Here is a 230,686-nt window from a genome sequence, read left to right on the forward strand (position 1 = left end):
CCTTGAAAGCCTTGCGGAAATTCAGGCCCTGCGTATCGGCATGGAACACATAGATAGAGGCGTCGGGTTCCATGTTCTGTTCCATGTTTACGAAAGCGCTGAACAGGAACTGGTAGAATTTATCATCCGGCATATTGTCGTTCTTGATTTTCCCAGCCGTTTCTTCTACGTTTACGTTGTACGGTGGATCCGTCAGTACCAGATTGGCTTTCTTCCCGTCCATCAGCCGTGTGTAAGTTTCCGGTAGCGTAGCATCGCCGCAGATAACGCGGTGTTCCCCCAGGAACCAGATGTCACCAGCCTGGGAAAAGGTCGGCTTCTCCAGTTCCTTGTCCACATCGAAGTCATCTTCTTTTACCTTCTTGTTGTGGACTTTTGAAAAGAGCTGTTCCACTTCCGGCGCCTCAAAGCCCGTCAGGTCTACATTGAAATCGACGCTCCGCAAATCAACGATGAGGTTAGCCAAGAGCTGTTCGTTCCAAGCGCCGGTGATTTTGTTGAGCGCGATGTTAAGAGCCTTGACCTTGTGTTCGTCCTCGATATGGACTACCACGCACTGGACGTCTTCATAGCCCAGTTCCTTCAATACGGTCAGGCGCTGATGCCCGCCGATGACGGTCATATCATAGTTGACGATAATAGGTTCCACATAGCCGAACTCCTGGATGGATTTCTTGATTTTTTCGTATTCCTTGTCGCCGGGTTTCAGTTGTTTCCTAGGATTATAGGCCGCAGGCTTCAGTTGGCCGATAGGCAAGACTTTCCATTCCATATCAGATGATTTCATACACCGTTTCCTTTCTGAAAGCCGCAGCAACGGCAGCGCCGTACCCGTTCAGGTGATGCCAGCGGCAGTAATTCCGTACACTGTCCCGTGACAGCTTCGTTTCCCGGGCGATGGCTTTATAGCCTATCCCCTTTTTTCGAAGTTCATGAATTTTATCTCGTTGCCAATCTTTCAAGTTGTTATCCCTTTCTTGGGAGTGTAAAATAGTTTGTGTAAATCGGTATTGCATGAATCTACTTTATGCCCCATACTGGGGTAAACAAAGATAAGGACGGTAACAGAATGGCAAAGTGTAAAACTCCACCAACTACCCCAGGCGAGCAGATTGCTCAGCAAATCCTCAACAACTACGACATCAAGAGCGCGGAAGACGTACAGGACGTCCTGAAGCAGATTTTTGGCCCCATTTTTGAGTCCATGCTCAAAGGTGAGATGGAAAATCATCTCGGCCATAAGAAGCATGAGCGCTCCGAAGACGGTGACAATGTCCGGAACGGCTATTCATCCAAGACGCTCAAGACCTCTCTGGGCGAGGTTCCTATCCGCGTCCCTAGGGATCGCCAGAGTACGTTTGAACCGCAGATCATCAAGAAGCACCAGCGCGACGTTTCGTCCATCGAGGGCAAGGTACTGGCGATGTATGCCCGTGGCATGAGCCAACGCGACATCGCTGCAACCATCGAAGACATCTACGGCTTCCAGATGTCACATGAACAGATCTCCACCATCACAGGCTGCGTCATGGAAGAGGTCGAGGCATGGCGGAATCGTCCGCTCCAGTCGTTCTATCCATTTGCTTTCGTCGACTGCATCTACGTATCGCTGCGCACGGAGTATGGCGTCCAGCAGGTGGCCGTCTATGTCATGCTTGCCTATGACGTCAACGGCTGCAAGGATGTCCTTGGCCTCTGGATCAACGAGACGGAGAGCAAGCATGCCTGGATGCAGATCTTCGACGAGCTGCGGGCTCGCGGCGTTAAGGATCTTGGCATCCTGTCCATGGATGGCGTGAGCGGATTGGAGGAAGGCGCCAAGGCTGTATTCCCGCATGCCACGGTTCAGCGCTGCATCGTACACCTCATCCGCAATTCCATCCGCTACATCCCACGCAAGCAGTGGAGTGCATTCACGAAGCAGCTGAAGCTCATCTATGGTGCCATCAACGTCAAGCAGGCCCGTCAGGAATTCGAGAAGTTCAAGACCGACTGGCAGGCTTATCCAGGCGCGGTCAGCGTATGGGAAAACAATTTCTCACACGTCGAGCAGCTCTATAACTATGGCAGTGCCGTGCGCAAGATCATGTACACGACCAATGCCATCGAGAGCGTCAACTCTAGCTTCCGCAAGGTGACCAAGAAAGGCGCTTTCCCCAACGAGGATGCAGTCTTCAAGATTTTCTACCTACGCATCCAAGAGCTCTATAAAAAATGGAAGGGTCGTCACGTCGCAAACTGGGCGATGGTCCGGAACCAGCTGCTCATGGACGACAGGATGTCTCAGCTTATGCAGCAATACGATGTTGCTTATTGAATCGATTTACACAAAACTCTTGACACACCCCCTTTCTTCATGAAAACATCGTCACTGTAATATCTTATGATTAAATTTTATGATATACTTATTACAGTAATAATAATTATCTTATAGGAGGTAATGTGATGGGAGCAATTAAGAAACTTTTAATTTTATTTATAGTAGTAGGCTGTTTTGCGTTTACTGGATGTGGAAATGAACCCAAACAACCACCAAAAGATGAAGTGACACAACGAATTGAGGCTGAGTTCGAAAGTTTCAACAAAGTATATCATAAATATTCAGGTGTTGATTCGTTTGAAGTTAAAGATTTATATGAAAGTAACAGAAATCCAGATTATGCAAAGGTACAAGACTTAATCCACAAAACCATTCAGACTGCGGATAAAAACATACAAGAATTAAATAACCTTAAAGCAAATACACCTAAAGAAATGTTAGATTTACCAAATGTTGGTACGAAACTTGATTATAGTATAGAAATTGCAGAAGAACAAAAAAAATTAGCAGAAGCTGTTAGAAATCGTGATACTGCTGCATTTGATGAAGCTTACAATAACATATTAAATTTAGAAACTTCGATTAAAAAATTCGAGCATTATGATGATAGATATTTAAAAGATGCTATTGCTGATGCAAAAGGTAAACCAAGATAAAGATATTAACAATAATGACCTAGAGCAATAAAATATAAAGAAAACTCTTTCCATATAGCTTAGAAAAAGTTTTCTTTATGCACAAAAAGGTCTGAGCATCAAATCCAACACCCCGAATATATAAATGTTCTGCCGGTATCCCCCCTATGGAATTTCGCGTTTTTTCACGTTTGAGGGGGCGGCGGTCATGGACGGAAGGGCTGCAGAGATTTGCATCCCCCCCGCCCTACGGACGGATTCAGTACTTGTACTCGATGTTCCGGTCTTCGGTCATCGTCTTATGGTCATGGCAGCTCTTGCAAAGGGGCTGCCAGTTCGTTTCGTCCCAGAACAGTTTCGCATCACCGCGATGCGGTTTGATATGGTCAACGACCGTTGCCGGGACGAGACGGCCTTTTGCTTCGCAGCGAATGCACCAGGGATGACGTTTCAGGAAAAACTTCCTGGCCTTCTGCCACTCCCATCCGTAGCCACGTGTTTCTGCATCAGCCCGTTCCCCCTGGCACCGTTGTTCATGTTCGTCACAATATTTTCTTCCGTATGGCACCCGCTTCGGACATCCCGGATACTTGCACGGTGTCTGCGGTCTTCTTGGCATACTCTGCTTCCTTTCCCTACTGAAACCTGTTATACTAAGATTACAAGAACGGTCTGACTTGTCAGTGACAGGAGTACTCCCACTGCAACTCCCGCGTTCTTCAGGCAAAGGATGTGTTGTCGGCGGAAAAGCCGAGGTCTGCTGCAGAAGATTTTGGCCCCGAGATACCATCACAACCTTTACCGCTAAGAGAGCCCGTCTATGGCCAGAATGCCGCTGCTGTTTTCAGTAGCTTGCGCTGGATGTTACTGACGGGTTCTCTTTTTTTTGCATCAAAAAAGGACCGATGGCTTCAAGCCTCGGTCCTTCATTCTTTCTTGCTGATTATAGTATATCTTACAGAAGCCAGTGACATCAAGTGCTGTTTAGGTGACATTTAGTGACATCCGGCAGGAATTTCGATGTGTTTCAAGGCCTCGTCATGCAGACGGTACACCTGGCGAACGTGGAGTCCGATGGCATCGGCAATGGACGCCCAGTCTTTGAAGGCCAGATAGCGGAGTTCCAGGACAACCCGTTCCCGGTCATCCGGCACCCGGCTGACAGCCTTCATGATGTCTGCCTTGAGTTCTATCAGATGGTCGATGTCCTCATCCACTTCGTTTTCCATATCCATCATGCGAGTGATAGTTTTTTCCAGCCGGTGCGGGTCTGGCGTTCCGCTCGGCGGCACCGGGCTGATTGTCGATGACGCCTTGATGGCCAGCTGCCGCAAGGCAGATACTTGTTCCAGCTTGCTGTCTATCTGGATATTGATATTTCGTGCCCGTTCCAGGTACGCTTTTACTTCCATACGTTTTTCTTCTCCTTCTGTTTGCCGCTTCATAGTATACCCCCGTTTCCCGGTTCCATCATCCCCAGGTCAGCCTTCACCGCGTCGATCAGTGCGGCCTGGGTTCCGTCTTTATGTTCCAATACTTTCAGAATGCGCTCATCAATCGTGCCTTTGGCCACGATGTGCTGTATGATGACCGTACGGCTCTTCTGCCCCTGCCTCCAAAGCCGAGCGTTGGTTTGCTGATACAATTCCAGGCTCCAGGTCAGGCCGAACCATATCAGGATAGAGCCGCCCTGCTGCAGGTTCAGCCCATGTCCGGCAGAGGCCGGATGAATCAGGGCCACGGGAATCCTGCCGGCATTCCAGTCAGCAAAGTCCTGCGATTCCTTCAGCTCTCTGGCCTCCATGCGCTTCTGGATGCGTTTCTTATCGTGCTTGAACCAGTACACCACCAGGACTGGCTGCCCGTTAGCGCTTTCCACCAGATCTTCCAGGGCATCCAGCTTCCGGTCATGGATATTTACGACGTTCTTGTCGTCTGTATAAATGGCACCGTTCGCCAACTGCGAAAGCTTCAAGGTAAGCGACGCGGCATTGGCGGCTGTGATTTCGCCGCCTGGAAGTTCCAGCACCAGGGATTTCTTCAGTTCATTATACCGTTCCTTTTCTTTCTCGCTCAGGCTGACCTCCTTCGCTACGCTCACCAGCTCCGGCATTTTCAAGTAATCGGTCGCCTTCATGGACACGGTGATGTCGGCAATCTGGTGATAGATGGCTTCTTCCGCTCCCAGCAGGGGTTTGTAGGAATACACCACCATGCCATTGCGCTTATCCGGCTGGAAGTACAGGTTCCGGTACTGGCGAATATATCTCCCCAGCCGCTTTCCCATATCCAGGATGCGGAACTCGGCCCAGAGATCCATCAAACCATTGCCGCTGGGTGTACCTGTAAGCCCGACGATGCGTTTCACCCTGGGACGCAGGGCCTTCATGGCCCGGAACCGCTTCGACTGGTGGTTCTTGAAGCTCGACAGCTCGTCCAGAACGACCATATCGAAATCCAGGCAGCTGTTCTGATACAGCCAGGCTAGGTTCTCCCGGTTCACGATATAGATATCCGCCTCCTGTTGCAAGGCCCGTCTCCGTTCTGACACGCTGCCGACCACGACAGAACAAGTCAAAATTTTCAGGTGATCCCATTTCCGGATTTCTTCCGGCCAAGTATCCCGAGCGACCCGCAATGGCGCTACGACCAGTACATGTTTGATTTCGAAGGAATCGTACATCAAATCGCGGATGGCCGTCAACGTCGTCACTGTCTTGCCAAGTCCCATGTCCAGGAACAGAGCCGTAACCGGATGGGTCTTGATGTAGTCGATGGCATATTTCTGATAATCATGTGGCACGAACTTCATCCGGCACTGCCTCCTTCCATAATGTTATCCAGCATCCCGGAAATATCTTCAACAGCATCCAGGACAAACACACGGAACCCGAGTTTCCTTAGCAGCTTATGCCGTTTCTCCTGAAGCAGTCTGGGCTTTCTGCCTCGGGCCTTCACTTCTACAAATGCCATTTTTCCATCAGGGAAAAGGAGCAGACGGTCCGGCATGCCGCTATAGGATGGCGACACGAATTTCAGTGCCATCCCGCCGCACCGTCTGACTTCCGTCACAAGTTTTTGTTCGATTTCTTTTTCACGCATTGCTATCCCCCCTTTATTTAAAGGGTGCAGGTCTAGAAAGTCTTCACCTAAACCTCTTATATAGGTATATATTTTTTATCCCTTATAGGACTTTTTATAGAGAGGTACACCGACCTGCACCTTTACATTTCAGTCTAAGAAATCCTGTCCTTCTTTCAGCCTCAAGCCATAGACAAGGATTCCTTTTTTTGTCTTCCGGCGGATAAATCCAGCTTTTTCCAAATTGCCATAAAAGTCCGATGTGCTTCTGATGTATTCGCCACTTTGCATACAGATGACCCGGTACTGCTGATACAGTTTCCCGGACTTCTCTGTGAATGACGGATCAATGTCGCAGTGGTCTTCAAGGAATTGTCCCAGCCAGTCATTGTCCTCACGGTATTTTTCCACGGCATCCCGCACGGCTTGGGGCTCATCAATTTTGAAGCCTTTCCGGATTGCCGATTCCGCCCCTTCGATGATCCATTTCATGATGGCAGGCCCCGCATGATTGAACAGATAATCCGAGTAGTTCTTGATATCGCTTTTCCCGGTAATCTTGGCGTTAAACGGGATGACAATCAGCCTTCGCCACGTCCCGTCATCATTGGCGGAAACCTTGGGAAGGTAATTGGTATACAGAACCAGGGTATGGGATGGGACGAAATGGAACGGGTCCTTGTATTTCTTCTCCGCCTCGATGGGATCAACCGAACAAATCTGCTTGACCATGCCTGTGTTCAGCCGCTGCCCTTCTTCCAGCTCTGATGCGATGATAAGCCGCTTGCCCTTGAGTTCCGCCATTTCCGGCTTCACATTCCGCTTGCAGCTCATGGTCAGGGCATCCGCGGAAATCTTCCCGGAGTAAGTGCCAAGCACCCTGGCGATGGTGTTCCAGAAAGTGGACTTGCCGTTCGCCCCGCCGCCATAGGCGATAATCATCTGTTCGGCATAGACCCGCCCGACAGCCGCCATCCCGACGATTTCCTGCACATACTGAATCAGTTCCCGGTCATGGCAGAAGAACAGGTCAAGGCTCTCCTGCCAGAGGCCTTCTCCCTTATCGCCCGGCGAGCAGGCCGTGATTTTCGTAATGAGGTCGTCCGGGTCATGGGGATGCCCGCCACCTGTTCCCTGCGTAAGGTCATACGTCGCTTCCGGCGTATTCAGCAGCTCCGGGTCATAGTCCAGTTCGGTGACATCCAAGGCGAGCATCGGTTTGGCTGCATTCTGGGTGTTGACGATGTACCGGTAATTGCGGTATTTCATGACGAATTTTTTATAGGCGTCCGCCCCCAGCAGCGCATGAAGCAGGCCGAGTTTTTTCTCTGGCACTTGGTTTGCCAAAGCCTTCCCCCTGGCCCTGACATCGGCTTCCGGAATGCCTATGGCCACCAGCGCTTCTTCCGCCATGCGAATCTTGTCTTCTGCGTCTATCAGCTGGTCATCCATGAAATCTTCAATGATGCCGAGGGCTTTCGGCCTGTCTTCGTACCAATGGTCGCCGATGAATGCGATATAGTCCGTCGCGCTCGTATAACGGAGCCTTCCCATGCATGCCCTGGCCAGCACTTTTGCCTCGCCGATATCCGAGTAATCGTCCGGCTTTAAAATATAGCCAAACGGGTTGTCATATTCATCTGGCGAGATATAGCCTTCACTGCTTTCGATTTTGTTTTTGAAAAACTTCAGCGCGCTTTTCCAGATTGTCCCCAGTTCCTTATCCGGAAGCGGCGGGTTGCATTGGGCGGCCCGTTCCAGATAGGCTTCATACGCCCTGTCCGTATCGCCGAAACGCTTCAACACCCGGCTTGCGAAATGGGACATCGTGTTGTTGCGGCTGCCTTCCGGGATGGAACCGCCCGTGTACAAAGGCGGTTCCGCCGAGCCTTTGTCATCAGGTTCGGCGTCTGCCAGCGCTTCATCAATGGTACGCTGGCCTTCATGCCAGAATACATCCGCCGGCTTTACGTCCGCGCCGTACAGGAACCGCGCTGCGTCCAAGGCTTTCCCATCAAAGAACGCATACCGTTTCATGCCGGCGCTTTTGAGGGCGGCATACGTCTCCCTGTCCGTGCATTCCGTGATGGGTGCAATCAGATGGAACCTCGGCCTTTCCGCGTATTTCCCCTTGGGCAGCATGTTATGCCGGCTCGGCGAGGCGGCAAAGGCGATATCTGCCAGGTCGCCTTCCGCGAGTGTCTCCGGCGTCACCCATTCATCCGGGTTGTCTGTCTGGTCATTATCGCAATCCCACACAATGGCGTCTGCTGCGATGAAATTGTCGTTGGACCGGTAATTATTTTTATAGGCGGCCGCTACATGGTCATGCGATACAGCCGCAGCCAGGTCTTCCGGCCCGCTGATAACTGCCTTGTGCGGGTACAGGCAGTTCGTTTCGTTTCCTGTGCAGTCCGCTGTGTATAAGGTGAATTTCATATACGTTCCTCCTTGCAGTTCTCTGTAAAATAACGGATTCTCTTTCCCTTGCGCTTCGCATAGCCGATTTCCTTTTGCATCCCTTCCGATACCGTATCCCCGAACACCCAGAGTTCCGCACATTTGGACAAAAGGGCGATGTCCATGAACAGGGCCAGCTCCCGTTCCGTACTTTCGTCCATGAACTGCGGCAGGAACAAGTGGGGCGCCATGGGGATGCAGCCCCGGTCCTTTGCATAGCGGCAATACTCCCTGGCCTTCTGTACATTGGCCGCGGTATCTCCCGCGTAGGGCGAACAGATATAGACCACCGGACGGAACGGGAACCTTGGCGGTTCCACGTTCCGGATGGCTTCATACGCGGTGGGGTCAGCATAATGCTCGGCGTTACGCTTCAGGCTTTCCATGCTTCAATTCCATCACTTTCCGTGAGCAGTCCTCGCACATGACGGATGTGCCGAACAGGTCGCCCTTCCCGTCGCCCAGCACTTCCTCCAGATCCACCAGGACTTCCCTGCCGCAGACCGGGCAGCGGCAGAACACATTTTCATCGTTGATTTCGATATTGATTTCCGTTGTATCTCCGATAGTTTCCTTAACATAAAACATTATTGCATTCCTCCTAATTCTGTAAGATAGTAACTCGTGAGCATCTGTTTGCGCTGCTGGAAATCCGGGCAGGAATAGAGCAGGCCGTAATCCAGGTGCTGCAGCCGATCCAGGGCATAAATCTGCTGTGCCGTAAGATAAGGCCGGATGCTCTGCCCTTTCTCGATGCCGTTGGCCAGTCGGAACTGTTTGGCCGACATCCCGAGAACGATGCGGTTCAGCATGTCGCATTCGTTGCTGAAATGGTAAGGCTTCGGGCTTTCATGCAGGCGGCAGATCATATCCGTCAGCATCGGGAATTCCTGCCGGGCAGACAGGAGCGACCGGATGCATTGCTCCATCTCGTTGAAGCGCTGCATATAGAGTTCTTTGAAATGCATTGCCTTGGGACCGGTATACCCCATGACCAGCATAGTGAAGCCATCACGCGTCATCAGGTAACGCGGCAGTTTTCTGCCTCTGGTATCACGATATGTACTGGACTCAAAGTTGGATGCAATGAACGTTTCACTCAATCCAGATTTGGATTCAGTGATTTTTGCGATATCACGCAGCACATGGAAATGCTGTTTACCAAAAATATCAGCGACAAACAGGCTGTCAACCCTTGGCACACCTCCCTGATCAGCAAATACGCCAAGCTCATCTTCCGGAATCAAAAATTTCATAGCGAATCCCGCCTTTCTTAAAATAAATATCCGAGGAAATTCCCTCTGATAGTAAAAGGACAAAATCCGCTACTTTAAGTACCTCCGCTTCAATCTTTTTGATAAAATTCGTACTCATACCCGTCTGCCCGGAGCAATAACCCTTCGGCCCATGGAGGTGTCCGCCCCATCTGCTCGCAGATGGCATCGACGCTGACATTTCTGTTGCACTCGATAATCAGTTCATCATGAACATGGCCAACAATATCACTGCATCGAAGAGTTTGCATGGCATAGCAAAGGATATCCCGGCTGATGCCCTGGACGATGTTTTCCACGAACTTCGGGCCGTAGCTCTCCAACCGTTCCCACTTCTTTGTTGCGCCGATGCCTTCATAGTTGACGGATTCCCCGCCGAAACGGTTCTCACCTATTCTGGGTTTCACATAAGAAAGCCGCCGTCCGCTGGGAAGCTGGATGAACAGCATGCCGCTCTGGTACAGGAAGCGGATGCAGCCCACCCGCATGGGGATGTGTTCTTTGATGGCCGTCTTCACGGCGGCATCTACCTGCCACCAGAAATCGACGATATGCGGATTGGCTGAACGCCAGGACTGCACTAAAGGATACAGTTCATCTTCCGAAAGCCCCATGTCCATGGCACCCATCGCCTTCAACGCACCGACAGAGCCGCCATAGCCAAGGGCCAGTTCTGCGATTTTCCCTTTCTGCCGAAGATGGCCATTGATACCATGTTTTTCCACGGGAACACCGAACATGGAGCTAGCCGAGGCGCAGTAGATATCGCCATTTCGAGCAAAAACGTCTGAACGCCATGTTTCTCCTGCCAGCCACGACAGTACTCTGGCTTCAATCGCTGAAAAGTCCGATACGACAAACTTCATACCTTGCCGTGGTATAAAGGCGGTGCGGATGAGTTGGGAAAGGACATCGGGAATAGAGTCATACAGAAGTTCCAAAGCTTCATAATTTCCCTGACGCACCAAGTCTCGGGCTTCCGAGAGGTCCGGCAGATGATTCTGGGGCAGATTCTGCAGCTGGATGTGTCGGCCGGCAAACCGCCCGGTTCGGTTGGCCCCATAGAACTGGAACATGCCTCTCGCCCTTCCGTCCTTGCAGGCTGTCATCTCCATTGCCTGGTATTTCCGAACTGAGGACTTTGCCAGTTTCTGCCGGAGCAAAAGCACACTGCGCAGCGGCTCGGCTGCCGTTTTCAAAAGTTCCTGCACGTTCTTCTTCCCAAGGGAATCCGTCTTCATGCCGTGTTCTTCGAGCCACCCGAGCATCTGGGTGACGGAATTGGGGTTCTCAAGACCAGTCCTTTCCTTTAGTTCGTCCATCAAGGATTCCCGGCTTCGGGCATCTATGGCTACGGCCTGAGCGACCAGCGTCCTGTCGATGGCGATGCCTCGGTCGTTGATTTCCTGGTCCAGATGGTATTCGTCCCATACACTTTCTGGTACAGGGTAGTTCTTCAGCCGTTCCTGGATGGCCATTTCTACTTCCACATCCCGTTTGTTGTAGGACTTGAACAATGTCCACTTGTCCGGCGCATGCTGCGGAAGATTCCTCGTCCTGCCGCCATTCGACTTAGTTTCCTTGCAAGGAACACAGAAATAACGGATCAGGTCTCTGCCTTCCTTCATCTTCTGGCTGTCCAGCTTCAGCACGGCCCCGGCTCCTTCCAGCGACAGCGGAAGGCCCATATAAGCCGACCAGACCATAGAGCATTTCCATCCTGCCGGGTTAAGGAATCTGGCGCATTCCCGGGAAAGAGGATGATGGTCATGGAACGGGTCCAGACTCATCCCCAGGTCAATCAGGTACCGCGACAGGCAAACCCGTTCGAAGCTGGCATTGAAGGCCCACTTGGTAATGGATTCATCCGTCAGCGCATCCAGAATTTCATCCGGGATGCTTTCTCCCTGTGCCAGATCGACCACCTGCACTTCGCCGCCGTCCACGGCATAGCCGAAGATAAGAATCTCAAAGGCTGGCGACTCTGCATACTTGTATACGCCGCACCTGGCCAGATTGACATCACTGTAGCTTTCAATATCGATACTAATGGTTTTCATGGATTTCACCTCGAGTAAAAAGGTGGCAGGAGCCATCCTGCCACCCCAAACACATTCACTTCATTCGTTAGTCAAGGAAATCATCATCGTCAGCTGTAGCAAAATCATCTTCTGCACGGGGCTTGCCACCGAGGGGTTCGCCATCACGGATTTTCTGCAGATTGTTCAGTCCGCAAGCAATGCCTTTATTGCCGTTGCTGTTAAAGGCATAGAAGTTGATGGACGCACGGCCATAGACGCCGGAGTAGACTTCAGAGCGTTCCAGGATATGCTGGCAGTCGGCATCGACGATGCCCGGCTTGGTAGCCGAATTGGCATTGACGAAGAAGCTGTCTTTATAGGCGTCATCGCCCGGGCGTTCCAGGTCGCCGTCACGGAGCGGCGTCTTGATGGCTTCGAGAGCCGGTACAGTGCGGCCATTGCCCTTGAGCTTGCTTTCGCCTTCTTCGTAAGCAGCCTTGATGGCAGCTCGGACGCTTTCGACCGTTTCCGTATCGGACTTCGGAATGATGAGAGATACACTATACTTCGGCGTACCACCATTGATAGACTTCGGGTCCCAAACATTTGCATAAGACCAGCGGGTATTGACTCCTGTGATTACCTTACAAGGATTAGTAAATTTTTTTGTCATGATAAATTCCTCCTAATTTTCAATATTGAAATCGTCTGCCGCGGTGTGCATGGCCGGGCGTTTATCCGATTCCGGCACCAAGACTGGCTTGCCCTGCGGCTTTTCAACTAAATCTGACAACAATTCTTCGAACCGCTTCTTGCCAAGTTGTTTCGTCATCGCCGTAATGCCGAGCAGCTTTTTTTCATACGGGTCGAAGCCTGCTTCTTCTACTTTGGCGGCAACGGCGTCTTCGCTGACGTACCGACGGTTCGACCGGCCTTCGACCAATTTCCAACCGGCCCACTGCTTGCCGGAAAGGGCTTGATGCAGGGCGTAATCTTTGACGTCGCCGGCCCAGTTCACCAAGTCATCGGCCTTGGCCAGGACGGCTTCGATTTCTTCATCCTGAAGCGTGGACGGGACGGCGAAATCATACTGAGCCAGTTCCAGGTTATATTCAGCCCTCTTGCGGCATGTCGCCTTGATTTTGCAGAAACGGCAATGGTCGCCAGCCTTGTACTCCCCTTCGCCTTTGGCCGCCAGTTCCGCGGCGGGCTTCAACACCGTTTCGGCCCACTGGAGCAGCTTTTCTTTGCTCATGGTGCAGGTACTGACGTTGTCCCGGCGGGGCTGGAAGATGGTCATGGACACCTGGTGGATATCATAGATGCCATCGAACAAGTTCAGTGCGCCGAGGGCATAGCACATCATTTGCGGATTCTTCTCGGCATCCACCAGGACTCCCAGGCCGTTCTTGTAATCGATGACCGTCAGGGTATCGTCGGCCACGATGAGGCAGTCGCCTGTTCCGAACCCGCCAGGAACCCACTTGGAAAAGTCCAGCTGCTGTTCAATCATAATCAGCGGGTCCTTGCAGGATGCTTTGGCCGCTGCCAGACATTCCATAACGAACTGCGCATATTCATCAGTGCATTCCGCCATCTCCTCATCAAAGTACGTCAGGGATTTCGTCGGGTCTTCCATCTTCTGCCCCAGAGCTGTCTTCACCTTGAATTCGCAGAGCGTATGGGCATCTGTTCCCTGGCGGGCGAATTCACTGGAGGTATCCGGCAAATTGGCACATTCCTGGGCGGACGGCGGGCAGGCCAACCATCGGTAGCAGGAAGATGCGGACAGCATCGCGTGTTTACCCGGCATGACCGATCACCTCTAGCTCCTTTAGGAACGCTTCATACTGTGCCGCATCAATGCCGGACAGCTTGTCCGCCCCATACTTCTGGATGAGGCTGCGGACTTCTGCTGTGAATCCCTTGCGAGCCTTGTCGGCAGCAACTTTACGGACATCTTCCAGGGTCAGCGGCTCTTCAGCCTTCTCAGATTTTGCTTCTGAAGCTGGCGGATTATCTTCTTTCACCGCCATGGCTTCGGAAATCTTCAGCAGCGCCTTTCCGCAATCGGTCAGGGCTGCTGCCAGTTTCTGCAATTCATCGTTTGTCATACGGATTGACTCCTTTCACATGTCTTTGCATCGATAAGAGATGGATGTTCCTGGCGATACTGCGGGTCGTGGCGCTGATGGCCATCAGCACTGCCGCCAGTTCCCGGTTCAGCTTTTGCTGCTGAGCCAGTTTCTCAGGTGTCTGTGTGTGAATCATCTGTCTGCCTCCTTCCTGAAGAGCTTCTTCGTTCGCCCTTCACCAGTAATAGGACAACCGCGTTATCGTTAAGTACCGATTTCAAAAAAAAATCCGGCCACTTTTTTTTGCAGCCGGATTTTTCCCCATTTAACGGAAGTCTTCGAGGTGTTCCTTTAGGAGTGCATAGAGCTTATGTTTGCGCTTGTTCACCGCTTTCTGGCTCAAGCCGACGGCCTTCCCGGTCGCCGCTTCGCTGGAACCATCGGCAAGCATTAGCAGGATAGTCCGATTGATGTCCTGCAGGGCTGCCAGTTCTTGGCGCAGCGCTGCCAGCAACTCTTCCTTCAGAATTGTTTCTTCTAAGTTGAAGTCATCAGGCACCTCCAGCTCGTAGTCATCCCGCACCTTGTCCGCCGATACCTCATCGGTGCCATGTCTTTGTTGGCGTTTATCTTCCCGCCAGAGCGGACGCATGTATTCATAGTACTGTTCTTTGGTAGCCGGGATGAGGATAGCACGAACCATCCGATTGCCAATTTTCCACCATCGAATCGCGCAGTTTTTGTACTCTTCGGTGATGATTGTTTCTGACGTGACTTCCAAGGGAATAAAATACTTTTTACTATCTTTTGTCGGTACATTTGCCATTAGTGGGCTCCTTCACATAACTTGAAGCGAAGACCCACACAGGCAGCCTGTTGTAATTGACCATAGATGCAATCTCCGCTTCTAATGGCCAACCATCCCAGTAGGCTGACGTATGAAATTATCAAATCGGCTCGCCGCTCTGGGCACCCTTGCGTCCAAAGGTGAACATTGAGCCGGTTTTAAAAAATTGTTATACTAAACATACGAGGAAATTAGAATAACTTCCTTGCCTAAATAGTAGCAAATTGGACTGCTGCTGCTGTATCCACTTGTTTCCAAAAGTGGACAGAAATGGACACTTCCCAACAAGGAGAATCATCAATGAATTCAGAACTAAGCGAACTTCTAAAAATTCTAAAAAATTACATCGGAGACAAACCGTCAATCCAAGAATTCATAGGTTATTTTTTTAGTCTGCTTATAGATAAGGCAGGCTTAACTAATGATGAACGTCTCGACGAACGTCTCGACGAGATAACACTTGCCCGAAAACAGAACAAATCTACTGCTAATAAAATATTTAGTGGTAGCCGCCCAATTCCAAAGAAAATAGCCCGCTTTATAAATGCGCATTTTACCCAAACCAATTTGATTGATGAATTATATAAAATCCCCGATGATGCAAAAACGGCGTTGATAGAGACTATAAATAAATCTAAGACAATTAAACTGACATGTACTGAAGATGATGTAGATGAAAAAATAGCCTCCAAAATCCAAGAACTCATACAAAATCCTCTCATTTCAACGACCTCCTCAAAAAAGAAAACAACTAAGTTAAAACCGTATACTAAAAAGAAAGAGTCTAATTCAAAACAACGGCCTCAAACTGATTCAGAGTTACTTTCTGCATTAATACATGACTTTAATAAATATTTAAAATTCTGTATTGATACTGACTTGAGAATCACTCCTATGCCATTTGATTACCCATCTGATGTAGAACTTCTTGTTAACAAATGGAAACATCACGACTGGGACTTCAAAGATACACGATTGACAAAACTTAAAAATGATATCGTCCAACAATTGGATTCGTATTTTACGTATTGGTCGTGTCATCTTTTTTACGATCCTTCCAAAAATCTTGACTATTTTATATATCCGCACCCTTCATATCCGCAGTCCGAGGCCGAAAAAGCTGCACTGGATGAAAAAATAAAGGCTGATATGATAACGTCTGATAAGCTACATGCCCAATTATGCTGCTTTGTAAAAGCCAATAACCTATCTATATAAATAAAAAAAGAGCTATCTATATGACCTTTTGGTCAATATAGATAGCTTCTTTTGCAGTTCCGTACATAATGTAGGACTATCAGGTAACTTCTATTTTATTAAATTCATGTCTTTAACAGCATCAACTTGTATTACAACATCGTCCCAAGGGATCAAGATCAGCTCATTCTTGCTTGTTTTCACTTCTAGCATTACCTTTTTCCCCTCAACAATAGCATCAAAAACGCGTTGCCCATTACATATGAAATTAAAGTTTATTTGACTCTTGTTTTATATCCATAATACAGCATTGACGATAAAAAGCTATCGTTACTTCCGTATTCGTATTGTTCTTTCGCCAGCCTTCGTACCTCACCATATTCTCCTCTATTTTTAGGCATAAAAAAATACCAGCAAATTGCCGGTACTATCAAATCCCAGTAAATATGTACGTTTAGCCTATGCACACCATTTAAAATATTGTATCAATCCCGAGCATCTTTGCTCATAACAGGAATATGTAGCATCTTTAATCTGGTCTTCTACGGGGTAGAAAGCTAAATCGGCCATGAGTTCGACGACATCGCGGGGCGTCCAGTGTTCCCCAGCTTCTTCGTTGTTTTCTTCGTTGAAACGGCGGATGAGTTCCTCGAAAATAGTCCCCATGCCATGATTGTCCAGACCTGGAAGCTTTCCGGGCTTAGGGCTCAAGTTAATATCGGGTGACGTGAATTTTTCAATGACCGCCCCCAGGATATCAGCATCGACCATGGTCCGGATCTGGTCGCGGAACTTGAATTTATCCAGGATTTCCTGGACGTTCGGCGAAAAGCCGTCGAGATAGGCCTTGAAGTCTGCTTCCAAGGTCTGTTTCTTACCCCTGCTGGTCAGGTCCTTCAACAGGAACGGCGAAGCGTTACAAAAAGCCTGACCTGCTGCATTGCACAGTGCCGGCCACTGGTTGTCGATGTGCGCTGCATCCAGCTGCTCTTTCATGGTGAGCACGGTTTTCTTGGTTCCTTCCAGCATAGCGTCGAGACGGCGGATGACCGTCATGGGCAGGATAACGTCCCGGTACTTGCCCCGCACGTATACATCTCGCAGGCAGTCGTCTGCGATGCCCCATATAAAACTGACAATCGAATTATATTCCTGATTATCCATTCCATTTCCTCCATCCCGCCATCTTTCCAGCGGCTATTTATTGTATATGGCATAATGCCCATGATTATTCTGATACATTGATTGTATCATGATAACTGCGACAGAGCAATTTTCCCTAAGAGTAGCACAAAAAAGAGCTATCGCACGTGCGACAGCTCCATATTTTTGTCAGTCCCTCAATTCGGCCAGCCTGACGCGCAATTTTGCCAGGCCCCGTTTGGCCGTCCGCCGGATGAGGCTTTCGTCCCGATGGTAGATGCGGCCTATTTTAGTTTGGGAGCTGACGCCCCCGCCGGTCGCAGAACGCAGTTCGCCATTCGCCAAACCATGTCACATGGTCCAAATAGACTATAGTCGACTGTTCGCAACGGGCTACCCAGCCACTGCTGTCTGTTTTGACGGCCGTAGCGACGTCCCGCACGAATCCTGTATGCAGCCGGAATTTATAACTAATGGCATACGGTCGTAATACAATAATGAATTTGTTACAGCGTAGCCGCATCCGTAGGGTCCGCCCAAATTCTTTTTGACCTTCGAGTACAAGCGATGGCCAGAACGGATAGCAACAGCGGGCGGCCCGCTACGCGCTGAGGGCTTCCCGAAGCGTCGTTGTCAGTTTGAGTCTGTCGCGGCGGAACGCCACTTCTGATTCCGAAAAAAAGCCGCGGCTCCTCTCCCTTCTCTCTTCTTTATAGGTAACGCGTTACAGAGGCACGGGAAGCAAAAAAAAGCGGCTGTCGCATTAAGCCAAAAATGCATAATGCAACAGCCGCTTCCGGGATATGTACGATTTCCCGACCTACTTGCCAGAAAAATTGTCCCAATTCCTAACGGGTCGCCCACGTGGCGTCCCCTACTATCCTAAAAATACTCTGCAGATTACAAATGCTATCCTACCACGCCGCAGGCAGCCAGCCGCAGAGGCTGAGGATGGCATAGACGCCGGCACTGGCAAAGAGGAGGACGACCAGGGTCTGCATGATGGGATGGGCGATCCAGCCGCATTGCCAACACGGTTTCTTGTCGCCGTGTTTCCGGGAACTGCGCAGCATGAAGACGGGCAGGATGGACATGATGATGCCGCCGAAGGTGCCGGCGCTGAAGATGGCGTTGACAAAGCCGACGAGGCCGCTGTAGGCCAGGAGGACCGGCGGGATGACGATGAAGGCCAGGCAGGCCGCCCGCGTGCGGATGTCCGTTTCCGACTTGAAGCCCAGGCGGTCGATCATGTTGGTCAGGAAGCTTTCAGCAATGGCCCAGAACGACGTCAGCATGGCGCAGAAGGCAAAGGCATTGACGATGACGAAGAAGACCGGCGATCCCAGGGCGCGGCCCCAGGACAAGGATGCGACTTCCGAAATTTCATCGACGGGCAGCATGAGGAAGACGGCCAGCGGGACCAGGGCCAGGATGACGAAGGAAATGCCGGCCCCGGCCAGGATGGACGGGACGAGTTTCCCCGGTTCGTGCGTGAAGCCCCGGGAAATTTCCGGTACGATGTACTGGACGGCGTAACAGAAGACGGCAATGTTGAAGACCGGCACGGCATACATCCAGTGGGTATAGAGGATATCTGCGACAGGTACGCGGGCCGAAAAAAGTGACGCGCCGACGAGGAGAATAAGCATGGCCGTCATACCTGAACTCAAATATTTCTCTGCTACCCCGGTTGCCTTGAGGCCCAGCCAGACGACGCTCGTCGCCCCGAGGGCAAAGAGGCAGCTGGCCATTTCCAGGGAAATGCCGAAGAATTCGCTCAATATCTTGCCGCAGCCGCTGGTATAGGCGATGAGGCTGCAAAACGACGTGGCCCCGACGGAAAAGAAAATCAGCCAGGAACCGATCTTGCCGACGTACTTTTCAGCCAGGCCCGACAGCTGTAAGGGCCTCGTGGTGCGCAGCGTCGCTTCGGCGACATAGAGCATGGAGATGATAGAAAAAAAGCCTGCTACGACAAGCCACGTAAGCAGGACGGGCCAGCCGGCATTGCGACTGGCAAAAGCTAAACCTAAAACACCGGAACCTATGGTAGACCCGACGACCATCATCGTAGCCTCCATAAACGTAAGACGATGTACCTTGAGAGCCGCCTCTTTTTTCGCAGCTCCCGCCGATATAGTGTCCAACTCGTTCACATATTCCATGAAGAAAAAACCTCTTTTCGTGTGAAAATATGTTACCTGATGTCAGCATGTCTTGACCATTATACCATATCAGCATAGGGATGCCAAGAAAAAAAGCCTGCTACCCGGAAAAAAGTAGCAGGAATTGCCTCATCCTATGTCTAAATGATATAATGAGAATGATAAGGAGGGATTTTTATGGCAGACGTAAACGATAAGAAAAAACAAAAGGCCCCCGAAAAAGAGGCAGCTGCAGAAAAGGAACTGACTATCCTCCAGCCCGGCGCCGTCCCGGAAGAAGAAGACGACCCGGAAGCGCCCTATCTGGCTTCCGACATGTATCAGCGCATCGTCGCCCTGATCAACAACTTTGAATCGGGCCTGCCCGACGACATGCAGGCCGGCGGGCGCCTGGTATCGGCTGGCGACATCACCTTCAGCATCCAGGACATCGGCTACTGGGACCCGAACATGATCGTCTTCTACGGCGAATTGTCCGACGGCTCGGCGGTCGAACTAGTCCAGCACATTTCCCAGCTCAACTTGCTCCTCGTCGCCGTCCCCCGCCACGACGACATCGAAAAGCCGCGCCGCATCATCGGCTTCAACCGCAAGAACGAACCGGACATTGCTACGGACCCGGAAGACTGACGCCTCAGGCTTTCGGATCATGGCAAAAAAGTCCTGCCGCATGTGCGACAGGACTTTTTTGAGTGATTAGTAGCTAGTGGCTAGTGGTTAGCGGATGGTCTTAAATTTAAAACTATCTTCTACAAACTCCGTACTACAAACTATGAAGAGCAACCTCTCAGTCAGCTTCGCTGACAGCTCTCCTATAAGGAGAGCCCTTGCGGGCCGCCTTTCAGGACGGCCCCTACGAGCCACGAACCACGAGCCACTAAGCTAACTTGTTCTCTTTACTTTGAACCAGGCGGCGTACATGGTCGGCAGGACCAGCAGGGTCAGGACGGTGGCGACGAAGAGGCCGCTGGCGATGGCGACGGCTAGGGGGCCCCAGAAGACGCTCTTCATGAGGGGTATCATGCCCAGGATAGCCGCAGCGGCCGTGAGCATGATGGGCCGGAAGCGCATGACCGCCGAGTCGATGACGGCATGCCATGGGTCTTCGCCGGCAGCCATATGTTTCTGTATCTGGTCCAGGAGAATAATGGAGTTGCGGATAATCATGCCGCCCAGGGCCAGGATGCCCAAATCGGCGACGAAGCCCAGGGATTTCCCGAAGAGGAGCATCCCCCAGGAGACGCCGATGAGTCCCATAGGCGCCGTAATCAGGGCCAGGAACATGAGCGACGGACTGCGCAGCTGGAACATGAGCAGGGTCATGATGATGATGACCATGACCGGTACCGGTACCAGGAGGTACTTCAGGGACTTCTGGCTGTTTTCCAGGGCCCCGTCGACTTCGACGGTATAGCCAAAGGGCATGCTTTCCCGGATATCGGCAATGGAATCGTAGGCTTTCTGCGTCGCATCGTTGGCCGTACCGGACTTGATGCCGCCGTTGATGGTGATGGTCGGTTTCAAATCGCGGCGCCAGATGAGGCCATCTTCGCCTTTATAGGAAATAGTGGCAATCTGTTCCAGCGGCACGTAACCGGCCTGGCCTACGTAGACGGGCAGGCTCTTGATCTTGGCCAGGTCATTGCGGTCGCTGTCCTGGAGGCGCAGCTGGATGCCGATGGTCTTATCGGCCGCATAGTATTGGGCGACCGTCGCCCCGGACAGTTCCGTATACAAGGTCTGGGCAATGTCTTCACCGGAAATGCCCATGGCCCGCAGCTTATTCTGATCCAGGTCGACGTGCATGATCTTATTTTTCTGGTCCCAGTTGAGGAAGACATTTTCCGTATTCGGGTCCTTGGCAATGCGCGCCGCGATCTGCTGGGCATAGGCTTTGACCTTATCCGTATCGTAGCCGGATACGCGCAGCATGATGGGGTAATCCGACGGCGGCCCTAAGGGCACGTTCTTGACGTTGCAGCGGACGTTGGGGAACTTGTCGGCCATTTCCTGTTTGATGGACTGCGTCAATTCTTCCCTCGTCTGCGTATCCTTGGCGACGACGACGAACTGGGCGTAGTTATTGGCCGGCAGGACCGGTTCGATGGTCAGGACGAAACGCGGTGCCCCTTCGCCGACGTAGTACGAATAATCTTTGAGCTTCGCCTGCTGACTGTCCAGATACTGGGCAAAGCGGGATGCTTCCTTCTGCGTGGCCTGCATGGACGAGCCTTCAGGCAGGGTCATTTCGACGATGAGTTCCGGCCGCAGGGAGGGCGGGAAAAATTCCTGGGGAATGAGTTTCATCATGCCGACGGACAAGATGAACATAGCCGCTGTCCCGCCGATGACTAATACCCGGTGGGTCAGGCACCAGGTCAGGACCTTGCGGAAGAAGACGTAGAACCGGCTCTGATACAAGGGCTCCGGCTCTTCGCCTTTGGCCACTTTCGGCTTGATCAGGTAATAGCCGAAGAGCGGTGCCACCATGACCGATACAATCCACGACAGGACCAGGGCCGCCGTGATGACTGGGAACAAATCCTTACAGAATTCCGACGCCGCCCCATCGGCAAAGGCGACGGGGATGAAGCCGGAGCAGGTAATGAGGGTCCCCGTCAGCATGGGCTTGGCCGTCGCCTTGAAGGCATAGCAGGCCGCATCGACGCGGTTCATGCCCTTCTCCAGCTGGACCGTCATCATTTCGACGGCAATGATGGCGTCGTCGACGAGGAGGCCCAGGGCGATGATCAGGGAACCTAAGGAAACCTTATGCAAGTCGATGCCGGCTACTTCCATAACACAGAAGACGCCGGTCAGGACCAGTGGGATACAGAAAGCGACGACCAGGCCCGTCCGCAGTCCCAGGCTGAGGAAGCTGACGACGAGGACGATGATGATGGCTTCACGCAGGGTGTTGGTAAAGTCGCTGATGGACTCTTTGACGACCTGCGGCTGGTCCGATACCTGGTGGATTTCCATGCCGGCCGGCAAATCGGATTTGAAGCTTTCCTGCAACTTCTTCAAGTTTTCGCCGAGCTGGAGGTTATTGCCGCCGCTCTTCATGGACAAGGCGATACCGACGGCAGGCTTGCCATTATAGAACATCTTCGGGTCCGCCGGTTCCGTATAGCGCCGTTCGACCGTGGCGATATCGCCCAGGCGGAAGACGCGGCCATTGGCATTGATGGGCAGGTTGCGGATGGCTTCGACGTCTTCAAAGACACCGGACAGGCGCAGGTAGACGTTGTCCGACTGGGTATCGACCATGCCGGCCGGCGTCATCTGGTTCTGGCCTTTGACGGCATTGGCGATGGTCGTCGGCGCAATCCCCAGTTCGGCCAGTTTGGAATTGGCCACTTCGATGTAGACCTTTTCCGACTGTTCGCCGACGAGTTCGACTTTGCTGACATCGTCGACGGACATCATCATGCGGCGTATCTTTTCCGCTTTCTGACGCAATTCTTCATACGAATAGCCATCGCCGGTGATAGCATAGATAGAACCGTAGACGTCGTCGAAACGGTCGTTGTAATAAGGCCCATAGACGCCTTCGGGCAAATCTTTCTTCATATCTTCCGTCAAATTGCGGACTTCATGCCAGGTGCTGCGGATGCTGTCGCGCGGCGCCTTGTCGTCGAGGTAGACGTAGATGACCGACTGGCCGGGCCGGGAATAACTCTTGATGTAATCCAGGTTCGGCGTATCCTGCAGTTTCTTTTCGATTTTATCCGTCACCTGTTCCTGCATCTGTTCCGCCGTGGCACCGGGCCAGGCGACGGAGACGACCATAGTCCGAACCGTATACGTCGGGTCTTCCATGCGGCCCAGTTTCATGTAGGAAAAGATACCGGCAATGGCGACGAGGATGATGAAGTACCAGACGAGGACGCGGTTGTGAATAGAGACTTCCGATAAATTTCTCATTCATCTTCCCCCTCTACGCGGACTTTCTGTCCTTCACTGAGCATATGGACGCCGGCCGTGACGACGACATCACCGCGGCTGAGGCCCGTGACTTTGACCGTATTATCGCCAAAATCCTGGACCGTCACGTCTTTCAGGGACAAGGTCTTATCCTTGCCGACGACCCAGACCTGGGGCGTGTCGCCGGTCTGATAGATGGCGGCCAGCGGCAGGACGAAGGTATCTTCAGCGGCTGCCTGTTCACTGCCGTTGGCAACCGTAGCCGTCATGCCGAGCTGCATGCCGTCCGGCGGATTGGGCAGGGAAATATTGACCTGGTACGTCCGCGACGCCGCATCGGCCATAGGAGCCACTTCGCGGACGACACCGGCGGTCTGCTGGTTCTGGAGGGCCCAGAAGGTGACGGTCACGTTCTTGCCGACCGGGAAATCAGCCAGTTTATTTTCCGGTACATTGACCTGGACTTCCAGGTCCCCTGAATGGACCAGGGTGACTACAGTCTGGCCGGCAGCGACGACCTGGCCGACTTCCGCCGATACGGCTGAGATGACGCCGTCGGCATCGGCCGTGAGCTGCGTATAGGATAACTGGTTTTCCTGCGCCTGCTGGGCTGCCAAGGCCTGGTTATACTGGGCCGAAGCCTGGTCGTAAGCCGTCTGGTACTGGTCCAGGACGGACGCGCTGATGGCATCCATATCGTATAATTGCTGATAACGGGTTAAATTGGACTGGGCCAGCTGGAGCTGAGCAGCAGCGGCGTCGACCTGGGCCTGGGTCTGATTGACAGCCTGGGCCACGTCTTTCGGGTCGACCGTCATCAGGACGTCTCCGGCATGGACCTGGGAGCCGAGCTGGACGTTGCGGGCCGTAATGCGGCCGCCGGCCTGGAAGGACAAATTACTCTGGTATCGGCCCTTGACCGTCCCCGAATAGGTACCGGCCGTCGTGCCCGCCGTTTCACTGCCGACCTGGATGGCCTTGACCAGCTGGGGCTGTTCGGCCTGCTGGGTCTGCTGGCCGCAGCCTGTCAGGCCCAAGGCCGTCAGGACGGCTATGACGAGGACTGTATATTTCCAATCGCGTTTCATGGCTTCATCTCCTTTGTGGGATTAAGGGCAGCAATATCGGCTTCAGCGGCATTGTCGGCCACTTGATGCATGAGCTGCAACGCCGGCCCCAGCGTCACCTCATCGACGCCCTGGACGAGGACGTCGACCCATTTCCTTAAAATCTCTTCCATCGTATCCTGCAGCTCCCGGGCCTTGGGCGTCAAATAGAGATACTTGTAACGCCGGTCCGTCCCCTGCTGGCGCCGGCTGACGAATCCCTTCGCCTCCAGCGTCTTCAGATTCCGGGCCACCAGGGCTTTGTCGGCCTGCATGACCTGACAGAGCTCATTCTGCCGGCAGCCATCGTGGCTGTACAAACTCAGGAGCGTCACATGTTCCGAATAAGACAAATTCCAAGGACGGCACGCTTCGACCACATAGGCTTGGGAACGCTGGTTGATGACACTGAAATCATGACCAGCCTTCAAATAATCCATGTGCTGCATCCCCTTTTCTTCAGTAATTAGTTGATTTGCTCAACCATTTGTTTCCAGTATAGCAAAAAGAACGGGAAAAAGCAAGGGACGGCCAAAGGCCGTCCCGCAGGCCGCAGCCTAGAGCCGTTCATCGAGTTTTGGGGCTAACGTCCCTACCGGTCGCAGGCCGCATCGTAGGGGACGTCCTGTTAAGGCGTCCCGCGTGAATCCTGTGTACATCCCCGATGACATGCGCGGCAACAGATTCAAACTGACGACATCGCCTCTTTTTGAGTTTTAAGTTTGTAGTTTTTAGTTTGTAGCAAATGGTAAAAAATTTAAGACCAGCTTCTACAAACTCCGTACTACAAACTATAAAGTAAAAGGGGCCTCGCATGATGGCCGAAGCCTTCGTGCGACAGCCCCTACGCATACGGCCGCAGGCCGTGTATTTTTTTCTGGCCTGCCACCCGCGGACTGCGGCCTGCGTCTTTCCTACAAATGTATCCGCCGGCTTACTTTCTTCCCGACGACGGGGATTTTTTCGATATCTTCTGCCGTGAGGGCCCGGAAGACGACGAGGCCGATGAGGTAGACCAGGGCTGCGGCCATGATGGCGGCGATGGTGGCCACGGCGTTGCCGAAGAGGACGAACAAGGCGTGGTGGACGAGCCAGGCCGTGCCGGCCATGGCGGCGCCGGCCAGAAAGAGTTTCCCGATGTAGCCCCACTGGACGCGGTAGGCAATGTATTTACGGGCAAAGTAAAGATTGAGCGCCGTAGCGACGGCCAAATCGGCATTGGTCGCCCAGGCGGCGCCGACTTCGCCCAGCCAGGGAATGGCCGTCAAGTGCCAGCTGAGGATAATCTTGACGACGGCCGCGGCGGCCATGTTGTACAGCGGGACGGCCGTATGGCCCATGCCCTGCAAAAGGCCGCTGGTGATCTGCTGGAGACCGACGAGGAAGACCGAAATGGACAGGACGTAGATGGCCGGCCCCGCTGCCGGCGTCGCATAGAGGAGCCGGGAAATGGGTACGGCCAGGACGGCCAGGCCCAGGCAGGCCGGCACGGTGATGACGTTGGCAATGCGCATGGCCGTGTCGGTCCGGTCGAGGATGACGTCCCGATTCCGCTGGGAAAAGGCAGCCGATACGGCCGGGACGAGGCTCGTCGCCAAGGCGATGGTCAAGATAGCCGGCAGCTGGACCAGGCCGTTGGCCATGCCCGTCAGATAGCCGTAAAGGGCCGTCGCCTGATGGGTGCTGTAGCCAGCTGCTTCCAGACGCAGGGGCACGATGAACAAGTCGATGCTGGCCACGGCCGGCAGGAGCATGTTGGCCGCCGCTACGGGCACGGCCAGGACGATGAGCCGGCGGATGATGCGCCGCGGCGACTGGATGACGAAGACGCCGTCGTCATCGGGCATGGGATGGCGGCTGTGACGGTAATACAGGAAAGCGATGAGCACCAGCCCTGCCGCCGCCCCCGGGACGGCGCCGAAGGCGGCACCGGCAGCGGCCCATTCCAGACCCTTCGGCAAGAGAATCCAGGCCAGGACGAGCATGGTGCAGACCCGGACAAACTGGTCTGCCATCTGGGACAGTGCCGTCGGCGTCATGAGCTGCAGGCCCTGGAAATAGCCGCGGAAACAGCAGGCGATGACCGACAGGCTCAGGGCCGGCGCCAGGACGGCCAGAGCCGGAAAGACCCGGCTATCGCGGACGATGCCCATTTCGACCAGGCCATGGGCGCCAAAAGGCAGGGCCAGGCCGCAGACGACGGCGACGACGGTCATGAAGACCAGGGTCACATGAAAGATACGGCGGACGCCGCTGTAATGGCCTTTGGCCGCTTCCTCAGCGATCATGATGGACACGGCAATGGGAATCCCGGCGCCGATAATGCTCAGGAGCAGGATATAGACGGGATAAGCCATCTGGTACAGGCCGATGCCTTCGCCCCCCAAGAGGCGCGACAAGAAGATACGGTTCAGCCCGCCCAGGATCTTGACGACGATACCGGCCACGGTGAGGACCATGGCGCCCCGTAAAAAGGAGTTCTTACTCAAGGGAATTCCCCTTTCTCAATGATGAAAAGGCCACCAGCAGCGTCTGGATAAAGGCCAGGACGTCGGAAATCCCAGCCAGGGAGACGCGGACCATGACGGGCATGTTGGGCACAAGGCGGAAACGGCGGCGCAGGGACGGTTCCAGTTTGGAAAGGTCGGGTATATCGGCGACGCGCTGCCACTTCAATTCCAGGACGTCTTTCTTCTGAGCGATGAGGACCAATCCTTGGGCCTTGGCGTCGAGGCGCGTTTCCGTGACCTGCAGCAATTTCTCTACGGGCTGGCTGGGCTTGCCGTAGCGGTCGGCCAGTTCCCGGCGCAGGTCGGCCAGTTCTTCTTTCGACGATAAGACGGCCAGGCGCTGGTACATTTCGATTTTCTGGCCGCCATTTTGGATATAGCCGTCGTCGATAAAGGCGTCGACGTGGATTTCCATGACCGTTTCCGGTGGCGGCGGCGCTGCTTCCTTGCCGTTCTGAGCCTTGGCGATGGCATCTTCCAGCATATGGCAGTACATGGCAAAGCCGACGCTGGCGATATTGCCGTGCTGTTCCCGACCCAGGAGGTTGCCGGCGCCGCGGATTTCCAGGTCACGCATGGCAATCTTGAAGCCCGAGCCGAGTTCGGTGAATTCCTTGATGGCCTGCAAGCGTTTTTCGGCGACTTCCGACAGGACCTTGTCGCGGCGGTAGAGGAAATAGGCATAGGCCATGCGATGGCTCCGACCGACGCGGCCGCGCATCTGATAGAGCTGGGACAGGCCGAAGTGGTCGGCGTCGTAAATGATGATGGTATTGGCATTGGCTACGTCCAGGCCGTTTTCGACCAGGCTCGAACAGAGGAGGACGTCGTATTTGCCTTCATAGAAATCGAACATGACCGATTCCAGCAGGCTCCCGGCCATCTGGCCGTGGGCGATGCCGATGGTCACATCCGGCAAGAGGGCCTGGAGTTCGTCTTTCATCTTTTCGATGGTCGCAACGCGGTTGTAGACGAAGAAGACCTGGCCGCCCCGCCGTTTTTCGCGCATAATGGCATCGCTGACGATGCGGGCGTCGTATTCGGTCACATAGGTCTGGACCGGGAAACGGTCTGTCGGCGGCGTTTCGATGACGCACATTTCCCGCAGGTTGACCAGGGACATGTGCAGCGTCCGCGGAATCGGCGTGGCGCTCAGGGACAGGACGTCGATATTGGCTGCCCAGGCCTTCCATTTTTCCTTCTGGGCCACGCCGAAGCGCTGTTCTTCATCGACGACCAGGAGACCCAGGTCCTTGAACTTGACCTTCTTGTTGAGCAGGCTGTGGGTCCCGATGAGGACGTCGATATCGCCGGTCAGGGTCCGGGCCAGGATATCTTTCTTTTCTTTATACGAGCGGAAGCGGTTGAGGACGTCGACGTGGACGCCGAAGGGACCGAAGCGTTCCATAAAGGTCTGGAAATGCTGCTGCGACAAGACCGTCGTCGGCACCAGGACGGCGACCTGCTTGCCAGCTGTGACGGCTTTGAAGATGGCCCGCATGGCCACTTCAGTCTTGCCGAAACCGACGTCGCCGCAGACCAGGCAGTCCATGGGCGTCGGCTTTTCCATGCTGGCCTTGATATCGCGGACGGCTTTCAACTGATCTTCCGTTTCTTCATAAGGAAAGGCTTCTTCAAATTCCTTCTGGAACGGCGTATCCGGCGGAAAGGCATAGCCCTGGACGACTTCCCGCTTGGCATAGAGGGCGACGAGTTTTTCTGCCAGGTCGGTAATGGACTTCTGGACCTTGGCCCGCGTCTTCTGCCAGTCGGAACCGCCCATTTTCTGTAATTTCGGCGTATCCCCTTCGTTACCGATGTAGCGCTGCAACAGGGACAACTGGTCCGTCGGCACGTAGAGGATATCCTTGCCGGCATAGTGGATTTCCAGATAATCCTTGTGGACACCATCCATTTCAATGGTCTTGATACCGATGTAGCGGCCGATGCCGTGGACTTCGTGGACGACGTAATCGCCGGGCTTGAGGTCGGTAAAGACGTTGATTTCCTGGCCTTTGGCGGCATGATGGCGCAGGCGCCGCTTCTGGGTGCCGAAGACATCCCGTTCGGCGACGACGACGATTTTGGCATAAGGCAGCTCGAAGCCGTCGTGGATCTCCCCTTCGACAACGTAGACGCCGCCTGGCGTACTCTGGTCATCATCGTAGTCCCGGAACGGCAGCTCATGCTGCTTCATCCAGGCCTGGAGCGAAGCCCGCCGGTCGCGGCTGTTGATGACGAAGAGGATTGTATTCCCCAGGTCCCGCCAATGGTCCACTTCTTCTTCCAGGAGGTTGAACTGCTTCTGGAAACTGGCCATCATCTTGGCGGCAAAGCTGGCCGACGTGTCTATCATCATATCCGGCACGGACTGGGCCATGAGCGACAAGATGAGCTGCGGCCCCGGGCGCTGGGCTGTGACCAGATTTTTCCAGGACGCCAGGCGGCCCTTATAGTCGTCGGACTCCTTGAGGACCTTCTTCAGGCCTTCGCGGACGCGGTTCGGTTCATCCCAGATGATGACGCCCTGTCCGGCATAGTCCAGGAGCGTATATTTCTCGTCATCCTGGACAGTCAGGGAAATGGGCAGGATGTGGGCCTTTTCCCGCTGGTCCTGGGATTTCTGGCTGTCTGTATCGAACGTGCGCAGGCTGTCCAGTTCGTCGCCGAAGAACTCCAGGCGCAGGGGCTGCGGTTCGTTGACGGCATAGATATCGACGATGTCGCCGCGGACGGAAAAATGACCGCGCCGTTCGACCATGTCGACCCGTTCATAGCCGGCGTCGACGAGGTGCTGCAACAACTCGTCGCGGTCGTAGTCCTGATGGATGGCCACGTCGATAGCGGCGGCATCGATGCGCTGCGGCGCCATGACGTACTGGGCCGCTTCTTCCGGTGCCGCCAGGATCAGGAGCCGGTCACCCTGGCGCAGGCGGCCCAAGGCTTCCATCTGCCGGGCCGTCCGGTCCAGGCTCTTGGCCGTCGTCGTAAAGACGGCCTTGTCGACGACAGGGAAATCCAGGACTGGCAGGTCCGGTACCAAAAAGGCCAGGTCCGCCATCCAGGCCGCAGCCTGTTCCCGCGACGGGACGACGAGGACGGCCTGCCCCGGCTTTTCCGTCAGGGCCTTGGCGACGAGGGCGCTCTTGACGGAACCGCTGAGGCCGTAGATACTATGACAGCCGGGCTGGGAAAACACAGCCACGGCGGAGCGGATATTTTCATCTTGATTCATCCATTGAAAGAATTGCTTCATATCGTTTTTACCTCATGACAAATTGGGGCTGTCGCATGAAGCCCTGGAAAACAAGGCGGTCCATGCGCAGCCCTTATCGTGATTCAACTGCAACTATTTAATTATATCATAGTTCACTGGCCCCTGCCAGTAGCGATTAGAAGACCGACGCGCCCTGCATGATGATGGCTTCCCGTTCTTTCCGGCTCATCTTGAGGAAATTCGTCTTCTTCAGCTTATCTTCATAAGACGAATCCATACCGTTCATCTTCTGGGCGACATCCTTGCGGATCTGCGGTAGCAGGCTGTAGAGGTTGCGGCCCGGGCAGTCCGTACTGTTGACGTCGCGATGGCCTACGATGGTAGACGGACCCGGCACGATGCTGTAGATCTTGCAGATCCAGGCGACCAGTCCTTCCAGGGAGTGGATCTGGGCCGGCGTGGGGATTTCCTTTTCAAAATTGCCCGTCACATTGATGCCGACGGTATGGTAGTTCTGCCCTTCGGCATGAGCACCGACCGTAGCCAGCGGGCGGCCCCGTTCAATGGTCCCGTCTTTGCGGATGACGTAATGGTAACCGATACCGGCCCAGCCGTTGGCCAGATGGGCGCGATGGATAGCCGCTGCCGACGTATCGCCATCGGGGATGCCGACGTGATGGATGACGACCATGTCCGTCTTCGGCCGCAGGAGCAGCGTTTCGCGGAACTGGAAATGCGTTTCCTTGATGGCCATCGGTTCGGCCGGCGCCGCATCGGTCACGGGATTATAGTTGCGCATGACGCCGCGGGCTCCGGCGGGTTTCGCCGACCGCGGGACATTGCCGATGACTGCGGGCTTGGCGGCTGTGCTGGCTGCAGCGGCTGGCTGGGACGATACAGGCGCCGTCTTGCCGGCCTGGTCTTTTTTCGTCTTCCCTGCCTTCTTGGCAGCCTTAGCGGCTTTGGCCTTGGCCCTGGCTACGGCATCCATGTGCTGGTCGACACTGGCGACGCCCGTCGTATAGGCTGCGCCTTCATTGTCGGCAGCACTCGCCAAAGAACCTGTCGTCATGCCCAGGGCCAGACAAAGGGTCAAGGCCAGGGCAGATATCATTTTTTTCGTTTTCACGATACATACACTTCCCCATGTTGTTGTTTGATTTTCTGGCAGAGCCGGTCCCACAGGGCCTGCGGTTCCGGATGGCCGTACGTCCCGAGCCGGATGTGCGGCTTGGCCCGGCCGTGGTAATCGCTGCCCAAGGTCGCCATCAGGCCATAGTTATCGGCAATGCGGCGGTAAAAAGCACTCGTCCCTTCGTCGTGATAGCTGCAATAGGCTTCGATGCCATCGAGGCCCGTAGCGATGAGCTCTTCCGTCAGCGGCCGGTTCTGCTTCATATTGGCACCGGGATGGGCCAGGACGGCGACACCGCCGTGGTCGTGGATGATGGCGACGGCTTTGGCAAAATCCATGAAGGTCATGGGCACGAAAGCCGGGCCTCCCTGGCCGCAGATATCCCAGCCAAAGTTGACGTATGGCGCATCGCTCCGCGCCCCACCCGGCCGGTACGGTGCCAGGACGGGACAATCCGCATTGCGCGGGTCCGCCAGGGCGACGCGGGCGATATGGACGGACGCAACGGCATCGCCGCTGCAGAGCTTCCAGATAGCCGGCCGGTCGAGGACGATGCCCAGGGCTTCGACGGCGTCGAGGACCTTTTCTGAAATCGCCCGGCGCTGGCCGTATACATCCTTTTCAATGGCCGCAAAAACAGGGTCCTCGGCATGGATGCCATAGCCGAGAAGGTGGAAATTCTTCCCTTTATACTGGCAGCTGATTTCGATGCCCGGCACCAGGTTCAAGCCCAGCCGGGCCGCTTCCTGCCGCGCTTCCGGGATAGCCCGGGCCGAATCGTGGTCGGTCACGGCGACGGTCGTCACGCCGGCATCGGCGCATTGGCGCATCAAGTCGGCCGGCTCGAATTGGCCATCCATACTATATTTCGTATGCATATGCAGATCAAGCCATGTTTCCATACATGCACTTCCCTTCTTCAAACATCTTCCCTATTATACTACGCTTCTCCGGCCCCTGCCAGTCATGACAAATCAATTATTCGATTTTTGAATTTTATCGTTTTGAAATCTCTATCACTAATTTTTTAAGTTTTTATTTACATTTTCTAAAATCTTTTCTATAATATCTCCAACGGATGCAAAAAAGTCATTACGACGCATCTATCGACTACCTCATTACAATAAAATATTCATTCAAAGGAGAATCCATTATGACAGAAATGCAGCAGTATGTAGAAGACGTGCTGGCCATCATCCAGCGCCGTGACCCTGAACAGACGGAATTCCAGAACGCAGCCCGCGAAGTACTGACGTCCCTCGTGCCCATGCTGGAAAAGGAACCGAAATATAAACAGCACCACATCCTGGAACGCATCATCGAACCGGAACGCGTCATCATTTTCCGCGTCCCCTGGGAAGATGACAACGGCGTCTTCCACGTCAACCGCGGCTACCGCGTCCAGGCCAACAGCGCCATCGGCCCTTACAAAGGCGGCCTGCGCTTCCACAAGAGCGTCAACCTGAGCATCTTGAAGTTCCTGGCTTTTGAACAGATCTTCAAGAACGCCCTGACCGGCCTTCCCATCGGCGGCGGCAAAGGCGGCTCGGACTTCGACCCGAAAGGCAAATCGGACCGGGAAGTCATGCATTTCTGCCAGAGCTTCATGACCGAACTGTGCCGCCACATCGGCCCCAACATCGACGTACCGGCTGGCGACATCGGCGTCGGCGCCCGTGAAATCGGCTTCCTCTATGGCCAGTACAAACGCATCCAGGACGCTTTCGATGCCGGCGTACTCACAGGCAAAGGCATTGATTACGGCGGAAGCTTCGCCCGTACAGAAGCTACCGGCTATGGTCTCCTCTATTTCGTCAAGGATATGCTGGACAACAAGAACATCGACATCAAAGGCAAGACGGTCATCGTTTCCGGTTCGGGCAACGTCGCCATCTATGCCATCGAAAAAGCCCAGGCCCTGGGTGCCAAGGTCGTCACCTGCTCCGACTCCAGCGGCTATATCTATGACGCCAATGGCATCGACGTCGCAACCGTCAAGGACATCAAAGAAGTCCGCCGCGGCCGCATCAAAGAATACATCGAAACCCATCCGGATGCAGAATACCACGAAAACAGCCGCGATATGTGGAAAATCCCGGCCTTCATCGCCCTCCCCTGCGCTACACAGGGCGAAATCGACCTGGAATCGGCTAAAATCCTCGTCCAGAACGGCGTAAAAGCCATCGGCGAAGGCGCCAACATGCCGTCGACCCTCGACGCTATGGCTTACTTCCAGGAACACGGCGTCCTCTTTGCGCCGGCCAAAGCTGCAAATGCCGGCGGCGTCGCCGTATCGGCCCTGGAAATGGCTCAGAACTCGGAACGCCTGTCCTGGCCCTTTGAAAAAGTCGACGCTACCCTCAAAGACATTATGCGCAACATCTTTGAAGAATCCCGTGACAACGCCGCAAAATACGGCGTCCCCGACAACTACGTCGCCGGTGCCAACATCACGGCCTTCATGAAAGTCGCCGACGTCATGATTGAACAAGGTTTAGTGTAAGATATAGAAAAGGGATTGTCGCACATGCGACAATCCCTTTTTTGCTGTAGGGGACGCCCAGAGAGCGTCCCGCTGTGAATTTTGTGTATTCCCTACCATGCAGCAGTTAGCGGATGGTTAACAATTTAAAACCAGATTATACAAACTATAAAATGAAAAAGGACCCCGCATGATGGCAAAAGCCTTCGTGCGGGGTCCTTTTCACTATTTTTTTGGTGCGCCTAGAAGGATTCGAACCTTCGCACCCGGTTCCGGAGACCGGTGCTCTATCCCCTGAGCTATAGGCGCAAGTAAGTGGTGACCCAGTAGGGATTCGAACCCTAGACCCACAGCTTAGAAGGCTGTTGCTCTATCCAGCTGAGCTACTGAGTCTCAAAAAATGGAGCGGGTGATGGGAATCGAACCCACATAACCAGCTTGGAAGGCTGGCGCTCTACCACTGAGCTACACCCGCATCGGTCGGTAATGGTCGGAGCAGCAGGATTTGAACCTGCGACCCCCTGGTCCCAAGCCAGGTGCGCTACCAAACTGCGCTATGCCCCGCCAACAAAAAACATTATACAAGAAACGAGATGATTTGTCAACGTTTTTTTATAGCCATTGCCAACAAGTCATATTCCGAGTACAATAAAGATAATACGACTTAGGAGGTAATAATATATGCCTAGTGCAATGAGTATTCATTTTGAATCGGACCATCCCTTCATCGCCGTTCCCTTGGAATGTGAAACTATCGAAGATTTGCAGGACCGAATCGACGAAATCTTAAAGAAACCTTACGATATGATTGCCTTTGATGCCGGCTGTTTCAACGGGACCATCAATTTGTCCCAGCTCTGGAACGCCCTGCTGTTCATTGCCCGTGATGCTGAACAGCCGTCGGTCCTCTTCTCGTGCGATAAGAGCAAGCTGCCGGAAATGTACCAGACCGACAACGACTACGCGACGATCCTACGCTTTGCCATCCGTTCGGCCCTCATCGACGCCGTCAAAATCGAAGGCAGCCTCGACGAAGATGACATCGACGACATCGCCGGTCAGGCCGTCGACCTGGGCAGTGTCCCCATCATCGTCATCCGCGCCGACCAGGGCGCCAAAGCCGACGAACTCGTCCAGAAGATGGAAAGCCGCTGGGACCTGGAAGCCAAGACCTTTGAACTGGCTGTCCCCGTCCAGACGAAAGAAGATATCCAGGCCCTGGAAGATGCAGCTAAAGCCTTCCACGAAGCCCATCACGACGCAACGGTCATCCCACATCCTATCGGCAAAATTGCCAAAGAAGCCATGCTCCAGGGCCAGACCTTCGGCGCGCCCCTGCTCTATACGACAGACGGTGAAGAAACGGAAACCCTGCCGACCAGCACGGCCATCCATAAACTGCTCCATCCGGAAGAATAATATAAAAAAGAGCTTGTCGCACGACGACAAGCTCTTTTAAGTTGTTAGTGGCTAGCAGTTAGTTGTTAGTGGATGGCTTTAAATTTAAAGTTTTTCTCTGAAAACTACAAAATCTGTACTACAAACTATAAAGAGAAAGGGACATCGCATGATGGCATAGGCCTTCATGCGATGTCCCTTTTTAGCTGCAAACTATCTTTTACTGTAAATTCTTGGTCAACAGCTGGTTGACGACGCCGGGGTTGGCCCGGCCTTTTGTTTCTTTCATGATCTGGCCGACGAGGAAGCCGATGGCTTTCTTCTTGCCGGCTTTATAGTCGGCGACGGACTGCGGGTTGGCAGCGATGACTTTTTTGACCATGTCTTCCAGGGCACCTGTATCGGTGATCTGGACCAGACCCTGTTCTTTGACGACGACGTCGGCTGCTTTGCCGGACTTCCACATTTCCGGCAGGACTTTCTTGGCGATCTTGCCGGAGATGGTCCCTTTAGCGATGAGTTTCAAGAGGCCAGCCAGGTCAGCCGGTTTGACTGGCGAAGCGGAAATGTCGATGTTTTCTTCGTTCAGTTTCTTGGCGAATTCGCCGAGCATCCAGTTGGCTGCTTCTTTGGCATCGACGCCTTCTTTGACGACGGCTTCAAAGTAATCGGCTGTCTGTTTTTCCAGGGTCAGCAAGTTGGCGTCGTATTCGGACAAGCCCAATTCATCCTGGAAGCGCTGGCAGCGGGCATCGGGCATTTCCGGCAGTTCCTGGCGGACCTGTTCGATGTATTCCGGCGACACTTCGATAGGAATGAGGTCCGGTTCCGGGAAGTAACGGTAATCGCTGTCCCCTTCTTTGACGCGCTGGAGGATGGTAATGCCCTTGGCTTCATCCCAGCCGCGCGTAGCCTGCTGGATCGTACCGCCTTCGTCGAGGATCTGAGCCTGGCGGACGGCTTCGTATTCAATCCCCTTCTGGACGGCGCTGAAGGAGTTGATGTTCTTGATTTCCGTCTTGGTCCCCAATTTATCCGAACCGACGGGACGGACGGAGATATTGGCGTCACAGCGCATACTGCCTTCTTCGAGGCGGCAGTCGGAAACGCCGAGGTACTGCATGATGGAGCGCAGTTTTTCCAGATACGCTCTGGCTTCGGCACCGCTGCGCAGTTCCGGTTCGCCGACGATTTCCAGGAGCGGTACGCCCGTACGGTTATAGTCGACGCTGGTCGAATCAGAGTTGGCAATGCTGCCGCCGCTGTGGACGAGCTTGCCTGCGTCTTCTTCCATATGGATACGGGTCAAATGGATGCGGCGCTGTTTGCCGTCGACGTCGATATCGATGTAGCCACCTTTGCAAATCGGCAGGTCGAACTGGGACGTCTGGAAGTTCTTCGGCAAATCGGGATAGTAGTAGTTCTTGCGGTCGAATTTGCTGAACGGCAGGATGTCGCAATGCAGGGCCAGGCCGGCTTTGACGGCATAATGCAATACTTCTTTATTGAGTACGGGCAGGACGCCGGGCAGGCCTAAGCAGACCGGGCAGACGTGGGTATTCGGTTCGGCGCCGAATTCCGTGCTGCAGCCGCAGAAAATCTTGGTTTTCGTTTTTAATTCGACATGGACTTCCAAGCCGATAACGGATTCGTATTTCATTAAAGTTCAACCTCCCCCATGGGCGACGGCTTGCGAAGGTCCGTCCGATTCTGTTCAAACGTATAGGCCACGCGAAGCAGCGTTGCTTCGTCCAGGGCCTTGCCGATGAGCTGCATGCCGATGGGCAGGCCGTTCTTATAGCCGCAGGGAATGCTGAGGCCCGGCAGGCCGGCCAGGTTCAACGTGACCGTGCAGACGTCGCCGAGGTACATAGCCAGCGGATTGTCGCTGTTCTGGCCGATTTTGAAGGCCGTATCCGGTGCCGTCGGCGTGAGCAGGACGTCGCATTTCTTCAGGGCTTCGTCGTAGTCCTGTTTGATCAGAGTACGGACTTTCATGGCCCGCAGATAATAAGCGTCGTAATAGCCCGAGCTGAGGACGTAGGTCCCGAGGAGGATACGGCGTTTGACTTCGTCGCCAAAGCCTTTCGTACGGGTCTTGATGTACATGTCGACGATATCCTTGCCGTCGACGCGCATGCCAAAGCCGACGCCGTCATAACGGGCCAGGTTGGAGCTGGCTTCGGCCGGCGCGATGATATAGTAAGCAGCGATGCCGTATTTCATGTGGGGCATGCTGACCGGTACGATTTCAGCACCGAGTTTCTTATACGTTTCGATAGCGTCTTCCAGGGCCTTGCGGCAGTCAGCATCGAGGCCTTCACCGAAGAATTCTTCCGGGACGCCGATTTTCATACCCTTGACGTCATTGACCAGGGCCTGTTTGTAATCTTTTTCAGCCTGGGGAATGGACGTCGAGTCCTTGGCATCGTGACCGGCGATGGCATTGAGGACGATGGCGCAGTCTTCGACGTCATTCGTGAAGGTACCGATCTGGTCCAGGGACGAAGCGAAGGCGATGAGGCCGTAACGGGAAATGAGGCCGTATGTCGGTTTGAGGCCGACGACACCGCAGTAGGAAGCCGGCTGGCGGACGGATCCGCCAGTATCCGAGCCGAGGGCCCAGACCGTTTCACCCGAAGCGACAGCAGCCGCCGAACCGCCGGACGAACCGCCGGGGACGCAATCGAGGTTCCACGGGTTATGGGTCAGCTGGAAAGCCGAGTTTTCTGTCGAACTGCCCATAGCGAATTCGTCCATATTGGTCTTGCCCAGGCTGACATAATCAGCAGCCATCAATTTTTCGATGACCGTCGCATTGTACGGCGATTTGAAATTTTCCAGCATCTTCGATGCACACGTAGCCTTCTGGCCTTTGATGCAGATGTTGTCCTTGATGGCACCGGGAATCCCGGCGAGGTCACTGATGGCTTCACCGGCTGCGATTTTGGCATCGACAGCGGCAGCCGCTTCTAGGGCATAGTCGCGGTTATCCGATAAAAACGCCTGTACTTTCGGTTCTACTGTATCTTTATGTGCAAGAAAAGCCTTGGTCAATTCGACAGCCGATACGTCGCCGTTGACCAGTTTTTCATGCAGTTCATGGATGGTTAACATACATACGCCTCCCTGTTAATCCTGGATGACTTTCGGAACTTTGAAATAGCCATCAGCCTGTTCCGGCGCATTCTGAAGCGCTTTTTCATTGGCCAGCGACGGCTGGGGAACGTCGTCGCGCATGACGTTGGACATGGATACGGCATGGGCCGTCGGCTTGACATCGGTCACATCGACTTGGCTCAAGAGATCCATGTACGATAAAATGTCGTTCAGCTGTTTCCCGACCGTTTCCATCTGGTCTTCCTTGACTTCCAGGCGGGACAACAGTGCGATCTTCTTTATTTCTTCGGCACTGATTTTCATACTGACACTCCTTGCAGATATTTTTAGCGTGACAAATCGGAATCGTTTGTCAAAATTCAACACATATATAATTTAATCACCTTTTGCCATATTTTGCAAGCCTCGGAGCCAATACCGCAGGTAGCAGACGGCAAACGAGGCTGCCCACCAAGACAGCCTCGTTTTGCGTTTGCAGTTTGCAGTAAATATCAACTCATCGCCTGTATGCGATACCGTAGGGGACGTCCCAGAGCCTTTTTGTCCCATCCGATGCAGGACGATTCCCCCAACGGATAGCAGCGGCGGGCGGCCCGCTACGCGCTGAGGGCTTCCCGAAGCGTCGTTGTCAATTTGAGTCTGTTGCGGCACAGCCGCATCTGACTCGTAGGGGCGTACACGTAGCGCGCCCGCTTTTGAACTCCGTAAATAACCGTGACTGCGTTCTTTTCCATCGCCTGACTGCGATACCGTAGGGGACGCCTAGAAGGCGTCCAGCCACGGCTGTCCGTTTTGGCAGCCGTCTTGCGCCTTCCGCTGGTCGGCACCTGACGGGCCAAAAAGGCCGCCGTGAATCCTGTGCCTAGCCGGAATTTATGACGAATGGCACGCGGTCGTAATACAATCATGAATCTGTCGCGGCAAAGCCGCATCTGAGTCCAAGGCGGCCGGTGGCCTGCGGGACGCCCTTTGGGCGTCCCCTACAATGCCTACCCTCTCGTCAGGCGATAGATGAGGGCGTTGCAGATGGCGGCGGCGATGGTGCTGCCCCCTTTTCGGCCTTTGGCGACGATGTAGGGAATGCCGGCTTCCATGATGACTTCTTTGGCATAGACGACGTTGACGAAACCGATAGGGACGCCGATGATCAGGGCCGGCCGCATCTTCCCGGCATCGATGAGTTCCCGCAGGCGCAGGAGGGCTGTCGGGGCATTGCCGACGGCGACGATGACCGGCCCTTCGAGGGCTGCGGCTTTATCCATGGAAGCCTGGGCCCGCGTCGTCCCCTGCGCTTTAGCAGCAGCAGCTACGTCTTCATCGGCCATGAAGCAGACTTTGCGGCAGCCCAGTTTTTTTAGACCCGGCTGGCTGATACCCATGCAGGCCATGTTGGTATCGGTCACGATGGTGCAGCCGCCTTTCAGGGCCGTCAAGGCCTGGTCGACGGCGCCAGGGCTGAAACGCAGGTTGCGGACATAGTCAAAGTCGGCACTGGTGTGGACGACGCGCTTGATGATATCCTTTTCGTCTGGCGGCAGGATGATGTCGCCTAATTCGTCTTCAATGATTTCCATGCTGCGCCGTTCGATATCGGCTGGTAAAATGTGTTCAATTTTCATGAGTTCCTTCCTTTCGATGGATGCAGGCTGCGACGAAGCGGGCGGCCCAGTCCCTTTTCCCCAGGAAATGGATGTGGGGATAGCCGCCGATGAAGTGGTCGTTCGCCATGATGCAGGGCCAATGGTGCTGGCTCCCGGCCTTATAGGCCGTAAAATCATGGCCGTTGTCCGTGCTGTCTGAATAGTGGAATTCGTGGGCCGTCACGGTGTCGCCAGCGCAGCAGAGCAGGTTGTCTTTTTCAGCCTTCAGGGTGACGTAACCGAAACGCTTCAGGGACGAGGTCATGAAGGTTTCGCCAGGTACGGCGCCGACCCAGGGCCACAGGCGGTCCTGGCTGTCGCGAAAGGCCTGATGGAGATACATGAATCCCCCACATTCGGCGATGCACGGCAGCCGGGCGTCCAAGGCACGGCGAAGGGATGCACGCATCGACGCGTTCTGGCTCAAGGCCTGGGCATACAGTTCGGGATAGCCGCCGCCGAGATAGAGACCGTCACAAGGCGGCAGTTCCCCGTCGTGGAGGGGACTGAAAAAGACCAGGTCCGCGCCGGCCTGCTGCAGGACCTGGAGGCTGTCTTCATAATAGAAACAGAAGGCTTCGTCCCGGGCGATGGCCAGGACGGCCCGGCCAGGATCGGGATGAAAGGCCGGACTGCCAGACCCGGTCAAAGGCGCTGCCTGGCGGGCACAAGCCAGGAGTTCATCAATGGCGATAGTCTTTTCGGCCTGGGCGGCCAAAGCGGCCATTTTCCCTTGGAGGTCAGTAATTTCATCGGCTGTGACCAGTCCCAGATGGCGGCTGGAAAAAGTGCAGTCCGGCATATCCGGGAAGCAGCCCAGGGCTTTCAGGCCCGATGCCTTTTCCCAGGCCCCTTTGAAATGCTCATAGACCATGGGCTTGATGCGGTTGACGATGAAGCCGACGACGTGGCTGTCAGCCCGGAAAGCAGCCATTCCCTGCAAGACGGCTGCCAGCGACAGGCCGGCACCGCGGCCGTCGACGACGAGGACGACCGGCGTATCTGTCGCTGCGGCCAATTCATAGGCGCTGGCCTCCGAACCCGTGCCGACGCCGTCGTAGTAGCCCATGGCCCCTTCCAAAATGGCTACATCAGCCGCAGCACCATGGCACAGCAGCGTCTCCCGGGCAGCTGCGGCGCCCGGCTCGTGGCGGCCGAGGAGAAAGAGGTCCAGATTATACGACGGCGTATCCAGGACCCGGCGGTGGAACATGGGGTCGATATAATCAGGACCGCTCTTGAAAGCAGCCGGCGACAGGCCGCGGTCCTTGAGGGCCTGTAACAAAGCGCAGACCACCGTCGTCTTGCCGCTGCCGCTGCTGGGAGCTGCCAAAAGCAGCCGTGGAACTGGCGTTCCTTGTATAGATGAGGGCATGAGGATCTCCTTTCGTGAATGTAAAGTCGTTCATCGTAGGTCGTTCATCGTTCATCGAAAAAGCAAAGACCCCGGCAGGCCGCAGGTCACTTTGTAGGGGCCGTCCTAAGCCTTTTTGGCCCGTCAGGTGCCGACCAGCGAGAGGCGCAAGACGGTTGCCAAAACGGACAGCTGTGGCTAGGCGGCCCGCCTTCGCAGTTCGCAACAAGGCTCCCCTGAGAAGGGGAGCTGGCAGCATAGCCGACTGAGGAGTTCTTCCAGCAAAGGCCCCTTGCAAGGTGGCAGAAACCTTTGTGCGACAGTCTGGGTCTAAGCTTCCCCTGCGTCCTGACGGACAGCTGTCATGATATATACCGGGTTCTGGGCCATCATGAGATGATGCTGGCCGACTCGTTTGCTGCGGGCCGTGCTGACCTGGGTGATGTCCAGCTGGTATCCGTTACGGGCGGCGTAATAAGCGGTGACGGCGGCCAGGGTTTCCAGGCTGATGGCCGTAATGACCATGCGGCAGGCTTCATTCTTGTCATACAGGTCATCGAGGATGGATGCCAGATTGCCTTTGGTCCCGCCAATGAAGGCGTAATCCGGTGCGATGTCCAAGGTTTTCAAGGTCTGGCTGGCATCGCCGGCGACGACGGTGACGTTAGTCAGGCCGAAATGGCCGATATTCTGCTGCAATACAGTCAGGGCCTCTTCATTGATTTCAAAGGCATAGACGTGGCCAAAAGGAGCCTGCAAGGCCAGTTCGACCGTGCACGAACCAGTACCGGCCCCGATGTCACAGACGACGGCGTCTGCTTCCGGAGCCAGTTTGGACAGGGCGACGCTGCGGATTTCCTGCTTGGTCATGGGCGCTTTGCCGCGCAGGAAGGCTTCATCGGGCAGACCGTGGACGGGCCGCACCCAGGGCCGGGCCTTTTCGTTTTCTACCATCATGACGGCCAGGGAATCGGCGGGACGGTCGGTGAAATCGGCAGCCGTCCCGCGGAGGATGGTTTCATTGTCATAAGATAAGTCGCAGCCAATGGCTACGGACACCGTATCCAGGCCTGCCTGGCAGAGTTCCCGGCACAAGGCGGCCGGTGAATCGGCCCCGCCTGTCAGGACGAAGACTTTCCGATGCTGGCGGACGGCGGCGACGAGGGATTCCCGGCGGCCATGGCGGCTGACGATAAAGGCGTCGTTCCACGTCGTCTGCAAGGCAGCCGCAAAGTAGACGAGGCTGCTGATGCCGGCGATGCGGGTCACCGTGCAGCCAGGGATGTCCGTGAGCAAGGCGGCCAGGCTGAAAAAGCCGACGTCGCCGGACACGAGGATGGCCATGGGCCCTTCCTCATCGGACAAAGAAGCGGCAAGCTGACAAATATCGTCACGCCGGTACGTCGCGACCAGGCGCTTCCCGGAAGCCGCAAAAGGCGCCAGCATCCGCTTGTCGCCGACGAGGATAGGCGAAGCCTCTATGGCCGCTTTGGCCTGCCCCGTCAACAACGCCGGATTACCGGGCCCTGTGCCGATAATATATACGTGCATGGTATGTCTCCTTTCATGGGCGCCCGCAGGTCGCAGTCCGCAGACTGCTCGAACTCAGATGCCGCGGTGCGGCAACAGTTTCAAACGGACAACATCACTTCGAGTAACCCTCGCTCGCAAAAATTTCCCGAACGGGGCTATTTTTCGCGAACTGCGTCTTCCCTATTTGCCTGAATAGATATGTGTAAAAAGCAACCTCTCAGTCAGCTGCGCTGACAGCTCCCCTATGAGGGGAGCCTTGCTCTTAAGCCTCCCCTCATAGGCCCTTTTTAGCCCGTCAGGTGCTGACCGTAGGGAAGCTCAGGGCGGTTGCCAAAACAGAGAGATGGGCTGGAGGTGGCTCAAAGAGCCGGAGAGGTTGCTTTCTTGTCATTACTCTCCCCGTTCGATGACGATGACCGTGGCGCCTGTTTGTCTGGCAGCTTCTAATTTTTCCTGGAAGCCGCCGGTGTGGCCGGAGTTCTTGGTGACGACGTAGTGGGCGCCGGTCTGGCGGAACATGGCCGCATTGAGTTCGGTCGTGAAGGGGCCCTGCATACAAATCACGTGGGCCGGCAGGTAGCCTAGATCCAGGGCCCGGTCCAACGACGGACGGACGGGCAGGATGCGGGCGTAGATGCGCTGGGCATAATCGGGAATCTGGGCAAAGGAATCCAAGTCCTTACTGCCTGTCGTCAAGAAGATGGGCCCCGTCGTGTGATTCAGGACTTCGACAGCTTCGCCGACGGAATGGACGGCGATGCAGCCAACCTGGTCCTCATAGCGGCCGCGCCGGCGCTGGATGCGGCGGTACGGGACGCCGACGGCAGCACAGGCCTGGCGGATATTGGCCGTCACGACTGTCGCATAGGGATGGGTCGCATCGATGACCTGAGCGATAGCCTGTTCCCGGAGAAAGGTTTCCATCTCCCCTTCGTCCATGCGGCCGGTCACGACGGTCACGAAAGGGCTTTCAGGCACTAACGAAGCGCCGTAATCGGTGGCGACGGACACGTAAGCCCGGATATGACAGCAGTCGGCATAATGGGCTAGTTTCCGCCCTTCTGTCGTGCCGCCGGCAATCCATACGGGGCTCCTCATAAGTGATATCCCCGCGGTGTGACCAGTTTGCCATGGATGTTCCGGGTCTGGCTGTTGCCGATGAAGACCGTACAGAACATATCCAGGCGCATCTTGCGCAGTTCGCCCAGGGTCAGGACCGTCACTTCCTGGCCTTCGCGGCCGATATTGCGGACGATGCCGGCCGGCGTATCGGCTGGCTGATGGCGCAAGATGATGTCACAGGCCTTTTCCAGATAGTCTGCCCGCTTCTTGCTGGCCGGATTGTACAGGCAGATGACGAAGTCGCCGGCAGCGGCACAGTCGAGGCGGTTGGCGATTTTTTCCCACGGCGTCAGCAAATCGCTGAGGGAAATGAGGCACGTATCGGCGACCAGCGGCGCACCGAGCAGGGCCGCACCGGCGCTGGCAGCGGTCACGCCGGGAATGACGACGATGTCGACGTCGTCATCGGCAGCCACTTCGTGCATGATGCCGGCCATGCCGTAAATCCCGGCATCGCCGCTGGACACGATGGCCACGGTCTGCCCCTGCTTGGCCCGGTCCCGGACCATGCGGCAGCGTTCGACTTCTTTGGTCATGCCCGTCGTGACGAATTCTTTATCAGGAAAATAATGACGTATCAAATCAATATAGGTGTCGTAACCGACGATGCAGTCGCAGCCATCGAGGATTTCCCGGGCCTGCAGGGTCATGCCCTGCAGGGAACCCGGTCCGATGCCGACGACATAAATACGATGTTTCATAACCTTTCTCCTTTCAACATGCAAACCGGACCTGGTAGCGTTCGCAGGCTACGGCTACGGTGATGCCGCGGCGGCTCTGTTTGGTGACGATGAGGGTCCCTTGATGGCTGGCCAGGACGGCAGCCCGTTCGCAGACGTTATCCGTGCCGACAGTCTGTTTGACGAAATCGGACGCCGTAAAGTCGCCTGGCACGGCATTGAGTTCATCGGCCGTAAAGAAGTGCAGCGGCCATTGCTGGGCCTTGGCAAAGGCCAAGAGACCGGCTTCATCCTGCTTGACGTCGATGGAGCTGACGTCGGCAATGGCGTCGGGCGACAAGTTGGCCCGCTGTAGGACGGCATTGACCCAATAAGCGATGTCTTTGGCCGGCGTACCCTTGCGGCAGCCGATGCCGATGTGGACGATGACCGGCCGGGCGACGACAGTCGTGCGGAACACGGGCACGTGGGCTTTGGTCGTGATCACCAGGCCGGCGTCGCCATGGAAGGCATAGACCAGGCCCGGCGGCAGCGGCCCCTGCAGGGGGAAATCGCTGTACACGCCGGCAGCGCCCTTTTCCAGTATGGCAGCGGCAAAGGCCTTGGCATCGTTCAGGGACGACAGGCGCAGGCCCTGGCGGGCCGCCCATTCATCGACGGCGAACAAGGCGTTGACATCGGTCGCCGTCGTCACGACGGCCTGGCCTTCCAGTTCTGCAGCCAGACGGCGGGCGATGGCATTGGCGCCGCCGATATGACCGGACAGGATGGGGATGACGAACTGGCCCTTCTCGTCGATGACCAGGACGGCCGGGTCCAGGTCTTTATGGCGGATAAAGGGCGCAATAGTGCGGACGGCAATGCCTGCGGCGCCGATGAAGACGACCAGCCGGGCCGCTTCAAAAGCCCGGGCCTCTTCATCGTGGAGATTGGGTGTAAACGGCAGGACCCCTTCCTGGACGACAGCGAATTTCTTCAGCGACGCCTGGCGGACGTCCCAGCCGCCTCCCCGCAAGCAGGCAGCGACGCGGCAGCCCAGGGCCGTCCCGGCCTGGGTAAAGGACAGGACGACGGCTTTCATGGTTCCGTCTCCTGACCGATATGGTCGCCGTACTGCTGGTCCTCCGGCGCCGCCTGGCGGCAGCCGTGGGTAAAGGCCGGATGATACAAAAGGCTGCGGTCATAAGCCGGCCCCAGCACCTTGCCGACGACGATGAGAGCCGTCTTGGAAATGGCATGGCGCCGGGCCGTTTCAGCCAGGGTGCCGACCGTGCAGGTATAAGTCTGTTCTTCTGGCCATGATGCTTTGTAGACGATGGCTGCCGGCGTATCTGCCGCATAGCCGCCGCGCAGGAGTTCGGCCTGGAGGCCGTCCAAGAGGGATGCGCTGAGGAAAATGACCATCGTCGCCTGATGAGCGGCGTAATCGGCGATTTTCTGCTTATCCGGCACGGGCGTCCGCCCTTCCATGCGGGTGATGATGACCGACTGGCTGATGCCCGGCAGGGTATATTCGGCCTGGAGGGACGCGGCAGCGGCACAGAAGGAGCTGACACCGGGTACGACGTCATAGGCGATGCCCTTCTGGGCGAGGATGTCCATCTGCTCGCGGATGGCGCCATAGACTGATGGATCGCCCGTATGCAGGCGGACGGTCATCCAGCCCTGGCCCTCCCCTTCTTCCATGGCCGCCACGACGGCTTCCAACGTCATGCCGGCGCTGTCGAGGATGCGGCAGCCTTCTTTGGCACAGGCCAGCAGCTGTGGGTTGACCAGGGAGCCGGCGTAAATAATCTGGTCCGCTGTTTCCAGTAATTTCTGGCCGCGGACGGTAATGAGGTCGACAGCACCGGGACCGGCGCCGACAAAGTGTATCATCGTAGTTCCCCCTTCGTATGCAATGCAAGAAATTCTTTGGCCCGCGACGTCAGGCCCAGGACGCCGTAGGCATTGGAAAAGACGACGGCCGCCGTCGGGATTTCACCATGGGTCCGCTGGTCCATATAGGCCTCGATTTTCTCACAGACTGCGGCCATGACCGGTTCCAGCAGGTTTTGTTCCTTCAGCAGGCGCACGGCTTCATCCGTCGTCAGGCTGTCGTAAATCTGACGGGCCAGCTGCCGTGAGGCACCGGCAAAGACGGCTTCCAGGGCCAGGAGGGTCGTGCGGCCGTCGGCATAATGGGAATGGGTATTCATGATGCCTTGGGCGACTTTGACCAATTTGCCGATATGGCCGATGACCAGGACGTCGGAAAAGCCTTTGTAGGCGGCATAATCAAGGGTTTCGCCGACATAGTTGCTGATGGTCACGCGCTGGCTGACGTCGACGCCCAGATGGTCGCGGCTGAAATCGACGCCGTAATTGCCGAAAAAGGCCAATAAATGGGTCTGGCCGGCAGCGCGGCGGGAATCCATTTCCGTATGGATCGTATCGACCAGGGCCTGTTCACTCATAGGGTCGACGATGCCCGACGTCCCCAGGACGGACAGGCCGCCGACGATGCCCAGGCGCGGGTTGAAGGTCTTCTGGGCCAGGCGCTGGCCCTCGGGGATGGACAAGGTCAGGCGCAGGCCGCCCGTATAGCCGCACTGCCGGCAAGCCGCTTGCAGGGCTTCGGTAATCATGCGGCGCGGCACGGGGTTGATGGCCCAATCGCCGACGGCACAGGCCAGGCCGGGCTGGGTCACGCGGCCGACGCCGATGCCGCCGACAATGGACAGGCCGGACGGCGTCTTTTCGACGGTCCCGTAGACCAGCATGCCGTCAGTGATATCCGGGTCGTCGCCACTGTCCTTGCGGATGGCGCACGTCGCCGACTGTGGACCGAAAGAGACGTCTTCCGGGATGAGCTGGAGGACCGTCCCCTGCGGCGTCTGCAAGGATATGGCTTCGACGCGGCGCCCGGTCAGGACCATGATGGCCGCCGCCTTGGCCGCCGCGGCCGCACAGGACCCGGTCGTATAGCCGCAGCGCATTTTCTTCCCTTCTTTGACCGTGAATAGTGACATGGTATATTTCTCCTTTTATCGTTTTTCGTTCGTCGTTCGTCGTGATGGATGGTTATTTTTTTAAACCTTACGTCAAATGATGAACGTATTTAACAAAACTTCACTGATAATCTGACGTGTCATTGCAACACAACGATGGCCGAACGGCCGTCACTGGTGGTGACGATGTCGGTCCGGACGGAAAAGACGTCCCAAAGCCGTTCCGGTGTGAGGACGGCCTGGGGTGGTCCCGTACAGACCAGGGCTCCGTCTTTCATGATGACGACTTCGTCGGCATATTGCCAGGCCTGATTCATGTCGTGCAGGACGACGACGATGGTCTTCTGCCAGCCCTCATTGATGCGGCGCAGGAGGTCGAGGATGCGCAGCTGGTGGTGCACATCGAGATACGTCGTCGGTTCGTCCAGCAAGAGTATGGGCGCATCCTGGGCCAGCAAGACGGCCAGCCAGGCCCGCTGCTGTTCGCCGCCAGAGAGGTGCTGCATGACCTCGCCAGCATAGGCTTCGAGGCCGACGGCCTGGATGGCCCGGTCGACGGCGTCCCGGTCTTCCCGGCTCCGGCCGCTCCAGAGACGGCGGTAAGGAAAGCGCCCCATGCCGACTAAGTCGCGGACGGTCACATCAGGCGGCACGTCATGGATCTGGGTCAGGAAGGCCATTTCCCGCGACAAGGCCTTACGGGAAAAATCATGGACCTCGCGCTGACCCAGGCGGATAGAGCCGCTGGCTGCGGGAATCATGCAGTTCACGGCCTTGAGGAAGGTGCTCTTGCCGCAGCCGTTGGGGCCGATGATGGCTGTCACCTTCCCTTTGGGCAGGGCTACGCTGAAATTATGGAGGATGGTCCGCCGACCGCGCCGGACGACGAGGTGCTGGACGGTAATGGCATCAGCCATGGCTCACACTTCCTTCCGCAGGAGAAATAAGAAAAAGGGCGCCCCTATAAAGGCCATGATGATGCCTACGGGCAATTCGGCCGGTGCCAGGATGAGCCGGGCCGCCGTATCGCTCAAGGTCACAGTCGCCACGCCGAAGATGGCCGAACCAGGGATGATGTAGCGGTAATCGGACCCGACCAGGAGGCGCACGATATGTGGCACGATGAGGCCGACGAAGCCCAGCAGACCGGCAACGCTGACAGCGCTGGCAGCCAGCAGGGCGGCGACGGCCGTCAGGCCCAGGCGGGCGCCTTCGACAGACAGGCCCAGGCTGCGGGCCATATCATCGCCGAGCTGGAGCAGGTTGAGATAATAGGCGCCGACAGCTGATAAAGCCAGGCCGATGACCGTATACGGTGCGATGGCCGTCACGTCTTTCCAGCTGCTGGCCGCCAGGCCGCCGACCATCCACAGCAGGGCTCCGTGGACGCGGTCGCTGTGAAAGATGAGGATGCCCGAAATGATGGCCCCCAGAAAGGCCGACACGGCGACGCCGGCCAGGATGATGCGGACAGGCACGATGCCGTCTTTCCAGGCCAGGAGGTAAATGACGGCGGCTGCGGCCATGGCGCCGATGAAGGCTACAGGCGTCATCCAGAAGAGATAAGCCGGCCAGACGATGAGGACGACGATACCGGCCAGGCCGGCGCCGGCTGAAATGCCGATGATATGCGGGTCGGCCAGGGGATTGCGCATGACGGCCTGGAGGATGGCACCGGACAAGGCCAGGTTAGCCCCGACCAGGGCTCCTGTCAGCGTCCGGGGCAGGCGGATATTCCAGATGATCTGATCCGCCGTCCGGGCCGACGGCTGCCAGAGGATCTGCAGGACATCGGCCGGCGTAATGGCGGCAACGCCCTGCATGACCGACAGCAGGCAGCCTCCCAGGGCCAGGAGGACAAAGACAGCCAGCATGAGCCAGCGCCAGCGGGTCCGATAGCAGCCTTCCCTATTCATGAGCCGACTCCGGATAGACGAGCCGGGCCATATAGGCTACGGCCTTGGGGTAGTCCAGGCCCGGATTGAGGAGGAAGTATTTTTCCGGCAGGACATAGACCTGGCCCGCCTTGACGGCCGTCAGGGCGGCCCAGGCCGGATTGCCCTGGATATCTTCGCGGATGCGTTTTTCAATCTTATCGGACGACCCCATGGAGGTCAGGAAAATGACATCCGGGTCGGCCTGGACCAGGCTTTCCATACTGTAGGGGATGCGCGTCGTCTGGCCGTCGCCAGCGGCATCGGCAGCGATATTCTTCAAGTGCAGGAGATCCGCCATGTCGCCGGCAATACTCGACGGCAATTCGGCCGATACGGAACTGGGTGTCACGTGGAGGATGGCGACCCGTTTCCCCTGGGCCGGTACGGCATCGGTAACAGCATGGACGGCCTGGTCCAGTTCGTCTTCCTTGGCCTTGGCTGCCTCTTCTTTGCCATAGACCTTGCCGATGACCTCAAGGTTGCGCTTAACGTCGTCATAGGTCTTGGTCTTGAGGACCAGGACCGGGATGTGGCTCTCTTCCAACTGGGCCGCCAATTTTTCGTGGTGGTCAGCGCTGGCAATGACTAAATCGGGCTGGCAGGCCAGGACCTTTTCCAGGCTCACGTTGTAGACAGGTCCGACGTCCGGCACATGCTGATATTTTTCCGGCAGCGATGCATCTTCGGCTTTGACCGTCGCCCGGCCGGCCAGGTCGCCGTCGACGGCAGCGGCGAAGTTGAGGAGCGATGTCGACAAGACGACGACGCGCTGCGGTTTCTGGGCCAGAGTGACGACCGTTCCCCGGTCATCGGTCACGACGGCATAGGCCCCGGACGAGCCGCTGCTTTGGCTAGCGTCGTTCTGAGGCGCACAGCCCGTAAGCAGGACCAGACAAAAAGCGACGATGAGCAGACAAATTTTTTTCACCGTAAAGGCACCTCCTAAAACTTTCTCTTTACGCCGACCTGCCAGTTGCGCCCGGCAGACGGATAATTATGGTACAAATCATAAGCCTCGTCGTTGAGATTGTTGACTTTGGCATACACGGTCGTCGCCGCATCAGGCGAATACGACGCGCCGACATTCCAGACGACGTAGGAATTATTGCGGTAATACGTATCGTTGCGCCCGGTCCCGGCGGTCATATCGGCATTGGCCTGCCATTTGCCGTTGTGATAATGGACACCGGCATGATAGCCGTTGGGCTGATTATAGGTCGTATCGAAGGCCAGGCCTTCCCCTTTGTCCACTTTCGTGCGGATGTAGGAATAACCTGCTTCATAGTCCCATTTATCGTTGACTTTCTGCTTCCACGTCAGCTCGAAGCCTCGCTTGTCTTCTTCATCGAGGTTCTCTACTTCGTGGTATGTCGGATTTGATCGGTCCCAGCGGATGACGTGCTGCAAGTTGCTGTGGAAGATGCTGCCTTCGATGTTCGTCTTGGGACCAGCCTGATACTGGAAGCCCAAAGTCTGGGTATAGCCTTCTTCGGGCTGGAGATTTTCGTTGCCCTGCGACGTAATCCCGCGGGACGTCGTCACATAGAACTGGTCGTTCAGGCGGGGCGGCGAAAAGACGCGGCTCCACGAGGCGTAGACGTTGAAGGCGTCATTGGCCTTGTAATTCATGGCCAGGCGCGGCGTCTGGTGCGTCCCAAAAGTGCTATTCCGGTCCCAGCGCAGACCCGGCGTGACCGTGAATTTGCCGAACGTCAGGGCATCTTCGGCATAGAAAGCCTGATTATGACGTTTTTTGTCGATATAATGGGCTTCATAATTGGTCCCCATATCTTCCGTCCATTCGGCACCGGCCGTCAGATGCTGGTGCGGGCCGAGCTGCCAGTTATCCCGCCACTCCAGGCCCTGGGTGCGGGTGAAATAATGATTGGACCAGTACGTCCGCTGGTAATCGTTGAAATAGCGCAAAAAGCCTGGCTGAGCCGTTTCTTTCTTGAAATGATAGGTCACACTGTAGTCGTTGATCAGGCGGTCGATAGGCTTATTGGCCGTCAGGTACCAGCCCGCCGGGTCGGCTTTATACGTCGAACCGTGGCCGTGATAATCTTGATGATAGGCCTTCACGGTCAGGGACGTATGGTCCGTCAGGTCCTGGTCCAGCCGCAAGGATAAGGACTTCCTGGCAATATCGCCGCGGGAATGGTCCGTATTGGCTCCGTGAGGAAAGGCATAGTATGCCCGCTGCTCCAGGTCGCCGCTGACGAGCCAGCTCGTCGCGCCAGCCCGGCCGCTGTGGGTCAGGGTATAGCCGTGCATCCCCCAGGAACCGGTGTAGGCATAGAGGGAAGATTCGCGGCGGTCCCCCTTCTTGGTAACGATATTGATGACGCCGCCGACAGCGCCGCTGCCGTAGCGCACGGAGCCGCTGCCCTTAGTGACTTCGATGTGGTCGATAGCCCCGACACCGGGCAGGCTGGTCAAATCGACGCTGCCCCGGCCATAGCCGGAGCCCTGGGCATTGGCCAGACTCTGACCGTCGACGAGGATCAGGACCCGGTCGTCACCATTGAGCTTGACATAAGAAGAGATGCCAGGCACCATTTCATTGACGGTCACGCCGGTGACGCGCTGCAAGGCCTGCTGGACCGTCGTATCGTGATGGCTTTCCATATCCTTGGCCGTAATGACTGTCGTGTTGGACTGATTGGGTGGGATGGTTGGTGTAGGTGGTTGCATCTTTGCTTCCGATAACTTTACAGGTAGTTTTTCCCGAATGGCATCGAGGACGTCGGCGACGACATCGGGTACGTGCAGATTCCCGGCCGGCGCGGCGGCCTCATCCTTTCCCGGCCCGGCAGCCCAGCCGCGGCCGCCGGCTGCTGAACCCGTATGGCCGCTGAGACGTTCTGTCCCAGCCTGGGCCGACGGCTGGGAGCCCTTTGCCGCACCCTTTACAGAGGGCTCCCCTTTGCCGCTTTCCGTCTTGGCTGCATAAGTCATCCCGTCGGCACCGGCTTCATCCGGATCAGGCGACGCAACATCGGAGGCTGCCACAGCCCTGTCCGAAGATTCCGGGGATTCCGGTCCTTCCGGTCCCCTATCACGGCCATCCGGCTGAGAAACACGGCCCTCATCCGTATCGGTGCCAGCCGCGTCGTGACCGCCGGCACCGGCCAGGTCGTCGGCGTTATAGACCATGACGCCGGTTACGCCGTCCTGGCGGGTGTAATGATGGATCAGCGTGAAAAAACCGCCAGCTGTCAGGGCCAGATAGACGGCGACGTGGAGCGATACGGAAACGCCGGCAGCGACGCGGCCCCGTCGTTTTTCCCAGGGCTTCATGGCTGGCCTCCCTTGTCGGCGGCCAGGCCGATGTGGGCGATACCGGCCCGCTTGAAGGCATCGAGGACGTCGGCGACCTGACCGTAATCGAGGCCCCGGTCGGCGCAGAGGACGACGCTGAAAGCGCTGTCCTGACGCTGCTGGTCCCGAGCCGAAGCCAGGAGCTCATCGGCCTTGACGGGCTGTCCGTTGAGCCACAGGGACCCATCGGCCTTCAAGGTCACGACGTACTGGGCCGACGGCTGGGCCTGGGCGGCCGAAGCCCGCGGCAGCTGGACGCCGAGGCTGTGCAAATCGACCATGGACAAGGAGGTCATCATGAAGAAGACCAGCAAAAAGAACATGATGTCGATCATGGGGATGATCATAATCGACGGCTGTTCAAAATCGCGAATATTACGGAGGCGCATGGTCACTGCCCCGCTTTCACAGGCATCGTTTCCAATGCGGAAAAACACATTTCCATATCCGTAATGATGCGGTCCAGGCGCTGGGTGAAATAAGAATGGACGGCCAGGGCCAGGATGGCGACGCAGAGGCCGAAAGCCGTGGCGATGAGCGCTTCGCCGACGCCGCCGGTAATGGCCACGGCCTGGCCGGACTGGACATTGAGGATGCTGAAAGAGCGGATCATGCCGCTGATCGTCCCCAAGAGGCCCAGGAGCGGCGCCATGGTGACGATGACGCTCAGATAGTAGAGACGGCGGCGCAGTTTGGCCACGAAGATGCCCGACTGCATTTCGACGAAGGCCTTGACGTCAGGACCTGCCTGATGCTGAAAGACATCCTGCAAAATGAGGGGCAGGCCGCCGCGGCCGTCCATGGCCAAGCGCTGGGCCTGGTCGTAGCGCCGCAGCTTCATCTGCGTGTAGAATTGTTCGGCAAAGGCTTTCCCGGCGTCCATGTCTCCATAGAAAATCGCCCGTTCGATGCCAATGTAGCCGACGAAGAGAGAACAGGCCAGGAGCAGGTACATGACCGGCCCGCCTGCCTGAAATAACTGAAAACCCTGTAAAATCGCTTCCAAAATACCCTCCTGTCCGGCCTGCTGACGTGTCGAATGAAGGTACAAAATCAAAAGGAGCCGTCTTGTAGCGACAGCTCCCTTACGTATCTTTTTTACAATCTCCTTCCCATCGCTCGCAGGTCTATCGGTGATTATCCGTCAGGCAGTTCTTCTGGCTTGGCTTCCTGGCCATGGCTGCGCCTTCCCATACTTCGTACAGTGACATCGTTGCAGCCTGGCTCCACCCTACAGCGGCGGGACCGCGCCGGCATTGGACCGGCTTCTCTATTGAGTCTATGACACCTGACCTATTTCAAACTTACAAACATAACTATATCATGCCCAGCGCCAGACTGTCAATGAAGGGCTGCCCCGGCCTTTCCGTCCGGTGAGACCTCGACAGTGACGACGCTGCCCCCTTCACCCCGTTCCCAGCGGAGGATCTGGCAGGTCCCCAGGGGACAGGCAGCGGGCCAGTCGTTGAGCCAGGCCAGGAGGTCGGCAAAGGTCCCGGTCAGGACCAGCGTCTGCCGACTCCCTTCGCGGACGGACTGCTGCCACGACAAGAGCTGGACGTTCCGGGCCGCCAGGGAGGCCGCCACATCAGGGCCGGCATCAGGCTTTGCTGCCTCCCGCTTCTCCTGGGGCCGGGCCCGATGGGCATACGGGGCCAGCTGACGGTGGACGCCCTGCCAGCCCTGCCAGGTGTGATACGATGAGATGGCAAAGCAGGCGGCTATGGCAGCCAGCACGGCGAGGACGGGAAAGGCCCGCTGCCAGTCAGCCCTTCTTCGCCAGGCCTTCATGACGGCTCACCTCCAGGGAAAAAGGGATCCCCTCGCCCCGGTCGGGCTGCATCTTGGCCACGGCGGCCTGGCCCATGCCCTGCTGCTGCAAGGTCCGCTGCCACTGCTGAGGCCGGTCCGCAGCGGACGCCCGGCCTTGGATGACGACCCGGCCGGCCTGACTGCTCACGGTTTCCACGACGAGCCCGTCGGGTTTGGACGAAGCCAGGGCCACCATCAGGTACGGCGTCAGCAGCGGGCCGTCGGACGGCCCTTTCTTGGCGCGGTCGGCCAGGGCCTGGCTGCGCCGGATGGCATCATTGCGCTGCTGTATCTGCTGCTGCACGGGATAGAGATAGTCTGTATAATAGGCCTTTTCCCGTTGGATCTGATACTGAAAAAAGAGGCCTGCCCCGGCACAGACAGCCAGCATCAGCCCCAGGGCCAGACAGGCCGGCCGCTGCCAGCGGCGATGGTCCTGGCGGTAGCTGGCCGGTACGAGGTTGCATTTCATGATTCTCCCTCCTTACAAGAAAGCCAGCATGGCCGTAGGCTGGGACACGTGGTAAGCATCCATCAGGCGGTGCACGGCTTCGCTCGGCCCGGCAGGCTGCCATTCCGTCTCGTCTGCCCCATCCGGGAGCCAGCGGAAGACCGGCCCATCAGCCGTCGGCACAGCCGCCTGTACGTCATAGGCCAGGGGCAGGCCGTCGCGCAGGCGGACGCGGTGCTGCTGGCCATCGGGGGCTTCCTGAAAGGCCAGGGTCCCCGTACCGGTTGGCCAAAGGCGCCCCAAAAAAGCAGGCAGCAAGTCGATGGACTGGACGACGGCTCCGGCAGCCCCGGCAGCCCGGCAGATAGCGGCGACACATTCGGCCGGATAGGCGCCGACCGTCCAGTCACCGCTCCCGTCACCGCCTTTCGACGGACAAGCCGCCTCGAAGTCATAAGGCCGCCCTTCTTCACTGACCAGGCCGGCACCGGCGATGAGGGCATCGGCTTCCTGCCGGTCTGTCGTCCCCAGGGACAGGCGCTTCCAAAGGACGCTCGGCCCGCCGATGAGGACGCGCAGGCGCCAGCCAGCCAGGCCATAGCGCTGCAGGAGTTCTGGCAGACAGGACTGGACGCCCCCTTCCTGGCCCATCCAGTCCGGGTCCCGCTTGGTTTCATAGTCGCGATGACCCTGGCGGAAGGCCACGCGTCCATACCAGGTCCGTTTCGTCTTCAAAAGATGGACAGACTGTCCATTCAGCCATAAACAGGCATTTTGTTGCCACCACATAAGCTCACCTCTCTACTAATTGACATACTGTACGAAATGCAGCACGGTCCGGCCCTGTTCATCGGCCGTCACGGCAAAGTGCAGGCCGCACGTCTGCTGGACGCCCGTTCCCGGCGCAGCGGCCCGGGCCTGCAGATAGCCGCCCGGCGTCTGACCGGCCGGCTGATACTGGCAGCGGACGGTCAGGATGTCCCCAGGGCCAGCCAGCCCTTCTGCCCGGGGCACGGCCATGGCCTGGCCCGCCAGAAAAGCGTCCGGGTCCTGCCGCAGCTGGTTCCAGCCCTCACAGAGGGCGCTTTCGGCCAAATAGGTCAGCCGCACGGTCTCTTCATAGGTCCGGGCCATCTGGAAGTGCTGCCACGCCAGGGTCGCCGCCGTCAGGGCCAGACTCAGGGTCAGTACGGCGACGGTCACGATAGAAAAAGAAAAGAAGCCATTACATCGTTTCATGATTCACCTTCATTCAGAGGACACACGGCAAACTGCACGGGCCGGGACAGGCCGCTCCGCCGTTCTTTTAGGAGAAAGGCGACTTGTACGGCCTGGCCGATCCGGGAGAAAAAGGGCCGACCGTCCAGGGGCTGGATGACCAGGGCCCGGCCCTGGACGGTGCTGCCGCCGCCTGTCAGGGGCTGATAGTTGCCATCGCTGAGGCGGACATACAGGCCTTGATGGCGGACGGCAAAGCCCTTCACGGTGCCCTTGGCCGTGCGGAAGCGGACCTCCTGAGGACGGACTTCAACGTCCCAGCCATAGCGCAGGGCCTGGAACAGCGTTTCTTCTACGCTGACGTGCTGCCGCAGCAGGCCTTCTTCAATCTGGCAGCGCCAATCCAGGCGGGCCGTCTGTCCCGCCAGGGGCAGCAAAGCCGTCAGGGTCAGGGCCGACAGGCTCAAGGCCAGGAGTACGTCCAAGAGGATCCAGCCGTTTTTCTTCGGTCCCTGCCGGCACCAGGAGCCGGCAGGAAACATGGGGGCCATGGTCATCACCTGCCTCTACCTGCCAAAGGACATAGCCCTCGCCGAGAGCCGTCTGCGCATGCGTCACCTCATAGGTCCGGCCCTGGATGACGACGCGGTCTGATGGCGGACAGCCGCTCTTCCAGCCTTCCATGACCTGCCGGCAGACCATGGCTGCCAGCTGCCGCTGTCTGGCCTGGTCATGCAGTCTGACGGCCTGGAGGGAAAGGCCCAGGGCCGCCGTGAACAAGCAGGCTCCGAGGAGCAGGCCCGCCAGGCCGTCGGTCAGGAAAAAGAAGCCATTGGCCTCAGGCGATACGGATGCGCCCGGTCTGCGCCGCCACGACGATAGAACGCGTATAGGCCCCATCGGGCGAAGTAATGACCACAGCCATCGTATGCTGCGGACGACCATCGACAGCAAAGTGTACATCTCCTTTCGTTACCTGCAGGCCCGGCGGATAGGGCCGTTCTTTGACCCGGATGTAGCCTTCCTGGAGGACGTAGCGCTTTTCTTCCAGGACCAGTTTCCAGCGGCCGTTGCTCTGGTTGTTGCCGACACAGCGCTGGCGGACCTGCTGCATATCCAGGGCCATTTCCCGCGCCAGGCCATCGACGGCCTGGTGGCTGCGGCTGCGCTGACCGGCAGTGAGTCCCAGGCCCAGATACAAGAGCAGCAGGCCCAGGGCCAGCATCAGGCCGGTCAGGCTGATAAAGCCGTTCCGCCTCACCATAGCCAGCCTCCGGGCCAGGCGCGCTGGAGCGGTTCCTGGGCCAGCCACCAGCCGGCCAGGAGGAACGGGCCGAAGGGAATGATCGTCTTCCCTGTGCGGAAACGGTAGAACAAGGCCACGAGCGCGGCCAGGCCAAAAGAAGTGACTGCCATGGTCCAGGCCCCCCAGCCCGGGCAGCCCGGCGCCAGGGCCAGGGCCAGCTTGATGTCGCCGCTGCCGATGGAACCGGGCCAGAGACCATAGAGGAGCAGGAAGAGGGCGGCGACGCCCAGGGAAACGGGCCAAAAGGGCCGGACCAGACCGGCATAACTGGCGGCGCCGTTGCCCACAGCCAGGGCCAGGACGGGCGCGTCGGCAATCCAGCAGCGCCGGATATCGGTATAGCAAATCCAGGCCGTACAGCCGGCTGCCGCAGCGTACCAGAGAGATACAACAGACCCTCCCATCCTATCAGGCCTCCCCTTCCTGGGGCGATGCCGCATCGGACGAGAAATGCTTGTTGTTATAATCGGCGGAAACGACGCCATCAGCTATCTGGTATTCCCCCTTGTCCGGCGTGAGCGGTTTGAATTGCAGATACTGTTTGCCGTCGCTGCCTTGGGTCACTAAATCGTCGACACTGGCCGGGAAGACGCCGTGGTCGATTTCATAGAGGGCGGCGGCATTGCTGATTGTCCGGATATCGGCCTGTACTTTGGCTTCCTGGGCCGTCTTGGTGGCCGATGAGAAACGGGGTACGGCAAAGGAGGCGAAAATCAGGATGAGGGACACACAAATCAACATTTCTAACAGGGAAAAACCATTGCGAGTCTGCATACGAAAAAACTCCTTTCATCAGGTCACGATACTGGATGCCATGTCCAGTAACGGTAAGAGGAAACAAAGAATCAAGACGCCCATCAAGGCGCCGGTCAACAAGAGGACGACAGGCCCGAGCCAGCGCCGTATCCGGCCGGCCAGCAGCTGGAGACGGCTGCCGTAGTAGACGGCAATCGACGCCAGGGCTTCGTCATAGGTCCCGGTCATTTCCCCGACGGCCAGCATGGTCTCGACATAGGGCGTCCCGAAGCGGCCGGCGTGGACGGCCTGGCTGAAGGCACAGCCCCGTTCCAGCAGCAGCCGGGCCTGCCATACGTACTGGCGGAAGAGGCATGATGGCACGACGGCAGCCGCTTCGGACAGGCAGTCCAGCAAGGGGATGCCGCCGGCCAGCTGGACGGCCAGGATCTGGCTGAAGCGCTGCCAGGCCCAGATGAGGAACCACGACGCCATTCCGGGAAAACGGACGATCTGCCGTTCCAGCCTCAGCCGCCACTCGTCCCGCTTCCAGGCCCAGCGCAGGGCAATCAGGGCGCAGCACAGCCCGGCCAGGCCATAGAGGCCGTACTGCCGCAGGCCGTCGAAAAGGGCCAGAACGTACTGCGTCCCTTTGGGCAGGGGCACGGCCATTTGGACCATCATGTCCGTAAAGACGGGAATGATGAACAGGCACGCGCCTGCCGTCAGGGCTGCCAGACAGACCAGGAGGAAGACCGGATAAGCCACGGCCTGGACCAGGAGGCGCCGCTCCCTGCCCTTCCTTTCATAGAAATCGGCCAGGACCTGACAGAGCCCTTCGAGGTTCCCCGTCTGCTCGCCGGCCCGGATGATGCGGCAGGCCAAATCGGGGAAAGCCTGGCTTTGCCGCATGGCCTGAGACGGGCAGACGCCCTGCTCCATCTGCAGGGCCGCCAGATGCAGGGACGGGCGGCAGGCGCCGGGCATATCGCTCAGGAGCAGCTGCCAGGCCTGGACCAGGGGGATGCCGCTGCCGACGAGGACGGCCAGCTGGCGGAAGAACAAAGCCAGCATAGCTGCAGACAGCCGGCGCGGCGGGCGGATCATGACGTCCCTCCCTCACCGCAGCGGCGCAGGGCCTGTTCCATGGTCCGCATCCCCAGGGCCGCACCGGTCTGCATGACCGTCGGCAGCTGATATTCCTTACCGCTGCGGATGAGCTGGACCACAGCCGGCGTACGGACGAGGACTTCCCGGACGATGTCGATCCGTCCCTGCCGTTCCAGGCGGCGCTGGGCCAGGATGGCCTGCAGTACCATGGCCAGGCGGCAGCGGACTTCCTGCTGGGCCTCGCCGCTATAGGCACCGGCCAGGCGGCTCACAGCCTGTGCTGCCGACGGCGTGTGCAGCGTCGACAAGACGAAGTGCCCCGTCTCGGCGGCCGTCAAAGCCGCATCCATGGCGGCCCGGTCGCGCATCTCGCCGATAAGGATGACGTCCGGATCCTGGCGCAGGGCCTGGCGGATGCCTTCGGCAAAGGTCGCGAAGTGCGTCCCCAGCTCGCGCTGCGTAATCAAGGCGGCCTTCCCGGCTTCGACGTATTCAATCGGGTCTTCCAGTGTGACGATATGGCAGGGCCGCCGTTCGTTAATGGCCTGGAGGATGCGCCACAGGGCCGTCGTCTTGCCGCTGCCCGTGGGCCCGCAGACCAGGACCAGGCCACTGGTCAGGCGGCTGAGGCGCTGCAGCAGCGGTCCGTCTCCATCTGGCGGCAGCGACGCTAAAGGATAGAGGAAGCGTATCGTCACATGGAGGCCGGCGTACTCCCGGCAGACGTGGAGGCGGCAGCGCAGGGCGTCGTGCCAGGAAAAGGCGCCGTCGCCCTGGTCCCCGCCGCTCCAGCCGACGGCCTGCAGGACCTGGCGCAGGTCCCCTTCGCTCAAGGGCGGCCCTGGAAGCGGACAGAGGCCCTGGGCCAGGCGCATCATCGGCGGCCGGCCCGTCTGCAGATGAAGGTCTGCGGCCTGCTGACCCATGGCCGTTTCCATCAGTTCCCTTACCTTCACCATGAGCTCCCTCCTTCACAGACGCGGCGTATCTCCCTTTCATCCGTCCGGCCGGCCGCCAGGGTCCGGGCGATGACGTCGGGCAGGAGGACGGCACCATCGGACCGGGCCGCATCCGTCAGGTCCCGGACGCCGGCACAGCGGCGGATGGCGTCGCGGAGACGGCGGCCAGCCGGCACGACTTCGCACAGGCAGAAACGGCCCTGATAAGACCCATCGCTCCTGCGGCAGCGGACCAGGCGCTGGGACACGACGCCGGCCAGGGCATCGGCTGCCAGGTAGGGCGCGACGCCCATATCGGTCAGGCGGATCACGGCCTCGACGGCGCTCGGCGCATGGAGGGTACTGAAGATGACGTGCCCTGTCAGGGCGGCCCGCACGGCGATGCGCGCCGTCTCGCCATCGCGGATTTCGCCGACGACGAGGATATCCGGGTCCTGGCGCAGCAGGGCCCGCAGGCCGTCCTGGAACATCATGCCCCCTTTGGCCTGGACCTGGCTCTGGGAAATGCCCTCCATGAGGATTTCCACCGGGTCTTCCAGGGTCGCAATGCTGACCGAATCGTCCTGGATCTCGTGGATGGCCGCATAGAGAGTCGTCGTCTTGCCGCTGCCCGTGGGCCCGCAGATGAGGATGAGCCCCTGGCGGCAGCGGATGAGCTTTTCCAGACAGCGCCGGGCCTGGTCGTCCATGCCCAGGGCCGAGAGAGCCAGGGGGATGCGCTGGCCGTCGAGGATGCGGATGACGACTTTTTCGCCGCGCACTGTCGGCAGCGTACTGACCCGCAGGTCCAGGCGTCGTTCCCCGTCCTTCCAGACGATGCGCCCGTCCTGGGGCAGGCGGCGGTTGGCGATGTCCAGGCCGGCCAGGACTTTGATGCGGCTCACCAGTTTCTCCAGGCCGCCCTTGTGGAGCGTCCCGGCCTGACAGAGGACACCGTCCCGGCGCCAGCGGATGCGGACGGCGTCGTCCAGGGGCTCGATGTGGATGTCGCTGGCCCCGGCGGCCAGGGCGTCTTGCAGTAACTTGTTTACGTCCATAAAAAAATCTCCTTTCCATAGCTAGCATAGCATGGAAAGGAGACGTCCTGACAAAATTTAATCGTCTTTTAATGAAAAATCGGAAAACGGCGAAAAACTTAAGAATCCTTTAATCTTCCGTCTTGTCCGCCGTTTCTTTGTTGCGGATTTCGCTCAATTTTTCGGCTAATTCGTGGAAGGTCTTCTGGTAGAGATCTTCCTTCTTCTGTTTTTCTTCACTGGCATCGATGGTCTTAGCCATTTGTTCCCAAAAACTCATAGGTAATCCCCCTTTGATAAAAGATAGAGTAACGTTAAGATTGTCTTTATTATACGGCAAAGGGATGGCGTCATGCAAGGGATTTCCCCCAATTACCAGCTGTTGCGGTGGCGCCAGAAGGACGGCATGAGGATAGCCAGGACCGGCAGGGCTTCCAGGCGGCCCATGAGCATGGACAGGCAGAGGGCGACTTTGCTGAGCGGCGGCAGGGCCGAACAAGTAGCCGTCGCACCGAACTGGCCGAATCCTGGCCCGCAGCTGCCCATGGTCGAGACACTGAGGCCGATGGCATCGAAGATGGCCACGCCGTCAAAGACCATGATGAACGTCCAGAGGACGCCGAGCATGGTGTAGATGAAGAAGAATTTGGCTACGCCGTAAATGAGGTCCATCGAGAATTCTTCGCCATTAGAACGGATGTGCAGGACCATGTTGGGATGTATCTTCTGGCGGATGATGGCGGCAATGGTCTTGACCAGCAGCATGACGCGCGTCACTTTCAGTCCGCCTGTCGTCGAACCGGCACAGCCGCCGATGAACATCAGGACCAGGAGGATGAATTTGGAAAAGACCGGCCACTGTTCAAAGTCGTTGGAGACGAAGCCCGTCGACGACGAAATGGACACGGACTGGAAAAAGGCCTGGCGCAGGGCTTCGATGCCGTCCCACTGCTGGGCCAGGACCAGGTTGAGGGCCATGGCCGCCGTCGAGATGGCGACGATGGCCAAGTAGACGCGGAACTCCGTATCGCCGAGGATGACTTTGCAGCCCTTCTTCCAGGCCGCGACGTACATGCCGAAGTTGGCGCTGCTGATGAGCATGAAAAAGGACAGGCAGCATTCGACGACAGGGCTGTCGAAATGGGCGACGCTGTTATTGTACGGCGAGAAACCGCCCGTAGCGATAGTGGCAAAGGCGTGGTCGGCTGCGATGAGGAAGGACATGCCGCAGAGCATGAAGACGACCGTCGAGGCAACGGTAAAGACGACGTACACCGTGAACAGGGCCTTGGCCATCTCCTTGATGCGCGGCAGGGCCCGGTCCGACCGGGGGCCTGTGCTTTCGGCATTGAACATGTGGACGATGCCCTTGCCGAACTGAGGAAAGACAGCGATGAAGATGACGATGATACCCAGGCCGCCGAACCAGTGGGTCAGGGCCCGCCAGAGGACCAGGCTGGCCGGCATGGCTTCGATGTCGTCGATGACCGTCGCCCCCGTGCAGGACAGGCCGGAAATACATTCAAAGACACCGTCCAGGACGGACAAATAGCCGCCGGCAGCATAGGGAACCATGCCCAGGAAAGTGACCATGATCCAGCCCAGAGCCGTAATGGCCACGCCTTCGCGGACAGTCAGGCTGTCCGTCGGCCGATGGCCCTGCCACATGAGCAGGCGCCCTATGAGGAGGCTGATGACAATGGCCACGAGGAACGCGGCGATACTGGCTTCCCCATAGAAAAGGGCGACGACAAAGGGAATCATCAAGGCCAGCCCGCAGGCCTGAGCCAATTTCCCCAAGACAAATAAAACAATTCGTATATTCATGGTGTACCTCCTACCAGCGCCGCCGCAGATAACCGAATGCGGTCTGGATGACGACGAGGAAGGAAAAGATTTCGACGCGTCCTAAAATCATGAGGAAACTGCAATACAGCTTAGTCCATGCCGGCAGGACGGAAACGTCGGCTACGCCGAAGAGGTCCATCGTCGACCCGACACTGGACAGGCAGCCTACGGCCATCCCCATGGCCTGCATGGGCGTGACGCCGGACAGGGAAATGATCAGCATGGAGACGAAGAACGTCGCCATGAAGAGGAAGAAATAACTGAGGACACGGCTGATGATCTTCATATCGACAGGGACGCCGTCGATTTTCAAAGAAATGACCATGTGCGGATGTAGGGTCCGGCGCATTTCCTGGGCAGCCATCTTGAAAAGGACCATGAAGCGCATGACCTTGAGACCGCCTGTAGCCGAGCCGATACAGCCGCCGACAAAGGCCAGGGCAAAGAGGACGTACTTGTCGAATTCCGGCCAGGTGCTGTAGGCGGCTGACGAAAAACCGCTGGTGCTGATGAAGGACAGGACCTGGAAAAAGCCGTAGCGCAGGTTATCCCAGCCGTCGTAGACGCCGAAACGCCACAAATGGAAGGATACGAGGCAGCCCGTGACGACGACGACGGTCAAAAAGGTCCGCCATTCGGCATCGCAGACAAGGCTCTTGAAGTCGCGCCGTTCCCAGCTCTTCCAGTAGAGGAGGAAATTGCCGCTGGCCAGGAGCATGGATACAGCTCCGGCCGCTTCCAGGGCCAGGCTGTCATATTGAGAAAAATCGAAGAGCGAATCGCCGCCGCTGGTGGACATGGTCATGAGTCCCTGATTGACGGCCATGCCCAAAGGCAGGCCGGCCAGGACGTAGAGGACCATGGAAAAGGCCGTAATGGCCAGGTAGATGAGACCGGCCTGGCGGGCCGCTTCCTGCATGCGGGCCACCATGGGGCTGAAGGATACGCTCTGATGGACGGACAAGGTCAGGCCGAAACAGCCGCTGACCTGGGGCATGACCGATACCAGGAGGAGGATGAAGTTGAGGCCGCCGAGCCATTCCATGAGGCTGTGCCACAACAAGAGCGACTGCGGCAGGCCGGCCCCGCCGTCAGCCAGGCACGACGTCCCAGTCGTCGTAAAAGCCGAGACGCTTTCAAAGAAGGCGTCGACAGGCGATGCGAAAGTGCCGGCCATGACGTAGGGAATCATACCCAAAAGGCCCAGGAGGAACCAGGCCGATACCATGTACCAGGCCCCCTCCCCCGGTCCCAGGTGGCGTTTGTGATGGCGGCCGCGGTAACGGCAGAACGCCGCTGCAAGCAAGGCGGCGGCCAGGGCCGGGGCAAAATAGACCAGGCCCGCTTCACCCCACCACAAGGCGGACAGCAGAGGGATGAGCAGCGCCAGACCGTTGATCAGGGCCAGGCGGCTGACGAGATAAAAGACGATACTGCGGTTCATGGTCTATTCCCTGCCTTTGAAGTACTTCATGACCTTCTTGGAATATTCCGTCTGGATGAAGAGGATGATCCGGTCGCCGGCCATGAGGACGGACTGGCCGTTCGGGATATAGGCTTCGCCGTCACGGACATAGGCGCAGACCAGACATTCCTTGGGCAGGCGGACATCCATGAGGCGCTTTCCGGCTACGGGAGCCCCGTCCTGGACGATGACTTCCACGGCTTCAGCCTTGGCCCCTTCCAGGAGGGACACGGAGACGACACCGCCGCGGCGGGCAAAGGCCAGGACTTCGCTGGCCGACAAGAGGCGTGTCGACAAGACGATATCGACGCCGACCTTTTCCATGAGGTCGCCGTATTCGATGCGCGACACGCGGACGATGGTCTTCTTGGCGCCCAAGTGCTTGGCGATGAGGGCCAACATGAGGTTCAGGCGGTCGTCATCGGTCAGGCAGATGACGACGTCGGCATCGGCAATGCCTTCCTGTTCCAGGAGGTCGATGTCCGTGCCGTCGCCGCAAATGGCCAGGCCGTTGTCCAGGAGTTCTGCCACCTGGCGGCAGCGTTCGCGGTCTTTATCGAAAATCTTGACCTTGATGCCTTCCTTGTCGAGCATGGGGGCCAAAAAACGGCCGGACCGGCCGGCGCCGATGATGATGACCCGTTCGACCATCTTCGTGTCGCTGGGGACGAAGTTCTCACTGAATTTCTCGATGGCCTTGGGGTCGCCGATGAAATACGCATTGTCGTGCGGGAACAGGCAGTCATCACCATGAGGGATGATCATGCGGTGATCGCGGAAAATCATGCCGGCCAGGATGGACGGCGGCATGTTCATATCCTTAAAGGGGATGTTGATGAGCGGCGAATGGCGGCGGACCTTGGTTTCAAAGAGCCGGACCTTGCCGTTGGCGAAGTCTTCGACGTTGAGGGCGGCCGGCGTCATGAGGATGCGGTTGATTTCACGGGCCGTGATCATTTCCGGATTGAGCATGAGGTCGATGTCGAAATTCTGCTTCAGATAATCCTTGGCTTCCGACAGGAACTGCATGTCCCGGATGCGGGCCGCCGTGTACTTGATGCCGTGTTTCTTGGCCATGATACAGGCGACCATATTGACTTCATCGACAGCCGTACAGGCGACGAGGATATCGGCACCGCGGATATCGGGATCGTTCATGGTAATCGGGCTGGCCCCGTTGGCCAGGACGGTCAATACATCGAGATTATTCTTGACGACTTCCAGCCGTTCTTCATTATGATCGACGACGACGACGTCGAATTGTTCATTCGATAAGAGCTCGGCAATACTGTACCCCAGCTTGCCAGCCCCTACGACAACAATACGCAAAGGAAAGACCTCCTTGTAAGTTTAATCTTGATTGAGAAAAAGGGGCCTCACACGATGGCACAAACCACCATGTTCCAGCCCCTACAAATAGTATCACATTTTATCGTTTTTGTACATCTTTCCCCTTCGCCGCCCTGGCCTCCTCAGAAAAGGCCCAATTGTTCGTATTCGTCGAGGCGGGCCAAGCTTTCGGGATGGTGTTCTTCAAAAAAGGCCGTCTTGATTTCCTTATCCGGTACCAGGACTTTCCCCTTCTTGTTGGCCATTTCGGCGAAGCGGCAGCTGTAGACGACAGGGAAATACTTGCGGATGAAACTGCCCTCCTGATGGGCCGTCAAGGCGAGAATCTGGAAGCCCAGCTGCTTGGCGATGAAGAAGACCGGACTGAGGACGTGGTCGCTCGACGCCTTGCCAAAAGGATTGTCGGCGATGACGACACGCGTATTGTATTTAGCCCGGCGCAGGTGGCAGCGCTTTTCCGACAAATAATTCAGGCAACCCAGGAAAAGGGCCATGTTCTTGCTCCACATTTCACCGCCAGACCATTTATTCGATTCTTCCCAGGAAAAAGGCCGTTCTGAGAAAGTATTGCCACTCGTCGCCTTGCGGCAACGGACTTTGATGGTCTGATTGCCGAAAATACAGCGCAGCATTGGCTGGGTCCGCAGCTTTTTTTCCAGGATGGCCCGGGATTTTACTTCCGGCTCTTCCCCCTCGTCGGCCCGGTCCAGCTCGGCCGTCAAGGCATTGAGATAATCGCGGATTGACGTACGGGCTGCCGCATCCTGCCAGGGCGGCACTTGTATCTGGAAAATATCCTTCGTCGTCTCTCCGATTTTGATGCGCGTTTTGGCCGCCAGCTCCCCTAAGCCGGTGCAGACATCCTGCAAATGGAGGATCATGTGGTTTAGCATGTGTTCCAGATGAGCACAATGGCTCTGCCGTTCTTCTTCAGAAACGGAAATGACCCGTTCCAGCCGTTCCCGGCTCTTGTCCTGCCATTCCAGGTAGGCCGTATAGTCCCGCTTATAGCGGAGGCCGTCGACGATGCTGCTGCGCAGCTTGACATCGGCCACGTTCTTTTCGCAGTATGTCCGGAATTTTTCCCGTTGTTCGTCGCAGGCACTGCGCCGTCTGTCGACATCTTCCCGGACCGTTTCAGCCTGTTCCAGGATGGGCATGACAGCCTGGGCCAGGCCGTCTGCCATTTTAATCGTTTCCAGCCCTTCGACGAGACCTTCAGGCACATCATCGGCCGCAAAGAGGAGACGTTCGTTCTTCACATCCAATCGTTGATGCAGGGCAGCCAGCTTCCTCGCTTCGCCCTGGGCGGCCTGCTGTTTGCGGATAGCTGCGGCCATGGCTTCTTTCAGGGACTTTTCCAAATCCCGGGCCTGAGCGCGGACGGCTGCGACGGCCCCATCCAGAGCCGGCAGTTCTTCATAGCGGGAATGATACCGGTCCTCTTCCGTCTTCAGGCGGCCTGCAGCCTGGTCGTACTGCGACCGGGCTGTCCGATATGCCTTGTCTGCCTGCTGGCAGGTCCGGGTCAGGCCTGGCCGTTCCTTGAGAAGGGCGGCTTCCCGTTCGGCTCCGTCTTCCGGATAGGAAACGTCCTCATCCAGGGGCAGCTCAGCCGACTGGCGCAGTCGTTTCATGTCAGCCGCCAGCTGGGCATCGGTTTTACGAGCCCCTTCGATCTGGGCTTCCAGGCGGCCCCGGTTCTCATTGGCTCCGTCTAGGCGGCTCTTGAGGCGGCGCCGTTCTTCGGCCAGGACATCATAGTCCCGGCCATCTTCGACGGCTTCTGTATCCTGTACTTCAGCCCAGTACAGCTTCTGTCGGAGCTGGCTGCAACGGGTTTCGATACGGCTGTACTGACGCAATTTCTCTTCATATTGTGCCTGAAGGCGCTTCCCTTCCGCAGCCAGTCCCTCCAGGGCATGCTGCAAGTCACCCGCCTGCTTCATGAGCTGCCTATTCTTTTCCAGGATGGCCCGATGCTGGCGCTGTAATTCCAAATAGTCCGCCAGCCGGCCGAGGGCTGTGACCAGTTTGCTTTCCTGTTGGCGCGCCGTGAACAGGCGGCTGCGGTAGAGTTCGACGCTTTGCCGGCATTGTTCGGCTGTCCGGCGGGCTTCGTCCAGATGCCGCTGGCAGCGTTCGCTCTCATCGCGGAGGCTGCGCTGTTTCGCCACCTGATCGCGGTACTGGCTAAAAGGATAGTGTTCATAAAAAGCCTGCAAATCCGCCAGGAGCGGCCGCAAGGCCGTCAGGTCCCGGTCATTTTCGGCCATGGCTGCATCGGCCCGGCTGGCACCGGCCCGAAGGGCTTCCAGCCACGACGAAAAGGCTTCGGGCAGGATGTTCCGCCAGTAAGCCGGCACGACCTGCCGCGTTGGCAAAGGCTGGCTCTGGCCGGACACGAGGCGGCGCACTTCGACTTCCGTCAGGACGAAGACGGGCTGGAAAAAGTCACGCCCTGCCTTTTCCAGGCGGTTCATGAGCTGCGGCAGTTCATCCGTCGTCGTCACGACCGATGCCGCCCAGAAAGGATAACGGCTGTACAGGCCTTCGGCGCCGCCTTCTGCCGTTTCACTGTACGTGCGGAACAGTTCGGCCCCGCTCTTGAGATAGAGGAAATCACGGCTCCAGGCGTCGATCTTATCTGCCAGGACCGGGTCGGCCAGGAACTGGTCCTGCCCGCCATAAATATCGAGCCAGCGATGGGCCCGGCGGCGGGCCAGGTCCAAGTCGCGGCGCCGCGCTTCTAAGGTAAACAGGTCATCGCCGACTTGCTGGCAAAGGGCCTCGGAACGGCGATAGAGGCTGGCCGTATCGTCAGCGATATTGGCACAGTGAGGCCACTGCTGCAGCCGGTCCTGAAGATTCTTGGCCAGCATATCGGTCTGGCTCAGGGCCAGGCCCAGCTGCCACAGTTCCTGCTGCCGGGCAGCTTCTTCTCTTTCCGCTTCCGGTACCAAAGCCGCTGCCTTGCTGCCTTCTTCTTCGTAGAAGGCCTGGTTCTTTTCATAGCCTGCCGCATCCTGGCGGACCTGAGCCAGCTCCCGCTGCCAGCGCCGCTGGATATCAGCCGCTTCTTGACGGACAGAATCGGCAAAGAGTTCCTTTTCCAGTTTTTCCTGCTGTCGCAGGAGTTCCTGGATTTGCCCTTCGCCGCCTTTGACGTCATTCAGGATGCGATGATAGGCGGCTTCCTGTTTTTCCTTTTCATGCTGGATGTCTGCCTGCTGATGGCGTACCCCTTCCATGGCCGCTGCCGTCTGGACCAGGCCGGCCTTCTCCTTAGCTTCGGCCTGGTCGAACCAGCCGTGCAGGGCGGCACTGTTCTGCTGCAGCTGGGCCAATAACTGCTGCGTCCCCGCATCGGCTTCAAGACTGGCCAGGGCCTGCTGCCATTCGGCCAGGAGGGCATCATTGCGGGACTGGTCCCGTTTATAACGGCTCAAAGTCAGATTCTGCGATTCCCGGATATTCGCCTTGCGGGCTCCTTCGGCTTCACGGTAGCCCTGTTCAGCCCTGTCGCTGGCCGAGCGGGCGTCGTCACAGGCCTCCCGGGCTTCGACGACGTCGCAGGCGGCCAGGAGACGTTCATTTTCGGCCTGGCGGGCAGACAAGGCGGCCTGTTCTTCCTTTAAGTCTTCCTGCTCGTCGTGCCGTGCTTTTTCATCCTGACAGATACGGCCATAATAGGTCCGCAGGCGGCTGTTCAATATCCGCAAAGCCTCTTCGGCATCGAAGCAGTGCTTCTGGACGGCAGTATAGGCTTCCAGTTGTTCCAGGACACCTTTCATTTCAGTAATGCGCTTTTCCAAACGCAGCTGCTGCTTTACGTGTTCCCGCTGGCTCTCAAAGAGTTCGGCGAAGCCATTTCCCTTGGCCGTAGCCGGGCCGGACGCCGCCAGACAGCCTTCTTCGACCGTCGGGATGAGGAGCCGGTCTACGAGTTCGTTCGTCGTGCGGCAGTTCTCGAAATACCCTTCGACGCCACCTTCGGTCTCGTTGATAGCAGCGATTTTATTCCATTCCGACGGGATGATCTTGAAATGTTCCTCCAAGTACTGACCATAGGCCAGGAGGGTATCATTTTCCGAAAAGAACCGGGCTGCCATGGTGTGCTCGGCGACACCGCGGAAATAGGACGCCATTTCTTCCTTCGTCGCCGGCCGGGCCTTGCCCTTGTCGCTGCGGACAAAGGGCAGCGTGTCTAGGCGCACCTGGGACGATGGCGTATATTCCAGGGCGAATTCCTGACTGGCCAGCTGTTCCTTGCTGTTCATGAAAAGGGAGACCGCTGTCAGGGCATAGCGCCGAGGTTGATCTTCGAGGATCCATTCGACGGCAATGTGGGCGACGGCATTGTTCAGCTGCAGCGTTTCCTGTATCTTGCGCTGGGCTACGGTCTTGCGCGGCAGGACGGCCTGGATCAGGGTCTGGACGAAGACGGTCTTGCCGGCCCCGTTTTCCAGGAGCAAGATGCCATTATAGCCGTCGAAGCGGAACGTCGTATCGATATAGCGTTTGTGGCCATTGTCATAGATGACATTGGTGAAACGGATTCTACTGATGGAGGGCATGGGGATTATCTCCTTTCCGCTGTTCTAAGTCATACATGAAATCGAGGATACCGTGATTATAAGCCGACTCCATGAAATACAAGGAGAAAATGGCACGGGCCTTGGTGGTCAGTTCCATTTCGCCTTCACCGATTTCCCGGACCAGGTGCTGGCGGACGAGGAAGGCCTTGGTCATATTGAGGAAACTCAGGCGGCTGTTCGTTCGGGCATCTTGTTTCTTCGCCGTCTCTTTGAGGCTGTCCATATCGCTCCACTTCTGCATCAGGGCCAGCCAGTTGAAATTGCAGTCCCCTTCGGCTTCGCGCAAGGTCTTCTCATCGTGGTGGCGCAGGGATTCCATGCGGCTGTCCATGGCCTCCAGCCAAACCGGCATAGTGACGAAATCGTTAGGTTCATCGGATTGATAGCTGTCGTAGAAACAGCCGAAGAGGACGATGATGGCCATATAGAGGAGATAAATATCCATATTGACGGACTTAGCCGTCATATAGGTCTTCTTGAACTGTTCATTACTGATGTGGAACGGCGAATCGACGGCTGCCGGAAAAAGATACAGTGTATCGGCATCGGTCACGAGGACGCATTTGACATGGCGGGCGTAGATTTCCACTTGGCCGGCGATTTCTTCGTCTTCCCAATATAAAGGCACGTCGAGCTTATGGACCTCGCCGCTGGCGGCCAGGCGGGTATAGATATCGAAAGCGGCCATCATTTTTTTATTATCCAGCATGGACTGTCACCTCTATTTCCATATTACTAATCGTATAATCCAGGATATCCACGGTTCCTTCCCTTTCGACGGCTTCCAGGCTCTCCAGCTGCGGACAAGTTTCAGGGATGGCCGCATAGACCGATTCCGTCCCAGCCAAGTCTTCGCTCAAGGTGAGCACGTGGCGGCGGTGGATGAGCATCCAGAAGATATAGAACTGCTTGCTTCGGCATAAATCGGGAGCTGCCTCTTCCAGATAACTACAGAAAGCGTCCAGCGTCGTCGCCGTCCGGCCCTGGAGGAAGGCCAGCAGGGCCTGGACGATGGCGGCGTAATGGCGCTGGATGTTGACCAGCTTCTCGCCGCTCACTTCCGTATCATCGACGTCAGGGAAATCTTCCTGTCGGCTCTCCCGTTCCAGCCGTTCCAGCCGCTGGGGCATGAAGATATCCAGGAGCGACCAGACGCGGCACTGCTGCAGTTCCAGGAAGGGCTCGACCAGGCGCCGGGCCGCCGTCACTGGTAACGGCGACGAAAAGAGGCGGCTCGTTATTTCCTGTTCGTAGTTGAAACTGTCGATACCCGTAAAATACAAGGATTCTTCGGCGGCTTCCAAGGCCGATGTCCCCAGGTCTATGCCGGCCTTGAGGAGGCTTCGGTGCAGGCTGTGGACGTATTCCAGGCGCCGTTCGACTTCCAGGATATTGTCGTACGCCCGCCGTTCCGGGTCTTTATCGGCATTATTGCGGATGCGTTCCTTCGTCTCGGCGACAAAGTCCTTCAGTTCCTTGAAAGCGTCTTCTTCGCTTTTCAGGCGCTGGTTGAGGTCATCGACGATTTTCCGGTACCGTGCCAGTGTCTCTTCAGAGACGATGTTGCGATGGATTTCCTGGCGGATACGGGCCATACGGCTGCGCAGGGTCTCGACGTCGAGGCGCATTTCCTCGATCTGCCGCAGGGCCAGGACGAACTGGCCTTTTTCCAGCTGTTTTCGCAGGATGAGCTGATTGATGGACAACTGATATTCGTTGAAATATTCTTTCGTCGCAAAAATGAGCTCCAAGCCCTGTTCGTCCAGGACATAATACTGTTCGTTCGAATGGATGTCGGCCCGATCAGCCTTCAAATAAGAATAGCGGGCCCGTACTTCCTTTCCCTGGTCCCAATCGAAGAAGGCTTCTTCATTGCGTTTGCCTGTCGGCGGGCGGAAGACAGCGACGATGTCCCGGGCCAGCTGTTCATACTCCCGGGCATCGTCAAAAAGGCTGCCTCCGGTCTGGTCTGCCAGAAAAGCCGCGAGATTGCGGATACCTGCGTCCTTCTTGCCATCGAGCATCTGTTCAAAGAAAAAAAGCAGCGTCATCAAGCCCAGTTCCATCCCCGACCGTTCCTGGCCATGGACGTCTTTGAAACGACGCCGGTCCAGGCGGTACAAAGGGGACATGAGCAAAATACGCTGCATTCGTTCAGAAAAATGTTCTAGTTCCATATAACGTCTCCTTCAATGCCTTGATGAGGTCACTTTCTGTCAAAGCTTCCTGAGGGTAATAACGGCCGCTGTCCAAGAGGGAGCGAAACATACCGGCCCGTTCCCTGCCGACGGCGGCGGCAAAAGGCGGCCACACCGGTTCTTCACGCTGCTGATTCTCCTTTCCCTGAGGAGCCTCATAGGCCAGGAAGGCTTCATAAAAAGGGACGGCCAGGCGGACTTCGACTGCCTTTGAAGCGGCTGCTGCCTGCCAGATGCGCAGGCCTTCCCAATCGAAGTCGCCGAAATACCAAACGATATGACGGCCATCGGGGCAGCCGCACTGCCGAGGAAGAAAATCCAGATTGGCAGCGATTTTCCAGCCGCCGCCAAAGATGAGCGACGCCAGCGGCAGGTCTGGCAAATGAGGCAAGAGGCGGCCGTAAGGGGCTTTATTTTCGACGACCAAGTGATGATAGACATCTTTCTGGAGACAAGCTGGATGGACCGCCATCATGAGCGGGTCCGGCTGGTCACAGATTTTCAAATCAGCCGTCGTCAATCCCAATCGCTTCAATAAGCCTACACCCGCTTCCAGGAGGTATTTCTCGTCGGCGAAAATATCCCACGACCGCTGCTGGAGCGAGGCCGGTCCCTGCGGGAGCCCCTGCGAAAGCCAGGCACTCAGTTTCCTGATATACGGCAAATCAGCCTGCCAAGCTGTCAAAGGCTGTTCATAGTAAAAAGAAAAATCGAGTTTTTCCGACAAGGCCAGTTGAATGGCTTCAGTCTGGATGGTCGTCACCGACGAAAAGAGCTTAGCCGGTACCCGTTTCAGCCGCCGCGGCAAGCCGCTGAAATCGACGCCGGCCGAACGGACCGCTATCAGGCTGCCATCGGCTAAGAGCGCCGCTACAGCAGGCCGGAAACGGCTGTAATCCCAGGAAGCAAAAGCGTCCTGCAATACGTCGAGGTCCAGCGTCTTTTTAGGGTAAGTCTGTAAAAATTGCCGTACTTCCTCTCTATCTGCATCCATATCTTTCCTCTCCTCTTGCCAGCCAGTACTTTCTCTTATTATAAAACAGAGACAGCAGGAAAGGACCCGGTTTTCCGCCTTTACGACCGTGGAGCCAAGTGCTTTTTCTGTTCATACATTTTCGTGTCAGCCCGGTTGAAGACGGCTTGGTACGCCGCATCGCGAGTCTGGTCGTAGACGGCCATGCCTACGGAAGCGGCGAGCTGCGTCCACGGCTGAGCGGCTTTCAAATCGCGGATGCGTTCGAAAGCCTGGACTTTTTGGAACAAAGCGTCCCGGTTATCGTAGTCCTCGCCTTCGAGGATGACGACGAATTCGTCGCCGCCGATGCGGTAGACCGGGCTGTGCTTATAGATGCGGCAGACGGCCTGGCACAGGCGCTGTAAGGCGATGTTCCCCTTTTCGTGGCCAAAACGGTCGTTGACGTCCTTGAGCTGGTTCAAGTCGACCATGACCACGGCAAAGGCAGCCTGGCCGGCGGCGATTTTCTGGTTGAGGTCGTAGACCTTCCTGTTGTAGGCGGCGACGTTCTTGACGGCCGTCAGTGCATCCTGATAGGCCTGTTTCTGCATGGCGCCGACGTATTTGCGCATCCGTTCCATCGTATCGTTCATGTGGCGGGCAAGCCGCCCGATTTCATCTTGAGCTGTACTGTCCAGAGGCTGGTCATATTCGCCGCGGCCCAGGCGGCGGGCGGCTTCACTGATGTCATGCAGGGGCCGGACGATACGGTTCGCCGCCCGGATAGCCAGGAGCGTCGACAACAGGCCGATGACGACGGTCACAGCCAGGATCCCGAAGGTCATGAGCTGGCGGCCGGCATAGATTTCCCGTTCCGGTGCCGTCACGCCCAGTTTCATGCCATTCTTCAAGGTCGCAAAGCCCATGGCCATGGGAATGCCCTGATAGTAATAATGAATCAAATGGGTATCCGTCGCTGACTGCTCCAGCAGCTCTCCGTGGCTGACGATATCGAAGCGCGGCTTGAACTCGTAGGCCACCTCCCTGCCATCGGGATGGAAATAAAAAGTCTGCCAGTCCTTGAAGAGGAAGCCGTATCCGCTGTCATAGACCTTCATGCTGCCGATGAGGTCGCAGAGCATGTTGAAGTCGATATCGACGCCGACGACGGCGACGAACTGGCCTTGGACGTAGACGGGCATGACGTAGCTGATCATGCGGACACCATTATTGTCATTGACGTAAGGTGTCGTCCACAAGGCCCTCTTCTCACGCAAGGGCTGATAATACCAGTTCGTCCGGCCCGCGTCGGCTTCCCCGTACGCCTCGACGGAGGTAATGGGCTGGGACACAAAATCATGACGCGCATCTTTGCGGGTATACCAGAAGCCGTCCGGCCCGCCGGCCAGGTCTTCATTGTAATGGAGGTAATAGCCCTGGACGCCGTCGATGCCGGATACAGCATTATAAAAAGACCGGCTAATCATGGCTTCCAGCCGGTCGCGGTTGGCTTTATTACGCAAGTCCTGGGGATTTTTGACTTCATGCTCGATGGTATGGCCGATATAGTGGACGATGTCTTCGGACTGCATGAAAATTGGATTCAGTGTCGTACTGGCGTGGATGGCCCGGCCAGTGAGGGTCTTGGCGGCGATTTCCGTCTCGCTGCGGTCGACGAGGAAGACGCAGAGGCTGCCGAAGACCAGGGTCAGCGTCAGGGAGACGCCGCAGATGACGTTCAAAAAGCGGGACCGTATAGTTTGCATCATGAAAGGGTCCCTCCTTTATGCAGCTGACAGGCCGGGCAGCAGAGCGCCGGCCGCACACAGGCCAGGGCCAATTTCCGACCGCTCCGGGGAACGGCGATGTACGTGACCTCTTTCCACGTATAGCCTGCATCCGCTCCTTTCTGGCGGAAGCGGAAGCAATCCGACTGGTCCCCTTGGGATAATTTCCTTTTGAGCGCCGTATAATCGGTGAAATCCAGGAAGCGCTGGCAGTCATCGGGATGGATATAGCTCCGGGCATAGTGATGAAGGAACTGGCGCATGAAGAGGCATTTCTCCATGAGTTCCCCGGCTACGGCATGGCGCGAGAACAAGGGGATCCCGGCTGATTTGTCCAAGTCGATGAGGTAGATGACATCGTACAGGCGGTAGAGCTCATGAATGTGGACGTTCAGCGCCTCCTGCTCCTGGATGTGTTCGTCCAGGGTCAGGTTGTGCAGGGACACGGTCAGCATCCAGCACGACGGCATGGAGGCAACGAGTTCCGCCGTGAGCTGGACGTAGTAGCCCTTTTCCGACTGGAAGATCGTTTCCAAATGACCGCTCTGCTTGAGGCCTTCCATGAGGTCCCGGAAATGGGCATAAAGCCGCGTTCCAGGCCGGTTGATGCGCAGTTCGGCACTGAGGGCCGTAATGCGGCCGAAACTGGCCAGCTGATCCCGATAGGCCTGATTGAGATAGACGTGATGGAATGCTTGGCCGTCGTATTCGACCAGGGCCAGGGACTGATGGGTCCGGCGGATGGCGGCGCTGGTTTTCTCGTAATAAGCTCGGCTGGCCGCATCTTCGAAAGACCGGTACTGGCCTTCCAGATAGGAAAATAAATCGTTCCAGGGCATGGGCTTACTGAAGAAATAGCCCTGGAGCTTATCGCAGCCTACAGAGGCCAGGAAATCGACGTGTTTCTGCGTCTCTACGCCTTCGGCCAGGCTCTGGCTGCCGATTTCCTTGATCATGTCGACGGTATTGCCGATGATGGAACGGGCCTTGTCCGTCGACGACGAGAGGAAATGCGTATCCAGCTTGATGATATTGAAGTCATAATCCTTGAGGACGTTGAGCGACGAATAGCCGCTGCCAAAATCGTCCATGAGAATTTGGTAGCCAGCCTGGAGGAAGCGTCCCAGGGCCTCTTTGATGACTTCTTTATCGTGGACCAGCATGGTCTCCGTGATTTCCAGATGGATGAGGTCCCGCGGCAGGCCATATGTCCGGACCGTATCTTCGACGACCTGGAAGATGTCGCAGAGGAAAAAGTCCAGACGCGACAAATTGAAGGATACCGGGACGACGGGAAGCTGCTGATCCAGGCGGCGGCGCAGGGCCTGGCAGGTCTGGCGCAGGATGTAGCAGTCGAGTTTATAGATGTCGTGGTTCTTTTCCAGGATGGGAATGAAGCGGGCCGGCGACAGGAAGCCGACGACGGGGTCATTCCAGCGGGCCAGGGCTTCCATGCCGCAGACGGCACCGGTCAGGGTGCGGATGACAGGCTGATAATAGACCTGGATCCAGCCGTGCTCAATAGCGTCATCACAGTGTCCGGCAATGTAGTTGTTGACCGTAATCAGCTTCTGCAGGTCCTGGGTATATTCCAAGACGGAGACGCCCACTTCATCGCGGATGTGCTGGCAGGCGATTTTGGCATAATCCACGGCCAGAGCCGGGTCGACGACCTGATTTTCAGGAAAATGGTAGACGCCGGCCTTGATTTCCAGCTGGTACTTGCGATAGACCTGGCAGATGGATTCATGAAGTGTTTCCAGCTTTTCCCGCACAGACCCTTCCGGCGTGAGCAGCTGGAAGTGGTCATTGCGGCGACGCGACAAGAAGCCCTGCGGGAAGGTTTCCCGAATCATGGTGGCCAGGCCTTTCAGGCAGTCATCGCCGACGGCGACGCCATAGCGGATATTGACGAGCTTGAAGTTGATGACGTTGAAATAGACCAGGCAGTATCCCGACAGGGACTGACCGGATTCCATGAGGTCCCGGACATACTGGAGGAAGCGCCGGTTCCCGGGCAGGCCGGTCATGTTGTCGATGTCGCTGGTCAGGTATTTGCGGTCGTAATCGGCGATAAAGACGTAATAGACCTCACCCACGCCGGGCAGGGTGACTTTGCGGCTGAAGTGTTCTGCATAGCGTACGGTACCGTCACAGGCGATGACGCGGTAGCGGGCATAACTGGTCTGGCAGACGTCGCTCGCCGTCTGCTGGCGGATATTCTGTTCTACCAGTTCCCGGTCCCGCAGGTCGACCATGCCGCGGAAGCTGTGATGGACGTAGTCGGCCAGTTCTTCGTAAGAAGCGCAGCCAAAAAAGCCGATGACATAGTCACTGGCATAGAGCAGTGTTTCCCCTTCATCGGCTTTATAAATAAAGATTCCCCCGGCCAGGCTCTGGGGGATGCAGGCCGTCAAAGCGGCCTGGTCCTTCCCGTTCATTTGATGTTCCATGCGTCCATCTCCCGTCGTAATATATTTTATATTTCGTATATACCATCCGTATATTTCTGTATATATTTCTATTTCATTATATTACAAGCCTGACAGGAGTACAAGCGCCTAGTCGGCACCGGCCAGAGCCAGCAGGGCTTCAATGGGTGTCATCTTGCCCGTATCGGTCGTGCGGGACACGGCCGTCCGCACCAGGCCGGTCCGGGCATCGTACCATATTTCGTCATACGTGAGGGCAAAGTCATATTCTTTTCCCTTGAGGCGCCGCGCCTGGAACTGGCGGAGCAGGACCTCGCTGCAGCCGTTCTGCCGGGCCTGGCGCAGGGCTTCTCCCAGGGACTGTTCCCTGCGGGCAAAGACAGGATGCAGGCGGTAGCCGAGCTGGTCGTCGGCAGCCCGTTCCAGATAGGGCGTATCGGCCTGCAGGGCCTCGTCGAGGGTCAGGGACAAGGGCGGGACCCAGACCGGTGAGCCGAAAGGCCGGCCGCCATCGTCTGGCACAGCATGGCCCAGATAGGTTTCATAAGCCGTCTTGGCATCGTAATAACGGCGCAGAGCGGTGTCGGCATATCCGGCTATATCATGGGCAAAGCGGCGCGTCGTCGGCGCTGCCTGCCAGACCGTCTTGTCCGGGAACTGTTCATACGTGCGGGAAACGGCCTGTACGGCCTTTTCTACGGGATCGCCCTCCATGACGATGCGGTCCAGCCGGATGCGCCGGCCGTAAGCCTCATTAAAGGCGTCATTGCCGACAGCCGGAGCGCCGAAGGTCACGACCTGGAGCTGCGACGCACCCTGGTCGGCCAGGCGGGCCGCCGCCAGGACGGCGACGGCTCCGCCCAGGCTGTGACCGGTCAAGGTCAGCCGTTTCGGTGCATGGGCATCGGCAGCCAGCACCTGGCCTACGGTCTGGCCACCATAGGGCGCTGCCAGAAGGGTCGTCGTGTAGTGGTCAAAGCCGGCATGGACGCGGCGGACGCCGTCCTTTCTAGCTGTCTTCCCGGCCGTGCCGCCGTAGGCGACGGAATGGAGGTTCAAATCGGACTTGATGTCGGCCAGGCTGGCCGTTCCGGTCACGGCCAGGAGCGTATCGTCCCCTTTCCGGACCAGGTGGAACTTGGCTTCCGATTTATCATCCTTCTGGACCTGGCTGTCGATGTGCCAGCCCCGGCGCACCAGCTCCTGACGGGCTGCCAGACCGGGCCTGTCGCCGTAAGAAGCCATGGCCATCCAGGCACAGAGGGCTTCCTGCCGGGCCTGTTCATAAGCGGCGCGCGGCGAATCGGCAAAGACAGAAAAAGCTGTTGTCACGCAAAAAAGGCACGTGAAAACAGCTTTGTAACAAGAAGTGAACATAGGCTTTCCCCTTTCCAGCCCATCAGGGCTCGTAGGACAAAATGGAAAAGACTTCCCGGTTCGGATGGTGTGATTCTTCAAAATAGAGAGTCCGCTTCAGCTCCCGTTCCCATTCGGCTTTGCGCTTCTTGTCCTTGAGCAGGGCCAGGACGTCGGGATGGGCTTCGATGAGGATATCCCCTTTGATGTGGCGGACCTGGACCATATGGCGCAGGCGGCGGATGATCTGGATGGCCACGGTTTCCGGCGAATAGAGGTAGCCTGAACCGCCGCAGACGTCACACGGGCTGAACTGGACCTGGTACAGGCTCTGGCGGGCCTTCTTGCGGGTGATTTCCACAAGGTTCAGGGCCGTCATGCCCAAGACGCGGGTCTTGGTGCAGTCCTGCGCCGTTTCCCGGGTCAGGATCTGGAGGATTTCGTCGCGTTTCGTCGGCTGGGCCATGTCGATGAAATCGATGATGATGATGCCGCCAATATCGCGCAGGCGCAGCTGGCGGGCGATTTCCACGGCCGCTTCCTTGTTGACGTGGAAAATCGTGTCCTGCAGGGTCGAACCGTTACCGGTGTACTTGCTGCTGTTGACGTCGATGACCGTCAGGGCTTCCGTGTGGTCGATGACCAGATTGCCCCCTGACGGCAGGGGCACGATGCGCGACATGAGGTGGGTCAGGCTCTCTTCGATGGCGTACTGTTCAAAGATGGGCACCGTCCCTTCGTAGAGGCGGACGCGGCTGCGCCAGGCCGGGTCGGGAAAGACCTGGCAGATGCGTTCATAAGCTTCGCGGCTGTCGACGACGACTTGTTTGACGTCGGCCGTGAAATGGTCGCGGATCATGCGCATGACCAGGTCGGCTTCGCGGTATAAGAGGGTCGGCTTGCGGGACCGCTTATACCGCTGGAGGATGCTGTCCCACGTCCCCAGGAGATACTGCAGGTCCTTGAGGAGCTCTTCCCGGGAAACGCCCTTGGCGACGGTCCGGATGATGAGGCCCATGCCGTCGGGCTTGATTTCCGATACGATGCGGCGCAGGCGGTTGCGTTCTTCTTCATCGCGGATTTTCTTGGACACGCCGATGTAATCGACAGTCGGCATGAGGACGGCGTAGCGGCCGGCCAGGCTGATATTGGCCGTGACTTTCGGCCCCTTCATGCCCTGTTCGTCCTTGATGACCTGGACCAGGACGGACTGGCCCACGGAGAGGTGCATCTGCTGGATTTCTTCCTTCGACGCCGCCCGCGGGAACATGTCGCCCATATAGATGAAGGCGTTCCTGCGGCGGCCGATGTTGACAAAGGCAGCCTGCAGGGACGGCAGGATGTTCTGAATCGTCCCTTTATAGATATGGTTGACAATGTGCATGTCGTCATTGCGTTCGACAGCGAAATCACGAAGACGACCATCCTCCAGGATAGCCATGCGCGTTTCTTCTGGCATGACATTGCCTACGATTGTTTTCATCTTCTCATTCCTCCTGTGCGGGCAAATTGGTAATCGCAGACAGGCTATTTCACTAACAAGACGGCGAAATAACCCGTTTCTTTGGCGTCAGCCGCTTTTTCATAGACCCGTTCTCCCGGCAGGCCGCAGCGTTCGATCATCGACGCCTTGTCGAGGAGCTGCAGGTCCCGCAGTTCCTCCTGGATTGGTGCCAGCCGTCCCGAGGGCTTCATGATGACCTTGCTGCCTTCCAGGGCCAGCAGTTCTTTGCGGTGTGCATTGTTTCCGGGGATGACGATGAGGGCTTCATCCTTTTCGCACAGCGGCTGCTGGAGCTTGGCGGCGACGGCGCAGAAACTGGGCACGCCGGGCACGATTTCCGTGTCGTAGCCGGCCTCATGGACGAGGCGGTGGACGTAGATGCTGGTCGCGTAGACCGTCGGGCAGCCCAAGGTGATGAGGCAGACGTCGCGGCCCTGGTCGAGTTCGTCCTGCAGGCGGCGCGCCGCTTTCTCATGGGCTCCCTGGAGGACCTGGTCGTCGCGGGTCATGGGGAAATCCATGGCGATGACCATTTTATCTTCTAAGGAAACGCCGCAGCCGTCCAGGGCCTTCAAGAGGATGCCCTGGGCCGTGACGACGCCGGTCCGGCTCTGGGGCACGGCCAGGACGGGACAGGTCCTGATGATTTTCAGCGCCTTCAGGGTCAGCAGTTCCGGGTCGCCCGGGCCGACGCCGACGCAATAGAGTGTACCTTTCATGATCATCCCTCAAATAACGAATATTTCTGACCGTTTTCCTTGCGGACGAAAATACCCGTCCGCCGGGCCAGCATCATGTCCGTGTGGATGGGCAGGCCGAATTGGCTGCCCAGGATTTCCCAGACCTGGGACGGCTTGATGGCCCCTTCGCCGGTCTGATAGATGCCGACAGTCAGATAGACATTGCCGTCCTTCACATGGCCGTGGACGGCTTCGACGACGTGCTGCTTGACGTCGATGGTACGCACGCGGTGCTTGCCCTTGTGGGACACCTTTTCATAGAGGACGCTGGCTGCGTCATTGAATTTCGCCAAAATCTGGTTGAGTCCGTCCTGGCTGAGGTCTTCCGTCAGCGGGCCGCGCAGGGTATAGACGGCGTAATTGGCAATGGCCATCAGCTTCGGTGCCTTGGCATCGACGTATTTGCCATCGAGGACGGCAAAGCCCTGGGGCGACATGGCGTTCATGCGCGCCATGACGTCGGCGACGGGCAGCTTTTCAGCCAGTTCCATGTCGAGGTATTCCACATCGGCCGAGACACCGACGCCCAGGGCCGAGGCGAAGCTGAGCTTCATATGCGGATTGAAGCCTTCAGAATAACAGATAGGCAGTTTGGCCCGGATGATGACGTAGCGCACGGCCCGGGCAAAATCCAGGTGCGACAGGAATTGCAGGGCCCCATCTTTCTTAACAGCTAAACGTAGTCTTTCCATGGTCGTCCCCTTCCTTTCTGTCGATGATGGATACGCCCAGATTCGGGCAGACACCGCAGCCCGTACAGGGCAGGCGGCGGCAGTCGTGAGTCAGTTCAGCTCGAGAGGCCTTCTGCCATTCGCGCTTCAAATAGGCCTTGGCGGCGCCGTTGCTGAGATGGTCCCAGGGCAGGGCTTCGTCGAGGCTGCGCGTCCGGGCGGCATAGTAATCGGGGTCGATGCCGGCCAGGTCGAAGGCTTTCATCCACATATCGTAATCGAACATTTCCGTCCAGCCGTCGAACTTGCAGCCCAGTTTCCAGGCTTCGTAGAGGACTTTGCCCATGCGGCGGTCGCCGCGGGCGAAGGTCGCTTCCAGGCGGCCCGTCTTGGCATCGTGGTAATGGTAGGAAATGTGTTTGTCGTTGATGAGACCCTTGATGTACTGCTGTTTCCGTTCGATTTCTTCAATCGGCAGCTGGCCGAACCACTGGAAGGCCGTGTGCGACTTGGGTACGAAGCTCGATACGGAGACCGTGACCTTGCCGTTGTTCTTGTGGGTCACTTTGCGGTAGAGATTGAGGACCTTGTAGGCCAGGTCGGCGATACCGGCCAGATCTTCGTCCGTTTCTGTCGGCAAGCCCATCATGAAATAGAGCTTGACCGTGGACCAGCCGTTTTCAAAGGCATTTTCACAGGCTGCCAGCAAATCTTCTTCCGTAACGCCCTTGTTGATGACATCGCGCAGGCGCTGGGTCCCGGCTTCGGGCGCAAAGGTCAGGCCGCTCTTGCGGACCTGTTGGACCTTCTTGGCGATATCGACGGAAAAGCTGTCGACCCGCAGCGACGGCAGGCTGACGCTGACTTTCTGGCCCTTGAATTCGTCCAAGAGCTGGTCGACCAGTTCGGGCAGGCAGGAATAATCGGCCGAGCTCAGGCTCATGAGGGAAATCTCATTGTAGCCCGAATTGGCGATAATCTGTTTGGCCAGGTCGGCCAGGTGTTCCGGCGATTTTTCCCGGACCGGCCGGTAGAGCATGCCGGCCTGACAGAAGCGGCAGCCGCGGCTGCAGCCGCGGAAGAGCTCCAGGACGGCCCGGTTGTGGACGATGTCGATGTTGGGTACGATCGGTTTCGTCGGGAAGAAGACGTGTTCCACATCGGAAACGACGCATTTCTCGATTTCTGCCGGCGCTCCCGGTTCAGTGACGGTCAGGCCCTGGAAGTCGCCCTTTGCATCGTACTGGGCTTCATAGAAGGACGGCACGTAGTTGCCCGGCTGCTGGGAGAGCTGCTTCAAGAGGCCCTTCTTGCCGCCCGGTTTTCCCTGCTCTTTCCAGGCGATGATCGTATCGGCCAGGACCTGCGTCGATTCTTCCGATTCGCCCAGGAAAAAGACGTCGATGTAATCGGCCAGGGGTTCGGCGTTGTAGGCACAGGGACCGCCGGCTGCCACCAGGGGCATGTCGTCGCCGCGGTCTTTGGCAAAGAGCGGGATGCCGGCCAAATCGAGCATGTTGAGGATGTTGGTAAAGCTCATTTCGTACTGGAGCGTAAAGCCGACCATATCGAAGTCGCGCACAGGCGTCTTCGTTTCCAGGGAAAAGAGCGGATAGCCCTGGCTGCGCATGACTTCTTCCATATCCGGCCAGGGCGCGTAGACCCGTTCGGCTGCCACATCGGGCCGTTCATTGAGGAGCGCATAGAGGATGCGCAGGCCCAGATGGCTCATGGCGACTTCGTAGACGTCAGGGAAACAATAGGCAACGGTCAGTTTGACGGCATCGTGGTCCTTGACGACGCTGTTCCATTCGCCGCCGACGTAGCGGGCCGGCTTGCTGACTTTGCTCAGTAAAATCGGATCGATCTCCACGGGATGTGACAAATTAATTTCCTCCTTCACGGCGGGTTAAAAAATCATCGTCTGCTGACGCATGTAAATACTCAGTAAGAGGCCCAGGCCCATCATATTGGTCGTCAAGGCGCTGACGCCGTAGCTCATGAACGGCAGAGGGATCCCCGTGACCGGCATGATGCCGCAGGTCATGCCGACGTTGACCAGGATCTGGAAAGCCCACATGGAAACGACGCCTGTCGCCAGCATCATGCCGAAGCTGTCCTTGCAGTCCTTGGCGATCATGAGGCCGCGATAGACGAGGATGAAGTACAGGAACAAGAGGAAGACGCAGCCGAGGAAGCCCAGTTCTTCGCCGATGACGGAAAAGATGAAGTCCGTATGGTTTTCCGGCAGGAAGTTCAGCTGGCTCTGGGTCCCCTGGAAGAGGCCTTTGCCAAAGAGCATGCCCGAACCGATGGCGATCTTCGACTGGATGATATGATAGCCGGCGCCAAAGGGGTCGGCATTGGGATTGAGGAAGACCGTAATACGGGACTTCTGGTAATCCTTGAGGAAATGCCAGCCTACGGGCGCCAGGACGACGCCGGCCAGGAAGACGTTGCGCAAGAGGGACATCTTGATGCGGCCGACGAAGAGCATGCCGAAGGTAATGGCCAGGAAGACGAGACTCGTCCCCAAGTCAGGCTGTTTCAAGACCAGGAGGAAGGGAATCCCGACGTAGAGGCCGATGGGCAGGACCTGGCGCCATGTGTTGAGCTGGCCTACGCGGTCGCTGAGGATCGATGCCGTGCAGATGATCATGATGAGCTTGGAAAATTCCGACGGCTGCAGCGTGATTGGGCCGAGCTGGATCCAGCGCTGGGCGCCCAGGGCCGACGTACCGACGAACATGACGGCGACCAGCATGAGCAGGTTGATGATGTACAGGGGCTTGGCGTATTTCTTCAGCTTCGCATAATCGAAGCGGCTGAAAAAGAGGATGATCATCAAGTCGACGACAAAAGCCGCCCCCTGTTTTGCGACGAAGTCGTAGTTGATGGCCCCTTTATTGATATGCGTCGCACTGCCGATGATGCACAGGCTGATGCAGACGATGAGGAAGCTCACGATGAGCATGACTTTATCTAAATTTTTCCATTCTCGTTTAATAAACATTTCTCTCTCCTATCGACGATAGTGGCGCCAATTCCGGCATTCCTGACGGCGGCGCTGCAGCGACAGGCCCGGTAAGACTTCGGCCTGGGCCTGGTGTTTCGGCAAGAGGGCCGTCAGAGCCGTTTCCTCGATGGCCTTCCCCGTTTCCAGCCAGTCTGCCGTCGCCGACAGGGCCTGACAGAAAGGCAGGGAATCGGCCATACAGGTGATCCGCCCTTCCCCGGCAGCCCGGTCGATGCCATCATCATGCGGCAAGAGACCGGCGACGTGGCCGGTCTGCAAACGGGCTTTGGCTGCGTCTGGCGTGATGACGCCGTCAGCGTAAAAATTGTTGAGGATGACGTCGTAGTGAAAGCGCTTCTGCCGGGCCGCATACTGCATGACCTTAACCGCATCGCGCAGGGACGACGGCGACGGTTCGACGACGAACAGGATCTCATCGGCCAGGGCCGTCGCCGCCTGATAGGCGCCGTCGCGGCCGGGCGGGCAGTCGATGAGGGTATAGTCATAGGACCCGGACAGGGACTCCAGGACATATTGATACGACGGGATGTCGATCCGCTCCCAGGTCCGCTTCTGGCTGGCCGGCAGGAAATCCAGTCCCGGCACGACCGTCAGCAAAGCCTGGCCGGGCAGGCATTTCCCCCGCGCAGCCTGGGCGGCATCGTAATGGATGGACCCGTCCAGACCGAAGAGCAGGTCGAGGTTGCGCAGGCCCATGTCGGCGTCGGCCGCCAGGACGCGGTGGCCCCGGCGCTGCAGGAGGACAGACAAGGCCGCCGTAATCAGGGTCTTGCCGACGCCTCCCTTGCCGGAGGCGATGGCGATGAGCTGGGACATGAAATCACTTTCCTTTCTGATGAGATAAGGCCGTCATCAAGACTTATCGGTCAGACTCAGCCCCATCGCGATGGCTGCTGTCCTTCCCATCCTGCGCATTCTTATTGGCCTTGTTGTCCTTTTCTTTGCCGTCCTTGTCTTTATCCTTCGGTGCGCCTTCGGCGTATTCACCGACGTGGAAGTAGGCTTCCAGCATGGAACGGACAATCGGGCCGGACGACAGGGACCCGAAACCACCCTGTTCCGTCAGGACGGCGATGACGATGCGCGGATGTTCATACGGCGCATAGGCGACGAACCAGCCATGGTCCGTACCGCCGAAGTTTTCCGCCGTCCCTGTCTTACCAGCGACCTGGATGGGGAAGCCGGCGAACAGGGAACCAGCTGTACCGGATTCTTCAGCAACGTTACGCATCCCTTCGCGGACCAGGTCCAGCGTCGATTTGGATACGGACAGGGTGCCGACCTGTTCCGGTGCAAAAATCTTATACGGCGTGCCGTCGAGGTTGTCGATACGGCTGACGATGAACGGCCGGTACTGGATGCCGCCGTTAGCGACTTCGCTGACGATCATGGCTGCCTGGAGCGGCGTAACCAGCTGGAACCCCTGGCCGATAGCCGAGTTGAACGTATCACCGAGGTACCATTCATCGTGGAAATTCTTCTTCTTATATTCCGCACTGGCGACCAGGCCCGGTGCTTCGCCGCGCAGGGCGATGCCCGTCTTCTTGCCCATGCCGAACATGCGGGCGTATTTCGCCAGTTCGTCAATGCCGACGCGGCGGCCCATTTCGTAGAAGTATACGTTATCGGACTTAGCCAGGGCTTCGACGAAATTGATCCAGCCCAGGGCTTCGCCGCCGGCGTTGCGCATGTCGACCAGCCAGTGGCGGCCACTGTCGAAGATCATTTCATCAGGCGTGACTTTCTTGAGTTCCAGGGCTGCCGAACCGGTGATCAGCTTGAACGTAGAGCCCGGCGGATATTCGCCGGCAATGACGCGGTTTTCCATGGGGTGATTGGGATTGTCGTTGATGAGGGACCATTCTTTTTCCGTAATGCCCCGGGTAAACCAGTTCGGGTCGTAAGCCGGACGGCTGGCCATGGCCAGGACGGCGCCCGTATTGGGGTCGATGGCGACGGCAGCGATGCCGTGGGTGCCGATGCCGTTGGCGATCTGGCGGTCCATGGCCCGTTCCGTAGCCTGCTGCAGGTAGAGGTCGATGGTCAGGTGCATATTGTGACCGGCTACGGGGTCCTTGCGTTCCATTTCCTTGACCGGACTGCCGGCGGCGTCGACTTCGACCTGACGGCCGCCATCCTTGCCGCGCAGGAGGTCATCGTAATAGGCTTCCAGGCCGGCCCGGCCAATCTGGGTGATGTTGGATACGCCTTCGACGCCTTCCAGGCGCTTGGCGTCTTCTTCATCGATCTGGCCGACGTAGCCAAAGACCTGGGCGGCCATCATCTTGTACGGATAATAGCGGATCGGCTGGACGTCGACGGAGACGCCAGGCAGGTCGTTGCGCTGTTCTTCGATTTTCGTGACGATATCCTGGGTCAAGTCATTGGCCAGGACCGTCGGCACGTAAGAGCTCTTGACCTTCTGGACCTTTTCCCGCAGCTTATCTTCCGGCATGTTGAGGATGCCGGCCAGTTTCTGCAGTTCTTCGTCGCTCATGCCGTCCTTAGGCGGCACGTAGGTCACCATGAAGCTCGGCCGCGAGCCGACGAGGATCTGGCCGTTGCGGTCGTACATGATACCGCGCATGGCTGCAATGGGGATGGCCCGCAGGCGGTTCCCTTCGGCCAGGGTATAATAATATTCACCGGCAAAGAGCTGCAAGTAGACCAGCCGGCTGATGAGGATGACGAAAATCGCGATGACGATCCAGTAGAGGTAGCGGAAACGGCCATCTTGATTCTTCTTTTTCAATAACGCTTCAAGCATGTAACTAAATCTCCTTTATTTACCAGCGATAGCCCGGGAACCCGTAAAAGGCATCGTCGCGGCGCAGATGCCAGACGATGTGATCCACCGGCAGGGCCAGGATTCCGTGATAAACAAGCATAGGGATGCTGAATTCCAACAAGTAGGCGGCGATGTTGATGTACTGGCCGGCCAGGAAGAGGAACCCGCAGGTCAGGACCAGGCCGACTTCGGTCGCCCCGAGGACGATGAGCAATGTCAATACCCACTGGTCCTTGTCGATGTCGCGGCCGAGGTAGCTGCAGATGAGGGCTACGATGAGATAGACCAGCAGGTGCAGGCCAAAGAAATTGCCGATAATGACATCCTGACAAAATCCGCCCAAGAGGGCCGTGATGATGCCGATGCGCTGGCCGTGATGGAGGGCCATGAGGACGACGAAGACGAAGATGAGGTTAGGCTGGCTCACGCTGTTAAACATAAAAGGCAGGATGGCAGCCTGCAAAATAAAGACGATGAAGGCTGTCATGACACAGTTCAGTTTCTTCATAATGCCGCGGCTCCTTTAATTCCTTCTACTTTGTCGCGATTCGTCTGAGGTACGAGTTTCGGCGTGACTTCCGGTTTTTCATAGGACCCGGTATCGGCCGACTTCAAGATGACGAAGACTTCTTCCAGTTTGGAGAAATCGACGCTGGGACGAATGACGGCATATTTTACGAAATCATTTTCATTCTGATGGATCGATACGATGGTGCCGATAGGCAGGCCCTTCGGATAGATGGAGCCGAAGCCCGATGTGACCAGTGTATCCCCTTCCAGGATATCCGCATCCTTGGCGATGTTGACGAACTGCGGTTCCGTCGGCACGTTGCCGTTGCCGCGGACGACAGAGGAAACGCGCGATTCCGGACGCTGTACGATGGCACCGATGCTGGTCCGCGGGTCCGTCAGGAGCTGGACGCGGGACGAATGCGGATAGACGTCGCTGATGAAGCCGACGACACCACTCGGCGTGATGACCGGCATGTCTTTTTCGACGCCTTCGCCGCTGCCGACATCGATGATCATGGTGTTGGTCCACGTGCCGTAGTCACGGGAAATGACCGAACCAGCCAGAAGCTGGTACTGATTATGGGTCGATTTGAAATTGAGGAGCGCCCGCAGGCGGTCGTTTTCGGCTACGACTTCATCGTAGTCGACAGTCCGGCTCTTGAGGTCGGCATTTTCTTTTTCCAGCGATTCCCATTCAATGCGGTTCTTCAAGCTGACGTCGACGATGTGGATGCTCGAGGTCAGCGAATCCATGACGCGGCTGGCACCGTATTCAAAAGGCGACATGATCGTCATCAGCGGCTTGGTAATGAACGGCAGGGAATCGCGCTGGCGCCAGGCCCAGCCGACAAGCGCAATGACGATGAATAAGATGAGTACGAAGACGACGCTTCTTTTACCGAACGAAAACAATTTTAAAATCTCCTCCTATATATACGCTGTGCCCCTTCGATGAGGGCCGATAATTTATCACGATCAGCGACGGCAATGCCCGTGCCCTTGGCGACAGCCAGTTCCGGCTCGGAAGCCAGCATGACCGGCACGCCCAGTTCCTGGGTGAAGAGCTGGTCCATGCCCTTTAGCTTGGCCCCGCCGCCAGTGAGGACGATGCCATGTTCCATAATGTCTGCGGCCAGTTCCGGCGGCGTTTCCCGCAGGACATCCTTGACCAGGTCGAGGATCTTGATGAGAGGCTTGCCGATGACGTGGTAGAGCTCACTCGATTTGATGGCCATTTCCCGCTGGAGGCCGTCATCGAGGCCGCGGCCCATGAAGTAATAGCCCCGGTCTTCCAGGGGCAGGACAGCTGAGCCGTTGGTCACTTTCATCTCTTCCACCGTCGTGTCGTCAGTGACGATATCGTACTGATAGCGCAGGTAATCTTTGATGGCCGCATTGAAATCGAGGCTGCCCAGATGGAGCGACTTGGATACGACGATGCCGCCCAGGGACAGCATGGCTACATTGGTCGTACCGCCGCCGATGTCGACGACCATATTGCCGACCGGATCATAGACGGGCAGATTCACGCCGAGAGCCGCAGCAGCCGCCGTTTCGATGAGGAAGGCTTCCTTGGCGCCGGCCTGATAGACGGCTTCCATGACGGCCCGTTTTTCGACATTCGACGCCGCCGAAGGCACGCCGATCATGATGCGCAGGCGCTGGACGCTGCGGACGCACTTGCTGAGGATATAGCCCAGCATCGTCCGGGTTACACTGTAATCGGCGATGACGCCGTGGACCAGAGGCCGATGGAGCTTCACCGTTTCCGGCGACCGGGACAATAAGTCCTCTGCCGCCCGGCCGACAGCAATCATCTTGCTGTTCCGTTCATCTGTCGCCATGACCGACGGTTCAGACAGGACGATGCCCCGGCCCTCCACATAGACCTGGGTCGTAGACGTCCCTAAATCAATCCCTATATTTTTAGTTAATGGAGAAAAAATCGAAGCCATAACAAATCCTTTCTATTTCTTTCGCATATTCTGTTATACAAAACAGTCATCATTCCATATTCTATCACATTGCGCCCCTTTTCGCATTAACTAATTTCATGGAATGAAAAAAAGGCCTGTCGCACGTGCGACAGACCCTTTTAAGTAGTTAGCAGCTAGTGGCTAGTGGCTAGCGGATGGTCTTTAATTTAAAAACCCTCGCTTCAAACATCAAACTTCAAGCAGGGATACACCCACATGTGCATGACAGCCGAAACGACCACACGCTTCTTACGCGACTTTCAATCCGGCGCGGTGCAAGGCCATGACGATCGGCGTGATGATCAGGCCCGATACGATGGCTTCCGGGATGCCATTGACGGCCGTGATGCCCAGCATGATGTTGATGACGTTCATGAAGGGGATGCCCTGTGCTTCGGCATAAGGGACGCCGACGATGGCCGTAAAGGAACCGAGGAAGAGAATCGTGTGACAGACCGTCGTCAAGACCGCCGTGACGGCGATGCGCCATACTTCGCGGATTTTCAGATGACGGTACAATTCAAAGGCGATGACGCCGATCAGGATACGCGGTACGATACAGATGAAGGCGTCGGCAACGACGTTATACTGTACAGCAAACAACAGCAACGCGCTCGGTGCCTGCAAGGACCGGATAAAGGAAAAGATACCGAACATGAAGCCGACGATCATGCCGACCTTGCGGCCTGCCGTCAGGCTGCCGATGATAGTCGGGATGTGAAGGATCGTCGCGTTCATGATGACCAGCGGGATGAAACCATAGCCCGTGAGGCCTAAAAAAATCGTAATCGCCGATAAGAAACCGGCAACCGTTAACTGACGAATCGACAAAAAAGTGCGTCGTGCCGGCATGACGCCAGCAACATTCTGTTTTTCCATGTTTTTCCTCCGTTCTCGCTCTTTCGCAAGATACAAGTCGCAATACGATTAAAGACGCAAAAACACGGCCGGTCCGCGCCAGTATCCGCCCGTTTCCGGTACCAACCCGGCGCTTTAAAAGAACCTGCCTTATGTGTCACGCGTAGTATATCATACTTGAAGGGGTCTTGCCAATAGTAATTGGGAATATTGTGAATCTTTACACAAGCATAATGGAGGATAAAGGCCTTCGGCCGCAGTTGGCAAAGAAACACGGTCCAGCAAGAACGGGCTGTGGATTTTTCTCCAGCAGGCTCGCCCTCTATCATGAATCAAACTTCAACCCTGAAAAAGAAAGGGACTGTACGCGATAGCACAAAGCTTCATGCGACAGTCCCTTTTGGTGCGAGTGGAGGGACTTGAACCCTCACGCCGTGAGGCGCCAGATCCTAAGTCTGGTGCGTCTGCCATTCCGCCACACTCGCAAGTACCTTTTTATTCTACCATGCTTCCCTCCTATTGGTCAAACAAAAAATATGGTATCATATTTCTATATATATCATAAAGGAGGATTGTTATGTTATTACAAAGGGAATCGAAATTTGAAGGGTCTGTACTCGGATTTATCGGCTATGGCCTCATCTTAGTTATCCTTACGATTTGTACATTCGGCATCGCCTATCCTTGGGGCGAAGTCATGTTCCGCCGCTGGATCTGCCGCAATACGATCATCGACGGTCAGCGTCTCACTTTTGATGGAACAGGCCTGCAGCTCTTCGGCAGCTACATCAAATGGTGGTTCTTCACTATCATCACGCTGGGCATCTACGGCTTCTGGCTGTTCAACAAGATGACCGCCTGGCGGGTAAAACATACGCATTTTAGGGAATAATAAAAGGGCTGTCGCATCGCGACAGCCCTTTTAAGTTGTTAGTGGCTAGCAGTTAGTGGTTAGCAGATAGTTTTAAATTTAAAGGTTTTCTCTGTGAGAAAGGGACTACACATACGATGAGGATAACCAGCGAGTTACTAACCACTAACCACGAGCCACCAATCTCACACGACCTGAAACAGGTAGAACTTCAGATAATTCGTTTCCGGGACATTCCAGAGGATGGGATGGTCCGGCGACTGCTGGCGCCCTTCGATCTGGCGGAGGCGGACGCCGGCGTCTTTGGCGGCGTCGTGGAGCATCCGGCGGAACAGGTCGTCACGCATGAAGTGGGAGCACGAACAGGTCGCGAGGTAACCGCCGCGGGGCAGGAGTTTCATGGCTTTCAAGTTGATTTCCTTGTAGCCCCGGATGACGTTGTGGACGGTATGACCCGATTTGGTGAAGGCCGGCGGGTCGAGGATGATGAAATCATAGTCATGGCACTTGTGGTCGGCCAGATCGGTCAAGAGGTCGAAGACGTTGGCCTGCTTGGCCGTGACGATGTCTTCCAGGCCGTTGCGGCGGATATTTTCGTTGGTCATGTCGACGGCTTCCTGGGAAATGTCGACGGCTGTGACGCTGGCCGCCCCGCCCTTGGCCGCATTGAGGGCAAAGGCTCCGGTATGGGTGAAGCAGTCCAGGACATGCTTGCCGGCAGCGATTTTGGCGACAGCCAGGCGGTTGTATTTCTGGTCCAGGAAGAATCCCGTCTTCTGGCCATTTTCCACATCGACATCGTAGAGGATGCCGTTTTCGTCGATGGTCGTCAAGACGCTGCCCGGCTGGGGCAGGAAGTCGGCCTGATACCAGCCTTTATACTCTTCCATGCCGTCCAGTTCGCGGACTTTGACGTCGTTCCGTTCATAAATGCCTCGGATGGTGACGCCCATGGCGGCCAGTTCGTCGACGAGAGCCTTGAAGATGACCGGTTTGACTTGGTCCATGCCATAGCACAGGGTCTGGGCGACGAGGACGTCGTTATAGCGGTCTACGGTCAGGCCCGGCATGTCGTCGGCGTCTCCGAAGATGAGGCGGCAGCAGGCGAAGTCTTTATCGCCCATGACGGTCTTGCGGTAGTCCAGGGCATATTTGACCCGGCGCTGCCAGAAAGCTTCGTCGAAGCGGTCGTTGGCATTGCGCGACACGATACGCACGCGTATCTTAGAAATGTCGTTGGCAAAGCCCGTGCCGAGATAGCGGTCTTTGTCGCTGTAGACGTCGACGATGTCCCCTGTCTGGTACGTGCCTTCGACATGGGTCACTTCTTCGCCATATACCCAGGGGTGGCCGCTGCGGGCAGCCCGTTCCCCCTTCTTGGTAATCGTTAATTTCGCATAAGGTCGGTTCATATTTCCCCCGTTTTATAAAATATAATGGCTCAAGTCGACGTTCTGGACGACGTCGTTCAGCTTGCCCGAAACGAATTCTTTATTGACGACGATGTGCTTTTCGTCGATATCCGGTGCTTCATAGGCCACATCTTCGAGGATTTTTTCCAAAATCGTGTGCAGCCGGCGGGCGCCGATGTTTTCCGTTTCCAAGTTGACGCGGTATGCGTATTCGGCAATGGCGTCGATGCCGTCATCGGTGAATTCCAGGGTGACGCCATCCGTTTCCAGGAGGGCCTTATACTGTTTGACCAGGGACTGGTTCGGTTCAGTCAGGATGCGGCGGAAATCATCGACCGTCAGGGACTGGAGTTCGACGCGGATCGGGAAGCGGCCCTGCAGTTCCGGAATGAGGTCGCTCGGCTTGGATACATGGAAGGCACCGGCAGCGATGAAGAGGATGTGGTCTGTCTTGACCGGGCCGTACTTGGTGTTGACCGTAGCTCCTTCGACGATGGGCAGAATGTCGCGCTGTACGCCTTCGCGGGAGACGTCGGGCCCGTTGGAACGGCCCTTTTCGGCGATCTTATCGAATTCGTCGATGAAGACGATGCCCGATTCTTCCGTCGCTTCGATGGCTTTGTCGACGATGATGTCCATATCCAGGCATTTTTCCAATTCTTCTTCCTTGAAGATTTCCCGGGCCTTGGCGACGGTCATCTTCTTTTTCTTCTTCTTTTTCGGCATGATGCTGCCCAGCATTTCCTGGAAATTGTTGGTCAGTTCTTCCGTCGAATTGCCCGTCAGGATGCCCTGGAAGCCCTGGTTCTGTTCAGCCACTTCGACTTCGATTTCCCGGTCGTCCATCTTATGGGCGCAAATGTCTTCAAACATCTTCTGCCGGCGGTCGGACTTCGGCTCTTCCAGCTGCTTCGGTTCTTCCGGCATTTCATCGTCGTCATCATCGCTGCTGAAGAAGACGTCCATCGGGTTCTTGACTTTTTCCTTGATGGACTTCTTCGGCCAGAAGACCTGGAGGATGCGCTTGTTGGCTTCTTCTTCGGCCTTTTCTTCATAGCGCTGGCTTTCCTGTTCCTGGACCATGCGGATGGCATTGGCCACGAGGTCGCGGATCATCTGTTCGACGTCGCGGCCGACATAACCGACTTCGGTGTATTTCGTCGCTTCGACTTTGATGAACGGCGCACCGACGAGCTTGGCCAGGCGGCGGGCGATTTCCGTCTTGCCGACGCCAGTCGGCCCGATGAGCAGGATATTCTTGGGGATGATTTCATCCTGCATGTCTTCACTCAGGCGTTTGCGGCGCCAGCGGTTGCGCAGGGCGATGGAGACGGATTTCTTGGCTTCCCCCTGGCCGACGATGTATTTATTCAATTCCGCCACGATCTGTTTTGGCGTCAATTCTGTTTTTTCCATGAAAATACCTCTTTCTTAAATTTCTTCGACAATGACGTTGTGGTTGGTGTAGACGCAGATATCGGCTGCAATATGCAGGGATTTTTCAGCGATTTCCCGGGCCGACAAGTCCGTGTTCTGCATGAGGGCCCGTGCCGAAGCCAGGGCATAGTTGCCGCCGGAACCGATGGCCAGGACGCCGTCGTCCGGTTCGATGACTTCGCCGTTGCCGGAAATAAGCAGGATGCGCTGGCTGTCAGCGACCAGGAGCAGGGCTTCCAGCTTGTGAAGGATTTTGTCGGACCGCCAGTCCTTGGCCAGTTCGACGGCACTGCGGACGAGGTTGCCATTGTGTTCGTTCAATTTTTCTTCAAAGTGGTCGAATAAGGTGAATGCATCGGCGACGGAGCCGGCAAAACCGCTGATGATCTTGCCGTGGTAGAGGCGGCGGACTTTCTGGGCCGTCCCTTTCATGATGACGGCATTGCCCATCGTGACCTGACCGTCGCCGGCGATGGCCGTCTTGCCGTCGCGCTGGACGGCGCAGATCGTAGTAGCGTGGAATTCTGTAGACATTAATTCAGACATGGGTAATCCCCTTTCATTTGTTCAATTTCATCGAGTGCCCGCTGTGCCAGCAGGGCGTTCTTTTCTTTCTTCTTCATGCGTTTCTTGATGCCCAGCGGTTCCATGAGGCCGAAGTTGATGTTCATCGGTTGGAAATGGTCGTTCGGGCCGCTGGAAATATATTGGCTCAGGCCGCCCATGGCCGTGCGCCGGGAAAAGGTCAGGCCGTCTTCCCCTTGCAGGAGGCGGGCCGCATTGACACCGGCCAACAGGCCCATGGCTGCCGATTCCAGGTAGCCTTCGACGCCGGTCAGCTGGCCGGCAAAGAGCAGGTTCGGCTGTTTGCGCAGCTGCAGCGTCGGCAGGAGCAGTTCCGGCGAATTGATATAGGAATTGCGGTGCATGACGCCATAGCGGACGAATTCGGCGTGTTCCAGGCCGGGAATCATGGAAAAGACCCGCTTCTGTTCGGGGAACTTGAGATGGGTCTGGAAACCGACGATATTGTACAGCGTGGCGCTGCCGTTATCCTGGCGGAGCTGGACGACGGCATAAGGCAGTTCGCCTGTACCGGGCAGTTCCAGGCCGACAGGCTTCATGGGGCCATAGCGCATGGTATCGATGCCGCGGCCGGCCATGACTTCGATGGGCATGCAGCCTTCAAAGACGCTGTCGTCTTTTTCAAAGTCGTGGAGTTCGGCACATTCAGCCGTCGTCAGGGCCTGCCAGAAAGCTTCGTATTCTTCTTTGGTGAAAGGGCAGTTGAGATAGTCTGCCCCACCCTTGCCGTAGCGGGCGGCGCGGTAGACTTTAGTCATATCCAGGGAGTCGACGGCGACGATAGGCGCGGCGGCGTCGTGGAAATGGAAGTAATCCTCCCCGGTCAGGCGGCGGATGGTATCGGCCAAGGCGTCACTGGTCAGGGGGCCGCTGGCGACGATGCAGATCTGGTTGTCCGGCAATTCCGTCACTTCTTCGTGGCGGATGGTGACCAGGGGATGATCCTTGAGTTTTTCCGTCACGTACTGGCTGAAGGGGACGCGGTCAACGGCCAGGGCCCCGCCAGCCGGAACGCGGTGCGTATCGGCGGCATCCATGATGAGCGAGCCGAGACGGCGCATTTCTTCCTTCAAGAGGCCGACGGCGTTTTCAATATTCGCTGCCCGCAGGGAATTGCTGCAGACGAGTTCTGCGAAATATTCCGTGTGGTGAGCCGGCGACGATTTGACCGGCCGCATTTCTACGAGTTCTACCGGGATGCCGCGGCGGACGAGCTGCCAGGCAGCTTCCGATCCGGCCAGGCCGGCTCCGATGATTAAGACACTATTCTTCATGCACTACCTCACCTTTTTTATGGTTTTCACACTCTGCATTGCTACAGAAAATCTTATCGGGTCCTTTTTTATAATGTTTGACAATCATGATGCTGCCACAAAGGGGACACTTCTTGTCGACAGGCTGGTTCCAGAGGACGAAGTCACATTCCGGATACTGGCTGCAGCCGTAAAAGACGCGGCCCCGCTTGGACTTACGCTTGATGAGCGTCCCCTTGCCGCACTTGGGACAGGTAATCCCCAGGTCTTCGACGATGGCCTTGGTATTGCGGCATTCCGGGAAATTGGAGCAGGCCAGGAATTTGCCGAAGCGGCCGAATTTATAGACCATCGGCGCGCCGCAGAGCTCGCAGACCTGACCCGAATCCTGGCCGGAAATGGTGACTTTTTCCATCTTTTCTTCAGCTTCGTCCATTTCCGGCTTGAAGACGTCATAGAATTCCTGGAGGACGTGGCGGTACGTGTCCTTGCCCTGTTCGATGGCGTCCAGCTCTTCTTCCATGTGGGCCGTGAAGCCGACGTTGATGATCTGGGCGAAATATTTCTTCAGCAAATCGACGATGATGACGCCCAGTTCCGTCGGGACGAACTGTTTATCCTTCTTTTCGACGTAATTGCGGTTCTGGATGGTATCCATGATGGGCGCATACGTACTCGGCCGGCCGATACCCTTTTCTTCCAGCGTCTTGATCAGGCTGGCTTCGGTATAGCGTGCCGGCGGCTGGGTGAAATGCTGCTGCGGCGTGACGGCCTGGTTGTGGACGACGGTATGGGCCGAAATATGGGGCAGCTCAGCCAGAGTCTTGTCCTTCTTGGCGTCTTCGTAGAGTTCCGTAAAGCCCTTGAACAGGACTTTGTAGCCTGCAGCCCGCAGTTCGTAGCGGCCGCTGTCGATGATGATGGCCATGTGTTCCGTTTCGACCGATTCCATCTGGCTGGCCAGGAAGCGGTTCCAAATGAGCGTATACAGGCGCAGCTGATCGCGGGACAGGAATTCCGACACCTTGTACGGTGTCAGTTCCAGCGACGTCGGACGGATGGCTTCATGCGCATCCTGACTGGTCTGTTTCGTCTTGTAGACGCGGGGCTTGTCGGGGATGTATTCTTCGCCGTAGTTCGACGTAATGAACTCCCGCGCGGCCTGGACCATATCATCGTTGATGCGGACCGAGTCCGTACGCATGTAGGTAATGAGGCCGACATGGCCCTGGTCGCCCATATCGAGGCCTTCATAGAGCTGCTGGGCCAGCATCATCGTCTTCTTGGCGCCGAAATTGAGCTTGCTGACACATTCCTGCTGCATCGTCGACGTCGTGAACGGCGGCTGGGGCTGGCGTTTGCGCTTGCGCTTTTCGACCTTCACAATCGTATCCGGTTCGTGGTCTTCGCCGCGGCTTTCCCAGGTCAGGTCGTGGGCGATGGCTTCGGCCGCTTCCTGCGTCGAGATTTCGGCCTTCTTGCCGTCAATCTTGGTCAGTTCTGTCGGCAGGGTCAGGCCGTCTTCGGTCTTATAGGTTCCACTGACGGTCCAGTATTCTTCCGGCACGAAAGCCTTGATGGCTTCTTCCCTTTCACAGATGAGGCGGACGGCGACGGACTGGACGCGGCCGGCGCTGAGGCCCTTGCAGACTTTCTTCCACAGAAGAGGGCTCAGTTTATAGCCGACGATGCGGTCCAGGACGCGGCGGGCCTGCTGGGCGTCGACTTTCTTGAGGTCGATAGGTTCCGGGTCCTTGATGGCCTCAAGGATGGCTTTCTTGGTAATTTCGTGGAACATGATGCGGCATTTGTCGTGCGGGTCGATTTCCAGCAAATGGGCCAGATGCCAGGAAATGGCCTCCCCTTCGCGGTCCGGGTCAGTTGCCAGATAGACTTGTTTCGATCGGATGTATTCATTCTGCAAGTCTTCAATGAGTTTGCGCTTATCCCACATGTTGGTATACGTCGGCACGAAGCCTTCTTCGATATTGACGCCGAACTGGTTGCGCGGCAGATCCCGCAGGTGGCCGCGGCTGGCCATGACCTTGTAGCCGCTGCCCAGGAAGCGTTCGATAGTCTTGGCCTTGGCCGGCGATTCGACGATGACCAGATTCTTGGCGTTCTTCGGGAGCGGGTCCAGCTTCTTCAGCGGTTCCTTCTTGGGCAGATTGACCGTGCCGTGGATGACGGTCTTCTCGCCGTCGCCTTTTTTCTTGCGGCCTCGTTTCTTCTTTTTAGTATCATCAATGATGATTGTGCGTTTAATCGGAAATTCTAACATCTATCTCCATCCTGCCTCTCGCTGTACACGAAATCTGAAAATGTACTTAAACTATTTCTCATCATACACTATTCGCCGCGACCTTTCAAGGTGTGACTCTTTCTAATACTATAATATGAGCAAATATGAGCACAAAAAAGAGGCTGTCGCACGAAGCTAAAATGGCTTAATGCGACAGCCCCTTTTTTAGTGGCTAGTGGCTAGTGGCTAGCGGCTCCCCTTAAAGGGGAGCTGGCCGCCGAAGGCGGTCTGAGGGGTTGCTTTTGACCAAAAAAGACCCTCGCATGATGGTAGAAGCCTTCGTGCGACAGGCCCTTTTTGGGTTTTAAGTTTTCAGTTTACAGTTTTTAGTGAAACCGAGTTAGTGAATTTCACTGATGATGACATCGGTCATGGTCTGGGTGTCGGCTTTCTTGAAGCCTTCTTTATAGAGGTCCGGCGTGCGCCAGCCGGCAGCCAGGGCGGCGTCGACGGCTTTTTCAATCTTGTCGGCCGCTTCGTCTTCATCCAGGGAGTAACGCAGGAGCATGGCCGCCGAAAGGATGGTGGCGCAGGGATTGGCAATGCCCTGGCCGGCAATGTCCGGTGCCGAGCCGTGAATCGGTTCGTAGAGGCTGGTCATTTCGCCGATGGAAGCCGACGGCATCATGCCGATGGAACCGCCGAGGACAGCCGCTTCATCGCTGAGGATATCGCCGAAGAGGTTGCTCGTGACGATGACGTCGAACTGCTTCGGATTGAGGGCCAGCTGCATGGCGCAGTTGTCGACGTAGAAATGGTTCAAGGCGACGTCGGGATAATCCTTGGCGACGTCGATGACCGTACGGCGCCACAGGCGGGACGTAGCCAGGACGTTGGCCTTGTCGACGGACGTAACCTTGTGGCGGCGCTTCTGGGCGGCCTTCATGGCAAAGGTGCTGATGCGCTGTACTTCAGGGACACTGTAGTTTTCCAGGTCCCACGCGCGTTCGACGCCATTGTGGATTTCCGATTCGCAGCGGTCGCCGAAATAGATGCCGCCGACGAGTTCGCGGACGATGAGGACGTCCGTCCCGGTGACGATATCCGGTTTGAGCGGCGAGTATTCGGCCAGGACTTCCGGTACCTTGACCGGGCGCAGGTTGACGTAGAGCCCCAAAGCCTTGCGCAGGCCCAGGACGGCCTGTTCCGGGCGCAGTTTCGGGTCGACGTTGTCCCACTTGTCGCCGCCGACGGCGCCGAAGAGGATGGCGTCGGCTTTCTTGGCCGCTTCGATGGTATCTTCCGGCAAGGGCGAACCGCAGAGGTCATAGGCCGTGCCGCCGGCCGGTTTCTTTTCAAAAGTCAGGCCGATGTGGCAGACTTCATCGATTTTCTCTAAGGCTTTAACGGCACCTGCCGTGATTTCTTCCCCGATTCCGTCGCCGGGGATGACGACGATATGTTTAGCCATGTTACTTAGACTCCTTTACGTAATTGATCAAGCCGCCGGCTTTGGCAATGTCCTGGATGAAGCCCGGCAGGGGCGGCGCCTGGAAGGTGTCGCCTGTCGTCTTGTCGACGATTTTCCCCGTGTCGAGGTCGATGGAGAGGATATCGCCGGCTTTGATTTTTTCGACGTCGTCGCCGATTTCCAGGGCCGGCAGGCCGACGTTGATGGCATTGCGGTAGAAGATGCGGGCGAAGCTGGCCGCAATGACGACGGGGATGCCCGACGCCTTGATGGCAATCGGTGCGTGTTCACGGGATGAACCGCAGCCAAAGTTGTGGCCGCCGACCATGATATCCCCTGCCTTTACGTTGCCGGCAAAGGTTTCGTCAATGTCGACCATGCAGTGCGTGGCCAATTCTTTCGGATCGAAGCTGTTCAAATAACGAGCCGGGATGATTACGTCTGTATCGATATTGTCGCCGTAGCGCCATACTTTTCCTTCTAATGTCATGATTAACGGACCTCCTTCGGTGCGGCAATCTTGCCGAGAATCGCACTGGCTGCAGCGACCTGCGGGCCAGCCAGGTAGACTTCGCTGTCGACGTGACCCATGCGGCCGCGGAAGTTGCGGTTCGTCGTGGAGACACATTTTTCACCAGCCGTCATGATGCCCATGTAGCCGCCCAGGCAGGGACCGCACGTCGGCGTCGAAACGGCACAGCCGGCAGTGATGAAGGTTTCGATGTAGCCGGCCTTCATGGCTTCCATGTAGACGTGCTGGCTGCCGGGGATGACGATGCAGCGCACGTCAGGATGGACTTTATGGCCTTTGAAGATGTCCGCAGCGATCTTCAAATCTTCCAGACGGCCATTGGTACAGGAGCCGATGACGACCTGGTCGATCTTGATGTCGCCGAAGGTGCCGATGACCTTGGTGTTTTCCGGCAGGTGCGGGAAAGCGACGACGGGTTTCAATTCAGACAAGTTGATTTCGACAGTCCGGCTGTAATGGGCGTCGTCGTCAGCCGTGACGATGTCGTAGCCATCGGGGACGCGGCCCTTTTCATAGGCTATGGTCTGTTCATCGACAGGGAAGATGCCGTTCTTGGCACCGGCTTCGATGGCCATGTTGGCAATGGTGAAGCGGTCGGTCATATCCAGAGCGGCGACGCCTTCGCCCGTGAATTCCAGGGACTGGTAGAGAGCGCCGTCGACGCCGATCATACCGATGAGGGTCAGCATGACGTCTTTGCCCGTAATGTCATCGGGTTTGGAGCCCGTCAGATGGACATTGATGGCATCGGGGACTTTGAACCAGGCCTTGCCTGTAGCCATGGCGACGCCTAAGTCCGTCGAGCCGACGCCAGTGGAGAAACCGCCCAGGGCGCCATACGTACAGGTATGGGAATCGGCGCCGATGGTCAGCATACCGGGAGCGACGATGCCCTGTTCCGGCAGGAGGACGTGTTCGATGCCGACGCGGCCGACTTCAAAATAATGCGTAATGCCGTGTTCCTTAGCGAAGTCGCGGACGATTTTGGCCAAACCGGCGGACTTGATGTCTTTGTTTGGCGTGAAGTGGTCCGGGATCAAAGAAATCTTGGTCTTATCAAAGACGGGCTTGCCGATCTTGTTGAACTGGGCAATGGCCGGAGGGGCCGTAATATCATTGGCCAGGACCATATCGAGATTACAAGTAATTAAATCACCCGGTTTCACCGAGTCGGCGCCGGCATGTTTTACCAGGATTTTCTGCGTCATCGTCATACCCATATGTATATACACTCCTTATTATTTCACTAAAATCCAATACAGATAAGTTTCTATCATGCTTGAGTTCGATGTGAGTGGCTTTCAATTACACTCCCCTCACATCAAACATCATACTTTAATGCTGGCCCGACGTGGCTTTGAAAGCCGTAATCGTATCCGGCGTGGATTTGAGGGCCCGGAACTTGACGCGCTGAGCCATGCCGTCCATGCGGTTGATGGCCGTCATGAAGGCGAAGATGGAAGCCGTAATGGTATCCGTATCGACGCCGGCGCCCCAGGTCGTATGGCCTTCTTTATCGGTCAGGCCGAAGTAAGCGATGCCGCGGGAATCGGAGTCACGGTCCAAATCGTGTTCGCTGTAGACGAGGTTGCTGAACTCGATGCCATAGGCCTTGCAGACGGCATTGCTGACGGCATTCAGCTGGCCGTTACCGGCCCCTTCGAGGACGACTTCTTCGTCGTTGGCGCGGACCAGGACTTTGCCGACCCATTTATCGCCTTTCTTCTTGAGCGAGAAGTCTTCGACTTTCAGCGGCGTATCGGCATTGAGGTAGTTCTTCTGGAAGACGTCGTAGATTTCGGCCGGTTTCAATTCCTGATGCTTGTGGTCCGATACTTCCTTGACGAAGTAGCTAAAGTCTTCGCGCATCTTCTTCGGCATGTCGATGCCGTAATTCTGTTCCATGACGAAACCTACGCCGCCCTTGCCGGACTGGCTGTTGATGCGGATGACGTCGGCATCGTACGTGCGGCCCACATCATGCGGATCGATGTACAGGTACGGGCAGGTCCAGTACTGTTCGTTGTTTTCCTTGCGGAAGTGCATGCCCTTGGCGATGGCGTCCTGATGAGAACCGGAGAAAGCGGCGAAGACCAGCTGGCCGGCATAAGGCTGACGCGGATGGACATGCATGCGGGTCACTCGTTCATACGTTTCCACCAGTTTGGGCATGTTCGAGAAATCCAGGCCCGGGTCGACGCCTAAGGCATACATGTTCATGCCGATCGTGACGATATCGGCATTGCCCGTCCGTTCGCCATTGCCGAACAGCGTACCTTCGACGCGGTCGGCGCCGGCGAGCATGGCCATTTCAGCATCGGCGACGCCCGTACCGCGGTCATTGTGGGGATGGACCGATAAGATAACGTTGTCGCGGTATTTCAGATTCTGCGACATATAGGCGATCTGCGAAGCGAAGACATGAGGCATGGACATCTGGACCGTCGACGGCAGGTTGATGATGGCCTTGCGGTCAGCCGTCGGTTTCCAGACATCGAGGACGGCGTTGCAGACTTCCAGAGCGTATTCCGGTTCCGTGCCGGTGAAGCTTTCCGGCGAATATTCAAAGCGGAAGTTGGCACCGGCTTCGTCGGTCAGGCGCTGTAACAATTTCGCACCGTCTACAGCAATCTGTTTGATTTCTTCCTTCGATTTGCGGAAGACCTGCTGGCGCTGGGCGAAGGACGTGGAATTGTAGACGTGGACGATGGCGTTCTTGACGCCTTTCAGGGCATCGAAAGTCTTGCGGATGATGTGTTCCCGGGCCTGGGTCAGGACCTGGACGGTGACGTCATCGGGAATCATGTCGTGGTCGACTAAGTAGCGCAGGAATTCAAATTCCGTTTCCGACGCAGCCGGGAAGCCGACTTCGATTTCCTTGAAGCCCATGGCGACCAAGACTTTATAGAATTCAATCTTTTCTTCAAGGCTCATAGGAATGATGAGGGCCTGGTTGCCATCGCGCAAATCGACGCTGCACCAAATGGGCGCTTTATCGGGATATTCTTTCTGGGCCCAGGACATATCGACAACAGGGGGCATAAAATAACCTTTTTTATAATGTTCTACGTTTTTCATACTGCATCTCTCCTATGATCATGAAATAAATTTAAAATAAATCATTACACAATCAAAATAAAAAAAATCTTTCATCTCGAAAAGAGACGAAAGATTATACTTACGCGTTACCACTCTAATTCCTATCCGAAGATAGGCTCTCAACAGGTACGGACATACGTCGATACCCTCCTGTCTGTTAACGGCCAGGCCCCGGCTCCACCTACTCCTTTCGTTTCAGCGAGCTGCTTAGAGATGAGTTCTGTTCCGTGCCGCTGCTGCCTCACACCATCCGGCAGCTCTCTGGAAACATTCCGGAACTTACTAGTTCTCTTCAACGCATTTTTTATTTTGGATTGTTTGTCTGTTGACGTTTTGTATGTTATCATACCCTTTTGTAATTTGCAAGGCTTTTTCCAGAACTTTTCCAAATATTTTTAGCTTAAACGTGATACTTTATTTAATAAAATGCCGTGAAGACGGGTTTAACGTTTATCTTTACATGTAACGATTCTTTGCAGGATGCGTCGCCTCCCCCCTATCTTTTTCCCCTTATTAATGCTATAATAAATAAGTTACACAACAAGGAGGAAGTACATGTTAGAAAAATTCCAAAATTTGAATATTAGCGAAGTCATTATCCGTGCCCTGAATGAAATGGGCTTTGAAGAACCGACACCGATCCAGGCTGAATCGATTCCCATCGCCATGAGCGGCAGCGACATGATTGGCCAGGCCCAGACCGGTACGGGTAAGACCGCAGCCTACGGCATCCCGGTCCTGGAAAAAATCCTGAAAGCCGAACCGTCCAAGGATATCCAGACCGTCGTCCTGTCGCCGACGCGTGAACTGGCCATGCAGGTTGCCGAAGAACTGAACCACCTGGCCCAGTTCACCAACATCCAGGCCCTGCCGATCTACGGCGGCCAGGATATGGAACGCCAGCTGCGCCGCCTGCGCAAATGCCCGCAGATCATCGTCGCCACGCCGGGCCGCCTCATCGACCACATGAAACGCGGCACCATCGATTTGAGCCACATCACGACCATCGTCCTCGACGAAGCCGACGAAATGCTGGACATGGGCTTCATCGATGACATCAACCTCATCATGGCCGCTACGCCGAATACGCGCCAGACCCTGCTCTTCTCGGCTACCATGCCCAAGCCGATCCAGCAGCTGGCAGAAACGTTCCTGCACGACCCGCTCATCATCCGCATGAAGGCCAAAGAAGTCACGATGGACCTCATCGAACAGTCCTACATCGAAGTGCCGGACCGCCAGAAATTCGACATCCTCTGCCGTCTCCTGGACCTGCAGGAACCGGACCTGGCCATCATCTTCGTCCGCACCAAACGCCGCGTCGACGAAGTGTCGGAAGCCCTCAAGAAGCGCGGTTACTCGGCTGAAGGCATCCACGGCGACCTGACCCAGGCCAAGCGCGATACGGTCATCCGCCAGTTCCGTGAAAAGACCATCGACATCCTCGTCGCTACCGACGTCGCCGCCCGCGGCCTCGATATCAGCGGCGTTACCCACGTCTTCAACTACGACCTGCCCCAGGACCCGGAAAGCTACGTCCACCGCGTCGGCCGTACCGGCCGTGCCGGCCAGAGCGGTGAAGCGACGACCTTCGTCATCCCCCGCGAAATGGAACACCTGCGGACCATCGAACGCCTCATCAAGCGCCGCATCACCCGCCGCAAGGCCCCGACCTTCTCGGAAGCCCTGGAAGGCGCCCAGCAGGCCGCCATCCGCAGCCTGATCACGACGACAGAAGAAGGCAACTTCGGGACGTATAAAGAAAATGCCGAAGAACTCCTGTCCAACTACGACTCGGCCGCTCTGGTAGCCGCAGCCATCAAGCTCTTGACCAAGGAACCGGACACGACACCGGTCAAGATTACCGAAGAAGCGCCGCTCCGCAGCCGCAACAACCGCGGCGACCGCAATAACCGCCGCTACAACCGCAACGACCGCCGTGGAGACCGCCGCAATCGCAACAACAACCAGCGCCGTGAAAACAAACAACATAAAGAAGCGAATCGTTCCGTATTCAAGCCTTATTTCAAGGATTGAGAAAAAGGACCTGCCGCAATGCGGCAGGTCCTTTTTTGTAGGGGCGCCACGTGGGGCGCCCCTACAAATGTCTTACAGCGAGCACCTACAAATGCCCTCCAGGCACCTCTCCTATCAGGAAAGGCCAGTTACGAACCACTAGCCATGAATAATCTCGCTCCAGGCGTTGGCGATGTCGGCGAATTCCTGGAGAGACAGTGTTTCCCCGCGGCGTTTGCCGTCGATGCCTGTTTTTTCCAGGACCTGGGCGATTTGTTCCTTGCTCATGCCCGTGTTTTTCAAGGCGTTGGAAAAGGTCTTGCGGCGCTGCTGGAAGGCCGCTTTGACGACCTGGAAGAAGCGCTTTTCGTCGATTAAATCGACAGGCGGCTGCTGGCGGACGTCCATGGCGACGACGGCCGACGTGACTTCCGGTGCCGGCATGAAGCATTTCGGCGAGATTTCAAAGAGCATCTGCGGCTGCGTATAGTACTGGACCGACACCGACAGAGCCCCGTAAATCTTATGGCCCGGTTCGGCTACCATGCGTTCGGCCACTTCCTTCTGGACCATGACGACGATGCGCTTGATGGGTAGCTTCTGTTCCAGGAGCTTCATGATGATCGGCGTCGTGATATAGTAGGGCAGATTGGCACAGACCGTGAAGGGCTGGTGATTCATGACTTCTTCAATGTCGATGCGCAGGATGTCGCCGTGGACGACGCGCACGTTGTCATAGTGTTCCAAGGTCTTGTCGAGGACGGGCAACAGATGGTCGTCCAGTTCGACAGCCGTGACGGCTGCGCCCGTTTCGGCCAGGGCCTGGGTCAGGGTGCCGATGCCCGGCCCGATTTCCAGGACCGGATCGCCCTCCCCGATTTCGGCAGCGTCGGCAATGTCGTCGACGACGGCGTGACGGATGAGAAAATTCTGGCCCAGTTTCTTATTCATGCGCAGGCCAAAGCGTTTGACGACGTAGCGGACGACGTCGGGATTGGACAAGTCGACTTCTTTCATTTATTTCACCTCGTGGATCTGACGGAGGGCATCATCCCATTCGTCACGGGTGACGCCGTAATGGTTCAAGCGTTTCAAAAACTGTTTGGCATTGCCATAGCCGATACCCAGGATGGCGCCGACTTCGGCCCGGCGGTCGGCCGCATCAGGCGTCCCGTTGAGGCCAGCAGCGGAAATGTCCTGCATGGTAAAGGTCGCCTGCGGTTCATACGTCGCACAGCGGACTTTGGACAAGGCCAGGCGGATGGCTTCCGGCGAGGCCTGTTCGACGCCCAGGTCGTTGTTGGCAATGGCATCTTTCCTGGGGATAAAGGCGTGTTTGGCATTAGGGAAGCGGTCGGTCAGGAACTTGCGGATCTGTTCGCCGGCCCGGTCGGGGTCGGTCAGGATGATGATGCCCCGCTTTTCATAAGCACAGCGGATCTGTTCCAGCGTGTGAGGCTTCAAATTGAAACCATCTGTCGTAATCATATCGACGTCGATGTGACTGGCCCGGATGCGGGCGACATCGGACCGGCCTTCGACGACGAGGACTTCCTTAATCATGAGCGGCTCCTTCCCGGTGTTCGGCAATGTACTGGGCTGCGCTGAGGATGGCCAGGACATTGTGTTCAAAGACGATGCCGCCTTGGAGATAAATCATGTACGGGTCGCGGATCGGGCCGTCGGCCGACAATTCGATAGACGAACCCTGAACGAAATCACCGGCGGCCATGATGATCTTATCGGCATAGCCCGGCATATCGTCGGGAATGGGTGTGACGTGGGCGTCGACAGGCGAGAAGGACTGGATACCCTGGCAGAAGAGACACATGTTCTGTTCGTTTTCCAGGTAAATGGTCTGGATCAGGTCGACGCGCGGGTCCTGGACGGCCGGCGAGACCTTGAAGCCCATCTTTTCAAAGACAGCCGCTGCAAAGACGGCCCCTTTGATAGCCTGAGCCGTAACGTGCGGTGCTATGAAGAAGCCCTGGAAAAAGAGGCGGTAGCCGGCTGCATAGGAACCGAGTTCGTCGCCCAGGCCCGGAGCCGTCAGGTAGTCGGCTGCGGCGTGGACCAGTTCTTCCTTGCCGGCAATATAGCCGCCTGTGGGAGCAATGCCGCCGCCGGGATTCTTTATGAGCGACCCGGCGATGATGTCGGCACCGGCTTCAATCGGTTCTTCTTCAGCAGCAAATTCGCCATAACAGTTGTCGACGAAGCAAATCGTCTTGGGGCTGACCTTCTTGACGACGGAAATAATAGAACGGATATCATCAATCGTCAAGGATGCCCGCGTGCTGTAACCGCGGGAACGCTGGATGAGGACCAGTTTCGGCTGCTTTTCGGCGACGGCCGCTTCAATGCCGGCCAAATCATAGGCGTTGTCCTTCAAGGGGACTTCCTCATAGCGGACGCCCTTTTCCTTCAAAGAGTGCGGCGTTTCATGGGTATAGCCGATGACGCCCTGCATCGTGTCATAAGGCGCCCCGACGAGGCTCATCATGAGATCGCCGGTCTGCAACAGGGCCAGCAGGACCGTCGCCAGCGCATGGGTCCCCGATACGAAGTGGGGCCGGACAATGGCCTTTTCGGCCTTGAAGACGTGGGCAAAGACTTCATCGAGCTTTTCCCGGCCCATGTCGCTGTAGCCATAGCCCGACGTACCGGCAAACTGGTACGAAGAAATCTGGGCTTCCTTATAAGCGGCCAGGACTTTCGCCGTATTATGGAGACAAATCGTATCAATGCGTTCAAACTGGTCCGCACATTCGGCCAGCGCTTCTTTTCGTAATGTTTCTAAATCCAAAGACAATGTCATGATTCCTTTCTATAATGAATGTGTAAGTTAGTGGCTAGTGGTTAGTGAATAGTAGTTAGGGGTTAGGGGCTAGTGGCTCTCCTCATAGGAGAGCTGTCAGCTCTGCTGACTGAGAGGTTCTTCCAGACAATGAGACGCTATACCGTTCAGGACCTTTTTTCATTTCGGGCCGCCCTCCGGGACGGCCCCTACGGAGATTGCTTTTTTCCTTACAGTCCGCTGTTTCGCAGGTCGCAGGTCGCTGAAGGAAACCTCTCCGCCTTACGGCACCTCCCCTATCAGGGGAGGCTTTCGGCTCTCCTCATAGGAGAGCTGTCAGCTGCGGGCCGCCCTCTGGGACGGCCCCTACGGAGGTTGCTTTTCTACTTGCCGCCTGCGCCTTCCCGTCATGGGAAAGGCACATCCCCCAGCACAGCCTGTATCAATGCTTCTTCTCCATCGTACTGGTCCTTGTCGTACCAGTGGATATAGGGCATGCGTTTGAACCACGTGAGCTGGCGTTTGGCAAAGCGCCGCGTCCGGGTCTTGATGCGGGCTGCGGCGTCATCGAGGGGCATCTGTCCCTGGAGATACAGGGCCAGTTCCTGATAGCCGATGGCCTTCATGGACTGACAGTCCGGCGGGATGCCCTTGTCCAGCAGGTACCGCACTTCATCAGCCCAGCCGGCGGCAATCATGGCGTCGACGCGCTCTTCAATGCGCCGGTACAAGACATCCCGCGGCAGGCGCAGACCGATGACGTAAGCGTCATAGACTACATCCCGAGCCTTGCCGGCCCGGACGAAAGATTTTCCTTCGCCCTGCTCGATGGCGCTGACCAGGCGGGTCAGGCGGTGCGTGTTGGAAAACAGCTCGTGCCAGTCCGGCGGCTGCCAGTCCGTTTCTGTCTCGATATAGGCCTTCAGTTCCTCTTGACTGAGAGCGTCGATCCGCGCCTGGGCCGCTTCCTTGTCGGCTTCGGTCATGCGGGCCGTCTGGAAATCATAGCCTTCCAGGAGGGACTGGACGTATAGGCCCGTACCGCCGACGAGAATGGGTATCTTCCCCTTTCCGTTGACTTCGGCAATGGCCTTTCCCGCCATATCACAGAAGCGGGCTGCCGAATAGGGTTCGTCAGGCTCGGCAATATCGATGAGATAATGGTGATAGCGGGCCAATTCGTCCGCCGTCGGCTTGGCCGTACCGATATCCATATGGCGGTAAATCTGGTAGGCGTCGCCAGAAATGAGGTCGGTCCCGTAATGTTCGGCCAGGGCAAAACTGAGCGCTGTCTTGCCGACAGCCGTCGGACCGATGATGACCATTACTTTTTCCATGAATCACACTCCAATACGGCATAGCCAATGCGGCTGTATTTGCCGCCATATAAGGTAACCTCCGGGAAATCGCGGCAGAGTTGGCGGAAATCCCGCTCCTTGATGACGACCCGGCGCCGGGCTTTCTGCAGCGCCCGTTCAATCAGGTCCCGCGTCAGACCGCCGTGTTCCATAATGGCCCGGACGGGCTGGAACTGGCAGCTCGCCTCGACAGGCCGCTGGAACATGGGATCGAAATAGAGGACGTCGTATACGGGCCCTTCGTCGGATAATAGGTAATCGCGATAATCGCCACGGCGCAGAGAAATCCGTCGCAGTGCCGCCGTGACGTCGTCTTTCTTGTGGACAAAATGGGAAAAGCCCCACGATGTGACCGCTTCCAATAGGGGTGACACCTCCAGGGCATCGACGCGTGACCCAGCCGGCAAGCCAAAAGAAGCGACAGCCGCATCGGCGCCAAAGCCGCAGGTGCAGTCGAGGACGGTGATAGGCAGCTTGGAAGACCCCCTCCCCATCAGCGCTTCCAGCAGATGGTCGCATTGTCCTTTCCGCAAGTTCTGGATGCGTAGTTCGGCCATGTTGAGACTGAAGAAATGGCTGCCTTCCGGCCGATCTATCTGAGGCCCTCGCGACGAATAGACGAGAAAGTCCTCGCCGTATTCATCCATCAAGTCCTGGATAGTCCGCTGGTGCCGCAGCACATAAGTGAAGCCCTGACTTTTGGCCCAGGCCTTCCCTTCACTTTGTAATTTTTCTTTGGCCTTCAATGAAGGCACGACGTAAATCATATGAGTCATGTCCGTTTAAATAAATGGGCTAATTCTTTCGGTGTAAAGCGGATGATCGTCGGCCGGCCATGAGGGCAGACATAGGGTTTTTCCGTATGGAACAAATCATCCAAAAGTTGTTTCATCTGGCGGATATTGAGGCTGTCGCCGGCTTTGACAGCACCGTGGCAGGACAGATAGGCCAGGGAGCGATGACGGACCATGGCTTTATCCGGTTCTTTCTGATCGTGCAGGAGCAGGCAGATATCTTTCAGGGAATCAGCAATATCGCTGGTCTGCAAATCGCAGGGTACTTCTTCGACGCGCAGCGTCGTCGGCCCGGCTTCGGAATAGGTATAGCCCAGGTCGTTGAAGACATCCTGCCGTTCCAATAAGAGCGTCATATCCTCGTTGTCGACTTCGACGAACTCCGGCGTCAGCAACTGCTGGCTCGGCATCCGTTCGACACGCTTGCAGAACGTATCGTAGCGGATCCGTTCATGAGCCGCGTGCTGATCGACGATGTATAAATCCTGACCCTTCTTGGCAATGATGAAGCAGTCCGCCACTTCCCCTAAGGGAATGAAGACGTCGTCATCGCCGTCAAAGACGATTTTAGGCGCTGACGCCTCGGAAACGACCGACGTCGCTTCCGACGGGCCGCCCTGGCCATGCTGGGCCAAAGCCTGGGAAAACAAGGAAGAACCATCCGCAAGAGGCTCCCCTGATAGGGGAGCTGTCCGCGTAGCGGACTGAGAGGTTGCCTTTTCCCATTGCGGGCCGCCCTTTGGGACGGCCCCTACGGAGGTTGCTTGGCCACTTTCCTGCGAGCGGGCGCCCCACGTGGGCGCCCCTACATGGGCTTGCTGCGGGCCGCCCTTTGGGACGGCCCCTACAGAGGTTGCCTGGCCACTCTCCTGCGAGCGGGCGCCCCACGTGGGCGCCCCTACATGGGCTTGCTGCGGGCCGCCCTTTGGGACGGCCCCTACAGAGGTTGCCTGGCCACTCTCCTGCGAGCGGGCGCCCCACGTGGGCGCCCCTACATGGACTTGCTGCGGGCCGCCCTCTGGGACGGCCCCTACAGCATCACCGATGGTCTTGGCGATGGCTTCGGGCTTTTCCTGGGCCACCAGGGCCGTGACGATGCTGTGGTAGATGGCGCGGTAGACGGCTTGTTCATCAGAGAATTTGATTTCCGTCTTAGCCGGATGGACGTTGACGTCAATCGTCGCCGGGTCGACGTGGAGGTGGAGCATGGCAAAGGGATAGCCCGATTTCGGCAGCATGGCATGATAGGCATTGTCAATGGCCTTGAACATCAAAGGATTATGGACGATGCGGTGATTGACGATGCACGTCTGCCAGTTGCGGTTGCTCTTTAAGACCGACGGCTTGCCTACATAGCCTTCCAGGCTGATGCCGTCCTGGTCGGCAGAGACGGCAAAGACATCGCGGGCGACGTTGGCCCCGTAGATATTGGCAATCGTTTCCCGCAGGTCCCCTGTACCGCCGGTCTTCATCGTCGTCCGGCCATTATTGGTAAAGGTAAAGGCAATAGCCGGATTGGCTAGAGCCAGTTTAGTCACCATTTCAGAGATTTTCGAACTTTCTGTCCGTTCGCTCTTGAGGAACTTGCGCCGCGCCGGCGTATTGTAAAAGAGGTCGCTTACTTCCATCGTCGTTCCGACCGGGGCACCGGCCTGATCTTCTGCTGTAATTTCGCCCCCATCGAGGATGAGGTGCGTGGCAAAATCGTCGTCAGCCTGGCGCGTCGTAATCTGCATGTGCGATACGGCAGCAATACTGGGCACGGCTTCGCCGCGGAAACCCAGAGACGTAATGGCAAAGATATCTTCGACAGAACTGATTTTGCTCGTGCCATGACGGATGATGCACTTATGGGCATCTTCCGGGCTCATACCGCAGCCGTCGTCGGTGACCCGCATATAGGACTGGCCGCCGTCGGCGATTTCCACTTCAATGGCATGGGCACCGGCATCAATGGCATTTTCCACCAATTCCTTGATGCACGACGCCGGCCGTTCAACGACTTCGCCGGCAGCGATCTTATTGCGCGTCGCTTCATCTAAGACATGAATGATTGAACTCACTGGATCCCACTTCCTTCTTTGGCATCTTTTTGCAGATTATATAAGAAAGAAATCGCTTCAATCGGCGTCATACTGCTGACATCGACACTGAGCAGCTTATCGATGACGGGACTGGAAAAGAGACTGTCCCCCATCGGTGACGGCGCCGGATTCACAGGCGCCTTGGCCGGGACGGGTGCTCCGCCGTTCTTTTCCAAGTCTTCCAAGATGACGTCGGCCCGCTTGAGCAGGCTTTCGGGCAGCCCGGCCAGACGGGCGACGTGCAGGCCATAGCTGCGGTCGGCCCCGCCGGGAATGATGCGCCGCAGGAACTTGATGTTCTTGCCCCGTTCCTTGACGGCGACGGTATAATTCTTAATTTTCGGCGAATCGTCGGCCATGGCGATGAGTTCGTGATAATGCGTCGCAAACAGCGTCAAGGCGTGGATATGCTTCAGGCAGTATTCGATGACAGCCCTGGCGATGGACATGCCGTCAAAGGTGCTCGTCCCGCGGCCGATTTCGTCGAGGATGAGCAGGCTGCGGCTAGTCGCATGTTTCAGGATGTACGACACTTCCTTCATTTCCATCATGAACGTACTCTGACCGGTGAGGATATCATCGCTGGCACCGATGCGGGTAAAGATGCGGTCTACCGGGCAAATAGACCCTTCCTTGGCCGGAATGAAGGAGCCAACTTGAGCCATGAGGACCAACACGGCGACTTGGCGCATATACGTCGACTTACCGGCCATATTCGGTCCGGTAATGACCAGGATTTCATGGTCTTCGTGGTTCAAAGTGACATCATTGGGGACGAACAATTCATCTTTCAAATACTTTTCAATAATGGGATGACGGCCGTCCTTGATGGAAATCGTCGCCTTCGTGTTGAGGCTGGGACGGACGTAGCGGTTGTCATAAGCCGCGCAGGCCAGGCTGTACAAGCAGTCGATGCGGGCAATGGCCCGGGCCGTTGCCTGCATGGCCGGGATATGTCCCTGGATCTGACGGCGGATGTCGCCGAAAAGCTTGTATTCCAAAGCCAGCATCCGTTCCTGGCTGGTCAGGACTTTGACTTCAAACTCCTTCAATTCCGGCGTGATATAGCGTTCGGCATTGACCAGGGTCTGCTTGCGTACGTAATAATCGGGAATGGGTTTGGTATTGGCATGGGAAATCTCGAAGTAATAGCCAAAGACTTTGGTATAGCCGATTTTCATCTTGATGCCCGTCTTTTCCCGTTCCTTCTCTTCCAGTTCCTGCAAAAAGGCATGGCTGTTGGCCGCAATGGAGCGGATTTCATCGAGTTCCGGCGAAAAACCATCGCGGATGACGCCGCCGTTGCGGATGACCAGGCCCGGTTCGTCCTTGATGCCCCGGCAGAGCAGGTCATAGACGTCGTCATGAGTCTGCAAGCGGTCATTGAGGCTGTGCAGGAGGTCGGCACTGGCACCGGACAGGACCTGTTTCAGCTGCGGGATGACGGCCAGGGATTCCCGCAGGGCTACCAGGTCCTTGGGGCTCACGGTCCCCGTTTCGATGCGGGTCAGGATGCGTTCAAAATCGTAAATCCGGTCCAGCACGTCTGCCGTGTCCTGGCGCATGATTTCGTGGAGGACGAAATCTTCGACGGCATCCTGGCGGCGCGTAATGTCGGCAATGCGGATGAGCGGCGCTTCCAGCCACTTGCGCAGGAGCCGGCCGCCCATAGCCGTCTTAGTCTTGTCCAGGACATCGAGGAGCGTCCCCCGGCGGCCGCCGTCGCGGACGTTCTGCGTGATTTCCAGGTGGCGCAGGCTGGCCGCATCGACGACCAGACGCCGTTCATTATCGATATGTTCCAGCGAATTGATGTGGGAAATATCGGACTGCATGACGTCACTGACATAGGCCAGGAGCATGCCGATACACTCGCCGGCCACCGAGGCAGCGGCAAAGTCTTCCGGCGGGAAATAGGACCGGGCCTGTTCCCGGTAATCGACACTGTCATCGGCAGGAAATTCCGTAACCGTACACTGGGCCAGGTGGCTGCGCAGGTATTCGCGGACGGCATCCATATCCTTCCCCATGTGGGCGTAAATGAGCTCACTCGGTTCGTAGACGGCCAGGATGTCGAACAGGGAATCTTCCATGACCGACGCCGCACAGTCGGCCCACAAACATTCGCCCGTCGTGACGTCCATGAGGGCGATGGAAAGGATGGCATCGCTTTCGGTCAGGCAGCCGATGTAATTGTTCTTCTTCGACGCCACGGCATTCTCCAGGGTAATCGTCCCCGGCGTGATGACCTTGATGATCTTGCGCTTGACCAGCCCCTTGGCCAGCTTCGGGTCTTCCATCTGTTCACAGATAGCGACTTTATAGCCTTTGTGGACCAGCCGTTCGATATAGGTGTCGGCCGAATGGAAAGGTACGCCGCACATGGGGACCTTCTCTTTATTGCCGCCAGCCCGGCCGGTCAGGGTCAGGTCGAGTTCGCGCGACGCCGTCAGGGCATCGTCAAAAAACATTTCATAGAAATCGCCGAGGCGGAAAAAGAGAATCTTATCCTGGCACTGCTCTTTGACTTCCATGTACTGCTGCATCATAGGCGTTAATTTTTTTCCTGCCAAAGTCTCACCTTCCTTTAGTGCACTAAGTGACCTTTGAGGACCCACGTCTGGCCTTTGTCGACCTGGACCGGCACGGTATCGCCGATGGCGACGGAACCGTCATTTTCCCAGATGATCATCTTGTTGCCCGTCGTCCGGCCAAACCAGTGATTAGCATCATTCTTAGTCGGTCCTTCGACGATGACATCATAGACATGGTCTTCCATTTCTTTATTCTTGGCTAAACTATAGACGTTCTGTACTTCCATCAGGCGCTGAAGGCGACGGCTCTTTTCTTCCTGCGGAATCTGGTCTTCCATCTTCGCTGCCGGTGTCCCCGTCCGCGGCGAATAAATGAACGTATAAGCCATATCGTACTGGACGCGTTTGAGCAGGTTCAGCGTATCTTCAAACATGGCTTCCGTTTCGCCAGGAAAGCCGACGATGATGTCCGTCGTCAGGACCAGGTCGGGCATGCGCTTGCGGGCATAGTCGACGAGTTCCAGGTAATGTTCCACCGTGTAGCCGCGGTTCATCTTCTTCAAGAGCTCGTCAGAACCGCACTGGATGGGCAGATGCATGTGGTTGACGACCTTTTTGCTGTCGGCAATGGCGTCGATCATGGCAAAAGTCATATCCTTGGGGTGGCTGGTCATGTACCGGACCCGTTCGATGCCGTCGATATCGTCGACAGCGGCGACGAGCTTGGAGAAATCCGTGCCGTCCTTGAGGTCCAGGCCATAGGAATTGACATTCTGGCCGAGAAGGGTGATTTCCTTGTAGCCTTCAGCAGCGACCTTCTTGATTTCTTCGACAATGGCGTCGATGGGACGGCTCACTTCACGGCCCCGGACATAAGGCACGATACAGTACGTGCAGAACTTGTTGCAGCCGTTCATGATGGGGATCCAGGCAAAGAATTTCTGGAAGCGCTTGACCGGCATATCATGGAAAGCCGGCAGGGTCATGTCGGCAGCCATATAATGGTCGGCCTTGCTGCGCCGTTCCCGGATGAGCTCGATGAGCTTGTGGATATTGTGCGTACCGATGACCAAATCGATGTGCGGCGCCCGCTTGAAGAGCTTATCCTGCCATTCCTGGGCCATGCAGCCCGTGACGGCAATGATCAAATCGGGGTTCTGCTTCTTCAAATGCTTGAGTTCGCCGATTTTCCCCAGCGTCTTGTCTTCCGCCGTTTCGCGGACACAACACGTATTGATGAGGATGACATCGGCTGTATCCAAATCTTCCGTATTGTGATAGCCCAGCTCCTCCAACTGACCGGCATAATGCTCACTGTCAGACATATTCGCCTGACAGCCATAAGAAATAATATGATAAAATCGATTGCTCTGAAAATCCATGTATTCTCTCCGTTTTTCACAAAAATCATAATTTAGGGTTTACAGTATATAATACCATATATAGGCCGCCCCTGTGAAGGGCTTTTTAGGGGCTCGTGGCCCGCAGGCCGCCGGTCGCAGTTCGCAGGCCGCCGTGAATCCTGTGCCCAGCCGGGATTTATGACGAACGATATCTGCTAACCCCTGACCCCTAGCTGCTAACAGCTTGAAAGGACTTGTCGCCGTGCGACAAGCCCTTTCTCCTTACTCTCTCGATTCTATTTTTTGCTCGAAGCCTTTATTTCAAAGGGAATCCGTTGTTCCCGGACGGTTGTCTTGATGAACAAATGGATGGCTGCCGTCATGCTGATGCCGGCAGCATCGCAAAATGCTTCAAACTCCTGTTTGAGGTCTGAATCGATACGAAAAGACAATCCTATCTGTGCGATGATACTCCCCTCCTCTACTGTTTTGCTTCGGGAATGACGCGGACTCGTTCGATCGTCGGTTTGCCATTCTTATCTTTGGCAATCGTATCGATGCGGATGTGTTTCATTTCCGGCGAGAATTCTTTCGCTAATTTATCCAGCGTGCCGTCCTGGCTCAAAGCCGGGTTGGAAGCGGCACCGGCCATGATGGCCCGGTACACGATGGCAGCAAATTCATAACGCGTCATCATGCGGTCGCCGTCGAAGTTCCCATCGGGATAACCCGTCAGGATACCGGCCTGTTTCAGCTTGGTAACGTATTCTTAAGAAGTATATCTTCACATAAAAAAACGCAGGAACCAAACCGGCGCCCCTTCCGGTTTAGTTCCTGCGTATTTATAGACTCCACTGTCTAAAAGGCGAATCGTGAATATACATTTATCCTTTATGGAATTACACTATAGCAATATACTTGCTATAATAGTAATCATAGATTTTAACTCAAACTTTAGTAGTTAGCTTTAATCAGCGGACGCGGACGAGTTCGTATTCCCGTGTGCCTAAGCCGATTTTTTCAGCGTGTTCCAGGGTCGTCTTCCAGTCGACATTAGGATTGCTGTCGAGGAAGTGATCGTGATGGTGCTGCCAATCGGGTTTAGCCAGGTTATCCGACAACTGGCTGTTGGGCATAGGAGCGGCTTTCATGCAGGCATCGGCACAAGCCTGGTCGAGAGCGACCGGGTCGAAGGAAGCGAACATGCCGATGTCCGGCAGGATAGGTGCATCGTTTTCGGCATGGCAGTCGCAGTTCGGCGAAATGTCCATGACCAGGTTGATGTGGAAGCACGGGCGGTCCTGGCAGACGGCCTGGGCGTATTCGGCCATCTTGCGGTCCAGTTTTTCATTGGCATCCCATTCGACAGTCTGAATGGCATCAAAAGCACAGGCGCCGATGCAGCGGCCGCAGCCTTTGCACAAGTCTTCGTGGATGTGGGCGACGTTATCTTCATAAGTGATGGCGTCAGAACCGCATTCCTGAGCGCAGCGATGACAGTTCTTGCACTTGCTTTCGTCAACTTTCGGTTTGCCCGACGAATGCTGTTCCATCTTGCCGGCGCGGCTGCCGCAACCCATGCCGATATTCTTGATGGCGCCGCCAAAGCCCGTCATTTCATGGCCCTTGAAGTGAGCCAGGCTGATGAAAACGTCGGCATCCATGATGGCCCGGCCGATTTTCGCTTTTTCGACGTATTCGCCGTTCTTGACCGGCACTTCGATTTCATCGGTGCCGCGCAGGCCGTCGCCGATGATGATCTGACAGCCCGTAGTGACCGTATTATAACCGTTGAGGTTGGCACAATCCATGTGTTCCAAAGCGTGCTTACGACTGCCCGGATAGAGCGTATTGCAGTCCGTCAGGAACGGCCGGCCGCCTAATTCCTTGACCAAATCGGCCACGGCTTTGACGTACTGCGGGCGCAGCGAAGCCAGACAGCCTAATTCCCCAAAATGCATCTTGATGGCGACGAATTTTCCTTCAAAATTGATATTTTCAATACCAGCCTTCTTGCAGAGCTTCTGCAGTTTCTGTAAATTATTTTTCCCCGGACGGCAGCGGAAGTCCGTGAAATATACCTTGGCTTTTTCCATATTTTTACCACCTAACAATAAGATACTTTCATTGTACCACCTGAAGTACACTCTAAGTCAACATTTTCTTTGTAAACCAACTGTCAAAAATAAATATGCAAAAAAACTTGACGGATAGCGCATACCATGCTATACTAGCAAAGTACCTTATGGAGCGGTATCGAAGTGGTCATAACGGGGCTGACTCGAAATCAGTTAGGCCGAAAGGTCTCGTGGGTTCGAATCCCACCCGCTCCGCCAAATCAAAAGCGCACTGATAAGCCATTCATGGAACTTATCAGTGCGTTTTTTCTATAACAAGTACATCTTCTAGGATAATTTCTATCAATATTTGCTCGTGTTTCATCGATTTTCTAAGTCCCTATAGGCTTTTTCATTGCGTTGAAACATGAGATGAGAGGCCTTACGGATTTTTTCTTTTATTTCTTGATTTCCTTTGCTGGTAAGAAGTTTTCTTGTCTCAGATTCCTTGATTACTTTGGCAGTATTAGATAAATTCATGACATTCATCTCCTTACATACATTCTTACTCACTATAAGTGATATTAACTTACTATAAATAAGTATATCACAACTGACGAAGTATTTACTATTCAAGCATCAAAAAAAGAGGCTGTCGCATGAAGACAGCCGGATTTGTTTTTTTCAGATTTTTTGTTCAGCCCTAATGGATACGGCTACCTGGCCCCTGGTGGGTGACATTGCGGGAACGTCCTCGGTCCGGCACGGTCCGGGTAGGCCGTGCCGGATGCCGTGCGTGCTATTTGCGTCCGGCGTGCTGCTTTGTTTGAGCGCAGCGAGTTTCAGCACGCCAGCAAATGGCACTCTCGGCAAGAGGAGTGGAGCACGCGAACCCGCCAGGGGCCAGGTGGCCGATGCCAACCTCTTCCGAAGAACCCCTCAGACCGCCGTTGGCGGCCAGCTCTCCTATGAAGGGGAGCCTTTGGGCGCTCCTGCGCCTGATTTTCAGAGTCTATTACGGCAAAGCCGCTTCTGAGTCCGAGCAAACAGTCCCTGAAAAATGACCATAAAGCTATGATATTTTTGCATACAGAAAAAGAGCCTGTGCACGATTACGTGCGACAGGCCCTCTTTTTGAGTATTAAGTTTGCAGTTTATAGTTTTTAGTAAAAAGCTTACTGCTGCGCACGGCGCATTGCTTTTTTACGATCGTGTTTGTCGAGGATGGCTTTACGGATACGGATGCTCTTCGGCGTAACTTCTACGAGTTCGTCGTCGTTGATCCATTCCAGAGATTTTTCCAAGCCCATTTCCTGCGGCGGCGTGAGGCGGAGTGCTTCGTCCGATGCGGAGGAACGGGTGTTGGTCAAGTGTTTCTTCTTGCACGGGTTGACGTCGATGTCGACGTCGCGGTTGCTTTCGCCGACGACCTGGCCAAGATAGATTTCTTCACCCGGTTTGATGAACATCGTGCCGCGGTCCTGCAAGTTGAAGATGCCATAGCTTGTCGTCGTGCCCGATTCAAAGGCAACTAAGCTGCCGCGGGTACGGCCCGGGATTTCGCCTTTCCAGGGAGCATAGCCGTGGAAGACGTGGTACATGATGCCATTGCCCTTGGTAGCGGTGAGGAATTCGCTGCGGAAGCCGATGAGGCCGCGGGCCGGAATGATGAATTCCAGGCGGGTGTAGCCGGAAATATCGGTCATGTTGACCATTTCGGCTTTACGGGTACCGAGTTTTTCCATGACAGCGCCCATGAATTCAGGCGGAACGTCGATGGTGAGGGCTTCCAGCGGTTCGCATTTCTGGCCGTTGATTTCCTTGGTGATGACGCTCGGTTTGCCGATCTGGAGTTCATAACCCTGACGGCGCATTTCTTCGATGAGGACAGCGATGTGGAGTTCGCCACGGCCCGATACTTTGAAGGCATCGGCACTGTCGGTTTCTTCGACGCGCAGGGATACGTTGGTCTGGACTTCGCGGAACAGGCGGTCGCGAAGGTGACGGCTGGTGACGTATTCCCCTTCCTGGCCGGCAAAGGGGCTGTCGTTGACGTAGAAAATCATGGACAGCGTCGGTTCGTCGATGTTGATTTTCGGCAAAGCTTCCGGGTTCTGCGGGTCCGTAACGGTTTCGCCGATCTTGAGGTCCGGGATGCCGACGATGCAGGCGATTTCGCCCATAGCGGCTTCATCCTGTTCGACACGTTTCAGGCCTTCATAGGTATAGACGCGGCCAATCTTAGCTTTGCGCTGGCTTTCGCCGTCAGTGACGACGACAGCCTGGTTCGGATGCATCTTGCCGCGGACAATACGGCCGATAGCGATTTTACCGACATAATCATCGTAGTCCAAGGTCGTGACCATGAACTGCAGCGGGCCTTCAGCGTCGCCTTTCGGGCACGGGCAGTATTTGATGATGGTCTTGAACAACGGTTCGAGGTTGTCGCTGTCGTCATCCATGGAGTATTTAGCAATGCCGTCACGGCCGTTTGCATAGACGACAGGGAAATCGAGCTGTTCGTCCGTAGCGTCGAGTTCCATGAACAATTCGAGTACTTCGTCTTCGACTTCAGCGACACGGGCACCGGGTTTGTCGATCTTGTTGATGACGACGATCGGTTTCAATTTCTGTTCCAAAGCCTTGCGCAGAACGTATTTCGTCTGCGGCATCGGGCCTTCAAAAGCATCGACGAGGAGCAGTACGCCGTCTACCATGTTCAGTACACGTTCTACTTCGCCGCCGAAGTCAGCATGCCCCGGGGTGTCGACGATGTTGATCTTGACGCCTTCGTGCATGACAGATGTATTTTTGGACAAGATTGTAATGCCGCGTTCACGTTCAATATCCCCAGAGTCCATGACACGTTCTTCGACTTTTTCGTTAGAACGGAAAACATGGCTCTGTTTGAGCATGGCATCGACCAGTGTCGTTTTGCCATGGTCGACGTGGGCAATAATTGCAATATTACGAATATCTTTGCGTTCCATCTAATGTCCTCTCTCTCATTAACAAATATTAGATTGTATATAACTAGGTTAGTATAGCATGGATTGCTCAGAAATGCAAAGCCGCCTGCTGAATTTATTGTCAACAGGCGGTAAAATATCAGATAGTTTCTGCCTAAGCTTTATTCTTCTGGAGCATGATCTTTAAGATTTCATCGTCTGTCTGCTGCATCCCGCGGGAAGCCAGGAGGCCGACGTTCTTCAGACATTCTTCGGCTGCATTGGCCACTAAGCCGTCCGTACCCTGGACGCGCACGTCATTGAGGGCCAGGAGGACCGCTTCATAGGCCGCATGGACCGACGCCGACACCTTCATGGAACAGCTGTTGGCCGCGCCGTCGCAGACCATGCCGACGATGGACCCGGACATGGTGGCCAGGGCCTTTTCGATGACCTGCAGCGGGTCCTTTTCGGCCAGCAGCCAGGCCATGCCGGCAGCCGCCCCCATGGAAGCCGTGACGGTAGCACAGAAAGCCGATAATTTCGGCAGATAGCCGTGGGCATAAATGGCGACCATGCTGGACAAGGCCAGCGCCCGCAGCCGCCGTTCCGGCGTGACACCGAGCGAATCGGCGACGACCGTCACGGGTTCTGTCGCGGCGATGCCCTGATTGCCGGAACCGGAATTGGTCATAGCCGGGAAAGCCGCCCCGCCCATACGGGCATCGGAAGCGGCGACCGTGCGGATCTGGATGCGATGGGACAAATCATCGGACAATAAGTCTTTATCGACCATCTGCTGCAAGGTATAGCCGATCTTCAGGCCATATTTCCCCGTCAGGCCCTCCTGCGACAGCTGGTCGTTGAGCCGTTCCGCCTCCTGCAGGAAGGCGATGTCGGCCAGCGGCACGTGTTCGGCAAAATCGACGATATCCGCCAGGGTCAGCGTATGGAGAAAAGCGATTTTCGGGTCTTCCCCGCTCCCCGCTTCCGTCCGCTGGTCCAAGAGGACCTGGCCATCCTTTTCCACGAAGACGATGTTCGTATGGTCGTCGGTGATGACGACGCGGACGCGGTGGTTTTCGCCATAGACGACGGCTTCGGCATAGAGGACATGAGGCGTATCTTCCCGGACGGACACAGTGACTTTACCATCGGCGACGTACTGTTTGCCCAAGGCGACGACGTCTGGCGTCAAGGCCTTCAGGACCTGTAATCCCGCTCCGGCGTCCCCGCCGAGGGCGCCGACGGCAGCGGCAATATAGAGCCCCGGCGTCCCCGTGCCCGGTACGGTGACGCCCATGCCGTTCTTCATCAGATTCGCCGACACGCGGGCATCGACGAAGCGCACGGCTTCGCCCAATTCCCGGGCCGCCGTCGCCGCCGCATAAGCCAGGGCAATCGGTTCCGTACAGCCCGTCGCCGGCGTCACATCCTGCTTGATGATGCCGATCATCTTGTTCCACATAGCATTTTTATCCATAATTATCCCTGCTTTCTCCTATAAATAGGTATCATAACGTAAATCGTATCACGTATCTTTCTAATATCATCATAGCATGATTCCTATGAGAAAACAATATGGATATGAGGTAGTTCGCAGACCGCAGTTGGCACTTCGCCGCTCTTTTAGGTCCTTCGCATATTGCAAGAAAGAAAAAAAGAGCTGTCGCACGAAGCCAAAATGGCTTAATGCGACAGCCCCTTTTTCTGTAGGGGCACCACGCGGGGCGCCCGCTCCAAAATATGTACGATTTCCCAGCCAGTTTGCTAGAAAAATCACCCAAATCCCTAACGGGCCGCCCACGGGCGGCCCCTACAAACTCCATACTAGTGGATGGAGTTAAATTTTTAGTCTTCGCCGATGATGCGGACTTCCGGTTCCAGGTGGACACCGTGAGCCTTTTCGACGCGTTTCTGGACTTCGTGGATGACGTTGAGGACATCCCGGGCCGATGCGTGCCCCGTGTTGACGACGAAGCCGGCGTGTTTCATCGAGACCTGGGCATCGCCGCAGGAGAGGCCTTTGAGGCCCGTCTGGTCGATGAGGGTCCCGGCATAGTATCCCGGCGGCCGCTTGAAGGTACTGCCGGCGCTGTGCATTTCCAAAGGCTGCTTGCTGCGGCGGCGGTTCATGAGGTCATCCATGCGGGCCTGGATTTCCTTGGGGTCGCCGCTGCGCAGGGTCAATTCGACTTCGACGACGAATTCCTTGGATTTCTGGAAACGGCTCTGGCGATAAGAAAAGCCCAGGTTCGGTGCATCATACGTATGGACGCCGCCCGTACTGTTGACCGTGCGGACCCGCGATACGACGTGGCTCATTTCCCCGTCGTAGGCCCCGGCGTTCATGAAGACGGCACCGCCCAAGGTCCCAGGGATACCGCAGGCGAATTCGATGCCTGTCAGGCTGTTTTCCTGGGCGAACTGACAGACGTCCTTCAGCATGAAACCGGCACTGGCCATGATCTTCCGGTCGTGGCAAGCCAATACTTTCTTCATCGTGTTCAGCTGGATGACGACGCCGCGGATACCCCCGTCGCGGACGAGGACGTTCGAGCCGCCGCCGAGGACGGTGACCGGCAGGTCCAGCCGCCGGGCTGCCCGGATGGCCAGGGACATTTCCTTGACCGATTCCGGCAAGATCAGGACGTCAGCCGGACCGCCGACGGCAAAGGTCGTGTGTTCGCTCATCGGTTCGTCGAGCAGGATCCGTTCCATGGGAACGGAGATACTTAATTCGGAGACGAAAGTCGTCAGTGCATATTTATTGATCAAGGATGCTCATTCCTTCTGCCATTGCATTTTGAATAATCTGGAACACTTCGCCAGCCATGGACTGCCATTTATTATAATGGTTCAAATATTCCACAGCGGTCTGATTGTTTTTAATGAACTCTGCCATCTGGTTGAGATGGTCGATCTTCTTGCGGATCGGTTTGTCCCCCATAGACTGGGCATAGGCCAGCTGGGCCTGGAGCATGAGGAAATCGCGGACCAGATGCTTGGTCTTTTCGTCTTTGGCCAGTTTCTGACCGGCAGCGACGAGATCCTTATATTCCTGACATTCCTTGATAGCTGCCTCTAACTCATGGGCTTTATCATAAATTTCCACGTTCTACACCTCATCATTTCTGTAATGCTAAAGATTCTTGATACCGATGCCGCTCTTGGCCATGCCCGGGAAACCGAGCTGGCGCATCGCTTCATACGATACGATAGCGACGGTATTCGACAAATTCAGGCTGCGCGCCTGTTCGACCATCGGTACGCGGAAGCAGCGTTCCGGATTGGCTTTCAGGAGGTCTTCCGGAAGGCCTTTCGTTTCCTTGCCGAATACGAGCATATCATCGTATTGGAATTGGATATCGGCATAACACTGTTCCGATTTCGTCGTCAAATAAAAAAAGCGATGATCCTTGTATTTGTCCAGGACTTCCTGAAAATTCTCATGGATCTGGACATCGACGAGCGACCAGTAATCGAGACCGGCCCGTTTTAAATGCTTGTCATCAATGGAAAAGCCCAGGGGCTTGACCAAATGCAGCGTAATATGATTGGCTGCGCATAAACGGGCGACATTGCCCGTATTGCCGGGGATTTCCGGCTCTACCATTACGATATGCATACTTATATCACTCTCCAAGGGATATTGTACAGGATTTATGCAGGAAGTACAAGAGGAACATTGCGTTTCCGACCTTTTTATGATATACTTATAAATAATAGTTATTATTTAATAGAAATGTAAAGTTTCTGTTTATTTTAGAAAGAGGTGTCAATTATTATGGATAACTTTGACAACATTGCCCAGTACCCCATGTATTTCGCTCCCGGCTGTAAGCTGCTGCAGCTGCAGCCCCAGATGGTTTCCGACGTCTACGACTACCTGCGTCAGCTCTTCGGCAGCAAAATCAAACTGTATACACGCTGCTGCGGCCTCGACGATGCCAACCAGCACAACGACGAAGCCGTCTTCATCACGCTCTGCGACACGTGCTACAAGATTTACGGCGAAACCTACGCCAACCTGCACATGCGCGACTTCTGGAACGTCTATGACGAATACAAGGACGTCTATCCCCTGGGCGAAAAAGAAGGTGAACTCCGCAAGACCTTGAAGAACACCTTCTGTGGCTCCCTCCCGCAGGAACACGTCAAGAGCTGGTTCGAAGAATGGAAGAAATGGAGTTTGAACAGTACAGAAAAAGACTAATTCGTCTTTAAGGAGCAGAGGCTATCATGAAATTCACTTACTACGGTCATTCCGCATTCACACTTTCCGATGACGTGACGACGATTCTTTTTGACCCGTTCATTACGGACAATCCCTGGACCCAGGTCTGTCCGACAGACATTGCCTGCCAGTATATTATCGTCACCCACTGCCACGGCGACCACTACGGCGACACCGAAGCCATTGCCAAAGCCAATGACGCGACGGTCATCAGCACCGCCGAAGTAGCCGGCAAAGCGGGCGAAGCAGGCTGTAAAGCCCATGCCATGCATGTCGGCGGCAGTGCGGATTTTCCCTTTGGCAAAGTACGGCTGACCCCGGCCTTCCACGGGTCTGGCATTGCCGGAGGGCTGGCCTGCGGTGTTATCGTCGAATTCGGCGGCAAACGCATCTACTATGCCGGCGATACGGGCCTCTTCTCAGACATGAAAATCCTCGACCGTTTCGGACAAATCGACTGCGCTATCCTGCCTATCGGCGACAACTTCACTATGGGCATGGATGACGCCGCCCTGGCCGCCCTCTGGGTCCAGCCGCGCTTCGTCATCCCCGTCCACTACAAGACCTGGCCGATCATCGAAGCAGACCCTCAGGAATACAAGAAGCTCACGGAAACGAAATACAACATCCCCGTCCAGGTCGTCGACCCGGGGACGACGTATGAATTCTAATCATGATCCTTCCTGATTTCTACGGACGTTTCCGCTGCAAAGCCAGCGCCTGCCAACACACGTGCTGCCGGGGCTGGGACATCGACATCGACGACGTGACGGCCGATTACTACCAGCAGCTCGAAGGCCCCTTAGGCGGGGCCATCCGCCAACATATCGCCGAAGGACCGGACGGCTGGCATTTCTGCCTCACGGCGGAAGGGAACTGTCCCTTTCTCCGCCCAGATGGCCTGTGCCAGCTCATCCGCCAGGCCGGGGACGATATCCTCTGCGATATCTGCGCTCTCCATCCGCGTTTTTTCCAGGTCGTCGAAAACGGCAGCAGCCAGGCCATCGAGCTCGGTGGCGTCGGCCTCTGCTGTGAGGCGGCGTGTGAATTACTTCTCAGCGAAACGGGGCCGCTTACCTTCTGCGACAGTGAAACAGGCCGCTCCATCGGCAGCCTGGCTCAGCTGCTGAAATGGCTGGACTATCCCCTTCCCCGCAAAGGGCTTACGTATGAACCGGCCACAGCTGAAAAGGACCATGAACGGCTCCTGGCCGTCTTAGGCCGTACCGAACCGATTGATGATGCCTGGACGTCCCAGCTGAAAGCCTTACAGGCGCAGACAGCGAATTCAGCTGGTTCTACAGCCCTTACCGGGGACACGGGGACGGCCGGACGCTATCAGCGCATATACGATTACATCTTCTACCGCCAGCTGGAAACCTTTGCCGACGTCCCGTCAGACTTCCTGGCCACCTATGCCGGACGCAGCACGGACTTCATCGCCCTCACAGCCGCCGCCACGGGCGATCTGCCCGAAGCGGTACGCCGCTGGTCGGAACAAATCGAATATGATACGGACAACGTGGCGCTCCTCAAGAAAGCGGCAGCGGCCGGAGAATTTTGACTTTTCCGGCATTTCGTGACAGCCATGGCCACTTTACCCGTCCCTATCGAAATAGGCGCGTCTTTCGTGCTATAGTAGAGAAAAATCCCTTATCCCTAAAGGAGGTCCTTCTCTTGATCATAGCCGAAGACGCGCCTATTCGCGTACTCATCCGCAACCATTTAGACTTCAAAGGCAAAGTCAGCCGCAAACGCTACCTGCACTTCCGCCTGCTCAGCATCCTGCCCATCTGCCTCATCATCTGGCTCCAGCACCTGGCCTCGCAAGGCGGACCGCAGGCCCTGGAATACACCATCGCCTCGTGCCTCATCGCCCTGCTCCTCATCCCCGTCGACTTCTCCTACATGATACGGCGCTACCACGACCTGGGAAAATCCGGCTGGTACTGCATCATCAATGTCCTGGCCCGCAACATCTGGTTCGCCGCCCTGGCCGTCGAAATCTTCCTCTGTTGGAAAGAGAAAATAGAATAGGGGGCCTGACGACCCCGCCGGTCGCATTTGTAGGGGACGCCCAAAGGGCGTCCCGCGTGAATCCTATGTACATCCCCAATGCGCGGCAACAGATTCAAATTGACAACATCGCCTCGAGTGACCCTCGGCTCGTGAAAAAAATCGTGGCTCGTGGCTCGTGGTTCGTGGCTCGTAAAAGCCTGCCATTATACTCGAATAGGATGTGATGAAATCTCGCAACGGACCGCACAAGGCTCCCTTTATAGGGGAGCTGGCCGCCAAAGGCGGTCTGAGAGGTTAAAAGTCGGCCCCTACGAATGCCCCGATTGGGGTTATTTTTGCGGTCTGCGACCAGCAAACTGCGTTTATTTCATGAGTCTGTCGCGGCGAAGCCGCATCTGAATCCGAGGAAAAGCGGACAAAAAAGGGGACCACGCACGAAGTTTTCTACCATCGTGCGTGGTCCCTTTCTTTATAGTATAGTTTTAACAAATCTGTGACTTTATTATAGCATATAAAACGACAAAATAAAGCGTTATAAAGCCATTCTCAAGCCATCAATCGATTACTTATCCCTCTTATTTATTTACAATATTAATACATTGTGAACGTACTCCCGCCTATAGAGGCGGGAGCTTCCTGCTTCAACGAGAACAGCGCTACTGACTCCAAAGAGTTGCGGCGGCTTACACTCTCTCCACAGGCGTAGATTCCCGTGCGACCCACGGTATTTTATGGATTACGTCAGGCAGCTATTCGCCTGGCTTCTTCCCGAATATTTATGGCCGCGTTCTTATCGCGGTTATGGTGACTGCCACATTTAGGGCAATTCCATTCCCTTATAGATAAATCCTTGGTTTCGTGGTTCTGATATCCGCAAACATGGCACAGCTGGCTGCTTGGATACCACTTGTCTATCTTGATAAGCTGTTTGCCTTGCCAAGCCAGCTTATATTCCAGCATGTTCGTGAACATATTCCAGCCATTGTCGGCTACGGATTTGCCAAAGCTGAACTTGCCACCCTTTTTCCGCTTTGCCATCGCTTTGACACTAATATCCTCAATGCCAATGACATCATAGCGGTCTGTGAGATAGCGAGCCTTCTTATGCAGGAAATCCCGCCGTTGATTAGCCACTTTCTCATGGAGAATAGCTACGCGCAGCCTTTGTTTTTCTCTGTTGTGACTTCCTTTTTGCTTGTTGGATAGCTTTCGCTGTGCCTTAGCCAATCTTTTCTCTGCCGTTCGCAGGAAACTGGGATACTTAGCATCCGCCTCATCGGAAGCCACATACAAACCGTGCATCGCAAAATCCAGGCCCAGGAAGGTCTTCGGTATGACAGGGAGTATTTGGTTTTCATACTCCACTAGCATACTGATATAGTACTTTCCTGATGGCGTCTTGCTGATGGTCACGGTCTTTATGATACTGTTCTCCGGCAAGGGACGATGCTGGCATAGTTTCACCCAGCCGACTTTCGGCAGTTTCACCTTATGGCCCTCGATTCGGACAGAGCCTTTCTGGTTGTTCGTAGAATACGAAGCACGACAATTTTTCTTTGACTTGAAGCGCGGCTTGCCGAAATGCTTGCTGTCATTCCAAAAGTGGCTGTAGGCCTTATTCAGGTTCATTTGGGCATTGGCAAGGGCTAAACTATCTACTTCCTTTAACCAAGGGAATTCTTCCTTGTACTGCGCAGGCGTGTTATTCAGCTTTTGGCCGGTTTCCTTATAATAGTCAAGGCGGTCACTCAGCATCTTGTTGTAGATGAATCGGACACACCCAAAGGTCTTGGCAAACGTAATTTTCTGTTCCGTTGTCGGATAGATTCTGTATCGGTATGCCTTATTCACTATCATCACCTGCCTTGACTTTCCAAATCCTTTCACTCTTACTACTGATTATACTGCAAATCAACTTGTGAAGCCATTGTTTTTCTGATGGCATCGAGCCCTCAGAAAAACCTGCAATTCATCTCACCGCCAAAGAGGGTGTGTCAAGAGTTTTGTGTAAATCGATTCAATAAGCAACATCGTATTGCTGCATAAGCTGAGACATCCTGTCGTCCATGAGCAGCTGGTTCCGGACCATCGCCCAGTTTGCGACGTGACGACCCTTCCATTTTTTATAGAGCTCTTGGATGCGTAGGTAGAAAATCTTGAAGACTGCATCCTCGTTGGGGAAAGCGCCTTTCTTGGTCACCTTGCGGAAGCTAGAGTTGACGCTCTCGATGGCATTGGTCGTGTACATGATCTTGCGCACGGCACTGCCATAGTTATAGAGCTGCTCGACGTGTGAGAAATTGTTTTCCCATACGCTGACCGCGCCTGGATAAGCCTGCCAGTCGGTCTTGAACTTCTCGAATTCCTGACGGGCCTGCTTGACGTTGATGGCACCATAGATGAGCTTCAGCTGCTTCGTGAATGCACTCCACTGCTTGCGTGGGATGTAGCGGATGGAATTGCGGATGAGGTGTACGATGCAGCGCTGAACCGTGGCATGCGGGAATACAGCCTTGGCGCCTTCCTCCAATCCGCTCACGCCATCCATGGACAGGATGCCAAGATCCTTAACGCCGCGAGCCCGCAGCTCGTCGAAGATCTGCATCCAGGCATGCTTGCTCTCCGTCTCGTTGATCCAGAGGCCAAGGACATCCTTGCAGCCGTTGACGTCATAGGCAAGCATGACATAGACGGCCACCTGCTGGACGCCATACTCCGTGCGCAGCGATACGTAGATGCAGTCGACGAAAGCAAATGGATAGAACGACTGGAGCGGACGATTCCGCCATGCCTCGACCTCTTCCATGACGCAGCCTGTGATGGTGGAGATCTGTTCATGTGACATCTGGAAGCCGTAGATGTCTTCGATGGTTGCAGCGATGTCGCGTTGGCTCATGCCACGGGCATACATCGCCAGTACCTTGCCCTCGATGGACGAAACGTCGCGCTGGTGCTTCTTGATGATCTGCGGTTCAAACGTACTCTGGCGATCCCTAGGGACGCGGATAGGAACCTCGCCCAGAGAGGTCTTGAGCGTCTTGGATGAATAGCCGTTCCGGACATTGTCACCGTCTTCGGAGCGCTCATGCTTCTTATGGCCGAGATGATTTTCCATCTCACCTTTGAGCATGGACTCAAAAATGGGGCCAAAAATCTGCTTCAGGACGTCCTGTACGTCTTCCGCGCTCTTGATGTCGTAGTTGTTGAGGATTTGCTGAGCAATCTGCTCGCCTGGGGTAGTTGGTGGAGTTTTACACTTTGCCATTCTGTTACCGTCCTTATCTTTGTTTACCCCAGTATGGGGCATAAAGTAGATTCATGCAATACCGATTTACACAAACTATTTTACACTCCCTTGCCTTTGTTCTGATCTGTAACGGTATATTTACCATTTGCATCATTTTCAATGCCACTGCCAACATTAGTGATGACTTTGTTGCCACCATCAACACCTTTGTTGGTGATACTTGGGCCGTTCGTAATTGTCAGGCCATTCCCATTCACTACTGTCGTAGAAGTCGTTGCCGATTCTCCTTCGCCAGTTGTGGTTGTATAGGTAGTGCTGTTCATGCCTGTCAAATCCTTAGACAACTGGACTTTCAGCTTGCCACCGTCGTTATTGACACCAATGTTCTTATCCGTCAGGTTCTTGCTGTCTGCACCACCGATGATATCGAGGGTGTTGTTGAGCTTCTTGGAAATAACGGTCGTATTATCACCCTTGAATTTCAGGCCATCTTCCAGAGTAGCAACCTGGTGTTCACCAGTCTTGTCGGTGTAGACAATACGGGTCAAGCTCGTTCCATCCACACCTTTTTCACCTTTAACACCATCCTTGCCATCCGTTCCAGTTTTTCCATCATAGCCATTCTTGACCGTGATATCGATGGAAGTTCCCGGCTTGCCATCTGCACCATTCATGCCATTGGTGCCAGCAGGGCCTGTCAGGCCGATAAGGCCGACGCCGTCTTTACCGGAAATGGAGACCGCATCTTTGCCGTCCTTGCCGGAGATGCCGACTTTACCGTCCTTGCCCGGCTCGCCGATTGTGATGTCCTTGGCCAGCTTCAGATCATACGTGACCTTGCCAGATGACGTTGTTATTCTGACCCGTCAGCTTATGGTTATCACCGAAGATGATGTTAGACTGATTCTTATCTACGCTTTCGCCGCTGACCTTGTTGTTCGAACCGATGATATAGTCGTGTTTACCGTTGGACAGTTCATTCTGGAAGCCGTTGACGAAGTTGTACTGCGTCGATGTTCCTTCTGCGTAGGTGCTATCTTTACCGCTTACCGTGTTGCCGACACCGGTGACCTGGGTCATGTAGGCTTTGTCAACGGTGTTGCCGCCGCCCATGACCATGACCTGACCGCCACTTTCCTTGACAGCATCTTTCATGGTTTCGCCAAGTTTAACGGGGTCATTAACACTACCCAAAATGGCTGCAGCCTTCGCATCATCAATGGGACGATAGGAATTTGGTCGCCGATTGTGATTGTTCCGGCTCCAGCTTGTGCATTCAAGCCCAAAGTAATGGAATCAGCCCCACCTGCTCCTTTGCCACCATAGTTAGCATATTTGCTATCGTCCAACAGTCCATCCGTGCGTTCTACACCAACAAAGTTAGAACCATCAGTCTTGGTTTTATCGGCCGCTTCTGCGGTCATCGGCATAAATACCGATGCAACTGAGAACGTCCCCAGTGCCAGCAGCACAGCTGCCGTCAATGCTGTTTTATTTCTTGCCGTATGACTACCTGCCGTTTTGCAGTGACTTTTAGCCAGTTCTGAAACGACGACGTAGCAGTGTCTGGTTTTGCTATAAATAACTTTAAATATCTTATTCATGTGTTCGCACATCCTTTGCTGATAATGATTTCACCGTATATATCATGTAAGATTTTTTCGATGCACCTTCTTTCATTATTTTGCATTTTTATGTAAATAATATGTGTATTTTGTGACATCATTATAGCATTTATTTTTCTTTTTAAAAGGCTTTATTACGCGATTTATCTGCTATTTGCAGTAGTCATTGCTCTTGTTTGTAATTATATTTTTATTCTTTATTTTGTAATTAGTTAATATATAGTATTAACATTGTAGAAACAAAATATGACACAAAAATTTTTGTAAAAAAAGAGCATTCCATGAAATCCCTTATCAAGGGTTTCATAAAATGCTCTTTTTTTGAATAACTGCGACTTTTTTACGGCTGCGGGATATGTTGGGCCAAATCTTCGGTCATCTCTATGTGTTCAAAGTATTTATGGGTCTTCCACAGGAGCGCGCTGAAGGCGCTGAAGGTCAGACGGAACCGGAAGTGTTTGAAGCTGATAGGGCCTTCAAACATGGGGACGCGGTCCAGGTCATACGGGTCGTCCCAGGGGAAGTCGCGGCCTGTTTCTACGGTGAAAGCGTAGCGGTAGCCGGCTCCCCGCGTTTCTTCCATGACCATATCGTTATATTTGCCTTCCGGGAAGGCGATGAAGTGGCACGGTTTCCCTGTCATCTTTTCGATGATGTCTTTGGAATCCTGCAGTTCGTGACGCACGCCAGCCCGGTCAAAGCTGGTCAGGGGCTTATGGCTGATGGTGTGGGACCCGAATTCCATGCCGTCGGCGGACATTTCCTTGACCTGGTCCCAGGTCAGGTAGCCCGGCGTATTCATGAGGTTGATGATCAGGAATATGGTGCCGCGCATGTGGTATTTCTTCAGGATGGGATAGGCGTTTTCATAGTTGTCGACGTAGCCGTCATCAAAGGTGATGAGGACTGGCCGGTCGGGCAGGTCGCCTTCGCCGCGCATGTAGGCATCGAACTGTTCCAGCGTAATGGAATGGTAATCGTTGTCGTGCAGATATTTCATCTGTTCGTCAAAGTTAGCCGGCTTCATGGTCAGCACGGTGTTGAATTTATTATTGACCTGATGGTAGTTCAGGACCGGGACGCCTGTCAGGTGATAGTTCGTCGACCCGAAATACCAAAAAGCAAAGATACCGATAAGGAGGACCAGGACGGTGAGAATGACGCCGATGATCCACGAGCATATTTTCTTCAACATAAGACTTCCTTTATTTTGTTACGTTTTTCAGGGTCTTGATGAAATGGTTCTCAGTCAGCCATTTTTCATCGCCTTTTTCCAGGGCTTCTTTCAGCTCTTTGATACAGATATTTTCCATATGGATCGTTTCGATGGTCGTCGTCATGTATTTCGTTTCTTCATACATGTAATCATCCAGTTCCTGCTTGACCAGGACGTCTTTCAGTTCAAAGAGCAGGTCTTCCGATTCCTGCTGGATGGCCAGCAGTTCGGTCCAGTGGTTGTATTCTTCTTCGGTCAGGACGAACTCGCCGTACATGTCCGTGACCAGCTGTTCCTGGGAACAGAGGATCTGTTTGGCATAATCGACGCCCGTAGACCGGTCATAGACATGGAGCTCACGGTTTTCTCCATTGACACTAACGCGCATGGCGTAACACCTCCGCTTAAGTTTAATCAAAGTACATACATCCTCTATTATACAGGATTTTGAGAAGACGACAAGTGTTTTTTGGCATAAAAAAAGGCTGTCTCATCAAGACAGCCTTTTTTCTGTAGGGGCGCCACGTGGGCGCCCGCTCCGGGAAAAGAGTCATCCAAATCCCTAACGGGTCGCCCACGAGCGAGCCCTACAAGTTTTGTACTATAAGCTAATTATGCTTCTACAGGGTATACGCTAACTTTGCGGTTGTATTTACCAGCGCGTTCGAAAGCAACTTTACCTGCAGCCGTTGCGAACAAGGTATCATCTTTGCCGATGCCTACGTTCGTGCCCGGATGGAAGTGCGTACCACGCTGGCGAACGATGATGTTGCCGGCTTTAACGATGACGCCGTCATGGCATTTTACACCAAGGCGTTTCGATTCGCTATCACGGCCGTTACGCGTGGAGCCTGTCCCTTTTTTATGAGCGAAAAGCTGTAAGTTGAAATTGAACATTCCGTCCACCTCCTGACGTCTATGAGTCGAGTACGACGTATTCTCCATACTGCCGTACAATTTGTTCCAAACCTGCTACCATAGTCCCTAAGATGATCTGTGAGGCTTCACAGGGCTTGGGGACCTGGACGGATAAGAAGCCATCGTTTACTTCATACGGTACGTCTTGCGAAGCATACTGTATGAGACCCAACAAGGCTGTCTGCGACAATGCCGATACGGCGGCACAGACAATATCGCTGCCGGCTTCGTCATAATCGGCATGGCCTTTTATGGTAAAACCCGTGTAGCGGTCTCTCTTATCGCGATGCATCGTAATGGTAATCATTAGCCTTCAATCTTTTCGATTGTAACTTTCGTGAACGGCTGACGATGGCCCTGACGACGACGGTAGTTGGATTTTGCTTTGTATTTGAAAACGAGGACTTTCTTTTCTTTGCCCTGAGCCAATACTTTTGCAGTTACTTTAGCGCCTTCAACAACGGGAGTACCTACTTTAACATCACCGTCGTTAACGACTGCCAATACCTGGTCGAATACTACGTTGGAATCAACATCGGCATTCAGTTTTTCGACGAAAATGTTGTCGCCTTCCTGGACACGATACTGTTTTCCACCTGTTTTGATAATAGCGTACATGAGTGACACCTCCTCATCAATATACTCGCTGAATACGGCGTCCCTTGCGGGAACTTGTGAGCCTCTCCACGCGGCTTATCCATAGCCACTTATGCTACGACTTCTCTAATATACCATAAACAAGGAGTGATGTCAAGTTTTTAGTGGCTAGTGGCTAGTGGCTAGTGGTTCGTGGGGCCTGGCGGCCCCGCAGGTCGCAGTTCGCAGGTCGCAGGCCGCCTCGGATTCAAATGCCGCTACGCGGCAACAGATTCAGAAGAACGACATCGCCTCGAGTAACCCTCGGCTCGTAGTCCGTAAACCCTCACCATTATACCAGCATGGGCTGTGATGAAATCTCCCTAGCGGGCTCGCCACATGCGAGCCCCTACGCACAAGGCCATGGGCCGTGTATTTTTTTGTCAGTAACCAGAGTTCTCATTCATCGCCTGTATGCGATATCGTAGGGGGACGCCCTGAAAGGCGTCCAGCCACGGCTGTCCGTTTTGGCAACCGTCCTGCGCCTTCCGTTGGTCGGCACCTGACGGGCCAAAAAGGCCGCCGTGAATCCTGCGCATAGCCGGAATTTATGACAGATGACACCCGGTCGTAATACAATCCTGAGTCTGTCGCGGCATAGCCGCATCTGAGTCCGTGAAAAAGCCGTGACCCGTGATTCGTAGCTCGTAAAATCCGCCATTATACCCGAATGGGTTGTGGTTAAATCTCACGGCGGGCCGCCTTACCCAGGCGGCCCCTACGCACACGGCCAATAGTCGTGTGTTTTTTGCGGTACGCAGGATTGCGGCGACCTGCCACCTGCGGCCGGCGAACTGCGTTCATTCCATGATTCAAAAAAAAGGGCTTGTCGCACGACGACAAGCCCTTTAAAGTTGTTAGTTGTTAGCGGATGTGTTTAAATTTAAAGGTTTTCTCTGCAAACTACAAACTCTGTGCTACAAACTATAAAGTAAACGGGGCCGCGCATGATGGTAGAAGCCTTCGTGCGACAGCCCCGTTTTTACTACAAACTCTGAACTACAAACTTTTCTCTTAATTCCCGTTATGGTTGAAGTAGTCGGCCAGGCCTTTGACGATGCTTTCGGCAAAGTTCTGCTGCTGGGCATCGGAGTTGAGGGCTTTTTCTTCGTTCGGGTTGGAGATGAAGCCCAATTCCAGCAAGGTTGCCGGCATGTTGGTGTGCAAGAGGACGTAGAAGTTGGCCGTCTTGACGCCGCGGTCGGCAAAGTTCGTCGCCTTCATGTTCTGAAGGTGGATGTAGTTGGCCAGACCGTAGTCATACGGGGTCTTACTGTTGTAATAGGCTGTGACGCCGCCTGCTGACGGGGAATCGAAGGAATCGATGTGGATGCAGACGAAGACGTCGGCTTTGGCTGCATTGGCGATGTTGCAGCGGGCCTGCAGTTCTTCGACAGCGCCATCATACGGTGCGTAGACATCGACGTCAGTCGTGCGGGTCATGATGACATTGGCACCAGCTGCACTGAGCAGGGATGCGACTTTCTTGGAAATGGCCAGGGTAATGTCCTTTTCCTTGGAATACGTTCCGACAGCGCCGGAGTCCGAACCGCCATGGCCGGGGTCGATGGCAATGGTCTTGCCCTGGAGGCCCTTGGTCAGGCTGTAGGTCTTGCTGCTGCTATAGGCCGGGACATTGGTTGCCGGCTGCTTGGTAGACGACGGTTTCCAGCTCTGAGATGGCTTGGTCGCCCCTTTGATACCGATATTGGTATCACCCCAATGGCTCCACTGCTTGAGCTTGCCCGATTTATCGTTGATGTCGATGACGACACGGCTCGATACTTTACTGCCTGTTGCCCCGGGAAGGGTAAAGACTTTGACGTCATTCTTGGTGACGGCCCGCGGGACCTTGATGGTCACGTCCGTACTCGACGAGCGAGACGATAAGGTGACACGGGAAATGACGTTGCTGTTGGGCTTATAGCTCTTAGCCACATTCTTGCCAATCCCTGTGTTAGGCAAAGTGACGAAAACATACTCGCCGGAGTTATCGATGTATAGCTTGGGATTGGCCTTACCGCTGACATCGAGGACGGTCCGAACAAAAGGCGTGTTGGCATCTGTTCGCGTTGCCGTCCGCACATTGGTAATTTCCGGCTTAGCCGCTGCCTGGGCCGATACCATCGGTATCAGGAAGACGAGCAGCATAAGCGGAAGGATCCACAATTTTTTCAACACAGTATCTTCTCCTTTACGATCCTAAACTGTTTCAACTTATTCATTATACAACGATTCGGGCGGAATTGGCAATTATTTTCTGTAGGGGCGACCACGTGGGGCGCCCGTTCACGCAAATCCGGTTCACAAGTATTTCACATGTACCCGGCGGGCTCGCCACGCGCGAGCCCCTACAAAACATAATATAAAAAATTAGCAATCATTTTTATCTCGTGGCTCGCGGCTAGGGGTTAGCAGTCAGCAGTTAGCGAAAAAGGACTGTTTCATGATGGCAGATACCCTTATGAAACAGTCCTTATAAGACAACCTCTCAGACCGCCTTCGGCGGCCAGCTCTCCTATGAGGCGAGCCTTTTTTAGAACAAGAAGTTGATTTCTACGTCGGTGAATTCGTCAGGGTCAGCGGCATTGCCGTGTTTGGTCTGAGTGCCAAAGGTCTGGGCTGCCGTGAGGATGACGTTCTTGGCCAGGGTGTAGTCGATGCCGACGCCCCAGGATTTGACGTTATCCAGGACGCTGTCATCACGCCAGGAGTTGGTCGCACCGCCGAGGAGCGCGCCCTTGTCGGAGTTGATGTATTCGACCCAGGCATCCCAGGAGCCGCGGGCATCGCTGGCAGCCGAACCGTAGGTCAATTTGCCGATCCATACTTCCGGATCATTGGTAACGTCATTATTGATTTTTTCATAGTTAGCCAGGGCGTTCCATTTGCCGAAGTTGAGGCTGGCATAAGCCCCCCAGAGATCATCAGCTTTAAAACCGTTAATACCATTGAAATCATTATAGGAGACGCCGACAGCCGAACCAGCTGCCCGGCCGCCGCCGAAGAAGCCTTCCAATTCGCCATAACCGGTTTTAACACCAAGAAGTCCATTGCCTTCAACTGCAGCATCTTCAACAGTATCACCGGCTTTGAATTTACCATAACCAGCCGTAGCTGCGAAGTGGTCGTTGGTGTATTTCAATTCAGCCCGGTCGAAGACGTCGCCATACTGGAAGCCGTAAGCGTTTTCACCGCCCAGGATGTACGTATCGGTACGGCCGACGCTGAGGTTCCAATGGTCGCCGCCGAAGTTGTAGTCGACTTTGGCATCGTCTGTGAAGATGTTGCCGTTATCGCTGGCAGCGCCGTTATCGGCGAAGTTGATGTCATCCGTGCTGATGCCGTAGGTTACGGTCGTGCGGTCATTGACCTTGGCATTGGCGCGGACGCGGACGCGGTAATCCCAGGAAGCGTCTTTCTTATAGCCCGTGCTGGCCTCGCTGCTGGTGTCCTGATGCTGGAAACGGATACGGGCATCACCGCTGAGTTTTACGTTGCCCACGCGGTTTTCCAGGGCACTGACGCGGACGCCGAGGTTGTTCAGTTCGTCAGCATATTCATCAGCCAATTTGTTGATGAGGGCGCGCTGTTCAACGGACGCTTTGTCCATGTGAGCCATGGCTTTGGCGACCATTTCAGCGGCTTCGTAACGGGTGATGTTGCGTTCGCCCTGGAAATAAGAGCCGTCTACGCCCTGGATGATGCCGGCGTCAGCGAGTTCGACGACGGATTTATAAGCCCAGCTGTCGCTCGGTACGTCGACGAAGGGGTTGGCTGCAAAAGCGCAGGCTGCGCCGACAGCCATCATAGCGGCTAAGGATGTAACGATTTTCTTTTTCATCAATATGACCTTCTTTCTCTGTGTAAAAGCCTGGAAGCATGACACGATGAAGGCATCCCCCTATCCGCTGCGGTCGAGTGTGCCTAGTTTCCTCTCGCATTACATAAAGGTTTTGCCCACATTGTCCCATTTATCACATGGCTTGTTCCAATGAGTACATAGTCATTATACATTTCATGATATTAATTGTCAATATCTTGTTTAGGAGCAAAAAAGGACCTGTCTTTTATACGACAGGTCCTTTTTCTGTAGGAGCGCCACGTGGGGCGCCCGCTATGAAATATGTAGATTTCCTAACTAGTTTGCTAAAAAAACATCCAAATCCCTAACGGGTCGCCCACGTGGCGACCCCTACGCAGGCTTTTACTAAGAAATTCAACCTCTCCGGCCCTTTGGGCCACCTCCCCTAACAAGGGAGGCTATTCTTCTGTTGTCGGGGGTTTATACTTCGGCGACATGGGGTTGGTCTGGGGCGTGAGGTTCTTCATGCGGCCCAGCTGGTCGCTCTTGTCGGAGAAGTAGGTGTGCAAGGTGAATTCGGCCATTTCCGACAGCGGTTCGTCGAGGAAGGCTTCGTAAAGTTCTTCGATTTCCGGGTTCTGCCAGCTGGCTTTGACGTCCGTTTCTTCGTCGCTCTTATAAATCGATGCCGTCCGGGCTTCCTGGACTTTCTTGACCTGCGGCAGTTTGACTTTCGGCTGGCCGCCGCCGCCGATGCAGCCACCGGGGCAGGCCATGACTTCGATGAAGGAGTAGTCTTCAAAGGAGTCGTTCTTGATGAGGTCGTCGATGAAGGCGCGGGCGTTGCCCAGGCCGCTGATGGCAGCGACGTGAAGGACGAAGTGGCCGAAGATGACCGTTGCCTTCTTGACGCCCTGCAGGCCGCGGACCGGTTCAAAGGGAATGAAGTCCTTCGGTGTCGGACGACCCGTGAACATGTGGTAAGCCGTGCGGATAGCCGCTTCCATGACGCCGCCGGAGTTGCCGAAGATACGGCCGCCGCCGGAAGCTTCGCCAAAGGCCTTGTCGAACTGGCCGTCTTCGAGGTTGGCGAAATCGATGTTTTCGTCCTGGATCCACTGAGCCAGTTCACGCGTCGTAATGCAGATATCCGTATCGCGGATTTCCGGTTCATCCCAGAAGAGGCCGGCTGCGCTCAGTTCAGGACGGCGGATTTCCGCTTTCTTGGCCGTGCACGGCGTGACGCAGACATTGACGATCTTCTTGGGGTCGATGTTCTTCTGCTGGGCGAAATAGGTCTTGATGACCGGGCTGAGGATGCTGATAGGACTCTTGGTCGACGACAGATGCCGGAGCAGGTCGGGGTAGAAGGTTTCGGCAAATTCGACCCAGGCCGGGCAGCAGCTGGTGAACTGCGGGATAGGAATTTCTTCGGACTGCAGGCGGTGCAGGAGTTCCGTCGCTTCTTCCATGATGGTCAGGTCGGCGCCGAAATCGGTATCGAAGACATAGTCCGCACCGAGCGTACGCAGGGCAGCGACCATCTTCCCTTCGACAAAGGTACCGGGGTCCATGCCGAAGGCTTCGCCCAGGCCGACGCGGACAGCCGGAGCCGTCTGGAAGATGACGATCTTTTCAGGGTCTTTCAAGGCTGCCTTGACCTTGTCGACATCGTTGACTTCGACGATGGCACCAAAGGGGCAGGCAGACGAACACTGGCCGCAGTGAACGCAGATGGGCATGTCGCCTGTACTGGACAGGGAATAGTAGTCCAACACAGTCTGTGTGTCGGCACAAGCCCGGCGACATAAGGTGCAGTTCTTACACTTCGTCACATCAAATTGAACGGCACAGTTGTGTTCATCAATGGGAACACGACGGTCAATTTTTTCAAAACGGGAATGAAATTCAGGCATATGCAGATACTCCTTTTCGGTCAGAAATTCAGTAAGTTTGAAAATCAGTAACTATGTAACATTTTATCACAAACTTCATTACCTATAGGATAATACAAAGTGGCATGGATTTCCATTACTTTTGTGTAATTCATCTGCCTATTTTTCCATAATTTCTATGCTTTTTTGTAATATTTAAAAAAAATCGCCGTAATCTATGATTTTAAGTCTTCTAACTCACACCATCTTTCGGTCAGCGTATCGACTTTATCCTGCGTTTCCTTCTGCTCGGCCAGCAGGGATTCGACTTCTTCGTAATTGCTCCCGGCGGCGGCAATAGCCGCATTGAGGCCTTTGAGCATGGCTTCGTAGCGCGGCAGTTCTTCCGTGATGCGCCGCAATTCTTCTTCCTGCCGCGACGTCAGGCCGGCTTTTGCTTTGGTAGGCGTAATATTCGTTTTAGTAATAGAAGGTGAAACGGGCTTTTCGCTTTTCTTTTCTTGGTGATGACTGTATTTTTCTTCCAAGTATTCACTATAGTCACCGTAAAAGCGGTCCCATGTCCCCTTTTCTAATGTGAAAAGTTTATCAACCACCCGGTCCAGGAAGTAGCGGTCATGGGATACGACGAGGACGACGCCCTGGAAGGTATCGAGGTAGCGTTCGAGGACGGTCAGGGTCGGGATGTCCAGGTCGTTCGTCGGTTCATCCAGGAGGAGGACGTTGGGCTGGTCCATGAGCAGGCGCAGCAGGTACAGGCGCCGCCGTTCGCCGCCGCTCAGCTTGGCAATGTAGGTATACTGCATTTCTTCAGTGAACAGGAACTGGTCCAGCAGGCGCGTCGCCGAAATGCGCTGGCCGAACTGGTTGGTCACGAAATGGCCGTGTTCCTGGACGTAGTCGATGACCCGCATGCCTTCGTCGAACTGGGGCAGCTGCTGGGTAAAGAATCCGAAGCGCACGGTCTGGCCGATAGTGACTGTCCCTTCCGTCGGCGCCAGCTGGCCGGCCAGGACTTTGAGCAGTGTCGACTTGCCGACGCCGTTCTCGCCGATGATGCCGATGCGGTCGTGCTTGACGACGTGATAGGTCACGTGCTGGAACAAAGGATGGGCCGGGTCGTAGCCGAAGGCCATGTCGTCGATGTCGATGATGGTCTTGCCCAGGCGGACGGACGTGTCGAACATTTCCACTTCGCCGATGGGTTTGCCCGCTTCGATGGCGCAGAGCTGTTCATACCGTTCCTTACGGGCTTTCTGCTTCGTCGACCGGGCCTGGGCGCCGCGCTGGATCCAGGCCTTTTCACGGCGGATGAGGTTGCGCCGCTTGGCTTCGCTCGCTTCTTCCCGTTCGAGCCGGGCCTGGCGCTGTTCCAGGTACTGGCCGTAATTGCCGGTATAGGTATAGACGTGACCCCGGTCGAGTTCGATCATGGAATCGGCAACGCAGTCCAGGAAATAGCGGTCATGCGTGCTGAGCAGGATAGCGGCCTTGCTGTCGCGCAGGTATTCTTCGAGCCACATGATGGTCTTGTCGTCGAGGTGGTTCGTCGGTTCGTCCATGATGAGCAGGTCGCAGGGCATGATCAGGGCCCGGGCCAGTCCCAGGCGCTTGCGCTGGCCGCCGGACAATTCGTCGACGGACTGGGAAAAATTGGAAATGCCCAACTTACTGAGAATGATCTTGGCATGGGCTTCCAGTTCCCACGCCTGCTGTTCGTCCATTTCGGCACTGAGGGCGACGACGGCTGCATCGTCATCGCGCTGGACCGCTTCTTCGTAGCACTGGAGGAGCTTCATGACCGGCAGGTCGCCGTCGAGGACGCTTTCCAGGACCGTATGGCCCGACACGAGCTGCGGTTCCTGCGGCAGGTAATGGATGCGCGCCTTGGGATTGCGCCAGATCGTGCCGCTGTCGGTGTCGGTCAGGCCGGCAATGATTTTCAGGAGTGTCGTCTTGCCGGCGCCGTTGAAGCCGATGAGGCCCAGTTTCTGGCCGCCGTCGATGGCAAAGGTCACGTCGTCGAAGAGGACGCGCAGGCCATAGGATTTCTTTACATTTTCTACGGTTAATATATTCATTATATGCTTCATCACTTTCTTGGTGTATTTTCTTTTACCCTAGCACATCCACCGGGAATATGCAAGGCAGTCCCCTCTTGCCAGGTCCCGCAAGGGGTGTACAATAAAAGTATAGCTTGATTTTTTCAAAGGATGTGAGGAATTGTGAAAGAAGTCAAAGAAAAGAAGAAACCGATTTTATTCTATTATATCGTCGCTTTGGCTGTCATTTTCATGTTCAACGCCATCGCCCGGCCTTATTATGATTCGAAGAGTGTCAAACAGGTCGATTACGGGACGTTCATGAACATGACGGAAGACGAAAAGATCGCCGACGTCCAAATCGAAGAGAACCAGATTCTCTTCAAGGACAAGGACGGCAACGAATACCGCACGGGCGTCGTCAACGACCCGCAGCTGACGGAACGGCTGCACAAGGCCAATGTCTCCTTCAATGAAGTCATCAAGGAAAAGGATTCGCCCTTTACGGACTTCCTCATCGCCTGGATCCTGCCGATCCTGATTTTCTTCGGCATCGGCTACTATTTCAACCGCAAGCTCATGAACCACGGCGGCGGCAATTCGCTCATGTTCGGCGCCAAGAACCAGGTCAAGGTCTACGTCCCGTCGGCTAACGGCATCCATTTCGATGACGTCGCCGGTGAAGACGAAGCCAAGGAAAACCTGTCGGAAATCGTCGATTTTCTCCATCATCCTGATAAATACGCCAAAATCGGGGCCAAGATGCCCAAAGGCGTCCTCCTCGTCGGCCCGCCGGGCACAGGCAAGACCATGCTGGCCAAGGCCGTCGCCGGTGAAGCCGGTGTGCCCTTCTTCCCCATTGCCGGGTCGGAATTCGTCGAAATGTTCGTCGGCATGGGCGCTTCCAAGGTCCGCGACCTCTTCCAGCAGGCCAAGCAGAAGGCGCCGTGCATCATCTTCATCGACGAAATCGACGCCATCGGCCAGAAACGCACGGGCAATGCCATGGGCAACAGCGAACGGGAACAGACGCTGAACCAGCTGCTGACGGAAATGGACGGTTTCAACGCCGATGACAACGTCGTCATCCTGGCCGCGACGAACCGGCCGGAATCGCTGGACCCGGCCCTGCTGCGGCCAGGCCGTTTCGACCGCCGCGTCCCTGTCGAACTGCCGGACCTGGCTGGCCGTGAAGCCATCCTCAAGGCCCACGCCAAGAAAGTCGCCCTCGGCGACGACGTCGACTTCCACACTATCGCCCGCATGGCCGCCGGGGCTTCCGGCGCCGAACTAGCCAATATCGTCAATGAAGCGGCCCTGCGCGCCATCCGCGACCACCGCGACGCCGTCAGCCAGGCCGACCTGGAAGAAAGCATCGAAGTCGTCATCGCCGGTTACCAGAAGAAGAACGCCATCTTGTCGGACGACGAAAAGAAGACCGTCGCCTACCACGAAATCGGCCACGCCCTGGTCGCTGCCCTCCAGAGCCATTCGGCACCGGTCCAGAAAATCACCATCATCCCCCGCACATCAGGCGCCCTGGGCTACACCATGCAGGTCGACCAGCAGGATAAATACATCCTGTCCCGGGAAGAACTGGAAAACAAGATTGCCACCCTCACCGGCGGCCGGGCTGCGGAAGAAGTCGTCTTCAAACAGGTCACGACAGGCGCTTCCAACGACATCGAACAGGCGACCAAGCTGGCCCGGGCCATGATCACCCGTTACGGCATGACCGACGAATTCGACATGGTCGCCATGGAAACAGTCACCAATAAATACCTCGGCGGCGATACGTCCCTGGCCTGCGCGCCGGAAACGCAGAAATACATCGACGCCAAAGTCGTCTCTGTCGTCAAGGAACAACACGCCAAGGCCAAGAAAATCCTCGAAGACCATCGCCCGGCCCTGGATGCCCTGGCCAAATACCTCTACGAAAAAGAAACGATTACCGGCAAAGAATTCATGGATATTTTGAGAGCGCAGACCGCAGGTCGTGACTAGTGGCTCGTGGCTCGTGGTTCGTGGCTAGTGGCTCGTGGTTCGTAGCTCGTGGTTCGTGGTTCGTGGCTCGTAGGGGCGCCACGTGGGGCGCCCGCCATGAATAATGGCGAATACGTGGCTATCGGCTGACTCCCCTTTGGGACGGCCCCCACGAACGGCTAACACTTCACTATATACAAGGTCTGGCAAATGTGCTAAAATTAATTGTTATGTTGGTAAAAATTTTATAGAGTTAAGGGGTTATCATGGCAAACAAGTTTATCTCTGGCACATTGATCCTGACCTTGTCGGGCTTTGTCGTCAAAGCCATTGGCAGTATCAACTGGATCATCTTGTCCCGTATTCTCGGCGGTGAAGGCATCGGCATCTATCAGATGGCTTTCCCGATTTACCTGCTGGCACTCGATATTTCCAGTGCCGGGCTGCCGATTGCAATTTCCATCATTACAGCTGAAAAAGTAGCCAAACAGGACTATTTCGGCGCCCAGCGCATTTTCCACGTGTCCTTGTCCATGCTCTGTACGACGGCACTTTTTTTGAGTATCCTCATGTTCTTTGGTTCCAGCTTCCTCATCGATGAACACATCATCCGCGAAAGCCGGGCCTATTATTCGCTCATCGCCCTGGCACCGGCCATCTTCTTTACGACGATCATTGCCGGCTACCGCGGCTATCTGCAGGGCTGGCAGCAGATGACACCGACAGCCATTTCCCAGATCGTTGAACAGCTGGTCCGCGTCGTCGTCATGCTCGGCTTCGCCGCGCTCCTCCTGCCGTACGGCCTCGATTATGCCGCCGGCGGTGCCAGTCTCGGCGCCGGCGCCGGTGGGTTTGCAGCCTGGCTGGTCCTGGTCTATTACTATTATAAGTTGAAGCGGACCCTCCCCGTCGACGGGCCGACATTCGAGCAGGAAAGCATCAAGCACATCCTCAAGCGCCTGGTCATCCTGGCTATCCCCATTTCCCTGTCGAGCATCATGCTCCCCGTCGTATCCAACCTGGACCTGCTCATCGTACCGCGGCGGCTGGAAGTAGCCGGTTATTCGACCCATCAGGCCACGGAGCTGTTCGGTTACCTGACGGGCATGTCCGTACCGCTCATCAACCTGGCAACGATCCTGACGGCAGCCATGGCCATGAGCCTGGTGCCGGCCATCAGCCACAGTTTCACCTTGAAGGAATACGATGAAATCCGCGAACGGACGGCGACGTCCATGCGCATCTCCTTCCTGGTCACCATTCCCTTCAGCGTCATCCTCTACGTCATGGCCGAACCGATTGTCACCTTCATCTACAACGCGCCGGCCGCTACGGATGCCACGCGGGCCGTGGCCATCGCTATCTGCTTCTTGGGCCTGCACCAGATTTCGACGGCTATCCTTCAGGGCCTGAAGAAACCGAAGATTCCGGTCATCAACATGGCTGTCGCCTGTGTCGCCAAGGTCCTGTGCAACTGGTTCTTAGTCGCCATCCCGACCCTGGGCATCACCGGGGCTTCCTATGCGACAGTGGCCGACATCGGCGTCGCTGCCGTCCTCAACATGTTCTTCATTTACCGTAAAATCGGTTATGTCATCGACATCAAAGTCGTCATGAAAAACATCGTCTCTGCCGCCATCATGGGCGTGGCCATGTATTTCATGTACGCCTTCCTCTTCCCTTACCTGGGACTCTTCCTGGACCTCTTCCTGACCTGCATCGTCGGGTCGGCCATCTACATCGGCTGCATGGTCCTCAACGGCGGTGTCACCAAAGAAGACGCAGCCAAAATGCCCCTTATCGGACGATTTTTCTAGAAAAAACGCGCTGTCTTTGCGACAGCGCGTTTTTTAGCAGGTTTTAAATTTATTTTATACTGTAGGGGTCGCCACGTGGGCGACCCTGCAAATAAATATCAGTCCTTTCGATATTTCGCTACGAAGCGGGCCATACGTTTCAGGGCTTCCTGGATGGTGTCCATGCTGGCGGCGTAGGAGATGCGGACGAAGCCTTCGCCCTGGTCGCCAAAGGCCGTGCCCGGGACGACGGCGACTTTTTCTTCCTGGACCAGTTTTTCGCAGAATTCCGCCGACGTCATGCCCGTGCAGCGGATGTCCGGGAAGATGTAGAAGGCGCCTTTCGGTTCAAAGACGGGCAGCCCCATGTCGCACAGACCCTTGTAGATGACCTTGCGGCGGCGGTCGTATTCCTGACGCATGGCTTCGACGTCGTCGTCACATTCCTTGAGGGCCGTAATGCCGCCGACCTGAGCCGTCGTATTGGCACACATGATGGCGTACTGATGGAGCTTCAAAATCGGTGCCAGGCCTTCCCGCGGTGCACAGACGTAGCCCAGGCGCATACCCGTCATGGCATAGGCCTTGGAAAAGCCGTTGAAGATGACCGTCCGTTCACGCATGCCCGGCAATTTGGCGAAGGACGTGAACTTGGCATCGCCGTACATGAGTTCACAGTAGATTTCATCGGACAAGACGATGAGATCGTGTTCTTCGGCAAATTTGGCAATAGGCATCAATTCTTCTGCCGACATGACGGTCCCCGTCGGGTTGTTCGGATAGCCGATGACGATGGCTTTCGTCTTCGGCGTGATGACCTTTTCCAAAGCTTCGACAGTCAGTTTGAAATCGTGTTCCGGATAGGTCGGCACGAAGACCGGCGTCCCGCCAGCCAGTTCGACAGACGCCGGATAGGCAACGTAAGCCGGGTCGGGGATGATGACTTCATCGCCCGGTTCGGTAATGGCCAGGAGGGCCATGGCCAGGCCTTCGGAAACGCCGACAGTGACCAGGATTTCATCTTTAGGGTCATAATGGACACCATAGCGTTGTTCAAAATGATGGCTAATGGCTTCACGGAGCTCCATCATGCCTGAATTCCCGGTATAACTCGTTTCCTTGGCATCAAGGCTGGCTTTCATAGCTGCCAGTACCTTGTCCGGTGCGGCAAAGTCCGGTTCTCCGATACTCAGGGACAAGACCCCTTTGACCTGGGCTGCAATATCGAAGAACTTGCGGATACCCGAGGGTTTGATGGCCTTAACGTTGGCCGCCGTTTTATCATTCCAATTCATAATAACACACCGCCTTTTTATGATTATTTTGCATTTATATATGCGTATATCTTATATACAGTATACCACTTGCAACAAAATCATGGAAGAGGAAAAAAGGGCTTGTCGCACAGCGACAAGCCCTTTTTTCTTGTAGGGGCGCCCACGTGGGGCGCCCGTTCACGCAAAATCTGTTTTACAAGTATTCTACATATACCTGTGGGCTCGCCACGTGCGAGCCCCTACAGATAATGATAACGTTTTTTCGCCCCTCTACCGCGATCCGTTTCAGCCTGACAGATGACTCTGGCGGGCCGCCCTTTGGGCGTCCCCTACGAACTGCGGCCTGCGAACTGCCTATCCCTACGGTTTATCGAAGAGGTATTCTTCGCGGCCGACGACTTTGCCGTTCTTCATGTAGACGCGGGGGACACGGCGCGAGATGTTGCACATGATTTCGTAGTTGATGGTGCCACAGACTGCGGCGATTTCTTCGATGGGGATGAAGCTGTCGCCCTGGCGGCCGAAGAGGACGACTTCGTCACCGGCGTGGACGTTGGCTTCGCCGCTGACGTCGATCATGCACTGGTCCATGCAGATGGCACCGACCTGGGGGACGCGGTGGCCATGGTAAAGGACGTCGACTTTCCCCGACAGGATGCGCGAATAACCATCGGCATAGCCGACGGGCAGGGTCGCGATTTTCCGGCGCGACGGAGTTTTATAATGGCGGCCATAGCTGACGGTCGCGCCGGCGTCGATGAGCTTGACATGGGCGATGCAGCAGCGCAGGGACATGACGGGCCGCAGGTCATAAGGCTTGATGTCGATTTCCGGCGACGGTTCACAGCCGTACATGATGATGCCCGGCCGGACCATGTCGCAGTAGTATTCGGGCAGTTCCAGGACGGCCGCACTGTTGCAGCAATGGCGCAGGGCGATGTGGATGCCTTCTTCTTCCATGCGCTTGCACATCCAGCGGAAATGGCCGTACTGTTCGCGCGTAAACGTCTTGTCTTTCATGTCGGAAACGGCAAAATGGGTGAACATGCCGCGGATTTCGATATTCGGCAGGGCTGCGATGGTCTTGATTTCCGAGACGCTGAATTCATTGACCTGGAATCCGACGCGGCTCATGCCCGTATCGACGGCGATATGGACGCGCAGGGTCTTGCCCAGGCGCCGGGCTTCCTGGGAGAAGAATTCGGCGTTCTTCAAGTTGAAGACAGCCGGTTCGATGTCATACGTCAGGAGTTCTTCTGTCCGCCGGGCGTCGGTATGCCCGAGGATGAAGATTTCGTTGTCGATATGCGCATAGCGGCGGAGCTCGACGGCTTCGTCCAGGCTGGACACGGCAAAGCAGTCGGCGCCGTTTTCGGCAAAGGTCTTGGCCAGTTCGACACTGCCGTGGCCGTAGGCATTGGCCTTGACGACGGCGGCGATCTTAACATCCGGCCCGACGTGCTTGCGTATCTGGCGCATATTATGAGCCGCTGCGTCGAGGTCGATCTGGGCCCAGACGGCACGGCGTGTAAAATTCATGGTACTTTCATATGCATTCATCATTATCTCGCCTTCCCATTTGGAATGTTACTATATTTCATAATCATAGCACAGCCCTTATAGGCCGTCAATCAATCGGCACAGGCCGTCCATGACATTTTCTTCCCAAATATAGTTGCAGCTGAAGCGGCCGGCACTGCGCAGGTCGTCATCTTCGGCCAGGGCCTCGCCATTCATGACGTAGGCAAAGCCGCTGCCCGTCCCGAGCCGGACGAAGAGGCCCGACAAGAGGCCAAAGGCCTGGCCCGTGTGGCCCCATAAATCGACGGCCTTCGTGCGGCAACAGCGGGCCGGCCCCGTGCCGTCGACGAAGAATTCGCCCAGGCCATAGGTGAGCAGGGTCTGGCCACACGTATCGCCATTGTGGCCGTCATAGACCCACTGAGGGCTGAACATGGCCTGCAGCGACGACGGCGCCAGGACCGGCCGGTCCTGATAGCGGCCGCCCTGAATCATCATGGCCAGGACGTGGCCCAGTTCCTCCAGAGACAGGCGCAGGCCGCCTTGCGGTGAAAAGATTGTCGCATTGGTCCCAGGCCGGTACGCGGCCAGGTCGTAAGTCTGGCAGACGTCCTGGGCATAGGGATTCTGCAAGGCCAGGGCTTCGCGCTCCGGCTGGACGCCGCCAAAATCGTCGATAGTCCCCTGCCAGGGGCCCTGTTCATCCCAGCGGCCCTGACTATCCCGTTTGAGATAGACCGTCCCCAATTTGGCGAATTCAGCCGCTTCCAGATTGCCCGGCACATAGTCGGCCCGGCAGTCCAGGGCGGCCAGGATATGCGCTTTCTGATACCTATCGAAGCGCTGGCCCGTCACGGCTTCGATGACCGTCCCCAAAAGGCCGTAATTGAGGTTACAATAAGTAAAATAAATACCCGGTGCCTGCCCGGCCGGGGCAAAATGGGCGCCGTCTTCCCAATAGGGACTACCTGGCGTAAAGAAGGCCTTGACACGGACCGACGGCGGAATGCTGTAAACCCTGCCGTCGCGCAGGCCCGACGTATGCGAAGCCAGCATACGAAGCGTAATGGGCACGTCAGGGTAAGACGGATGGCGCAGGCGAAAGCCCAGGTACTGGCTGACATCGTCGTCCAGGGACAGCTTCCCCGCTTCGGCGAGCTCCATGAGGGTAAAGACCGTGAACATCTTGGAGACAGATGCCATGCGGAAACGGCTGTCCACCGTCATCGGCCAGGACCGCTCCCCGTCCACGCGGCGGACGCCGGCGGCAAAACGATAGACCTCGTGCCCATCGGCATAGGCCAGGACGGCCAGACCAGGCACGCCGGTCCCCGTATCGCCAATAAGAGAGGCAAAATAAGCATCCCAGTCAGTTCGATTCATAATAGCTCCTTTCGGGTGTGGAAAAGGCGCTGTCTATGAAGACAGCGCCTTTTAGTGGTTAGTGGTTAGTGCGTAGGGGCCGTCCCAAAGGGCGGCCCGGCTCTCCTGTTAGGAGAGCTGTCAGCACAGCTGACTGAGAGGTCAACCTCTCCGGCCCTCCGGGCCACCTCCCCTATTAGGGGAGGCTTTCACGAAACACGAACTACAAACTTTTCTTACCCATTATAATTTTCCGGATAGATGGTGATATCGTAGTGGTTCTTGTCCCATTCGTGGGTAATCTGATGCTTGTACGGCGACAGGGCGTTGATGAGGACTTCATAAGCCTTGGTGCCCTGATAGATGCCGTCGTCGGAGATGTCGACTTTATAGCCATTTTCGTGGGAATAGATGCCGCTGGCATGGTAGCCGCTTTCCGCACCGCCGGTGATGACGAAGGAAATGCCAGCCTGACGGGCTTCGGTATTCAGATGATCTAGGAAAGCGATGGTCGAGCTCTGGAAATGAGCCGTATCGGTCGTCCAGTTGCTGTCCCACGGCGTATCCATACCTTCCGTGCTGCTCCATTTGCGCAGGTTGCTCTTGCCGAAATCACGGCGGTATGCGTAGGCATCGGCAATAGCTGCATCATAGGAGTCGTGCTGATACTGATACTGGTATTGGTATTGGTCTTCATATTTCTGACGGTTCCAGGCCGTAACCGGTGTCGCCATGTGCTGCGATTCAGCATAATGGTACTTGACCGTATCCGGCGTAATCGTACCGGGATTATCAATATTGGCAAAAGCCGAGGCCGGAATCAGGGCATGGACGCGATCCCGAAGGCGGTCACCGATTTTGTCAGAATTATTCGTTGTGGTAGTGTTCGTTTTCTTCTTGGCTTTGTCTTGTTCCTGGACCTGTGCCATAACGGCAACGGCCGGAGATACCGTTTCCGATTCCTTGACCTGTGCTGCCGAAGCAGTGACAGTTCCCATAAGACAGCAAAGAAACAGGATTGCGATGATAGACTTCTTCATTGAATTCCCCCTTAAAATACTGAAATTATGTGTATGACATTCGGTTATTTTCACGAACAGCGTTTCAATTGTAACATATTCAGGGGAATTTGAAAAGTCCTGCTACGAACCCAGGAGCTGACGCTGTTCCATTTCCTGGGCTGCCGCCTCATCCTGGTCGGCCTTCTTCGTGTCTCCTAATTTGCGCCAGACCTGGCTGCGCAGCTTGTAGCCATCTTCATAGGGCTTGACGGCCAAAGCCTGTGTCAAATACTGTACGGCCCGCGGATAATCGCCCTGGTCCATGGCCAGCTGGCCCAGGCTGTCGTAGACGGCCAATTTATCGCTGTCATCCGTGGCCAGGCGGACCGATTGGTCATAGTCTTTTTTAGCCAAATCGAAACGCTTCAAATGGCGGTAACATTCGCCGCGGTTATTGTAATCCATAGCCGTTTCCTTCAAAGCCAGGGCTTTCGTCAAGTCGGCAATGGCCAACTCGTCCTGGCCCGTCTGGGCGTAGACCAGGCCCCGTTCGGAATAGACCCGGCTGTCGTCGGGATGGCGTTTCACCGCTTCATTGAGCAGTGCCAAGGCCTGGTCGTATAGTCCGGCTTCTTCGGCGACGGAACCGGCCAGGAAGTAATCGCCGCGGTGCATGAATTCATACATGACGCCGATACGGCGGCTCAGGTCGGCCATTTTCTTGTCGCCCTTCTTATCATAGATCAGGCTTTCGAGGATATAGTTCTGAGGAAAGGCCGGAGCCAGCTTTTCCCCCTGTTTGACGTCATCCAGGGCCTTGTCATACGATTCGATGGCCGTATAGGCCCGGGCCCGGTTGAAATACATCAGTCCCTGCAAAGGATCGCCCTTCTGGCTCAAGGCCAGGGCCTTCGTATAGTCGTTGACGGCCAGCAGGTATTCTTTGCGCTGTTCGTAAATGGCGCCGCGGTTGAAATAATGGAAGGCCGTGCCCGGTTCCAGGGAAATGGCTTTATCGCAATCGGCCAGGGCTTCGTCATTCCGTCCGAGGAGGCTGTAAATCGTGCTGCGGCGGTCGTAAGCATCGGCATCATCGGGATGTTCTGCAATCTGGCCGTTGACGATCTGAAGGGCTTTCTCATAATCCTTGGCGCGGACAGCCTGCAAGAGTTCACTTTCCCCGTGGGTCTGCAAAGCAAGGGCCCCTTGGCCATCGCCTTTCACCAGGGTCACATCGTCCGCCAGGGACAGGCAGGGAACGGCCAAAAAGCAGGAAATCAGCCCGGCTAATATGCACTGTTTCAATCGGTTCATAAGAATCCCCCTATCTCTCGAATTTTGCTTTACCTTATAAGATTCGACATAGCCCCGCCAAATTCCTGCCAAAAGACAAAAAGTAATATGGTATAATGAAGAAAAAAAACGAATGAGGTGAGCAATTTGTTTGAAAAAGAATATGAAGCGTCAGCCCAACGTAGCCGGTGCCATCTTCTTCGTATCCATCCCCTACGGCCTCGCGTCGCGGCACCGAGCGTAAGAGGCAGTTTTTATAATTATACCAGCCCCGTCCCCCCTCTCCATCGCCAGGGCCGTCATTTATCCAGTCAAAACATTGCCGGCTTCCCTATTCAATGCTAAAATGGAAGAAATACAACCCAAAAAGGAGGCCTCATAAAAATGTTTAAGTATACAGAACCTCAAAAACGGCTCATAACCCTGGCCCTGGCCGGGCTGGTATGGATAGGAGGCAATGCCATGGCGATGAATGTAGATGTGGACTCGGCTACGAAAGATATGCCGGGAAAAGTAGAAAGTACGGTGTTATCCGTACCGGTAAAGACGCCGATGATCAATCAGATTTCCGACGTCGTATACGAACAGGTCCCGATGCGGGGCTACCCCAACGTGGCCATGAAAATGGACATCCTGCAGCCGAAATCGGACACGAAACAGCCTGCCATCGTTTACGTCACGGGCGGCGGCTTCATCAATGCCAATAAGGACAACGGCATACAACTCCGCATGCGCCTGGCAGAAGCCGGCTACGTCGTCGCTTCCATCCAGTACCGCGTGGCACCTACGGCCCGCTTCCCGGAACCCCTGGAAGATGTGAAGGCCTCTATCCGCTATTTGAAAGCCCATGCAGACCAATTCGGCATCGACCCGGAACAAATCGGCATCATCGGTGGCAGTGCCGGCGGCTACCTCACGGCCATGGCCGCGACGACCAGCGGCACGACGACCTTTGACAAAGGCGATAATCTCCAGGTCGGGAGCGACGTAAAAGCAGCCGTAGACCTCTATGGCCTCTCTGACCTCACCCGCATCGGCGACGACTACAGTGAATCCGTGAAAAAAGCCCACCAGTCGCCTGGCGCCACGGAAGCCCTTTGGGTGAACGGCTCTGCCGTATTCGGCGGCCAGGACGGCGGCATCCTGGCCAATCCGGAAGGCGCCAAAAAGGCCAACCCCATCACTTACATTTCCAAAACCAGTGCGCCTATGCTGCTCATGCACGGCACGAAGGACACCGTCGTCTCCCCGAGCCAGACGGACCTGCTCTTCCAGGCCCTCCAGAAACATAACATCCCCTCGAAACGCTATCTGGTAGAAGGAGCGGCCCACGGCGGCGTCTACTGGAACCAAAAAGAAGTCCTCGACATCATCACCGCTTTCTTCGACTCGTATTTGAAAAAATAAACAAATTTCTAAAAAAATCACCTGTCCCAAAGATGTTGATCAATCCTTGAGGCAGGTGATTTTCCTTATATTCAGACCTGTTCGGCGTATTCCGGGAAGGCGATGGAGTTTTCCTTGAAGATGTGGATGAAGATGTCGTCAAAGAGCTGTTCCATGACAACATACGTCTGGCGGAAAGTCGGGCAAGCATCTTCTGGCGGCGTGAAGTTATCCGTCAGGGCCTGGATTTCTTTGATGACGTCGCCGGCGCCGGTGTGTTCTGCTTCCAAATCCTGGATAAGTGCCAGCGTCTGGCTGTCCGGATGCGGATGCTGGCGCATCAGCGGGAAGACGAGCTGTTCTTCCTTGGCGAAATGCTCTTCCAGTTCTGCCTTCAGGCCGGCATAAAGATGGTGAAGGCGCGTGAGCATTTTACCATGATGCGGATAATGGACGATGAGGATCTTGTTGAGAAGTTATTCCGTTTCAGCCATGAGTCTGCGGTCTGTAACGTGATGCGTCGCTTCCAGGTCGTCAAGCATTTCCGTGACTGCAAGCGTTTTGAACGCTTCAATATCGCCATGTACGTCCCGCTGCGCAGCCTTTCTTTCTGCGGCCTGATTGAGCTCGGCCAGGAATTTATCTACGTCCAGGCCCTTTTCGCGGACAGCCGTAGCGATGGGGTCATGGCCGCCGCAGCAGTAATCGAGATGCAGACCATTCAGGAACCCAATCGTATTCGGATAAGCTTTTACAACGTCAGCTAACGTCATGTCTTTGGTAATCATAGTATCGCTTCCTTTTCTCGCATGAATCTATTTTTATGAGTTGGTTTCTCAAGACATCTTGAGTATATCAGATACTGCCGGAGTCATCCGTAGCATTTGCAACGTAAAAAAATTTCTCATACCTCGTCGCCTGCCAGGCCTCGAAACAAGGTGGCGAACTCTATTGCCACATAGAAAAAGGCCGCATCGCCCTGGCTGGCGATGCGGCACGCTATGCAGAATCGGATTTGAAGATTTGAAACGGCAGCAGCTCTTTCACGACCAGATATTTCAGCCGTCCTTTATTTCCTTTATAAATGAAATCAGCTTCGTCGAAATATATCGGTATTTCACTCCACGCACCCGTGAAGGGTGCGACAACGCATTTTCTTATTATGCATTTACGTCATATCAAATTTCAATCCACACGCTCATGGAATCCATCAGCGAGACGGGTATATTATAGCTTGAACCTCTCCCGTTTATAGAAGCGGGAGATTCTTGAGAAGACTGCTGTTTAAGTTCCCTCCTGAAATCAGGATAGCCTTATTCTCAAAGGGCTGTCCAAAAGCCCCTTACACAGTCCCTCGAAATCGAAGTTCTGCTTACTTTTACGAAGTATATTGGCGGCGCCGTTGATGTCGGCATTAGCCGTCCTGCCGTTGGCGAAGCGGTACAGGCCGCGCTGGACTCGTTTCCCGCTGAACGTTCCTGTATAGGGGGCATCCGGCTGGTATACGGGAATGTTGTCCAAATCCAGGCAGCTGGCCTGAGAGGTATAGGATTCTTCCTGTTCCAGATAGGTTATCCCATAGCGTTCACACAGGTGTTTCAAGGTACTACGAAGATAGCTCAGGCTGATTTGAGTGAAATGCTGATTCATCACTTTGCCCAGCTTTAGTCCTCGTTTAAAATCGCGATTATATCCACAGACAAGGGTCCCTATCTGATAGTCAATGCAGAAATTAACAATGTAACGGGCTGTCTTGCGAAGGATGTCCTGCATCCGGAAATTGCGTTTCTTCGCTAACTGACAGAGCTGGTTCGTCGTCTTCCGGCCCTGCTTGGCGGCAATGCTTTGGAGTCTGGCTTTGCGTTTGTTCCAATACTGGTTGATAGATTTAAGTTTACGACCGTCCATGAGGAACGACGTCCCCGTATTGGTAACGCAGGCGGCCAGATTGTCCAGGCCTAAGTCGATAGCCAGGATACGTTCTGGCGAGGTTTTCACCGGCTCTGGTTCCTGTAAGTAGCCATACTGAATCTTGAAATACCGTCCACCATACATGGGACAGATGCGGATTTCCTGAATCGTCTTATCCTTCAGCCTGTCGGGAACAGGAATCCGAATCCGATGGCCATTATGGCGTTTCATATATTCACGGCTCATCGGCACTGTTAAGAAGCCATTCTTAATGGTAATGGCGTTCGTCGACAAGATGAGACTGAAGAGACCACCTTTTTCACGATAGTGTGGCAGGCGGACAGCCTTTGAACCATAGTCACCTGACTTGACTTTCTGCAAAAGCCCGAAAAAAGAACGAAAACTGCGGTCGGCCATCTTCAATATCTGCTGGGCGACACCGGCCTGTAACAAGCCATAGTTTTCATTTTCCTTGCAGATGGGGTAATTTTCTTCGTACCGCAAGAATTGCCGGGTATCGAAGTAATGCTGCCGAATCGTATAGACCGCTACATTGTACAGGTTATTGCTGTATTGGCACATTTCCCGGAGCATCGTATACTCTTGTTTCGACAAGCCGCGGATGATATTCGATTGCGTCAAGTACATCTAGGATTCACCTCCTCTGTTATCTACCATTATACCGTAGCCGAGGTGAAAAGGCTAAGACAGAAATGACATAGGGTGGATTTCGCAGGCATCGAACCTGCGAAATCCATCGCCATTCATCCCCTACCTAAGAGGAAGGAGTCTTCTGGCGAAACTGTGATAAAGTTTCCCCACAATTATTTTACACCATCTATCTTGTGCAGGAAAATCCAGCTCCCCAGGCTGAGGAAAATGACGCCCATGACCGTCAGGGCCGTCAGGTTATAGCTCAGCGTGGCCAGATGGCCGGACAGGAAGAGTTCGCGGACGGCGTTGGACATCCAGGCCATGGGAAAGGCCTGGGCGACGACCTGGGTCACTGGGTCCATGGCTTCCAAGGGCCACGTATAGCCGCCGAAGATGAAGGCCGGCACAGTGTACATGATGGACGCCCGGACGAACTGCAATTCGTTGTGGAAAATGGATGACGCGAAGAGGCCCAGGGAAATGGCAGCAAAAGAGAAGGCCCCGGCCAAAAGGCCCAGCGACTGGATGGACGCCCGGTCAGGGATGCCCAGCAGGCGGGCCAGGACGCAGACCAGGCCAAAGGATAAAATGGACAGGACCCAGTACACGCCGACTTTGACGACCAGCAGCTTGCCCTTCGACGTCCCTTTCAGCTCAGGATTACGGAAATCGCACTGGACGGCAGCTCCGATGGCCAGGAAAAAGCCCTGCTGCATGGCCGCCATGGCCAGGCCGGTGACGAAGAACATCATGTAACTCTGGGTCGGGTTATTGAGGACGCGCAGCGTCGTCTCTACCGGTAAGATGCGCTTCTTCAGCATCTGTTCATCACCGCTGGTCCGCAGGGCCGCCTGTCGGGCGGCAAAGCGCGTATTGAAGGTATTGACGATGTCGTTGCCAGCCGTCGTGGCGATATTGGTCGTAATGATATTGGCCCCGTTGAGCATGAACAGGACTTTAGCGCTGCGGCCGTTGAGGATATCGTGAGAAAAATCGGCCGGAATGATGACGGCGGCGTAGACCTCTTTCCGGCGCAGCATGTCCCGTGCCTCCCCTTCATCGGCGACGACGCGGACCAGCCCCAGCCGTTCGTCATCATCGACCTGGCGGGTCAAAAGGCGGCTGTAGGCCGTATGTTCCTCATCGCAGACGACCGTCGGTATTTCCTTGACGACGCCGGGGTAATAGAGGATGCCGAAGAGGATCAGATAGGCCGTCGCGGCACCGAAGAGAAAGATGGCCCGCCGGGCATCGTGGAGAAAGGCGTTGGCCAGTTCCCGTCGTATCAATGCAATAAATCCCATTATGACCGCGCTCCTTTCCGCTTACGCGCAATAGCCCCTGCCGCTATTTCCAGGAACGTCTTCATGCCGTATCGGCGGCGCAGGGCAAAGATGGCCGTTCCCAGAGCAAAGGCCCCGGCCCCCATGAGCAGCAGCTGCAGGGACTGGGAAACCAGCGCCGGCGCATAACCGGCCAATAAGATATCGCGGACGCTGTCGGCGGCATGGCGCATGGGGAAGATCTGGGCAATGGCGGCAGCGACGTCGCTCATGTAGAAATCAGGCCAGCTCAGGCCGCTGTACAAGAGGCCCGGCATGATATAGAGCAAGGGCATTTCGATGGACATGACCGCATCCGGACTGAGTACGGCAAAGAGGACCATAATGCCGGCGACGGCCAGGCAGAAAGCCGTTATCATGACGGCCAGGGCCAGGAGCAGGCCGGCAGCCCATTTCTTTTTTTCTATGAACATGATGAGTTCCCCCTTTTGTTTGTTGAACGCGTTCAAATATTGAACAAAAAAGGCTGCCGTATGAAACCAAAATGGCCTCATGCGGCAATCCTTTACAGGAAGCCGTCCTATCGCCGGTGGATCATCTCATCGGCAATGGCTTCGATTTCCGGCAGGCGCTGTTCGAGCTGGGCCAGGACGTCATAGCTCTCAGCGGCCGAAATGCCCAGTAGCTGCAAAGCCGTATCCAGTACCAGGGCGGCGTACTTTTGGCTGTCCATGGGCTGGCTGAAGTCGAACTGGACGATGTAGCTGCGCATGGCCCCTTTGATGAGCAGGGAGCGCAGGAAAATATCCTCCTTCGATAATCCCAGGGAATCGCCGAAGATACGGCCCGTTATATCGGCCAGATGGTCCGTGATCTTTTCAAACGTCAAGGGCGTCGTATAGCCTTCATAATAGGTTTCGCGGACGAGCTGGTTCATGGCCACGGCTTCAAATTCGACGAGGCACAAGGCGGCGTAGCGGAAGGCCGGCGACTCCTGCCTGAAATGGGCTGCAATCAAATCGGTACACTGCCGCAGCAGCTCCATGACCAGGGACTGGAAGATATCTTCTTTATTCTTGAAGAAATAATAGATGCTCCCTGTGAGGACGCCCGATTTCTCGACGATCTGACGGATCGTCGTCTTTTTATACCCCTGCTGGACAAAGAGCTCCTTCGCCGCAGCCAGGATGCGCTGACGGACTTCGTCTTTATCTTTTTCCATAAAAACACCTTCTTGAACATGTTCAACTATTTTATCTTTAGTGTACCTGTTCTCGAAATCCTTGTCAAGACTACAGCGTCACGTTATATATCCATTAATCGCATAAACGATTTACTTCCATGCAGAATATCCATTTGTCAGAGAAGGATTCATCCTTTATAATGTAAAGGTATGAGTTTTTTTAGATTTTATTTATCAATTCAATTCAATGAAAAAAAGGTTGTGATTTTGCATGGAAGAAACTCAACAGCAGCAGGGACTGCGCCGCAGCCTGAAAGCCCGCCACATGAACATGATCGCCATCGGCGGCGCTATCGGCACGGGCCTGTTCGTCGCCGGCGGTGAAACGGTCAGCTCTGCCGGTCCGGGCGGTGCCCTCGTCGCCTATGCCCTCATCGGTATCATGGTTTATTTCCTCATGACAGGCCTCGGCGAAATGGCGTCGTACCTGCCGGTCAGCGGTTCTTTTGAAACCTACGCCAACCGCTACGTCGATAAATCCCTGGGCTTTGCCCTGGGCTGGAACTACTGGTTCAACTGGGCCATCACGGTAGCGGCCGAACTTGTCGCCGGTGCCCTGATCATGAAATACTGGTTCCCTGACGTACCGGCTGCCATCTGGAGCGGCCTGTTCCTCATTATCCTCTTCGTCCTCAACTACTTGTCGACCCGGTCCTACGGCGAAAGCGAATTCATTTTCGCCGGCATCAAGGTCCTGACGGTCCTGGTCTTCCTCTTTGCCGGGACATTGCTCATCCTGGGCCTCGGGCCGGAACCGTCGCCGGGCTTTACCAACTGGACCATCAGCGATGCGCCCTTCGTCGGCGGCTTCACGGCCATGCTGGGCATCTTCATGGTCGCCGGCTTCTCCTTCCAGGGGACGGAAATGATCGGCATCGCCGCCGGTGAAAGTGAAGATCCGGAAAAGAACGTGCCCCGCGCCGTCCACTCCATCTTCTGGCGTATCCTTATCTTCTATTTAGGTGCCTTTACGGTCATCGGCTTCCTCATCCCCTACACGGACCCGAATCTGCTCAATACGAACATCGAAAACATTTCCATCAGCCCGTTCACGCTGGTCTTTGAACGCTTCGGCCTGGCCGCAGCCGCTTCCATCATGAACGCCGTCATTTTGACCGCCGTCCTGTCGGCAGGCAACTCGGGCCTCTACGTCTCGACGCGTATGCTCTACGCCATGGCCGAAACGGGACAGGCCCCGAAATGCTTCCTCAAACTGAACAAGCGCGGCGTCCCGTCGTATGCCCTGTTCGCAACGGTCGTCTTCGGCCTGGCCGCCTTCCTGACGTCCCTCATCGGCGAAGGCAAAGCCTATGACTGGCTGGTCAACATCAGCGGCATGGCCGGTTTCATCACCTGGATTGGCATCGCCATCTGCCACTTCCGCTTCCGCCGGGCCTATATCGCCCAGGGCAAAGACCTGAAAGACCTGCCCTATAAGGCTACGTGGTTCCCCTTCGGCCCCCTCCTGGCCCTGATCATGTGCATCATCGTCACGGCAGGCCAGAACTACTCGGCCTTCACAGGCGCAGAAATCGACTGGTACGGTGCCAGCGTCGCCTACATCGGCATCCCCGTCTTCCTGGCCGTCTTCTTCTATCACAAACTCAAACATAAGACCCACCTCATTCCCTTGAAAGAGGTCGACCTTTCCCGCGATAAGTAGGAAAAAGGCGCTGTCCCATGAAGACAGCGCCTTTTTGAGTTTTAAGTTTGCAGTTTGTAGTTTGTAGTGAAGTTTTTTAACCATCTTCTACAAACTACAAACTCAGTACTACAAACTATATTTTATGGTTAAACCTTAAACTTAAACGTTTATTGCGTTTATTTCAAAAAATATTATGTTTCATCCTTGACTTTATTAAGTGATGATGCTATCATAGCACCATCAACTGATAAACGTCATAAACGCGACGACGCAAAATAGTACGTCTGAGTCTATCGTTTCCAGAGAGCTGCCGGCTGGTGTGAGGCAGCGGCGATGCCGGACCGAACTCATTGCCGAGCGGAGAGGCTGAATGGAGTAGGCCGATACGGGAACTCCCGTTACAGAGCGTGGATATCGCCATGAGCCGTATCCGAGAGTGCATCCCCAGGGATGAAACAGAGTGGTACCGCGGAAGGATCATACAACGCCTTTCGTCTCTTAATGCTTCGAGCAGAGAGACGAAAGGCGTTTTCGTTTCTCTCCATGGTTCTTAAAAGGAGGAAAATCTTATGGCTAATATTTCATCGATCAAAGCCGCTTCACTGAGCATGTGTTTTTCCGTCGGTGCCGTCTTATTCAGTTCCCACGCTGGCGGCGGTTTCGCTACGGGCAACCAGGAAAATGTCTACTTCGTCAGCCTCGGCTGGCTCGGTCCGATTACGGCCATCATCACTATGCTGCTGTTCACGCTGACCATCAAGGAAGCCATGAACATGTACAATTCCCGTCATCTCACCAGTTACCGTCAATTATTCCAGAACTTATACAGCCCCTTCAAGGGCATCGAATACCTGTTTGAAGCCTTCTTCTACATCATGGTCTTAATGGCCGTATCGGCTACGATTTCCGGTGCCGCCTCAGCCATCAACGCCCAGACGGGCCTCAACTATTACACCGGCATCGGCGTCGTCGGCGCCATCATCTTCTTCCTGACCATCTTCGGCGCCGGCCTGGTACGCCGGGCGACGACCTACATGGGTATCGCCATCCTGGCCATGGTCATCATGATTTTCTCCGTCGGCATCTATATGGGCGGCTCCATCGAAGGGACGCAGTTCTTCATGGCCGCCATGGCCCAGGACTTTGCCGCCAACGGCTTCAGCAAACTGCCGACGGCCATTCTCCACGCCTTCACCTATTCCGGTTTCCAGTGCGTCGTCATCCCGACGATGATCGTCGTCGGCACACCGCTGGTCACCCGTAAGAACTGCGCTACGTCCATGTGGTTCTCCTTCGCCATGAACGCCATCGCCCTGACCTTAGCCGTCTGCATGCTCTTAGGCTGGACCGGCATCTATGGCAAATCGCCCTTACCGACCCTGACCAGCTGCAAAGCCATGGGCATGTCCTGGCTGACCATCGCCTACAGCGCCTTCTTACTGCTGTGCCTCATCTCGACAGGCGTCACGACGGTCTTCGGCTTCACAGCCCGCTTCTCGGAAACGAAGTGCCTGAAGAAAGTAAGCCATAACGCCGTCACCCGTTCGGCCATCGTCACCCTGTTCATCATCATCGCCTCCATGACCGTCTCCGTCGCCGGCCTGACCAACATCATCAAATATGGCTACGGCTATTGCGGTTACTTAGCCATCGCCATCATCATCGTCCCCTTCCTGACCGTCGGCTATTACAAAAACAAACGCTACGCTTCGGATAGCGAATACCGCGCCCGCATCGACGCCATGAACGAAAACCCCGAAGCTGCCCAGGCATTCCAGCCCACAGCCGAAGTAGCAGGACATTAGGAAAAAGGCGCTGTCCCATGAAGACAGCGCCTTTTTAAGTGGCTAGTGGCTAGCAGCTAGTGGATGGTTTTAAATTTAAAGCTCTCCAGACCGAGCCGCAGCACGCCCATACAATCCCAAGCCATGGTTCGTAGGGGCGCCACGTGGGGCGCCCGCTCCAGTCTATGTACGATTGCCAGCTCAGTTTGCCCGGGGAATCATCCAAATGCCTAACGGAGCACCTGCAAAAAACTGGTTTACGGATACGCTAAGTTCAGCCTTTCAATTTCAGTCCGTCATGGAAGGCCTGGCCTACGACGGGACCGATCAGGCGATAGGTCATGGTAGCGATGTCGAAGATGATGGGCTGCAGTTTGTCGTAGTCGATTTTGCCGTCTGTCAGGACCGATTCGTCGGCCTGCTGGGCTACGATTTTGCCTACGAGGATGCCCGTCTTATCGTCATAGCTGGTACATTCACATTCCAAAGTGACCGGGAATTCTTCGATGATCGGGGCATTGACGTGACGGCTCTTGTGGACGTGGCAGCCGGCCTTTTCGATTTTGTTCACTTTATTGCCCGTTTCTACGCCAAAGTAATCGGCTATTTCAACCGTATCCTTGGTGGCAAAGGCGACGGTAAAGGCCTTGGTGTGTTTGATGTTGTCCGTCGTCTTGTGTTTGGCCAAAAAGAACGTGATTTCACCATAATCCGATTGAGCTCCCCAGGCGGCATTCATCGCATTGGGAACACCCTTTTCGTCGTACGTCCCGATGATAAATACCCCTTCCGGCGCAATGCACGCCTTATTTCCTTCAAATTCTACACTCATGGAAAATCCTCCTTATCCTATTCTTTCCTAATTCTATATTATAATGGGCCCCTTGTCAAGACCACGTTCTAAAATTTTAAGAGTGGCAGTAAGCAGAATTATTCTAAGCAGCGAAGCAAGCAAAGTAAAACTCGTTGGGAACCTTGTAGCCTAATGCCTCGTGGGGCCGTATGTTGTTGTAATCATCTACGTATTGGTTAATCAGACGTCGAAGCTCTCTTGGGGTGCGATATTCGTTCGGATAGAGCTGCTCCGTTTTGAGGCTACGGAACCAACGTTCAATCATGAGGTTGTCTGCCCAGCGGCTCCTGCCGTCCATACTTTGACGGATATTGAGGTTACGAAGCAGATTCTTGTAATCATCACTGGTAAACTGGCTGCCTTGATCTGAATTGATAATGGCTGGAACGCCGCATGCTTTAACGGTTTCCGTCACGGCATGAATAACAGATTCTGCTTCCAGACTGTCTGAAAGATAGTGGCCGACCAACCGCCTGCTATACCAATCAATTATTGCAGTTAGGTACATATGCCCATGCGGCATCGGAATATAGGTGATGTCAATGGACCACACCTGGTTTGGAAAAGACACGGTATAATCGCGCAACAGATAAGGCACAATAGACTCCTTGAAATTGCGCTTGGACAGGTTAGGCTTAGGATAAATAGCATAGATGCCCATCTTCAGCATAAGTTGCCGTACTGTCTTGCGACATACTGAAAAACCTTCTTCTTGCAGTTTGGCAACAATCTTACGAGAGCCTAGGTAGGGACACCTGGTATGCCAGTGGTCGATACGTTCCATTAACGATTCATCAAGCCTAACAGCAGCTTGGTTTGGTCCTGTAGGTGTGTAATATAGGCCGGAACGGTTCAGTCCCAGTAATTCGCACTGACGACGTATGGAAAGGCCGTTATCCTTTCTGATCATATTCCGGGATTCTTGGGATGGCCTCCCCAGCTTGGCGAAAGCAGTCCTGAAGAAAGTCGCGCTCAAGCGTAAGCTGACCGATGGTCCTTAGCATCTGGTCATTCTTTTTCTTCAGATCGTCCTCCTTCCTCTGAACGGCCTTACGCTCAGAATCTGCACCAAAGGCAAGATGGGCATTTTGCAGGAATTCTTGCTTCCATTTTCTGACCATGTTTGGGTTCAGGCCGTTTTCAGAACAGATGACATTGAATTCCTTGTCGCCTTGAAGAATTGACAGAACAATCTTGGTCTTAAATTCAGAAGTGTACTTTTTTCTTGGCATGATAGCATCCTCCAATTTTCGTTACTTAATACTATATCATGCACTCTTAAAATTTTCAGTACTGGTCTGAATTCACAGGCCCATTATATATTTTTATTATACTCCGAATCCGTACAGCCAGGCAATCAGGACCAGTACCAGCAGATAGGCCAGGTTGAGCAGGCTAAACAGTTTCAGATACCTTCCCTGCTGCCGGGGATAGGACCGGACGTACATGCCATAGGAAATGAGGCTTGCCATAGAGGCAACCAGTGTCCCCAATCCCCCTATATCGGTTCCCAGCAACAAGGCCGCTGCCTCATCGGTAAACCCAGACAAGAGGACGGCTGCCGGCACATTGCTGATGACCTGACTGGCCAAAAGGGCCATGAAGAATTCATGACCGTCCAGATACCCTGTCAGCAGGTCCCTGAATCCAGGCATCTGGCTCATATTGCCTACGAGGATGAAAAAGGCCACAAAAGTGCCCAGAAGCCGATAATCGGCATAACGGAAATACCGTGGCCGGGTCAATGCCGTAACGACGATAACGATGGCCAAGGTAAGGCGGTAATCGAGGACATGGGCCACAGTGAGCAGGGACAGGAAAAACATCCCGCCCAAGAGCCAGAGCCGACGCGATGGCGCCAAGACAGGCAGATTCCTTGTCCGCCGGGCAGCCAGCCGGACGGAAATGGGAATCGGCGTCCCCGGCAAGCGGAACAGGGACAGCGTAAGCAGCAGGAAAGACACCAGGGTATATGGCAGGAGCAGCGTCAGAAACGATGGCAGATCCATGGCGTAATAAAAATAAAGATACAAGTTCTGCGGATTGCCGACGGGCGTACACATACTGCCCAGATTCGCCGCCAGCGTCTGGAGGACGATGACGAGAGCCATCTGTTCCTCACTGGCCACCTTGGGCAGGGCCATCAGGGAAAAAGGCACAAAGGTCAGGAGGGCCACATCATTGGTCACCCACATGCTGACAAAAAAACAGGCAAATACCAGGACCGCCGCCAGCTGGCGCATCGTCCCCAGGCGGAGCAGGAGACGGGCCAGCACGGCAGAAAAGACGCCGCTTTCCCGCACGCCGCCGATGACGACCATGAGACAGAACAAAATCGCCAGTACAGGCATATTGATATACCCGGCATAAGCAGCCGAAGGCGGTACGGCCGTCATCGACGCCAGCGCCGCTGCCACTGCCAGAAAAAGTACCAGATTCTCTTTGATTATTGAACCAATAGATTTCATGCTATGTCCTTCATTCGAGTTACTTCCCGTTCTCACTGCGCACCTGGGCCGACACGAGGAGCGTAAAGACGCCGGTGCCGCCGATGACTCGCACCTTCTGTTTTTTTGACTGCTGGCAGGAAAAATCACAGTCATGGTTACAACGTTTAATCATGGACTTCATCCTTTCTGATACTTTTCTTTCATTATACCATGTTTCCTGCCGTCACAGCAGACTGTAATCTCCAATCAATACGTAGGGGACATCCAAGGCCATGGGCGTGTATTTTTGCGGTCCGCAGGAGTGCGGCGAACTGCGACCGGGCGCCTGCGAACTGCGTTTATTTCATGAGTCTATCACGGCGAAGCCGTATCTGAATCCGAAGAAAGCAAAAAGGGACTGTCGCACGTGCGACAGTCCCTTTTCTTATGCTATTTCCGGCAGCACGGAGGCAATTTGGAATCGTCCCCCGTTTTTGTTTTTCCACTGGATGAGCAGCTGCCTGAGCAGTTGCCGCAGCAGCTGGCCGTTCCGTTGAACAGGCCGCGGATATGGTGAATGAAGTACGCTACGGCGATGATGACGACGATAGCGACGATAATGGTTGCAGGACTCATAGATATACCTCCTCTCGGGATTAGCAATTATTCGTTGTGAAATCAACCTCTCCGGCCCTTTGGGCCACCTCCAGCCGGCTCTCCGTTTTGGCAGCCGTCCTGCCTTTCCCTGCGGTCAACGCCTGACGGGCCAAAAAGGGCCTATGAGGGGAGGCTAGCCACGAGCCACTAACACTAATATTATACGTTATGGAAGGGGCTGCTTCAAGTCTTAAGCGCCGAGGCCGGCCATGAGGGCCAGGTGATAGGTGACAAAGGCCAGGACGTACGAGAGTACGAGGCACATGGCATCACTGGCAAGGAGCATTTTCCACGAGCCTGTTTCACGTTTGATGACGGCCATGGCAGCGACGCACGGCATGTAGAGCAGTACGAAGACCATGAGCGACAGGGCGACGGCCGGGTTGAAGTCCGGATCATCACGGAGGTAAGCGACGATGCCCGATTCGTGGGTGTCGTCACCGCCGACGCTGTAAATCGTACCCAAGGTCGAAACCATGACTTCTTTAGCAGCCGTGCAGGCGATGAGGCCTACACCGATCTTCCAGTCAAAGCCAAGCGGTGCGATGACCGGTTCTACGAAGTGGCCCAGGCGGGCAGCATAGGACTGTTCCAGTTTTTCAGCCGTCTGCTGATTGTCGAGTTTGGACGTTTCGTCGTCAGCATCGGCTTTGGCATCGAAGAGCGGCAGAGCCTGAGCGAAGACGGTCGGGTTCTGTGCCTGCAGGTCGGCAAAGCTCTGGGGGTATTTGCCCATGAACAAGTTGTCTTCTTCTTCTTCGGAATTCTTGACCTGGTCTTCAACGGAGCTCAAAGCGGCAGCCGGGTTCAGGGCATTGCCCGTATCGGCTTCGTCAGCATCGGCTTCGTCAGCGGCTTCATCAGCCGCAGCGACCATGGATTCATACATATCGTTCAAAGCGGCATTGTCTTCGATAGCGCTGAGGCCGTAGGACTGAAGGATGTCAGACTGTTTCTGTTCCATTTCAGCCGTGACCTGATTTTTAGCGGCATCGAAGTCCTGGGAATATTCGACGTCCATCGGGTATGCCGTGAGGAACCAGACGAGGACGGATGCGCCGAGGATGAAAGTACCGGCTTTCTTGAGGTACAAGACCGTGCGTTCCCACATGTGCATGAGGACGCCTTTCAAGGTCGGAATGTGATACGGCGGCATTTCCATGACGAACGGTTCCTGTTCGCCCTTAAAGGTCGTATGACGGAGGACCAGGGCGACGCAGACGGAAATGATGATACCTAAAAGGTATACGCCGAAGAGGACCGTACCACCGTGGCCGGAAGCGCCGAAGAAAGCGGCGATGAGCAAGGTGTATACCGGCAGGCGGGCACCGCAGCTCATGAACGGGCAGGCCAGAATCGTGACCAGACGGTCTTTTTCATTGTCCAGTGTACGAGCGGCCATGATGCCCGGTACGTTGCAGCCAAAGCCGAGGATCATAGGAATGAAGGACTTGCCGTGCAGCCCCAGGGCACGCATAGCGCGGTCGATGAGGAAGGCGGCACGGGCCATATAACCCGTATCTTCGAGAAGGCTGATGAATAAGTACAAGAGGACGATAAGGGGAACGAAAGAAAGGACGGAACCGACACCGCCGATGACGCCGTCGACGACGAGGGAGCGGAGCTGTTCATCTTCGATGACATCGCTGCACCAGTCACCGAGCATCGAGAAGCCCGTGTCGAGCCAGCCCTGCGGGTAGGCGCCAACGTTGATGACGACGACGAACATGAGCCACATGAGGGCCAGGAAAATCGGGATCCCTAAGTAACGGTGGGTCAGGACGCTGTCGATCTTGTCGGACAAGGAGTCGCTCGAACCGACATTGATAATCGATTTATTAAATACATCAGTTGCGAATTGATATCGGCATTGAGCGAAATAGAAGTCCAAATCGATCTTGTTGGCCAGGGAATCGCGCAGAGTCGAAGCCAGGGCCAGGATGGACTGGGTCCCTTCCATAGCGCGGACTTTGGCGATGGCGTCGGAGTCGTTTTCCAGGAGCTTGACGGCCAGCCAGCGGACTGGGTATTTGATGATGCCCATTTTTTCGATGGCATCGGTCAGGTTGGCAATCGCCGGTTCGACGTCAGCGCCGTAATCGACTTTGGCATTGACCAGGTTCTGGGTCTGCGTACTGGAAATGGCGTCGAGCAGTTCTTTCGTGCCGATGTTCTTGCTGCCGACGAGGGGCACGACGACGGCGCCGAGCTGTTTGCCCAGCTTCTTGAGGTCGATCTGGATGCCCATGCGTTCGGCAATGTCCATCATGTTCAGGGCGATGACCATGGGGCGGCCCAGTTCGACGAGCTGTGCGGCCAGGTATAAGTTACGTTCCAGGTTGGACGCATCGAGGACGTTGACGATGATGTCCGGTTTTTCATTGATGATGACGTTACGGGCTACGACTTCATCGAGGGACCGTGCCGTCAGGCTGTATGTGCCGGGCAGGTCGACGAAGAGCAGGTCCTTGCCGTTGAAGGTACGATGGCCTTCTTTCTTTTCGACAGTAACGCCAGGATAGTTGCCGACGTGCTGTTTAGCGCCGGTAATGTTGTTAAAAATCGTCGTTTTACCGCAGTTCGGATTGCCGGCCAGGGCAATCTTGATCTTCGCTGCATTTTCCATGACTACTATGTGCCCCCTTTATTGTTCTACGGCGACGGAAATCATCGCCGCTTCATTCATGCGCAGTGCCAGTGCGCACCCTTTGACTTTTACCTCAATGGGATCTCCGAGCGGGGCCTTTTTGAAGACTGAAATATGCGAGCCCTTGACGACGCCCATGTCGACGAGACGGTGCTGGATATTTCCCCGTCCCTTCAAGGCATCGACAACGCCCGACTGGCCGACTTTCATATCGGCTAATGAAACAATTTTCATGACTAACTCCCCTTTGCTTGCCTCAGACGGCCTCTTCCATCCGGGCGGCTAATATGTTCTTCAGCGCGTTCGAGCTGCTCGTATGGGAACGGACGACTTCGACGTTCTTGCGCTGCGCTTCTTTGATGGCGCAACGGACCATACTGTGGCTCACGGTACTGGTAAACAACACTACAAGATCAGGCGACCCGATTTTCGATTTGAAATCGCTTGGTACCTGTGTAAAGACTTTTGCCTTATAATCGTACTCTTTGCAAATACGCTTATAGCGACAAACCATACAATCATTTCCACCTACGATGACGACACTCATTTACATCGCTCCTTTCAGCTCCGTAAATAATACTCACACATCCCTTCTAATTAATGATAATACATTTCATTACCATAAACATTATATATTTTTTTCACAAGCCCTGTCAATAGTTGCTATTGAAATTCATTTATAAAAAGGACTTGTCGCATAACGACAAGTCCTTTTGTAGGGGCGCCACGTGGGGCGCCCGTTTCTGCTTGATATGGGAATGTATTCATCTCCCGGACGGGCTCGCCACGTGCGAGCCCCTACAAACCATTGGCGTGTGCAGGTCCCTACAAACCATTGGCATGCGCGGGTCCCTACAAACCATTGGCATGCGCGATTCCCTATGCCGGGCGTCTGGTCGGGCGGGCCGGTTTCAGGATGCGGACGCTGTTGAGGACGACGGCCAGGGTGGCTGTGTTGTGGATGACAGCAGCCCAGAGGGGGCTGATTTTCCCTAAGGCGCCGAGCAGCATGGCCGCCGAGTTGACTACAATGGTAGCCGTGAAGTTCTGGTTGATGGCCCGCATCGTTTCCCTGCCGATGTACAGGGCATCGTACAGTTTCGATGGGTCTTCCGAACGGATGGTGATGGCTGCCGATTCAGCGGCGATGTCCGTCTTGTTGCCGCCGAGGCTGACGCCGATGTCGGCAAAGGCCAGGGCCGGTGCGTCGTTGATGCCGTCGCCGACCATCATGACGTTGCCCCGCTTCTGCATCTTCATGACGTAGTTGGCCTTGTCTTCCGGCAGGATTTCGGCATGATACGAGTCGATATCCATGTCGCGGGCGACTTCGGCGGCGACGTCCTTCGAATCGCCGGTGAGCATGACGACTTCGTCGATGCCCAGGCGGCGCATGCGGTTCAGGGTCTTCTTCATACCCGGACGGACCGGGTCCTGGATGACCAGGAAGCCGAGATATTCGCCATTGCGGGCGATGTACAAGAGGTTCTTGCCCCAGGTCTTGTTATCCGTCGCCGGCATGCCTTCCACGCCTTCTTCGGTCATGAAACGGCGGCTGCCGACGAGGATGTCCCCGCCTTCGTAGCCTTCAAAATCGGGAACGGTCGCTTTCATGCCGCGGGCGACGACGGTTTCCGACGACGCATGAGGCGGCGTCTGCCAGCCCTGGGCGTTGACGTATTTCTGAACGGCTACGGCCAGAGGATGGACGGAGTGCATTTCAGCCGAAGCGGCGAGGAGGATCATTTCCTTATCGTCTACGCCTTCGACGGTTTCGATGTGGTCGATCTGGGGACGCCCATGGTGATGGTCCCGGTCTTGTCGAGGACGACCGTGTCGATGTCGGCCAGGTTTTCAATGTAGTTGCCGCCCTTGATGAGGATCCCCTTGCGGGCTGCCACGCCGATAGCTGCCGAGATGGCTGTCGCTGTCAACAATTTCAGGCCGCACGAGAAGTCGATGAACAAGAGGTTGAGGACGCGCTGCCAGTCTTTGGTGGCCCCGTAGACGATGGCTGCGCCGATGAAGGAGATGGGAACCAGGAGGTTGGCCATCTTATCGGCAAAGTTCTGGACCGGCGCCCGGCGGGTCTGGGCTTCTTCGACGAGGTGGATGATCTGGGCCAAGGACGTGTCGGCGCCGACCTTTTCGACGCGGATGACCAAGTCGCCCGCTTCGATGACACTGCCCGCATAGACCGGCGATTTTTCCTGCTTAATAGCCGGATTGGATTCGCCCGTGATGGAGGCCTGGTTGACGGCGGCATTGCCGCTGACGACGCTGCCGTCGACGCAAATCTTTTCGCCCAAGTGGACGGCGATGAGGTCGCCCCGCTTCAGCGATTCGACAGGGATCTTGCGTTCATGGCCGTTTTCGACGAGCCAGACGTCGCGCTGGTCCAGTTTGAGGAGGCCCGAAATCTGACGGCGTGCCTTTTCGGCAGCGTATTCGGTCATCATTTCGGCCCCATTCGACAGGGCCAGGAGGGTCAGGCTCGATTCGGGCTTGCCAGCCAGGACGGACGCAGCGACTGCCGTCGCCGTCAGGGTATCGGCATTGGCCTGATGGTCCTTTACGAGCCCCATGATGCCGTTCTTAATGTAGCGGCGTGCAATATATAAGGTAAATAATCGGCGAAACAAGAGGATCGACCCGTAGAATTCCGGGTTGACCTTGCGCAGGATGTTCATGGCGATGAAGCCGCCGACGGAGATGATGGCTTCCCGGCGGTACGTAGCAACATCCATGTCGTCGTCTTTCTGTTCCTTCTTGCGGCCATATTTTTCTTCAAAGGCACGGATGAACAGGTTCAGTGCCCGCAGGTCCAGCTGTCCCACATAGTAGACGGTGACCTTCTTTTCTTCGACGACAGCCGAGACGATGCCGCGGACCTGGCGGAGCTTGACGCTCAGGACAGGGCGCATGCGGCTGGGGATCTCGCTGTGCAGGAAGATGGTATTGCGCATGTACATGACTTAACGCCCCCTCAACAACGACAGGGCCCACCACAGCATCTGTGGTCCTGACGGGCGCTGTCCCATGAATACGACTTTGCGCAAGCCGCGAAGGGTCAGGAGCAAGGCAGCGACTGTGCGCAAGTCAAAAAAACGACTGGATTCATTGCGGATGATACTGCTGAAAAAAGCCCCGTATCGCGGACCGCTTTGAGATACGTCGTCTCTTCCTTTTTCTGGCCTTCCTGTTTTTCTGCATCGCAGACGGCACTGACGATGCCTTCGACGACATTCGGGAAGAGGCGGAAGCGGAAGAAGTTTTCCAGCCGGTCCAAGGTCCCTTCGCTGTGGGCGAAGACCAGGATGCTGCCCGTGACGACGCTGACCTGGATGAACTGGATATTGGGCAGGGTGCTGACTTTTTCTTCGATCAAGCGGGCCAGTTCCGCATTGCCGACGAGGGCCGCTGCCCGATAGCGGCGACGGCCTTTCAAATTACCTTCTCCTTTCAACATGGGTCATGATATAGTTCTCTACCCGGACGAGTTCCCGATTGGCCCGCAGGACCTGCGGCCGGTAGGTGATCAGGACGGAACCCGTGAGGACATTGACATCGACCTTGTCGATTTCTTTATAACTGGCAATGTAGGAGTAGACCTTGCGGCCCAATTCGGCATTGCCAATGAGTTTTTTACTGTGCAGGCGGATACGGCCTGGTAAGTAAGACGAAATAGAAACGGCTCTCATGATGAGGTCCCATTTCAACGTCGGAATGATCATACAAGCAGTCCTTCCTGGTGTTGTTCCTCTTAAAAAGAGGCTGTCGCATTAAGACAGCCTCTTTTTGAGTTTTAAGTTTGTAGTTTTTAGTTTGCAGCAAATGGTAAAAATTTAAAGCCAGCTTCTACAAACTACAAACTCCATACTACAAACTATAAAGTAAATGGGGCCTTGCATGATGGCAAAAATCTTCGTACGACAGCCCCTTTTAAATGGTTAGTGGCTAGTGGTTAGTTGTTAGCAGATGGCTTTAAATTTAAAGGCTTCCGCTGAAACCGCAAAGGCCTTCCCTACAAACTTATTTCGCCTGTGCGGTTTCCTGAGCTGCGATCATGTCTTCCAATTCTTCTTTCTGACGCTGCAATTCAGCCAGGGGTACCGAAGCGGTCATCGCACCGGCAGCGGGCTGCTGCATAGCCAGGAGCTGCTGTTCCCGTTCGGACATGAGTTTATAACCGAAAACACCAGCGACGACACCGATACCTAAGCCAATCCAAAAATCTGTATTCTGAAACATACGACACATCTCCCTTGAAAAAAAATTGATATTCATTTACGTCTATTATTATAAAGTGTCTTTTTTCACTCGTCAATAGTGTTTATCAAACTCAATATAACATCTTGTTTACAAGATGGTCTATTTCGAGGGGAGTTCGCAGGAAAATGCCTTATTTCCAAGGGCCAGGCCATTTATTTTACTGACAAAATTTGTTATAATATAGGCACGTTCTTATGTGTAGAAACTGTAAATATTGAAACTATATCTTAAAATTTTGAAAGGTGTGACTTTCTTGTTCAACAGGTCTCTCTTAAAATCCGTTCAATCTGCCATCACAAAAGCGCCGGACAAGCGGATTTTATCACTTTCTTTTGAAAATAAAACGTACTTCGTCAAGCGCCGCATGGGCAATGGCCGCAATGCCTTTGCCAAACAGAATCCGTCGGCCGCCTTTTGGTGCGAAGCCTACAAGATCATGACCGTCAACGCCCGCCTTCCCCTGGCGCCGAAGGTCGTCCTCCTGGATGAAGACTTCTTCGTCATGGAAGCTGCCGGCAAGACCTTGCAGGGCGTAGCCAAGGAAGCGGAATACGCCGCCGTCCGCCACGATGCCTTTGAAAAAGCCGGCCAGGGACTGGCTCAGCTCCACGCCGCCGGCCTGCACCACGGTCGGCCGGCCCTGCGGGACATTGCCTACGATAAGGAAACCGGGACGATTACCTTCCTCGACTGGGAAAATGAAAAGAAATTCGTCGACGCGCCGGCGCCCGTCCTGGACCTGTTCCTCTTCCTGCACAGCTGCTTCCGCGAGGAATGGCCGGACAATGCCCTCATCGACGCAGCCGTCGCCGGCTATGGCCGCGTCGAAGGCAGCAGCCAGACCATGGCCGCCCTGAAAGAATTCATCACAGACCATCATACCCTCTTTGCCTGCTGTCATGCCCTGGTCCCCTTCGGCTGGATCGACGTCGTCTCCGTCGACAAAGCCCAAGCGTATATCACCGCCTTATAGGGCAGAAAAGGCCGCAGCACAGCGGATATAGCCGCCGGGGAGTTCCTCGGCGGCTTTCTTCATCTGCAGGGCCAGGAGGATGGGCAGCAGGTCGGCGACGGCGAGGCCCGTCTTTTCCAGGAGCTCGCTCACCGGCGCCGCCCGGTCGAAGGGGATGGCGTCGATGACGGCCTGTTCGGCCGGACTCAGGCTGGGTCCTTCCTCATGGCAGGCCGTCTCCGGCCCCTGCCAGCCGCGGCGGCGGAATTCCCGGACCACATCGTCAGCACAGGTCAGGGGAATGGCGCCGAGCCGGAGGAGATGGTTCGTCCCCCGGCTGGTCTCGGAAAAGACACTGCCCGGCATGGCAAAGACGTCGCGCCCTTCGTCGAGGGCCAGGTCAGCCGTAATCAGGGAGCCGCTGCGCAGGGCCGCTTCGACGACGATCGTCGCCGCTGCCATGCCGGCGATGATGCGGTTGCGGGCCGGGAAATTCCGGGATAGCGGCTCGACGCCGAAGGCATATTCCGAGATGACTGCGCCGCCGCTATCGACGACCTGCCGGAACAGGGCCTTGTTCTCCCTGGGATAGGTCCGGTCCAGGCCGTTGGCGGCGACGACGACAGTCCGCCCCTTCCCTTTCAGGGCGCCCCGATGGGCCCGCGTATCGATGCCCCTGGCACCGCCGCTGACGATGGTGAGGCCCTGGGCCGCCAGCTCAGCGGCCAGCGTCTCGGCGGCATTCAGGCCATAGGGGCTGGCCTTGCGGGAGCCGACGATGGCGATACTGCTGCTGTCGCGCTCCATCGTCCCCTGGCAAAAGAGGACCAGCGGCGGCTGGGCGATGAAGGGCAGCCAGCTGGGGTAATCGTCGTCCCACAGGGCGACGGGCCGAACGCCATAAAAAGACAGCCTGCGCTGGAAGGTATCCCAATCAAAAACATCTCGTTCTTGCCTGAGCTGAGAAAAAATCTTGGCCGGAATCCCCGTCCGGCGCCGCAGGTCTTCATCCCAGACGGCACCCCAGGCCTGGCTGGGCGAGCGGCAGACGTCGAGGAGGGCCTGCAGGCGGCGGCTGCCGCAGCCCTTGAGGGACTGGAGGGCCGCTGCGTACATCGTTTCCTGTTCCACCTTCATCCCCCCTTCATGGCTGGTGCATCTTATTGCGGTAACTGATGGCTTCGGCCACGTGATCCTTGGCGATGACCGGTTCTTTGGCCAGGTCGGCAATGGTCTGGGACACTTTGATGATGCGGTCGTAACTGCGGGCACTGAGGCGCAGGGCGTCGAAGGCCTCGCGCAACAACTGCTGGGCCGCCTCGGTCAGCTGGCACGTGGCCCGTATCTCCCGGTGGCCCATATGGGCGTTGCAGGTACAGCCATAAGGAGCCAGGCGCTCTTGCTGGCGATGGCGCGCCGACAGGACCCGCGAGCGGATGGCCGACGACGGTTCGGCCCGCCGCCGGGCCGTCAGTTCCCAGTAGGCCGGCCGTTCGACGCGGACGTGGAGGTCGATGCGGTCCAGGAGAGGGCCGGAAATCTTATGGGTATAGCGGCGTATCTCGCTGTCCGAACAGGTACAGCCTTCGTCGAAGCCGTAGCGGCCGCAGGGACAGGGATTCATGGCCGCCACCAGGACGAAGCGCGACGGATAGGACAGGGCCGCCTGGACGCGGGCAATGTGGACGACGCCGTCTTCCAAGGGCTGGCGCAGGACTTCCAGAACCGACCGGGGGAACTCCGGCAGTTCGTCGAGGAAGAGGACGCCGTGATGGCTGAGGGTCACTTCGCCCGGCTTGGGGATGGACCCGCCGCCGACGAGGCCGGCCATGGAAATGGTGTGATGAGGGCTGCGGAAAGGCCGCTGCTGCAGGAGCCGCCCCTTGCCCAAAAGGCCGGCGACGCTGTATATCTTGGTCACTTCCAGGGCCTCGGCTTCGCTCATGGGCGGCAGGATAGTCGGGATGCGCTTGGCCAGCATGGTCTTGCCGCTTCCCGGCGGGCCGATCATGAGGACGTTATGGCCGCCGGCTGCGGCGATTTCCAGGACCCGCTTGGCTTCGGCCTGGCCCTGGACTTCGGCGAAGTCGACGTCATAGTCCAGCTGGTCCGGCGCCAAGGGTTCCGGCCGGGCCGCGTCCAGCGGCTTTTCACCGGTCAGGCAGGCGGCGACGTCGCAGAGCGTATCGACACCGTAGACCGTGAGGTCCGGACAGAGCAGGGCTTCGGCGGCATTGTCGCGGCTGACGAAGACCGTCTTCATCCCCTGGGCGGCCCCTTCCAGGACCATGGGCAGGATACCGTTCACCGGCCGGATGCGCCCATCCAGGGCCAGTTCGCCCATGAAGAGACATTTTTCGCAGGCCTCTTCGGGAATCTGGCCGCTCGACACCAGGATAGCCACGGCCAGACTCAAATCCAGGCCGGACGTGTCCTTCTTCAGGTCAGCCGGCGCCAGGTTGACCGTCAGGCGGCGCATGGGAAATTCATAGCCGCTGTTCTTGACGGCAGCCCGGACCCGCTCTTTGGCCTCTTTCACCGACGTCGATGCCAGGCCGACCAGGTCGAACGACGGCAGGCCGTTGGAAATATCCGTTTCGACGGCGATGACGTGCCCGTTCAGGCCCAGTGTCGCCGCCCCATAGATACGCGCGAACACGGCGTCACCGCCTTTCGGCCAGGAAGGCATGAGCAATGTGGCGGATGCCAGGCTGTCCGTTATCTCCTGGCCAGACTTCGATGACGTCGAACCGGCATGGCCGCTCCCAAAGATCGAACTGGGCCAGATAGGCCGAGGCCACGCGGGTGATCTGACGGCGCTTGCGTTTCTCGACGGCTTCGCAGGGCAGGCCGTAAGAACCTGTCGTCCGCGTCTTGACTTCGATGAAGACCAGCGTATGGCCGTCGTCGGCGATGATGTCGATTTCTCCCAGGCGGTTGCGGTAATTACAGCAGCGCACGTGATAGCCCTTTTCCTGGCGCACAAAGGCCAGCGCCGCTTGTTCTCCATAATAGCCTAATAGATTCTTCTCCATGGCGATTCCCCTTTCTCAATGTATCCGATTACGTCCATCGTAGACGAGAAAGATTAAAATTACATGAAAAAAAGACCCTTCCGGGTCTTTTTTTATGAGAAGAAGATTAAATTTTGTGGATCATCAGGAAAGCGACGACGCCGACGAGCAGGACGATGGCGATGATGCGGGTAAGGGCCGCCGCTGTAATCGTCACCTGGCGCTGGGGCTTCCGTCTCCGCTGCCGTTCACTCATACGCCGGGCCAAGCCATTTCTTTGCCGCCTAAGATGTGGGCGTGCATGTGATGGACCGTCTGGCCTGCTTTTTCACCGGTGTTGAAGACGACGCGGAAGCCGTCTTTATCAAGGCCCATGACCTGGGCGACTTTCTGGATGGCATAGAGCATCTTGCCAGCGACAGCGACATCGTCCGGCGTCAAGTCGGCGATACTCTGGATATGTTTCTTGGGGATGACCAGGACGTGGACCGGAGCGACCGGATTGATGTCCTTGAAGGCGAAGAAATTATCGTCTTCCCAAACTTTCGTGCTCGGGATTTCCCCGGCGATGATCTTGCAGAAAATGCAGTCTTCCATGATAAATTCCTCCTTAGGTAGGTGTACGTAGGGGCCGGCCTGAAAGCCTTTCTGGCCCACCAGACCGTCGTAATCATGCAGGCAGAATGCGTTCATATTCCGGACGGGCTCGCCACGTGCGAGCCCCTACAAGGGTTAGGGGTTAGCAGTCAGCAGCTAGTGGTTAGGGGTTAGGGGCTCACAGGTCGAAACCACGAGCCACTAGGCCTCAGGCCGAAACCACGAGCCACTAACAACGCGCTTCCAGCTTCTGCCCGTCAGTGCCGATGAGGGTGACTTCGACGACGGTGCCTTCGGCATGAGGCGGAAGATTTTCGACGACGGCCCGTTCGTAGTTCTCCGTAAAGCCTTCGCCTGTCGTGCCGTCTTGTTTTTCGATGAGGACTGAGGCCTTCTTGCCGACCAGGGCCGTCAGGAGCGCCGCTTTCTGGCGGGCCGACAGTTCATTGACGAGTTCGACGCGCCGTTTCTTTTCCGCCGTTTCGACTTGTTCCTTCATATCCGCTGCCGGCGTCCCCTTGCGCTGGGAATACGGGAAGGCGTGGATATGCGAGAAAGAGAGGCGTTCCAGCGTCGCCATGGTGTCCTCGAAGAGGGCTTCCGTTTCACCGGGAAAGCCCAGGATGAGGTCCGTCGAGACAGTCAGGCCGTCGATGCAGCTGCGCAGGCGGGCGATGAGGTCCTCATATTCAGCCACCGTGTAATGGCGGTTCATGGCCTTCAGGATCGGGTCTGAACCGGACTGGAGGGGCAGGTGCAGATGCGGGCAGATGCGGTCCGAGCTGTTCATGACGTCGATCATGTCGTCGCCGATTTCCAGGGACTCGATGGAACCCAGGCGGATGCGGGCCACGTCGGTTTCCTTGACCAGGCGGTCCAGGATGTGGGCCAGCGACGGATGGTCGTCGAGGTCGCGGCCATAGGCGCCGAGGTGGATGCCGGTCAGGACGATTTCCTTGAAGCCCGCTGCGACCAGGCGGTTGGCTTCGGCGACGATGGCGTCGGGCTGGCGCGATTTCAAAGCGCCCCGCGTATAGGGAATGATGCAGTAGGAACAGAAATTGTTGCATCCTTCCTGGATCTTCAGGTCGGCCCGCGTGTGTTCCACTGCCGACGGATAGAGGGGGATTTCCTCGAATTCATCGTGGCGGCGCACGTCGTGGACGGCCGTGATGGCTTCGTCGTCTTCGTCGTGCAGGAGTTCGCGGACAATGGATACGATGCGCTTGCGTTCATTGGTCCCGACGACGGCGTCGACTTCGGGCATGGACGTCAAAAGCTCCGGGTCGAGCTGGGCATAGCAGCCGGTGACGATGACCTTGGCCGCATCGTTGCGCTTCTTCGTCCGCCGGATGAGCTGGCGCGATTTCTTTTCGCCGACCTGAGTGACCGAACAGGTATTGATGACATAGACGTCGGCCGGGCCATTGAAATCGGCTTCCGTGAAGCCTGCAGCCAGGAAGAGGCCGCGCATACTGTCCGTATCGTACTGGTTGACACGGCAGCCAAGAGTGGCAAAAGCGATAGTTGGCATTACTTGAATCCTCTTTCGTACATAATGATAGACAGGGCCGCCAGCGACGCCGTTTCAGCGCGCAGGATGCGGGGCCCGAGAGAGACCGTGCGGCACCACGACAGACGCTGCGTGGCATAGGCGATTTCTTTTTCGGCATAGCCCCCTTCGGGACCGATGGCGATGACGACGTCGCCGGTACGCACGTCGTGGCAGGCTTCCGACAAGGGCGCCGTCTCCTGTTCATAGGGGATGACGAAGCGCGTGTCGGCATAGGCGTCGACGAGTTCCGTGAAGCTCATGACCGGTGCCACGTCGGGTACGTCGTCGCGGCCGCATTGCTTGGCCGCTTCCAGGGCCAGGCGCTGCCAGCGTTCGAGCCGTGCCTGCCGCCGTTTATCATCTAATTTTACTACACAATGCTCCATTTGTACAGGAACGATCCGCCCGGCACCGAGTTCCGTCGCCTTCTGGACGACCCAGTCGAACTTGTCGCCCTTGAGGAGCCCTGCCGCCAGGATGACCCTGCCGTTGGACGACGGCCCGTCGGAAATCTTGCGCGCCGGCGTGAGGTACGCCGAATGGCCTTCCATGCGGGTGATGAAACATTCATAGGTCGCACCGGTGCAGTCCGTGACGTTCAGTGTATCGCCGACGGTATGGCGCAGGACGCCGACGACGTGATGGGCATCGTCGGCAGACAATTCAAAGGTCCCGCAAATGGGGAAATCCGTGAAAATCTTACGCATAGTCTCACCTCTTCATCTGGACGGCATACCAGCCGCTGCGGAACTGTTCATCGACCCAGGTGAAGCCGACGGCAGCGGCAGCGCGGCGCACTTCGTCGATGCGTTCGTCGATGATGCCGCTAGCAATGAGCGTACCGCCTTCCTTGAGATACGGCGGCAGCGTCGGCAGCAGGGCCAGGACGGCATTGGTCACCAAGTTGGCGACGACGACGTCGGCCTTTTCCCCCTGCGGGATGGCCGCCAGGAGGTCGCTGTTGGCGATGGTCAATTTGTCTTCGACGCCGTTCAGTTTGGCATTGACCGCAGCCTGCTTGACGGCGACGCCGTCGAAGTCGACAGCCGTCACGTGGGATGCGCCCAGTTTGGCGGCGGCAATGGCCAGGATGCCCGTGCCCGTGCCGATGTCAAAGACCGTATCGCCGGCCTTCACCGTATCTTCCAGGTACTGGACGCACATGCACGTCGTGTCGTGGAAGCCGCTGCCAAAGGCCAGGCCCGGATCGATGGAAAGGACGTCTTCTCCGTCGGCCGGACGGGCCGGTTCCCACGCCGGGGCCGCCCAGAAATGGCGGGAAATCTTCTTGGGATGGAAGTGTTCCTGCCAGGCAAAGAGCCAGTCCTTATCGTCAGCTTTCTTTTCGACGACCTTCCAGTCACCCAGGTCGACGCCCCGTTTTTCCAGGGCGCCCATCTTTTCTCGTATCGTTTCCACAAGACCTTCCTGTGCCAGCGGGAAATACGCCGTAATGCGGATGCGCCCTTTGTGGTCCGGGTGCTCGTCGTCGATGACCGAGCCATTGCTTCCACATTCAAAAACAAGAAGGGCCACCAAATCGGTGGCCGTTGGGGAAACGAGCAAATCTACTTCATTCCATTGCATCGTTCATACTCCCTTTATCTTTACAGATCTTCTTTTAACTTACTCCAAAAACTCTTCTTGGTCTTCTTCGTATCTTTCTTGTCGCTCTTCGCGCTCGTGGCGTCACCGTCGGCCGGTTGTTCAGCCGGCTTTGGCTCCCCCACCCACGTTTCGCCGCCAGCATAGGCGAATTCCCGCAGGAGTTCCTTCTGTTTGGCGTTGAGGTGCGTCGGTACGGAGACCGTGACCTGGACGTGGTGGTCGCCACGGCGGTTCTTGGACCCCAGGACCGGTACGCCTTTGCCGCGGATGCGGAAGACCGTCCCCGTCTGGGTGCCGGCCGGGATGGTCAGCTCGATCTTGCCGTCCAGGGTTTCGACGAGGATCTTCGACCCCAGGGCAGCCTGGGCGAAGGAAATCGTTTCCTGGGACAAGATGTCGTTGCCTTCACGGGTGAACTTGGGATCGCGGCGGACGAAGATATAGACGTACAAGTCGCCGTGACCGCCGCCGCGGACGCCCGGTTCGCCTTCACCGGCTACGCGCAGGCGTGCGCCGTCGTCGACACCGGCAGGGATCTTGATCTTCAGTTTCTTGCGGACCTTGACCGTCCCCGTGCCATGGCATTTCTTGCACTTGTCATGGATGATCTTGCCTGTGCCGCCGCAGCGGGAACAGGTGCGGACATTGACCATCTGGCCGAAAGGCGTGTTCTGGACGACGCGCTGCTGGCCTGTGCCGTGGCAGTCCGGGCAGGTATCTACCTTGCTTCCCGGTTCGGCACCGTTGCCGTGGCAGTGATCGCACGTTTCTTCTTTCGGGACCTGGATTTCCATTTCCGTACCAAAGGCAGCCTGTTTAAAGGTAATGTCTACGTCGAAGCGCAAATCGGCACCGCGCTGCGGGCCATTGGCCGACTGACGGCTGCCCTGGCCGCCGAAGAAGGAATCAAAGATATCTTCAAAGCCGCCGAAGCCCTGGCCGCCCTGGCCGAATCCGCCAAAGCCGCCGAAGCCCTGGCCGCCCTGGCCGAATCCGCCAAAGCCGCCAAAACCTCCGAAGCCGCCCTGGCCGAAACCGGCACCGGAACCGGCAGCATTGCCGTTCTGGAATGCTGCCGGACCGAACTGGTCGTACTGGGCGCGTTTCTGTTTATTCGACAGGACGCTGTACGCTTCGTTGATTTCCTTGAATTTTTCTTCTGCTGCCTTCGGGTTGTCCGGGTTGCGGTCCGGATGGTATTTGAGCGCTAATTTCTTAAAAGCTTTCTTGATTTCTGCGTCGCCGGCGTCTTTGGGAACGCCGAGGACTTCATAATAATCTCTTTTACTCATGTGGGCAGCCCCTCTTATCTATCTTACTTCTTGTCATCGTCGACTACCGTGTAATCAGCGTCGACTACTTTTTCATCTTTCTGGCCATCGCTCTGGGCCTGCTGTGCACCGGCCTGGGCACCGGCTGCCTGCTGCTGAGCCTGCTGGGCAGCGTCTGCGTTCTTGTACATTTCGCTGGTCAGGTCATAGAGCGGTTTGGTCAAGGCTTCGGAAGCGGCTTTGATCTTATCCGTATCGTCGGTCTTCATGGCTTCTTTCAAGGCAGCGATCTTATCCTTGATTTCCGAAACTTTGGAAGCGTCGGCTTTGTCGCCCATATCCTTGATGGTCTTTTCGGCCTGGTAAATGAGGGAGTCAGCGTTGTTCTTAGCTTCGATGCATTCTTTACGTTTCTTGTCTTCCGCTTCGTGAGCGGCAGCTTCTTTGACCATGCGGTCGATTTCGTCCTTGTCGAGGCCCGACGAAGATTTGATGGTGATCTTCTGTTCCTTGCCTGTGCCGAGGTCTTTTGCCGAAACGTTTACGATGCCGTTGGCGTCGATGTTGAAGGTGACTTCGATACGAGGTACTCCACGGGGAGCAGCCGGGATGCCGGTCAGTTCAAAGCGGCCGAGGGTCTTGTTGTCGGCTGCCATTTCACGTTCGCCCTGAAGGACGTGGACGTCGACAGACGGCTGGTTATCGACAGCTGTCGAGAAGACCTGGCTGCCGGAAGTCGGGATCGTCGTGTTGCGGTCGATGATCTTGGTGAAGACACCGCCGAGGGTTTCAATGCCCAGAGAAAGCGGCGTAACATCGAGGAGCAGGACGTCTTTGACATCGCCGACGAGGACACCAGCCTGGATAGCTGCGCCGATAGCGACACATTCATCGGGGTTGACGCCTTTGCTCGGTTCTTTGCCGAGGATGGATTTGATGGCATCCTGGACAGCCGGGATACGGCTGGAACCGCCGACGAGGATGATCTTGTCGATTTCGTCGATGGTGTAGCCCGAGTCAGCGATGGCTTTCTTGGTCGGTTCCATCGTAGCCTGGACGAGGTCTTCCGTCAATTCGTTGAATTTAGCACGGGTCAAGGTCAAATCGAGGTGTTTCGGGCCCGTAGCATCAGCCGTGATGAAGGGCAGGTTGATATTGGTCGAGAGGACCGTGGACAATTCGATCTTAGCTTTTTCAGCAGCTTCCTTGAGGCGCTGTTCAGCCATCTTATCCTGCGAGAGGTCGATGCCCGTTTCTTTCTTGAATTCGCTGATCACCCATTCCATGACTCTGTTATCGAAGTCATCGCCGCCGAGGTGCGTGTTGCCGTTGGTAGCCTTTACTTCGAAGACGCCGTCGCCGAGTTCGAGGATGGACACATCGAAAGTACCGCCGCCGAGGTCGAATACGAGGATCTTGCCGTCGCCGCCTTTATCGAGGCCATAAGCCAGGGCTGCTGCCGTCGGTTCGTTGATGATACGGAGAACGTCGAGGCCGGCGATCTTACCAGCATCTTTGGTAGCCTGGCGCTGGCCGTCGTTGAAGTATGCCGGAACGGTGATGACGGCCTGGGTGACTTTTTCGCCGAGGTAGCTTTCAGCGTCTTCCTTCAATTTCTGAAGGATCATAGCGGAAATTTCCTGCGGTGTATATTTCTTGCCCTGGATGTCTACGGTGTAGTTTTCACCCATGTGGCGTTTAATGGACGAAATGGTGTTTTCCGGGTTGGATACGGCCTGACGTTTTGCCAGCTGGCCGACGAGGCGTTCGCCCGTCTTGGAGAAGCCGACGACAGACGGTGTGAGGCGAGAGCCTTCCGCATTCGTGATGACCGTAGGTTCGCCGCCTTCCATAACAGCTACTACGGAGTTTGTTGTACCTAAGTCAATACCAATAACTTTACTCATAAAAGATTCCTCCAATCTTATTTCAAACGATGATTAACCGTTGAATGCAACTTTGACCATGGCCGGACGCAGCGTCTTGTCGCCCAGGAGATATCCTTCCTGGAGGACTTCTACGACGACGTCGTCATCGTATTCGTCGCTGGGCACGCGCATGACGGCCTGATGATAATTGGGGTCGAAAGGTTTGCCGACGGCATCGATCTTGGTGACCCCTTCCTTTTCCAGGACGCCCAGGAGCTGTTTGTAAATCATTTCATAGCCGTCGATGAAGGATTTCACATCATCGGCCACCTTATCCTGCGGGACCTGCAGGGCCCGTTCGAAATTGTCGATGACCGGAAGGATGTTAGTGATGACGTCCATCTTGACGACTTCTGAAATCTGGAGCTTTTCAGCCGCTGTGCGTTTCTTATAGTTAGCAAAATCTGCCTGGAGCCGGACGAACTGCTGCTGGAGCTTGGCGGCCTTGTCGGCTTCCGCTTTGGCAGCAGCGTCTTTGGCATCCGGTGCCTTTTTATCGGCGCCTTCATCTGCCGCGGTTCCCTTGGCTTCGTCTACCTCTTCCTTAGCAGCATCTTCGGCGACTTTTTCCGCGTCTTCTGCTAATACGGTATCTTTTTCTTCTTTATTTTCTTTCTTACTCATGTCTGTGTACCCCTCCCTACTTATCGTCGTGGTAATGTGCCAGCATATGTGTCACATGCTGTTTCATAAAGTCCAAAAGACCGATAATCTTGGCATACTCCATACGAGCCGGTCCCAAGACGGCCAGCTTGCCGAGGACTACATCATGGTCGGTAAAGGTCGCTTCAATGATGCTGCAATCATTGATAGACGACAATTTCACTTCTTCGCCGATGCGGACCGTCACGGCCCCGCCTTCGCCCTCGTCGTGAAGGAGATTGGCGACGACATCCTGTTCTTCCAGCATGGTAAAGAGGCTCTTGGCCTTGTCGACGTCTTTGAACTCCGGCTTGTTCAGGAGCTCCATGGTCCCGCCTTTGTAGAACTGCTGGTCTTTGTGGAAGGCCCGTCCCATGGCCCGGAAGGCCAGGCGGTACAATTCGACGTCGTCGACGATGGTCTCGTGAAAGGCTTCGATGGCCTTTTCATCGATATGGTCCATGGCCATGCCGGCCAGGTAGTTGGTCAGCCGCTGGGCGATGATGTTCAGATCGTCCAGGCTGGCACCGGCCGGTTTGGGGTAAATGCAGTTCTCTACCTGTCCCGTATCGGTGACGACGATCATGATGGCCCGGCGGTCATCGAGCGGTAAGAAGCGGATGTACTTCAGCTTGGAATTGAGCCGCTGTGACGCCATGACCAGGGTGACGTTGTGAGTGATCCTGGCCAGTAACTTGGCCGTCGACTGAAAAATCTGGTCGACGCTGCTCACTTTGTCCTGGAACCAGGCGCGGACGAATTGCTTTTCTGCGTCCGTGATCTTCGTCGGCTTGAGCAGGCAGTCGACGTAGAAGCGGTATCCCTTCAGCGACGGGATGCGGCCGGACGACGTGTGAGGCTGTTCCAGGTAGCCCATTATTTCCAGATCGAACATTTCGTTGCGGATCGTCGCGGCGCTGACGCCTAAGTCATACTTGCGGGCAATCGTTCTCGACCCGACAGGTTCGGCAGAGGAGATGTAATCCTGAATAATGGCTTGCAGTATTTTTTGTTTTCGTGCATCCAAATCCATCGTACTCACCTTCTGCTCATTTGACCATTTTTAGTGGTCTGACTATTTGACTTCTAAGACTATATATAAGATAGCATGGAGAATATGTTTTGTCAAGAGAATATAAGTCAAAAAGTCAAATTGGTTGTAAAAAAAGAGCTGCCGCACATGCGACAGCTCTTTTTTCTGTAGGGGCGCCACGTGGGGCGCCCGCTCACACCCATCGGTCACAAGTATCTCACATATACCCAGCGGGCTCGCCACGTGCGAGCCCCTACAGTGAAATTCAACCTCTCCGGCCCTTTCGGGCCACCTCCCCTAGTAAGGGAGGCTTTATGCGCTGAGCCGCTTTTTCGTAGAGGCTCCTGGCCTTGGCGTAATCCTGTTTGACGCCCTTGCCCTGTTCGTAGCACTTGCCCAAAAGATACATACTGGTCGTATCGCCTTTCTGCTGGGCCTTGTCGTACCACTGGGCAGCCTGGGCATCGCTCTGTTTTTCGCCCAAGCCGTTAGCGGCCATGAGGCCCAGGTAGTGGCCGGCCTTCATGTTGCCGTCGTTCCAGGCCTTCTGGAAACATTCGCGGGCGACGTCGTAGTCCGTCGCACCGTCCTGGCCGTACAAGTAGGCAATACCCGTGTTGAGCAGGGCTTTGCCCTGGGGGCTGCCCTTATGGGCGCCGTTCTTGCCGTGCTGTTTGGCATCCATGCCGGCCGGTGCCTTTTTCTTCAGGACATCTTCGGCCTTGGTCTGTTCAAAGAGCCAGTCCCGGATGCCTTCGATATTGTAGGCAAAGGACCAGGTATACATGTGGCTGCCGTCCTTGAAGACCGTATAGTTGATGGGTGCCTGCTGGTCTTCCATGACCCGCATCATCTGTTCAAAGACAGGCGTACCGCCCGTGCTGTCCCACATGCGGCTGCGGGCGACGACAGCGCCGTCCTTTTCCCACAGGGCCGTCGCTTCGTTCATGCCCGGAAAGGCCTTGCTGTCGCCCTGGCAGACGATGATCCAGAGGTTCTTGCCCTTGAGTTTTTCCATTTCCTGCGTATCCCACTGGCAGGCGACGAGGTACTGGCCGGCAAAGAGTTCCGGATAGGCGTCGCTGATGGCGATGTTGGCCATGCCGCCCTGGGACTGGCCCGTCCCGTAGATGCGGTCCTTGTCGACGCGGTACTTATTGGATACATCCATGATGAGGTCCGTCACCAGGGTCAGGCCCTGGGTCCACTGGTGGGTATCGGTGGTCATCATGCCGATAGAGCGGATGAGGTCTTCCGTATACTGCGGCGCCAGGACGATGGCCGGATGCTCGGCCTGTTCTTCCGGCGTTGCCCAGACGATGGCCCCGTTGCCCTGATAGAGGACGGCCTTGGGGTCGTTGATGTTGGCGCTGGCATCGGCGATGAAGACGACCATGGGATAAGTCTTGGCCTTGTCGGCGTCGTAATCTTTGGGCAGGTAAATATTATACGGCATTTCATAGCCCGTAGCCGGGTCCTTATATATATAAGTTTTAAAGGCGTCCTTGACGGCATCGACGGTCTTGTCGGCAGCCAGGGCCGTCGTCGTCGGGCCATAAGCCGTGCCATCCGTTGCGTAGATCGTCCCGGTCTGGCTGACAGCGACGCTCAGGTCCGGTGCCTTGCGGTCGGAATACATGGGCGCATCGCCGCCGTTCAAGGCGTTGGAGCTTTCTTTGCCCTTATCGCCCTGGTCATCTTTGGACTTGTTCTGGGAAGCTGCCGTCGGCAAGGGCGTAGCCGGATGGACTAGGCTGACGATGACGTAACTGCCCTTCTTGCCGGCCAGGGCCGTTTCCGGCGCATCATTGGTATAGACCTTGTCGATCGTCTTGCCGGCGACGGTGAAATCCGACGCCTTCAGGCGGCTGGCATCAATGGTCTTGGGATAATGAAGGGCTACAGCCGATACGCTTTCGCCGTCACCATAGACCGTACTCAAGGCCGTCACGTCGCGGATAGAAGATGGAGCCGCTGTCGCCGCTGCCGTCGCCGTCACGGCCGTCTGATCCAAGCCATCCACTGCCGGTGCGGCCCAGACAGGAGCCGTCAGGCTGAGGGCACAGCAGAGCACAGCCAGAGCGGGAATATGTTTACCTTTCATGAAGAGGTCACCTCGAATTGAAATTTTTTTGCAATTCATTATACCACGCCTGGTTCGCCTTCCTGTGGCCGTTGTAACACAATTTTGTGAAAAGGCTAGTGGCTCGTAATTCGTGGCTCGTGGCTCTCCTTATAGGAGAGCTGTCAGCGAAGCTGACTGAGAGGTTGCTCAACAGAAAAGGGCCTACCGCATAGCGACAGGCCCTTTTCTATTAGGAGTCAAACAATGGAATTACTTACCTTCGAAAGTTGCTTTGCGTTTTTCGCAGAAAGCAGCCATGCCTTCCTTCTGGTCGGCTGTGGAGAAGCAGAGGCCGAAGACTTCAGCTTCATAAGCGATACCGGTTACGACGTCGCAGTTGATGCCGCGGTTGATGGCAGCTTTGGAGAGCTGTACAGCAATCGGAGCGTTCTTAGCGATCTTCTTAGCCAGTTTAACAGCAGCCGGCATTAATTCTTCCTGCGGGAAGACTTCGTTGACCAAGCCGATAGCTTTTGCTTTTTCAGCGTCGATCATGCCGCCCGTGTAGATGAGTTCTTTAGCGTGGCCGCGGCCGACGACACGGGTCAGGCGCTGTGTGCCGCCGAAGCCCGGAGTGATGCCCAGGCCGACTTCCGGCTGGCCGAATTTAGCGTTTTCAGCTGCATAGCGGATATCGCAAGCGCAGGAGAGTTCGCAGCCGCCGCCGAGAGCGAAGCCGTTGATAGCTGCGATGACAGGCTGCGGCAGGTTTTCGATTTCCGTGAAGACGTTCTGACCGAACTGGCCCCATTCGCGGCCTTCAGCAGCGTTCTTGGAAGCCATTTCTTTGATGTCAGCGCCAGCGACGAAGGATTTAGCACCTGCGCCGGTGATGATGACGACTTTGATAGCTTTATCAGCTGCGACTTTTTCGACAACGTCCTTCAATTCGCTGACCGTAGCCTGGTTCAGGGCGTTCAGAGCTTTCGGACGATTGATGGTGATCGTTGCAATACCGTCTTCGACAGCAAAAAGAATGTTCTGGTAATCCATGAGAAAAACCTCCTAAATACATATAATAGTGTTAATAGTATAGTATAGAAATAGTATGTACAACAGGCTGCCCTCCCCAAAGGGACTCCTGCCAGTCAGACCGCCCCTGCCGACAGGATAGGCGCACTGTCAATACGCGCATGAGATTCTAAAAATAATACGGGGTGTGAAAGTCACGCCCCGTATTCGATTAGCAGATCGCTAACTTATTTCGTGTAATCGTAGAAGCCTTTGCCAGTCTTACGGCCGAGGTAACCTGCCTGGACATATTTCTTGAGCAATGCGCAAGGACGATATTTCGGATCGCCGAAGCCTTCGTAGAGGACTTCCATAACGTGGAGAACGACGTCGTTACCAATAAGGTCGCAGAGAGCCAGAGGTCCCATCGGATGGTTGAAGCCGAGTTTGCAGACGTTATCGATGTCTTCTTTGGAAGCAACGCCTTCCATCAAAGCCTGGATAGCTTCGTTCAGCATCGGGATGACGATACGGTTGCCAGCGAAGCCCGGGAAGTCGTTAACTTTGACCGGTGTTTTGCCGAGGTCTTTCGAAAGTTTGTCGATCTTTTCATACGTTTCTTCAGAAGTAGCGATGCCGTTGATGACTTCGATCAATTTCATGACCGGTGCCGGGTTGAAGAAGTGCATGCCGATGACTTTGTCCGGGCGTTTCGTAGCTGCGCCAATCTGGGTGATAGCCAGGGACGAAGTGTTGGATGCGAGGATCGTGTGTTCCGGGCAGAGTTCGTCGAGTTCTTTGAAGATAGCCGATTTGATCTTCAAGTCTTCGATAGCTGCTTCGACGACGAGGTCGATGTCTTTCATGTTATCAGGGGTACGGGTTACGAAGCCAGAGATGCGAGCCATCGTTGCGTCTTTGTCTTCCTGGGTCATTTTGCCTTTGGAGACCTGTTTGGTCAGCTGTTTTTCGATTTTAGCTTTGCCGCCAGCGATGAATTCGTCTTTAATATCGTTCAAGACGACGTCCCAGCCGTGCGTTGCGAAAACCTGTGCAATGCCAGAACCCATTGTACCTGCACCAATAACCATTACTTTACTCATGTTTAACTCCTCCTTCGTCGCGTGATTTTTTTCACTAGATTCTTCTAAAAAAATCACGCACGTTCTAAATAAGATTCACTGCTTACACTGATAGTATACCACACTTCCCAAAAAAATCCACTAAAAAACGGCACTTTTTTCAATTTTTCACATTTATGACATGCGTTTTATGCAATAATTAAGAAGTCAAATTACTCCTTTGCATCATTCGATAGAATTATCTCATAGATCTATGTGACGTTATGAACTTACGTCATGGGAGATACTTCTATTTTTCACAAAGTGCATGGGTAGGGATTCCCTTTGGGAATCCCTACCCGCAGGTCGCCGCGACATCAAAGATGTCGCATGTAGGGGCCGCCCCAAAGCCTTTCCAGCCCGTCAGGTGCTGACCAACGGGAGGCACAGGACAGCTGCTGGAACGGACAGCCGTGGCGGGCGGCCCGCTTGTGGGAATTCCGTTTACGGATGGCCCGCTTGTGGGAATACCGCAAAAAAGAGGCTGTCGCATTAAGACAGCCTCTTTTTGAGTTTTAAGTTTGTAGTTTTTAGTTTGCAGCAAATGGTAAAAAATTTAAAACCAACTTCTACAAACTATAAACTACAAACTCCGTACGATAAACTATCACGAAAGGACAACCTCTCAGTCAGCTTCGCTGACAGCTCTCCTATGAGGAGAGCCGGACGGACCGCCCTTCGGATAGCGTTGTTCACGGGATTCAGGCGGGCCGCCCTTTGGGCGGCCCCTACGAGCCACGAGCCACGACTCACAAAGTGCCGTTCAGGGCTTTGAGCAGGGTTTCGCGTTTGTCATAGGCCCTGCGGTAGGTAGCCGTATGGTTTTCGTCGGGCACGTAGGTGGCCTTGATTTCCAGCTGGCGCTGGAGGGCCTGTTTGAGGTCCGGTATGTCGCCTGCGGCATAGGCGGCGACGATGCAGTTGGTCGGGACGGCGCCGCCAGCGACTTTGAGGGTCACGACTTTCGTATCCAGCATGTCGGCCTTGATCTGGTTCCACAGTTCATCGCGGCTGCCGCCTTCGGTGATGGTCAGCTGGGTCAGGTCGATGCCGGCCTTGCGGTAGCGGTCGGTGATTTCCATATAGTCATAGCCGATGCCTTCGAGGACGCAGCGCCACATGGCCCCCTGGTCGGAGTCGAGGGTCAGGCCCGTGAAAGTCCCGCGGACGTTGGGATAGTCGCCGTTGCCGCCGGTCAGGTAGGGAATGAACATGGCCCCGTCGCAGCCGGGCTGATGGCGCCGGGCCAGTTCGTCCAGGGTCCCGTAGTAGTCATCGCCTTCTTCGCGGGCAATGCTGTCCTTGAACCAGCGCAGGGCCAGGCCGCCTGTGCGGACCATGCCCCAGTAGAAATACGTCCCCGGCAGGGTGCCGGAATTGAAGATGAGGTTGCTCCCCGGCACGGACAGTTCCGGAATGATGCCGTCCGTGGCGGCGCAGAACATGGCGCACGTCCCGGCGACGTCGACGGCGCGGCCCGCTTCCAGGATGCCGCTGCCCATCATGGATTCCATCGTGTCGCCGGCGCCGGCGCAGATGGGGATACCTGCAGGGAAGCCCGTTTCCATGGCATCTTCTTCGCAGAGCCTGCCGATGATGTCCCAGGGCTTGACGATGCGCGGCATATAGCGTTCAGGGATGCCCAGGATATCCAGCTGTTCTGACGACCATTTCTTCTGGACCACGTCATAGCCCAGGCCCCAGCCGGACATGGCGCCCCAGTCGATGAAGGCGTCTTCCCCTTTGAGGCCGGCCAGGTGCATGAGGACGTACGGGCAGTTGTGGACGAACTTGACGCCCTTTTCCTGCCAGGCCGGGACGTTCTTCATGAACCAGCGAGCGAACATGGCCGGGAACATGATGTTCGGTTCGGCATTGCCCGTTTCTTTGCCCCAGATGGCCAGCTTCTGCGCCTTCAGGGCTTCCACGTCGTCGGCCGTGCGGCTGTCGAGATAGTTGACATAAGGCGTGATGGCGTTGCCGTCGGCGTCGATACCGGCGATGCCGCAGATGATCCCGTCGCCCATGATGGCCCGGACGTTCTTCACGTCCCAGCCCTTCTCTTCCATCTGGCGGCTGCACGAAGCCATGCACTGCTTGATGAGGCGGTAATATTCATCGACGTCCATCTGGACCCAGCCCGGCTGGGGGTAGGCCAGATGGGTCTTGGCCGTGTCCATAGCCAGGCAGTGCTGGTCTTCGTCGTAGACGGCGACTTTGACGCTCTGCGTCCCGGCATCGAAACCGAGGTAATACTTGTCACTCATAGGTAACACATCCTTTCCGTTCAGCCCCGGCAATCCTTTACCATCCCGCCAAGGCGGCTCACGAGGCCCGTCGTCGACTCGTTCGGTTTCGGGAAGCGGCGCAGGGCGGTCATGGCTTCGACGTAACAGAAGAACTCTTCCATGGCCGTCTCGATCTGCCCCAGCGTCTGGCCGTCGATGTGCTCGATGAGGGCCAGGTCGTGCTGTTCATAGCGGTTGATATAGCCGTAAAGCGAACAAAACGTACCGGGCCGCTTGGTATAGGAGCAGAAAAAGCAGTATTCCACCATGGCGTCGCACTTCTTGAGCGTATCCTGCCGTTCGACGCCGGCAAATTCCTGCCGTTCCTGGATGACGGTCTTGACCCAGCTGTTCAAGACGCCTTCAAAGAAAGCGAACAGGGACAAGAGGGCCGCCCGGTAATAGCGCCGGGCCAGGAACGTGCCCTTCTTGGTCCCCTTGTCCTGCTGCATGGCAGCCCGTTTTTTAAATGTACAATAATCCTTCCACAACTCTTCGTAAATGGAAGCATGCAATATATCCATATCACCATTATGGAAAATGGTGACATCAATCTTAGCCTTCATGAAATCGGCTACCCTCCTACTTGGATAACTTCAGGAAATCCGGGTCCTTTTCGGCCATGCGGGAGAGGATCTTCTCGTAGCCGCCACTACCGTAGACCAGGCAGCGCTTGATGCGGCTGATAGTCGCCGTGCTGGCGCCGGTCTTCTTGACGATGTCTTCATAGATATCGCCGGCCTTGAGCATACGGGCCACTTCCAGGCGGGCCGAAATGGCCTTCATTTCCTGAATGGTGCAAAGGTCTTCAAAAAATTCATAACATTCTTCGACACTCTTCAATTCCAAAATAGCACGAAATAACTGATCGTGCAAATGGTCTCGCAATTTTTCATTCACTGCCATGACAATCCCTCTTTCTAAGACAGATTCCTTTAGTTCGTTAAATACTAAAAACATTATACGGCACGAAAGTCAATCTGTCGAGGAAATGTTTTTTCCGCCTACATGGCGAAGAGGTCGATTTGTTCATCTTCGGGCAAATCGCCGAGACAGCCTTCCTGGCTCATGACGTCGACCAGGGACTGGGACACTTTGCCGCGCATCTTGAGGTCGGCCTTGGAGCTGAACGGCGCCTGTTCGCGGGCCGATACAATCTGTTCGGCTACGTTGGCGCCCAGGCCGTCGATGGCCGTAAAGGGCGGCAGGATCTTGCCGTCGCAGATGGTGAACTTCGTCGCTGCCGAGCGGTTGATGTCGACATTCATAAAGGAAAAGCCGCGGAGGCTCATTTCCTTGGCCAGTTCCAGGGCCGAATAGAGGTCCTGTTCGATTTTCGACGCACTCTTGCCCTTGGCGGCGATTTCCTTCATGGCCCGTTCCTGCCCTTCCAGGCCGTGGATCATGGCCGACAGCTTGAAGGCCTTGGCGCGGATCGTGAAGAAAGCGCAGTAGTAGGCCAGAGGCTGGTTAATCTTGTACCAGGCGATGCGGAAAGCCATCATGACGTAGGCCACGGCATGGGCCCTCGGGAAGAGGTAGCCGATCTTGTGGCACGAGTCGATGAACCACTGCGGAATGTGGCCGGCCTTGAGCTCGCCTTCGTAGTCCGTCGTCTTCTGGCCCAATTTATTGAGCTTGTCGATGCCCTTGCCCTTACGGACATTTTCCATGACCTTGAAACTCGTCTTGGGCTTGATGCCGTGCTGGATGAGATAGTTCATGATGTCGTCACGCGTCGAGATGGCTTCCTTCAGGGGGACCGTCCCCGACGTGATCAGATCCTGGGCATTGTTCAGCCAGACGTCGGTGCCGTGGGAGAAACCGGAAATGCGGACCAGTTCGGAAAAGGTCTTGGGCTTGGTGTCGACGAGCATCTGGCGGACGAAGGACGTGCCGAATTCCGGGATGCCCAGGCTGCCGACTTTCGAGCCCAGTTCTTCCGGCGTCACGCCCAGGGCCTTGGTCGAGCTGAACAGGCTCAGCGTCGCCGGGTCATCAAAGGGAATAGTCGTCGCCTTGATGCCGGTCATATCTTCGAGCATGCGGATGACCGTCGGATCATCATGGCCGAGGATATCGAGCTTGACCAGACGGCCTTCGATGGAGTGATAATCGAAATGGGTCGTAATGATGCCGCTGTCCTTCTTGTTGGCCGGATACTGGACGGGCGTGAAATGATGGACGTCCATATCGCGGGGAATGACCATGACGCCGCCCGGATGCTGGCCCGTCGTATTCTTGATGCCCGTGCAGCCGGCGACCAGGCTGTTGACATAGGCATCGTTGACCTTGATGCCCTTGGCTTCGGCCCACTTCATGACGTAGCCATAAGCCGTCTTGTCCTTGACGGCACCGATGGTCCCGGCGCGGAAGACGTTGTCCTTGCCGAAGAGTTCTTCCGTGTACTTATGGGCTTTCGGATGGTATTCGCCGGAGAAATTGAGGTCGATATCAGGGACCTTGTCGCCGTCGAAGCCCAGGAAGATAGCGAACGGGATGTTGTGGCCGTTCTTGTGGAGCGGCGTGCCGCACTTCGGGCAGACCTTGTCGGGCAGGTCGAAGCCGCCGCCGACTTCGCCGTGCGTAAAGAACTCGCTCCACTGGCACTTGGGGCAGACATAATGCGGCGGCAGGGGGTTGACTTCGGTAATGTCCGACATAGTCGCCACGAAGGACGAGCCGACAGACCCACGGGAGCCGACGAGGTAGCCGTCGTCGTTGGAGTGCTTGACCAGCTTGTGGGCGATGTAATAGAGGACGCCGAAGCCGTGGCCCAGGATGGACGTGAATTCTTCTTCCAATCGGTCTTCGACAATCTTCGGCAGCGGGTCGCCGTAGATTTCATGGGCCTTTTTATAGCACATGTTCTTCAGTGCTTCCGACGAACCGGCGATCTGCGGGAAATAGAGCGTTTCCTTCGGCACCGGCCGGCAGTCGTCGATCATATCGTTGATCTTATTGGGGTTGGTAATGACCACTTCCCGCGCCCGTTCCTCGCCGAGGTAGGCAAATTCAGCCAGCATCTCGTCGGTCGTGCGCAGGTAGAGGTCGGGCTGGAATTCCGCATCCTTGAAGCCCTTGCCGGTCATGAGGATTTCCCGGTAAATCTTGTCTTCGGGGTTCATGAAATGAGCATCGCAGGTGGCGACGGTCAATTTCCCCAGGTCATCGCCGAGCTTGAGGATCGTCCGGTTGATGTCGCGCAGGCCTTCTTCATCGGCGACGAAGCCTTCGCGGACGAGGAAGCCGTTGTTGGTGAGCGGCTGGATTTCCAGATAGTCGTAGAACGATGCGATTTTCTTCAATTCTTCATAAGGCAGCTTCTTCTGGACCATCGAGCGGACCAGCTCGCCGGCTTCGCAAGCCGAGCCCAGGATGAGGCCTTCGCGGTATTCTGACAGGACCGCCCGGGGGATGCGCGGCCGGCCGCGGTAGATATATTTCAAATGGGAAATGCTGACCAATTTATAGAGATTGCGGATGCCGATCTGGTTCTTGGCCAGGATGATGATATGGTACGACTGGTCGATCTTATCATCGAAGAGGTAGCCTTCCATGCCATAGATGACCTTGACGTTGTTGGTCTTGTCCGTCGAGATTTCCTGGAGCAGCGGGAAGGACTGGACGACGCCGTGGTCGGTGACGGCAACGGCCGGATGGCCCCACTTCTTGATGGTCTTGATGAGCTGTTTGACCGTGATCAGGGCGTCCATGTCGCTCATGACCGTATGCAGGTGGAGTTCGACGCGCGGCGTGGGATTATGGTCTTCCCGTTCCACTGTACCGCCGTCGGCTTCCATCATGTCGTAGGCCATGAGGACGTAGTCGTTCTGGTAATTATCATACTGGATATTGCCGTGGACCCGGACATAGACGCCGGGCTTGAGCTTCTTGACCAGGTTGTCGTATTCTTCCGGCGTCAGCGTATTCTTGCGGCGGTACTTGCCGCCACCGCCCTGATTGCTGACGTCGAGGAACTTCTTGGCTGAAATGCCGTTGGTGCTGTCGGCCATCTGGAAGGTCAGGAGGATGCGCTTCGACTTGAGCTCGCGGAACTCGACCTTGACGACCTTGCCCTTGAGGATGACGTCGTTCTGTTCCTCGCCGAGGACGTCGTTGATGGGAACGGCATCGCCGCCAAAGGCCCGGCCCATCCAGACCCGGCTGTCGCCGCCGGTCTTGGTGCCGCTGGCCTTGCCGCCCGTCCTGGTACTGCCCGTACCGGGCTGGGACGCCGACTGGCAGGCCTTCTTGTAATCTTCATCGGCGTACAATTCGTCGTCCACATCGTAAATGGAATCGTAGCAGTCTTCATGAGGAATCCCGTAGCCTTCCATATCATCAGTGGAAATATCGGCGACCTGGCGCAGCGGGTCATTGTCGGGCACGGCCAGAGACATATCGCCGCCGTGGAAAACAGACGTCACGCGGTGTTCGACAGATACCGTCCCATCCAGGCCCAATTTGCGGCAGACCCGGTCGCGGAGCAGGTCCATGTCGCCGATAGCATAAGGCGACTCGGTCTTGACATGCCAGGCATGGCCGGCCAGATCCGCCGCAATCGAAGCGATGGTCACGGAACGCCCGCCATCGACAGGAATCAAAATATCATTTTTAGGAACAATATGCCAGACTTTCATACAATTTCCTTTCTATATGAATAGGGGATTCAGGCGGGCCGCCCTTTGGGACGGCCCCTACGAAGGACGGCCCCTACATGAACCGATGAGTTATTCCTCATCGGCCGTGTCGACCGCATCGGGCGCCGGGACATTGAAGTCCATCATGTCGTGGGGCGCGTTGAGGAGCGGGTCCTGCGGTTCCAGGTCGGCCGTGCTGACGACTTCTTCGCTGTCGTCGCCGGGCGTAAGGATGATTTCATCATTCGGTTCATAATGGGACTCGATGGTATCGACATGGCAGTCGCCGTCGCTGTAAGCCACGGTCCGGCGGATAGTCACGTCATGGCCGTCGTAGCCTTCCTGCTTGCGCTTATCTTCGGTCACACTGTCGTCGTGCTTCTTGATGACCTTATGAGGCAGGTTCTGGAGATGCGTCGTTTCAAAGGACACACTGCACGTATCGGCGTGATTGCCCAGGATATACGTCGTCACCGTATTCTGACCGGCGACGGTATAGACGCAGACCGGATGCTGGAAAGGATTGGTAAAGGCAAAATCCAGGCCGTCATCGGCGACAGTCGCATCCATGCCGACGGGCACATAAGCGGCCGGGGCGAAATGCGGTTCCCGGCTGGCAATGAACAAGCCCGCCCGCAAAGCCGCATTGAACAGGGTCGTACTGACCTGGCAGACGCCGCCGCCTGTCGACTGTTCGAGCTTGTTTTCAAAATACGACGGTGCCTGCTTATAGCCTTTGTCCGGCGTCCGCGTGCCGACATACTTGTTAAAGGAGAAATCCTTCTGGGCCATGACGACGGCGTGGTTCAGGCGCTGCTGGGCCAGGCGGATGTTGACGTTGCGGTCCGGGTTGGTATCATCGAAATGGGTCGTATAGTACGACAAGACCGTGTCGATATCCTTGAGGTCGTCGGCCTTGATGTCCGCCCCTTCCCGGCTGTCTACGGGGACGTCCAGCGTGTCCGTCCTGCCCGTATGCAGTTCGGCCGTCACAGCATCTTTCAGCTTATCTGTATTGATGACGATGCGGTCCTTGGCATCTTCGATGGCAACAGTCTTCTGGTCATCCTTGACATAGGCATAGGCATTCTGCGGGTCCTTATCGTACTTGTCGTGGACATCGGCCAGGGCCTTATCCAATTTATCGTCGTCGACGGCAATGGCCAAAGGCACATCCTTGCCATGGCGGAGCGTCGTCACCATATCGGCCACGCGCTGCCAGGGCAGGCCCCGGCGGCCGACGAGATGCAGTTCATCATCGATATAGGCCCGGTCCAATTTAGCCCCCAGTTCATCGAGATCCAACGTCACATCGACACCGTCCGCGGCCAGGCGCAGCTTGCGGTCTTCCGCTTCCTTCTCGTGGAGGTCGAGATAATTGGTGATTTCTTCATCAGTCATATCGGCAATAGATTGCCCATTGAGGGTCACCATCTGTTCCGCCTTGCTCTGGGCCGCAAAAAAGCCGCCGAAACCAATCACACACAAGGCCAAGACAACAGCAGCCCGCTTCTTCCAGGACGGCGTGTCCTTTTCCGGAGGCAATCCATGCTTTTCCCGGTACCGCCGGCGATATTCCTTCATCCGTTCTTTCCGTGCTCGTTCTTCGTCAGTCACATTCTAACCTACCTTTTCTCTATATTTCAACTGCTCCTGCAAACGGCAAATCAACCTCTCCGGCCTTTCAGGCCACCTCCCCTATGAGGGGAGGCGAACTGCGACCTGCGACCTGCGGGCCGCCGTAGGCGGCCCCTACCTACAATACAAACAAATAAGGGGTCCCATATCGGCCGGCGACGCCGTGCCGCGGCGGATATGGAGCTGGAGCGTAAAAATTTGGCAAATACAACTTTCCAACTCTTCTATTTTCCAATAAGATGCCACTTTTTGCAAGTGGTATAAGACATATTTTACGCTGCGGCCCTTATTGATGGTCTGCAGGATCTGTTCGCACTGGTGCTGGCCGGCATGGGCCCGGCGCAATTCCTTATAAGCCAGGAGCAGGCGCAGGCGCGACAACATATAGCCCGTATTCTTCAAAAACGCATCTTGCCGGCTGAACAGGCCTTCCAAAAAAGGCAGGGTCTTTTCCCCATTGCGCCGCAAAAATTCATCCATAAAGGTGAAGAGATTCTTTTCCATCGTCCCGGCAAAGAGGTCCTGCAAATCGGCCACATCGACGCTCTGCCTGTCGTCGGGCACGGTGATGCACAACTTTTCCAGCTCCGAAAAGACATAGAGCAGGGAAATATCACCCCAAGTCTGGAACAGAGCCCGCAGATAGGCCACGGCCCGGCTGGTCAGACGCTTGCCCTTGCCTTTCAAATAGTCCGTCACATAGGGCATGACCGTCTTTTCCGTCACCGCTTCCGCCGCCACGACGTCGGCCATGGGCTTCAGGGCCTTGAAAAAAGCACTGCCCGTATCCATCTTGCCCTTAGTATAAAACAAAAGGCTGTTCTCGTCACTGAGCCGCCGGGCTTCGTCCAGGAACCACTGCTCTTCCTTGGTGAGCTTACTCCGCGACCGGCCGCCGCGCTTGAGCGGCAGAAAGGGACAGTCATACCAAATCGTGACTGTCCCACTGCTAAAGAGACTCGCCCCCTGGAAGGATTCGACGACCGTCGCCGCTACCGCATCCTTCTGGAAAGACTGGACCTCGGCCTCGCCGCCGGCCCGCTTATTAGCAGCCGCCAGGAAACGCCGGCGCCCGTCTTCCATGACATAAGGTTCTGTCCCATAAATAATCATTATATGTTTCTTATATTCCATGACTGTTCCTCATTAAACGTAGAAATGCACCACTGCCCCCGCCAGCGATACAGCCGAATCTGACCGTCCCGGCCCGGAGTATAACAGGGTCTTCCATGAAATGCCGCCGTTTCGCCCCATTCCGTCAAGGCCTCATCGCCGCGGCGCGAAGCATAGACAATGGTCGCCATGGCCGATACGGGGAAATCCCGGCCATTCCAGCCCGCCAGGGACCGAAATTCCAGACACAACGGCCCGTCGGGAAAAGCCGACGACGCTGACGGCAGACAGCGAAAAGGCACATCGCCGCTCCCCGTCCCGGACAGGAGGGTAAAATCCCGCCGCAGCAAGGCCAGCGTATGATCCGCCCCGTCGCCATCGACACGACATTGGCGAAGACGAAAGACACCCTGAGCCCGCAAAGCCGGCGTCACGACGACAGCTGCCTGGTCGGGGTTGGCGAATCTCGATTTATTATACCATATATCGGCCGATTTATCCTCATGAATGACAGCCGTCACCTGGTCCCGTCCGGCATCGAGGACCAGGACGCCCGGCCCGGATGGCCGCAGGAACCAGGCCGCCGCCAGACAGGCCAGCAAGGGCGGACCCATGCGCCTGCGAAAAGAGGGGCAAAAGACAAAGACTACAGCCAGATACCAGGCCAAACAGGCCCACTTCGACGGCTGACCGGCCCAGAAGCGGCTCCCCGGCAAGGCGGCGATGAAGGCATTGCCCTTCAGGGCCAGGACCAGCAAGGGCTTGATGAGCCACAACACCATATCGGCAGCGCTGCCCCACAAGAGGGACAGGACCGACGCCAACAGGCCGAGGACCATGACCAGGTCCAAGACCGGTGCGACCAGGACATTGGCCACCAGCGAATAGACGGGAAAAGAAAAGAACGCCGAAAACAAGAGGGGCACGACCAGAATCTGGGCCGCCACACAGACAGTCAGGCAATCCCGCAAAAACGAAGGCAGACCCGCAAACCAGGAGCTTACGGGCCGCTGAAAAAGAATGATGCCTGCCGAGGCGCCACAGGACAGGCGGAAACTCAAGTCAAAACAAAGGTATGGGCTGTAAAGCAGCATCCCGGCCATAGCCAGGGCCAGAGCATGACCGGCCAGGTATTCGCGCCGCGCCGTCAGGCTCAAGGCACTGGCGGCCCCCATGAGGGACGCCCGGACGACAGGCGACGAAAAATCCGACAACGCGCCATATAAGAAGAGAAAAGTCACAGAAATACAACACAAGCTGCGCGGCCGCAATCCCAGGACGCGGCCTATGAGCTGGATGACGGCCAGCAGCAAAGCCACGTGAGACCCGGAAACAGATAATATATGAATCAGCCCGGTCGTACTGAACGATTCCAGCAGACCTGGCGGCAAGTCCTCGTAATGGCCGCCAAAGAGCAGACTAGCCAGTACCGGTGCATACGTCTCGCCGAGGATGACCTCATAACGCCCGGTCAAAGCCTGGCGCAAATCCTGCAAAAAGGCCTCCCAGCGACCTGGCGGAGCCGTCACGACCACCTTTTCCCCATCATCGGCAAACAGCCGCAAGTAAATCGCTTTTTCCCGGTCGCGATGGAGGGCGTCGTACATGCCGTCATTTTTATAGTATGTCAAAGGCCGGCTGTCGCCAGTGACGACAACCGTACTGCCTACGACCTGCGGTTCCAGCAAAGTCACATAGATACAGCCGTTTCCAGGCTGTACGTCCGCTTCCCCGTCATAGGAATAGCGCCGGACCTGCATAATGTACCGTCCGACCTGTCCCTTTTCATTCGTATAGGTACTGCGCCGTTCTTGCAGCGTCCCTTCCACGGTCAGCCTGGCACCAGCTGCCTGATGCGGCAGGGCTTCGCAGCGCTCTGCCTCCAGCTGGAGACGGCCGGCGCCCAGACTAAGAGCCGCCAGGACCAGACAGACAACTAGGGCAATACGGCTGCGGGACCGGAAAAAGAATAGGCCCAGCAAAGACAGCAGGAACAAAGAAATCCAAAGGCTCAAAGCCAAAGAAAGCACATCTGCCAGGGTAATGCCCCCAGCCAGGGCCAGGACCAGGGACAGGCTGACCCATTCCGGTTTAACCTTTCCCATCATAAGCACACCAAATCTTTCAGCTTGGCGAACTTCGCCGGACCGATGCCTTTGACCTTCTGTAGTTCTTCGATACTGCCAAAAGAGCCGTGTTCCTGGCGATAAGCGATGATATTAGCCGCCATAGCTGGTCCGATGCCGGGCAGGTCCGTAAGGGCTTTCTCATCGGCTCGGTTCAAAGATACCTTGCCGGCTTCCGCCGGATTTTCGGGAATCCCCTGGAAATCATAGGGCACGTGGATATGGGCACCGTCTTCTGCGCGGTCTGCTAAATTGACGGCTCCCGTATCGGCATAGGCAATCATGCCGCCAGCTGCTTCTACGGCTTCGCCAGCCGTTTTCCCCGTTTCCAGCGCATAGAGGCCAGGATTCTTAACGGCTCCCGTGACATAGACAAAGGCTTTTTCCGGCAATGGCTCTTCTACGGCCGGCGGTGGCTCACTAAAAGCGTTTTCAAAGTCAGAGGCGAATTGGAACAGGACCACGCCTGCCAAAATCAGGGCCAAAGCTACGAATTTCTTCATGACAATCCCTCCTATACATATACTGTAAGAATCTATATGTATAGTATGCCCTATTTTTTAACCCCTTTTCGAAAATTTAATCGTCCTTTAATTGAATTCAGCAAAATTTAATCTTTCTCTCATTTACCAGCTGCTCCTGGACTTCCAGAAGCTCTTGCGCAGCATGACCAGGAGGGTGAACATTTCCAGTCGTCCTAGGAGCATGGACAGGCAGAGGATGGATTTGGAGAAGACCGAGAGTTCGGCATAGGTACAGGTCGCGCCGGTGATGCCGAAGGCCGGGCCGATGCAGCCCATGGTGGACACGCTGATGCCGATGGCGTCGAAGGTATTGATGCCGTCAAAGGTCAGCAGCAGGGCCCAGAGGGCGATGAACATGAGGTAGAGGAAGCAAAACTGGGCCGCCCGGACGACCGTATCGTCGCCGACGCGGTGGCCGTTGATGGTCAGGCCCCAGACCTGATGAGGATGGAGCTTGGCTTTGGCTGCCTGCCAGATGTAGCGCACCATGATGACGACGCGCGAGACTTTGAGGCCCGCTGCCGTCGAACCGGCACAGCCGCCGGAAATCATGAGCACCAGCAGGATGCCTTTGGAAAAGGGCGGCCAGCGGTCGTAGTCTGCCGAGACGAAGCCCGTCGTCGCGATGGACGCCGCCTGGAATGATGAATAGCGCAGGGCTGTCGGCGCCGATACGTCGAAGCCGTCCATGAGATTGAGGCCGATGAGGACTGTCGCCGCGGCGATGATCAGCAGGTAGGCCTTGAATTCCGTATTGCGCCGCAGGACGTGCCAGCCCTTCTGCCAGGCCTGGTAGTACAGGCCGTAGTTGCCGCCCGTGAGGATCATGAAGAAGGTCATCCAGGCTTCGACGGCCGGGCTCTCGAAGTGAGCCGCACTGGCGTTGTACGTGGAAAAGCCGCCGGCTGAGACCGTCGATAAGGCATGGTTCAGGGAGCCGAGGAAATCCATGCCGCAGAGCAGGAAGATGACGAAGGCCGCCGCCGTGAAGGCCATGTACATGCGGAACAGGACCTGGGTCATGTCGTGGAGCCTGGGCAGGACCCGCTCCCGCGTGGGCCCCGTCGATTCGGCGTTGTACATGTAGACCGTCGACTGGCCCGCTTCCGGCAGCAGGGCGATAAAGATGACGACGATGCCCAGGCCGCCGAGCCAGTGGGTCAGGCTGCGCCAGAAGAGGAGGCTCTGTGGCAGGACCTCCAAGTCGGGGATGACCGTCGCCCCGGTCCCGGTAAAGCCGGAAATGCTCTCGAACAGGCCGTCGAAATAGTTCAGGTAGCCGCCGAGGCAATAAGGCAGCATCCCCAAAAAAGTTGCCAGGAGCCAGCCCAGGCCGGTGATAGCAATGCCTTCGCGCATGGTCAGTTTCTTCGTCCGCACGTGGCCATAGCGCAGGAAAGCCCAGCCAGCCAGGGCACAGACGGCCATGGTGCCCATAAAGGCCGGCCAGCTGTCTTCGGCGAAAGCCAGGGCCATGAGCAGTGGCAGACCCATGACGCCGGCCTGGGCCCAGGCGATCCTTCCTAAAAATTGACAGATTACGTGTAAATCCATAAGCGTCCCTTCAAAAAATAAAATACTTTTTATTATACCATGGCTGGCGAGGAAGCCGCAAAAAAACATATCATTCCATAGAATCTTATATATATGATATAATAAGAACTACTATTGAAATAACCGACCTATCTCGTCAGAAAGGATGACCTCCATGACTTATGATTATATCCAGGACTTATTGAATTTTATCCATCACAGCCCGTCGCCGTACCATACGGTCCAGGCCAGCCGGGATTATCTCGACCGGGCCGGCTTCCAGGCCCTGTCCCTGTCCGAAGCGTGGCAACTGGCGCCGAACGGTGCCTATTACGTCCCCCTCTATGATTCGGGCCTCATCGCCTTCCGCACGGGTTCCGATGTGCGCCGCCACCTGCGCCTGAGCGCGGCCCATACGGATTTCCCCTGTCTGCGAATAAAATATCGGCCGGAAATCCGCCAGCACGGCTACCTCAAGCTGAACGCCGAAGTCTACGGCGGCCTGCTGCGCGAATCGTGGCTCGACCGTCCCCTGTCCCTGGCCGGGACCGTGGCCCTCCAGGGCAGCGATGCCTTCCAGCCGGAAATCCGCCTCGTCGACGCAGGGAGACCGATCCTGACCATTCCCCGCCTGGCCATCCACATGAACCGCCGGGCCAATGAAGGCGTCGAACTCAACCCGCAGAAAGACCTGCTGCCCCTCATGGGCCTGGACCAGCGCGAGCTGACGGACCATTTCTTCCTCGATTTCCTGTCGGAAAAATGCCGCTGCCTGCCCGAAGCCATCCTGTCCTGGGACCTGACGGTCTATCCCTATGAAGAAGGCTGCCGCCTGGGCTGGCACGATGAATTCGTATCGTCGCCGCGCCTGGACAATCTGACGTCGGTCCTGGCCTGCCTGACGGGCCTTGCCGAAACAGCCGCTTCCGACGGCCTCAACGTCGTCGCCCTCTTCGACAACGAAGAAGTCGGCAGCCAGACGAAACAAGGGGCGGACTCCCACGTCCTGCCGGACATCCTGCACCGCATCTACCACGCCTTCGGCCTGACGGACGATGACTTCTCGGCCGACCTGGCCCGGGCCTTCATGCTCTCTGTCGACGTGGCCCACGCCATCCATCCCAACGTGCCGGAAAAATGCGACGTCACCAACCAGCCCGTCATGGGGTGCGGCGTCGCCCTGAAGATCGCCAGCAGCCAGCGCTATGCCGGGGACGCCGCTGCCGTAGCTGTCGTCAAATCCCTCTGCCGTGAAAATGATATCCCCTATCAGGTATTCATGAACCGGTCGGACATCCCCGGCGGCTCGACCTTGGGTTCCCTGCTCTCAGCCAATCTCCCCCTGCGGGCCATGGATATCGGCATCCCCATTACGGCCATGCACTCGTGCCGGGAACTGATGGGCGCTGCCGACCAGGAAAGCCTGGTCCGCCTGATTCGTGCCTTTTTCAGCCATAAATAGCTTTTTATTCTATACTCCGTATACATCTCTATGTTTTTATCAATATTTTTCTTAATTTAAGTATCATTTTTCGTCCCAATATTATATTTAAGCATAATACTTGCAAGTTCTTAGAATCATACGGTTGACGCTTTTTATCATCCATATTATAATGATTTCCATATTATAATGATCAGTGTATATTACATTGTGTTGTATAGTATACGAAATTGAATGTGTACAACAGAGACTATTGTGTACAGAAAGAGTGAACGCGCATGACTTTAGGACAAGAAATTAGATATTATCGCAAAAAAAAGGGCTTAACCCAGACGGCTTTCGGTGCCCTCTTTGGCATGTCCAAACAAGCCGTCTATTCTTGGGAAACAGGCCTCTATTCACCGGATATTTCAGTACTCCTGAAAATGGCTGATTTTTTCCAGATTCCCATCTGTATCCTCGTCGGCCGGCCGGGCATGTACTGCAAAGGCAGTGAAGAGTACGGCAACAGCTGCGACTTCTGTGCTTCCATCACCGAAGACGACAGCCACATCATCCGGGCCATCCACGCCTTGCCGCCGGAAAAACAGGAGGCCATTAAAACATTATTGAATATCAATGGCAAAAAATAAAGTGTTACAAAAAGAGGCTGTCGCATTAAGACAGCCTCTTTTTGAGTGGTTAGCAGCTAGCGGATGGATTTAAATTTAAAGTTCATGCAAATCCGATTCACAAGTATCTCACATATGCCTGACGGGCTCGCCACGTGCGAGCCCCTACGAGCCACGAGCCACGAACCACTAGCCACGAGCCACTAAACCATGGTATGATGGAAGAAAAATGTAAAGGACGATGTGTGTTATGGAATCTCTCATCCGCTCGGTCTACGGCCGGGCCGACGCTGAATATGTCATCAAGAAGTCCCGCTTCATCGCGACGGTCTGCGAAGTGAAATCCGAAGACGAGGCGGCGGCCTTCATCGAGGAAATGAAAAAGAAATACTGGGATGCCCGCCACAACTGCTCGGCCTACCAGGTCGGGCCGGACGGCCGTTTCCAGCGTTCCAGCGACGATGGCGAACCGGCCGGTACGGCAGGCCGTCCTATCCTGGAAGTCCTCAAGAAGCAGGGCCTGACCAATACGGCCATCGTCGTCACCCGTTATTTCGGCGGCATCAAGCTCGGCGCCAGCGGCCTCATCCGGGCTTACAGCCACGCTGCCGCCCTGGCCCTGGAAGCCGCGGATATCGCCGTCTATACGCCCTTCACGATCCTCAAGGCGACTGTCGCCTATCCCCTGGTCAGCACGATGGAACGCTTCGTCCCCGACCACGGCGGCACCATTACCGGCAGGGATTTCGCCGCCGACGTGACCTTCACCATGGAAGTCCCGCAAAGCGGCAGCGACGCCTTTGCCGCCAGCCTGACCGACACGACCAGCGGCCGCGTCACCTGCCGGAAAACCGGCACCATCGTCAAGCCCGTGGTTAGTGGTTAGTGGCTAGGGGGCTAGGGGTTAGGGGCTAGCTTCCTTTTACTCTATAAGTGTAGTACAGGGAGTTTGTAGTTCGCAGAGAGGACTTTAAATTCAAAACCATCTGCTAACCACTAACCCCTAAAAAAATGGCTTGTCGCTTAGTGACAAGCCATTTTCTCATGCTTTATACCCGGTCATGAGGTCGACGATGTTTTCCAGGGGGTCGCCGGCCCGGTAGCGTTTGAGATTATCTGCGGCGATGCGGACGATGTAGTCGTGTGTCGCCTGGAGATGATAGCCGCCGGAGATGTGCGGCGTAATGTAGATGCCCGGCGTCTTCCACAAGGGATCCGACGACGGCAGCGGTTCCGGGTCGGTGACATCCAGGGCAGCGCCGGCCAGATGGCCCTGGGCGACGGCTTCCTGCAAAGCGGCCTGGTCGACATTGGTGCCGCGGCCGACATTGACGAAATAAGCACCTTTCTTCATGGCCGCAAAGCGCGCGGCATCATAGATATGATACGTTTCCGGCGTATCGGGCAGGCACGAAGCGACGATATCCGCTTTCGCCAGGTATTCATTGAAATGGGCCATATCCCCCATTTCGTCAGCTTCGGGCGGTACGGCTCCCTGACGGCGGCGCAAGCCGATGACGTGTGCCCCCATGGCCTTGACGCGCTGGCCGAAGTTACGGCCGATATTGCCAAAACCGACGACGACGACCGTCGCGCCATAGAGGGACGTGACCGGCCCTTCGTCGCGCCACAGGGCCTGATGCTGATTGTCATAGTAAAGATAGAGTTTCTTCATCATAGCCAGTGTCTGGGCCAGCATGTGTTCCGACAAGGCCAGGCCATAGGCACCGGTCGCATTGGTCAAGGTGACGCCGGCCGGCAGGACGCCGGGCTGGCAGTATTCGTTGGCACCGGCACTGTTGAGCTGGAGCCACTGCAGCTGTGACGCTTTCTTCACCAGGTCAGGAGCGATATTGCCAATGATGACGTCCGCTTCATCCAGTGCCTTACCGGCCTGGGTCCCATCACCGGGACAATAGCAAAAATCCGCTTCCGGGGCGGCTGTTTCCAGCCACTGTTTCTGTTTTGCATCGACATCCATGACAACTAAGATTTTCAAATGAATCACTCCCTATTGCTTTTTTCTTGCGCGGCAATTTCCTTTACCGTTTTTAGCGGGCATTGGGCAACGTGTGCGATGAATTCATAGGTCACGTCCTCTTTCAAGAGGTTCCGCACAACCTGTTTGACACTGCACCGGTTTCCGTCCGCATCGACGAATGGGCCCATTTTTCCCGCCTCCTCTGCCATTATAACACAATCGAGAGTCCTGCATACATCTTGCAACCAGAATCAGCCTTCTTTCCTGATAATAGCTCTTTATTTCCATTTTATTATAGCTTTTCCCGGTCGAAAAAGATAGCATCCCGTCACAGCTGTGACAGAACTGTGCCAGCCCGGTCATATTCGGCGGCTATATCTTCTTGGATTGACAAGTTCCGTTTTTGTTCTATACTAATAGACAGAGTGTAATCGCAAAACGACCGCACGAAGGGGTACACCACCTTGGGTGTAAACTTTCGTGCGGTCTTTTTTGTCAGGAGGTCTTAATCGTGAAAGAAGCATCACAAATGCAGCGCGGCCTGAAAAACCGTCATCTCCAGATGATCGCCCTGGGCGGCGCTATTGGTACCGGATTGTTTTACGGGTCGGCGTCGACCATTTCCCTGGGCGGGTCGTCGGTCATCGCAGCCTATCTCATCTGCGGCATCGTCATTTTCCTCATCATGCGCATGTTGGGGGAAATGGCCGTCGAAGAACCGGTGTCCGGGTCCTTCAGTTATTACGCCGACAAGTACTGGGGCCCTTTCCCGGGTTTCATGCTGGGCTGGAATTACTGGTTCTCTTATGTCATCATCAGCATGGCCGAATTGACAGCTGTCGGCATCTACGTCCATTACTGGCTGCCCGACCTGCCGCAATGGGTGACGGCCCTGGTCTGTCTCATGGCCATCACTTGTCTCAATCTGGTCAACGTCCGGGCCTACGGTGAAACGGAATTCTGGATGTCCTTCATCAAAGTGGCGGCCATCCTGGGCATGATCGCCCTCGGCGCCTGGCTCATCTGCCAGGACAGCCGGCCCTTCCCGCAGAATTTCAGCAATCTCTGGGATTACGGCGGCATCCTGCCAAACGGGATCTGGGGCTTCTGCCTGGCCATGGTGACGGTCATCTTTTCCTTTGGCGGCGTCGAACTGATTGGCATCACGGCGGGAGAAGCAGAAAATCCCGAACGGTCCCTGCCCAAGGCCATCAACCAGATCATCTGGCGCATCCTCGTCTTCTACATCGGCACCATGGTCGTCATCATGACCTTGTGGCCATGGAACCAGATTGGTACACAGAACAGTCCCTTCGTCCAGATTTTCACTAACGTCGGCTTCTCGGCAGCGGCCAATCTCCTCAACTTCGTCGTCCTGGCGGCAGCCATTTCCGTCTATAACTCGGCCATTTACGGCAATTCCCGCATCGCCTTCGGCCTGGCAGAAGAAGGCAACGCCCCGCAGTGGTTCAAGAAGCTGTCGTCCCGGGGCGTGCCGGTCCACACACTCTGCCTCTGCTCGGGCCTGACCTTGTTCGTCGTCGCCGTGACCTACTTCTTCCCGGGAAAAATCTTCATGTACTTCCTGTCCCTTACAGTCGGCGCTACCATCATCAACTGGGTCACGATCATCGTGACGCACTTGAAATTCAAGACTTACTGCCAGAAAACAGGCAAGACCACGAAGTTCCCGTCCCTCTGGTATCCGACAGCGGACTATTTCTGCCTGGCCTTCCTCTGCTTCATCGTCCTCATGATGACCCAAATGCCGGACATGCTCACAGCCGTCCTCATCATGCCCGTCTGGCTGGCTATCCTCTGGTGCTGCTGGCGCCGCCTGGCCCCTGCGCCAATGATGACACACACCATGAAAAAGCCTTAGCACAACGCTGCCCAGTCTGTTGGAAATGGTTTCCCTTATTCCATTCCAACAGCACCTGCATGCGGGACAATTCTGCTAAACAGGCATACTGCTGACGAATACAGTCCCCTACCGCCGCCATGACAGGATTACGTGTCCGTTCTTCTTTGTCACCCAAGCTCAAGTATATCGCCTGTGTCTGTGGCGGCCGCTGACTGGCATAATCCAGCCAATGGGGAAACCAGACCGACGGCGACGCGGCAGCAATAGCCGAGAAGGCTGGCGTCTGCCAGGCGCACCACAAAGCAAAGAGCCCTGCCAGGGAATATCCGCCTAAAATAACAGGGATGCCTTCAGGTAAATGGTATCGCAGGCGGACAGCTGGCAAGAGAACTGTTTCTACGAAGTGTAGGGTTTCGGCTGCACCATGCCCAAAATCAGAACCCCCAAAAACAGCAGGACTATCCCAGGGAGATAATTCCTGATTCCAATCTTTTACCAGAAAAGCGACAAAAACGAAAGGTACTTGGACAGCCTTCGCAATGGCTGTTACCTGTTCGTCCAATACCTCCCAATCATGGTCATCCACAGGCTGTATCAATAGATACACCGGCTGCCCTGCTGAATAAATAAGGCAGTTTTTCCCGCCTATAGAAAATATTGTTTTATCCATAAAATCTCCTTTTCAGCCGTGTTCAGCTAGACTACTTAATTCCTAAGATTTTTCCTTTATTATTTTGGTAGATAATCTCGTCTCCTACAGAGTGCCCTAAACATGCTTTTGTTAATTCAGTAAGAGAACCTCTAGAGTTTTTCATCATGATATATGTCTTTGTACTTTCATTTAATCTAACCGTTACTTTATCACCCATCTTGATTTTTCTTTGTTGCTTCAAATTCAGTGTTTTGGGGGCCACTGTTTCTTTTTTATAATGAACCTTATATTGATTTCCAGGCGGGGAGTGTAAAATAGTTTGTGTAAATTGGTATTGCATGAATCTACTTTATGCCCCATACTGGGGTAAACAAAGATAAGGACGGTAACAGAATGGCAAAGTGTAAAACTCCACCAACTACCCCAGGCGAGCAGATTGCTCAGCAAATCCTCAACAACTACGACATCAAGAGCGCGGAAGACGTACAGGACGTCCTGAAGCAGATTTTTGGCCCCATTTTTGAGTCCATGCTCAAAGGTGAGATGGAAAATCATCTCGGCCATAAGAAGCATGAGCGCTCCGAAGACGGTGACAATGTCCGGAACGGCTATTCATCCAAGACGCTCAAGACCTCTCTGGGCGAGGTTCCTATCCGCGTCCCTAGGGATCGCCAGAGTACGTTTGAACCGCAGATCATCAAGAAGCACCAGCGCGACGTTTCGTCCATCGAGGGCAAGGTACTGGCGATGTATGCCCGTGGCATGAGCCAACGCGACATCGCTGCAACCATCGAAGACATCTACGGCTTCCAGATGTCACATGAACAGATCTCCACCATCACAGGCTGCGTCATGGAAGAGGTCGAGGCATGGCGGAATCGTCCGCTCCAGTCGTTCTATCCATTTGCTTTCGTCGACTGCATCTACGTATCGCTGCGCACGGAGTATGGCGTCCAGCAGGTGGCCGTCTATGTCATGCTTGCCTATGACGTCAACGGCTGCAAGGATGTCCTTGGCCTCTGGATCAACGAGACGGAGAGCAAGCATGCCTGGATGCAGATCTTCGACGAGCTGCGGGCTCGCGGCGTTAAGGATCTTGGCATCCTGTCCATGGATGGCGTGAGCGGATTGGAGGAAGGCGCCAAGGCTGTATTCCCGCATGCCACGGTTCAGCGCTGCATCGTACACCTCATCCGCAATTCCATCCGCTACATCCCACGCAAGCAGTGGAGTGCATTCACGAAGCAGCTGAAGCTCATCTATGGTGCCATCAACGTCAAGCAGGCCCGTCAGGAATTCGAGAAGTTCAAGACCGACTGGCAGGCTTATCCAGGCGCGGTCAGCGTATGGGAAAACAATTTCTCACACGTCGAGCAGCTCTATAACTATGGCAGTGCCGTGCGCAAGATCATGTACACGACCAATGCCATCGAGAGCGTCAACTCTAGCTTCCGCAAGGTGACCAAGAAAGGCGCTTTCCCCAACGAGGATGCAGTCTTCAAGATTTTCTACCTACGCATCCAAGAGCTCTATAAAAAATGGAAGGGTCGTCACGTCGCAAACTGGGCGATGGTCCGGAACCAGCTGCTCATGGACGACAGGATGTCTCAGCTTATGCAGCAATACGATGTTGCTTATTGAATCGATTTACACAAAACTCTTGACACACCCGGTGACCTCATCGAGGAGGTGATGCCCTTACTGAAAGACCGGCAGGTACTGTTGCTCTTTGACAGTTGGTACGCTAAAAGCTCGCTGATAGAACGGGTTTTGCAGTATTCCGGACTGGACATCATCTGTAATGTCCGCAGTGATTCGGCAATGTATGAACTACCGCCATTGCCTAACGGCAAGCCGGGACGCCCGAAAAAACGAGGAAAGCGGATTCATATGAATGATTTTACGCTGTCCTGGAATATGGACGGTATGCAAGTGGGTCATCGGATTGTTTTGACCCATATCTGCGGGAATCGCCGTATCCATGCTTATGTCAGCTACACTACATCTGGCTCCCGGCGGCTTTTCTTCAGCACCCTGAATCCCAGTGACCTGCATATGAGCTGCGCCTGGCAGGAACGAAAGATCCTACGGGACGCACCGGCAGAAGGCATGGACTATTATCCTTTGAAGCTGTACAAGCTGCGTTGGGCCATCGAAACCAACTACTATGAGCAGAAGGCCTTCTGGTCGCTGAATGCCTACCGGATTCGCCGCCAAAATGGTATTGAACATAGGGTGAACCTGGTAAACCTCGTTCACAGCAGCCTGAAAATGCTGCCGTATCTGGACAAGCATTTTGCGAAGTACCAAAACGCCAGTCCACAAGAGCTGCGAAGCCATATAAGCTGGCAAATACAGCGTGAAATATTTTTAGGCACTTTGGTCTCTAAAGCCCAAACCGCAAAAAATCCAACGGACTTAGTGCAGGCCTTGTGTAAACTGGTTTCGTCAACTTCCGAGGTAGCGTAAAAGTTGTAAAGTGCTGTATTTCCATTAACATCGTGAAAAAGATTATTATTAGCCTGTCCATTATAATTATAACTTATAGTTATCACATCATGTCCATTCCCTCTACTATCATAATGTAAAGGCTCAGAAAATTTAGCAGTTATCTGTGCGGTAGGATATTCACTTTGATTACGTTTAAAGTAATCACTTTCCAACATCTCAATATTTGTTGGATACCTTTCACCAAGTAATCTATTTATAGCTGATAATATATTAGATTTTCCTGCGTTATTCGGTCCAAATAGGACAAGTGGCTTATTTTGAGGAAGTTTAAGAGCCACTTTTTCTATCGACCGATAATGTTTAATTAAAAATGCTTCTAACCTCAATCTTTCACCCCCCCTAAATTAAATTACTCTGCCAATACTTCCTTAATAATCTGAGCCATCTGTTTGTTGTTTAACTGATCACGGAAATAAACAGTGTATCCATCTTTCGAGAGCATATCAAAGAAAACACGAGCACAATCAATTTTTGCTTTTTCTGTACCACGTAAGTCGGATTTATTTTCTACGTCTTTTGTTTCGACTACAATGTTAAGCTCTTTCTCACCGGAAGCCTTTCTTACAACATACATGAAGTCTGGACTGTACATTCCACCGGTAATAGTTGGTATGGCAATGCTGCTACGTGGAATTTTTCCATATACAATGACTTCTTCGATGTCCGACATAATATTTTTTTGTTCCAACGGTGAGTCATAAGCGAAAGCATCATATAAATACTTCTCACTTGGAGTTCCCGGAACTATCTTTGTGCCAATACGTCCCTGCGCAATATCTTCACGTGGAGAACCGTCTGAATAGGTGAGTGCTGTTGCACCAACAGGCGTATTGCTTTTTGCATAATGGAATCGACCTTGCAAATTATTGCTTCTCCAGTCATGAAATTGTTGGATAAACATGCTGACAGAATTTTCATTAATACGTTCTGGATTTATAGTTCCATTCCTCTTAACATACTCACACAATGCCTCATGCAATACTTTAATTGGAATGTTTGTAGCATTTGTGATCCTCTTAAGAAATTCATTGTAGGGAATAGGTTTGGATACTATATATTGGGCACCTGTATCTGAAACAATCATCATCTGTGAGCCATCGCTCTTAACGATATCTCTGGAGCTAGTCATGACAACGTCTGTAAAAACACCGGGTTTTTCCAGCAAAGATAAAACAACTTTAGCCATATCAGCATCCAGATCATCATCATAGAAAAGTAGGTATCGTTGATTGATTGCTTCCCATAATTCGCGTATTTCACTGTAAACAGCTTTGCGGATTTTTACAGGTCTTGGTTTTGCTACATTTCGGTCTTTTACCTTACCTGAAGACAATCCTGTAGCAAAGTCCGGGTATTCTGCAAAGAAAGCGTCCCTTGTATCGGGTTTTATATTTAATCGCCTGTCTATGTAATGTTTATCATATAGTGCATCAAAAAGCTCATCAGAAGTCATGCCAAGCTTCTTGGCCATTTGTTCCAATCTTTCTTCGCTAATAGAAGAAGCTTGTGGAATTTCCCCGTTTATTTGGTCTATTAATCGTTTAGCAAAGTCTGCCTCTGTGAAGTCAACAATATAATTAAGCTGGAATTCTTCATTGGAGATTCTATTACCATTCTCATCTACAGGTAGACGTAAACCTCGTCCAACCTCTTGCAGTTTACTATTTTCACTTCCGCTAGAACGAAGTTTAGCTATCGTAAATACATTAGGGTTATCCCAGCCCTCTTTAAGTGTCCATTTTGAAAATAGAAAACGTAAAGTGTTATAGCTACCGTCTTTATTCTTGAAAGAGAGAAGATGCTTTTTTCCATGAAGGATGGTTTCTACTTCTTTTGCTATATCTTCATCCGAATCGCTATTGTCCTGTGAAAAATAGCCTGCATGGCAAGCAGAAATATCTGCAAGACTTGCTTCCAGATATGCCCGATATTCTGTATCATGCTCACTGAGGGTAGATAGCACCGTTTCTATCCGTTCCTTAAGCAATCTCTCAAAAGCTTGTAATAGATAAGGGGTTTTACCTTCCTCGTTTGGTCGATATGATGATATATCATCGATAAAAAATAATGCCAATGTCTTGATCTTGAAATTGCGTCCACAGAAGTTTGCTTTTTCTGTTTCAAAATGACGTTCGAGGGCAAGGCGTATCATCTGCTCTTGATAAGAGGTCATATAGATATCGACATCCAATTCCTCACCAGATGACTTTTGAATGCCATTAGAAAACTCAACTGTTGATTTGCCAATAGCATGAATCGTAATTCCCTCAAAAGCTTCATTAATGATAGATAGTGAATCTCCAGTTTTAAGAGTAAATGTTTTAGTCGATTCATCACGCTTTTTATACTGAAAGGTAACAGAATCCTTGGTTGTGATGGAAGTGATTTTCACCTTTTCTTCACGCTTGGATACCGGTTCAAAATGTTCCTTCGTTACTCCCTTAATCAAATTCTGATTAAAGGCTTCACAGGCATTTAAATCATAGAGCAGATTTTGGTAGTCTTTTACGGTTATTTTGTTTTTTCCACGTCCACTTGTAGTTTCAGGGAAGGTAGCACCAAAGCGTATAATACACTGCGGTTTTATTTCATCAACGATAACCTTAAATGCCTTCTGGTCACGAGAAAATCTGTGTGGCTCATCAATAATAACAACAGGGTTTGTTGCACGAATAGCATCAAGTGGTCTATAAAAACCTTCCACTCCATAATCATAGTCGTCACGGCTAAGCATACCATTTGATCGGACAACAAGTAGTTGCATATTAACTAATAATACATAAATCTTCTTCGTGTTCTGGCAAGAACCTTTTACAAAGTCGCTCACAACACTCGGGAAATAGGAGCGTCCCTTTTTCTTGTTTTTTGGCGCTTCTAGTACTCCAACTTCAATCTCTGTACCATAGCCACAAACATCGGAAAAATGTCGCTTTACATATTCATCACGCAAAAACTGCGCAGTTCCTGCTTTAATCGCAAGTGAAGGTACAGCGATGATAAACTTATTAAGTCCGTAACGTTTATGAAGCTCATATATAGTATGAGTATAAACGTAAGTCTTTCCTGTACCAGTTTCCATTTTAATATCAATATTCAAGCAATCACCAATAGGCATACTGCTTCGATATTCTGCAGGTATATTTTTTTGAATTTCTCTAATATTTGCAGCTAGTTTAGGGTCAGAAAGAGAAATACTTGGATTTTCATAAAATTGTACAGGAGAAGCTATCTGTACCCCATTCAAAGCAGCACTTATTGCATCTACAGCTTTTTGTTGGTGTGGTAATCCTCGTTGTAGGATAAGTTCCATAACATACCCTCCAATCAATAACGGATATCGAAGTTGATACGCAAGTTTTTCTCTGTATCCTTCAACCGTTTCAAATTAATTTTTAAAGCTTCCATTTCCGTCCATGTAAAACTATAACCGAATAACACCACGTTCTCAGGATTAAAGCTGCCGTCAGTTTCATATTTTACTACAATGGATTCAATCGCCTTATTAGACAATTCCGGGTCAATTAGGTAAAGATGTTTTCCTATATAATAGCCATTGTATCCAGCAAAATTTAACTCCTCAGCATCTGCTGTAAGTCCATATCCATCTCTAACAAGCCACGTTGCAAGGACGGTAGGTTTTCCAAAATCACTAAGAATGTCTTTGTCAGCAAATAATTTATTTTCAGTAGGGTCAAACTTTTCAAGCTTGTCTAGAGTGTTTTGCTCAGGCTCAACCAATGTATAGTGCTTAAAGCCAAGATCCGCTGTTGTATCTGGAAATTCTTCCTTTATCTTTTTTGCTGCCCTGATAATGCGTTCTATACCAATTTGATCTATGGTGTTAAAGCCAACTTTTTCTGCCTCGCTTCCTTCTTTAACTTTTTCAGGTAACTGAATCAAAATAAATCTACGTTTACCATTATCCTCTGCATTCAGACGCATAATTGAGTCCGCGGTAGTCCCTGATCCAGAAAAGAAATCTAATATATAATAGCTTTCTTCGCTCTTTCTTTGACATAGCTCAAGCAAATACGATATTAATGCGCTTGGTTTTGCAAAGTCAAATGGTATATTTAGCTTCTTCATTTCTGCAGAACTAAGACGATTCTCAAATTGTGTTATTATATCACCCGGAACACTACCCTCTTTCTCACTTAGCCAGACTTTATTATACAAATTATATTTAGATCTATTACCATTTTCATCTATCAACGGAGATGTAGTTGTAACCTTAAAAACAATATTTCCTTTTTCTTTTTCACGTTTGTATGTATCATATGTCCATTTCCAACAGCCATCACCCTCTACTGGGGTAACTTGCTCACCTTCTGCAATTTTATTTGGGAATGTACTACCCTCTGGGATAACAAAGCTACCATCAGGGCAAGCAATCCAGTAACGTTGATTCGGACGAGCATCTAGTCCAGATACGAATATACGCTCCTCTCCATATCTCTCACCTTTTCTTTCGCCTTCTGACTCGACATTTTTGTAATAATTATTTAATGTTTTTTGTGATACGGGTACTCTGAACTTTGGTGTAACTGTAATATTCCTTGCATAGGTCAATATATAATCAATATTCGGAGAAAAAAATTGCCCTTTCCCTCCACCTGACTTCATAACTCGTGAAATATTTCCTATAAAGTTTTCTTCACCAAAAATATCATCACAAATAATTCGTAAGTTTGACATTTCATCATTTCCTATTGAAATAAAGATGACTCCATCTTTGCTTAATAAATCTCGAGCAAGTTGTAACCTAGGATACATAAACATAAGCCAAGCTGAATGAGAAGCCGAACCACGCTTTGTTAAGTCTAAAATGCGTTGTGCCTGTTCCTCACTAATACTAAGTTTTTCAGAAAGCTCTTCTACAGTAAATTTGAAATTGTCATTGTAGACAAATCCGTCTGTTCCCGTATTATATGGCGGATCAATATATATCAATTTGACTTTGCGTGAATAAGACTTCAAAAGATGCTTCAATGCATCAAGGTTATCTCCACTTATGTAGATATTTTCACTGTTCATATTTTCTGGTTTTGAGTTATGTTCATCGTCTGGCACAACAACTGTTGTAGTATCAATTGAAGCCAGCAATCGGGCATAGTTTTTACCCAAAAATTTAAGTTCATAACCCTCTCCTGTGACAGCAATCTTATCACTTAAAAATTCCTTAAACCGTTCAATATCAAAGGACCCATCTGCCTTAAAACATGAGGGGAAATTTTCTTTTAATACAGCCATTTCTCGACTGTTCGGTGTTGCACTATCATTGGCATTCATAATATCCTTAATCATTGTTACCATTCACCTTGCCTTTCTCAATTTTATCAGGTACAAACTCTAAAATATCACAAATGTCACATTCTAAAGCTGTGCATATTTTTTGAAGTATTTCTGTATTTACATTTTCGTTTCTACCAAGCTTTGTGATAGTTGCCGAGCTAACACCGGATAGTCGTTGCAAATCTTTCTTTTTCATATTCTTATCAATTAGCAGCTTCCATAGCTTGTTATAATGTATTGCCATTTTTTGCACCTCCGACAAATATTAATAATTATATCACAAAAACACGCTATAAACAGCATAAATTTTTAATCTCACATTATTTTTCATCTGTTTCAATCACAATTTTCTATTTGCGCATGAAATAAAAGGTGCTCAAATAAATACTTTTAGACAAAAAAGTCGGAAAGTCTAATTGAAAAATCCAAAACTACAGCATTAAGCCTTCTTAAATTTAATACCACTTTCGCTCAAATTTGAGCAAAAGCATAAACATTACTATAATGGGCCCCTTGTCAAGACCACGTTCTAAAATTTTAAGAGTGGCAGTAAGCAGAATTATTCTAAGCAGCGAAGCAAGCAAAGTAAAACTCGTTGGGAACCTTGTAGCCTAATGCCTCGTGGGGCCGTATGTTGTTGTAATCATCTACGTATTGGTTAATCAGACGTCGAAGCTCTCTTGGGGTGCGATATTCGTTCGGATAGAGCTGCTCCGTTTTGAGGCTACGGAACCAACGTTCAATCATGATGTTGTCTGCCCAGCGGCTCCTGCCGTCCATACTTTGACGGATATTGAGGTTACGAAGCAGATTCTTGTAATCATCACTGGTAAACTGGCTGCCTTGATCTGAATTGATAATGGCTGGAACGCCGCATGCTTTAACGGTTTCCGTCACGGCATGAATAACAGATTCTGCTTCCAGACTGTCTGAAAGATAGTGGCCGACCAACCGCCTGCTATACCAATCAATTATTGCAGTTAGGTACATATGCCCATGCGGCATCGGAATATAGGTGATGTCAATGGACCACACCTGGTTTGGAAAAGACACGGTATAATCGCGCAACAGATAAGGCACAATAGACTCCTTGAAATTGCGCTTGGACAGGTTAGGCTTAGGATAAATAGCATAGATGCCCATCTTCAGCATAAGTTGCCGTACTGTCTTGCGACATACTGAAAAACCTTCTTCTTGTAGTTTGGCAACAATCTTACGAGAGCCTAGGTAGGGACACCTGGTATGCCAGTGGTCGATACGTTCCATTAACGATTCATCAAGCCTAACAGCAGCTTGGTTTGGTCCTGTAGGTGTGTAATATAGGCCGGAACGGTTCAGTCCCAGTAATTCGCACTGACGACGTATGGAAAGGCCGTTATCCTTTCTGATCATATTCCGGGATTCTTGGGATGGCCTCCCCAGCTTGGCGAAAGCAGTCCTGAAGAAAGTCGCGCTCAAGCGTAAGCTGACCGATGGTCCTTAGCATCTGGTCATTCTTTTTCTTCAGATCGTCCTCCTTCCTCTGAACGGCCTTACGCTCAGAATCTGCACCAAAGGCAAGATGGGCATTTTGCAGGAATTCTTGCTTCCATTTTCTGACCATGTTTGGGTTCAGGCCGTTTTCAGAACAGATGACATTGAATTCCTTGTCGCCTTGAAGAATTGACAGAACAATCTTGGTCTTAAATTCAGAAGTGTACTTTTTTCTTGGCATGATAGCATCCTCCAATTTTCGTTACTTAATACTATATCATGCACTCTTAAAATTTTCAGTACTGGTCTGAATTCACAGGCCCATTATACTTTTCGTAAACAAAGGATGACAAATATTTTTATCAGACGAGTCAACAAATAAGCCAAACGCATACAAAAGTTCGCTTTCATCTGCTTGGCCTTGAAAATCATTATGTAATGTATAAAAAGATTTAAAAACATTATCAATCTTATTTAACCGAACTCGTTCTGCTACCCAATTTTTTCGTTTATTTTCCCAACAATGAAATGAAGCTATTCGTTCTGGAACATCACTAAATTTTTCACCTGTTTCTTCATTAACATTTTGTATCTTTATTTCTACCCGATAATCCATCCAATCCTTCATTAACCACGGAGAAATTGATGGGGTAGGTTCTGGACAGAGAGGAAGCTGCATCGGTTTCTGTACAGATAATATTCTTCCTTTTTCGTCATCACAGAAAATTTTTATGTATTCATGTTTTTCGTCTAATGATAACAAAGTCGATATCAATCTACATCTATCATATTTTTTACAGTCAGAAACAATATTTTCGCTTTTCAAATAAAATTCTTTAATAGTTTTAAACAACAAATCAACTAAGCTTCGATCACTAATTTGTTTTTCCATGATGTATCCCTCTCTGATTTATAAGCCTATGCAATCTAAATATCGTAACATAATACTTAAAACATATTATACATTATAAAGTATAAAAACCTCAAGCAAAGATACACCAATGCCAAAGGAAGACCTCCTCATCCACCTTTATCAAGAGCTCCAGCATTCCTCCGTTTCGGCAACGGCCCTGCACTTTCCATCGGCCAGCACCTGACGGGGCAAAAATATTCTTCCCATAATAGCTCACAAACCAATAGTTTATCGCCTACGAGATTCTCACAGCGAGACGCCAGCCACTGCTGTCCGTTTTGGCAACTGTCCTGAGCTTTCCGTTGGTCGGCACCTGACGGGCCAAAAAGGCTCTGGACGTCTCCTACGCACAAGGCCATGGGCCGTGTATTTTTTTGCGGTCCGCAGGACCGCGGCGACCTGCGAACGGCGAACTGCGGCCTGCGTTCCCTACTTATGTTCCGCCAGAAAAACTTCGGCATCGTGGCGGATTTTTTCTAAGTCCAGGCCCTGGTCGCGGGCACCGAAGATGCAGCCACAGTAGGGCTGGCGGTAGAGGTGGTAGGCTTCGGTCATTTTCGTCGATGTGAGGAAGCCGTTGTTCTTTTTGAAGTCCGTCGGCAAATAGGCGTAGCCGTACTGGTCTTCGATGTCCCGGCCGACTTCGTTGATGACCTGGGAATTCTTATGGGGGCTGACGGTCAGGGTCGTCGTAAAGTAATCATAGCCCAGTTCCTGCATTTTTTCGGCCGTCGCCTTCATGCGCTGGACGAAGCAGACGCGGCAGCGGGCGCCGCCTTCGGGTTCATCTTCCAGGCCTTTGACGGCTTCAAAGTATGTCTCCGGCTCATAGGGAGCGGCCAGGAAATGGACATCATGGCCGGTCTTTTCGTTATAGGCTTCGATGAACTGTTTCTGGACGAGTTCCCGCCGCCGGTATTCCGCTTCCGGATGGATGTTGGGGTTGAAATAGTAGACCGTCACATCGGCCACGCCGGTCAACCTATCCAGGACGGCCGTACTGCACGGGCCGCAGCAGGAATGGAGCAGGACCCGCGGCTTGACGCCTTCCTGCTGCCAACGGCGGGCCATGCGCTGGAATACTTTATCGAAGTTGATCCGCTGGTTTTGATTCATGCGGTCCAGAATTTCATGAAAATCAATCATCGTTTATACTCTCTTTCTAATATAGATTTATTTTATATTATACCATAGCATGGATGCGCCATCGAGTATCTGCCAGAGCGTCAGGTAAAGGCCTATTTTTTATCCCCCCCATGGGCTTATATTGGCCGGGCTTTTTTAGTAAAATAGTAATATAGTTAAATTTCTAAGGAAAAGAGGTTTCATTATGCATATACCTGAAAATTACCTGAGCCCTTCGACGTGCGGTGTCCTCGGCGCCGTCATGGTCCCTATCTGGCTGCTGTCCATCCGCAAGGTCAAGGAAACGGTGCCCCGTGAAAAGCTGCCCCTCCTCGGCATTGCTGCGGCCTTTTCCTTCCTGGCCATGATGTTCAATATCCCCCTGCCCGGCGGTACGACGGGACACGCCGTCGGCGGTACGCTCATTGCCATCCTCTTCGGGCCGTACGCGGCCTGTCTGGCCGTCAGCGTGGCCCTGCTCATCCAGGCCCTGTTCTTCGGTGACGGCGGCATCCTGGCTTTCGGCGCCAACTGCTTCAACATGGCTTTCGTCCTGCCCTTTACGGGATATTTCATCTATCACGGCCTGAAGAAGGTCATCTCGTCGGATACGGTCGCCGCCGGCATCGGCGCTTATGTTGGCATCAACGCAGCTGCCTTCTGTGCCGCCGTGGAATTTGGCATCCAGCCCCTGCTGTTCACCGATGCTGCCGGTCAGGCCCTGTACTGCCCCTATCCGTTATGGATTTCCATTCCAGCCATGATGATCGGCCACCTGACCTTGTTCGGCCTGGCGGAAGTCGTCTTCACGACAGGCATCCTGACCTATCTGCGCAAGACGTCGCCAGACCTCTTCCATGCGGTCCAGGCCCCGTCGTCGAGCAAGTCCCTCTTCGGACTCCTGGCCGCCCTCATCGCCGCCACGCCCCTCGGCTTGTTAGCTGCCGGCACGGCCTGGGGCGAATGGGATGCCGAAGAACTGGCCGATACGGATTTCTTCGGCTCTGCCCTGGGCTATACGCCATCGGGCATGGAACAGGGCTTTTCCTTCGACGCCCTCATGCCGGACTACGCCATCGCCGGCCTGCCCGATGCCGCAGGCTACATCATTTCGGCCATCGTCGGCACAGCCCTGCTCATCATCATCTTCAAAGTCATCGCGTCCTTCCTGCCATCCCGGCCGACCTTCGATACGCCGGCCCAGCACTAGGGAGGATTGCCCATGAAGCTCCCTGAATGGGCGGCCCGCGAGGAAATATATAATCCCGGCAGCGACCGGGATTATTTCATTTCCCGCTCCCTGCTCCGCCTCGTATCCATCCTGACGGCCCTGCGCAGCCAGGGCCTGCGGCCAACCCGTCCCATCGGCGCGGCGCCGGCCTTATTGGCAACCCTGGTCATGGTCCTCTTCGTCGTCCTGGCCCGGACGACGGCCTTCCTCTGGGCCGTTCTGGCAGGCGAACTGGTCCTCCTCTGCTTCCATCGCGGCCGGCAGCTGCGCCAAGTCCTCGGCGCCGCCCTGGCAGCCGCTCTGTTCTGCGCCGTCCTCGTCGCCCCGTCTTTTTTCCTGGGCAATGGCCGCTACGCCTTTCTCCTGCCCTGCAAGACTTTCCTCACCGTGACGGCCCTGATGCTCCTGCAGGAAAACCTGGCCTGGCATGAACTGACCGGCGCCCTGCGGACGTTCCGCGTCCCGTCGCTGGTCATCTTCATCCTCGACACGACGCTGCGCTACATCGTCATCTTAGGCCAGGAAGCGTCCGACCTGCTGACGGCCCTCAAGCTGCGCTCTGTCGGTCATAATCCCGACAAGAAGGCCGCCATGAGCGGCGTCTCCGGCATTTTGCTACAAAAGTCCCAGCGCCTGTCCCAAGACCTGTACGAAGCCATGTGCTGCCGCTGCTTCACTGGCGATTACCGGCCCTATGAGTACGGCCGGAAGCGCCGTTTCTCTCCCGCCACGGGGCTGCTCGTCCTGGCCCTGCTGGCCTATGTCTATCTCTTCATCCGCCTGGAAGGAGTCCTCTCATGATACAACTCGACGACGTCTGTTTCGCCTATGACGACAGGCCCATCCTCTCTCATCTCACGGAAACCATCGAACCGGGCCAGGCCGTCCTCCTCAGCGGTCCCAACGGCTCGGGGAAATCGACGCTCCTGCGCCTGCTGAACGGCCTGATTTTCCCCCAGCAGGGGACGTATACCTTTGACGGCACGGTCATCACGGCCGGCAAGATGCGGGACCACGCCTATTCCAAATGGTTCCACCAGCGCCTGGGCTACGTCTGGCAGAATCCCGATTCCCAGCTCTTCTGCAGCAGCGTCCGCGAGGAACTGGCCTTCGGCCCGATCCAGATGGGATTGAAGCCTGAAGAAATCCACCAGCGCGTCGACGATGCCCTGGAACTGCTGGGCCTGACCCGGCTGGCCTCCCGCCCGCCTTACACCCTGTCCGGCGGCGAAAAGAAACGGACGGCCATCGCCTCCATACTGACCATGAACCCCCAGGTCTGGACCATGGACGAACCGGAAAGCTACCTCGACGCCGACGGCCTGGCTTGGCTTTCAGATTTCCTGCCCAGCCTGAAAGCAGCCGGCAAGACCCTCATCATCGCCACACACCACGCCGACCGCCTGGCCTCCCTTGTGGATAAAGAAATAATTGTAGGGGACGCCTAAAAGGCGTCCCGCAGTTCGCGTTCAAATGCAACCTCTCAGTCAGCTGCGCTGACAGCTCTCCTATTAGGGGAGCCCGTGTCACGCATTATTTAAGATTTTTAACAATTATTCAAAATATTTTATTGATTTTTGGCTTATAAAGTTATATAATATAAGTACAAGCAGAACAGCAAGACAGAAGATGCAACGCAGCACTTATTTCGCCGTTGCATCTTTTGTTGTTTTCAGACTCAAAAAAGGGGGGCAGTGTTTATGTTAATCTACGGACTGGAACAAGCCCTGATGGTGACCCATGGCTATGAAGTGGAATTTAACCTGATTCTGCAAGAAGTCTCCCGCCTCTTTAGGCGGTGAGATGAATTGCAGGTTTTTCTGAGGGCTCGATGCCATCAGAAAAACAATAGCTTCACAAGTTGATTTGCAGTATAATCAGTAGTAAGAGTGAAAGTATATAGAAAGTCAAGGCAGGTGATGATAGTGAATAAGGCATACCGATACAGAATCTATCCGACAACGGCACAGAAAATGATGTTTGCCAAGACCTTTGGGTGTGTCCGATTCATCTACAACAAGATGCTGAGTGACCGCATTGACTATTATAAGGAAACCGGCCAAAAGCTGAATAACACGCCTGCGCAGTACAAGGAAGACTTCCCTTGGCTAAAGGAAGTCGATAGTTTAGCCCTTGCCAATGCCCAACTGAATCTGAACAAGGCATACAGCCACTTTTGGAATGACAGCCAGCATTTCGGCAAGCCGCGCTTCAAGTCAAAGAAAAATAGTCGCGCTTCGTATTCCACGAACAACCAGAAGGGTTCTGTCCGAATCGAGGGCCATAAGGTGAAACTGCCAAAAGTCGGCTGGGTGAAATTATGCCAGCATCGCCCCTTGCCAGAGAACAGTATCATAAAGACCGTTACCATCAGCCAGACGCCATCAGGAAAGTACTATATCAGTATGCTGGTGGAGTATGAAAACCAAATACTCCCTGTCATACCGAAGACCTTCCTGGGCCTGGATTTTGCGATGCACGGTTTGTATGTGGCTTCCGATGAGGCGGATGCTAAGTATCCCAGTTTCCTGCGAACGGCAGAGAAAAGATTGGCTAAGGCACAGCGAAAGCTATCCAACAAGCAAAAAGGAAGTCACAACAGAGAAAAACAAAGGCTGCGCGTAGCTATTCTCCATGAGAAAGTGGCCAATCAACGCCGGGATTTCCTGCACAAGAAGGCCCGCTACCTTGCAGACCGCTATGATGCCATTGGCATTGAGGATATCAGCGTCAAAGCGATGGCAAAGCGGAAAAAGGGTGGTAAGTTCAGCTTTGGCAAATCCGTAGCGGACAATGGCTGGAATCTGTTCACGAACATGCTGGAATATAAGTTGGCTTGGCAAGGCAAACAGCTTATCAAGATAGACAAGTGGTATCCGAGCAGCCAGCTGTGTCACGTATGTGGCTACCGAACTAGTGAAACTAAAGATTTGGCTGTACGGGAATGGAATTGTCCCAAATGTGGCAGTCATCATGACAGGGATAAAAACGCAGCCATAAATATCCGAGAAGAAGCCAGGCGAATATCAGCCTGACGTAATCCATAAAATACCGTGGGTCGCACGGGAATCTACGCCTGTGGAGAGAGTGTAAGACGCCGCAACTCTTTGGAGTCAGTGGCGCTGTTCTCGTTGAAGCAGGAAGCTCCCGCCTCTATAGGCGGGAGTACGTTCACTCAGAAAAAAGAAACGGCCCACCTAGTACAGACGACCGATGGACCGATAAAGACGGAAAAAAGTCACTTGGAATACTTGATGGATAAATTGATAAAATTCAAATACAGCTATCGCAGATAGGTCTGGAACTGCTGGCGATTGGCCTGGATGCGGGGATTGGCGGAGTTGATCTGGCCGGCCCGTTCCAGCCAGGATCCGGCTTTGTCTGCGTTCCCCTTACGGAGGTAGAGGACGGCCATGGCGTTGGCCGCATCTGCCGACTGGGGCGAAAAGCGCAGGATTTCCTGGAAGGACTGCCGGGCCTTATCGTCCTGCTTCAATTCCATGGCCACGAGGCCGCGGTTATACCAGGCCTGCAAATATTCGGGACGGCAGGCGACGGCCTGGTCGTAACTAGCGAGGGAAGCTTCGAGCTCCCCTCTTTTTTGTTGCGTCAAAGCCAGGTCATACCAGGCAGCAGGCGACGTCTTGTCCAAAGCCAGGGCACGGCGGAAGTCCCGTTCGGCCAGCCAGTAATCGTGGCGGTCGAAGAAGAGGATACCCCGGTAGAGATAGGCCTGGGCGTCGTCGGGATGGGCGAAGACCTTCTGGAAACCCGTGACCAGGTTATCGTGGGTTCCGTCCGGTGTCTGGGCTTCGGTCCACATCCAGAGGATTTCCTGGCCATAATGCTTGCCCGGCACGGCCCAGCGGCCGTTGAGGCCCGTCCAGGAATCGACCTTACCGTAGAGTTCGGGATGCTTTTCAGCCAAGAGTTCGTAGCGGGGATCGATGATGGCCGTCTTAGGCCGCTCCGTACTGGCATAGGCCAGGAGGTGCTGGATATGGGCCCGCACGCCGAGCTGGGGCGTAGCGAAGCGGGCGCCGGCCACCCGGTTCCCCGTCGCACCGAGGCCGCAGAAATTGTTCTGGTCCGGCGATACGTCGCCGCCATAGGCAAAGTAGCCCGTTTCCTTCAGGGCCTGGCAAAGGGCCACGTCGGGCCGGATGCCTTCGCGGCCGGCTTCGTCATAATAGGCCTGGACGACCTCTTCCAGCGGCGCATTCAGCTTAGGATGAGGATTGCGCTGGCGGATGAAATGGACCATCTGGCGGGCCGGGATCGTCGCCGGACCCATAATCGTATCGGCACCGGCCGGGACGTCGAGCATGGGCCGGCCGTAGGCCTCAGCCAGCTGCCAATCGGCCTGTTTCATAGCTTTCTTATCGACGACGGCATTTCCTGCAGCAGCCACGCCGGGCAGTGTCAGGAAGACCGGTCCCCCGCCAAGAAGGCTGACCATCAGGACGGCTGCGACGAGGCTCCTCCCCTTTTTATAAGGCATGATAAGTCCCTTGCTTCCGTTTTTCTTCGGTCATGCGGGAAATATAAGTCCCGTGGACCAGGGGATAGCCTTTGCGTTCGATGATCTGGGCCATATAATTGCGGAAAGGACAGGGCGGCCGATGGTAGCTGTCGGACACGATGCACGACGCAAAATGGATGGTCACATTTTCCTTGGCATCGCCGTATTTCTTCAACTTCTTGGCCAGGTTCTCCAGCTTGGCCGACAGCCCGGCTCCGCAGCAGCCGCCGCAGGTCATCATGAGGAAGCGCGTATCCGGCGGATAATCGGCAAAGGTGTCCTTTCGGTTGACAAAGGTATTCATGCAGGCATAGCCGCTGCAGCGCTTGGTGACGATGTCGCACTGGATGACGACGACGAGTTTCGACATAAAGGTCCCTCCTTTAATTATATAAGTATTTATTCAAGAACCGCTGCGTCCAGTCCGCGTCGATGCGGGCCAGGACGGCGTCTTCTGCCGGCAGGTCGTCGGCAAAGTGCTGCTGGAACTGCCCGTAGAGCTGGGTCAGGCCATTATTAAAGTCCACATAGGCCTGCTGGCCACTTTTTTCATCGACCAGGGACAGGCGCAGGGACCCGTCTTTAGCCGTGACGAAATGGCTTTCCGTGACGGTGAAGTCCTTTTCCTTTTCCCCCGACCTGGGCCAGGGCCGCGGCCTTGGTCAGTTCCATCAGGCGGTCGTCGAGGCCGGCTTCAAAGATGGCGATTTTTTCCAGCAAATCGGCTTTCGTCCGAACCAGGCGCATGACATACCCCGCCGTGTCCACCATAGCCTTAAACTGGGCCTGGCCGTCGGCCATATCGCAGTCGGCGTTTTCCTGGTCCTTGTCGGTCGGCGCGTAGAAGACCATGAAATGGTGGTCCATGTCGTGATATAAAAAGCCGTAATCGACGTGGACGTCCGTCCCGCAGTGCGGGCAGTGATAGCAGAAAGCCTCCTGCGACTTGACGCGGTCCTTCATATCCGGATCCAATTTCGTATTGATACTGTCCCATACGGTAAAGATACCGGCCTTCTGGCATTTCGGACAGGTAATGCCTACTTCATGATGCATACTCATGGCAGTGCCCCTTTCGTTTTTTTCCTATTATACCATAGATTTCGTGGTTCGTGGTTCGTGGCTAGTGGCTCGTGGCTCGTGGTTCGTGGCTAGTGGCTCGCAAAGGCTCTCCTGATAGGAGAGCTGTCAGCGCAGCTGACTGAGAGGTTTCCCCAATCATGGCAGAAGCCTTCATGCAACAGCCCTTGTCGGCTGACATCTCTCTGCAAATATGATATATTAGAATCATCGATTCAAAGGAGGGATGCTCATGAAAAACGCGTACATCAAATTCATCCTGGCTGCTGTCATTTTCGGCACGCTACTGCGGGCCCATCCTGATCATGATCCTGTCGTACTTCGTCTTCCATGAACCCTTCACGGTCCCCAAGGTAAGTGCCATGGTCATCGTCACCATCGGCATCCTCTGTATCAACGGCGCCGACGTCCAGGCTCACGGCCTGTCGTGGGGCCTGGTCTGCGGTTTCCTGAGCGCCGTCTGCTTCGCCCTGCTGGTCATTGCC

Annotated in this window: 209 protein-coding genes, 6 tRNA genes, 1 pseudogene, 1 riboswitch and 2 other annotated features (2 of these 219 only partly in view); of the genes and pseudogenes, 30 read left to right on the plus strand and 186 right to left on the minus strand. The window is 55.2% G+C overall.

Going from position 1 to position 230,686, the window contains the following annotated elements:
• Together ACFWUB_RS01175 and ACFWUB_RS01180 are read right to left on the minus strand one after the other, a co-directional pair.
• Positions 1–787, minus strand: the 5' portion of a protein-coding gene (locus tag ACFWUB_RS01175; protein ID WP_416184063.1) for a site-specific DNA-methyltransferase. It extends 452 nt beyond the left edge of the window; only the first 787 of its 1,239 coding nucleotides appear in the window; the start codon lies at positions 785–787; the stop codon falls past the left edge of the window.
• Positions 774–962, minus strand: coding sequence for a hypothetical protein (locus ACFWUB_RS01180; protein WP_416184064.1), 189 nt, complete (start codon positions 960–962; stop codon positions 774–776). Before ACFWUB_RS01180 ends, ACFWUB_RS01175 begins: the two co-directional genes overlap by 14 nt.
• 107 nt (positions 963–1,069) lie before the next feature.
• Here ACFWUB_RS01180 and ACFWUB_RS01185 point away from each other — a divergent pair, with 107 nt between their 5' ends.
• Positions 1,070–2,317 (plus strand): IS256 family transposase, encoded by a 1,248-nt coding sequence (locus tag ACFWUB_RS01185; RefSeq protein WP_020311933.1) that lies wholly within the window; start codon positions 1,070–1,072, stop codon positions 2,315–2,317.
• Positions 2,318–2,445: 128 nt separating this feature from the next.
• A complete protein-coding gene (locus ACFWUB_RS01190; protein WP_416184065.1) occupies positions 2,446–2,976 on the plus strand; it encodes a hypothetical protein in 531 nt (176 codons plus the stop codon).
• A 238-nt stretch (positions 2,977–3,214) separates the two neighbouring features.
• On the opposite strand, the gene ACFWUB_RS01195 is transcribed toward ACFWUB_RS01190, so the two are convergent.
• The 14 genes from ACFWUB_RS01195 to ACFWUB_RS01260 form a co-directional block, all read right to left on the minus strand.
• On the minus strand, positions 3,215–3,574 hold the full coding sequence (locus ACFWUB_RS01195) for an HNH endonuclease (RefSeq protein ID WP_416184066.1): 360 nt from the start codon (positions 3,572–3,574) through the stop codon (positions 3,215–3,217).
• Positions 3,575–3,950: 376 nt separating this feature from the next.
• Positions 3,951–4,367 (minus strand): hypothetical protein, encoded by a 417-nt coding sequence (locus ACFWUB_RS01200; RefSeq protein WP_416184067.1) that lies wholly within the window; start codon positions 4,365–4,367, stop codon positions 3,951–3,953.
• A gap of 29 nt (positions 4,368–4,396) precedes the next feature.
• Positions 4,397–5,767: an SNF2-related protein gene (locus ACFWUB_RS01205; protein ID WP_416184068.1), complete on the minus strand. Its 1,371-nt coding sequence runs from the start codon at positions 5,765–5,767 to the stop codon at positions 4,397–4,399.
• On the minus strand, positions 5,764–6,057 hold the full coding sequence (locus ACFWUB_RS01210) for a VRR-NUC domain-containing protein (protein ID WP_292107817.1): 294 nt from the start codon (positions 6,055–6,057) through the stop codon (positions 5,764–5,766). Before ACFWUB_RS01210 ends, ACFWUB_RS01205 begins: the two co-directional genes overlap by 4 nt.
• Positions 6,058–6,186: 129 nt before the next feature.
• On the minus strand, positions 6,187–8,475 hold the full coding sequence (locus ACFWUB_RS01215; RefSeq protein WP_416184069.1) for a phage/plasmid primase, P4 family: 2,289 nt from the start codon (positions 8,473–8,475) through the stop codon (positions 6,187–6,189).
• Positions 8,472–8,816, minus strand: coding sequence for a DUF4406 domain-containing protein (locus tag ACFWUB_RS01220; RefSeq protein ID WP_289001906.1), 345 nt, complete (start codon positions 8,814–8,816; stop codon positions 8,472–8,474). Before ACFWUB_RS01220 ends, ACFWUB_RS01215 begins: the two co-directional genes overlap by 4 nt.
• A 46-nt stretch (positions 8,817–8,862) precedes the next feature.
• On the minus strand, positions 8,863–9,084 hold the full coding sequence (locus ACFWUB_RS01225; RefSeq protein ID WP_289001907.1) for a hypothetical protein: 222 nt from the start codon (positions 9,082–9,084) through the stop codon (positions 8,863–8,865).
• Complete coding sequence (locus ACFWUB_RS01230) at positions 9,084–9,752, minus strand: Rha family transcriptional regulator (RefSeq protein WP_289001908.1); 669 nt, start codon at positions 9,750–9,752, stop codon at positions 9,084–9,086. The genes ACFWUB_RS01225 and ACFWUB_RS01230 overlap by 1 nt, the downstream gene beginning before the upstream one ends.
• 89 nt (positions 9,753–9,841) lie before the next feature.
• On the minus strand, positions 9,842–11,830 hold the full coding sequence (locus ACFWUB_RS01235) for a DNA polymerase (protein ID WP_416184376.1): 1,989 nt from the start codon (positions 11,828–11,830) through the stop codon (positions 9,842–9,844).
• Positions 11,831–11,897: 67 nt separating this feature from the next.
• Positions 11,898–12,464, minus strand: coding sequence for a DUF2815 family protein (locus ACFWUB_RS01240; RefSeq protein WP_416184070.1), 567 nt, complete (start codon positions 12,462–12,464; stop codon positions 11,898–11,900).
• A gap of 12 nt (positions 12,465–12,476) precedes the next feature.
• Positions 12,477–13,604, minus strand: coding sequence for a DUF2800 domain-containing protein (locus ACFWUB_RS01245; protein ID WP_256179333.1), 1,128 nt, complete (start codon positions 13,602–13,604; stop codon positions 12,477–12,479).
• On the minus strand, positions 13,594–13,905 hold the full coding sequence (locus ACFWUB_RS01250; protein WP_101912217.1) for an rRNA biogenesis protein rrp5: 312 nt from the start codon (positions 13,903–13,905) through the stop codon (positions 13,594–13,596). Before ACFWUB_RS01250 ends, ACFWUB_RS01245 begins: the two co-directional genes overlap by 11 nt.
• Positions 13,892–14,062 carry a hypothetical protein gene (locus ACFWUB_RS01255; RefSeq protein WP_170087491.1) on the minus strand — a complete coding sequence of 57 codons (171 nt, stop codon included), beginning with the start codon at positions 14,060–14,062 and terminating at the stop codon, positions 13,892–13,894. The genes ACFWUB_RS01250 and ACFWUB_RS01255 overlap by 14 nt, the downstream gene beginning before the upstream one ends.
• 129 nt (positions 14,063–14,191) lie before the next feature.
• A complete protein-coding gene (locus ACFWUB_RS01260) occupies positions 14,192–14,692 on the minus strand; it encodes an RNA polymerase sigma factor (protein ID WP_320594075.1) in 501 nt (166 codons plus the stop codon).
• A gap of 321 nt (positions 14,693–15,013) precedes the next feature.
• Here ACFWUB_RS01260 and ACFWUB_RS01265 point away from each other — a divergent pair, with 321 nt between their 5' ends.
• Positions 15,014–15,931, plus strand: a complete 918-nt coding sequence (locus ACFWUB_RS01265; RefSeq protein WP_320594074.1) for a hypothetical protein — start codon at positions 15,014–15,016, stop codon at positions 15,929–15,931.
• 438 nt (positions 15,932–16,369) lie between these two features.
• Here the strand turns inward: ACFWUB_RS01265 and ACFWUB_RS01270 are convergent, their stop codons facing one another.
• Positions 16,370–17,074: a type I restriction-modification system subunit M N-terminal domain-containing protein gene (locus tag ACFWUB_RS01270; RefSeq protein WP_416184071.1), complete on the minus strand. Its 705-nt coding sequence runs from the start codon at positions 17,072–17,074 to the stop codon at positions 16,370–16,372.
• A gap of 893 nt (positions 17,075–17,967) precedes the next feature.
• Positions 17,968–19,134 carry an aromatic amino acid transport family protein gene (locus tag ACFWUB_RS01275; protein WP_292298963.1) on the minus strand — a complete coding sequence of 389 codons (1,167 nt, stop codon included), beginning with the start codon at positions 19,132–19,134 and terminating at the stop codon, positions 17,968–17,970.
• Positions 19,135–19,395: 261 nt separating this feature from the next.
• Here ACFWUB_RS01275 and ACFWUB_RS01280 point away from each other — a divergent pair, with 261 nt between their 5' ends.
• A complete protein-coding gene (locus ACFWUB_RS01280; RefSeq protein ID WP_020311539.1) occupies positions 19,396–19,848 on the plus strand; it encodes a DUF6173 family protein in 453 nt (150 codons plus the stop codon).
• Positions 19,849–20,100: 252 nt separating this feature from the next.
• Here ACFWUB_RS01280 and ACFWUB_RS01285 read toward each other — a convergent pair whose 3' ends face one another.
• The 7 genes from ACFWUB_RS01285 to ACFWUB_RS01315 all read right to left on the minus strand — a co-directional run bounded on the left by ACFWUB_RS01285 (position 20,101) and on the right by ACFWUB_RS01315 (position 31,991).
• Positions 20,101–23,145, minus strand: a complete 3,045-nt coding sequence (locus tag ACFWUB_RS01285) for an efflux RND transporter permease subunit (RefSeq protein WP_416184072.1) — start codon at positions 23,143–23,145, stop codon at positions 20,101–20,103.
• On the minus strand, positions 23,142–24,233 hold the full coding sequence (locus ACFWUB_RS01290) for an efflux RND transporter periplasmic adaptor subunit (protein ID WP_020724059.1): 1,092 nt from the start codon (positions 24,231–24,233) through the stop codon (positions 23,142–23,144). The genes ACFWUB_RS01285 and ACFWUB_RS01290 overlap by 4 nt, the downstream gene beginning before the upstream one ends.
• Positions 24,230–24,691 carry a MarR family winged helix-turn-helix transcriptional regulator gene (locus ACFWUB_RS01295; RefSeq protein WP_020724058.1) on the minus strand — a complete coding sequence of 154 codons (462 nt, stop codon included), beginning with the start codon at positions 24,689–24,691 and terminating at the stop codon, positions 24,230–24,232. Before ACFWUB_RS01295 ends, ACFWUB_RS01290 begins: the two co-directional genes overlap by 4 nt.
• A 474-nt stretch (positions 24,692–25,165) precedes the next feature.
• Entirely contained in the window at positions 25,166–26,740 is a 1,575-nt protein-coding gene (locus ACFWUB_RS01300; RefSeq protein WP_416184073.1) for a putative polysaccharide biosynthesis protein, read from the minus strand.
• Entirely contained in the window at positions 26,733–30,017 is a 3,285-nt protein-coding gene (gene mfd, locus ACFWUB_RS01305; protein WP_416184074.1) for a transcription-repair coupling factor, read from the minus strand. The genes ACFWUB_RS01300 and mfd overlap by 8 nt, the downstream gene beginning before the upstream one ends.
• Before the next feature lie 136 nt (positions 30,018–30,153).
• Positions 30,154–31,107, minus strand: a complete 954-nt coding sequence (locus ACFWUB_RS01310; RefSeq protein ID WP_020311542.1) for a peptidoglycan recognition family protein — start codon at positions 31,105–31,107, stop codon at positions 30,154–30,156.
• On the minus strand, positions 31,104–31,991 hold the full coding sequence (locus tag ACFWUB_RS01315) for a PHP domain-containing protein (protein ID WP_296820683.1): 888 nt from the start codon (positions 31,989–31,991) through the stop codon (positions 31,104–31,106). Before ACFWUB_RS01315 ends, ACFWUB_RS01310 begins: the two co-directional genes overlap by 4 nt.
• Positions 31,992–32,266: 275 nt before the next feature.
• Between ACFWUB_RS01315 and gdhA the strand changes: the two genes are divergently transcribed.
• Positions 32,267–33,616, plus strand: a complete 1,350-nt coding sequence (gdhA, locus tag ACFWUB_RS01320; protein ID WP_020311544.1) for an NADP-specific glutamate dehydrogenase — start codon at positions 32,267–32,269, stop codon at positions 33,614–33,616.
• 213 nt (positions 33,617–33,829) lie between these two features.
• Here the strand turns inward: gdhA and ACFWUB_RS01325 are convergent.
• The 4 genes from ACFWUB_RS01325 to ACFWUB_RS01340 all read right to left on the minus strand — a co-directional run bounded on the left by ACFWUB_RS01325 (position 33,830) and on the right by ACFWUB_RS01340 (position 34,159).
• Positions 33,830–33,904: transfer RNA gene (locus ACFWUB_RS01325), tRNA-Arg, on the minus strand.
• Between the two features lie 7 nt (positions 33,905–33,911).
• Positions 33,912–33,988, minus strand: a tRNA-Arg gene (locus ACFWUB_RS01330).
• A gap of 8 nt (positions 33,989–33,996) precedes the next feature.
• Positions 33,997–34,070 (minus strand) — tRNA-Gly (locus tag ACFWUB_RS01335).
• 12 nt (positions 34,071–34,082) lie between these two features.
• Positions 34,083–34,159 (minus strand) — tRNA-Pro (locus ACFWUB_RS01340).
• Between the two features lie 117 nt (positions 34,160–34,276).
• On the opposite strand from ACFWUB_RS01340, the gene ACFWUB_RS01345 reads away from it, so the two are divergent.
• On the plus strand, positions 34,277–35,014 hold the full coding sequence (locus tag ACFWUB_RS01345) for a type I 3-dehydroquinate dehydratase (protein WP_239639548.1): 738 nt from the start codon (positions 34,277–34,279) through the stop codon (positions 35,012–35,014).
• 199 nt (positions 35,015–35,213) lie between these two features.
• Here ACFWUB_RS01345 and gatB read toward each other — a convergent pair whose 3' ends face one another.
• The 52 genes from gatB to ACFWUB_RS01605 all read right to left on the minus strand — a co-directional run bounded on the left by gatB (position 35,214) and on the right by ACFWUB_RS01605 (position 91,858).
• Entirely contained in the window at positions 35,214–36,653 is a 1,440-nt protein-coding gene (gene gatB / locus ACFWUB_RS01350) for an Asp-tRNA(Asn)/Glu-tRNA(Gln) amidotransferase subunit GatB (protein ID WP_020309846.1), read from the minus strand.
• Complete coding sequence (gene gatA, locus ACFWUB_RS01355; protein WP_416184075.1) at positions 36,653–38,110, minus strand: Asp-tRNA(Asn)/Glu-tRNA(Gln) amidotransferase subunit GatA; 1,458 nt, start codon at positions 38,108–38,110, stop codon at positions 36,653–36,655. The genes gatB and gatA overlap by 1 nt, the downstream gene beginning before the upstream one ends.
• A 15-nt stretch (positions 38,111–38,125) precedes the next feature.
• Positions 38,126–38,416 (minus strand): Asp-tRNA(Asn)/Glu-tRNA(Gln) amidotransferase subunit GatC, encoded by a 291-nt coding sequence (gatC, locus tag ACFWUB_RS01360; RefSeq protein WP_014016522.1) that lies wholly within the window; start codon positions 38,414–38,416, stop codon positions 38,126–38,128.
• A 686-nt stretch (positions 38,417–39,102) separates the two neighbouring features.
• Positions 39,103–39,732, minus strand: coding sequence for a precorrin-8X methylmutase (locus ACFWUB_RS01365; protein WP_416184076.1), 630 nt, complete (start codon positions 39,730–39,732; stop codon positions 39,103–39,105).
• A complete protein-coding gene (locus tag ACFWUB_RS01370; protein ID WP_302680828.1) occupies positions 39,722–41,086 on the minus strand; it encodes a cobyrinate a,c-diamide synthase in 1,365 nt (454 codons plus the stop codon). Before ACFWUB_RS01370 ends, ACFWUB_RS01365 begins: the two co-directional genes overlap by 11 nt.
• A gap of 351 nt (positions 41,087–41,437) precedes the next feature.
• Positions 41,438–42,658, minus strand: coding sequence for a precorrin-6y C5,15-methyltransferase (decarboxylating) subunit CbiE (gene cbiE, locus ACFWUB_RS01375; protein WP_302680829.1), 1,221 nt, complete (start codon positions 42,656–42,658; stop codon positions 41,438–41,440).
• A 372-nt stretch (positions 42,659–43,030) separates the two neighbouring features.
• Entirely contained in the window at positions 43,031–43,738 is a 708-nt protein-coding gene (gene cobK, locus ACFWUB_RS01380; protein WP_292105701.1) for a precorrin-6A reductase, read from the minus strand.
• Entirely contained in the window at positions 43,735–44,463 is a 729-nt protein-coding gene (gene cobJ / locus ACFWUB_RS01385) for a precorrin-3B C(17)-methyltransferase (protein ID WP_020723783.1), read from the minus strand. Before cobJ ends, cobK begins: the two co-directional genes overlap by 4 nt.
• 13 nt (positions 44,464–44,476) lie before the next feature.
• Positions 44,477–45,523 carry a cobalt-precorrin 5A hydrolase gene (locus tag ACFWUB_RS01390; protein ID WP_292105697.1) on the minus strand — a complete coding sequence of 349 codons (1,047 nt, stop codon included), beginning with the start codon at positions 45,521–45,523 and terminating at the stop codon, positions 44,477–44,479.
• Positions 45,520–46,320 carry a precorrin-4 C(11)-methyltransferase gene (gene cobM, locus ACFWUB_RS01395; protein ID WP_020309854.1) on the minus strand — a complete coding sequence of 267 codons (801 nt, stop codon included), beginning with the start codon at positions 46,318–46,320 and terminating at the stop codon, positions 45,520–45,522. Before cobM ends, ACFWUB_RS01390 begins: the two co-directional genes overlap by 4 nt.
• Positions 46,317–47,453 (minus strand): cobalt-precorrin-5B (C(1))-methyltransferase CbiD, encoded by a 1,137-nt coding sequence (gene cbiD, locus ACFWUB_RS01400; protein ID WP_302511612.1) that lies wholly within the window; start codon positions 47,451–47,453, stop codon positions 46,317–46,319. The genes cobM and cbiD overlap by 4 nt, the downstream gene beginning before the upstream one ends.
• 119 nt (positions 47,454–47,572) lie before the next feature.
• Complete coding sequence (locus ACFWUB_RS01405; protein WP_416184077.1) at positions 47,573–48,349, minus strand: ABC transporter ATP-binding protein; 777 nt, start codon at positions 48,347–48,349, stop codon at positions 47,573–47,575.
• A gap of 3 nt (positions 48,350–48,352) precedes the next feature.
• Entirely contained in the window at positions 48,353–49,348 is a 996-nt protein-coding gene (locus tag ACFWUB_RS01410; RefSeq protein ID WP_416184078.1) for a FecCD family ABC transporter permease, read from the minus strand.
• Positions 49,341–50,297, minus strand: a complete 957-nt coding sequence (locus ACFWUB_RS01415; RefSeq protein WP_292105688.1) for an ABC transporter substrate-binding protein — start codon at positions 50,295–50,297, stop codon at positions 49,341–49,343. The genes ACFWUB_RS01410 and ACFWUB_RS01415 overlap by 8 nt, the downstream gene beginning before the upstream one ends.
• Positions 50,298–50,311: 14 nt before the next feature.
• Positions 50,312–52,669 (minus strand): TonB-dependent receptor plug domain-containing protein, encoded by a 2,358-nt coding sequence (locus ACFWUB_RS01420; RefSeq protein WP_416184079.1) that lies wholly within the window; start codon positions 52,667–52,669, stop codon positions 50,312–50,314.
• Positions 52,666–53,079, minus strand: a complete 414-nt coding sequence (locus tag ACFWUB_RS01425) for an ExbD/TolR family protein (protein ID WP_020309860.1) — start codon at positions 53,077–53,079, stop codon at positions 52,666–52,668. The genes ACFWUB_RS01420 and ACFWUB_RS01425 overlap by 4 nt, the downstream gene beginning before the upstream one ends.
• Before the next feature lie 2 nt (positions 53,080–53,081).
• Entirely contained in the window at positions 53,082–53,696 is a 615-nt protein-coding gene (locus tag ACFWUB_RS01430) for a MotA/TolQ/ExbB proton channel family protein (protein WP_292301936.1), read from the minus strand.
• Positions 53,697–53,819: 123 nt separating this feature from the next.
• Positions 53,820–53,997: riboswitch (cobalamin riboswitch) on the minus strand.
• A 34-nt stretch (positions 53,998–54,031) separates the two neighbouring features.
• A complete protein-coding gene (locus ACFWUB_RS01435) occupies positions 54,032–54,481 on the minus strand; it encodes a hypothetical protein (protein ID WP_020309862.1) in 450 nt (149 codons plus the stop codon).
• Complete coding sequence (locus ACFWUB_RS01440) at positions 54,456–54,974, minus strand: PilN domain-containing protein (RefSeq protein ID WP_020309863.1); 519 nt, start codon at positions 54,972–54,974, stop codon at positions 54,456–54,458. The genes ACFWUB_RS01435 and ACFWUB_RS01440 overlap by 26 nt, the downstream gene beginning before the upstream one ends.
• 12 nt (positions 54,975–54,986) lie before the next feature.
• Entirely contained in the window at positions 54,987–55,742 is a 756-nt protein-coding gene (locus ACFWUB_RS01445) for a hypothetical protein (RefSeq protein ID WP_416184080.1), read from the minus strand.
• A 15-nt stretch (positions 55,743–55,757) separates the two neighbouring features.
• A complete protein-coding gene (locus ACFWUB_RS01450) occupies positions 55,758–56,192 on the minus strand; it encodes a hypothetical protein (RefSeq protein WP_292260261.1) in 435 nt (144 codons plus the stop codon).
• A complete protein-coding gene (locus ACFWUB_RS01455; RefSeq protein WP_416184081.1) occupies positions 56,189–56,656 on the minus strand; it encodes a hypothetical protein in 468 nt (155 codons plus the stop codon). The genes ACFWUB_RS01450 and ACFWUB_RS01455 overlap by 4 nt, the downstream gene beginning before the upstream one ends.
• Positions 56,556–57,071 carry a hypothetical protein gene (locus ACFWUB_RS01460; RefSeq protein ID WP_302491161.1) on the minus strand — a complete coding sequence of 172 codons (516 nt, stop codon included), beginning with the start codon at positions 57,069–57,071 and terminating at the stop codon, positions 56,556–56,558. The genes ACFWUB_RS01455 and ACFWUB_RS01460 overlap by 101 nt, the downstream gene beginning before the upstream one ends.
• Complete coding sequence (locus ACFWUB_RS01465) at positions 57,010–57,435, minus strand: hypothetical protein (RefSeq protein ID WP_239639551.1); 426 nt, start codon at positions 57,433–57,435, stop codon at positions 57,010–57,012. Before ACFWUB_RS01465 ends, ACFWUB_RS01460 begins: the two co-directional genes overlap by 62 nt.
• Positions 57,429–57,881, minus strand: a complete 453-nt coding sequence (locus ACFWUB_RS01470) for a prepilin peptidase (protein ID WP_020309868.1) — start codon at positions 57,879–57,881, stop codon at positions 57,429–57,431. The genes ACFWUB_RS01465 and ACFWUB_RS01470 overlap by 7 nt, the downstream gene beginning before the upstream one ends.
• Positions 57,882–57,885: 4 nt before the next feature.
• The gene (locus ACFWUB_RS01475) at positions 57,886–58,251 is read right to left on the minus strand and encodes a competence type IV pilus major pilin ComGC (RefSeq protein WP_020309869.1); all 366 of its coding nucleotides are present in this window, start codon (positions 58,249–58,251) and stop codon (positions 57,886–57,888) included.
• A gap of 18 nt (positions 58,252–58,269) precedes the next feature.
• On the minus strand, positions 58,270–59,319 hold the full coding sequence (locus ACFWUB_RS01480) for a type II secretion system F family protein (RefSeq protein WP_416184082.1): 1,050 nt from the start codon (positions 59,317–59,319) through the stop codon (positions 58,270–58,272).
• Positions 59,316–60,281 carry a type IV pilus twitching motility protein PilT gene (locus ACFWUB_RS01485; RefSeq protein WP_370841891.1) on the minus strand — a complete coding sequence of 322 codons (966 nt, stop codon included), beginning with the start codon at positions 60,279–60,281 and terminating at the stop codon, positions 59,316–59,318. The genes ACFWUB_RS01480 and ACFWUB_RS01485 overlap by 4 nt, the downstream gene beginning before the upstream one ends.
• Positions 60,275–61,318 carry a GspE/PulE family protein gene (locus ACFWUB_RS01490; protein WP_298677045.1) on the minus strand — a complete coding sequence of 348 codons (1,044 nt, stop codon included), beginning with the start codon at positions 61,316–61,318 and terminating at the stop codon, positions 60,275–60,277. Before ACFWUB_RS01490 ends, ACFWUB_RS01485 begins: the two co-directional genes overlap by 7 nt.
• Positions 61,319–61,427: 109 nt before the next feature.
• The gene (locus ACFWUB_RS01495; protein WP_020309873.1) at positions 61,428–61,577 is read right to left on the minus strand and encodes a hypothetical protein; all 150 of its coding nucleotides are present in this window, start codon (positions 61,575–61,577) and stop codon (positions 61,428–61,430) included.
• A gap of 92 nt (positions 61,578–61,669) precedes the next feature.
• Complete coding sequence (locus ACFWUB_RS01500) at positions 61,670–63,124, minus strand: TrkH family potassium uptake protein (protein WP_416184083.1); 1,455 nt, start codon at positions 63,122–63,124, stop codon at positions 61,670–61,672.
• Positions 63,125–63,134: 10 nt separating this feature from the next.
• The gene (locus ACFWUB_RS01505) at positions 63,135–64,589 is read right to left on the minus strand and encodes a TrkH family potassium uptake protein (protein WP_416184084.1); all 1,455 of its coding nucleotides are present in this window, start codon (positions 64,587–64,589) and stop codon (positions 63,135–63,137) included.
• Positions 64,590–64,592: 3 nt separating this feature from the next.
• Entirely contained in the window at positions 64,593–65,939 is a 1,347-nt protein-coding gene (gene trkA, locus ACFWUB_RS01510; protein WP_020309876.1) for a Trk system potassium transporter TrkA, read from the minus strand.
• A 143-nt stretch (positions 65,940–66,082) separates the two neighbouring features.
• Positions 66,083–70,537, minus strand: a complete 4,455-nt coding sequence (locus ACFWUB_RS01515; protein ID WP_052048726.1) for a hypothetical protein — start codon at positions 70,535–70,537, stop codon at positions 66,083–66,085.
• The gene (locus tag ACFWUB_RS01520; protein ID WP_036204620.1) at positions 70,521–71,267 is read right to left on the minus strand and encodes a DUF6063 family protein; all 747 of its coding nucleotides are present in this window, start codon (positions 71,265–71,267) and stop codon (positions 70,521–70,523) included. Before ACFWUB_RS01520 ends, ACFWUB_RS01515 begins: the two co-directional genes overlap by 17 nt.
• The gene (locus tag ACFWUB_RS01525; protein WP_036204621.1) at positions 71,257–72,735 is read right to left on the minus strand and encodes a hypothetical protein; all 1,479 of its coding nucleotides are present in this window, start codon (positions 72,733–72,735) and stop codon (positions 71,257–71,259) included. Before ACFWUB_RS01525 ends, ACFWUB_RS01520 begins: the two co-directional genes overlap by 11 nt.
• Positions 72,713–73,750, minus strand: coding sequence for a DUF2399 domain-containing protein (locus ACFWUB_RS01530; protein ID WP_052048728.1), 1,038 nt, complete (start codon positions 73,748–73,750; stop codon positions 72,713–72,715). Before ACFWUB_RS01530 ends, ACFWUB_RS01525 begins: the two co-directional genes overlap by 23 nt.
• A gap of 80 nt (positions 73,751–73,830) precedes the next feature.
• Positions 73,831–75,480: a diguanylate cyclase gene (locus ACFWUB_RS01535; RefSeq protein ID WP_416184085.1), complete on the minus strand. Its 1,650-nt coding sequence runs from the start codon at positions 75,478–75,480 to the stop codon at positions 73,831–73,833.
• Positions 75,477–77,951, minus strand: coding sequence for an EAL domain-containing protein (locus ACFWUB_RS01540; RefSeq protein ID WP_416184086.1), 2,475 nt, complete (start codon positions 77,949–77,951; stop codon positions 75,477–75,479). The genes ACFWUB_RS01535 and ACFWUB_RS01540 overlap by 4 nt, the downstream gene beginning before the upstream one ends.
• A 108-nt stretch (positions 77,952–78,059) precedes the next feature.
• Complete coding sequence (locus ACFWUB_RS01545) at positions 78,060–79,262, minus strand: lipase family protein (protein WP_370856607.1); 1,203 nt, start codon at positions 79,260–79,262, stop codon at positions 78,060–78,062.
• A 67-nt stretch (positions 79,263–79,329) separates the two neighbouring features.
• Positions 79,330–80,769, minus strand: a complete 1,440-nt coding sequence (locus ACFWUB_RS01550) for an Rne/Rng family ribonuclease (RefSeq protein ID WP_292105667.1) — start codon at positions 80,767–80,769, stop codon at positions 79,330–79,332.
• A gap of 44 nt (positions 80,770–80,813) precedes the next feature.
• Positions 80,814–81,509 (minus strand): precorrin-2 C(20)-methyltransferase, encoded by a 696-nt coding sequence (gene cobI / locus ACFWUB_RS01555; RefSeq protein WP_239639553.1) that lies wholly within the window; start codon positions 81,507–81,509, stop codon positions 80,814–80,816.
• A gap of 2 nt (positions 81,510–81,511) precedes the next feature.
• A complete protein-coding gene (locus ACFWUB_RS01560; protein ID WP_292261202.1) occupies positions 81,512–82,222 on the minus strand; it encodes a TIGR03936 family radical SAM-associated protein in 711 nt (236 codons plus the stop codon).
• Positions 82,197–84,086 (minus strand): TIGR03960 family B12-binding radical SAM protein, encoded by a 1,890-nt coding sequence (locus ACFWUB_RS01565; RefSeq protein WP_239639554.1) that lies wholly within the window; start codon positions 84,084–84,086, stop codon positions 82,197–82,199. The genes ACFWUB_RS01560 and ACFWUB_RS01565 overlap by 26 nt, the downstream gene beginning before the upstream one ends.
• Before the next feature lie 24 nt (positions 84,087–84,110).
• Positions 84,111–85,214 (minus strand): rod shape-determining protein RodA, encoded by a 1,104-nt coding sequence (gene rodA, locus ACFWUB_RS01570; RefSeq protein WP_298677025.1) that lies wholly within the window; start codon positions 85,212–85,214, stop codon positions 84,111–84,113.
• 9 nt (positions 85,215–85,223) lie between these two features.
• Entirely contained in the window at positions 85,224–86,054 is an 831-nt protein-coding gene (locus tag ACFWUB_RS01575; protein ID WP_416184087.1) for an AAA family ATPase, read from the minus strand.
• Between the two features lie 43 nt (positions 86,055–86,097).
• Complete coding sequence (gene mrdA / locus ACFWUB_RS01580) at positions 86,098–88,005, minus strand: penicillin-binding protein 2 (protein ID WP_292261193.1); 1,908 nt, start codon at positions 88,003–88,005, stop codon at positions 86,098–86,100.
• Positions 88,006–88,024: 19 nt separating this feature from the next.
• Positions 88,025–88,534, minus strand: coding sequence for a rod shape-determining protein MreD (gene mreD, locus ACFWUB_RS01585; RefSeq protein WP_020309888.1), 510 nt, complete (start codon positions 88,532–88,534; stop codon positions 88,025–88,027).
• Complete coding sequence (gene mreC / locus ACFWUB_RS01590) at positions 88,531–89,451, minus strand: rod shape-determining protein MreC (RefSeq protein ID WP_020309889.1); 921 nt, start codon at positions 89,449–89,451, stop codon at positions 88,531–88,533. The genes mreD and mreC overlap by 4 nt, the downstream gene beginning before the upstream one ends.
• Before the next feature lie 2 nt (positions 89,452–89,453).
• A complete protein-coding gene (locus ACFWUB_RS01595; RefSeq protein ID WP_292105651.1) occupies positions 89,454–90,494 on the minus strand; it encodes a rod shape-determining protein in 1,041 nt (346 codons plus the stop codon).
• A gap of 270 nt (positions 90,495–90,764) precedes the next feature.
• Positions 90,765–91,394, minus strand: coding sequence for an ECF transporter S component (locus ACFWUB_RS01600; RefSeq protein ID WP_020309891.1), 630 nt, complete (start codon positions 91,392–91,394; stop codon positions 90,765–90,767).
• A gap of 380 nt (positions 91,395–91,774) precedes the next feature.
• Positions 91,775–91,858, minus strand: a tRNA-Leu gene (locus ACFWUB_RS01605).
• 92 nt (positions 91,859–91,950) lie between these two features.
• Here ACFWUB_RS01605 and ACFWUB_RS01610 point away from each other — a divergent pair.
• The gene (locus ACFWUB_RS01610) at positions 91,951–92,265 is read left to right on the plus strand and encodes a DUF898 family protein (protein ID WP_020310038.1); all 315 of its coding nucleotides are present in this window, start codon (positions 91,951–91,953) and stop codon (positions 92,263–92,265) included.
• Between the two features lie 164 nt (positions 92,266–92,429).
• On the opposite strand, the gene ACFWUB_RS01615 is transcribed toward ACFWUB_RS01610, so the two are convergent.
• The 9 genes from ACFWUB_RS01615 to ACFWUB_RS01655 all read right to left on the minus strand — a co-directional run bounded on the left by ACFWUB_RS01615 (position 92,430) and on the right by ACFWUB_RS01655 (position 104,254).
• A complete protein-coding gene (locus ACFWUB_RS01615) occupies positions 92,430–93,656 on the minus strand; it encodes a class I SAM-dependent rRNA methyltransferase (protein WP_416184088.1) in 1,227 nt (408 codons plus the stop codon).
• A 12-nt stretch (positions 93,657–93,668) separates the two neighbouring features.
• Entirely contained in the window at positions 93,669–95,072 is a 1,404-nt protein-coding gene (gene hslU / locus ACFWUB_RS01620; RefSeq protein ID WP_020310040.1) for an ATP-dependent protease ATPase subunit HslU, read from the minus strand.
• A gap of 15 nt (positions 95,073–95,087) precedes the next feature.
• The gene (gene hslV, locus ACFWUB_RS01625) at positions 95,088–95,627 is read right to left on the minus strand and encodes an ATP-dependent protease subunit HslV (protein ID WP_020310041.1); all 540 of its coding nucleotides are present in this window, start codon (positions 95,625–95,627) and stop codon (positions 95,088–95,090) included.
• The gene (gene trmFO, locus ACFWUB_RS01630) at positions 95,627–96,952 is read right to left on the minus strand and encodes a methylenetetrahydrofolate--tRNA-(uracil(54)-C(5))-methyltransferase (FADH(2)-oxidizing) TrmFO (protein WP_292298982.1); all 1,326 of its coding nucleotides are present in this window, start codon (positions 96,950–96,952) and stop codon (positions 95,627–95,629) included. Before trmFO ends, hslV begins: the two co-directional genes overlap by 1 nt.
• Positions 96,942–99,212 carry a type I DNA topoisomerase gene (gene topA / locus ACFWUB_RS01635; protein WP_292107280.1) on the minus strand — a complete coding sequence of 757 codons (2,271 nt, stop codon included), beginning with the start codon at positions 99,210–99,212 and terminating at the stop codon, positions 96,942–96,944. Before topA ends, trmFO begins: the two co-directional genes overlap by 11 nt.
• 361 nt (positions 99,213–99,573) lie before the next feature.
• Positions 99,574–100,644, minus strand: coding sequence for a 3-isopropylmalate dehydrogenase (leuB, locus tag ACFWUB_RS01640; RefSeq protein WP_020310044.1), 1,071 nt, complete (start codon positions 100,642–100,644; stop codon positions 99,574–99,576).
• A gap of 1 nt (position 100,645) precedes the next feature.
• Positions 100,646–101,134, minus strand: coding sequence for a 3-isopropylmalate dehydratase small subunit (locus ACFWUB_RS01645; protein WP_020310045.1), 489 nt, complete (start codon positions 101,132–101,134; stop codon positions 100,646–100,648).
• A gap of 2 nt (positions 101,135–101,136) precedes the next feature.
• Positions 101,137–102,396: a 3-isopropylmalate dehydratase large subunit gene (gene leuC, locus ACFWUB_RS01650; protein ID WP_416184089.1), complete on the minus strand. Its 1,260-nt coding sequence runs from the start codon at positions 102,394–102,396 to the stop codon at positions 101,137–101,139.
• Positions 102,397–102,511: 115 nt separating this feature from the next.
• Complete coding sequence (locus ACFWUB_RS01655) at positions 102,512–104,254, minus strand: 2-isopropylmalate synthase (protein WP_294024684.1); 1,743 nt, start codon at positions 104,252–104,254, stop codon at positions 102,512–102,514.
• A gap of 79 nt (positions 104,255–104,333) precedes the next feature.
• Positions 104,334–104,580 (minus strand) — a binding site (T-box leader).
• A 250-nt stretch (positions 104,581–104,830) separates the two neighbouring features.
• Between ACFWUB_RS01655 and ACFWUB_RS01660 the strand changes: the two genes are divergently transcribed.
• Positions 104,831–106,312 carry a DEAD/DEAH box helicase gene (locus tag ACFWUB_RS01660; protein ID WP_302511593.1) on the plus strand — a complete coding sequence of 494 codons (1,482 nt, stop codon included), beginning with the start codon at positions 104,831–104,833 and terminating at the stop codon, positions 106,310–106,312.
• A gap of 138 nt (positions 106,313–106,450) precedes the next feature.
• Here the strand turns inward: ACFWUB_RS01660 and rsmA are convergent, their stop codons facing one another.
• From rsmA to ACFWUB_RS01715, 11 genes are all read right to left on the minus strand, one after another.
• Positions 106,451–107,308 carry a 16S rRNA (adenine(1518)-N(6)/adenine(1519)-N(6))-dimethyltransferase RsmA gene (gene rsmA, locus ACFWUB_RS01665; RefSeq protein ID WP_302511591.1) on the minus strand — a complete coding sequence of 286 codons (858 nt, stop codon included), beginning with the start codon at positions 107,306–107,308 and terminating at the stop codon, positions 106,451–106,453.
• Positions 107,309–107,854: a ribonuclease M5 gene (rnmV, locus tag ACFWUB_RS01670; RefSeq protein WP_020311233.1), complete on the minus strand. Its 546-nt coding sequence runs from the start codon at positions 107,852–107,854 to the stop codon at positions 107,309–107,311. It lies immediately after the preceding gene.
• The gene (locus tag ACFWUB_RS01675; RefSeq protein WP_416184090.1) at positions 107,847–109,097 is read right to left on the minus strand and encodes an aminotransferase class I/II-fold pyridoxal phosphate-dependent enzyme; all 1,251 of its coding nucleotides are present in this window, start codon (positions 109,095–109,097) and stop codon (positions 107,847–107,849) included. Before ACFWUB_RS01675 ends, rnmV begins: the two co-directional genes overlap by 8 nt.
• A 398-nt stretch (positions 109,098–109,495) precedes the next feature.
• Complete coding sequence (miaA, locus tag ACFWUB_RS01680) at positions 109,496–110,425, minus strand: tRNA (adenosine(37)-N6)-dimethylallyltransferase MiaA (RefSeq protein ID WP_416184091.1); 930 nt, start codon at positions 110,423–110,425, stop codon at positions 109,496–109,498.
• Positions 110,413–111,201: a class I SAM-dependent methyltransferase gene (locus ACFWUB_RS01685; RefSeq protein WP_416184092.1), complete on the minus strand. Its 789-nt coding sequence runs from the start codon at positions 111,199–111,201 to the stop codon at positions 110,413–110,415. Before ACFWUB_RS01685 ends, miaA begins: the two co-directional genes overlap by 13 nt.
• 17 nt (positions 111,202–111,218) lie before the next feature.
• Positions 111,219–113,303 carry a DNA mismatch repair endonuclease MutL gene (mutL, locus tag ACFWUB_RS01690; protein ID WP_416184093.1) on the minus strand — a complete coding sequence of 695 codons (2,085 nt, stop codon included), beginning with the start codon at positions 113,301–113,303 and terminating at the stop codon, positions 111,219–111,221.
• Positions 113,300–115,873 carry a DNA mismatch repair protein MutS gene (gene mutS, locus ACFWUB_RS01695; protein ID WP_416184377.1) on the minus strand — a complete coding sequence of 858 codons (2,574 nt, stop codon included), beginning with the start codon at positions 115,871–115,873 and terminating at the stop codon, positions 113,300–113,302. The genes mutL and mutS overlap by 4 nt, the downstream gene beginning before the upstream one ends.
• 38 nt (positions 115,874–115,911) lie before the next feature.
• Positions 115,912–117,240: a tRNA (N6-isopentenyl adenosine(37)-C2)-methylthiotransferase MiaB gene (gene miaB, locus ACFWUB_RS01700; RefSeq protein WP_416184094.1), complete on the minus strand. Its 1,329-nt coding sequence runs from the start codon at positions 117,238–117,240 to the stop codon at positions 115,912–115,914.
• 257 nt (positions 117,241–117,497) lie between these two features.
• Entirely contained in the window at positions 117,498–117,653 is a 156-nt protein-coding gene (locus tag ACFWUB_RS01705; RefSeq protein WP_416184095.1) for a type II toxin-antitoxin system RelB/DinJ family antitoxin, read from the minus strand.
• A gap of 29 nt (positions 117,654–117,682) precedes the next feature.
• Positions 117,683–117,898 (minus strand): hypothetical protein, encoded by a 216-nt coding sequence (locus ACFWUB_RS01710; RefSeq protein ID WP_020311226.1) that lies wholly within the window; start codon positions 117,896–117,898, stop codon positions 117,683–117,685.
• Between the two features lie 274 nt (positions 117,899–118,172).
• The gene (locus tag ACFWUB_RS01715) at positions 118,173–119,297 is read right to left on the minus strand and encodes a DUF362 domain-containing protein (protein WP_020311225.1); all 1,125 of its coding nucleotides are present in this window, start codon (positions 119,295–119,297) and stop codon (positions 118,173–118,175) included.
• 151 nt (positions 119,298–119,448) lie between these two features.
• Between ACFWUB_RS01715 and ACFWUB_RS01720 the strand changes: the two genes are divergently transcribed.
• A tRNA-Ser gene (locus ACFWUB_RS01720) sits at positions 119,449–119,537 on the plus strand.
• A 102-nt stretch (positions 119,538–119,639) separates the two neighbouring features.
• Here the strand turns inward: ACFWUB_RS01720 and ACFWUB_RS01725 are convergent.
• The 6 genes from ACFWUB_RS01725 to trmL form a co-directional block, all read right to left on the minus strand.
• Positions 119,640–119,798 (minus strand): hypothetical protein, encoded by a 159-nt coding sequence (locus tag ACFWUB_RS01725; RefSeq protein ID WP_020311224.1) that lies wholly within the window; start codon positions 119,796–119,798, stop codon positions 119,640–119,642.
• A gap of 635 nt (positions 119,799–120,433) precedes the next feature.
• On the minus strand, positions 120,434–122,248 hold the full coding sequence (gene typA / locus ACFWUB_RS01730; RefSeq protein WP_302681499.1) for a translational GTPase TypA: 1,815 nt from the start codon (positions 122,246–122,248) through the stop codon (positions 120,434–120,436).
• Between the two features lie 133 nt (positions 122,249–122,381).
• Positions 122,382–123,689, minus strand: a complete 1,308-nt coding sequence (locus ACFWUB_RS01735; protein ID WP_292105716.1) for a serine dehydratase subunit alpha family protein — start codon at positions 123,687–123,689, stop codon at positions 122,382–122,384.
• A 368-nt stretch (positions 123,690–124,057) separates the two neighbouring features.
• On the minus strand, positions 124,058–124,984 hold the full coding sequence (gene murB, locus ACFWUB_RS01740; protein WP_370856664.1) for a UDP-N-acetylmuramate dehydrogenase: 927 nt from the start codon (positions 124,982–124,984) through the stop codon (positions 124,058–124,060).
• The gene (locus tag ACFWUB_RS01745; protein WP_370856665.1) at positions 124,974–125,321 is read right to left on the minus strand and encodes a YlbF family regulator; all 348 of its coding nucleotides are present in this window, start codon (positions 125,319–125,321) and stop codon (positions 124,974–124,976) included. Before ACFWUB_RS01745 ends, murB begins: the two co-directional genes overlap by 11 nt.
• A 27-nt stretch (positions 125,322–125,348) precedes the next feature.
• Complete coding sequence (gene trmL / locus ACFWUB_RS01750; protein WP_014016444.1) at positions 125,349–125,834, minus strand: tRNA (uridine(34)/cytosine(34)/5-carboxymethylaminomethyluridine(34)-2'-O)-methyltransferase TrmL; 486 nt, start codon at positions 125,832–125,834, stop codon at positions 125,349–125,351.
• Positions 125,835–125,993: 159 nt separating this feature from the next.
• Between trmL and ACFWUB_RS01755 the strand changes: the two genes are divergently transcribed.
• The 4 genes from ACFWUB_RS01755 (at position 125,994) to ACFWUB_RS01770 (ending at position 128,480) form a co-directional block, all read left to right on the plus strand.
• Positions 125,994–126,422, plus strand: a complete 429-nt coding sequence (locus tag ACFWUB_RS01755) for a hypothetical protein (RefSeq protein WP_020311218.1) — start codon at positions 125,994–125,996, stop codon at positions 126,420–126,422.
• 26 nt (positions 126,423–126,448) lie between these two features.
• Positions 126,449–127,114, plus strand: a complete 666-nt coding sequence (locus tag ACFWUB_RS01760) for a metal-dependent hydrolase (protein WP_292108050.1) — start codon at positions 126,449–126,451, stop codon at positions 127,112–127,114.
• A 2-nt stretch (positions 127,115–127,116) separates the two neighbouring features.
• The gene (gene fliB / locus ACFWUB_RS01765; protein WP_416184096.1) at positions 127,117–128,007 is read left to right on the plus strand and encodes a flagellin lysine-N-methylase; all 891 of its coding nucleotides are present in this window, start codon (positions 127,117–127,119) and stop codon (positions 128,005–128,007) included.
• 113 nt (positions 128,008–128,120) lie between these two features.
• Positions 128,121–128,480, plus strand: a complete 360-nt coding sequence (locus ACFWUB_RS01770; RefSeq protein WP_292299000.1) for a DUF805 domain-containing protein — start codon at positions 128,121–128,123, stop codon at positions 128,478–128,480.
• Between the two features lie 723 nt (positions 128,481–129,203).
• Here the strand turns inward: ACFWUB_RS01770 and ACFWUB_RS01775 are convergent.
• From ACFWUB_RS01775 to ACFWUB_RS01840, 14 genes are all read right to left on the minus strand, one after another.
• On the minus strand, positions 129,204–130,319 hold the full coding sequence (locus tag ACFWUB_RS01775; RefSeq protein ID WP_416184097.1) for an RNA-guided endonuclease TnpB family protein: 1,116 nt from the start codon (positions 130,317–130,319) through the stop codon (positions 129,204–129,206).
• A gap of 160 nt (positions 130,320–130,479) precedes the next feature.
• Positions 130,480–131,727 (minus strand): IS256 family transposase, encoded by a 1,248-nt coding sequence (locus tag ACFWUB_RS01780; protein WP_020311933.1) that lies wholly within the window; start codon positions 131,725–131,727, stop codon positions 130,480–130,482.
• Positions 131,728–131,807: 80 nt separating this feature from the next.
• Positions 131,808–132,383, minus strand: a complete 576-nt coding sequence (locus ACFWUB_RS01785; RefSeq protein ID WP_416184098.1) for a hypothetical protein — start codon at positions 132,381–132,383, stop codon at positions 131,808–131,810.
• Positions 132,384–132,534: 151 nt separating this feature from the next.
• Positions 132,535–132,864 carry a hypothetical protein gene (locus tag ACFWUB_RS01790; protein WP_416184099.1) on the minus strand — a complete coding sequence of 110 codons (330 nt, stop codon included), beginning with the start codon at positions 132,862–132,864 and terminating at the stop codon, positions 132,535–132,537.
• Positions 132,861–133,313 (minus strand): ESPR domain-containing protein, encoded by a 453-nt coding sequence (locus tag ACFWUB_RS01795; RefSeq protein WP_292299008.1) that lies wholly within the window; start codon positions 133,311–133,313, stop codon positions 132,861–132,863. Before ACFWUB_RS01795 ends, ACFWUB_RS01790 begins: the two co-directional genes overlap by 4 nt.
• A 361-nt stretch (positions 133,314–133,674) precedes the next feature.
• Positions 133,675–134,529 (minus strand): polysaccharide deacetylase family protein, encoded by an 855-nt coding sequence (locus ACFWUB_RS01800; protein ID WP_302755765.1) that lies wholly within the window; start codon positions 134,527–134,529, stop codon positions 133,675–133,677.
• Between the two features lie 10 nt (positions 134,530–134,539).
• On the minus strand, positions 134,540–134,938 hold the full coding sequence (locus ACFWUB_RS01805) for a hypothetical protein (RefSeq protein WP_020311208.1): 399 nt from the start codon (positions 134,936–134,938) through the stop codon (positions 134,540–134,542).
• A 224-nt stretch (positions 134,939–135,162) separates the two neighbouring features.
• The gene (rpmA, locus tag ACFWUB_RS01810; protein WP_020311207.1) at positions 135,163–135,447 is read right to left on the minus strand and encodes a 50S ribosomal protein L27; all 285 of its coding nucleotides are present in this window, start codon (positions 135,445–135,447) and stop codon (positions 135,163–135,165) included.
• Between the two features lie 19 nt (positions 135,448–135,466).
• The gene (locus ACFWUB_RS01815; RefSeq protein WP_020311206.1) at positions 135,467–135,775 is read right to left on the minus strand and encodes a ribosomal-processing cysteine protease Prp; all 309 of its coding nucleotides are present in this window, start codon (positions 135,773–135,775) and stop codon (positions 135,467–135,469) included.
• A complete protein-coding gene (rplU, locus tag ACFWUB_RS01820) occupies positions 135,775–136,086 on the minus strand; it encodes a 50S ribosomal protein L21 (RefSeq protein WP_020311205.1) in 312 nt (103 codons plus the stop codon). The genes ACFWUB_RS01815 and rplU overlap by 1 nt, the downstream gene beginning before the upstream one ends.
• 1,032 nt (positions 136,087–137,118) lie before the next feature.
• The gene (locus tag ACFWUB_RS01825) at positions 137,119–138,285 is read right to left on the minus strand and encodes an N-acetylmuramoyl-L-alanine amidase family protein (protein WP_239639679.1); all 1,167 of its coding nucleotides are present in this window, start codon (positions 138,283–138,285) and stop codon (positions 137,119–137,121) included.
• Between the two features lie 355 nt (positions 138,286–138,640).
• Positions 138,641–139,948 (minus strand): S-layer homology domain-containing protein, encoded by a 1,308-nt coding sequence (locus ACFWUB_RS01830; protein ID WP_416184100.1) that lies wholly within the window; start codon positions 139,946–139,948, stop codon positions 138,641–138,643.
• A gap of 419 nt (positions 139,949–140,367) precedes the next feature.
• Complete coding sequence (locus tag ACFWUB_RS01835; RefSeq protein ID WP_416184101.1) at positions 140,368–141,825, minus strand: [FeFe] hydrogenase, group A; 1,458 nt, start codon at positions 141,823–141,825, stop codon at positions 140,368–140,370.
• Positions 141,826–142,019: 194 nt separating this feature from the next.
• Positions 142,020–143,885, minus strand: a complete 1,866-nt coding sequence (locus ACFWUB_RS01840) for an ABC-F family ATP-binding cassette domain-containing protein (protein WP_020724130.1) — start codon at positions 143,883–143,885, stop codon at positions 142,020–142,022.
• 144 nt (positions 143,886–144,029) lie between these two features.
• On the opposite strand from ACFWUB_RS01840, the gene ftsH reads away from it, so the two are divergent.
• Positions 144,030–145,850 carry an ATP-dependent zinc metalloprotease FtsH gene (ftsH, locus tag ACFWUB_RS01845; protein ID WP_416184102.1) on the plus strand — a complete coding sequence of 607 codons (1,821 nt, stop codon included), beginning with the start codon at positions 144,030–144,032 and terminating at the stop codon, positions 145,848–145,850.
• Positions 145,851–146,095: 245 nt separating this feature from the next.
• On the plus strand, positions 146,096–147,646 hold the full coding sequence (locus tag ACFWUB_RS01850; protein WP_292261292.1) for a putative polysaccharide biosynthesis protein: 1,551 nt from the start codon (positions 146,096–146,098) through the stop codon (positions 147,644–147,646).
• Positions 147,647–147,744: 98 nt separating this feature from the next.
• Here ACFWUB_RS01850 and ACFWUB_RS01855 read toward each other — a convergent pair whose 3' ends face one another.
• From ACFWUB_RS01855 to ACFWUB_RS01875, 5 genes are all read right to left on the minus strand, one after another.
• Positions 147,745–148,920 carry a pyridoxal phosphate-dependent aminotransferase gene (locus ACFWUB_RS01855; protein WP_294024288.1) on the minus strand — a complete coding sequence of 392 codons (1,176 nt, stop codon included), beginning with the start codon at positions 148,918–148,920 and terminating at the stop codon, positions 147,745–147,747.
• A 342-nt stretch (positions 148,921–149,262) separates the two neighbouring features.
• Positions 149,263–150,465, minus strand: coding sequence for an alanine racemase (alr, locus tag ACFWUB_RS01860; protein ID WP_020311741.1), 1,203 nt, complete (start codon positions 150,463–150,465; stop codon positions 149,263–149,265).
• Between the two features lie 54 nt (positions 150,466–150,519).
• On the minus strand, positions 150,520–151,806 hold the full coding sequence (locus ACFWUB_RS01865) for a serine hydrolase domain-containing protein (RefSeq protein ID WP_302755881.1): 1,287 nt from the start codon (positions 151,804–151,806) through the stop codon (positions 150,520–150,522).
• Between the two features lie 215 nt (positions 151,807–152,021).
• Positions 152,022–152,783 (minus strand): alginate biosynthesis protein AlgP, encoded by a 762-nt coding sequence (locus ACFWUB_RS01870; protein WP_292282319.1) that lies wholly within the window; start codon positions 152,781–152,783, stop codon positions 152,022–152,024.
• A gap of 144 nt (positions 152,784–152,927) precedes the next feature.
• Positions 152,928–154,100, minus strand: a complete 1,173-nt coding sequence (locus tag ACFWUB_RS01875; protein WP_416184103.1) for a tetratricopeptide repeat protein — start codon at positions 154,098–154,100, stop codon at positions 152,928–152,930.
• A 441-nt stretch (positions 154,101–154,541) separates the two neighbouring features.
• Here ACFWUB_RS01875 and ACFWUB_RS01880 point away from each other — a divergent pair, with 441 nt between their 5' ends.
• Positions 154,542–155,486 carry an alpha/beta hydrolase fold domain-containing protein gene (locus ACFWUB_RS01880; protein ID WP_416184104.1) on the plus strand — a complete coding sequence of 315 codons (945 nt, stop codon included), beginning with the start codon at positions 154,542–154,544 and terminating at the stop codon, positions 155,484–155,486.
• A gap of 71 nt (positions 155,487–155,557) precedes the next feature.
• Here ACFWUB_RS01880 and ACFWUB_RS01885 read toward each other — a convergent pair whose 3' ends face one another.
• The 6 genes from ACFWUB_RS01885 to ACFWUB_RS01910 all read right to left on the minus strand — a co-directional run bounded on the left by ACFWUB_RS01885 (position 155,558) and on the right by ACFWUB_RS01910 (position 160,535).
• Positions 155,558–155,896, minus strand: a complete 339-nt coding sequence (locus tag ACFWUB_RS01885; protein ID WP_416184105.1) for a hemerythrin domain-containing protein — start codon at positions 155,894–155,896, stop codon at positions 155,558–155,560.
• 45 nt (positions 155,897–155,941) lie between these two features.
• Complete coding sequence (locus tag ACFWUB_RS01890) at positions 155,942–156,253, minus strand: DUF542 domain-containing protein (RefSeq protein ID WP_416184106.1); 312 nt, start codon at positions 156,251–156,253, stop codon at positions 155,942–155,944.
• A 514-nt stretch (positions 156,254–156,767) separates the two neighbouring features.
• Positions 156,768–158,024: an RNA-guided endonuclease InsQ/TnpB family protein gene (locus ACFWUB_RS01895; protein WP_416184107.1), complete on the minus strand. Its 1,257-nt coding sequence runs from the start codon at positions 158,022–158,024 to the stop codon at positions 156,768–156,770.
• A gap of 176 nt (positions 158,025–158,200) precedes the next feature.
• Positions 158,201–159,334, minus strand: coding sequence for an ABC transporter permease (locus ACFWUB_RS01900; protein WP_302681519.1), 1,134 nt, complete (start codon positions 159,332–159,334; stop codon positions 158,201–158,203).
• Positions 159,334–159,786 (minus strand): ABC transporter permease, encoded by a 453-nt coding sequence (locus tag ACFWUB_RS01905; protein WP_302491394.1) that lies wholly within the window; start codon positions 159,784–159,786, stop codon positions 159,334–159,336. The genes ACFWUB_RS01900 and ACFWUB_RS01905 overlap by 1 nt, the downstream gene beginning before the upstream one ends.
• Positions 159,787–159,893: 107 nt before the next feature.
• Positions 159,894–160,535: a TetR/AcrR family transcriptional regulator gene (locus ACFWUB_RS01910; protein WP_292299028.1), complete on the minus strand. Its 642-nt coding sequence runs from the start codon at positions 160,533–160,535 to the stop codon at positions 159,894–159,896.
• A 232-nt stretch (positions 160,536–160,767) separates the two neighbouring features.
• Here ACFWUB_RS01910 and ACFWUB_RS01915 point away from each other — a divergent pair, with 232 nt between their 5' ends.
• Together ACFWUB_RS01915 and ACFWUB_RS01920 are read left to right on the plus strand one after the other, a co-directional pair.
• Entirely contained in the window at positions 160,768–162,219 is a 1,452-nt protein-coding gene (locus tag ACFWUB_RS01915) for an amino acid permease (protein WP_416184108.1), read from the plus strand.
• A gap of 238 nt (positions 162,220–162,457) precedes the next feature.
• Positions 162,458–162,703: a binding site (T-box leader), on the plus strand.
• A 67-nt stretch (positions 162,704–162,770) separates the two neighbouring features.
• A complete protein-coding gene (locus ACFWUB_RS01920) occupies positions 162,771–164,006 on the plus strand; it encodes a hypothetical protein (protein ID WP_416184109.1) in 1,236 nt (411 codons plus the stop codon).
• Between the two features lie 253 nt (positions 164,007–164,259).
• Here the strand turns inward: ACFWUB_RS01920 and ACFWUB_RS01925 are convergent, their stop codons facing one another.
• The 15 genes from ACFWUB_RS01925 to ACFWUB_RS01995 all read right to left on the minus strand — a co-directional run bounded on the left by ACFWUB_RS01925 (position 164,260) and on the right by ACFWUB_RS01995 (position 174,822).
• Positions 164,260–164,817: a flavin reductase family protein gene (locus tag ACFWUB_RS01925; RefSeq protein ID WP_416184110.1), complete on the minus strand. Its 558-nt coding sequence runs from the start codon at positions 164,815–164,817 to the stop codon at positions 164,260–164,262.
• Positions 164,818–164,920: 103 nt separating this feature from the next.
• Positions 164,921–165,814 (minus strand): IS3 family transposase, encoded by an 894-nt coding sequence (locus tag ACFWUB_RS01930; protein ID WP_416184111.1) that lies wholly within the window; start codon positions 165,812–165,814, stop codon positions 164,921–164,923.
• Positions 165,732–166,070 carry a transposase gene (locus tag ACFWUB_RS01935; protein ID WP_020310576.1) on the minus strand — a complete coding sequence of 113 codons (339 nt, stop codon included), beginning with the start codon at positions 166,068–166,070 and terminating at the stop codon, positions 165,732–165,734. The genes ACFWUB_RS01930 and ACFWUB_RS01935 overlap by 83 nt, the downstream gene beginning before the upstream one ends.
• 96 nt (positions 166,071–166,166) lie before the next feature.
• Positions 166,167–167,306 carry an SLC13 family permease gene (locus ACFWUB_RS01940; protein WP_416184112.1) on the minus strand — a complete coding sequence of 380 codons (1,140 nt, stop codon included), beginning with the start codon at positions 167,304–167,306 and terminating at the stop codon, positions 166,167–166,169.
• A gap of 19 nt (positions 167,307–167,325) precedes the next feature.
• A complete protein-coding gene (locus ACFWUB_RS01945; RefSeq protein WP_256378953.1) occupies positions 167,326–167,460 on the minus strand; it encodes a hypothetical protein in 135 nt (44 codons plus the stop codon).
• A gap of 257 nt (positions 167,461–167,717) precedes the next feature.
• Positions 167,718–167,903 (minus strand): FeoB-associated Cys-rich membrane protein, encoded by a 186-nt coding sequence (locus ACFWUB_RS01950; RefSeq protein ID WP_020310247.1) that lies wholly within the window; start codon positions 167,901–167,903, stop codon positions 167,718–167,720.
• A 211-nt stretch (positions 167,904–168,114) separates the two neighbouring features.
• The gene (gene feoB / locus ACFWUB_RS01955) at positions 168,115–170,550 is read right to left on the minus strand and encodes a ferrous iron transport protein B (protein WP_416184113.1); all 2,436 of its coding nucleotides are present in this window, start codon (positions 170,548–170,550) and stop codon (positions 168,115–168,117) included.
• A gap of 18 nt (positions 170,551–170,568) precedes the next feature.
• The gene (locus tag ACFWUB_RS01960; RefSeq protein ID WP_020310246.1) at positions 170,569–170,805 is read right to left on the minus strand and encodes a FeoA family protein; all 237 of its coding nucleotides are present in this window, start codon (positions 170,803–170,805) and stop codon (positions 170,569–170,571) included.
• 22 nt (positions 170,806–170,827) lie between these two features.
• The gene (locus ACFWUB_RS01965; protein ID WP_020310245.1) at positions 170,828–171,118 is read right to left on the minus strand and encodes a DUF2325 domain-containing protein; all 291 of its coding nucleotides are present in this window, start codon (positions 171,116–171,118) and stop codon (positions 170,828–170,830) included.
• A 332-nt stretch (positions 171,119–171,450) separates the two neighbouring features.
• The gene (locus tag ACFWUB_RS01970) at positions 171,451–172,317 is read right to left on the minus strand and encodes a heavy metal translocating P-type ATPase (protein WP_416184114.1); all 867 of its coding nucleotides are present in this window, start codon (positions 172,315–172,317) and stop codon (positions 171,451–171,453) included.
• Between the two features lie 11 nt (positions 172,318–172,328).
• Positions 172,329–173,543: a heavy metal translocating P-type ATPase gene (locus tag ACFWUB_RS01975; protein ID WP_416184115.1), complete on the minus strand. Its 1,215-nt coding sequence runs from the start codon at positions 173,541–173,543 to the stop codon at positions 172,329–172,331.
• 3 nt (positions 173,544–173,546) lie between these two features.
• Entirely contained in the window at positions 173,547–173,669 is a 123-nt protein-coding gene (locus ACFWUB_RS01980; protein ID WP_416184116.1) for a hypothetical protein, read from the minus strand.
• Entirely contained in the window at positions 173,642–174,040 is a 399-nt protein-coding gene (locus ACFWUB_RS01985) for an HMA2 domain-containing protein (RefSeq protein WP_416184117.1), read from the minus strand. The genes ACFWUB_RS01980 and ACFWUB_RS01985 overlap by 28 nt, the downstream gene beginning before the upstream one ends.
• Entirely contained in the window at positions 174,021–174,305 is a 285-nt protein-coding gene (locus tag ACFWUB_RS01990) for an HMA2 domain-containing protein (protein ID WP_292106238.1), read from the minus strand. Before ACFWUB_RS01990 ends, ACFWUB_RS01985 begins: the two co-directional genes overlap by 20 nt.
• Before the next feature lie 298 nt (positions 174,306–174,603).
• Complete coding sequence (locus ACFWUB_RS01995; protein WP_020310241.1) at positions 174,604–174,822, minus strand: hypothetical protein; 219 nt, start codon at positions 174,820–174,822, stop codon at positions 174,604–174,606.
• A gap of 265 nt (positions 174,823–175,087) precedes the next feature.
• Here ACFWUB_RS01995 and ACFWUB_RS02000 point away from each other — a divergent pair, with 265 nt between their 5' ends.
• A complete protein-coding gene (locus ACFWUB_RS02000) occupies positions 175,088–175,816 on the plus strand; it encodes a hypothetical protein (RefSeq protein ID WP_239639905.1) in 729 nt (242 codons plus the stop codon).
• Here ACFWUB_RS02000 and dprA read toward each other — a convergent pair.
• From dprA to ACFWUB_RS02120, 24 genes are all read right to left on the minus strand, one after another.
• The gene (gene dprA, locus ACFWUB_RS02005) at positions 175,811–176,932 is read right to left on the minus strand and encodes a DNA-processing protein DprA (protein WP_302681075.1); all 1,122 of its coding nucleotides are present in this window, start codon (positions 176,930–176,932) and stop codon (positions 175,811–175,813) included. The two genes, ACFWUB_RS02000 and dprA, sit on opposite strands and share 6 nt — an antisense overlap.
• 7 nt (positions 176,933–176,939) lie before the next feature.
• Positions 176,940–178,454 (minus strand): YifB family Mg chelatase-like AAA ATPase, encoded by a 1,515-nt coding sequence (locus tag ACFWUB_RS02010; RefSeq protein ID WP_292260819.1) that lies wholly within the window; start codon positions 178,452–178,454, stop codon positions 176,940–176,942.
• 4 nt (positions 178,455–178,458) lie between these two features.
• A complete protein-coding gene (locus ACFWUB_RS02015; protein WP_020310237.1) occupies positions 178,459–178,830 on the minus strand; it encodes a YraN family protein in 372 nt (123 codons plus the stop codon).
• A 106-nt stretch (positions 178,831–178,936) separates the two neighbouring features.
• The gene (locus ACFWUB_RS02020; RefSeq protein WP_256378952.1) at positions 178,937–179,065 is read right to left on the minus strand and encodes a hypothetical protein; all 129 of its coding nucleotides are present in this window, start codon (positions 179,063–179,065) and stop codon (positions 178,937–178,939) included.
• The gene (locus ACFWUB_RS02025; RefSeq protein ID WP_020310235.1) at positions 179,062–179,406 is read right to left on the minus strand and encodes a histidine triad nucleotide-binding protein; all 345 of its coding nucleotides are present in this window, start codon (positions 179,404–179,406) and stop codon (positions 179,062–179,064) included. The genes ACFWUB_RS02020 and ACFWUB_RS02025 overlap by 4 nt, the downstream gene beginning before the upstream one ends.
• Before the next feature lie 229 nt (positions 179,407–179,635).
• Positions 179,636–180,940: a tRNA (N(6)-L-threonylcarbamoyladenosine(37)-C(2))-methylthiotransferase MtaB gene (mtaB, locus tag ACFWUB_RS02030; RefSeq protein ID WP_416184118.1), complete on the minus strand. Its 1,305-nt coding sequence runs from the start codon at positions 180,938–180,940 to the stop codon at positions 179,636–179,638.
• Positions 180,940–181,668, minus strand: a complete 729-nt coding sequence (locus tag ACFWUB_RS02035; RefSeq protein ID WP_416184119.1) for a 16S rRNA (uracil(1498)-N(3))-methyltransferase — start codon at positions 181,666–181,668, stop codon at positions 180,940–180,942. The genes mtaB and ACFWUB_RS02035 overlap by 1 nt, the downstream gene beginning before the upstream one ends.
• A gap of 4 nt (positions 181,669–181,672) precedes the next feature.
• On the minus strand, positions 181,673–182,548 hold the full coding sequence (gene prmA / locus ACFWUB_RS02040; RefSeq protein WP_020310232.1) for a 50S ribosomal protein L11 methyltransferase: 876 nt from the start codon (positions 182,546–182,548) through the stop codon (positions 181,673–181,675).
• Between the two features lie 20 nt (positions 182,549–182,568).
• Positions 182,569–183,861 (minus strand): molecular chaperone DnaJ, encoded by a 1,293-nt coding sequence (gene dnaJ / locus ACFWUB_RS02045; RefSeq protein ID WP_302681080.1) that lies wholly within the window; start codon positions 183,859–183,861, stop codon positions 182,569–182,571.
• A gap of 23 nt (positions 183,862–183,884) precedes the next feature.
• A complete protein-coding gene (gene dnaK, locus ACFWUB_RS02050) occupies positions 183,885–185,747 on the minus strand; it encodes a molecular chaperone DnaK (RefSeq protein WP_416184120.1) in 1,863 nt (620 codons plus the stop codon).
• A gap of 33 nt (positions 185,748–185,780) precedes the next feature.
• Positions 185,781–186,392, minus strand: coding sequence for a nucleotide exchange factor GrpE (gene grpE / locus ACFWUB_RS02055; protein ID WP_416184121.1), 612 nt, complete (start codon positions 186,390–186,392; stop codon positions 185,781–185,783).
• 16 nt (positions 186,393–186,408) lie between these two features.
• Positions 186,409–187,443 (minus strand): heat-inducible transcriptional repressor HrcA, encoded by a 1,035-nt coding sequence (hrcA, locus tag ACFWUB_RS02060; RefSeq protein ID WP_416184122.1) that lies wholly within the window; start codon positions 187,441–187,443, stop codon positions 186,409–186,411.
• Positions 187,444–187,708: 265 nt separating this feature from the next.
• Positions 187,709–189,547, minus strand: a complete 1,839-nt coding sequence (locus ACFWUB_RS02065; RefSeq protein ID WP_416184123.1) for an esterase — start codon at positions 189,545–189,547, stop codon at positions 187,709–187,711.
• A gap of 231 nt (positions 189,548–189,778) precedes the next feature.
• Positions 189,779–190,561 (minus strand): short-chain-enoyl-CoA hydratase, encoded by a 783-nt coding sequence (locus tag ACFWUB_RS02070; protein ID WP_292299040.1) that lies wholly within the window; start codon positions 190,559–190,561, stop codon positions 189,779–189,781.
• 206 nt (positions 190,562–190,767) lie between these two features.
• Positions 190,768–191,622, minus strand: coding sequence for a 3-hydroxybutyryl-CoA dehydrogenase (locus ACFWUB_RS02075; RefSeq protein WP_416184124.1), 855 nt, complete (start codon positions 191,620–191,622; stop codon positions 190,768–190,770).
• Positions 191,623–192,389: 767 nt separating this feature from the next.
• A complete protein-coding gene (locus tag ACFWUB_RS02080) occupies positions 192,390–193,907 on the minus strand; it encodes an FGGY-family carbohydrate kinase (RefSeq protein WP_416184125.1) in 1,518 nt (505 codons plus the stop codon).
• 20 nt (positions 193,908–193,927) lie between these two features.
• Positions 193,928–194,494: a hypothetical protein gene (locus ACFWUB_RS02085; protein WP_020310225.1), complete on the minus strand. Its 567-nt coding sequence runs from the start codon at positions 194,492–194,494 to the stop codon at positions 193,928–193,930.
• Between the two features lie 16 nt (positions 194,495–194,510).
• On the minus strand, positions 194,511–194,834 hold the full coding sequence (locus ACFWUB_RS02090; protein WP_020310224.1) for a YerC/YecD family TrpR-related protein: 324 nt from the start codon (positions 194,832–194,834) through the stop codon (positions 194,511–194,513).
• A 98-nt stretch (positions 194,835–194,932) separates the two neighbouring features.
• Positions 194,933–198,571 carry a PolC-type DNA polymerase III gene (locus tag ACFWUB_RS02095; RefSeq protein WP_416184126.1) on the minus strand — a complete coding sequence of 1,213 codons (3,639 nt, stop codon included), beginning with the start codon at positions 198,569–198,571 and terminating at the stop codon, positions 194,933–194,935.
• A 90-nt stretch (positions 198,572–198,661) separates the two neighbouring features.
• A complete protein-coding gene (locus ACFWUB_RS02100; RefSeq protein WP_416184127.1) occupies positions 198,662–200,188 on the minus strand; it encodes a VanW family protein in 1,527 nt (508 codons plus the stop codon).
• Between the two features lie 135 nt (positions 200,189–200,323).
• A complete protein-coding gene (holA, locus tag ACFWUB_RS02105) occupies positions 200,324–201,343 on the minus strand; it encodes a DNA polymerase III subunit delta (RefSeq protein ID WP_416184128.1) in 1,020 nt (339 codons plus the stop codon).
• Complete coding sequence (locus ACFWUB_RS02110; protein WP_416184129.1) at positions 201,322–203,430, minus strand: ComEC/Rec2 family competence protein; 2,109 nt, start codon at positions 203,428–203,430, stop codon at positions 201,322–201,324. Before ACFWUB_RS02110 ends, holA begins: the two co-directional genes overlap by 22 nt.
• Entirely contained in the window at positions 203,427–203,951 is a 525-nt protein-coding gene (locus tag ACFWUB_RS02115; RefSeq protein WP_020310220.1) for a helix-hairpin-helix domain-containing protein, read from the minus strand. Before ACFWUB_RS02115 ends, ACFWUB_RS02110 begins: the two co-directional genes overlap by 4 nt.
• A 123-nt stretch (positions 203,952–204,074) precedes the next feature.
• Positions 204,075–205,526 carry a TrkH family potassium uptake protein gene (locus ACFWUB_RS02120; RefSeq protein ID WP_416184130.1) on the minus strand — a complete coding sequence of 484 codons (1,452 nt, stop codon included), beginning with the start codon at positions 205,524–205,526 and terminating at the stop codon, positions 204,075–204,077.
• Positions 205,527–205,680: 154 nt separating this feature from the next.
• Between ACFWUB_RS02120 and ACFWUB_RS02125 the strand changes: the two genes are divergently transcribed.
• From ACFWUB_RS02125 to ACFWUB_RS02135, 3 genes are all read left to right on the plus strand, one after another.
• Complete coding sequence (locus ACFWUB_RS02125; RefSeq protein ID WP_020310219.1) at positions 205,681–206,967, plus strand: M18 family aminopeptidase; 1,287 nt, start codon at positions 205,681–205,683, stop codon at positions 206,965–206,967.
• 257 nt (positions 206,968–207,224) lie between these two features.
• Positions 207,225–207,578: a helix-turn-helix transcriptional regulator gene (locus ACFWUB_RS02130; RefSeq protein ID WP_416184131.1), complete on the plus strand. Its 354-nt coding sequence runs from the start codon at positions 207,225–207,227 to the stop codon at positions 207,576–207,578.
• 229 nt (positions 207,579–207,807) lie between these two features.
• Positions 207,808–208,443, plus strand: coding sequence for a YigZ family protein (locus ACFWUB_RS02135; protein WP_416184132.1), 636 nt, complete (start codon positions 207,808–207,810; stop codon positions 208,441–208,443).
• 156 nt (positions 208,444–208,599) lie between these two features.
• Here the strand turns inward: ACFWUB_RS02135 and ACFWUB_RS02140 are convergent, their stop codons facing one another.
• A complete protein-coding gene (locus ACFWUB_RS02140) occupies positions 208,600–209,556 on the minus strand; it encodes a D-2-hydroxyacid dehydrogenase (protein WP_416184133.1) in 957 nt (318 codons plus the stop codon).
• A gap of 493 nt (positions 209,557–210,049) precedes the next feature.
• Between ACFWUB_RS02140 and ACFWUB_RS02145 the strand changes: the two genes are divergently transcribed.
• Positions 210,050–211,420, plus strand: a complete 1,371-nt coding sequence (locus ACFWUB_RS02145) for an amino acid permease (protein ID WP_416184134.1) — start codon at positions 210,050–210,052, stop codon at positions 211,418–211,420.
• Here the strand turns inward: ACFWUB_RS02145 and ACFWUB_RS02150 are convergent.
• A complete protein-coding gene (locus ACFWUB_RS02150; protein ID WP_416184135.1) occupies positions 211,350–212,072 on the minus strand; it encodes an alpha/beta hydrolase-fold protein in 723 nt (240 codons plus the stop codon). The two genes, ACFWUB_RS02145 and ACFWUB_RS02150, sit on opposite strands and share 71 nt — an antisense overlap.
• Positions 212,073–212,103: 31 nt before the next feature.
• Positions 212,104–212,394, minus strand: coding sequence for a hypothetical protein (locus ACFWUB_RS02155; RefSeq protein WP_416184136.1), 291 nt, complete (start codon positions 212,392–212,394; stop codon positions 212,104–212,106).
• A gap of 53 nt (positions 212,395–212,447) precedes the next feature.
• On the opposite strand from ACFWUB_RS02155, the gene ACFWUB_RS02160 reads away from it, so the two are divergent.
• Positions 212,448–213,695, plus strand: a complete 1,248-nt coding sequence (locus tag ACFWUB_RS02160; protein WP_020311933.1) for an IS256 family transposase — start codon at positions 212,448–212,450, stop codon at positions 213,693–213,695.
• Positions 213,696–213,746: 51 nt separating this feature from the next.
• Positions 213,747–214,523 (plus strand): transposase, encoded by a 777-nt coding sequence (locus ACFWUB_RS02165; protein ID WP_416184137.1) that lies wholly within the window; start codon positions 213,747–213,749, stop codon positions 214,521–214,523.
• A 182-nt stretch (positions 214,524–214,705) separates the two neighbouring features.
• Here ACFWUB_RS02165 and ACFWUB_RS02170 read toward each other — a convergent pair.
• From ACFWUB_RS02170 to ACFWUB_RS02205, 8 genes and pseudogenes are all read right to left on the minus strand, one after another.
• A pseudogene (locus ACFWUB_RS02170) lies at positions 214,706–214,843 on the minus strand (hypothetical protein); the annotation flags it as partial.
• A gap of 71 nt (positions 214,844–214,914) precedes the next feature.
• Positions 214,915–217,875, minus strand: a complete 2,961-nt coding sequence (locus ACFWUB_RS02175) for a type III restriction-modification system endonuclease (protein WP_416184138.1) — start codon at positions 217,873–217,875, stop codon at positions 214,915–214,917.
• Between the two features lie 14 nt (positions 217,876–217,889).
• The gene (locus ACFWUB_RS02180; protein WP_416184139.1) at positions 217,890–219,869 is read right to left on the minus strand and encodes a site-specific DNA-methyltransferase; all 1,980 of its coding nucleotides are present in this window, start codon (positions 219,867–219,869) and stop codon (positions 217,890–217,892) included.
• Positions 219,862–220,101, minus strand: a complete 240-nt coding sequence (locus ACFWUB_RS02185; RefSeq protein ID WP_416184140.1) for a helix-turn-helix domain-containing protein — start codon at positions 220,099–220,101, stop codon at positions 219,862–219,864. Before ACFWUB_RS02185 ends, ACFWUB_RS02180 begins: the two co-directional genes overlap by 8 nt.
• Positions 220,102–220,421: 320 nt before the next feature.
• Positions 220,422–221,315 (minus strand): IS3 family transposase, encoded by an 894-nt coding sequence (locus ACFWUB_RS02190; RefSeq protein WP_416184141.1) that lies wholly within the window; start codon positions 221,313–221,315, stop codon positions 220,422–220,424.
• On the minus strand, positions 221,233–221,571 hold the full coding sequence (locus ACFWUB_RS02195; RefSeq protein ID WP_020310576.1) for a transposase: 339 nt from the start codon (positions 221,569–221,571) through the stop codon (positions 221,233–221,235). The genes ACFWUB_RS02190 and ACFWUB_RS02195 overlap by 83 nt, the downstream gene beginning before the upstream one ends.
• 72 nt (positions 221,572–221,643) lie before the next feature.
• On the minus strand, positions 221,644–222,222 hold the full coding sequence (locus ACFWUB_RS02200) for a hypothetical protein (protein WP_416184142.1): 579 nt from the start codon (positions 222,220–222,222) through the stop codon (positions 221,644–221,646).
• 450 nt (positions 222,223–222,672) lie between these two features.
• A complete protein-coding gene (locus ACFWUB_RS02205; protein WP_292299069.1) occupies positions 222,673–223,389 on the minus strand; it encodes an epoxyqueuosine reductase QueH in 717 nt (238 codons plus the stop codon).
• 184 nt (positions 223,390–223,573) lie between these two features.
• Between ACFWUB_RS02205 and cbiM the strand changes: the two genes are divergently transcribed.
• From cbiM to ACFWUB_RS02225, 4 genes are all read left to right on the plus strand, one after another.
• Positions 223,574–224,578: a cobalt transporter CbiM gene (gene cbiM / locus ACFWUB_RS02210; RefSeq protein ID WP_416184143.1), complete on the plus strand. Its 1,005-nt coding sequence runs from the start codon at positions 223,574–223,576 to the stop codon at positions 224,576–224,578.
• A 12-nt stretch (positions 224,579–224,590) separates the two neighbouring features.
• Entirely contained in the window at positions 224,591–225,400 is an 810-nt protein-coding gene (locus tag ACFWUB_RS02215) for an energy-coupling factor transporter transmembrane component T (RefSeq protein ID WP_416184144.1), read from the plus strand.
• Entirely contained in the window at positions 225,397–226,047 is a 651-nt protein-coding gene (locus ACFWUB_RS02220; RefSeq protein ID WP_074787229.1) for an energy-coupling factor ABC transporter ATP-binding protein, read from the plus strand. The genes ACFWUB_RS02215 and ACFWUB_RS02220 overlap by 4 nt, the downstream gene beginning before the upstream one ends.
• 525 nt (positions 226,048–226,572) lie before the next feature.
• The gene (locus ACFWUB_RS02225; protein WP_416184145.1) at positions 226,573–227,634 is read left to right on the plus strand and encodes an RNA-guided endonuclease TnpB family protein; all 1,062 of its coding nucleotides are present in this window, start codon (positions 226,573–226,575) and stop codon (positions 227,632–227,634) included.
• 248 nt (positions 227,635–227,882) lie between these two features.
• Here ACFWUB_RS02225 and ACFWUB_RS02230 read toward each other — a convergent pair whose 3' ends face one another.
• Genes ACFWUB_RS02230 through ACFWUB_RS02245 form a run of 4 tightly spaced genes read right to left on the minus strand, consistent with a single transcriptional unit; the run spans position 227,883 to position 230,177 of the window.
• A complete protein-coding gene (locus ACFWUB_RS02230; protein WP_416184146.1) occupies positions 227,883–229,100 on the minus strand; it encodes a tetratricopeptide repeat protein in 1,218 nt (405 codons plus the stop codon).
• Entirely contained in the window at positions 229,090–229,491 is a 402-nt protein-coding gene (locus ACFWUB_RS02235; protein WP_027894833.1) for a CGGC domain-containing protein, read from the minus strand. The genes ACFWUB_RS02230 and ACFWUB_RS02235 overlap by 11 nt, the downstream gene beginning before the upstream one ends.
• Before the next feature lie 13 nt (positions 229,492–229,504).
• A complete protein-coding gene (locus ACFWUB_RS02240; RefSeq protein WP_416184147.1) occupies positions 229,505–229,648 on the minus strand; it encodes a hypothetical protein in 144 nt (47 codons plus the stop codon).
• A gap of 55 nt (positions 229,649–229,703) precedes the next feature.
• On the minus strand, positions 229,704–230,177 hold the full coding sequence (locus ACFWUB_RS02245) for a CpXC domain-containing protein (RefSeq protein WP_416184148.1): 474 nt from the start codon (positions 230,175–230,177) through the stop codon (positions 229,704–229,706).
• Positions 230,178–230,506: 329 nt separating this feature from the next.
• Between ACFWUB_RS02245 and ACFWUB_RS02250 the strand changes: the two genes are divergently transcribed.
• On the plus strand, positions 230,507–230,686 hold the start of the coding sequence (locus ACFWUB_RS02250) for a DMT family transporter (RefSeq protein ID WP_416184149.1). 372 nt of this gene lie beyond the right edge of the window; the window shows 180 of its 552 coding nt (coding positions 1–180); it begins with the start codon at positions 230,507–230,509; its stop codon lies beyond the right edge, outside the window.

This window comes from Megasphaera sp., assembly GCF_047831605.1.
Lineage (GTDB): Bacteria > Bacillota > Negativicutes > Veillonellales > Megasphaeraceae > Megasphaera > Megasphaera intestinihominis.

Bases quoted from the DNA above. Each gene is read 5' to 3' on its own strand.
- ACFWUB_RS01185 (WP_020311933.1), top strand. From the start codon at position 1,070: ATGGCAAAGTGTAAAACTCCACCAACTACCCCAGGCGAGCAGATTGCT.
- ACFWUB_RS01190 (WP_416184065.1), top strand. From the start codon at position 2,446: ATGGGAGCAATTAAGAAACTTTTAATTTTATTTATAGTAGTAGGCTGT.
- ACFWUB_RS01195 (WP_416184066.1), bottom strand. From the start codon at position 3,574: ATGCCAAGAAGACCGCAGACACCGTGCAAGTATCCGGGATGTCCGAAG.
- ACFWUB_RS01200 (WP_416184067.1), bottom strand. From the start codon at position 4,367: ATGGAAGTAAAAGCGTACCTGGAACGGGCACGAAATATCAATATCCAG.
- ACFWUB_RS01205 (WP_416184068.1), bottom strand. From the start codon at position 5,767: ATGAAGTTCGTGCCACATGATTATCAGAAATATGCCATCGACTACATC.
- ACFWUB_RS01210 (WP_292107817.1), bottom strand. From the start codon at position 6,057: ATGCGTGAAAAAGAAATCGAACAAAAACTTGTGACGGAAGTCAGACGG.
- ACFWUB_RS01215 (WP_416184069.1), bottom strand. From the start codon at position 8,475: ATGAAATTCACCTTATACACAGCGGACTGCACAGGAAACGAAACGAAC.
- ACFWUB_RS01225 (WP_289001907.1), bottom strand. From the start codon at position 9,084: ATGTTTTATGTTAAGGAAACTATCGGAGATACAACGGAAATCAATATC.
- ACFWUB_RS01230 (WP_289001908.1), bottom strand. From the start codon at position 9,752: ATGAAATTTTTGATTCCGGAAGATGAGCTTGGCGTATTTGCTGATCAG.
- ACFWUB_RS01235 (WP_416184376.1), bottom strand. From the start codon at position 11,830: ATGAAAACCATTAGTATCGATATTGAAAGCTACAGTGATGTCAATCTG.
- ACFWUB_RS01240 (WP_416184070.1), bottom strand. From the start codon at position 12,464: ATGACAAAAAAATTTACTAATCCTTGTAAGGTAATCACAGGAGTCAAT.
- ACFWUB_RS01245 (WP_256179333.1), bottom strand. From the start codon at position 13,604: ATGCCGGGTAAACACGCGATGCTGTCCGCATCTTCCTGCTACCGATGG.
- ACFWUB_RS01250 (WP_101912217.1), bottom strand. From the start codon at position 13,905: ATGACAAACGATGAATTGCAGAAACTGGCAGCAGCCCTGACCGATTGC.
- ACFWUB_RS01255 (WP_170087491.1), bottom strand. From the start codon at position 14,062: ATGATTCACACACAGACACCTGAGAAACTGGCTCAGCAGCAAAAGCTG.
- ACFWUB_RS01260 (WP_320594075.1), bottom strand. From the start codon at position 14,692: ATGGCAAATGTACCGACAAAAGATAGTAAAAAGTATTTTATTCCCTTG.
- ACFWUB_RS01265 (WP_320594074.1), top strand. From the start codon at position 15,014: ATGAATTCAGAACTAAGCGAACTTCTAAAAATTCTAAAAAATTACATC.
- ACFWUB_RS01270 (WP_416184071.1), bottom strand. From the start codon at position 17,074: ATGGATAATCAGGAATATAATTCGATTGTCAGTTTTATATGGGGCATC.
- ACFWUB_RS01275 (WP_292298963.1), bottom strand. From the start codon at position 19,134: ATGGAGGCTACGATGATGGTCGTCGGGTCTACCATAGGTTCCGGTGTT.
- ACFWUB_RS01280 (WP_020311539.1), top strand. From the start codon at position 19,396: ATGGCAGACGTAAACGATAAGAAAAAACAAAAGGCCCCCGAAAAAGAG.
- ACFWUB_RS01285 (WP_416184072.1), bottom strand. From the start codon at position 23,145: ATGAGAAATTTATCGGAAGTCTCTATTCACAACCGCGTCCTCGTCTGG.
- ACFWUB_RS01290 (WP_020724059.1), bottom strand. From the start codon at position 24,233: ATGAAACGCGATTGGAAATATACAGTCCTCGTCATAGCCGTCCTGACG.
- ACFWUB_RS01295 (WP_020724058.1), bottom strand. From the start codon at position 24,691: ATGGATTATTTGAAGGCTGGTCATGATTTCAGTGTCATCAACCAGCGT.
- mfd (WP_416184074.1), bottom strand. From the start codon at position 30,017: ATGAAGCAATTCTTTCAATGGATGAATCAAGATGAAAATATCCGCTCC.
- ACFWUB_RS01315 (WP_296820683.1), bottom strand. From the start codon at position 31,991: ATGCATACGAAATATAGTATGGATGGCCAATTCGAGCCGGCCGACTTG.
- gdhA (WP_020311544.1), top strand. From the start codon at position 32,267: ATGACAGAAATGCAGCAGTATGTAGAAGACGTGCTGGCCATCATCCAG.
- ACFWUB_RS01345 (WP_239639548.1), top strand. From the start codon at position 34,277: ATGCCTAGTGCAATGAGTATTCATTTTGAATCGGACCATCCCTTCATC.
- gatB (WP_020309846.1), bottom strand. From the start codon at position 36,653: ATGAAATACGAATCCGTTATCGGCTTGGAAGTCCATGTCGAATTAAAA.
- gatA (WP_416184075.1), bottom strand. From the start codon at position 38,110: ATGTTAACCATCCATGAACTGCATGAAAAACTGGTCAACGGCGACGTA.
- gatC (WP_014016522.1), bottom strand. From the start codon at position 38,416: ATGAAAATCAGTGCCGAAGAAATAAAGAAGATCGCACTGTTGTCCCGC.
- ACFWUB_RS01365 (WP_416184076.1), bottom strand. From the start codon at position 39,732: ATGAAAATTGAACACATTTTACCAGCCGATATCGAACGGCGCAGCATG.
- cbiE (WP_302680829.1), bottom strand. From the start codon at position 42,658: ATGCACGTATATATTATCGGCACAGGGCCCGGTAATCCGGCGTTGTTG.
- cobK (WP_292105701.1), bottom strand. From the start codon at position 43,738: ATGAGGAGCCCCGTATGGATTGCCGGCGGCACGACAGAAGGGCGGAAA.
- cobJ (WP_020723783.1), bottom strand. From the start codon at position 44,463: ATGAAACATCGTATTTATGTCGTCGGCATCGGACCGGGTTCCCTGCAG.
- ACFWUB_RS01390 (WP_292105697.1), bottom strand. From the start codon at position 45,523: ATGAAAGCCGTCGTCCTGTCCTTTACCCAGGCCGGGACGGCCCTGGGC.
- cobM (WP_020309854.1), bottom strand. From the start codon at position 46,320: ATGATACACTTTGTCGGCGCCGGTCCCGGTGCTGTCGACCTCATTACC.
- cbiD (WP_302511612.1), bottom strand. From the start codon at position 47,453: ATGTCACTATTCACGGTCAAAGAAGGGAAGAAAATGCGCTGCGGCTAT.
- ACFWUB_RS01405 (WP_416184077.1), bottom strand. From the start codon at position 48,349: ATGGCTGATGCCATTACCGTCCAGCACCTCGTCGTCCGGCGCGGTCGG.
- ACFWUB_RS01410 (WP_416184078.1), bottom strand. From the start codon at position 49,348: ATGAATAGGGAAGGCTGCTATCGGACCCGCTGGCGCTGGCTCATGCTG.
- ACFWUB_RS01420 (WP_416184079.1), bottom strand. From the start codon at position 52,669: ATGAAGCCCTGGGAAAAACGACGGGGCCGCGTCGCTGCCGGCGTTTCC.
- ACFWUB_RS01425 (WP_020309860.1), bottom strand. From the start codon at position 53,079: ATGCGCCTCCGTAATATTCGCGATTTTGAACAGCCGTCGATTATGATC.
- ACFWUB_RS01435 (WP_020309862.1), bottom strand. From the start codon at position 54,481: ATGAAGGCCTGGCGAAGAAGGGCTGACTGGCAGCGGGCCTTTCCCGTC.
- ACFWUB_RS01440 (WP_020309863.1), bottom strand. From the start codon at position 54,974: ATGAAATGCAACCTCGTACCGGCCAGCTACCGCCAGGACCATCGCCGC.
- ACFWUB_RS01445 (WP_416184080.1), bottom strand. From the start codon at position 55,742: ATGTGGTGGCAACAAAATGCCTGTTTATGGCTGAATGGACAGTCTGTC.
- ACFWUB_RS01450 (WP_292260261.1), bottom strand. From the start codon at position 56,192: ATGAAACGATGTAATGGCTTCTTTTCTTTTTCTATCGTGACCGTCGCC.
- ACFWUB_RS01460 (WP_302491161.1), bottom strand. From the start codon at position 57,071: ATGGGGCCTATACGCGTTCTATCGTCGTGGCGGCGCAGACCGGGCGCA.
- ACFWUB_RS01465 (WP_239639551.1), bottom strand. From the start codon at position 57,435: ATGGTGAGGCGGAACGGCTTTATCAGCCTGACCGGCCTGATGCTGGCC.
- ACFWUB_RS01470 (WP_020309868.1), bottom strand. From the start codon at position 57,881: ATGGGAGGGTCTGTTGTATCTCTCTGGTACGCTGCGGCAGCCGGCTGT.
- ACFWUB_RS01475 (WP_020309869.1), bottom strand. From the start codon at position 58,251: ATGCAGACTCGCAATGGTTTTTCCCTGTTAGAAATGTTGATTTGTGTG.
- ACFWUB_RS01480 (WP_416184082.1), bottom strand. From the start codon at position 59,319: ATGATCCGCCCGCCGCGCCGGCTGTCTGCAGCTATGCTGGCTTTGTTC.
- ACFWUB_RS01485 (WP_370841891.1), bottom strand. From the start codon at position 60,281: ATGGTGAAGGTAAGGGAACTGATGGAAACGGCCATGGGTCAGCAGGCC.
- ACFWUB_RS01490 (WP_298677045.1), bottom strand. From the start codon at position 61,318: ATGGACGTAAACAAGTTACTGCAAGACGCCCTGGCCGCCGGGGCCAGC.
- ACFWUB_RS01495 (WP_020309873.1), bottom strand. From the start codon at position 61,577: ATGAGTTTTTGGGAACAAATGGCTAAGACCATCGATGCCAGTGAAGAA.
- ACFWUB_RS01500 (WP_416184083.1), bottom strand. From the start codon at position 63,124: ATGAATATACGAATTGTTTTATTTGTCTTGGGGAAATTGGCTCAGGCC.
- ACFWUB_RS01505 (WP_416184084.1), bottom strand. From the start codon at position 64,589: ATGAACCGCAGTATCGTCTTTTATCTCGTCAGCCGCCTGGCCCTGATC.
- ACFWUB_RS01515 (WP_052048726.1), bottom strand. From the start codon at position 70,537: ATGCCCTCCATCAGTAGAATCCGTTTCACCAATGTCATCTATGACAAT.
- ACFWUB_RS01520 (WP_036204620.1), bottom strand. From the start codon at position 71,267: ATGCTGGATAATAAAAAAATGATGGCCGCTTTCGATATCTATACCCGC.
- ACFWUB_RS01525 (WP_036204621.1), bottom strand. From the start codon at position 72,735: ATGGAACTAGAACATTTTTCTGAACGAATGCAGCGTATTTTGCTCATG.
- ACFWUB_RS01530 (WP_052048728.1), bottom strand. From the start codon at position 73,750: ATGGATGCAGATAGAGAGGAAGTACGGCAATTTTTACAGACTTACCCT.
- ACFWUB_RS01535 (WP_416184085.1), bottom strand. From the start codon at position 75,480: ATGATGCAAACTATACGGTCCCGCTTTTTGAACGTCATCTGCGGCGTC.
- ACFWUB_RS01540 (WP_416184086.1), bottom strand. From the start codon at position 77,951: ATGGAACATCAAATGAACGGGAAGGACCAGGCCGCTTTGACGGCCTGC.
- ACFWUB_RS01550 (WP_292105667.1), bottom strand. From the start codon at position 80,769: ATGAAAACAATCGTAGGCAATGTCATGCCAGAAGAAACGCGCATGGCT.
- cobI (WP_239639553.1), bottom strand. From the start codon at position 81,509: ATGAAAGGTACACTCTATTGCGTCGGCGTCGGCCCGGGCGACCCGGAA.
- ACFWUB_RS01560 (WP_292261202.1), bottom strand. From the start codon at position 82,222: ATGGAAAGACTACGTTTAGCTGTTAAGAAAGATGGGGCCCTGCAATTC.
- rodA (WP_298677025.1), bottom strand. From the start codon at position 85,214: ATGTTTATTAAACGAGAATGGAAAAATTTAGATAAAGTCATGCTCATC.
- ACFWUB_RS01575 (WP_416184087.1), bottom strand. From the start codon at position 86,054: ATGTCCCAGCTCATCGCCATCGCCTCCGGCAAGGGAGGCGTCGGCAAG.
- mrdA (WP_292261193.1), bottom strand. From the start codon at position 88,005: ATGCTTGAAGCGTTATTGAAAAAGAAGAATCAAGATGGCCGTTTCCGC.
- mreD (WP_020309888.1), bottom strand. From the start codon at position 88,534: ATGAAGAAACTGAACTGTGTCATGACAGCCTTCATCGTCTTTATTTTG.
- ACFWUB_RS01595 (WP_292105651.1), bottom strand. From the start codon at position 90,494: ATGGCTTCGATTTTTTCTCCATTAACTAAAAATATAGGGATTGATTTA.
- ACFWUB_RS01600 (WP_020309891.1), bottom strand. From the start codon at position 91,394: ATGGAAAAACAGAATGTTGCTGGCGTCATGCCGGCACGACGCACTTTT.
- ACFWUB_RS01610 (WP_020310038.1), top strand. From the start codon at position 91,951: ATGTTATTACAAAGGGAATCGAAATTTGAAGGGTCTGTACTCGGATTT.
- ACFWUB_RS01615 (WP_416184088.1), bottom strand. From the start codon at position 93,656: ATGAACCGACCTTATGCGAAATTAACGATTACCAAGAAGGGGGAACGG.
- hslU (WP_020310040.1), bottom strand. From the start codon at position 95,072: ATGGAAAAAACAGAATTGACGCCAAAACAGATCGTGGCGGAATTGAAT.
- hslV (WP_020310041.1), bottom strand. From the start codon at position 95,627: ATGTCTACAGAATTCCACGCTACTACGATCTGCGCCGTCCAGCGCGAC.
- trmFO (WP_292298982.1), bottom strand. From the start codon at position 96,952: ATGAAGAATAGTGTCTTAATCATCGGAGCCGGCCTGGCCGGATCGGAA.
- topA (WP_292107280.1), bottom strand. From the start codon at position 99,212: ATGTTAGAATTTCCGATTAAACGCACAATCATCATTGATGATACTAAA.
- leuB (WP_020310044.1), bottom strand. From the start codon at position 100,644: ATGGCTAAACATATCGTCGTCATCCCCGGCGACGGAATCGGGGAAGAA.
- ACFWUB_RS01645 (WP_020310045.1), bottom strand. From the start codon at position 101,134: ATGACATTAGAAGGAAAAGTATGGCGCTACGGCGACAATATCGATACA.
- leuC (WP_416184089.1), bottom strand. From the start codon at position 102,396: ATGGGTATGACGATGACGCAGAAAATCCTGGTAAAACATGCCGGCGCC.
- ACFWUB_RS01655 (WP_294024684.1), bottom strand. From the start codon at position 104,254: ATGAAAAACGTAGAACATTATAAAAAAGGTTATTTTATGCCCCCTGTT.
- ACFWUB_RS01660 (WP_302511593.1), top strand. From the start codon at position 104,831: ATGTTAGAAAAATTCCAAAATTTGAATATTAGCGAAGTCATTATCCGT.
- rsmA (WP_302511591.1), bottom strand. From the start codon at position 107,308: ATGAAAGAAGTCGACTTGTCCAATCCCGACGTCGTCCGCTACGTCGTC.
- rnmV (WP_020311233.1), bottom strand. From the start codon at position 107,854: ATGATTAAGGAAGTCCTCGTCGTCGAAGGCCGGTCCGATGTCGCCCGC.
- miaA (WP_416184091.1), bottom strand. From the start codon at position 110,425: ATGGAAAAAGTAATGGTCATCATCGGTCCGACGGCTGTCGGCAAGACA.
- mutS (WP_416184377.1), bottom strand. From the start codon at position 115,873: ATGATGCAGCAGTACATGGAAGTCAAAGAGCAGTGCCAGGATAAGATT.
- miaB (WP_416184094.1), bottom strand. From the start codon at position 117,240: ATGGATTTTCAGAGCAATCGATTTTATCATATTATTTCTTATGGCTGT.
- ACFWUB_RS01710 (WP_020311226.1), bottom strand. From the start codon at position 117,898: ATGATGACGCGTTATGAATTTGCTGCCATCGTGTACCGGGCCATCATG.
- ACFWUB_RS01715 (WP_020311225.1), bottom strand. From the start codon at position 119,297: ATGGAAAAAGCCAAGGTATATTTCACGGACTTCCGCTGCCGTCCGGGG.
- ACFWUB_RS01725 (WP_020311224.1), bottom strand. From the start codon at position 119,798: ATGAATTTATCTAATACTGCCAAAGTAATCAAGGAATCTGAGACAAGA.
- typA (WP_302681499.1), bottom strand. From the start codon at position 122,248: ATGGAACGCAAAGATATTCGTAATATTGCAATTATTGCCCACGTCGAC.
- ACFWUB_RS01735 (WP_292105716.1), bottom strand. From the start codon at position 123,689: ATGGATAAAAATGCTATGTGGAACAAGATGATCGGCATCATCAAGCAG.
- trmL (WP_014016444.1), bottom strand. From the start codon at position 125,834: ATGCATATCGTAATGGTAGAGCCGGAAATCCCCGGCAATACGGGCAAT.
- ACFWUB_RS01755 (WP_020311218.1), top strand. From the start codon at position 125,994: ATGGATAACTTTGACAACATTGCCCAGTACCCCATGTATTTCGCTCCC.
- ACFWUB_RS01760 (WP_292108050.1), top strand. From the start codon at position 126,449: ATGAAATTCACTTACTACGGTCATTCCGCATTCACACTTTCCGATGAC.
- fliB (WP_416184096.1), top strand. From the start codon at position 127,117: ATGATCCTTCCTGATTTCTACGGACGTTTCCGCTGCAAAGCCAGCGCC.
- ACFWUB_RS01775 (WP_416184097.1), bottom strand. From the start codon at position 130,319: ATGATAGTGAATAAGGCATACCGATACAGAATCTATCCGACAACGGAA.
- ACFWUB_RS01780 (WP_020311933.1), bottom strand. From the start codon at position 131,727: ATGGCAAAGTGTAAAACTCCACCAACTACCCCAGGCGAGCAGATTGCT.
- ACFWUB_RS01785 (WP_416184098.1), bottom strand. From the start codon at position 132,383: ATGAATGGTGCAGATGGCAAGCCGGGAACTTCCATCGATATCACGGTC.
- ACFWUB_RS01790 (WP_416184099.1), bottom strand. From the start codon at position 132,864: ATGAAAGATGCTGTCAAGGAAAGTGGCGGTCAGGTCATGGTCATGGGC.
- ACFWUB_RS01795 (WP_292299008.1), bottom strand. From the start codon at position 133,313: ATGAATAAGATATTTAAAGTTATTTATAGCAAAACCAGACACTGCTAC.
- ACFWUB_RS01800 (WP_302755765.1), bottom strand. From the start codon at position 134,529: ATGTTGAAGAAAATATGCTCGTGGATCATCGGCGTCATTCTCACCGTC.
- ACFWUB_RS01805 (WP_020311208.1), bottom strand. From the start codon at position 134,938: ATGCGCGTTAGTGTCAATGGAGAAAACCGTGAGCTCCATGTCTATGAC.
- rpmA (WP_020311207.1), bottom strand. From the start codon at position 135,447: ATGTTCAATTTCAACTTACAGCTTTTCGCTCATAAAAAAGGGACAGGC.
- ACFWUB_RS01815 (WP_020311206.1), bottom strand. From the start codon at position 135,775: ATGATTACCATTACGATGCATCGCGATAAGAGAGACCGCTACACGGGT.
- rplU (WP_020311205.1), bottom strand. From the start codon at position 136,086: ATGTACGCTATTATCAAAACAGGTGGAAAACAGTATCGTGTCCAGGAA.
- ACFWUB_RS01830 (WP_416184100.1), bottom strand. From the start codon at position 139,948: ATGAAAAAGAAAATCGTTACATCCTTAGCCGCTATGATGGCTGTCGGC.
- ACFWUB_RS01835 (WP_416184101.1), bottom strand. From the start codon at position 141,825: ATGCCTGAATTTCATTCCCGTTTTGAAAAAATTGACCGTCGTGTTCCC.
- ACFWUB_RS01840 (WP_020724130.1), bottom strand. From the start codon at position 143,885: ATGAATATATTAACCGTAGAAAATGTAAAGAAATCCTATGGCCTGCGC.
- ACFWUB_RS01850 (WP_292261292.1), top strand. From the start codon at position 146,096: ATGGCAAACAAGTTTATCTCTGGCACATTGATCCTGACCTTGTCGGGC.
- ACFWUB_RS01855 (WP_294024288.1), bottom strand. From the start codon at position 148,920: ATGAATTGGAATGATAAAACGGCGGCCAACGTTAAGGCCATCAAACCC.
- alr (WP_020311741.1), bottom strand. From the start codon at position 150,465: ATGATGAATGCATATGAAAGTACCATGAATTTTACACGCCGTGCCGTC.
- ACFWUB_RS01865 (WP_302755881.1), bottom strand. From the start codon at position 151,806: ATGAATCGAACTGACTGGGATGCTTATTTTGCCTCTCTTATTGGCGAT.
- ACFWUB_RS01870 (WP_292282319.1), bottom strand. From the start codon at position 152,783: ATGGGAACTGTCACTGCTTCGGCAGCACAGGTCAAGGAATCGGAAACG.
- ACFWUB_RS01875 (WP_416184103.1), bottom strand. From the start codon at position 154,100: ATGAACCGATTGAAACAGTGCATATTAGCCGGGCTGATTTCCTGCTTT.
- ACFWUB_RS01880 (WP_416184104.1), top strand. From the start codon at position 154,542: ATGGCGATGAATGTAGATGTGGACTCGGCTACGAAAGATATGCCGGGA.
- ACFWUB_RS01885 (WP_416184105.1), bottom strand. From the start codon at position 155,896: ATGCTCACGCGCCTTCACCATCTTTATGCCGGCCTGAAGGCAGAACTG.
- ACFWUB_RS01890 (WP_416184106.1), bottom strand. From the start codon at position 156,253: ATGATTACCAAAGACATGACGTTAGCTGACGTTGTAAAAGCTTATCCG.
- ACFWUB_RS01895 (WP_416184107.1), bottom strand. From the start codon at position 158,024: ATGTACTTGACGCAATCGAATATCATCCGCGGCTTGTCGAAACAAGAG.
- ACFWUB_RS01900 (WP_302681519.1), bottom strand. From the start codon at position 159,334: ATGGGATTTATTGCATTGATACGACGGGAACTGGCCAACGCCTTTCTC.
- ACFWUB_RS01905 (WP_302491394.1), bottom strand. From the start codon at position 159,786: ATGTTCATAGAAAAAAAGAAATGGGCTGCCGGCCTGCTCCTGGCCCTG.
- ACFWUB_RS01910 (WP_292299028.1), bottom strand. From the start codon at position 160,535: ATGGAAAAAGATAAAGACGAAGTCCGTCAGCGCATCCTGGCTGCGGCG.
- ACFWUB_RS01915 (WP_416184108.1), top strand. From the start codon at position 160,768: ATGGAAGAAACTCAACAGCAGCAGGGACTGCGCCGCAGCCTGAAAGCC.
- ACFWUB_RS01920 (WP_416184109.1), top strand. From the start codon at position 162,771: ATGGCTAATATTTCATCGATCAAAGCCGCTTCACTGAGCATGTGTTTT.
- ACFWUB_RS01925 (WP_416184110.1), bottom strand. From the start codon at position 164,817: ATGAGTGTAGAATTTGAAGGAAATAAGGCGTGCATTGCGCCGGAAGGG.
- ACFWUB_RS01935 (WP_020310576.1), bottom strand. From the start codon at position 166,070: ATGCCAAGAAAAAAGTACACTTCTGAATTTAAGACCAAGATTGTTCTG.
- ACFWUB_RS01940 (WP_416184112.1), bottom strand. From the start codon at position 167,306: ATGAAATCTATTGGTTCAATAATCAAAGAGAATCTGGTACTTTTTCTG.
- ACFWUB_RS01945 (WP_256378953.1), bottom strand. From the start codon at position 167,460: ATGATTAAACGTTGTAACCATGACTGTGATTTTTCCTGCCAGCAGTCA.
- ACFWUB_RS01950 (WP_020310247.1), bottom strand. From the start codon at position 167,903: ATGAGTCCTGCAACCATTATCGTCGCTATCGTCGTCATCATCGCCGTA.
- feoB (WP_416184113.1), bottom strand. From the start codon at position 170,550: ATGGAAAATGCAGCGAAGATCAAGATTGCCCTGGCCGGCAATCCGAAC.
- ACFWUB_RS01960 (WP_020310246.1), bottom strand. From the start codon at position 170,805: ATGAAAATTGTTTCATTAGCCGATATGAAAGTCGGCCAGTCGGGCGTT.
- ACFWUB_RS01965 (WP_020310245.1), bottom strand. From the start codon at position 171,118: ATGAGTGTCGTCATCGTAGGTGGAAATGATTGTATGGTTTGTCGCTAT.
- ACFWUB_RS01970 (WP_416184114.1), bottom strand. From the start codon at position 172,317: ATGATCCTCCTCGCCGCTTCGGCTGAAATGCACTCCGTCCATCCTCTG.
- ACFWUB_RS01975 (WP_416184115.1), bottom strand. From the start codon at position 173,543: ATGTACATGCGCAATACCATCTTCCTGCACAGCGAGATCCCCAGCCGC.
- ACFWUB_RS01985 (WP_416184117.1), bottom strand. From the start codon at position 174,040: ATGTTGAAAGGAGAAGGTAATTTGAAAGGCCGTCGCCGCTATCGGGCA.
- ACFWUB_RS01990 (WP_292106238.1), bottom strand. From the start codon at position 174,305: ATGATCATTCCGACGTTGAAATGGGACCTCATCATGAGAGCCGTTTCT.
- ACFWUB_RS01995 (WP_020310241.1), bottom strand. From the start codon at position 174,822: ATGTTTCAGAATACAGATTTTTGGATTGGCTTAGGTATCGGTGTCGTC.
- dprA (WP_302681075.1), bottom strand. From the start codon at position 176,932: ATGAAGGTGGAACAGGAAACGATGTACGCAGCGGCCCTCCAGTCCCTC.
- ACFWUB_RS02015 (WP_020310237.1), bottom strand. From the start codon at position 178,830: ATGGAGAAGAATCTATTAGGCTATTATGGAGAACAAGCGGCGCTGGCC.
- ACFWUB_RS02020 (WP_256378952.1), bottom strand. From the start codon at position 179,065: ATGAGTGAACGGCAGCGGAGACGGAAGCCCCAGCGCCAGGTGACGATT.
- ACFWUB_RS02025 (WP_020310235.1), bottom strand. From the start codon at position 179,406: ATGGAAGACTGCATTTTCTGCAAGATCATCGCCGGGGAAATCCCGAGC.
- mtaB (WP_416184118.1), bottom strand. From the start codon at position 180,940: ATGCCAACTATCGCTTTTGCCACTCTTGGCTGCCGTGTCAACCAGTAC.
- ACFWUB_RS02035 (WP_416184119.1), bottom strand. From the start codon at position 181,668: ATGCGTAAGATTTTCACGGATTTCCCCATTTGCGGGACCTTTGAATTG.
- prmA (WP_020310232.1), bottom strand. From the start codon at position 182,548: ATGCAATGGAATGAAGTAGATTTGCTCGTTTCCCCAACGGCCACCGAT.
- dnaJ (WP_302681080.1), bottom strand. From the start codon at position 183,861: ATGAGTAAAAGAGATTATTATGAAGTCCTCGGCGTTCCCAAAGACGCC.
- dnaK (WP_416184120.1), bottom strand. From the start codon at position 185,747: ATGAGTAAAGTTATTGGTATTGACTTAGGTACAACAAACTCCGTAGTA.
- grpE (WP_416184121.1), bottom strand. From the start codon at position 186,392: ATGAGTAAGAAAGAAAATAAAGAAGAAAAAGATACCGTATTAGCAGAA.
- hrcA (WP_416184122.1), bottom strand. From the start codon at position 187,443: ATGGATTTGGATGCACGAAAACAAAAAATACTGCAAGCCATTATTCAG.
- ACFWUB_RS02065 (WP_416184123.1), bottom strand. From the start codon at position 189,547: ATGAAAGGTAAACATATTCCCGCTCTGGCTGTGCTCTGCTGTGCCCTC.
- ACFWUB_RS02070 (WP_292299040.1), bottom strand. From the start codon at position 190,561: ATGGATTACCAGAACATTCTTTTTGCTGTCGAAGACGGTATTGCAACG.
- ACFWUB_RS02075 (WP_416184124.1), bottom strand. From the start codon at position 191,622: ATGAGTAAAGTAATGGTTATTGGTGCAGGTACAATGGGTTCTGGCATT.
- ACFWUB_RS02080 (WP_416184125.1), bottom strand. From the start codon at position 193,907: ATGAGTGACAAGTATTACCTCGGTTTCGATGCCGGGACGCAGAGCGTC.
- ACFWUB_RS02085 (WP_020310225.1), bottom strand. From the start codon at position 194,494: ATGAAGGCTAAGATTGATGTCACCATTTTCCATAATGGTGATATGGAT.
- ACFWUB_RS02090 (WP_020310224.1), bottom strand. From the start codon at position 194,834: ATGGCAGTGAATGAAAAATTGCGAGACCATTTGCACGATCAGTTATTT.
- ACFWUB_RS02095 (WP_416184126.1), bottom strand. From the start codon at position 198,571: ATGAAAGTCTGGCATATTGTTCCTAAAAATGATATTTTGATTCCTGTC.
- holA (WP_416184128.1), bottom strand. From the start codon at position 201,343: ATGGAATATAAGAAACATATAATGATTATTTATGGGACAGAACCTTAT.
- ACFWUB_RS02110 (WP_416184129.1), bottom strand. From the start codon at position 203,430: ATGATGGGAAAGGTTAAACCGGAATGGGTCAGCCTGTCCCTGGTCCTG.
- ACFWUB_RS02115 (WP_020310220.1), bottom strand. From the start codon at position 203,951: ATGAAGAAATTCGTAGCTTTGGCCCTGATTTTGGCAGGCGTGGTCCTG.
- ACFWUB_RS02120 (WP_416184130.1), bottom strand. From the start codon at position 205,526: ATGGATTTACACGTAATCTGTCAATTTTTAGGAAGGATCGCCTGGGCC.
- ACFWUB_RS02125 (WP_020310219.1), top strand. From the start codon at position 205,681: ATGACTTATGATTATATCCAGGACTTATTGAATTTTATCCATCACAGC.
- ACFWUB_RS02130 (WP_416184131.1), top strand. From the start codon at position 207,225: ATGACTTTAGGACAAGAAATTAGATATTATCGCAAAAAAAAGGGCTTA.
- ACFWUB_RS02135 (WP_416184132.1), top strand. From the start codon at position 207,808: ATGGAATCTCTCATCCGCTCGGTCTACGGCCGGGCCGACGCTGAATAT.
- ACFWUB_RS02150 (WP_416184135.1), bottom strand. From the start codon at position 212,072: ATGGATAAAACAATATTTTCTATAGGCGGGAAAAACTGCCTTATTTAT.
- ACFWUB_RS02155 (WP_416184136.1), bottom strand. From the start codon at position 212,394: ATGCAATACCAATTTACACAAACTATTTTACACTCCCCGCCTGGAAAT.
- ACFWUB_RS02160 (WP_020311933.1), top strand. From the start codon at position 212,448: ATGGCAAAGTGTAAAACTCCACCAACTACCCCAGGCGAGCAGATTGCT.
- ACFWUB_RS02165 (WP_416184137.1), top strand. From the start codon at position 213,747: ATGCCCTTACTGAAAGACCGGCAGGTACTGTTGCTCTTTGACAGTTGG.
- ACFWUB_RS02175 (WP_416184138.1), bottom strand. From the start codon at position 217,875: ATGGAACTTATCCTACAACGAGGATTACCACACCAACAAAAAGCTGTA.
- ACFWUB_RS02180 (WP_416184139.1), bottom strand. From the start codon at position 219,869: ATGATTAAGGATATTATGAATGCCAATGATAGTGCAACACCGAACAGT.
- ACFWUB_RS02185 (WP_416184140.1), bottom strand. From the start codon at position 220,101: ATGGCAATACATTATAACAAGCTATGGAAGCTGCTAATTGATAAGAAT.
- ACFWUB_RS02195 (WP_020310576.1), bottom strand. From the start codon at position 221,571: ATGCCAAGAAAAAAGTACACTTCTGAATTTAAGACCAAGATTGTTCTG.
- ACFWUB_RS02200 (WP_416184142.1), bottom strand. From the start codon at position 222,222: ATGGAAAAACAAATTAGTGATCGAAGCTTAGTTGATTTGTTGTTTAAA.
- ACFWUB_RS02205 (WP_292299069.1), bottom strand. From the start codon at position 223,389: ATGATTGATTTTCATGAAATTCTGGACCGCATGAATCAAAACCAGCGG.
- cbiM (WP_416184143.1), top strand. From the start codon at position 223,574: ATGCATATACCTGAAAATTACCTGAGCCCTTCGACGTGCGGTGTCCTC.
- ACFWUB_RS02215 (WP_416184144.1), top strand. From the start codon at position 224,591: ATGAAGCTCCCTGAATGGGCGGCCCGCGAGGAAATATATAATCCCGGC.
- ACFWUB_RS02220 (WP_074787229.1), top strand. From the start codon at position 225,397: ATGATACAACTCGACGACGTCTGTTTCGCCTATGACGACAGGCCCATC.
- ACFWUB_RS02225 (WP_416184145.1), top strand. From the start codon at position 226,573: ATGATGTTTGCCAAGACCTTTGGGTGTGTCCGATTCATCTACAACAAG.
- ACFWUB_RS02230 (WP_416184146.1), bottom strand. From the start codon at position 229,100: ATGCCTTATAAAAAGGGGAGGAGCCTCGTCGCAGCCGTCCTGATGGTC.
- ACFWUB_RS02235 (WP_027894833.1), bottom strand. From the start codon at position 229,491: ATGTCGAAACTCGTCGTCGTCATCCAGTGCGACATCGTCACCAAGCGC.
- ACFWUB_RS02245 (WP_416184148.1), bottom strand. From the start codon at position 230,177: ATGCATCATGAAGTAGGCATTACCTGTCCGAAATGCCAGAAGGCCGGT.